The organism is Marinactinospora endophytica, from assembly GCF_054780875.1.
The window spans coordinates 1-221,382 of sequence record NZ_BAAGVM010000013.1 but is presented as its reverse complement, the minus strand read 5'-3'; the positions used below and the strand labels follow the sequence as shown (position 1 = coordinate 221,382).

Genomic DNA, 221,382 nt, shown 5'->3' with positions numbered 1-221,382 from the left:
GGCCCATGGTGATCTGGCCGGAGGTGACGGTGTCCAGTCCGGCCAGGCAGTGCATCAGGGTGGATTTGCCCGAGCCGGAGGGGCCCATGATCGCGGTGAACGCGCCGCGGGCGAACTCCAGGTCCACTCCGTCCAGGGCCCGTACCAGCGTGCCACCGGTGCGAAACGTCTTGGTCACCCCACGCGCCACCACCACCGGCGGTGCCTCGGTGCGGGCACGGACCTGGGCCGTACTTTCACTCACTGCTGCTGCTCCTAGCACGATCACGGACGATGTGGAGCGGCCCGCCCCGATGGGATCCGGGCCGCTCCCGACGTCCTCAACGCTAGGTCCGCGCCGGGGCGCCTCCCCTCGGCCGCGAAGCCGATCCGGGCACGGCCGAAGGTGCGTGCCGGCCCGCCCGGAAGGCTTCTTTCGGAGATTCGGGCACCGACTTTCGTCGGTCCCCCGATGGGGCCCATCCCCGCCCCACGCCGCCCGCACCGCCCCCGCGGCCGGCGCCGACGCGCGCCCCGACTTTCGGCGCCCCCCTCCACGGCGGCGCGGGGCCCTGCTCCCGGCCGCCTAGAATCCGGCCCATGACCAGGGGATGCGCCGGAAGCGCGGTACAGCTGTGGGAATGGGGATGGGAGCGGCGCTACCGGATCGCCGACTGGTGCTACGCGGTCTGGTTCCTGCCGTTCGTCGCGGTGATGAACCTGGTCTCCCCCGCGGGGGGTGCCCTGCTCCTGGACATCCTGGACGCGAACCTGCCGGCCCCGGTGGTCGTGTTCCTCCTCCTCCAGACCGGTCTCGTCTTCCCGCTGCTGGTGTCGGCGGCGATCCTGTTCCGCCGCAGCCGCCCGGTGTGGTTGCTCGGCATCGCGGCGGCCGCGCTGTTCCTGTTCTCCAACGTCGTGCCGACCGTCATCGCCATCTACTCCTACGCGGTCTGGTCCACCGACCGGCGCTCCCTCTCCGCCTGGAGCGGCGTGCTCGCCGTGGGGATCGTCTGGGCCTACCACGGGAACGCCAGTGTCCTGACCGTGTCGATCCTGATCATGGCCTTGGTCCTGCCCCTCCTGGTGGGGCTGTGGTTCGGCACCCGCCGCCAGCTCGTCGCCAACCTGCGCGAGCGCGCCGAACGCCTCGAACGCGAACAGCACCTCATGGCGGAGAGCGCCATCATCGCCGAGCGCAGCCGCATCGCGCGGGAGATGCACGACGTCGTCGCGCACCGGGTGAGCCTGATGGTCCTGCACGCCGGCGGGCTGGAGGTCTCGGCGCCCGACGAACGCACCGCCGAGACCGCCGGGCTGATCCGCACCACCGGCCGCGAGGCGCTGGCCGAGCTACGCGAGATCCTCGGCGTGCTGCGCGCCGAGCCCGACGGCGCCCCCATGGCCCCGCAACCGGTCCTCGCCGACCTGCCCCGCCTCATCGCGGACTCGCGGGCCGCCGGGATGACCGTGGAACACCACACCAGCGGCCGGCCGCGGCCCCTGTCGGCGCAGGCCGAACGCACCGCCTACCGCGTCGTCCAGGAGGCGCTGACCAACGCGGGCAAACACGCCCGGGGCGGGGCGGTGACGGTGCGCGTCCACTACGGGGAGGCCGACCTGGAGGTCGTCGTCGCCAACGAGCCGCCCCCGGAGGCCGGCGTCGAACGGCCGCCCTCCGGGGGCTACGGCCTGACCGGGTTGCGCGAACGCGTCGAACTCGCGGGTGGCACGCTGACCGCCGGACCCCGTTTCGACGGGACGTGGCAGGTCCGCGCTATCGTGCCGGTGACGGGGAGCGGCGTGCCGCGGTGACCCCGGACGAGTGGGGGAGGGGACACGTGATCCGGATCGTCGTGGTCGACGACGAGCAACTGGTCCGGTCGGGGCTGCGGATGATCCTGGACTCCGCCGACGACCTGGAGGTCGTCGGCGAGGGCGCCGACGGCGCCGACGCGGTCCGCCTGGCCCGCGACCTGCGCCCCGACGTGGTCCTGCTCGACATCCGGATGCCCGGGGTCGACGGGCTCACCGCCGCCGCCGACCTCGCCGCCCTCCCCACGGCGCCCCGGGTGGTCCTGCTCACCACCTTCGACCTCGACGAGTACGTCCACCGCGCCCTGCGCGCCGGCGCGGTGGGGTTCCTGCTCAAGGACACTCCGCCGCGTGACCTCATCGGCGCGGTGCGCACCGTCCACGAGGGCAACGCGATGCTCGCCCCCAGCGTCACCAAGCGGATGCTGGAACGCTTCGCAACGCCGCCGAGGTCCGGCGCGGTCGAGGCGGCCCGGCGCCTGGAGGTCCTCACCGAACGCGAACGCGCGGTGCTCGTCGCGGTCGCCCAGGGCAGGTCCAACGCCGAGGCCGGACGGGACCTGGGCATGCGCGAGGCCACGGTGAAGGCGCACGTCAGCCGCATCCTGGCGAAACTCGACATGACCAACCGGGTGCAGGCGGCCATCCTCGCCCACGACGCGGGCTGGGTCTGACCCCTTCCGGACACGAGCCCCGCGCGCACGGGACTCGCGCGACGGGCGCGTGAAGTCCGCGTTAAGGCCGGACGGAGTACGGACGCTCCGCAAGGGGCGGGGCTATCGTGGAAGCGGCCCCAAGAGCCGGGGTCCCACGGGGCCGTCACGGGTCCCGACGCTGCAGAAAGGCTGAGCCGTGGCCGTTCGAACACGTGGTGCCGCCGGGCGGACGCCGCAGGCCGACCACGTCACCGATTCCGTGGAGGGCGTGCCGCACGTCACCGGAGCCGACGACCCCGAGGCGACGGTGCCCGGCAGGCTGCTGGCCGTCGCCACCCGCCTGTTCGCCGAGAAGGGATTCGACCGCACCTCCGTTCAGGAGATCGTGAACGCCGCCGAGGTGACCAAGGGGGCGATGTACCACTACTTCGACTCCAAGGACGACCTCCTCGCCGAGATCTACGCCCGCGTGCTGCGGATGCAGATGACCCGGCTGGAGCGCATCAGCTCGGGACCGGGCGACATCGCCGAGCGGGTCCGGGCCGCCGCCGCCGACGTCGTGGTCACCACCATCGCCAACCTCGACGACGCCACCATCTTCTTCCGCTCGCTGCACCAGCTCAGCCACGACAAGCAGCGCGAGGTGCGCGCCGAACGCCGCCGCTACCACGAGCTGTTCCGCTCGCTCGTCCAGCAGGGGCAGGACCAGGGTGTCTTCACCGACCGGGTGCCGGCCGACATCGTCGTGGACTTCTACTTCGGGTCCGTCCACCACCTGAGCACCTGGTACCGGCCGGAGGGGGAGCTGTCCCCGACCCAGGTGGGCGACCACTACGCGCGTCTCCTCCTGGACGCCCTGCGGCCCACGACCTCCGCCTCCTGACGGTCCGGAAGGGGAGCCCCGCCCCGAACCTTCCGGAAGGAGAGTCCCGCCCCGAAGATCCGGTCGTCCGGCAGGCCCGCGGCCCCGGAAGCGGGATCCGTGAGGAGGGAGCGGGAGCCCGTCGCCCGGCGACCTCCCCGCCGCCTCCCGGGGCGACATAGGAGCTTCGGGCATCCGGCCGTGGCCCCGCCGATTCCCTGGGGCGCGCAGGGGAGCAACGGCCGTTCTGAGCCGGACGTCCGGAGAGGCACGGCGCCCTGGCACCGGTATGGCCGGTGGGCCGTCCCTGACCGGTAGCGAACGGAACCACCCGGCGGGATGGGCCGGCCCGGTCGCCGCCGTCCCATCGAGCCCGCCCGGAGACGATGCGAGGCATGGGAGGGCCCCAGTCCGGCCTCGGTTCGGTGGTGATCCGGCAGGAGACGGCCGAGATCCGCCTCAGGGGCGGGCGGTGACATGAGACCGGGAACGGGCCTGCAGGGAACGGTGCATCCGGGGCACCGAAGAAGACCGTTCCCCAACGGATGCGGTCCCACCCCGGTATCCCCCCGGCCTCGAATCGGGACCGGCCGCGCGATGCTGCCCAGCCGATCGGTCAGGTGCCATAGGCGGCCCGTGGCCCCCGATGGTCCGCCGACTTCACACGTTCCATCTCCGTCGTCCTCCTGCACTCCGCCGGTGACACCGGAGGGGCTCACGTGAAAATCGCTTTCACGGCCGAGCCTCCTTCACCAGGACATCGGGTACCCGTGTCAGGGAAACGATTCCGGTCCGGGAATCCGGTCGCGCCCATCAGCTCCCGCTTCGACTCTCGGAGAGGAGGCGGGCAGCGGTCCGCAAGGCTCGGCCGGACTGTTCGGCAGGTATGGCCTGGCTCCCACAGGAAGCGGAAAGCGCGATTTATCGTGACCTGTCCTAATTCGGCCACATGATCCGGGTGTGTCACGTTCTGTGGTTCAGCAGATCAGGTGAGGTGTGAGGGGTGGAGGGAGGGGGGTGTGATGTGAGTCACCTTCGACCGGGTAGTTGAAAAGTCCATTTCCTTCACTATTTTTATTCCGGCTTTAGCGACCGGCGGGTCTGTCCGGTTCCTGTCCCCTACTGCTGGATTGGGCTTTCCTGTGGGTCCACGACGCTTTTCCGCTGCCCTTTTCGCGTCCTTCCTTGTGCTGTGCCTCTCCCCTCCCGTGGCCTCGGCGGACGAGGGGAACCTTCATTCGCCCAGCGAGCGCGCGGCTCTTGAGGAGGCCGCTGAGAAAGGCGAACGGGTCGAGATCGAAGCTCTGCGAGCCGAACGACGTGACGTCTACGCCAACCCCGATGGCACTTTCACCGCTGTCGAGCACATACAGCCGGTGCGTTCCTTCCGGGAAGGCGCGTGGGTCGACGCCGACGCGACTCTCGTGAAACACGAAGACGGTTCCATCTCCCCTGTCGCGGCCACTCTGGGGATGAAGATCTCCAACGGCGGCGTGGAACCCCTGGTCGAGTTGACCCGAGCGGGGAAGCGGCTTGCGATCGGCTGGCCGGAGGAATTGCCGGAGCCCAGGATCGAGGGTACGGAAGCGCTCTATGGTGAGGTCCTGCCGGGAGTGGACCTGATCCTGCGTGCCGATGTCGATGGTGTCTCCCATGTTCTCGTGGTGAAGAACGAGGAGGCTGCGGCCAGCGGGGAACTCGCGGAGCTGCGGCTGCTGCTCGAGACTGATGGGGTCGAGGTGCGGGAGCGCGCGGATGGGGGACTGGACGCGTTGGACACGGGGGCCGGTGGGGCGGTGTTCGAAGCCCCGGTTCCCCTGATGTGGGACTCGGGGCGAGACATCGCAGGTACGCGGGCCAGTGCGCAGAACTCGGATGTGGAAGCCACCCCGAATCTCGCCGAAGGACCTGCGGAGAGCTCCCAGGTGGCGGAACTCGATGTCAGGATCGACGGGGGCGAGCTGGTGATCACACCGGATCCTGCTCTGTTGTCATCACCCGACACGGTGTTCCCGCTCTACATCGATCCGGTCTGGAAGACGTCGACAGCATCGGCGTGGGCCATGGTGTCCAGTGGGTACGGGGGGCAAGAGTACTGGAAGTTCTCAGGGAAAAGCGATGAGGGAGTCGGCCGCTGCCCTCAACTGGCCGGCGACCCATACTCATGCGTCAATTCGGGCACCAAAAGGCTTTTCTATCGGGTTCCGACCAGTTCCTATCAGGGGAAACAGATCCTGGGGGCGGAATTCGCGGTCACCCTTCGACACGCCTACAATACGACCCCCCGTGCGGTTCAGCTGCATCGGACCGGTGGAATCAGCACCTCGACTTCTTGGGATAATCAGCCCTCCTGGAGCCAGCTCCTTGATACGGAGAGCCCGGACAACCCTGCCTCCTCCTGTACCCGGACGAACCAGAACGTGCGTTTCGACGCGAGCGCCGCGGTCGAACAGGCGGTGTCGGGCAACTGGTCATCCGTCACCTTCGGTCTGCGATCGGCCAACGAGAACGACTACACGCACTGGAAGAGATTCTGTGGAAACGGCCATCTCGAGGTGCACTACAACACCGCTCCTGGGATTCCCAGGCAGGCGGACCTCCAGTTGGAACCGGGAGGCGCGTGTGTGTACGGGGCGAGCCGACCCTACGTGGACAACCCTCCCCGCGTGTCAGCCTACCTTCGCGATCCCGACCATTCTTCGTCCAATGTCGAGAGCGTTCGCGCCCAGTTCCGAGTCTTCTGGAATGACGCGAGCGGTGTTGAGCAACGCCGGGAGTTCACCACATCATACAAAGGGGCGAACTCGCGTTTCTATTACCAGATTCCCAGTGATATTCCACAGAACGTCACGATCGGATGGATCGTGCGGGCCCATGACGGGAACTCCTGGAGCGACTGGAGTTGGGCTGGCGGGCAGAATCGCTGTGAATTCGTCTATGACGCGACCAGTCCGGACGAGCCGATCGTCGAATCGGGGGACTACCCCGATGACGACCAGTGGCATACCGGCGTCGGATCTTATGGGCATTTCTCCATAGGATCCTCCTCGCCGGACGTCGTCTCCTACCGGTACGGGGTCAACGAGCATCCTTCCGCAGGGAACACCCTTGAGCCCGCGCGTCCTGGAGCAAAGGTCTCACTCGAGTTCGTTCCTTTGGAGGAGGGTCCCCACAGTCTCTATGTGGAGGCTGTGGACGCCGCGGGTCGTGTAAGTTCTCGCGCCAATCACCTTTTTCTTGTCGGCCCAGGCACTCCCGCCTCTCCGCATTGGCCACTCGACGATCCTCAGGGCTCTGCAGTGGCGGCGGATGTCTCCGGCGACGCAGACGAGGGGGACTGGACCTATCCGGCGTCGGCTGGACCAGGTGTCACGTTCGGAACGACTGGGCCGGTGAAGAGAGGTGCCTCCGCCGCGCTCTTCGATGGAACTCCCGACGCCTATCTGCAACCTGAGGCGGGCTATCTGGGTGATTCCTCATGGAGTTTCGCCCTGGCGGGGTGGGCGCGTATCGACGATACCGGGCGGGATCAGACTGTCATCAGCCAGGACAGCAATGGAATCGTCGATTTCTCCCTGGGATACTCCGCTGCTCATCGTGGATGGAGCATGACTTTCCCCGATTACCAGGGCGGTGGAGAGGCCACGGTGGTGGCACCGGAAAGCGTGGTGCCCGGGACATGGACGCATCTTGTCGCCGTCAACGATGGTGGCCAGGGACAGGTGACGCTCTACGTCAATGGCGAAGAGGTGACCGATGGGGTTTTTCTCGAACAGGCGACTGAGGAAACCCCTGTCTTCCTTCAGGAGGAGCAAAGGGCCGGGAGCATGAGCCTGCGGACCTATGCCCGGATCGGGCGGACGCTGGAAGGGGAAGAGGCGACGAATCATTTCAAGGGAGCCCTCTCCGACCTGAGGTTCTTCGAACGCATCGTCACCTCGGAGGAGGTCGAGGTCCTGTATTCCCTTCCAGCTCAGCGTGTCGCTTACTGGCCTCTCAACGATGCCCAGAACGGCACCAGTCCGGAGGCCGCTGAAGGCGAACCGGTCTCACTCGCCGGTGACGCCGGCATCTTCGTCGGTGATCCCTTCTCGGGGGAGTCGGCTCTTGTGGGTGATGGGCATCTGCTACTGGACGGAGCCGGTGACCATGCCGCGACCGTAGCCGCGGCCGCCGACACGACGGGTAGTTTCACCGTGAGCGTCCGGGCCCGTCTGGCGAGCGCGGCCCCCGGGCGATCGATGTCGGTGCTGTCGCAGGCGGGGGAGTCCGAGAGCGCGTTCGATCTCCGTTACTCCGTGGAGAAGGATCGCTGGGAGGCGGTTTTCTCGCACACCGATAGTGCGGGAACCATGACAACCGATGTCGTCAATGATTCGGTGTCGCCGAGTTCGGAACAGCGGGGCGATCACCTCGCGCTCGTCTATGACGCTTTCTCTCGGGAGATCCGTCTTTATGTGAACGGGCAGTTGACTCAGAGCTCGGTTTCCCCCCATTCGCATACATGGTCCGCGGGAGGCCCTTTCGTCATCGGGCGATCGTTGGAGGGCTCCTCATGGGGAGGAGATTTCTCTGGTTCCATCGATGACGTCCGTGTTTATTCGGGCGCTGCTGATGTGACTTTCGTCCAGCGTCTCGCCTCCTTGCAAGAGCAGCCGGATCTTTAGAAGGCCAGGGGAAGGTGTTCACGCGCCTTCCCCTGGCTGCTTCTGTCGTTCTTTATATTCATCGATTTCTCTTCTCGTCTCTTGTGGGGAATTTTCGTGCCTGCTTTCTGGCGTTCTTGGATATATGCCCGTCGCGCTCCTTTAGCCGTTATCGCGTCGATGATGGCTGTAGTCATGGTGGTGACCCTCGTCCACGCGCTCCCCCTGGGGCCGGACTGGTCTGACGATTCGGCTCCATCGGTCCAGGACCTTGGTGAGCCGGTGGTCGGCAGGGAGGGAAGCGTCATTCCGCGGGCGGAGGGCGCGCAAGAACAGGCGGAGGTCGATGAGGCGGAGGACTACTCCTGGCCCGAAGGTGAGCGGAAGACCGTTCCCGTAGATACGGGAGAGACGCCTCCAGTCGTCGTCGGGGGACTGCCCGTCAAGGTGGACGTGGAATCCCCGGAGAGCGTTTCCGAGGTCCAGGTCGAGGTCCTGGATAGGAGCGCAGCCGAGGAAGCCGGGGTGAAGGGAGTCCTGTTCCGTGTCGCCGCTCCCGCTGGCCGGGAAGACGAGGAAGAGGTTCAGCTCACCCTTGACTATTCCGGATTCGCTAACGCCTATGGGGGGAGTTATGGCCAGAGGCTGAGGGTCTCCGAGTTCCCCGCCTGCGTTCTGGTGTCCCCTGAGGACGCCGGATGCTCCTCGGGACGGCCGCTCGAAACGCTCAACGACCCCGACAGCGAGACCGTGACGGCCGCTATCGTTCCCTCGCGTCCCGCGGGAAGGTCCGCTTCGGGAATCCGGCCAGGATCCGTCGCGCCGGCGAATCCGGCGGGTGAGGCTTCTGGCGTGGTGTACGCGCTGGAAGCCGACCCCTTCTCCTGGCAGGGCGACTACACCGTGACCGAGCTGGCTCCTTCCTCGAAATGGGATGTCTCCCTGGCGTCGGGTGCCTTCAGCTGGTCCTATCCGCTGTCCACCCCGCCTGTTCCCGGGGAGCTCCAGCCGCAGATCTCCCTGGGGTACTCCTCGCAGGCGGTGGACGGCCGTACCGGCACGACGAACAACCAGGGCTCATGGATAGGCGAAGGGTTCGGCTATGAGCCGGGCTACGTCACGCGTAACTACAGATCGTGCTCGGAGGACGGACACGACGACGTCATCGATCAGTGCTGGGCCACTGACAACGCCACCGTTGTCCTGGGGGGACGCTCCAACGAGCTGATCAAGGACGACAGCAGCGGGCAGTGGAAGATGCGCTCCGAGGACGGTTCGAAGATCGAGCGCCTCACTGGAGCGAACAATGGGGACGATAACGGAGAGTATTGGAGGATCACCACTCCGGACGGTACGAAGTACACCTTCGGAGTGAACCGTCTTCCCGGCTGGTCCACGGGCGACGAGGTCACGAACTCGACGTGGACGGTCCCCGTCTTCGGCGATGACTCTGGAGAACCCTGCCACGGCTCGGACTTCGCGGATTCGTGGTGCGACCAGGCGTGGAGATGGAACCTCGATCAGGTCGAGGACTCCAATGGCAACGTCATGTCCTACTTCTACGGGAAGGAGACCAACCACTACGCTCGCGAGGCCGATACCGAGCGTGACGGTACCGCCTACGTGCGGGGCGGGTACCTCGAACGGATCGACTACGGTCAGCGCGCGGGGAAGACGTACGACGGTAACGCGCCGGCGAGGGTCGTCTTCGATGTCAAGGAACGCTGCATCCCAGGCGACGATTTCGACTGCGCTGAGGAGAAGCTGGACGAGGACACGGCGAACCACTGGCCTGATGTCCCATACGACCTCAACTGCGACGCCGGCAGTGAGTGCGTCCGATCCCAGAGTTCCCCGTCCTTTTGGACGAGAAAACGTCTGGACCAGGTGCGTACGCAGATCAGCGATGGTTCCGGGTACACGACTGTGGATTCCTGGAGACTGAAGCACATCTTCACGGACAACGGTGACGGGTCCTCCACGCTCTGGCTGTCCGAGATCACCCGTACCGGCCACGTCGGGGGAGAGAAGTCCCTTCCACCCGTCCGTCTGGAGGGCATCCAGATGCCCAACCGGGTCGACAGACCCGATGACGCGATCTCTCCCCTGGTGCGCTTCCGCCTCTCCACGGTCTACACCGAGACCGGAGGGCAGATCAGCGTCAACTACTCGGACGAGGACTGCGCCCACGACGACCTTCCCCGGGAAGGGGAGAGCACGGTCCGCTGCTATCCGGTCAAGTGGAACCCTCCCGGGGGGGAGGACCCGGTGACCGACTGGTTCCACAAGTACGTGGTGGATGAGGTCATCCTCACCGATCGCACGGGCGGAGCGGAGGAACAGCACACCAGGTACGAGTACGTCGGCGACGCCGCGTGGCGCCGTGACGAACCCGACGGCATCACGGACGAGGAGTACCTGACCTGGGGACAGTGGCGGGGCTACCAGCATGTACGCGTACGTACTGGTAACGGGCAGCACACGGTCACCCGCACCGATCACACCTTCCTACGGGGGATGCACGGAGACGAGAAACCCGGTGGCGGGGAACGGTCGATCCAGGTCAAGGCCTCGACAGGAGAGAGCTTCACCGACCACGACGAACTCGCGGGCTTCCAGCTGGAGCAGATCACCTACAACGGTGACCAGCAGATCGGCAAGACGATCACCACCCCCTGGCGTCACCGCACCGCCACCCAGACCGAGGACTGGGGGAGCAGGCACGCCGGCTTCGTCAACACACTCGTTCAACGGGAACTGACCGCCCTGGAGACGGGAGGGTGGCGGGAGAGCCGTCTCCGCACCACCTACGACGAGGAGATCGGCAGAGCGGTACAGGTCGACGAACAGGGGGATGTCGGGGTATCCGGGGACGAGCGCTGCATACGCACGACCTACGCCGATAACAGCGCCCGGCATATGCTCAGCTATCCCTCCAGGGTGGAGAAGGTGGCGGTGGGCTGCTCGGAGCGGACCGACCGGTCGAGCCAGGTCATCACGGATGAGCGGATGCTCTACGACGGCGGAGGTTTCGGGGAAGCGCCCACCGCGGGAGAGGTGACCGAGAAGCAGAGAATCCTCGAGCACGATGGCTCCAAGGCGACTTACCAGACCGTCGAGAAAAGCTCCTACGACGACTACGGCCGGGTCACCTCGCTGGTCGACGCCCAAGGCAACAGGATCGAGTCCTACGAGCGGAGCGATACGCACGGGCTCAACACGAAGACGATCCTCACCAACGCGCTCGGACATCCACTTACGATCACCGTCGACCCGCACAGGGGTGCTCACCTGTGGGAGACGGACGCCAACGGCCGGCGTATCGAGGCGTCCTATGACCCGCTCGGGCGTATGGTCGCGGTCTGGCAACCCGACCGGGACAGGGCGCGGGGAGAATCTCCCAGTACCAAGTTCGACTACCTGTTCCGCGCGGACGCGCCCACGGTGGTTTCGAGCTCTCTGCTGCGTAATGACGGCGGGTACGACACCTCCCACCAGATCTACGACTCGTTTCTGAGGATCAGGCAGACCCAGGCCCCTGGACCCGACGGCGGACGAATCGTCACCGACACGTTCTACAACGGGATCGGGCAGAAGGCCAAGGAGAACCACCCTTACTACGCGACGGGGCTGCCGGGGACCGAACTCCTCGTTGTCCGCGACGGGGATGTCAACGGTCAATTCGTTTACGAATATGACGGAGCCGGGCGAGAGACCACGGTCATCCAGAAGGTCTCCGGTGAAGAGAAATGGCGATCCCAGACCATTTATGAAGGGGACCGTACCCATAATATTCCGCCGGACGGGGCCACGCCCACTACGGTGATCACCGACGCCCGGGGGCAGGAGACCGAGCGGCGCGAGTATCACGGAGACGCTCTTGAGAGCGGATACGACTCCACGGTCTACAGCTATACCCCCAGCGGTGAAGTGGCCTCCGTCGTCACCGAGTCCGGAGCGACCTGGACCTACGAGTATGACCAGCGAGGCAGGAAGACGTCGCAGACCACCCCGGACAGCGGGACGACGACCTTCGTCTATGACGACCTGGATCGTCTCGTGTCGGCGACCGACGCGCGGGGAGTGACCCTCTCCTACGGATATGACGTGGCCGGACGGAAGACGGCGGTGTTGGAGGGGGGTCCGGACTCCCAGAAGAAACTCGCCTCTTGGCAATACGACACCCGGCTCAAGGGCCAGCTGTTCATGGAGACCCGTCACCACAACGGCAGGGAGTACCGGACGGCGATCACCGATCGCGACGAGATGTACCGGCCTCTCGTCATGGTGATAGGCATCCCGGAGGGTCACGGGGGGCTGAGCGGCAACTACACGTTCACCAGCGCCTACAACATCGACGGCACCCCGCAGTCCACCGGTATGCCGGCGGGGGGCGGTCTTCCCGCGGAGGTGCTCGTCCAGGAGTACGACGATCTGCGCAGGCCGATCACCCTGACCGGTGAAACGCCCTATGTCACACGTACCGAGTACGCCCAGACCGGTGAGGTCCTCCAGTATGAGCTGACGACCGGGGAGGGACCGTCCTCCTGGCTGACCTACGAGTACGAGAAGGGGGTGGACCGTCTCCTGCGCTCCAGGGTCGACCGGCAGGGAACGGAGCCCCTGATAGACGCCCGCTACGACTACGACGACGCGGGAAACGTCCTGGCGGTCTCGGACACGGTCGCCGCCTCCGCCGAGACGCAGTGCTTCACCTATGACTATCTGAGACGTCTGGTCCAGGCATGGAGCGTCGGGACACAGGACTCGCAAGGATGCGTGGAGAGTCCTTCCCGGAATGCGGTCGGAGGGCCGGAGCCTTACTGGCACAGCTACTCATATGACTCCTCGGGGAACCGGACCAAGGAGATCGTCCATCAGGTCGAAGGGGAAACGGGCCTCCAGGATGTCGTAAGGGACTACACCTACCCCTCCCCCTCTGAAGGGAAGCCGCACACCCTCCAACAGGTCATCGAGAGCGGCCCTGGAGGAGAGCGCCTCTACAGCTACGAGTACGACGCCTCGGGGAACACCACGGAGCGGGTACACGTCGGTGAGAGACAGACCCTGGAATGGGGAGCGGAGGGCGCGCTCACGTCCGTGAGCACAGGAACGGGCGATGTCTCGTTCATCTACTCCGTGGACGGGAGCCGTCTGCTTCGCCAGGACCCCGAGGGGGCCACGCTCTACCTGCCGGGAATGGAACTGCGCCTCGAAGGCGGGATCATCTCGGGGAGCAGGTACTACCAGCACAATGGAGCGACGGTCGCTGTGCGGACTCCGGAAGGAGTCTCCTTCTTCGGTGCGGATCGCCACGGCACCGCGGAAGTGGCGATGGAGGCGAATTCCCCGGAGGCCGCCAGGCGTAGATTCACCCCTTTCGGAGAGCGGCGCGGCGAGCCGGGAGAATGGCCTGATGATAAGGGGTTCCTGGGGAAGACCGTCGATGAGATCACGGGCCTGACCCATCTCGGGGCACGAGAGTACGACAGTGTGACAGGAAGGTTCATGACCGCTGATCCGGTCCTGGACTTCCGTCAACCGCAACAGCTCAACGGATACGCGTATGCTCTGAACAACCCGATGACATGGAGCGATCCGTCGGGGCTCTATGTGCCGGGAGGCGTCCATCCCTGCCTGGCGGGAGGAAATTGCGGTAAGGCGCGTCCTGGATACAAGTACCCGGCCCCTCCGGGCAATCACGCTCCTAAAGGCGGCGGCGGTGGCGGTGGTTCCTCGGGCGGCGGTGGTTCCTCGGGCGGGGGATGGAGCGGCGGAGGAGGCTACAGCGGTTATGCCTCCATCGTCTACAACAACTGGAAGAGCCGATACGGAAGCCTGAACCAGAGCCCCTATCAGGCGGGGCAGGCCCTGGCGCAGATCCATTACGCCGAGCTGCTTCTCACTCCCGAGGAGCGGCTGGAGATGATCGCCGCCTATGAACAGGGGCTTGTCGAATCCGGAATGGTGGATGTCGAGTCCGAGGAGTTCAAAAAGGGATATGAATTCTATCTGCTGATGCAGGATGTGGGGCCTGGAGGGGGCGGCGTCGGAATCGCCTCCGCCAGAGGGGGCGCTAGGCTGAAGTTCCCTCAAGGATGCAGAAACAGTTTCGTTCCCCGGACCGAGGTGGTGATGGCGGATGGAAGCTCCAAGGCCATAGAGGACATAGAGCCCGGGGATCGGGTTCTCGCCACCGACCCGCAGACCGGTGAGCAGAAGGCCAAGACCGTGGTCGCCACGATCGTCGGTTCGGGGACGAAGGACCTGGTCGAGATCACGGTCGACGTCACCACCGAGCGCGAAGCCGGCGACCGGCCGGGGCCGGGTGCGGGGGGCCTGCACGGCGGTGGTGGACTGCCGGGTCCGGCCCCGGGCGGGGAGCTGATCGTCTCCACCGCCGGCCACCCCTTCTGGGTCCCCGAACTCGGCCGCTGGATCGACGCCGCGGACCTGGCCCCTGGCATGTGGATCCAGACCGATGAGGGCACCCTCGTCCTCATCACCGACGTGGCCTACAGCGAGGAACCGGCCACGGTCCACAACCTCACCGTCCAGGACATCCACACGTACTATGTACTGGCGGGGGCTACACCGGTCCTCGTTCACAATGCAACGCCAGGTCAGAAGTGCGATCTGACGCTGGGTGCTGGTCCGAATGCCCGCGAGGGAGTAGCCCTGGAGAACGGTGACATTGAAGCCGATGGCGTTCGAGATCTGATCAATGAATCCGGAAATGCGCACGGCTGTCACACTTGCGATGCCACGACGCCCGGCACCAAGTACGGAGACTGGATTCCAGATCACCAGCCGCCGTCTAGTCTCGTCGCTCCCGGGTCTCCCCAGACGGCGTATCCGCACTGCTGGTCCTGCGCTAGAAGACAGGCTGGAGTCGTCTCACAACTGTCACAGGCAAGGAGCAAGAAGGAATGGTAGCTAGTAGCCCCTCGGTTGCATTCCTCGCAAAAATCGAGCACGGATGCCTGATCTTGCAGGATGCAGGAAGTGACGATGACGTCAGCGACTGGGATCCGACGTCTAGCAGCTGGTATCGAGAGGGTGGTTCGCTCATCTTCAGCGTTCAGGCCGGTGTCGATGGTCCGGTCGAATGTGAGGTGTGGAAGTCAGCTCCCCTTACGGTGCTTCCTGCGAAACTGTTCGAGGCGTCGCTGCCATGTTCGTCCGGATGGCTCGTATTGCGTGATGCGAACGATTATGTCCGGATGCAATTTTTGGGGTTCCGTGACTCCGTGATCTGCTCGGTAATGGTGGATGATCCACAATTTCCGTCAAAGGTTCAGATCTTGCTGAGCGCAGAAGGTAAATAGCTTCCTAGTGCCTGCAGGAACGGGCGAGGTTCTATTCGGGGATCTCACCAGTTTCCCGCATGCGGCGTGAGGGCGTCGTTCCACTGGGGGGATGTCGACCTTCCCGCGTAATTCCGAACTGCAAAGTTGAAGCCCCGTCAGGTGCGGCTTGGCGGGGCTTCTGCATGGGGTGACGGCAGTAGTTGACGGCAACGTCAGCGGACGGTGGCTCCGCCAGCGGCGGGTCATCGCCGTCGTCGCGGGTCGACTCGTCGTTGGCAGGCCCGTCCAGGGCGGTGCTGAGGGTGTCGGTGGCGTCTCGTTGGAGGCGGAGGCGTACGTGGGCGTGGACGGTGGCGGTGACGCCGATGTGGGCGTGGCCTGTGGGGTCGGACCGGTGCGGGCGCTCTCGTCCGTATCGCCGAGGTGGCCTACAGCGAGGAACCGGCCACGGTCCACAACCTCACCGTCCAGGACATCCACACGTACTATGTGCTGGCGGGGCAGACCCCGGTACTCGTTCACAACAGCAACTGCTCGATCGATGTTGATTTCGCATCGCAGTCGGGGGCCAAGATCGCCCCTTCGGATAAGCGCGGCGAGTACAGCATGGCCGGGCGGGCGCTCCAGAAGCACGCAGGGCGCAACGGGAACCCGAATGGATGGCCAACGCCGTCCGGGAGGCAGAACCCCGGCGCGTGGAACGCAACTGGCCAGGACATGCTGGACGAGATCCTTACTCATCCGGGCGCGGTGGAAACGCGCGGGCGAGGGCGAATTGGAGGGCAGTGGCAAGACGTCATCGACATTCGCCTACCGAACGGCCTGGGGGCGCGCTTCACTCCAGGTGGAAGCTTCTCCGGGTTCCTGGACTGAGTGGAGGAGACCAAGATGCGCACAGTGAAGTTCGGTGAGTCGGAGATCGAAGTGATCGACTTCGAAGATGCTGTCGCTGGGGAACGGGTGATCGAGTTCCGCTATCGCGACGACCCTAAGGGGGCTTCCTTTGCCGCGATCGTCGTTCCGGACGATGAGGGCTGGTCGTCAGCGGTATTGAGCATTGATCCGCAGGCGGGCGATGTCTCTGCTCCGCTGATGGCGGACCTCATGGAAGTTGCTCGCAGCCTGATCGAAGCAAGGTAACTTCAGCAAATATGAAGCCCCGTCAGGTGTGTCCTGGCGGGGCTTTTGCATGGGGTGACGGTAGTAGTCGAGGGCAACGTCAGCGGACGGTGGCTCCGCACAGTGGCGGGTCGTTGTCGTCGTCGCGGGTTGGCTCGTGCCCGGCAGGCCCGTCGAGCGCGGTGCTGAGGGTGTCGGTGGCGTCGCGTTGGAGGCGGAGTCGTATGTGGGCGTGGACGGTGGCGGTGACGCCGATGTGGGTGTGGCCGAGGAGTTCCTTGATGACGACGGGTTCGTCGCCCTGCTTCATGAGCAGGGCGACGATCGAGTGCCGGAGTCCATGGAAGCGGACGCGACCGAGGCCGGAGTCCTGGAGGGGCATGGTGCGGGCGGGGAAGGTCGGCCGGGCGATCGGCCCGCTCTGCGCGGAGATGAACGTGTGTCCGCTGCGCCGCCGCTCATGGTGGTGCTTCGGGGGGCCTTTTCCACCTTGGGTCCGAGCCGGCCGGATCGGGGCTGAGGGCGTTCTGGACAAGGCCGGTGATGCGGGCGGCCGGGTAACGGAGTGTGTGAGGGACCTGCTGAAGCGTGGGGGCGACCATGGCCGGCTCGCCGAGGACCGGGAGCCTCATGTCAGACCGGTTGAACGACCGTTCTCCTATCTCCTACGGGCCCCTTCCCTCACCGGTCTCGTGAGAGGACCAGCGCCCGGACCGTGTCTCCGACGCTGTGGTGGCCTTGTCCACCCGGCAGCCGATGGTTTCTCGGCCTGGAGAGGCTCCGGCCGGGGCTCCCGGTCTCAGCGTCGCGGGTTGACGGCTCGGAAGTAGAGGAATCTGGGGCGGGTCGTCAGCAGGGTGTACCAGTGCGGGTCGGCCTGCGCGCACTCCGGCAACGGCATGGGTTCGACCAACTGGTCGACGTCGAAGCCGGCCCGGCGTAGCGCGCTGAACGCGCTGCTGAGAGGGCGCCGGTAGAAATGGACCTCGCGCGGGCCGCTGGGCAGTGGCCATTCGTCGGTGACCATCTCGGTGCGGAAGTAGTCGGGCCGGTCGAACCAGTGCCAGTCCTCGCCGGGGTGGTGGACGGACATGACGAGCGCGCCGCCCGGTCGCAGCACCCGCCGCAGCTCCCGCAGGGGCGGTACCCAGTCCTCCAGGTAGTGCAGCACCAGCGAGGCGGTGACGAGGTCGAAGGAGCCGTCGGGGAGGAAGTCGAGCGGTTCGGCCAGGTCGGCGCGGTGGAACTCCGCCCGGCCGCCGGCGACGCGGGCGCAGCGTTCGCGGGCCAGCCGCACCATCACCGGGCTGACGTCGATCCCGGTCACCTCGGCCCCGCGCTCGACGAGCCGCGCCGACAGGTGGCCGGCCGCGCAGCCGACGTCCAGCACCCGCCGGCCCGCCACGTCACCCGCCAGCGCGAGGATCGCCGGCCGGTCGTAGTAGGCGTTGGCCGGGCTCGACGCCGTGTGCTCGGCGTACTCCGCGCCGAGTTCGTCGTACTGTTCCGCCGCCACGCTCGTCTCCTTACACTCTCGGCCGCGGCGCCATCACCCCGGCGGCGGTGCCAGGCTATTTCCCCGTCTTTCCTGCCGCGTCAGCCGGAATCCGCGCGGGCACGTTGGTGCGGCCGGCGCGCCGGCCCGCGCCGTCCCTTCCCCAGTGGTCCCCGGCTCCGCCCTCATGGGGACGGTCCGTGGGCCGGGGATGGGGGCTGCGCGTGGAGCCAGGGGCGGTGCGCGGGGCTCGCGCCGTCCGTTCCGCCGGCGCTCCCCGGCCGCTCGGGACGGTGGTGGTCGAAGGCGGCCCACAGGCCCGCAGGGCGAGGGCGCGCTCCGGGAGTCCCGCCCAGCCCTCTGTCCCGGCCATGGCCCGTCCGATGCCACGCCCAGGGGCGGGGGTTGGGGGCAACGTCCCGTTATGGGCCGTCCGTGGTACACAGGCCGTTCCACCCCGGAAGCACGGGAGGGGCGTCGCCGGCGGGAACCGGGGCGGAGGGAACGCGCGGAGGGCGGCACATGGAACACCTGATCGGAATCGTCAGCCTGGCCGTCGGCCTCCTGACGGCGGCCGGGGTTCTGTTGGCCGTCGCGAGGTCGGCCGCCAAGGGGGAGCTGGAGCGCAACCCCATGGTCGGGATCAGGACGCGGACCACGCTCTCCTCCGACGCCGCCTGGCGGGCCGGGCACCGGGCCGCGGCCCCCTGGCTGACCAGGGCCGCCCAGACGGCCCTGGTCGCGGGGATCGTCAGCGGGGTCATCGCCGTCGTCCAGGCGGTGACGGGCGCCGGCGGCGCGGCCGTCCTCGCCGTGCCGGGCGCCGGCTGGATCCTCTTCCTCCTCCTGGTGGTCGTCGCGGTACGCAGGGCCGACACCGCGGGCAGGGCGGCGACGGAGGGGGCATGACCGCCCCGGCGGCCGAGGGCACGCCGGCACCAGGCCGGCCGCGCCGTGGGCGCGACCGTGGTGCGCCTCCCTCCAGAGGGCTGTTCCCCGATCCGCGGGAAAGGGAGACGGGGCGTGGAGACCTTCCCCCGCCGCGTGGTCCGGGGACGCCGCCCGCGCCGCTGTGACGCGGCGCCGCCGGGCGGGTAGGGAGCCGTGGCTCCCGGTCGCCCCTGGGAGACGCCCGGGGCACGCCCCGCGCCCCCGACGGCCGGTCTTCCCGTGTTCCGTCAGGGGGCGGGGCGAAAGCGTGTGACGCCCCCTCCGCGCCCCGGCCCGGGCGCGAAGGGGACGTCCGGTCGCGGGGCCGCCGGGGCGTTCGGGTGGCGCCCCGGCGGGCCGGAGCGCCACGGAGCGGCCACGGGTCCCGGCGAGGATCAGGCCGGACGGGCGGTCTCGCGGTGGGCGCGGCGGCGCACCAGCAGCCACACCGACAGCAGGGCGATGGCGGCCAGCACCATCAGGTACCCCGAGACGGCCAGCGAGGTGCCGAAGGCGTCGAGCAGCAGCACCATGGCGAAGGGCGCGAACCCGCCGCCCACCACGGAGCTGATCTGGTAGCCGAGCGAGGCCCCGGTGAAGCGCACCTCCGGTTCGAACAGCTCGGCGAACAGGGCCGCCTGCGGCGCGTACATGATGCTCAGGAAGATCCCGCAGCCGAGCATGCCCGCGGCCATGATCCAGATGTTGGCGGTGTCCACCAGCAGGAACAGCGGGATCGCCCACACCAGCAGTCCGGCGATCCCGAAGGCGTAGACCCTGACCCGGCCGATCCGGTCCGATATCGACGCCGCCCACGGCATCAGCGGCAGCTGCACCAGGCTGAGCCCGAGGGCGACCAGGAGCACCGCGTTGCGGGCCATCCCGAGTTCCCGGGTGGCATAGTCGAGAATCCCGGTCACCAAAATGTAGAAAGCGGCGTGGTTCACAGCGAAAGAACCCCCGGCCAGCAGCACGGTGACCTTGTGGGAGCGCAGCACGTCGCGGAGCGGGGAACGCCGTCCGCCCGTCGCGGCGGCGGCCCGGAACTCGGGGGTCTCCTCGACGTGGCGGTGGATGAGCCAGGCCAGCACCAGGACGAACACGCCGAGCAGGAACGGGATCCGCCAGCCCCAGACGACGAACGCCTCGGGGCTGACCAGGAAGCTGACCGCGAAGTACACGGCGTAGGCGGCGACCAGGCCGATCGGCACGCCCATCTGCACCAGGCTGCCGTACAGGCCGCGCTTGCCGGGCGGGGCGTACTCGGTGGCCAGCAGGGTCGCCCCGCCCCACTGCATGCCCACGGCGACGCCCTGCACCAGGCGCAGCACGACGAGGATGATCGGGGCGAGCACCCCGACGGTGGCGAAGGAGGGCAGCAGCCCGATCAGGGTCGTGGCCAGGCCCATGCCGATCAGGGCCCACACCAGGGTGGGTTTGCGGCCGTACTTGTCGCCGAGGTGCCCGCCGAGGATGCCGCCGATCGGGCGGGCCAGGAAGCCCACGGCGAAGGTGGCGAAGGAGGCGAGGACGCCGGCCACGGGGCTGAAGGCGGGGAAGAACAGGGAGCCGAAGACCAGGGCGGCGGCGACGCCGAAGACGAAGTACTCGTACCACTCGACCGTGGCGGTCGCGGCGGCGGCGCCGGCGACGATGCGGCGGGTCCGCACGTCGACGGGGATCGCGGGCGGATCGGTCGGGGACTGGGGGGAGGGGGATGCGCTCATGGGGCCTTCCCGATGGAGGGGAGATCAGGAAACGGACGGGTGTGTCCCGCGTCACTTCGAGCTATGGAGAAAGATTGAAACCGACCGGATGGTATGTCAATGGTCATCTTTGCTTTTTCGCTGAATTTCTCTGGGGTATATTGCGCTACGGCCGAACGTCGATACCGGACGGTCGGTCGCGGTGACCGTACGGACTCCGCCGGGCCGCGGGCGCAACCGCGCGTCGGGCGGTCAGGCAGGAGAAGTGATGGCTGTGACGAACCCGCCGGGACTCGACCTCGCGCGCCTTCGGGAGTACCTCGACGCCCAACGGCCGGGACTGGTCGACGGCGAGCTGTCCGGAAACGTCATCGCCGGTGGACGCTCCAACCTCACCTACGCGATCACCGACGGCCGGCGCCGTTGGGTGGTGCGCCGCCCGCCCCTGGGGCACGTGCTCCCCACAGCCCATGACATGGCCCGCGAGTACCGGGTGATCTCGGCCCTGGCCGGCACCTCCGTCCCCGTCCCGGGGACCGTGCTGCTGTGCGAGGACCCCGAGGTGATCGGCGCGCGCTTCTACGTCATGGAGTTCGTCGAGGGCACGCCCTACCGCAGCAGCGAGGAGCTGCGCGCGCTCGGCCCCGAACGCACCCGCGCCGTGGTGCTGTCGCTGATCGACACCCTGGTGGACCTGCACGCGGTGGACCCCGCCGAGGTCGGTCTCGCCGACTTCGGCCGCCCCGAGGGGTTCCTGGAACGTCAACTGCGGCGGTGGAGCAAGCAGCTCGCGGCCTCGCGCAGCCGGGAGCTGCCGGGCATCGACGAGCTCCACGACCGGCTCGCCGCCGCGCTGCCGACCTCGCCGCGACCGACGATCGTGCACGGCGACTACCGGCTGGACAACGTGCTGGTCGACGGCGGCGACCGCATCAGCGCGGTGCTCGACTGGGAGATGTCCACGCTCGGCGACCCGCTCACTGATCTCGCGCTCATCGTCGCCTACAGCGGGCGCGAGCTGCCCCCCGACACCGGGGTCAGCACGGTCCGCGACGCGCCGGGCCACCCCACCACCGACGAGCTCGTCGCCCGCTACGCCGAGCGTTCCGGCCGGGACGTCTCGGCGCTGGGCTGGTACGTCGGCTTCGCGTTCTTCAAGCTCGCGGTGATCCTGGAGGGGATCCACTACCGCTTCAGCCAGGGGCAGACCGTGGGCGAGCACTTCGACCGGATCGGCGCGGCCGTCCCGGTCCTCGTCGAGGGGGGACTGGAGCGTATGGCCAGGGTCTGAGGAGCGGGCGGACGGGGCGGAAAATGTCCTTTTTCTTCCCGTCTGCCCGTCCCCTCGGTTGGGAGTACCGGCCGGTAGCTGGATACCCTGCTGTCCGTTCTTCACTAAGTCGTCGACAGCACGGCAGCGTTTCTTCCGGAGGTGCCCTTCACATGTCCCGCTCGGTTCTGGTCACTGGCGGCAGCCGGGGGATCGGCTTGGCCATCGCCCGAGAACTCCAGCAGGCCGGTGACGCCGTCGCCGTGACCTACCGGTCGGGTGAACCACCCGAGGGCTTCCTCGGCGTCCAGTGCGACATCACCGACTACGCCCAGGTCGACGCGGCCTTCAAGACGGTCGAGGAAGAGCAGGGGCCGGTCGAGGTGCTCGTCGCCAACGCCGGTGTCAACAAGGACCAGCTGCTCGCGTTGATGAGCGAGGAGGACTTCACCTCCGTCCTCGACACCAACCTCACCGGGTCGTTCCGCGTCGCCAAGCGCGCGGTGCGCGGCATGATGCGCAAGCGCACCGGACGGATCGTCCTCATCTCCTCGGTCGTGGGTCTGCTCGGCTCCGGCGGCCAGGCCAACTACGCCGCCTCCAAGGCGGGCCTGGTGGGGTTCGCCCGCTCCCTCGCGCGCGAGCTGGGCTCCCGCAACATCACGGTCAACGTCGTGGCCCCCGGTTTCGTCGAGACCGACATGACCGCGGCGCTGTCCGAGGAGCGTCAGGCCGAGATCAAGAAGAACGTCCCCCTGGGCCGCTACGGGTCGGCCGAGGAGATCGCCAAGACGGTGCGCTTCCTCTCCGGACCCGACGCCGCCTACATCACCGGCGCCGTCATCCCCGTCGACGGCGGCCTGGGGATGGGCCACTAGCCTCCGCTCGCTCCGGCGCACCACGGACGGGGCGCCGGACTCCAACGATTTCGAGAACAGGACACGACGACTTCATGGGAATCCTTGAGGGTAAGCGCATCCTCGTCACCGGTGTGATCACCGACAGCTCCATCGCCTTCCACGTGGCCCGGCTCTGCCAGGAGCAGGGCGCCACCGTGGTGCTCACCGGTTACGGCCGGCTCAGCCTGGTCGAGCGCATCGCCAAGCGCCTGCCGGGCGAGCCGCCGGTGCTGGAGCTCGACGTCACCGACGAGGGCCACCTGGACAGCCTCGCCGACCGCATCCGCGAGCACGTCGACGGCATCGACGGCGTCGTCCACTCGATCGGGTTCACCCCGCAGGAGGCGCTGGGCGGCAACTTCCTCAACACCAAGTGGGAGGACGTCGCCACCGCGCTGCACACCTCGGCCTACTCGCTGAAGTCCCTCACCATGGCGGTGCTGCCGTTGATGAAGGACGGCGGGTCGGTCGTCGCCATGGACTTCGACGCCACCGTCGCCTACCCCGTCTACGACTGGATGGGCGTCGCCAAGGCCGGCCTGGAGTCCACCGCCCGCTACCTCGCCCGCTACCTGGGCGAACAGCAGGTCCGGGTGAACCTGGTCTCGGCCGGTCCGCTCAGCACCATGGCGGCCCGCAGCATTCCCGGGTTCAGTGACCTCGCCGAGTCCTGGCCGCAGCGCGCCCCGCTGGGCTGGGACGTCTCCAACCCCGAGCCCGCGGCCCGCGCCGTCGTGGCGCTGCTGTCGGACTGGTTCCCGGCGACCACCGGCGAACTCGTGCACGTCGACGGCGGCTTCCACGCCATGGGGGCGTAGGCTGTCCCGCATCACGCGCGCCGCGGGCGCCCATCCCCGGGATGGGCGCCCGCGGCGCGGACAGGATCGGCGACGTAGGGGGAGCGCAGGGGAATGGACCTGGAACTCGACGGTGCGAGGGTGGTCGTCACCGGGGCGAGCCGCGGCATCGGCAGGGCGATCGCCGGGGTGTTCGCCGGGGAGGGAGCGGACCTGGCGATCTGCGCCCGCTCCGCGGAACCGCTGGAACAGGCGGCCGAGGAGCTGCGCGGAACCGGCCGGACCGTCATCGCCGAGGCGCTCGACGTCGCCGATCCCGCCGCGCTGAGGGGGTTCGTCGACCGCGCCGCCACCGGCCTGGGCGGGATCGACGTGCTGGTCTCCAACGTGTCGGCCGGCAGCAGCGCGACCCCCGACCAGTGGGAGCGCAACGTCGCCACCGACCTCATGCCGTTCGTGCGGATGTGCGAGTACGCCGAGCCCTACCTGGCCGCGTCGTCGCGGGGCGGCTCGATCGTGCTCATCTCCACGACCTCGGCGCTGCACACCGGCCCGCCCTCCGGCCCCAAGGCCTACGGGCCGGTCAAGGCCGCGCTGAACCACTACGCCGCCTCGCTGGCCCGTACCCTGCCGGCCAAGGGCATCCGCGTCAACACCGTCTCGCCGGGGCCGATCGAGTTCGAGGGCGGCGGCTGGGCGCGGCGGAGGACCGACGCCCCGGACTTCTACGAGTCGATCCGCTCGGCCATCCCCATGGGGCGTCTGGGCCGGCCCGAGGAGGTCGCCCGCGCGGTGGCGTTCCTGGCCAGCCCGGCGGCCTCCTTCATCACCGGCGCCAACCTGGTCGTGGACGGCGGCTTCGTCGACCGGATCTGACGGCTCGGCCCCGCCGGCCGCCGTCCCGGGGGACGGCGGCCGGCGGGGCGCCGGTCACCCCTCGCGCAGGACGGCCGTCAGCCGGGTGTGCCGTTGGACCCGCGCCACCTCGCGCACCGCCTCGCCGAGCGCCGGTCCGGCCGCCTGCACGATCGACACGTGCCGGCTCGCCCGGGTCAGCGCGGTGTAGACCTGGGGGCGTGAGGCCCGCGTGTCGGGCGGGTAGACCGCGATCACCGCCGGCCACTCGTTCCCGTGCGCCGCCGCGACCGGGATCGCCCAGCCCGGGCGCAGGTGGGACGCCTCGGTCACCGTCACCGCGCGCCCGCCGGGAAGCTCCACGCCGGCGCCCTCGCCGCTCACCTCGCGCAGCACGCCCACCTCGCCGGGACCGTAGCCGGGGCCGTGGCCGGCGAGCAGCACGCGGTCGCCGGGGTCCAGCCCCCGATGCGCGCCGGGGCCGGGGTTCAGCCGCGCCTTGCACACCGTGTTGAGCGCGTCAGCGCCGGCCTCGCCGCCGCGCGTCGGGGTGAGGATCTGGACGTCGTGCGCCGCGATGCCCAACGCCCGGGGGATCGAGTCGGTGAGCAGCTGCACCGTCCGGTGGACGGCCTCACCGGCCGAGGCCGCGGGGACGACGACGACCTCGTGGCCGGGCGCCGCGACCTCTGCCAGCTCCCCTTCGGCGACCAGGCCGGCCAGTTCGGCGACGGGGTCCCCGCCGGGGTCGGCGGGCAGGGGCGCCACCGCGGCCGTCCGCGAGGCGACCAGGTCGGCCACGACCTGTCCGGCGCCGGCCGAGGGCGCTTCGGAGAGGTCGGCCACCAGGACCAGGTGGGTGCCGTCGGCGCAGGCGGCGACGAGCGCGGCGGCCGCCTCGACGTCCAGCGCCATCGCGCCGGTGACGACGACCAGCCCGGCCTCGATCGGCCGTTGCGCGTCGCGTCCCCGCTCGTCGGGGCCACGGGTCTCCAGCAGCTCCGGCACCGAGGCGACCTCGACGCCGGCGTCGCCCAGCCGGGCGCGCAGCGCCGCGGCGGCCGAGGCGGTGGGGGCGGCCACGGCGAAGCCGACCTCGCTGTCGGTGCCGATCGCGGCGGCGCAGGCCACCACGGTGGCGATCGCGGACCGCGCCCCCGCGCCGTGGGGCAGCACGCACACGCCGCGCAACGCGACGGTGACCAGCGCCGCCGTCACCTCGGCGGGGACGTCGAGGCCGAGCCGCAGGGCGGTCGCCTCGACCGTCTCGGCGGCGGTCGCGGAGTCCATGATCGGTTCGCTGGTGCCCATCAGCCGGGTCAGTCCCGCGCCCAGGCGCTGCTCGGCCGCGCCGAGGCCGGCCAGGGCGAGGTGGTGCTCGGGGTCGGGCAGCTCCGGCACCTCGTCGTCCTCGAAGTCGTCGTCGCCCTCGGGGAGCACCTCGAAGTCCGCGACGTCGCCGCTCTCCAGCGCCGCCTGCACCGCGGGCCCGGTCGAGCGCACCCCCAGAGCGCGCAGCGCGCCCTCCAGGCGCGGCCGGTGGAGCGCGGTGTGCCCCTCGCGCGCGGCCCGGCGCAGGAGGTGACGGACCAGGGCCCGGCCCCGGCGCGGGTCGTCGGGGGAGGCCGCCTCGCCCAGCGCGCGGCGCGCGCAGTAGTCGGCCTGCTCAGGGGTCACCGAGGCGACGTCGAGCAGCCGCCAGGGATCGGCGGACAGGGCCTGGTCGGCGCCGGGACCGAGCGCGGCCACCAGTGGTCCGGCGAGCCGCTCGGGCGCGCCCACGGCGGCCAGCGCGGTCCGGGCCCGGTCGAGGGGGCCGGCGCCGCCCGGCCCGGCCGCGCCGGAGGGGGACGGAGACGATGACGGGTCGGCCACGGAAAGCGCACCTCTCCTCGGGAAACGGACTGGGTGGGCGCCGGACGGACGCCCGTCCGGTGAGCTTAGCGAGCCTGGGGAGGGGCGGGACGCCGCCCGCCGCCGGGGCGCCCGCGCGTCGGGTGGGGGCCCTGCCGTCCGTGTTCCGGGGCGCGTCCGGGGTTTCGGTCAGTGCGGGGCGGAGGCGTCGTTGAGGGCTTCGCGGATCTCGCGGGGGAGCCGGACGTTCTCGGTGGCGAGGATGTCGCCGAGTTGCGCGGCCGTGCGCGGGCCGACCGAGACCGCGGCCACCCGCGGCTGGTCGCGCACCCAGCTCAGCGCCACCGCGAGCGGGGAGACCCCCAGTCCCTCGGCGGCGGTGCACACCGACTCCACGACGCGGCTGCTGCGTCCGTCGAGGTAGGGCTCGACGTAGGCGGCCATGTGCGGCAGCGCGCCCCGGGACCCGCCGGGCACCCCGTTGCGGTACTTGGCGGTCAAGACGCCCCGGCCCAACGGCGACCAGGCGATCAGGTGCGCGCCACAGTCGGTCAGGGCCGGCACGAGGTCGTTCTCCACCCGGCGGTTGAGCAGGGAGTACTCGGCGCCGGCCGAGACGATCGGGGTGCGCCCGGCACCGCGTCCGGCGGACTGCCAGGTGGCGTACCTGGCGAACTGCCACGAGGCGAGGTCGCCGACGCCGGCGTAGCGGACCCGTCCCGAGGCGACGGCGGTGTCGACCGCGGCCAGTGTCTCCTCGATCGGGGTGCAGGGGTCGTGGACGTGGAGCTGCCACAGGTCGATGTGGTCGGTCTGCATCCGGCGCAGGGAGGCGTCCAGGGAGGCGAGCAGATGCCGGCGCGAGGTGTCGTAACGGCGGTGGTGGTCGGGGGCGTGCCCCGTCTTCGTGGCGATGATCACATCGTCGCGGCGTACGACCGTGCCCAGGAGCCGTCCGATGATGCGTTCGCTGTGCCCGCCGCTGTAAATATCGGCGGTGTCGATAAGGCTTCCGCCCGCATCCACAAAGGCGGCGAGTTGATCGGCGGCCTCTTCCTCTTCGGTGTCCTTGCCCCAGGTCATGGTGCCCAGGGCGATACGCGACACCCACAGTCCTGAACCGCCCACCTGTCGCTGTTCCATGGCGCGGAGAGTACCCTCTCGCGCGCTCCGCGGGATGGGAGCGGTGGGTGAATCACGAGTGGCTATGGGATGTCCCAAATGCGTATGAAGTTCGATCTGCGGTTTTTCTGGGTTGATCTCCCCACCCGCATCTCCGTCCACGCCGCAGTCGAGCCCTCCACGGTCAGAGTAAGCTGCCCTGGTCTGCCCCCTGCACGACGAGCCGGCCCGCGTGATCCTCCCGGGGCGCGGGGCTCGCCCTGCCCCGGTCCCTGCCCGGCCGCCGCGTCGATGCGCGGGAATCGGCCGGCCGGGAGGCGACGCCTCCCGGGCGCGATCCCCGCCATGGAAACCGACTGCCAGGAGTCAATCCCGCCGTGTCCATCTTCGAGGCCATCATCCTTGGACTAGTCCAAGGACTGACCGAGTTCCTGCCGATCTCCTCCAGCGGTCACCTACGGGTCGTCGCCGCCTTCTCCGGGTGGCCCGACCCCGGTGCCGCCTTCACCGCGGTCACCCAGATCGGTACCGAGCTCGCCGTGCTGATCTACTTCCGCAAGGATGTCTGGAACATCCTGTCCACCTGGACCCGTTCCCTGGTGCGCAAGGACCTGCGGCGGCACATCGACGCCCGCATGGGCTGGTACGTCATCCTCGGTTCGCTGCCCATCGGTATCGCCGGGCTGCTGTTCGAGGAGCCCATCGACAGCTTCTTCCGCGACCTGCGGCTGACCGCGCTCACCCTGATCATCTTCGGTGTGATCCTCGGCGTGGTCGACCACTACAGCCGCAAGCACCGGGAGCTGACCGACCTCACCGTCGGACGCGGCCTGACCTACGGTCTGTTCCAGATGCTCGCGCTCGTCCCGGGCGTCTCCCGCTCCGGCGCCACCGTCACCGGCGGCATGCTGATGGGCTTCAAGCGTGAGGCCGCGGCCCGCTACGCCTTCCTGCTCGCGATGCCCGCCGTGTTCGCCTCCGGCGTCTACAAGCTCAAGGACATCGGCGGCAACGAGTACGCGGGATGGGGCGCCACGCTCGTGGGCACCGTCATCGCCTTCGGCGTCGGCTACGCCGTCATCGCCTGGTTCATGCGCTTCATCTCCACCAACAGCTTCATGCCGTTCGTCTACTACCGCATCGCGCTGGGCATCCTCATCCTGACCCTGGTCAGCTTCGGCAAGCTCGACCCCTCCGGCGGCGCCGAGGCCGAGGGCGTCGGTGGCGAGGAGGTCACCATCTCCCAGGAGGCGCCGGCCGACTCCACCCCCTCGCCCGAGCCCAGCCCCTCGGTCGAGCCCAGCCCGTCTGCCTCGGTGAGCACCGATCCCGTCACCGGCTGGCCCATCGACCCCGAGACCGGCCTGGCCCGCGACCCCGAGACCGGCCAGCACAAGGACCCCGTCACCGGCGAACTGGTCCAGATCGACCCGGGTACCGGTCTGCCGATCGACCCCTACACCGGCCAGCCCTACGATCCGCTCGTGATCCACGGCGACCAGGCGCCCGCCGGGCAGGTTCCCGGGGCCTGAGCCCCTCCCTCTCACCGGCCGCCGCGGACCCGCTCCGCGGCGGCCGGGCCCTTGTTAGGGTGGGCCACCATGGGCACCCCTGAGCACCCGCGTCCCGGCGGGTCCCCGACCCCGGACGGCCGTTCCGCCGACACCTCCCCCACCGGCTCGGTCACGTTGCTGCTGGTCCGTCACGGGCTCACCGAGCTCACCGGGGCCACCCTGGCCGGGTGGACCCCGGGAGTGCACCTCGACGAACGGGGGCGGGCCCAGGCCGCCGCGCTCGCGACGCGCCTGCGCTCCCTGCGGCTGGCCGCCGTCGTCTCCAGCCCGCTCGAACGCTGCCGCGAGACCGCCGAGGCCGTCGCCGCGGCCAACCCCTCCGTCGGCGAGGTCGTCACCGACGAGCGCTTCGGCGAGTGCCGCTACGGCGACTGGACCGGCCGCCCGCTCACGGAGCTGGCCCGCGAACCCCTGTGGGAGGTCGTCCAGGCCCACCCCAGCGCCGCGCGTTTCCCCGGGGGAGAGAGCCTGGCCGAGACCGCGCACCGGGCCGTGGCCGCGGTACGCGACTGGAACCGGCGGTTGCAGGCGCCGGACGGCGACAGCGCCTACCTGGTGTGCAGCCACGGTGACGTCATCAAGGCGATCGTCGCCGACGCCCTGGGCCTGCACCTCGACCAGTTCCAGCGGATCCAGGCCGACCCCTGCTCGCTCACCGCCATCCGCTACACCCGGACCCGCCCGTTCCTGCTCCGCGCCAACGACGTGGGCGGTGGCGTCGCCGACCTGCTGCCCCGGCCCGGTGAGTCCTCACCCGACGCGGTGGTGGGCGGGGGCGCGGGAGGCGCGCGCGACGAGAACCGGTGACCCCGCCCTGCGCCCGACCCGTTTCCCGGGTATTGCGGTCCCGCGGAGGGGGAGGAAGGGTAGGGTCTGCTGACATGGAAGGCGCCATGGAGAGCGGGCGGACCGCCCCCTGCACCATCCGGGCCGGGCAGCTCACCGGACAGACCAGGGTGACCGACACCGGTTCCCAGACCGCGATCCTGCACGCGGGTCCGATCGAGATCGCCTGCGACTGGAGCAACCGAGCTGGTCTCATCCAGCTCGCCGCCGCGGCGATGCACGCGCTGACGATCGTCGACGGCAACGGCAGGATGGAGATGTGAACGGCTAGTCCTCGGGGCGGCGGGCCGCCGGATCGCCACGGCGGACACGATCCTCTAGGGTTTCAGCCATGCCCGTGTTCCAATACGACCCTCCCGAGCGCTTCGTGGCCGGCACCGTCGGCCAGCCCGGTGAGCGGACCTTTTTCCTCCAGGCCGTCGGCGGCGGTCGGATCACCAGCGTCGTCTTGGAGAAAGCCCAGGTCGCGGCGCTCGCCGAGCGCATCGAGGAGCTTCTCGACGAGGTTCGGCAGCGGTTCGGCGTGCAGGCGGGCGATCTCGCGGCCACCGACCCGATCGACGACGCCCCGTTGCAGCAGCCGATCGAGGAGGACTTCCGGGTCGGCACGATGGCGTTGGCCTGGGACCCCGACACCGGCCGGGTCGTGATCGAGGCGCAGGAACTGGACGAGGCGGCGGCCGAGGCCGCCTTGGACCCCGACGGAACGGAGACGGAGCTCGAGGTCTTCGCCGAGGAGGCCCACAACCGCGACGTGCTGCGCGTCCATCTCACCCCGGCCGCGGCCCGCGCCTTCGCGGGCCGGGCCATGAGGGTCGTCGCGGCGGGCCGGCCGAACTGTCCGCTGTGCGGCCGGCCGCTCGACCCGGCGGGGCATATCTGCCCCCGCCAGAACGGTTACAAGCCCACGGGCCGGTGATGCTCCGGCCGGCCCGGCCAGGAGGGGAGATGACCGCGTCCTTTGACGGACTCACCACCACCGACGCCGAGGAGCTCCTGCGGGTGGGGGAGCTCTCGGTGGCCGGCCGGCTGGCCGACGCCTCGAACGTCACCCTGTACTGCACGGTCAGCGCCGCGGGGGCCAGCGCGGCGTGCGTGTACAAACCCGTCGCGGGGGAGCGCCCGCTGTGGGACTTCCCCGACGGCACCCTCGCCGGCCGCGAGGTCGCGGCCTACGCCGTCTCCGAGGCCCTGGGCTGGTCGATCGTCCCGCCCACGGTCCACCGCGACGGCCCCTACGGCGAGGGCATGGTGCAGCTGTGGATCGACGGCGACCCCGAGGCCGACCTGATCGAGCTGTCGCGGCGTGAGGATCACCAGGGGCTGCGCCGCATGGCGGTCTTCGACGCCGTCATCAACAACTCCGACCGCAAGATCGGCCACCTCCTGCCGACACGGGAGGGCCACCTCTACGGATGCGACCACGGCGTCTCCTTCGCCGAGGAGTACAAGCTGCGCACGGTGCTGTGGCAGTGGCGGGGCGAACCCCTGACCCAGGAGGCCCTGGAGGCCCTGGTCCGGTTGCGCGGGCGGCTGGCCGAGCCCGACGACCCGTTGAACGCCGAACTCGCCCGCCACCTCACCGGCCCCGAGCGCTACGCGATGGTCCGCCGGGTGGAGATCCTGTGCGAGCACCGGATCCACCCCTATCCCTCCCCGGACTGGCCCGCGGTCCCCTGGCCGCCCGTCTGACCCCCGCTCCTTTGGAGCGTGACCCCGCCCCGGCACAGCGCCGCCGGCCGCCCCCTCCACGGGGCGGCCGGCGGCGCGCTCCACGGCCCGCGCGCCGGGCCGGGACGCCTCAGGAACGGCGCAGCAGACGGTCGTCCACGAGGCGGATGACGGTGATGAGCGTGGCCGCCGCGCCGGCCACCACCAGGCCCGTGACCAGCTTGGCGGGGTCGCCGGTGTCCAACGCGAAGAAGGCCTGGCCGGCGGGGCTGAACAGGGCCACGAGCAACAGCCCCGCCATCGCCCCGACCAGCGCGACCTTCCACCACACATAGGGCTTGGCGACCAGCAGCAGCACCCACAGCGTCGTCGCGCACAGGGTGACCACCACGGCCGTGCGGTCGGCGAGCGTGGGCGTGGCCGCGCCGTCGAGCACGAGCAGGTAGGTGGTCACCGCGGCGATACCGCTGACCAGCCCGGCCGGGACGGCCAGGCGCAGCGTCCGCCCGACGAAACCGGGACGGGCGCGCTCCCCGTTGGGGGCCAGGGCCAGGAAGAACGACGGGATGCCGAAGGTGAGCGCGTTGATCAGGGTCGCGTGCCGGGGGAAGAAGGGGTAGGCCACTCCGATCAGGCCGACGATCGTGACCATCGTCATCGAGTACACCGTCTTGGTCAGGAAGAGGTTGGCCACCCGTTCGATGTTGCCGATCACGCGCCGCCCCTCGGCGACGACGTGGGGCAGCGTGGCGAACCGGTCGTCCAGCAGCACGATCTGGGCGACCGAGCGCGCGGCCGGGCTGCCCGACCCCATCGCGACGCCGATGTCGGCCTGTTTCAACGCGAGCACGTCGTTGACCCCGTCGCCGGTCATGGCGACGGTGTGGCCGCGTTCCTGGAGGCCGGTGACCATCGACCGCTTGTGCTCGGGGGAGACCCGGCCGAACACCCGGCCCTGTTCGACCTGCGCGGCGAAGTCGCCATCGTCCTCGGGCAGGCCGCGCGCGTCCACCGGGGCGTCCGCGCCGGGCAGTCCCAGCTCGCGGGCCACGGCGCCCACCGAGGTCGCGTTGTCGCCGGAGACGACCTTGACCTCGACGTCCTGGTCGGCGAAGTAGCGCAGTGTCGCGGCGGCGTCGTCGCGCACCCGCTGCTCCAGCACGACCAGCGCGACCGGGGCGACCTCGCCGGGGGCGTTCTCCCGGTCCACCCGTTCGCCGGCCCGGGCCAGCAGCAGCACCCGCAGTCCAGCCGCCCCGATCCGTTCGGCGTCGGCCGCGACCGGGCTCGTCGGCGGGGCCAGGACGTCGGGGGCGCCGATCACCCAGTGCCGTTCGCCGTCGGGGGTCTTCAGGGTCGCCCCGCTCCACTTGCGGGCCGAGGAGAACGCGGCGACGGCGACGACCGGCCACGTGGGGGCGCTGGGGTGGGCCTCGGCGATCGCGGCCATGCTGCGGTTGGGGCTGGGGTCGGCGGCGGCCAGCGCCGCCAGGATGTCGTCGACGGAGTGCGCCCCCGTGGGGTCGAGCACCCGCACCTCGGCCACCCGCATCCCGTTCTCCGTGAGCGTGCCGGTCTTGTCCGTGCACACCACGTCGACGCGGGCCAGCCCCTCGATCGCGGGCAGTTCCTGCACCAGGCAGTGGCGCCGTCCCAGGCGGACCACCCCGACCGCGAACGCGATGCTGATGAGCAGCACCAGCCCCTCGGGGATCATGGACACCAGCGCCGCCACCGTGCCGCGCAGCGCGTCGGCCAGCGGACCCGAGATCGTCCCGCCGCTCGACGTCGCGTCGGTGACGTGGCCGCCGAGGAACAGCTGGCTGTAGATGAGCAGCGCGCCGGTGGGCAGCAGCAGCCAGGTGATGATGCGCAGGATCCGGTCCACGCCCGAGCGCAGCTCCGAACGGACCAGTCCGAACCGGCTCGCCTCCTCGGCCAGCCGCGCGGCGTAGGCGGCGCGCCCCACCCGGGTGGCCCGGAACAGGCCGCTACCGGCCACCACGAAGCTGCCCGACAGGATCGGGTCGCCGGGGCGTTTGAGCACCGGGTCGGACTCGCCGGTGAGCAGCGACTCGTCCACCTCAAGGGCGGAGGCCGACACCACCACGCCGTCGACCACGGCCTGTTCGCCCTGACCGATCTCGATGACGTCGTCCATGACCACCTCCTGGGTGGCCACGTCGACGGTGGCGCCGTCACGCAGCACCCGCGGACGCGCCGCGTTGACGATGGCGAGCCGGTCCAGCGTGCGCTTGGCGCGCAGCTCCTGCACGATCCCGATCAGCGTGTTGAAGACGATGACCAGGGCGAACAGGCCGTCTTGAAGGGGGCCGATGACCGCGATGATCGCGAACAGCACCGCGACCATCGCGTTGATCCTGGTGAACAGGTTGGCGCGGACGATCTGGCCGACCGTCCGCCCGGACCGGACCGGGACGTCGTTGGCCTGTCCGGCCGCGATCCGTTCGGCCACTTCGGCCGAGCTCAGGCCGCGCGCCTTGTCGAGGACGGGCGCGGCGGGAGGTTGCCGGCCGTTGTAGTCGGACATCCGTTCTCCATCTCGGGGCGGGAAGGCCCGCGGCCGGCAGGCCCGTCCCGCGCGAAGCGCGTGGAGGGGCCGCTGCCACAATAGGGGCCTGCGGGCGCTGCGCTGAGCTTATGGGAGGGACGATCCCGCTGCGGTAGTGCCACCATCACGAGTGGATCGGGTGTTCGCACCCGCTTCCCGGGTTCGGTCCGGATCCCGTGCCGGCCGGTCCGGCGCCGAGGGGAGGCCCCATGTGCACGGTCGTCGTCTTCCACGATCCGGCGGCGCCGGTTCCGCTGCTGATCGCGGCCGTGCGCGATGAGATGACCGATCGTCCTTGGCTGCCGCCCGCCCGGCACTGGCCAAGGCTGCCCGAGGTCGTGGGGGGACGGGACCTGCGAGCGGGCGGAACGTGGCTGGCGGTCGCCCCGGGGGCCGTCCCGCGCGTGGGCGCCGTACTGAACGGGTTTCCCGAGGTCACCCCGAGGATGGAGCGCGCGCCGGCCGAGGAGGGCGGGCCGGCCGGTCGGAGCAGCCGTGGAGAGCTCCCCTTGTCGGCGGCGGCCCACGGAGCGGTGCCGGACGCGGCCGAGGCGGCGCGCTTCGACCCCTTCCACCTGCTGCGGGCCGATCCGGCGGAGGCGGTCCTGTACTCCTGGGACGGCGCCCGGCTCCTAGGCAGGAGGCTGCCGCCCGGGGTGCACGTCCTCGTCAACAGCGGCTGGGATCCCGAGGCTCCCCGGGCCCGCCGCCACGCGCCGCTGTTCACCGCGGCACTTCCACGGACGGGGGCCGGGGAGCTGCGCGCCGCGAGCCGGCCGGAGGAGATCTGGGGCGGCTGGCTGTCCCTCGTGAACGAGGCCGCGGCCGGGCCCGCGCGCGGCGCAGGGGAGGAGGGCGGGGACTCCTCCGCCCTGTTCGCCCGGATGGATCTGCCCGGCGGGCGCGCCTGGGCCAGCACGTCGGTGACCCTGCTGGCCGTCGCGCCGGGGGTGGTGCGCTACGCGTTCAACGGGAGCCCGGGCGACCCCGGGGCCTGGTACATGGTCGGTTGAGGGACCGGGCGGCGCGCATCCGCACCCGCCCACGGGTAAACCCATGTCCCGGGAAACACGTCCTCTCCAGCGTAAACAACGAGCAACGGGCTGTCGGCGGGGCCGATGAGGCACGACGCCGGGCGTCCGATGCGTGAGGAGGTGCGTGTCCCGGTGCCTGGGCCGTCACCCGGACCGGGGGACATGGGCGGATCCGCCCACCTCTCCTGGGAACCGGCGTCATACTGGTTACTCTACGTCGTCGCGCTCGTGGCCGCCCTCGTCCACTGGCGTCTGGGCAACCACGCCATGGCCGTTGTGTGCGGGTGCGCGGTGGCGGCCAGCGTCGGGTTGATCGTCCGGCTCCACCGGAACGGGGCGTGACCGCGCGGGGGCGCAGAGCCCCCGCCGACCCATCTCACTCCGGGAAACCCTGCGTCACCACCTTTTCCGCCCAGATGGGCGGATAGTCTCTACGTTATGCGTTCCTGGTCTGCGCCCGACATCGCCAGCCTGCCCGGTAACGGCGGGCCACTCCGCGTCCACGACACCGTCACCGGTGGCCTGCGTACCACCGACCCGGGGCCGACCGCGCGGATGTATGTCTGCGGCATCACCCCCTACGACGCCGCCCACCTGGGGCACGCCTTCACCTACCTGACCTTCGACCTGGTCAACAGGGTCTGGCGGGACGCGGGCCACCAGGTCGACTACGTCCAAAACACCACCGACATCGACGACCCGCTGCTGGAGCGCGCCGAGGCCACCGGCGAGGACTGGCGGGCACTGGCCGAGCGCGAGATCCAGGTGTTCCGCGAGGACATGGCGGCGCTGCGCATCCTGCCGCCGCGCGCCTACGTGGGCGTCGTCGAGTCCATCGACCTCATCGTCGAGTTCATCGAGAAGCTGCGGGCCCGCGGCGCCACCTATGAGCTCGACGGCGACATCTACTTCTCGGTGGCCGCGGCCCGCGGGTTCGGCGAGGTCAGCGGCCTGGACCGCGAGGAGATGCTGCGGCTGTTCGCCGAGCGCGGGGGCGACCCGCAGCGTTCCGGGAAGAAGGATCCGCTGGACTGGCTGCTCTGGCGGGCCGAGCGGCCGGGCGAGCCGGCCTGGGACACCTCGCTGGGACGTGGCCGCCCCGGCTGGCACGTCGAGTGCAGCGCCATCTCGCTGCGCGAGCTCGGCATGGGCTTCGACGTCAACGGGGGTGGAGACGACCTCGTCTTCCCCCACCACGAGATGGGCGCGGCCGAGGCCCGCTGTGCCACCGGCACCCACCCCCAGGCGCGCAACTACGTCCACGTCGGCATGGTCGGCCTGGACGGCGAGAAGATGTCGAAGTCGCGTGGCAACCTCGTCTTCGTCTCCCGCCTGCGCGCCGCCGGGGTCGACCCGATGGCCATCCGCCTGGCCATGCTGCCGCACCACTACGCCACGGCCTGGGAGTGGACCGACGCCGAGCTGGCCGGCGCCACCGAGCGCCTGGAGCGCTGGCGGGCCGCGGTGGCGGCCTCCTCCGGCCCCGACGCCGCTCCGGTGCTCGACCGCGTCCGCGCCGCCCTGGCCGACGACCTTGACACGGCCACCGCCGTCGCGGCCGTCGACGCCTGGGCCGCGGCGGTCCTGGCCGGTGAGGGGGCGGACCCCGAGGCGCCGGCGCTGGTACGCGCCACGGTGGACGCTCTCCTCGGCGTCGAGCTGTAGCCGCCGCTCTCCCGCTCCGGTGCCGCCTTCCCGGGCGGCACCGTCAAGGGGGCGTGGCCGCGGGACGAGCACCCAGGTAAAAAAGCGGCAAAACCGTCATCGGTCTGCGTTACGGTTCAACCGCCGCATCCCGCGCGGGCGCGTGGGGCGTCATGCGGCGGGAGAGGACGAGACGTGGCCGAACGGGCCTTCCAGGTCGATCTGCGCGGAGTCGTCGACCTGCTGAGCCGACACCTGTACTCCAGCCCCCGGGTCTACCTGCGCGAACTGCTGCAAAACGGCGTGGACGCCATCACCGCGCGCCGGGCCGCCGACCCCCAGGCTCCGGCCGAGGTGCACATCGAGCCGCCGGGCACCGGAGGAGACGACACCCTGCGGGTCCACGACTCCGGGATCGGCCTCACCGAGGAACAGGTGCACGAGCTCCTGGCCACCATCGGACGCTCGGCCAAGCGCGACGAACTGGGCTACGCCCGGCACGAGTTCCTGGGGCAGTTCGGCATCGGCCTCCTGTCGGGGTTCCTGGTGGCCGACGAGGTGGAGGTCGTCACCCGCTCGGCCGGGGGAGGGCCGACGATCCGCTGGATCGGGCGGGCCGACGGCCGCTACCGCGTGGAGAAGGCCGCCGAGGAGCGGCCCGAGGTCGGCACGACGGTCGTGCTGCGCCCCCGCCCCGGCTGCGAGGAGTGGTTCACCACCCGCACGATCACCGAACTCGCCCGTGAGTACGGCTCCCTGCTCCCCGTCACGCTGACCGTCGGCCCCACCCCCGTCACCGGCGACGCGGTGCCCTGGCGGGCCGCCCACGCCACGCCCGCCCGGCGAAGAGCCGCGCTGGAGTCCTACTGCCGCGAACTGTTCGGGTTCACCCCGCTCGACATCATCGACCTGGAGGTCCCCGAGGCCGGCCTGAGCGGCGTCGCCTTCGTCCTGCCCACATCGGCCAATCCCACGGCCCGGGCCACCCACCGGGTCTACCTCAAACGCATGCTGCTCGCCGGCAACGTCCCCGACCTGCTGCCCGATTGGGCGTTCTTCGTCCGCTGTGTGGTCGACGCGGAGGAGCTGCGTCCCACGGCCTCGCGCGAGGCGCTGTACGAGGACGACCTGCTCGGCCACGTCCGAGAGGCGCTGGGCGAGCGGCTGCGCGACTGGCTGGTCGCCCTGTCCCAGAGCGACCCCACCCGGTTGCGCGAGTTCCTGCGGTTGCACCACATCGGGGTCAAGGCCCTCGCCGTCCACGACGACGGCATGCTGGAGCTGGTCTACCGCTGGCTGGAGTTCGAGACCAGCGACGGCGCGATGACGCTCGCGGAGTTCGCCCGCCGCCACCCCGACGCCCGCTTCACCCGCGACGTCGACGAGTTCCGCGGCCTCTCGGCGGTCTCGGCCGCGCAGGGCATCGGCCTGGTCAACGGCGGCTACGTCTACGACGCCGAGATCATCGAGCGCCTGGGCGAGCTGGATCCGAAGCTGCGGCTGCGCCCCCTGGACCCCGGCGAGCTCAGCACCAGGTTCGGCATGGTCGACTCCGCCACCGGACTGCGCCTGCGCGACTTCCTCGCCGCGGCCGAGGGCGCGATGGACCCCCTGGGGTGCGCCGTCGTGGTCCGCGAGTACGCCCCGGCCGCGGTGCCCGCGCTCTACCTGACCAGCCGGGCCGCCGAGCACCAGGCGGAACTCAACGAGTCCCGGGCCGCGGCCGACCCTTTGTGGGCCGACGTGCTGGGCGCTTTGGAGCCGGCGCTCGCCGCGGACCGTCCCCGGCTGGTGCTCAACCACGCCAACCCCCTCACCCGGCGCGTGACGACGCTGACCGACCCCGACCTCATCGCCCTGGCCGTGCGCTCGCTGTACGGCCAGGCGCTGCTGCACGGGCGACACCCCCTGCGTCCGGCCGACACCGCGGCGCTCAACCAGTCCTTCCTCGGACTGCTCGACTGGGCGGTCCGATCCGACCCCGAGGAGAACACGTGAGCGAGCGCGACTGGCGCGACCTGTTCGAGCAGGCGGCCGGCCTGCCCTATGGCACGGCCAAGACCCTGGTCATGGAAGAGGCGTTGCGCGCCGCCACCGTCGCGGGCGCCGACGAGTTCGACCTGTTCCACCTGCGCATGCGCCTGACCAGCGCCTACCAGCACGGGGGCGAGCCCGCCAAGGCGTTCACCACCTTCTCCCGGTGCCTGAGCGCCTTTGACGCCGACCCCGCCCGCTACGGGACGGGCGCGCAGGAGCAGCTGCTCTGGCACTTCAAGTGGATCGTCAACTCCCTCACCGAGTTCCCCGAGATCCCGCTGGAGCGCACCTACGCCGTCCTCGACGACATGGAACGGCGCTACCGCGAGGGCGGCCACAGTCTCCAGGCGGTCCACCACTACCGCAACGTCGTCGCCCGCCACATCGGGGACGCGGTCACCGCGGCCGAGCAGTTCGAGCTGTGGCGCACCACGCCGCGTGACGGCAACTCCGACTGCGAGGGCTGCGACCCCTCCTCCATGGCCTCCCATCTCATCCTGGCGGGCGCGGACGAGGCGGCGATCGAGCTGGCCCGCCCCGTCCTCGACGGCCACCTCACCTGCACCGAGCAGCCCCAGGACATCCTCCGCACCCTGATGCTGCCCTACCTGCGTACCGGCCGTCCCCAGGAGGCCGTCGACGCCCACCGTCGCGGTTACCGGGTCCACCGCCGCAACCCCGCGCACTACCTCGCGGCCATCGGCGACCACCTCTACTTCTGCGCGCTCACCGGCAATGAGGCGCGCGGCCTGGAGATCCTGGAACGCCACCTGGGGACCTATGACACGCCCCCCACCCCGCATGACGCGATGATGTTCGCGGCCTCCGCCGCGCTGCTGCTCGACCGGCTCGCCGCCACCGGTCACGGCCACCTGACCGTCGGGCGCCCCGCCCACGGCGACCGCCCGGCCGGCGACGTCACCGCCCACGAGCTGCGCGATCTCCTGCGCGCCGACGCCCTGGAGATCGCCGCGCGCTTCGATGAGCGCAACCGCACCACGGCCCAGGGCGATCGGGTGCGGGCCCGACTGGAGGCCGAGCCGCTCTTTGACCACCTGCCCCTCAGCGAACACGCGCCCCGGCCGGCCCGTTCCCGCACGTCGATGTCGCCGGCGGACACGCCCCGTCCCCGGGTGGACACCTCCGGGGACGGCGCGGAGCTGCTGGAACGGGCCGTGGGGCTGTGGCGGGTCGGCCGCTGCCAGGCGGCCCGGACGGTCCTGGAGCGCTTCGACGCTCTCGCCCGCGAGGCGCAGCCGTCCGCCGAGGCCCTCGCCCGCCGCACCGAACTGGAGGGTGGCCTGCGCGGATGGGCGGGCGACCTGCCGGGCGCGGCCGAGGCCTTCCGCGCGGCCGCCGAGGCGTTCGCCGCCGTCGGCCTGGACATCGAGCGCCACCGGACCCTCGGCCGTCTGGGCGCCCTGCTCCTGGAGCAGGGAGAGGAGGCCGGACGGGAATACCTGGAGGCCGCGCTGGAACACCAGGATCTTCACGCCGACGTCGATGAGCGTGTCATGACGCGGGTCCGCTACGCCCAGGTCCTGCTGGGGGAGGATCCACAGCGGGCGCTGGAGCTCATCGAGGAGGCCGCGGACCTGGGACCGGAGGAGCCCACGACGGTCCTCGCCGTCCGCCGGGCCCACGCCCACGCGATGGTGCGCGCCGACGCCGCTGTGGAGGAGTTCGCCGCGGAGCTCGCCGTCGTGCGCGAGACCGCCCGGGCGGTGGGAGCCCCGCTGGCCCTCGCCGAGGCGTCCCTGTGGCACGCCCAGGCCCTCCAGGCGCTGGCGTCGCAGGGAGGCGACGACAAGCCCGTGGACGCGGCCTTCGCCGAGGCGGTCGCGCAGGATCCCGATGAGGTCCCCGACGGGTTGCGGGCCACGGCGCTCTTCCTCCAGGGCCGGTGGCTGCACGGGACGGAACGGTCCGCCGAGGCGATCGCGCCGCTGGCGGAGGCGGTCGCCCTGTTCACCGCGTCGGGGCAGGCCGAGCCCGCCGCCCACGCGCGTTTCCCGCTGGCCGCCGCCTACCTCGCCGGTGAACGCCACCTGGAGGCCGCGGAGGTGGCCGAGGAGGCCCTGGCGGTCGAGGAGGAGGCGGGCTTCGACAAGGGCGAGCGCATGGCGCTGCGGGAGATCCTGGCCCGCTCGCTCACGGCCATCGGCGAGGTCGAGGACGCCCTGACACGGTGGGAGGAACTGATCGGACTGGAGGGCGCCGAGCAGACCACGCCCGCCCTGGCGATGCTCACCGACGAGACGGCGCTGCTGCTGAGCGGCCTGGACCGGGACGCCGAGGCCGCCGCCCGCTTCGACGCGGCCGCGCGGATGTGGGAAGAGCTGGGCGAACCCTTCCAGGCCGCCGACCGCCACCAGCGTGCCGCCATGTCGCACCACTGGGCGGGGGAACACCAGGAGGCGCGATCGGCCTCACAGCGGGCGGAGGAGTGGCTGGACCGCGCGGTGGCCGATTCCGGTCTGGACATCCCCGAGGAACAGGCCCACTGGACCCGTGCCTCGATCCGCTTCGACCGGGCCAGGCTCCTGTGGAACGAGCAGCCGGGCGACGCCGAGAGGGAGGCCGAGGCGGCCATCGGCCTGTTCCGGGCGGCCGGGGACGAAGAGGCGGCGAGCACGGCCGAACGCCTCCTGACCGCCATCCGCGAGAGCGGCGAGTGAGCGCCGCCGGTCGTCCGTCGTCGCGCGCGACGACGGACGACCGGCACCGGACCGACGAAACGTCATGGCGTGGTCGCGTCGCGTGGTGAGATGAGATCATGACAACCCCCACCGACACGAGCGCCGCCGCGGCGCTCATCCGCGCCTTCGTCCTTTCCGGAGACTCCCTGTCCGACCGGGCGGGGCTGGCCGCGTTCCTGCGTAAGCACCGGCTGGTCACCGAGGGGGCGATCCCCATCACGCTGGCCGACCACAGCGAGGCCGTCACGTTGCGCGACGGTCTGTACGCGCACCTGCGCCACGCCGCGGGCGGGCAGCCCGACCCCGAGACGGTCGCGCGCGCCCAACGAGTCCTCGACGGCCTGCGGGTGACCGTCCGGCTGGCGCCGGGCGAGGCCGCGCTGTCACCGCTGGCCCCGGCCGTGGTCGACGAGGTCCGCCGTGGCCTGGCCCGCATCGCGGGAGCCTGGGCGGCGGTCGTCGCCACCGGCGAGTGGCGCGCCATCCTGCCCTGAGCAGGACGGCGCGCCCGGTCTCCGGGGACCTCAGCCCTGGCCGCGCCGTTTGAGGTAGCGCTCGAAGTCCCGGGCGATCGCCTCGCCGCTGGCCTCGGGCAGCTCGGCGGCGTCCTTGGCCTCCTCCAGGCTGCGCACGTAGCCGGCGATGTCGGAGTCCTCGGAGGCGAGCTCGTCCACGCCGTGCTCCCAGGCGCGGGCCTCCTCGGGCAGCTCCCCGAGGGGGACGGTGAGGTCGAGGATGTCCTCGACGCGGCGCAGCAGCGACAGCGTCCCCTTGGGGCAGGGCGGCTGGGCGACATAGTGGGGGATGGCCGCCCACAGCGAGATCGTCTCCAGCCCGGCCGCCCCGAAGACGTCCTGGAGCACGCCGACGATGCCGGTGGGCCCCTCGTAGGAGGCCGGTTCCAGCCGCACCGGCAGCGACGCGGCCAGGGAGGGCGGCGAGACCACGCCGGTGACCGGAACCGGTCTGGTGTGCGGGGAGTCGGCGAGCAGCGCGCCCAGCAGGATGACCCGGCGCACGCCCAGTTCGCGGGCCACCGCCAGGAGATCGCTGGAGAAGCCGCGCCAGCGCATGTTCGGCTCGATCCCGCGCACCAGCACCACGTGTCCGCCGCCGGAGGGGCGGGCCAGGGACACCCGGGTCGCCGGCCAGGTGATGCCGCGGTTGTGGCCGTCGGCCATCGTCACACGTGGCCGTGTGACCTGGAAGTCGTAGTAGTCGTCGGAGTCCAGGCGCAGCAGCTCCCGCGCCTCCCAGACCGTGGCCAGGTGCTCGATCACCGCGCTGGCCGCCTCACCGGCGTCGTTCCAGCCATCGAACGCGGCCACCATGACGGGCTCGACGAGCTCGGGAACGCTGTCGAGCTCAGGCACAGGCCGCCTCCTTACATTCCGGATGTCCGTTCTGGGACAGTCCGGTCGACAACATCGACATCCAATCGTGCCCGCACCGTAACGGACCAGGCCTTCCGTGTGGAGGGGTTTTCCCGCGGGCGGAGCCGGGCCACTTGTGGTCGGACGGACCCACCCTATGCGTTGGCCCTGCCACGTCGCAGGGGGCGAGGGGCAAGTGTCGGCCAGCCCACTGCGCGGTGACGCGGTGGTGCCTCGTTGACCTGGAGGGACGACTCATCACCCCTGTGTCAACAGCGCTGCGCCCCCGGATGTTCCGGACCTCTTCGGGGCGGGAGGGGCGGAGGGGGGTGAGGTATCGTCGTGCGAGGTGGCCGGAAACGCCGCGTTCTGCCGCCCCGCGGCGTGAGGACACAGGGGTCCCCGGCCGCGTGGTCCGCCCCGCCGCGGACCTGCCAGGGTTCGGGCGGTCCTCCGACACTAAAGTTGTGAGCCATGAGTTCTCGCCCCTCCTTCCGGGAAGTCCTGTCCAAGCGCGTCATCGTGGCCGATGGCGCCATGGGCACGATGCTTCAGGCACACGACCTCGACCTCGACGACTTCCAGGGGCACGAGGGATGTAACGAGATCCTCAACGTCACCCGTCCCGACGTGGTGCGCGCCACGCACGCGGCCTTCCTCGACGTCGGTGTCGACTGCGTCGAGACCAACACCTTCGGGGCGAACTTCGGCAACCTCGGCGAGTACGGCATCGTCGAGCGCACCTACGAGCTCGCCGAATCCGGCGCCCGCGTCGCGCGGGAGGTCGCCGACTCCTACTCCAGCGCCGACCACCCGCGCTACGTGCTGGGGTCGGTGGGGCCGGGCACCAAACTGCCCACGCTGGGCCACGCGGCGTTCGCGACGCTGCGCGACTACTACCAGCAGTGCGCCCAGGGGCTCATCGACGGAGGCGCCGACGCGATCCTCATCGAGACCTGTCAGGACCTCCTCCAGACCAAGGCCGCGGTGATCGGCGCGCATCGGGCCCGCGTCGCCTCGGGGGTCGACGTCCCGGTGATCGCGCAGGTCACCATCGAGACCACCGGGACCATGCTGCTGGGCTCGGAGATCGGCGCGGCACTGGTGGCGTTGGAGCCGCTGGGAATCGACGCCATCGGGCTGAACTGCGCGACCGGTCCCGCCGAGATGAGCGAGCACCTGCGCTACCTGTCGCAGCACTCGCGCCTGCCGATCTCCTGCATGCCCAACGCGGGCCTGCCCGAGCTGGGCGCCGACGGCGCGGTCTACCCGCTGCAGCCCGGAGAGCTGGCCGACGCCCACGAGGCGTTCGTCTCGGAGTTCGGGCTGTCGCTGGCCGGCGGGTGCTGCGGCACGACACCCGAGCACCTGCGCCAGGTCGTCGAGCGGGTCGCGGGGCGGGGCGTCAAGAACCGCCGGCCCCTCAGCGAGGCGTCGGCGGCCTCGCTCTACCAGAGCGTGCCGTTCCGCCAGGACACCAGCTACCTGGCCATCGGCGAACGCACCAACGCCAACGGCTCCAAGGCCTTCCGCGAGGCGATGATCGCCGAGCGCTACGACGACTGTGTCGAGATCGCCCGCGACCAGATCCGTGACGGCGCCCACATGCTCGACCTGTGCGTCGACTACGTGGGTCGCGACGGCGTGCGCGACATGCGGGAACTCGCCTCGCGCCTGGCCACCGCCTCCACCCTGCCGTTGGTCCTGGACTCCACCGAGCCCGAGGTCTTGGAGGCGGGGCTGGAGATGATCGGCGGGCGCGCGGTCCTCAACTCCGTCAACTACGAGGACGGCGACGGGCCCCAGTCCCGTTTCGCCAAGGTCGCCTCCCTGGCGGTCCAATACGGCGCCGCCCTCATGGCGCTGACCATCGACGAGGAGGGCCAGGCGCGGACCGCGGAGAAGAAGGTCGAGATCGCCGAGCGGCTCATCACCGAGCTGACCGGCGACTACGGCATCCGCGAGGCCGACATCATCATCGACTGCCTGACCTTCACCATCGCCACCGGGCAGGAGGAGTCGCGCCGCGACGCGCTGGAGACGATCGAGGCCATCCGCGAGCTCAAGCGGCGCCACCCCGACGTCCAGACCACGCTGGGCCTGTCCAACGTCTCCTTCGGTCTCAACCCGGCCGCGCGGATCGTGCTCAACTCGGTCTTCCTGCACGAGTGCGTCGAGGCGGGGCTGGACTCCGCCATCGTGCACGCCTCCAAGATCCTGCCGATGAACCGGATCCCCGAGGAACAGCGCACGGTCGCGCTCGACATGATCTACGACCGGCGGTCCGAGGGCTATGACCCCCTCCAGAGGTTCCTGGAGCTGTTCGAGGGGGTCGACGCCCAGCAGCTCAAGGCCTCGCGCGCCGAGGAGCTGGCGGCCCTGCCGCTGTGGGAGCGGTTGGAGCGGCGGATCATCGACGGTGAGCTCGTCGGGATGGAGGCCGACCTCGACGAGGCGCTGGCCGAACGCCCGGCGCTGGCCATCGTCAACGACACGCTGCTGGCCGGGATGAAGGTCGTGGGCGACCTGTTCGGCTCGGGCGAGATGCAGCTGCCCTTCGTCTTGAAGTCGGCCGAGGTGATGAAGGCCGCCGTCGCCTACCTCGAACCGCACATGGAGAAGAGCGACGACGAGGGCAAGGGCCGCATCGTGCTCGCCACGGTCAAGGGCGACGTGCACGACATCGGCAAGAACCTCGTCGACATCATCCTGTCCAACAACGGCTACGACGTCGTCAACCTGGGCATCAAGCAGCCGGTGTCGGCGATCCTGGAGGCCGCCGAGCAGGAACGCGCCGACGTCATCGGCATGTCCGGCCTGCTGGTGAAGTCGACGGTGGTGATGAAGGAGAACCTGGAGGAGATGAACTCCAGGGGGCTGGCCGAGCGCTACCCGGTCCTGTTGGGAGGGGCCGCGCTCACCCGCTCCTTCGTCGAGCAGGACCTCGCCGAGCTGTTCGACGGCGAGGTGCGCTACGCCCGCGACGCCTTCGAGGGACTGCGCCTGATGGACGCCTTCATGGCGGTCAAGCGCGGCGTCCCGGGCGCGAAGCTGCCCGAACTGCGCCAGCGGCGGGTCAAGACCGGCGCCCGGTTGAAGGTGACCGAACCCGAGCAGATGCCCGAGCGCAGCGACGTCGCCGTCGACAACCCGGTCCCCGAGCCGCCGTTCTGGGGCGACCGGATCAGCAAGGGGCTGCCGCTGGCCGAGTACGCGGCCTTCCTCGACGAGCGCGCGACCTTCATGGGGCAGTGGGGACTGAAGGGCTCGCGCGGTGACGGCCCCTCCTACGAGGAGCTGGTCGAGACCGAGGGGCGTCCGCGGCTGCGCATGTGGCTGGACCGGATCCAGACCGAGGGGCTGTTGGAGGCGGCCGTCGTCTACGGCTACTACCCCTGCTACAGCGAGGGCGACGATCTCGTCGTCCTCGACGAGGACGGGGGCGAGCGCACCCGCTTCACCTTCCCGCGCCAGCGCCGTGACCGGCACCTGTGCCTGGCCGACTTCTTCCGTCCCAAGTCCTCCGGCGAGCTCGACGTGGTGGCCTTCCAGGTCGTCACGGTCGGCTCGGCCATCAGCAAGGCCACCCAGGAGCTGTTCCAGAAGAACGCCTACCGCGACTACCTGGAGCTGCACGGCCTGTCGGTGCAGCTGACCGAGGCGCTGGCCGAGTACTGGCACACGCGGGTGCGCGCGGAGCTGGGGTACGCGGGCGAGGACCCGGCCGACCTGGACGCGTTCTTCAAGCTGGGGTACCGCGGTGCCCGGTTCTCGCTGGGCTACGGCGCCTGCCCCGATCTGGAGGACCGCGCCAAGATCATGCGCCTGCTGGAACCGGAACGGGTCGGTGTGACGTTGTCCGAAGAGTTCCAGCTCGTTCCCGAACAGGCCACCGACGCGATCGTCGTCCATCACCCGGAAGCGAAATACTTCAACGTATGACCTCCATCCAGAGCCCCGCCCCCGTATCCCCCCGACCCGCCACCGATCTCCAGGCCGTCCTGTTCGACATGGACGGCACCCTGGTCGACACCGAGGGGATGTGGGGCGACACCGAGGCCGAGGTCACCGAGGCGCTCGGTGGCACGTGGACCGACCACGACCACCGGAGCAACGTCGGCCGAGCGGCCGGCGCGGTCGCCGGCTACATCATCGACCTGACCGGTACCACGGTCGGTCCTGATCGGGTCGTCGCGATGATGTACGAGGCCATGCGGCGCAGGGTGGAACAGGGGGCGCAGCTGCGCCCGGGCGCCGCCGAACTCGTCGCCGACGTGGCGGCGGCGGGTATCCCGGCGGGCCTGGTCACCTCCACCCACCGCGGACTGGCCGAGACGGTGCTGGAGCAGATCGGCGCCGCGTACTTCGACGTGGTCGTGGCCGGTGACGAGGTGGCGCACAACAAGCCCCACCCCGAGCCCTATCTGAAGGCGGCGCGGCTCCTCGGCGTCGACCCCACCCGCTGTGTCGCGGTGGAGGACTCCCCGACCGGGGTGGCCTCGGCGCAGGCGGCCGGCTGTGTCACGGTGGCCGTCCCCCACAAGGTGCCGCTCGAACCGGCGCCGGGCCGCACGGTCATCCCCTCGCTCGAGGGGGTCGACGCGGCGTGGCTGCGCGGCCTGGTGGAACAGCCCCGCGGCTGAGCCCGACGTGGGACGGTCCGGGCGGCCCCGCGGACCAAGGAGGCGACGGATGAACCGTCGCCTCCTTTCTGTATTCACCTGATTTCAGAGCGTTTTCGGAGGATCGCGGTCACATCGGCTTTCAATCACGATTGGGACACGCCCGGGAAAACGGGAGGAATTCAAATAGAGTGCCGCATGAATCGATGGACGCCATCCGTACCGGTCGGTTCGTCTGCCCTTCCTATCGTCCGGTCACTCGGTCACCACCGGCCCCGGACACCCGTCCTTCGACCCCGTGAGAGAGGCCACGACATTGAGAAGACGACGCGCATTGGCGTTCGTTGCGGCGGGAGCCGCCGCGACCCTGCTGCTCGGCGCCTGTTCGGGCGGGGGAGATGACGGGGGCGGAGCCGCCGCCGACGTCGAGTTCAACCAGGGGCTCACCGAGAAGGTCAACGCCTCCGACGCCCAGGGCGGCACGCTGCGCTTCGCGATCTCCGCCAACATGGAGAGCACCGACCCGGGCAACACCTACTACGGCTACATCTGGAACTTCAGCCGTTTCTACGCCCGCACCCTCTACACCTACGCCACGGAGCCGGGTGAGGCCGGCCGCGAGGTCGTCCCCGACCTGGCCGCCGAGCTGCCCGAGGTCAGCGACGACGGCCGGACCTGGACGGTCAAGCTGCGCGAGGGCCTGAAGTACGAGGACGGCTCGCCGATCGTCGCCGAGGACATCAAGTACGCGATCGCGCGCAGCAACTTCGGCGACCAGGCCCTGCCCAACGGTCCCAAGTACTACCAGCAGCTGCTCGACCAGTCCGGTGACTACGAGGGGCCCTACGCCGACCCCGACGACCCGCTGGCCGGCTTCGACGCGATCGAGACCCCCGACGACACGACTCTGATCTTCCACCTCAAGGAGCCGTTCGCCGACTTCACCTACGTGATGGTGCACCCGCAGAGCGCGCCGGTGCCCGCCGAGGCCGACAAGGGCGAGCAGTACCAGACCCGGGTGGTCTCCTCCGGTCCCTACAAGTTCGAGGAGGACTGGAACCCCGGCAGCGGCCTGTCCCTGGTCCGCAACGACCAGTGGGACCCCGAGACCGACCCGATCCGCAAGGCGCTGCCGGACCGGATCACGGTCGAGGAGGGGGTCGAGCAGAACGAGATCGACCAGCGTCTGGTCAACGGCGGGCTCGACGTCGACCTGGGCGGCACCGGCCTGGGCCCGGCGATGAAGGGCCAGGTCGTCACCGACGAGGCCGAGAAGGTCAACCTGGACAACCCCGAGAACGGGGCGCACTACTTCCTCAACCTCAACGTGCACGTCAAGCCGTTCGACAACCAGGCGTGCCGGCAGGCCGTGCAGTACGCGATCAACCGGGACGCGGTGCAGCGCGCCTGGGGCGGTGACATCGGCGGCACGATCGCCACGCAGGTCCTGCCGCCGTCGATCGCGGGCGCCGACCCCGAGCTCGACCTGTACCCCTCGGAGAACAACCAGGGGGACATCGCCCAGGCCGAGGCCAAGCTGGAGGAGTGCGGCGAAGAGGGTGGGTTCTCCACCAACATGGGCATCCGCTCCGACCGTCCGGCCGAGGTCGCCGCGGCCGAGGCCGTCCAGGAGTCGCTGGCCCGCGCCGGCATCGAGGTGAACATCAAGCAGTACCCCTCGGACACCTTCACCAACACCCAGGCGGGCTCGCCGGACTTCGTCCACGAGAACGAGCTGGGCATCAACCTCTACGGCTGGATGCCGGACTGGCCCAGTGGCTACGGTTACATGAGCCAGATCCTCGACGGTGACGCCATCAAGGAGGCCGGCAACTCCAACATCTCCGAGCTGGACGACCCCGAGATCAACAAGCTCTTCGACGAGGTCGTCACGATCGAGGACGAGGCCGAGCGGGTCGAGATCTACGCCGAGATCGACCGGCTGGTCATGGAGCAGGCCGTGCTGGTGCCGATGGTCTTCCACAAGTCGGTTCTCTACCGGCCGGACAACCTGACCAACGCCTTCTTCAACCCGAGCTGGAAGATGTACGACTACATGGCGCTCGGCACGACCGCGACCGAGTAGCCGTTCCCGCCGACAGCCCTTCGCGCCCCGGGCGCGAAGGGCTGCGCGCGTCAGGGCCGGTTTTCCCTTCCCTAGGGGAGCTACCGGATGCGACGGCGCAGGTCACGGTGCGAGACTGAGGACATGCCGACGCAGATTCCGTTCGAAGGCCAGGTGCTGGGAGCGGCCCTCACGGTGGTGGGGCTGCTGATCTCTTGGGGGGTGTGGCGGCGTAAGGGGGCCGCGGCGGGCCTGCGCGGTGTGGCCTGGTCGCTGTTGCCGCTGGCCGCGGGGCTGATGGGGATGTTGACGGTGCTGTGGGGCATCGTCGCCGATCTCGTCCGCTTCTTCGCCCGGTTGGCGTTCGACCCGCTGGTGTGGGCGGGGGTCGCCGTGGCCGGGCTGGCAGTGGTGTTGTGGGTGGTGTCGGGGATCATGCGGGCGCGTGGGGCCGGTGGGCGGCGTCCCAAGGCCGCGGACGCCGGCGCGCCGAAGGCCGCGCAAGGCCCGCGGACGCCCCAGGTGGAGGCCTCGCCGGGGACGGGCGGAGCTCGTCCGGCCAAGGCGTCCGAGGACGACGACTTCAGCGACATCGAGGAGCTGCTGCGCCGCCGCGGCATCGGCTGAGGGTGCGGAGTGGCGGGGATCACACCGTGGCCCAGGGGGTCGCCCTCGCCGCGGCAAGCTCCCCTAAACGAGGGCCGAAAGCGAAGCGAACCCCTTTAGCGATCGGCCTTTCCGGTGTCCACTGTTTTTCGGTCGCCGTTCCCGTTCCGGGAGCGGCGACCGTTGTGTGTCCTAGATGTGGCGAAAAGTGTGTTTCATGTCCATAGCATGGAGGGGTGAGCATAACGAATCGTCCATGCCGAGGCGCGTCTCGGTGAGCTGGGCGAGCCCGTCGTGCACACTCTGTTCCGGTCGCCTTTCCCAGCGTGATGTGACCTGAAGTGACGGATCTATGAGGCTCGTGTCACGATTCAGCCACAACGCGGCAAATTGGACGATCGGGAATGTATCGCGGCGTAAATTGTTCGCCGTGCGCTACCCGGCGCACAGCGTGCGTTAGCTGTGTTTACTTCGGCCGTTAAGTGAGCCCGTGCGCGCGCCCTTGACGGAGAGCCACCCACTCACCGTCAGTAACGGCAGACCGCCGGGGCGCGGGCGGACGCCTGCGTCGCCGAGGAAGCCGACCGTCCGGGGAATCCACCGGAGTCAACGCCGCAGCCACAAGCGGGAGTAGTGGGGGAGTAGTGGTGCCATGACCGCGCCTTTGGACGCACCGGAGTCGGCGCAGAAGGCCGAACCAGAGGCGATCACCGAAGGCGTTCGCAACACCGCGAACAGGTCCCTTCGGCAGATCGCCTGGCAGCGTTTCAAGCGGGACAAGGTCGCCATGGCCGGCGGCGTCGTCGTCATCCTGCTGATCCTCACCGCGATCCTGGCCCCCGTGCTGACCAAGCTGTTCGGCTACCCGCCGAACGAGTTCCACCAGAACCTGATCGACCCGCTCACCGGTGGCGTCCTCAACGACCCCAACGACCCGATGAGCGGTCTGGACAAGACCGGCGGCATCAGCGGGGACCACCTCCTCGGCCTGGAGCCGGTCAACGGGCGCGATCTGTTCAGCCGCATCGTCTACGGCGCCCAGATCTCGCTGCTCGTCGCGTTCTGCGCGACCCTGCTGTGCGTCTTCATCGGCACCGTGCTCGGCATCGTCGCCGGTTACTTCGGCGGCTGGGTCGACACCGTCATCAGCCGGGCGATGGACATCTTCCTCGCCTTCCCCCTGCTGCTGTTCGCGATCGCGCTCGCCGGCGTCATCCCCGACGGGGCCTTCGGCCTCACCGGCAACGGGCTGCGCGTGGGAGTGCTGATCTTCATCATCGGCTTCTTCAACTGGCCCTACATCGGGCGAATCGTCCGGGGTCAGACGCTCAGTCTCAAGGAGCGCGAGTTCGTCGAGGCGGCGCGCAGCCTGGGAGCCAGCAACACCCACATCCTGTTCCGGGAGCTGCTGCCGAACCTGGTCACGCCGATCCTCGTCTACTCGACGCTGCTGATCCCGACCAACATCATCTTCGAGGCGTCCCTCTCCTTCCTGGGCGTCGGCATCAACCCGCCCACCCCCAGCTGGGGCGGCATGCTGTCGAACTCGTTGCAGTACTACACGACGTCCCCGCACTTCGTGATCATCCCCGGCCTGGCCATCTTCATCACGGTCCTCGCGTTCAACCTGCTCGGTGATGGCCTCCGCGACGCCTTCGACCCCCGTTCCTCCGACTAGCGCCACCGGATTCCCGTCACCTGGGACACCGGTAGGCCCGGAGAGCACCCCTTCCCATCCCGCAGCCCGCGAGAAAGGCAGAACATTGAGGAACCGAGCACTGGGATTCGTCGCGCTCGGCGCGGCGGCGTCCCTGCTGCTGACCGCCTGCGGCGGTAACGAGAGCGGCGGCGGCGAGGCCAGCGGCAGCTACGACCAGGGCAGCACGGAGATCGTCAACGCCTCCGACGCCAAGGGCGGCACGCTGCGCTATGCGATGAGCTCCAACGTCGAGAGCATGGACCCGGGCAACACCTACTACGGGTACATGTGGAACTTCAGCCGCTACTACGCGCGCACCCTCATGACCTACAACCCGGAGCCGGGCGCCGCGTCCACCGAGGCGGTCCCCGACCTCGCCGCGGAGTACCCCGAGGTCAGCGACGACGGTCTGACGTGGACGGTCAAGCTGCGCGAGGGCCTGAAGTACGAGGACGGCTCGCCGATCGTCGCCGAGGACATCAAGTACGCGATCGCGCGCAGCAACTTCGGCGACCAGGCCCTGCCCAACGGTCCCAAGTACTTCGCCTCCCTCCTCGCCGACAGCGACGACTACGCGGGCCCCTACGCCAACGACGGCGACCCGCTGGCCGGCTTCAACGGCATCGAGACCCCCGACGACACGACTCTGATCTTCCACCTCAAGGAGCCGTTCGCCGACTTCCCCTACGTCCTGGTCCAGCCGCAGAGCGCCCCGGTCCCGGCCGAGGCCGACCGCGGTGAGCAGTACCAGACCCGGGTGGTCTCCTCCGGTCCCTACAAGTTCGAGAGCGACTACAGCCCGGGCAAGGGCCTGACCCTGGTCCGCAACGACCAGTGGGACCCCGAGACCGACCCGATCCGCAAGGCGCTGCCGGACCGGATCACGGTCGAGGAGAGCGTCGACCAGAACGAGATCGACCAGCGTCTGGTCAACGGCCAGCTCGACGTCGACCTGGGCGGCACCGGCCTGGGCCCGGCGATGAAGGGCCAGGTGCTCACCGACGAGGCCCAGAAGCCCTTCATCGACAACCCCGAGACCGGCGCCGTGCGCTACATCGCCATCAACAACGTCGTCGAGCCCCTGGACGACGTGGCCTGCCGCCAGGCGATCATGTACGCGGCCGACCACGACGCGCTCCAGCGCGCCTGGGGCGGCGAGGTCGGCGGCTCGATCCCGACCCAGGTCATCCCGCCGGCGATCGCCGGGCACGACCCCGAGATCGACCTGTACCCCTCCGAGGGCAACAAGGGTGACGCGGCCAAGGCCAAGGAGAAGCTGGAGGAGTGCGGCGAGCCCGACGGCTTCAGCACCAACCTCGGCGTCCGGGCCGACCGTCCCACCGAGGTCGCCGCTGCCGAGGCGCTCCAGGCGAGCCTGCAGAACGTCGGCATCAAGGTGAACATCAAGCAGTACCCCTCGGACACCTTCACCAACACCCAGGCGGGCTCGCCGGACTTCGTCCACGAGAACGAGCTCGGCCTCAACATCTACGGCTGGATCCCCGACTGGCCGACCGGCTACGGCTTCCTGAGCTACATCGTCGACGGCGACAACATCAAGGACGCCGGCAACTCCAACATCTCCGAGCTGGACGACCCGGAGATCAACAAGCTCCTGGACGACGTCACCAAGACGACCGACCCCGAGGAGCAGGCGCAGATCTACAGCGAGATCGACCGTCTGGTCATGGAGAGCGCTTCGATCCTGCCCGCGGTGTTCGAGAAGTCGGTGTTGTACCGGCCTGAGAACCTCACCAACGTCTACTTCCACGCCGGTTACGCCATGTACGACTACATGGCCCTCGGCGTCGCGAACACCGAACAGTAAGTCCGACACCCGCACCTTCGACCAGTTAGAAGGCAGGTGAAGGCCGCGGGGGCGGCCGGGTCCCACAAGGGCTCGGCCGGCCTTCGCGGCCGGCCACGTTGCTCACTTACATTCTCCGTCGTTTGGGCGCCGGCGTCCTGCTGCTTGCGATCGTCACCATGGTGACGTTCGTGATCTTCTACGTCGTGCCGCGGCTGGCCGGGCAGACCACCGAGCAGCTCGCCACGATGTACGTCGGCAAGGCCCCCACTCCCGAGGCCATCCAGGCCACCATCGACCGGCTCAACCTGGACCAGCCGATCGCGCTGCAGTTCTGGGAGTTCATCAAGGGCATCTTCGTCGGCGCCGAATACCAGTTCGGCCGCGACATCGTGCAGTGCTCCGCGCCGTGCTTCGGCTACTCCTTCCAGACCTACCAAGAGGTCTTCCCGGAGATCATCAACCGGCTTCCGGTGACCCTCACCCTGGGCCTGGGCGCCGGCGTCATCTGGCTGGTCGGTGGTGTGACCGTCGGTATCATCTCCGCCATCAAGAAGGGCAGCATCTTCGACCGCCTGTCCATGGGCGTCGCCCTGGCCGGCGTGTCCATGCCGGTCTTCTTCACCGGTCTGCTCGCCCTGGCCTTCCTGGTCCACGCCTGGGGGATCTTCCCCAGCCCGGGCTACACCCCGATCACCGAGAACCCGCTGGCCTGGGCCACCGGCATGATCCTGCCGTGGCTGACCCTCGCCTTCCTCCAGGCCGCCCAGTACGCCCGGCAGACCCGCGCGGGCATGCTGGAGACCATGGGGGAGGACTACATCCGCACGGCCCGCGCCAAGGGGCTCAAGGAGCGCACCGTGGTGTTCAAGCACGGCCTGCGCCCCACCCTCACCCCGATCGTCACGATCTTCGGTCTGGACATCGGTCTGGTCCTCGGCGGCGCCGTGCTGACCGAGCAGGTCTACTCGCTCAACGGCATCGGCCGCTACGCGGTCCAGGCCATCGTGCAGAGCGACCTTCCCGTGATCCTGGGCGTCACCCTGTTCGGTGCGTTCTTCGTGGTCATCTGCAACCTCATCGTCGACCTGCTCTACGCCTGGGTGGACCCCAGGGTCAGAGTCTCCGGCTGACGGCGCCCGGCCCCCCCGTAGGACGGTGGGGCCGGCCAGTACCCGACGACGACCATCTCTCTGTGTGCCCCGCCTTTGCGTCCGGGGCCTTCGAGCCGAAGGAAGACCGGCAATGACCCCAACCGGACACAGCGCCGAACCGACCACCGAGCCGGTGGTCCGCGTCCGTGACCTCAAGATCACCTTCCCGACGATGGACGGTGACGTCCACGCCGTCGACGGGCTGTCCTTCGAGGTGGCGCCCGGCGGGGCGCTGGGAATCGTCGGCGAGTCCGGCTCCGGCAAGAGCGCGACGTCGCTGGCCCTGATGGGCCTGCACCGTGGCACCAAGGCCCGCATCACCGGAGAGATCTCCGTGGCCGGCACCGACATCGTCAGCGCCTCCGACGCCCGCATCCGTGAACTGCGCGGCAACGACATCGCGATGGTCTTCCAGGACCCGATGTCGTCGCTGCACCCCCAGTACACGATCGGCAACCAGCTCATCGAGGCCTACCGCACCCACCGCCCCTCCGCCTCGACCGCGGAGGCGCGCGCCCGGGCCGTCGAGGCGCTGGAGCGCGTCGGCATCCCCGACCCGGCCAAGCGCATCAACTCCTACCCGCACGAGTTCTCCGGCGGTATGCGCCAGCGCGTCCTCATCGCGATGGGACTGGTCTGCGAGCCCAAGGTGCTGCTGGCCGACGAGCCCACCACGGCGCTGGACGTGACGGTGCAGGCCCAGATCCTCGACCTGCTGGAGGACCTGCGTCAAGACCTCGGTATGGCGCTGATCCTGGTCAGTCACGACCTCGCGGTCGTCGCCGGGTCCGTCGACGAGGTCCTGGTCATGAAGAAGGGCAAGGCGGTCGAGCGCGGCGACGTGCGCACCGTGCTCAGCGAGCCGGAGCACCCCTACACCCAGGCGCTGCTCGCGGCCGTCCCGCGGGTCGAGGTCTCCCGCGCCCAGCGCCGGGCCGAGATCCGGGCCGACCGCGCCGCTCGCGAGGGCGGCTCCGCGGCGGCCCCGCAGCCCACCGGCGCCAGCGTCCGGCCGGAGAAGCAGGAGTCCACCACCCCCGGCGAGCCGCTGCTCAAGGTCGAGAACGTCCGCCAGCGTTTCAAGGTGCGTGGCGGCATGTTCGGCAAGGCCAGCGACTTCTACGCGGTCGACGACGTCTCCTTCGAGCTGTACCGCGGTGAGACGCTGGGCATCGTCGGCGAGTCCGGTTCGGGTAAGAGCACCCTGTCGCGGATGATCATGCGGCTGCTCCAGCCGACCGAGGGCAGGATCCTGTTCGAGGGACGCGACATCACCAAGCTGCCGGAGCGGCAGCTGCGCCCGCTGCGCCGCGACATCCAGATGATCTTCCAGAACCCCTACTCGTCGCTGAACCCGCGTCTGACGATCGGCGACAGCATCGGCACCGCGCTGAAGGTGCAGGGCGAGAAGGACGGCAAGCTCATCAAGAAGAAGGTCCAGGAGCTGCTGGAGCGCGTCGGCCTGGAGCCCTCGCACTACAACCGGTTCCCGCACGCCTTCTCCGGCGGCCAGCGCCAGCGCATCGCGATCGCCCGCGCGCTGATCCTCCAGCCCAAGCTGGTGATCTGTGACGAGCCCGTCTCGGCGCTGGACGTCTCCACCCAGGACCAGGTGCTGCGCCTGCTCTCGGAGCTCCAGGACGACTTCAACCTGACGCTCATCTTCGTCGCCCACGACCTCGCGGTGGTCCGCCAGGTCAGCGACCGGGTCGCGGTCATGCGCAAGGGCCGGGTCGTGGAGATGAGCGACGGCGACTCCGTCTACGAGGACCCGCAGCACGAGTACACCCGTCAGCTGCTCGCGGCGGCCCCCGTCCTCGACCCCGACGAGGCCAAGGCCCACCGCGCCGAGCGCGCCCGGCTGCGCGCCGAGGCCAAGAAGGCTGCGGCCTCCGAGGGCACGGCGGCCTGACACCGAGGGCTTCCCGACACATCGGCCCCTCGCCCGCACGGGCGAGGGGCCGACGTGTGCCCGGGCCGGTCAGTAGCCGCCGCGGGTCCGCCGGGCGGCCGGACGCCCCAGCCGGCCGGCCCCGGCCAGGCCACCCCGCTGGAAGGCGCGCACCAGCTCGCCGCCCAGGTTCACCCCGGCCCCCAGGGCCAGCCCGATCGCGACCGCCTCCGAGAGGCTGAGCAGCCCCGCCACCGCGTCGTTGAGGCTGATCTCCAGCAGCCCCCGGTACAGGATGCTGCCGGGCAGCAACGGCGCGATGGAGGGGATGATGTAGGGCAGCACCGGCCGTTGGGTGCGCCGCGCCAGCCAGTGCGCGATGACGCCCACCACCACGGCCCCGGCGCCGGTCCCCACGATCGGGGGGACCTCCAGCAGCGTGCGCAGGCCCACGTAGATCACCCAGATCAGCACCCCCAGCGCCCCGATCGCCGGCAGCATGCGCCAGGGCACGGCCAGCGAGACCGCGAAGGCGATCGCGATCCCGGCGGCCCCCACGAGCACCGCCGCGTCCAGGGAGGTGCCCGCGGAGGGCAGGTTCTCCAGGTTGACGTCCACCCCCAGGCGGACCGCGGTGTAGGCGACCGCGCCCACCCCCGACACGATCGCGCCCAGGGTGAAGAAGACCTCGAGCAGCCGCGCCACGGAGGAGACGTAACTGCCGCTGATCCCGTCCTGCAGGCTCGTCACCAGCGGGCGTCCCGGCAGCAGCGCCATGATGTTGCCGGTGATGACCGCGCCGGCCTGGAGGCCGAGGTCCAGCTCCGAGCTCACCCACAGCAGCGCCGCCCCCATGCTGGAGGCGATCACCGCGGCCGCGGCCATCTGGTAGAACTCGGCCACACCGCGTTTGGCCAGGATCACCGAGGCGCGGTCGCCCAGCACCGTCGCGAGGAACGCCGCGGTGGCGACGATGAACTGCCCGCCGACCATCAGACTCGCGCTGGAGGCGATCAGCCCGAAACCGCACACCAGCAGCCAGTTGGGGTAGGGAGGCCGGGCCCGTTTGATCGCGCGCAACCGCGCGATCGCCTCCTCCAGCTCCACCTGTCCCAGCGCGGCGTCTTGGACCAGCGCGTGCAGCTCGCCCACCCGGAAGTAGTCGAGCGTGCGCCGGCGCACCACGCGCTCGCCGGTGATCGGGGGGTGGTCGCCCCCGGGGTGGCAGGACAGGGTGATGGCGGTGAACGTCACCGACACCTCGCTGCGGGGCAGCTCGAAGGCCACCGACAGGCTGAGCATCGACTCGCTCACGGCCTCGGTGCCCTCCCCGCTGGCGAGGAGGAGTTCGCCGACGCGCAACACGAGATCGATCGCGCGTGGGTCGGGAAGCTCCACGACGTCGTCGTCGAGGCCCTCGGCGTGGATCTCGGACTCCCGGGCGGCTCGCCAGTCCCGGAGCCGGCTCAGTGGGTTCTCTTCGTTCGGCGGGTCGTGCCGTTCTGGTCGCTGCGCCATCGGTGGGTTTCGATACCTCCTCGGGCATGAGGGGACCCGTCAGGAACCAGGGTCCTGGTGTCGGGTCATGGGACGGCTCTACCCGATCCGGCGGTGTCGCCACGGCACCATAGGAAAGCGGTGCCGGGCGGTCGCGTCGCGGGCGGCCATCCGTGGGACGTCCGCCTCGCCGCAGGGGTTGGCGCGCGAGGACGCCGGTCCGGGTGAGGTGTGTCACCGGGGCGCCGAACCCGAGGGGCGCGACCGCGCGGGGCTAGTCGTCCTCGCCGGGACGCACCACACCGGTCTCATAGGCGTGGACGACGGCCTGGACCCGGTCGCGCAGCCCCAACTTCGTCAACACGTTGCCCACGTGCGTCTTGACCGTGGTCTCGCTGACGAACAGGCGCTCGGCGATCTCGGCGTTGGACAGGCCGCGCGCCAGCAGGCGCAGGACCTCGCGCTCGCGTTCGGTCAGCCGGTCGACGGCCGGGGCGGGCGCCGGCCGCGCGGAGGGAAGGCGCGCGGCGAAGCGGTCCAGCAGCCGCCGGGTCACGGTCGGGGCGACGATCGCGGCCCCCTCGGCCACCACCCGGATCGCGGTGACCAGCTCGTCGGGAGGCACGTCCTTGAGCAGGAACCCGCTGGCGCCCGCGCGCAGCGCCTCGACCACGTACTCGTCCAGGTCGAAGGTCGTCAGCACGAGGACCCGGACCCGCTGCCCGGCCTCTTTCGCCCAGTCCAGGATGTCCCGGGTCGCCGCGATCCCGTCCCTGCCGGGCATGCGGATGTCCATCAGCACCACATCGGGCAGCAGACGCCTGGCCGAGGCCAGCGCGCCGTAACCGTCGGAGGCCTCCCCGACCACCGAGATCTCCGGCTGCCCCTCCAGGATCATCCGGAAACCGGTGCGCAGCAGGGGCTGGTCGTCGACGAGCAGGACGCTGATGGGCATGAGGGGATTGTCCCCCATCCGGGGCCGCCGCGCGGCCCCGGAACCGTTCACGCGCGCGGGTCGGGCCTCACGGCCGTCTCGGGTGGCAGCGGCGCGAAGACGGTCGCCTGCCCGCCGGCGGGGAGCTCGGGCGGGGTCCCGCCGAATTCCGGGCACAGCGCGCGGTGGTCGCACCACCCGCACAGCGGGCTTTTGCGGGGCCGCCACTGCCCGGAGCGGGCGGTCTCCTCGATCTGCCACCAGATGTCGGTGATCCTCTTCTCGACCTCACGCAGGTCGGCCTCTGTCGGCTCGTACCACAGCCACTCCCCGTCTCCCAGGAACATCAGCTGGAGGCGGGTGGGGATCTCGCCGAACTCGCGCCAGACCATCAGGGCGTAGAAGTGGACCTGGAGCCAGGCCTTGTCGCGGTAGGGCTTGGCCGGGGCCTTGCCGGTCTTGTAGTCCACCACGCGGATGCGCCCGTCCGGCGCGACATCGAGACGGTCGACGTAACCGCGCAGCCGCAGCCCCGACTCCAGCGTCACCTCCAGGCGCAGTTCACGTTCGCGTGGCTCCAGCCGCCCCGGGTCCTCCATCGAGAAGTAGCGCCTGATGGCCTCGCGCGCCCCGTCGAGCCACGCCGCGAGCTCGTCCTCGTCGGCGAACAGCTCCGCGGCCTCGGGCTGCTTCTCGCGCAACCGGTTCCACTGGGGCTCCAGCAGCGCCAGCGCGGAGTCGGGGGTGCGGGTGTCGGGCGCGAGCTCGAAGAGCCGCTCCAGGACCGCGTGGACCAACGTGCCGCGCAGCGCGGCGGGGCTGGGACGCTCGGGGACCCGGTCGATGACACGCAGCCGGAACAACAGGGGGCACTGGAGGAAGTCGGTGGCCCGGGAGGGGGACAGCGCCCGAGCCGGGGAGGGGGCGTGCGGGGAGGACATGGCCCCAGCCTACGCGGGCTCCACCGCGGCACGGCGACCGCGGCCGACCGCGTAGCCTGGCAGTGTGACGCACCGAGATCGCCCCGACCCCCCACGACGTTCCCGGGCCGACAGCGCGAAGGGCGGTCGCCGGACCCTTCGCATGGGAAGCCCGTTCGGCATCCCGGTCCACGTGGCGCCCTCCTGGCTGATCATCGCGGCGATCATCACGGTGCTCTACGCGCCACTGGTCGAGGGGAGGCTCGCCCTCGGCCCGCTGTCCTACCTCGTGGCCTTCGTCTTCGCGGTGCTGCTGTACGCCTCGGTGCTCGTCCACGAGCTCGCGCACTCCGTCGTGGCCCGCAGGTACGGGCTGCCGGTCCGCCGGATCACGCTGTACATGCTCGGCGGGGTCTCGGAGATCGAACGCGAGGCGCCGACCCCGGGACGGGAGTTCTGGGTGGCCTTCTCCGGGCCGCTGCTGTCGTTGGTGCTGGCCGCCGGAGGGCTTGTCGCCTACGGGTTCGCCGACCCCGACACCATCGTCGGCGTGCTCCTGTGGCAGTTGTGGGTCGCCAACCTGCTCGTCGGGGTGTTCAACCTCCTGCCCGGCCTGCCGTTGGACGGCGGTCGGCTGCTGCGCGCGCTGGTGTGGGGGGTGACCCGCCGCCCCTACGCGGGGACCCTGGCCGCCGCCTGGGTGGGGCGGGCGCTGGCCGCCGCCGTCATCGCGCTGCCCTTCCTGTCCGCATGGTGGACGGCCGGCTCGCCGAACCTCTTCGCGATCCTGTGGGCCGTGCTGCTCGGCGGGTTCATCTGGTCAGGTGCCACGTCGTCGCTGCGCGCCGCGCGCCTGCGCGAGCGCCTGCCGGGCCTGCGGGCCCGGAGCCTGGCCCGCGAGGCGATACTCCTGACCGCCGACACCTCCGTGGCCGAGGGGCTGCGGCGCATGGACGAGGCCGGTGCCGAGGCGATCGTCGTCATCGACACCGACGACACGCCCACCTCGATCGTCAGCGACGCCGCGATCGCCGCCATCCCCGAGGCGCGCCGGCCCTGGGTGCCCCTGTCCAGCGCCGCCCGCGCGATCCTGCCGGGGGGTGTGCTCGACGCCGGCCTGGAGGGCGTCGAGCTGCTGGAGGCCCTGCACGCGCACCCCGCGCAGGAGTACCTCCTCACGGGGTCCGGGGGGCGTGTCGAAGGCGTTCTGCGCAGCAGCGACGTCCAGGCGGCCGTCACCGGTTCCTGAGCGCGCCCGCTGCGCGGGCGCTCCTCACCTCCGTTCGCCCTCGGGCCAGATCACCAGCACCGGGCGTTCGCGTTCCCGGGCGTAGGCGACCACGTCCGCGGTACCGCCCGGACCGCGGGCGGGTTCGCCGTCCCACACCGCGACCAGCTCGTCGCACTCGTCGACCAGCAGCCGGCCGGCCGCCAGGTGGGCCTCGGGGGTGGACTCCGCGAACGGGAGCCGGTGCACCTGCCGGGCGCGCGGCAGCAGCGCGTCATAGACCGCCCGATGCCAGGCCGGCAGGGAGCGACGGTACCCCTCGGCCGGCACGACGGCCTCCAGCGTGCCTCCGGCGTCTAAGACCGCGCGGGCGAAGATCGTGTCCGCGCCGTCGGCCAGGCAGGTCAGGCCCACCAGAGGGGAGCCGTCTCCGCCGAGGTGTCGGCGCAGTTCACGGTCGACGACACGTTGCAGGTCCACCGGTAGTTCCCGGTGGCCGGTGATCGCGACGCGACGCATCGCAGTGTCCTCCTCGGCTTCTTCAGGGGGATAGGGGGTCAGGCGGGCAGCGCTCCGGAGAGCAGGGCCTCGGTGAGCTGCTCGTCGAGCAGGCTCACACAACGCGCCCGGGGCCCACGGTAGTGGCGGCGGAACCGGCGTACCCGGCCGATGATCCGTTCGGACCGGAAGAGGACGCCCGTGCGCAGCGCCTCGCCCGCCAGACGGAACGCCTCGTCGACGTCACCGGCGTCGGCGTGCGCGCTGGCGAGCTCGACCATGAGCACCGCGCCCTGCTTGGCTCCGGGCCGGACGCCGCCGAAGGCGTCGGAGAAGGCCCGCCGGGCCTCGTTGGGCTGGCGTAGCCGCACCGCCGTCAACGCCCGGTAGCCGGCCACCTTGGCCTCGTCGAAGGCGAACACCCACGGCCAGGGGGGTTCGGAGTTGTCGGAGCGGTTCACCGCGGCCTCGGCCGAGGCGATCTCGCGGTGCGCCGCGGCGGCATCGCCCCGTCCCGCGTGCCCCAGGGCGCGAACGCACGCCAGCCAGGCCCGCGCGGTGGGGTGGGCGTTGTGGCCGAGCCGCCGTCCCGCCTCGGCGGTCAGGGTCAATCCGAGGGAGGGATCGTCGTCGTCGATCTCGAACGCCGCGAGGCTGCCGAGCATGTAGGCGGCCAGCAGCGCGTGCCCGGCCTGACCGGCGCGCTCGACCGCGGCGCGGTAGTGACGGCGCGCGGAACCGTCGTCGCCCATGTCGACGTGCAACCAGGCCGCGAAGCCGGCGGCCTCGCTGGCCGCCGCGGCGATGTCGCGCGCGAAGGGGGTGCGGTGGGCGCGCGCCAGCGTGCGCCCGGTCAGCTCCAGGTGGGCCACTGCGGCGTTGGCGAGCTCGCGCGCCGGCGCCGAAGCGTCCAGGCGCCGCTGCCCGCCGGTGATGGCGCGCAGCGTGGGAGCGGTCGTCTCGTCGATGTCACCGCGCCCGGCCCCGGCCGGTCGCGGCAGCGTCGCCAGAGCGAGGACCTTTCCGAAATCCCGGCGTCTCGTGGGATCCGCCCCCTTTCCGTCGCCCGCCACACGCGTGGTGGAGGGACGTGAGGGTGCCGACGCGCCGGGGATGGGCCCGGCGCTTGCGAACCGGAGCAGGTGGACCGGGACTCCCAGCCGATGGGAGACCTCCCTGACCTGGTCGATGGTCAACGACTGCTGGCCGTTGACCACCCGGGACACCCAGCTCTGGGAGTACCCCAGTGTCCGGGCCAGGTGGGACTGGGACCATCCGTGAGCGAGCCGGATGGCCTCGATGATCGCCGCGACGTCGCACGAGGAGAGCGCGGACGCTACGGCGGGGCGGGTCCAAAACTCCGGAGGCAGAGCACCGTCACGCTGGGGCATGAGCCTAGATTAGGGAGGTCATCGAGGTCCGGTGGCTATGTGTAAGACAATTGATGCAATGCGTGATGGGCATAAAAGGGGTATGCCGCCTCCCCGGAAGGGGCAGAGTCAAGGGACCAAAGTCCCGTTCGCGTGGGAAATCTTGTTGAAGTGGATCCCCAGATGCCCCCTGAAACGCCCATCGAGGATGGCTCGATGCTGACCGGAGACGGTCACTGCCTTGACCGAGGCAGGGGTGATGTGCAGTGGGCCTATGCCTTGCGTGCGCTGACGCTCGAACTCCGCGCGGCGGGCCTTGAGGTCCGTCCCGATGGTGGCACGGGCGCCGTCGAGGCGGCTCCACGCCGCGCCGACGGCATCGACCCGAAGGGCCCGCGGCGCCGGGCCATTCTCCGTCCGCATCGAGGACGGCTGTGGTGGTGGCTGGACTGCCCCGACGACCAGGGGGCGTGGTGGGCGCTGACCCCGCTCACCCCGGCGTCCCGGACCAGCGAGGCGGCCCGCCGCATCGTCCGCATGCTCCTGCCGGGGCAGTACTGACCCGCCGGCGGGGCCGTGGGGAGCCCGCCCGCGGGAGGCGGTCAGGCCCCGTCGAACAGGTCGGCGGCCAGCGCCGCGGCGCCCACGATGCCGGCCGTGTTGCGGAGCTGCGCGGGCACGATCGGGGTGCGCAGCCGCAGGTGGGGCAGGAACTTGTCGGCCTTGCGGCTCACCCCGCCGCCGACCACGATCAGGTCCGGCCACAGCAGGTCCTCGACCACCGAGTAGTAGCGTTGCAGCCGTTCCCGCGCCCAGCGCTCGTAGGACAGGTCCTCCCGTTCCTTGGCGCTGGAGGCGGCACGGCTCTCCGCGTCGTGCCCGTCGATCTCCAGGTGCCCGAACTCGGTGTTGGGGACCAGCCGGCCGTCCACGAGCAGGGCCGTGCCGATGCCGGTGCCCAAGGTGGTCAACAACACCACTCCCCGCACCCCGGCCGCCGCGCCGTAGCGGTGTTCGGCGACCGCCGCGGCGTCGGCGTCGTTGAGCACGTGCACGGCGCGCCCGGTCGCCTCGGCGAGCAGCTCCTCGACGTTCACCCCGATCCAGGACTTGTCGACGTTGGCGGCGCTGCGCGCCACCCCGTGCTGGATCACGGCGGGAAAGGTCGCCCCCAGCGGACAGCCGGGGTCCACGTGCTCGGGGAAGGCCGCCGCGATCTCGGCCACGGCCGCGGCGACCGCCCGTGGCGTGGAGGGTTGGGGGGTGGCCAGCTTCATCCGGTCCACGATGAAGGTTCCGGTGGACAGGTCCACCGGTGCGCCTTTGATCCCGCTTCCGCCGATGTCGATGCCCAGGCCCACCTTGGGCGCCTCGTTCGCCATGCGCGTCCATGCCTTTCCGTCTCGGCCCCGACCGGCCGCTCGTCCGGCCTGTCGGAGGGACCGTGGCCACGTCCCTACCCGTATTCAACCGCCTGCGGGAGGCGCTCGCGGGCCCCGCCGGGGTGCCCCGCTTGGCCGATTACACCGTTGCAGGTCATCGCGGATACCCTGGGCGACCGTATCCTCCCCGTTGCACCACCCCCGAAGTGAGAGACGAGAACCCAGTGACCGGCATCCATGGCCGCCGCGGACCCTTCGAAGACGGCGACATCGTGCAGCTGACCGACCCCAAGGGACGGATGCACACCATCACCCTGCGTGCCGGCACGGCCTTCCACACCCATCGTGGGCGTCTGGACCACGACGATCTCATCGGCAGCCCCGAGGGCAGCGTCGTCCGGGCGACCTCGGGAACCGCCTACGTGGCGCTGCGTCCGCTCCTCGCGGACTTCACGCTGTCGATGAAGCGCGGCGCGACGATCGTCTATCCCAAGGACGCCGCGCAGATCGTGGCCCAGGCCGACATCTTCCCGGGCGCGCGCGTCATCGAGGCGGGCGCGGGATCGGGATCGCTGTCGTGCTGGCTGCTGCGCGCCGTGGGGGAGGAGGGCATGGTCTCCTCCTATGAGCGCCGTGCCGACTTCGCCGACATCGCCCGCGCCAACGTCGAGCGCTTCTTCGGACGCGAGCACCCGGCCTGGCGGCTCACGGTCGGGGACCTCGCCGAGTCGATCGCCGAGACCGAGGTCGACCGCGTCGTCCTCGACATGCTCGCCCCGTGGGAGTGCCTGGACGTCGTCGCCGACGCCCTCATCCCCGGTGGGCTCATCTGCGTCTACGTCGCCACCACCACCCAGGTCTCGCGCATCACCGAGGCGCTGCGCGAGCACGGCTCCTTCTACGAGCCCAGCGCGTTCGAGACCATGGTGCGCACCTGGCACGTCGAAGGCCTGGCGGTGCGCCCGGACCACCGGATGATCGGGCACACCGGGTTCCTGGTGACCGCGCGCCGGCTGGCGGACGGGGCCGTCGCCCCCGAGCGCCGCCGTCGCCCCGCCAAGGGCGCCTACGGCGAGGACTGGAAGGCGGTCCAGAAGACGGAGGACGTGACCCCCGCCGAGCAGGTGGCCGCGGAGGACACCCGGGGCCCGGCCGAGGCATGATCGACACGTTACGTTCTCATTACGCCCCAGCGGCCGTTACCAGGCTGAGCTAGGCGTTTACAAGATCGAAAAGTGAGTCGTTCGACACTGGACGTCGCGGAGAGGTTAGGAAAAGGCTATGGGTAGGTAGGGTTCCGAGTAGTCGTCCTCTTCTAGGGAGGTGGCGGACGTGGCCGATCTCGACGACGAGCGTCAGGCGGAGCGCGACCGTGAGGCGGAACTCACGGCTCAGGTCTCCTATTTGGAGAAGGAACTCAGCGTAGTCCGGCGCAAGCTCGCCGATTCCCCCCGTCACGTGAGGCTGCTCGAGGATCGTCTCCGTGAGGCGCAGGCCGCCCTGGCCGCGACGAACGGACAGAACGAGCGGCTCGTGGCGACCCTGAAGGAGGCCCGTGACCAGATCGTCGCGCTGAAGGAGGAGGTCGATCGGCTGGCCCAGCCGCCCTCGGGGTTCGGGGTGTTCCTCGAGGCGCGCGACGACGAGACCGTCGAGATCTTCACCAACGGGCGCAAGATGCGGGTCAACGTCAGCCCGTCGGTGGAGATCTCCGACCTCAGGCCGGGCCAGGAGGTCATGCTCAACGAGGCGTTCAACGTCGTCGAGGCGCAGTCCTTCGAGCGTGTCGGCGAGGTCGTCATGCTCAAGGAGATCCTCGAGGGCGGCGACCGCGCGCTGGTGATCTCCAACCACGACGAGGAGAAGATCGTCCGGATCGCCGAACCGCTGCGCGATCAGCCGATCCGCCCCGGCGACTCCCTGCTCATGGAGGCCCGCTCCGGTTACGTCTACGAGCGCATCCCCAAGTCCGAGGTCGAGGAGCTCATCCTGGAGGAGGTCCCCGACATCGCCTACACCGACATCGGTGGCCTCGGTGGTCAGATCGAGCTCATCCGCGACGCGGTCGAGCTGCCCTACCTGCACAAGGAGCTGTTCCAGGAGCACCGGCTGCGCCCGCCCAAGGGCGTGCTGCTCTACGGTCCGCCGGGGTGCGGTAAGACGCTCATCGCCAAGGCCGTGGCCAACTCGCTGGCCAAGCAGGTCGCCGAGAAGACCGGCCGCGACGTCGGCAAGAGCTTCTTCCTCAACATCAAGGGGCCCGAGCTCCTCAACAAGTACGTGGGCGAGACCGAGCGCCACATCCGCCTGGTGTTCCAGCGGGCCCGCGAAAAGGCCAGCGAGGGCACCCCGGTCATCGTGTTCTTCGACGAGATGGACTCGATCTTCCGCACCCGCGGGTCGGGGGTCTCCAGCGACGTCGAGAACACGATCGTTCCCCAGCTCCTCAGCGAGATCGACGGTGTCGAGGGCCTCGAGAACGTCATCGTCATCGGCGCCTCCAACCGCGAGGACATGATCGACCCGGCGATTCTGCGTCCGGGGCGCCTGGACGTCAAGATCAAGATCGAGCGTCCCGACGCCGAGGCCGCCCGGGACATCTTCTCCAAGTACATCACCGCCGACCTGCCCCTGCACGCCGACGACCTGGCCGAGCACGGTGGCTCCCCGAAGGCCACCGTCGACGCGATGATCCAGCGGGTCGTCGAGCGGATGTACGGCGAGACCGAGGAGAACCGCTTCCTGGAGGTCACCTACGCCAACGGCGACAAGGAGGTCCTGTACTTCAAGGACTTCAACTCCGGGGCGATGATCCAGAACATCGTCGACCGCGCCAAGAAGATGGCGATCAAGGACTTCATCGACACCGGGGTCAAGGGGATCCGCGTCGCGCACCTGCTCCAGGCGTGCGTGGACGAGTTCAGCGAGAACGAGGACCTGCCCAACACCACCAACCCCGACGACTGGGCGCGCATCTCCGGAAAGAAGGGCGAGCGGATCGTCTACATCCGGACCCTGGTCTCGGGCAAGAAGGGCGCCGACTCCGGCCGGAGCATCGACACCGTCGCCAACACCGGCCAGTACCTGTAGAAACGCGCTTGCAGGACGCCTCACGGGGCCGACCGGAGTTCCGGTCGGCCCCTTCTCATGCCGGTCGTCTCCGGTCCCCGTGATGGCAGGGTGATGGCAAATCCACGGTGCTTCGGGAGCCGGCTTCGGTTTTGAGGCCGATGACGGAGAGTGAGGGTGATCGGCCGGGGCGGGACGCCGCGGAGGTCGGCGATAGGGCCGCCCCTACGGGCGGGGGGTCGGTGTTTCCCGGTAGCCGGCGAGCATCTCTGTGGGCCAACGGGGCCGGCTCACCTCGCCCCGAGGGCCGAACTCGGTGAACCACGGCGCGATGTCGAGGACGGGGGTTCCCCGCACGGCGTCCAGGTCCTCCACGTGCGGGTCGCGTCCCTCGACCCTGAGCAGACGGGGGTGGGAGACGGCGATCCTCGCGGGACGCCGGTGGTTGCGGTGGACGAACGTGCCGGTCTGCGGCCAGGCCGTGTTCCCTCGGGGGTGTCGGGCGCCGAGGTGGACGTCGGCCTCCGACCCCCGGCTGAAGTGCCACACGACCTGGATGTGGGAGAACTCGTCCAGGCCCTGGAGGGTGTCCACGGGCAGGTCCTTGTTGAGCCGGATGATCGATCGGCCCCCTCCCCAGTGGTCGTCGGTGACCTCGTCGCGTCCGCTGACGACGGTGGCGATAGGGGTGAGCGTGATCTCCATGAGTGGTCCTCCGGAGCTGAGGGGAAGGGACGGGGCAGGGGACTCGCAGGACCTCGGCGGCCCTGGTGTCGAGGTCGCGGCGTACCGCGCTGATCCCGCGTCCACGCACGGTGCTCAGGACGGTCCGCGTCGTCTGTACGGTTCCCGGCCCCCCGAGCGCACGCCCTCCCAGAGGGCCAACGCCGTCGAACACCCCCGCGGCGGAACCGCTGGCGGATGGTCCGCGGTCGGGATCCTCGTCTACACCGGCCGAATCCGCGTCGAGGTCCGGGGTGGTGGCCCCTTCGAGAACACGCATTCCTCCGCACTCCGCCGGCCGAACTTTTGGACGAGCACGGACGTGGCCTGCTCCTGGCCGACGCGCTCGCCTTCGCATGGGAGCGCCCGGCCACCGGGCGCGGTGTCTTCGCGGAGCCGCTCCGATGACGGTGTCTCAGCTCCCTACCGGTGCGGCGATGACGCACCCTGTTGTCCGATCCGGGATTTCCGCATCGCGCCCACTCGGGCACCGGGAAACCGAGTACCTGGCCCCATACACCGGCGATGCGGCTTGGGCATGAGTCTGGGCTGTACCATCGTCGCCCTCGCCAGGGCATGACCTTCTCCCCGTTCAGCCGGGGGAACTTTCGGCTGTCCTGCTAGCGGCCGGCGTTGAGCTTCTGCACGTGGGCGATGTAGCCGAGGATGTGCGGGGGCATGGGGGTGGGCAGGGCGTCCAGCGGGAAGAAGCCCAACGCCTGGCCTTCTCCGAGCACCAGCGCGCTTTCCGGGCCGTCCCAGGTGGCGGTGTAGACCTTCGGCCGCGGCGCGGCCGGATCGTCGGGGGTGACGTCCAGCTCGCGCAGGTCCTCGGGGACGATACCGGTCTCCTCGCGTACCTCCCGAAGAGCGGTCTGCTCCCAGGTCTCGCCCGGCTCTTGCTGTCCTCCGGGCATCGTCCAGTGGCCGGGCCAGCAGATGCCGGGGATGTCGTCGCGGTGCTGGAGCAGAATCTCCCCTGCCCGGTTGGTGATCATGACGACGCACCCGTTCCACACGGTCTCGTCCACAGGTCCTCCCCGCAGCAACGATAACGGCTCCCTCACCGTAGCCGGTGGGGGATCGGATGGCTTCCTGACGGACGATGGTGTCACCTGCGCGCCCCCTCGATCAGGTACTCGCGAAACACCCCGTTCTCGGACAACCCTTCGGTATCGACGTAGAAGACGGGCAGGCCGCAGCACCGCCGGACAACGGGCGAGCCGCTACCGTGCACATGGCCAGGCGGACATGGCCGATGTCTCCAGCCGTCGGGATCACTCACCACGCTGTTCCCGCCCGCGGTGAGCGCCGTGTCATCAAGCTCCGCCGCATCTGTCGGTGGAGGCCCACTCGAATCGGCATCCGGTCCTTCTTGCGGTATGTCTGCGTCGAGGCGATCAAGCACAGGGCGCAGGTCTCCCCGCTCTTGGGGACACGCGCGTACCCGACCATCCGCCCGTCCTCTGCCAGGACATCCCGGGTGGTGTGGGTGCGCACGAGCTGGAGATCCGTCGCCGTGATGGACGCGAGCCGGACCTGTCCGGCCTGTATCGCCTCGGCGAGGGGCGGCCCTGGGCGAGGTCGGCTCACACCTGCACGAACGGTCGCCGGTACGTCTTCTCCACAGGGACACCGCGCGGAGCCGGCACGGCCTCGATACCGAGCGGTGTGGGAACGAGGCCAAGCCGGTCCGCGAGGGCCTGGGCTAGGTCGGCGTCGGTGAGCGACGCCATCGCCCCGTGCGCGGCGCTCCACCGGCAGGGCCTGTTCGAGAAAGGCGTCCATGTCGTGGGTGTGCCACGCCCCGAGTCCGTCGAAGATCTCCGCGAGCACCTGGAGAAGGATGGTGCGGAGCCGCTGGCTGGTGTTGGCGTATTCGGTGACGAGCCCGTTCGTTGTCTCACTCACCGGTCACCCTGGTGGGCGGCTGCGGCGCTGCCGGGGCGCCGGTCTGGTTCCGGAGGGCGGCGGCGATCATCTGGTCCGCGGCGGCCGTGGTGGTGATCCGCTTGATCCGCGGCAGCGGCTCGCCCATGTCCTCGGCGATCACCGACAACGGGTAGCCGAGGCTCTTTTTCACGGCGGCGTCCACCACCACGACGGGGTTGAGCTGGTGGGGCACGCCACCGCATCTCCGGTCGCGGGGGCGCGTTCGATGATGGCGTTGCGCGCGTGATCGAGTGTGATGAGGGGACGGCGCGGGTCCTGGGGGTGCGGCCCGACCACGACGTAGGCCACCGACTGCGACAGCGCGGACCGGTAGAGCTGCTTCTGGCGGGCGGGGAGCCGGTTGGTCTTCCACCACGTCCACGCGGCCTCATCGGGTTCCCCGTCCGGGCCCGCGATGCCGGTCACCGCCAACCGGTTCACACTGGAGTTGGCGATCAGGCCGCAGATGTTCGTCCGGGCGATCTCCTGGAACCGCTTTTCCTGGTCCCGCACCCCTTTCGGCGGTACCGGAAGCGGAGGTTCCCCGGTGAAGTAGTTCCGCCGCTCGTTGAGCCGGCCCTGCCGCGCTTGAACTCTGCCCCCCAGGCGTACCGACTACCAATCCGGAGAGAGAGGGGCTCGTCCAGCACGCCGATCTCCTCCCGTATTCTCTCCCGGGTCCGGGAATCCATCGCTGGCTCCCGCAGAAAACCCGGTCCGGAATTTCTTCATCCATTCCGCGTGTCAACATATACAAGATATGTGACTCGAGGGTGGTGGATGGGGGGAGGAACTTTCCTGTAGGGATGGTTTGTTTCGTCGTCCGTGGTGGTAGCACCTTCCGGTGAAAAACGTTGAAGAAAAGAAGTCGGTTGCCTCCCTGTTCAACGGCTGGGCGGTTCTGTGGTCGGTCGTGACTCTGGTCTGGCTCGCCCTCCTCGGGCTGGAGTGGTACACCAGTGATTCCCTGGCCTGCCCCCTGACACCGGACAGCTCCCTGTATGGCACGGGAAGCTGGTCCTGGCTGCCCCCGGACGGGTGTGCTCCTGGGAGGTCGTCGTCGGTGACGAGACCTACACCATCACCGAAGAACCCCCGCTGTCCCGTCTCGGCATGGTGATCACGCTCCTGCTCTGGGGCGCTTCCAGCATGACCCTGGGCCTTCGGCGTAAACGAGAGGCGCAGTGAAGCGGGTGCGTCCCGGGGCCCGCGCGTGCTCGGGTCTCCCCGCGCGTTCCACCGCCGCATCGTTGCGCACGTGCTTTCTCGTGCCTTCTTCGCGACAGCGGCACCGACGTAGGAGGCGGGTCTGGCGGAACGCGGGGCCGATTGCATACACTTCTCACTTTCGCCTCGGCCGCCTCATTGGTTGCTGTGTGCGGGGTTCTGCTCGCGCGTGAGCCAGGCAAGGAATGGTCGCGCGCCCTGACCGAAGGTCTCGCGCTTTTCATAGGCGTTGTCGCGGCTTTCGTGTTCCTGTATTGGTCCCGTTCAGAACCAGGGATGATCGTTTGCCTCGTAGGTCCTGGAGCTCGGTGAGCATGACCCTGGAGGATGTGAAGCGTCTCTGAACGGGGCTCAGCAGTGCGGGAGCCTCAAAATCCCCAGATCCGTACAAAATTCGGACGGCGGCATTTTCCCGGGGCCTCTCGGGGGAGAAGGGGGCGCCCTCTCAGAGGTGGGCGCTCATGGAATGCTTGGTTTGACCCTTTTGGTGGGAACATCCTGAAGACTCGTCGGGCATGAATCGCTTGCGCTTCGCTACACTGGGGGAAGGGATCGCAAATGATTCTTGGAGATGAGTTTCCGTGGAAGAGAACCCTGCCGCTGATCCGACACGCCCATGGTCTCATGATCTGGTTGACGACGTAGACGCGGAGCTTTTCTTGAAGACCCTCAAGGCTCCTGCCGCGAGGACGTTGCGTTACCTCTGTCAGCATCCTGGGGAACAACTCTCGGTCCTTGATGTTGCCCGGGCGACAGGTGCTCACGAGGAGGATGTGAGAAGTCATGTTGTCCGGGTGAACAAGTACTCAGAAGCCCATGGTCATGTCCCGCTGCTGGCTGATGATCAGGGGCTTATTTCTGTGTCACCTGAGGCTTCTCGTGTCTTCGATACCGCTTTCGAGAAACTGTTTGGAAAGTGAATTAGGAGTCTGCCTTGAACCTCCGGACTGGGGCATTCCGCTCTTGTGTCATCAGCGCCATGGCTGTTGCCCTTATCTTCGGCCTCCAGGGCGTTGCGCGGGCTGCCGAGACTTCGGCGTCAATCACCTGCGACGATAGCAAGAAGACTCTATATGTGAACGCTAGTGGTGTGGACTACCCCGGGAACATCAACGTCGAAGTCGTTCGAGAGATTTTCGATAATGGGAAGCTTCGATCCTCTCATGAAACGACTGTGAGGACCTCTAGCACGGGATCCTGGTCTGTCCCTCGGATCGAGGGGACCTATAAGGACACGATTTCGAAGAAGGAACTGAAGGTGCGTGTTTACAACGCTGGAGGCAGGGAGCTGGGGCGTGCTTCCGACCGCTGTGCTGACTTCAAGGACGGGGAATTTGATTTTCGTGAAACCGCAGCGGCCTAGTTCTGGCTAAGACCCCTGAGTGCTGGGTTCGGTAGCACTTCGCCCGTGCTCTGTGGTCCTAGGGGAGCGCCACTTCCTCGGGCGGGCACTCTGGGGTGTGCCACACTGCGGGTATTTCGGGTGAGTCGCTCATGTGCCTACGTGGGTCAGAGCAGGCCGGGGTGGACCTCACATGGACGGCGTGGTGAGAAGCATGGCTTCGCCGCGTTGGTTTCCCTCGCGGTCTTGCGGTCGCGTGGTGCCAGGAGCACAGCAGTTGAAGGTTACGGAGGCGGTGGTCATCGCGGTTGCGAATGTGGTCCACGTCTGTGCCGGCCTCCGCGCAGATGCTGCCGTCGGACATGCGCCACTGGCGCAGGCCGTGGTCGCGTTCGATGACGTGGACGCGCAAGCTTTGCCAGTTCGGAGGGAGCTCCTCGCGGTGTCGTGAGCCTTCCCAGTCGGTAGCGATGCCCACCATCTCCGCTTGTTACGTTGGATAGTTGTCCGCTCTGGGAGATTTCGGTACCCGACCGCTGTCCGTAGTGGCCTGCACGTCGGTTGCTCCGTCTTCTCAGGGCGTGGGCGACCAACCTGGCCCCGGCCTGGCCCTCGGCGCACGCCTCCCAGACAACGCCGCACGGCGCTGGGCGAACCCCAACAGCCTGCTGCCAGGAATGTGGTCTCCTCTGCTCCGAACGGCTGAACCAGCTCAACAGTGCTCTCCGCTGCGGCCCGCTGCTGTCCGGTCACCACGCCGATCCGCATCCCATGACCTACGTGTGCGGCACAGCGTCAGCGGCCCGGTTGTTCCTGGGTGGCCCTGGTGGCGGTCGAGCGCGGTCCAAATACGAAGATAAGGCCAGCCGAGCACCTGGCTGCAGCCTGTGAGTGTGCAACGGCGCCCCGGCCCGGCGAGACGGGCGAGCCGTCTTCAGTCGCAGGCCACGCCCAGTTCCTGGAGGCGTAGCCGCAGCACCTCCAGAGTCCACCGGCCGTCGTCGCCGGGAACGAGAACCACGTGCAGGGCCAGGCCGTCGATGAGCGCCTGGAGCTCTCGCGCCAGCCCCGGCCGCTCCAACCCCAGGGCGGCGCAGGCCCGTTCACACAAGCTGTACACCTCGGCGTCGAGTTCGGCGCGCAGCGGAGCCAGCAGCGGGTCGGTGACGGCCGCCGTGCCCAGGGCGAGCGAGACCTCCATCTCCAGACGGCGTTCGTCGTCCAGCGGCAGCAGTTCCTGGAGGGTCTGCCAGGCCCAGGAAGGCGAGTCGGGCGCGATGGCGGCCACGCGCTCGCGTAGTCGCTCCAGCACGGCGCGGATGGACTTCTCGCGCACGCTGTCCTGGGTGGGGAAGGCGTAGCGCAGGGAGCTGGGGGCCAGTCCTGCCTCCTGGGCGATGTTGCGGACGGTCAGGGCGCGCATCCCCTGGCGGGCGATGACGCGCCAGGAGGCTTCGATGACCTGGCGTTCTCGTGCTTGGAGGTCCATAGATCGAGGCATTTGCCTATTGTGGCACAACTGTGCGACTATGGGGTGGAACATAGTCGCACAACTGTGCGGGAACGTGGAGGGGGATTCATGGCGTGGGTGCTGCTGGTCGCATCGGGCCTGATGGAGGCGGTGTGGGCGAGCGCGATAGGTGCCAGCCAGGGGTTCAGGAAGAAGGGGCCCACGGTGCTGTTCGTCGTCGCCCTGGTCCTGAGCATGGTCGGGCTCGCCTACGCGATGACGGCGATCCCGACCGGAACCGCCTACGCGGTCTGGGTGGGCATCGGAGCGGTTCTGACCGTGCTCTACCCCGTGGCGCGCGGCAAGGAGCAGCTGACCCTGGGACGTGGCGGACTCCTACTCGTCCTGATCGGCTGCATCATCGGTTTGAAGGTGGTCGGCTAATGGCCTGGTTCGTTCTCATCATCAGCGCCCTCCTGGAAGCGGTGTGGGCCACCGCCCTGGGGCAGAGCGAGGGCTTTACCAAGCTCGTTCCGTCGCTGGTCTTCGTCGCCGCGCTCATCCCGGGCATGGCCACGCTCGCCTACGTGGCCAAGCGCATCCCCATGAGCACCGCCTACGCGGTCTGGGCCGGGCTCGGGGCGGCCTTCACGGTGGCGTGGTCGATGCTCACGGGTGGGGAGCCGGCCACGGCGCTGCGCCTGGCACTGCTGGCCGGCATCGTGGGCAGTGTGGTGGGCCTCAAGCTCCTCAAGCCCACCGCCCCCGAGGAGGCCGCCAAGACCCCGACCCGCTGAACCGCGGTACCGGGCTCCGCTTTCCTCACCACGGGGCCTTTTGCGCGTCTGTCTCCTGCGTCTGCGCACGGACATTTTCGCGGCCGTCAACACCAAGCCGAGCCAGCCGAACCCAGCAGCGCAGCAGCCTCACCAACGCCATGGAGGCGCTAAGCATCTGGCTACCGGAGTCCGCGACGGCCCCTGCGCAACTACACGTTGCCGGGGTTTCCCACCGTCTCCTCCGGATGTGCGCCCGTTGTCGAGGCGAGAGCGGTGGTCGGAGCGCGTATCGCGGCGGGATCACTGACATGTTCACGCTCGTTAACATCGGCCGTGGCTCCTACTCGGTGAGGGAGACAACGATTTCGACCAGGCCGACGAGGCTGAACAGGGCGCTGAGGACAGTCGCGGCGATCCACCGGCCGCCGAGGTAGGTCAGGTAGACGGTCAGCGCGCCGAAGATCACGGCGAGTCCCGTTCCGAGCACCACACCGGCGAAGTCACGCCCGGGCGCACTCGGGATGCCCGGGGCCTCGTCATGAAGGATGGCGGCCTGGATCTGCACGCCCTGGTGATGAGGGCCTCGACGGCGCGGCGGCGGGTGTCGTCGTCGGCGTTGGCGACGGTGATCAGCGGCGTGCTCATGGGGCTGTCCTCCTAGGCGCAGGCGAGGGGAGGGGTGTCCTCCAGCGGGCTCGACATCCACCCGGGGAGAGGAGTGGGGGTGGTGGAGCCACACGCTGGAGGACACGTTGGTCGCCCGGCGGGGATCGCAGGCGGTGTGGTGATGGCGAGGATGCTGCGCCCCGCCTGGTGTTGGGTGTTCCTGGTGCCTGCCGGGAACGTCTTTCAGGTGAGGGCGGAGGCGCGGATGCCGACCGCCCACAGCAGGTCGCCCTCCCGGAGGAAGGGCAGGGACTTGGCCTCGTAGTGCGGATCCAGGCGCAGGTCACCGAGCGCGTTGCCGGCTGCGGTGTCGAAGCCGTCCTGGGCGTCCACGAGCCTGGCGCGGTTCTCCCATCCGGGCGCGTACCGGTTCAGGATCCGGGTGGGGTCGCCGCCGACCCGCACGTCGAGCACTGGGGAGGGGCTGCCGGCGGCGTTCAGGCCGCGCAGGATCGCGGCGAGCGTCATCCCCGCCCCCGCTGTGGCACGACGACCCGCCGCACCCGGGGGAGGCGCGACGCCTGCTCGGAGACCTGCTGAAGGTAGGTGGGGTGTTCCATCCCGAAGGGGACGCACGCCCAGTCGAAAGGCTCGTAGCTTCGGCGTCGGCCCGGTAGCGGGCGCGGATGACCGAGAGCCGTCCGGGGCGGTGGCGGAACAGCTCTGCCCCCGCGGACACGGCCACAGAGGTTTCCGGCGTGTTCCTGCCCCATCCGGTGTGCAGCCGTGCGGGGATGCCGAGAGCGTGGGCAATCAATGCGGACTGCTCCAACTCACCGCGGCCATCATGATCCGGTGCCGGTTGCTCCGCCAGTGGCAAGGGGTGATCCGCGGACGGGCACCGTGCTGTCGTCGCGGATCGCGCCGTCGAGCCCCGGCGTTCACCGTGTCACCGTCGGCCCGGGCGCGGTTCTCGCGTCGGCGCGCACCCCACTCAGGCTGGGATGGATACGAGTTCGGGCGTGAGCGGCCTGGTTGAGGAAGTCCGCCCGCGCGGTCTGCGGGTCGGTGGAGGAGTCCATGATCGTGCCGATCAGGGCATCCAGATCGACGTGGCCACCGTTGACGTCCGCGCTGTCGCCGTAGACGTAGGCCAGGGCCTGGCGGAGCTCGTCATGGTCGTAGAGGCCGGTGTCCGGCGGGGCCTCGCGGATGTCATAGAACATTCCGTTGTCAAGGGCGCGACCTTCGAGGATGCGGTGCCAGTCCCGCGCGGACATCTCCGCGACGCTGCCCTCACCAAGGGCGTAGGTGTTGGGGGACTCCAGCAAGGTCCCGTCGGTCTTCGCGGCGTTGATCCGGATGGTCTCGGCCAACTTGGTGCCGCGGTTGGAGCGGACCCACTCCTCGGACTGGTCCAGGACCGCGAAGATCGGCCGATTGCCCTTGATCGTCCGCGCGCTGCTGGTGATCGGCTCGATCCTGCCCGCTTTGGGCAGGTTGACGAACCCTCCAGCGGTTCCAGCCCGGGGTAGGCGTCCAGTACCGGTCCCTGGAGCATCTCCAGCAGTGGTGACCAGGTGTTCTTCGTCTGCGTCTCGGAGACCGCCGCGATCTGCACCAACGGCGTGCGCACCTCGGGTCACGGTTTGCCGACCGGCTGCCCTTCGGCGTCCCCCCGTCCGGGTAGATCGGGGCGAGCGCCTCCACGATCGGGATCGCCGCCAACAAGGGGCTCTTGCCCCACCCTCGGGGCCGGCACAGCACCGCGCGCCGGTACCGGCGACGGCCGGTGCGCGGATCGAGCTCGTAGAACTTCAAGATGAAGTCCTCTTGCTCGGAGTACAGAACGAAGGGCTGGTAGTGGGCCCGATCGGGGGCGGCGAGCATCTCGGCGATCCAGTCGATCACCTGTATCCGAGGGTGGGGACCTCGCCGGGGACGTTCGGCTTCCAGGGGATGGGCTATCACCCCTTGGTCAAGCTCGCTCTGCGTCCTTTGGCTTCGCGGGAAGGCCGCGGACGACCCCCATGTGCGCACCGCGCCGTTCCCGCGCGGACTTGCCAGCGGGGGTGGGGTGTTTGGCGCCGGCCTCGTCCGCGGCGGCGAACTGCATTCTCAACCTCGCCCTGTTCTCGACCGTCGCGCCGAACTTGGTGACCCGCAGCCGCAGCTCGGCGGCCACCGTGGTCTCCCCGGAGCACAGTCGGTCGTGGAGAAGAGTGGTGTCGAGGAGAAACTGCCAATCCGTCGAGGAGAAGTGCTCGGTCTGGGCGCTATTGCGCCACCGGTCCCACCACTCCCGGGTCCGCTCGGGTCATTGGTACTCGACCAACTCCTCCTCGTCGTGCAGCCGGAAGTCGGACAGCTCTGGAGGCTCGACGTGCTCGAAACGGAGAAGGGGCTGCGGGGCGGACTCGGAGTCGCGCCGTGCTCGGCGGTTGGGGACCTTCGGTGCGGGGCCTCGACCGGCCATAGGTCACCTTCCGGAGCTTAGAGACGGAGTCGTGGGCAGGTCGGGAGGGTGTTTAGTGCGCTTCTGCAAGGTTTTCCAGGGCGCGGCGTATGAGGGTTTGGGAAGATTTATCCGATGCTGGTGCATCTGTACTGCTGGCGATTCTTCGAGTTGCTTAGATGTCTGCTTCTTGGGTGTATCTACTTCCGCGGTCCTTATTCGTCTAAGTTATGCCTTCGGGGGCAATAGTGGCTTTTGGTGCATTTTCATTTTCGGTCCTCCTTGGGGAAGGGTTGGGCGTGTCTGGAATTGGGAAGATTATATGTTTTCATGGAAAAAGGTGTGCGTGGGGATTGGTTGCTGGCACAGTGGTCTTGTTGGCGTGCAAGTTTGAGTCATGGGCGCATTGTCACAATGCTGTTTGTTTTCTGCTTGGGAGAGGAATTCTATGGCGAACGAAATCAGGTACGGCGGCCTCATCCATCTGCAGAACGGGTACAACAACTGGGCGGGCGGGTACCTCGATACCAACGGGCACCGCCCCGCCCCCGCCAAGTACGGAGTCTCCACCGCGGACACGCCCACCCGAGGTGCTGGCACCGGCACGTGGGAGGTTCTGTCGGCCACAGGCAAGGCTGCCGGGTCGTTGGTGAACAGCGGGGATGTGATCTACCTGCGCAACCTCTACCAGGACGACGGCGGGTACCTCGACACCAACGGGCATGCGTCCGACGCTCAGAAGCAGTCCGGCGGCAAGTATGACGTCTCCACCTCACCGGGCAGGGACCGGGCTCAGGGCACCGGCCGCTGGCGGATCCTGGCTCAGACCTCCGGCACCCTGGACCAGTCGGTGCGCCTGGGGGACGTCCTGTTGCTGTGGAACCTCTACGACAACGGCAGCTTCCTGGAGACCAACAGCACCTCGGGCGCTGGTCTGTACGACGTGTGCACCAACGCCTACTTCAACCGGGCGGCCGACGTCGCCTACTGGAAGGCCCTGGCCGCCCAGGTGTGATCCCTCAGTGCCCGAGACCGCTGCCACGGCTCCAGTCGTTGACAGGACCAGGCGTCTCCGACATCACGCGACGCTCGGGCCCTTCGCTGCTAGCGAGGGCTCTCCAGCCTGAGCTAAGCAGGCATTCAAGAACCCCTGCCCGGTGTACCCGGCAGGGGTTTTGCTGTAACTGTGTCGGTAGGGACAGCATGGTGGGCATGGCATGGTCGGCTTTGCGTCGTCCTCTGTAGGCCGGTGCGCTGCGAAGCCTGCCGGAAGAGGACAAGATCTTCGGATAGCTGAGGCGTCCCGGGTGAAACCCCCAGACCCGTAATCGACGTGGCCACCGTTGACGTCCGCGCTTGGCCGCCCGTCGCTCTCACCCCGCGGTGGTTCCCGCCTGCGTTCGAGGGCCGGCGACAGGGCCCTCCGGACGAGACGGCGCGAGGGCGGGGCCGGACGGGCCGGGCGGACGCCCACGGCCGCCTGGCCGGCGACGGCCGACGATCCGGTGCGCGGCGTGCCCGCCAGGCCGCTTCGGCGCTGCCACCACCCGGTTGGACGGTCCTCTCCCGGGGTGGCTTCGCGGGGAGGGGGAGCGTCCTGGAGGGCGTTTCCCGACCCAGGGGTTTTCATGGGAAATAATATTTTGTCGCTATTTCTCCCGTTTATCCGTTTGTCCCTCGTGAAGGCGGGTGCCGGACGGCGGCCGAGGACGCCTCCCGTCCCCGTTCGGCGCGCTCCCCGGCTCTCCAGCCGGCGGCCGGCCCTCCTGCGAGGTCGAAAGGACGGGACACGCCCGTCCCACACGGACGAATGCGTGCCGAAGGGTGGCCAGGCGGCGGCAAGGGGGAAGTGGCGCGGCCACAATTCCGCTTCTTCACGTTCAAGGAGGGATCCCGAAGGATACTCTTCAAGGCATGAGTGTGCGGCGGATTATGGGCATTGAGACCGAGTACGGGATCTCCGTGCCCGGCAACCCTGGTGCCAACGCGATGGTGACATCCACCCAGGTGGTCAACGCCTACCTCGCGGCCTCGGCCGCCCGGGCGCGCAGGGCCCGCTGGGACTTCGAGGAGGAGAACCCGTTGCGGGACGCCCGCGGGTTCGACCTCGCCAGGGAGGTCGCCGACCCCTCCCAGCTCACCGACGAGGATCTCGGACTGGCCAACGTCATCCTGACCAACGGCGCACGGCTCTACGTCGACCACGCCCATCCCGAGTACTCCGCCCCCGAGGTCACCAACCCTCGCGACGCCGTGCTGTGGGACAAGGCGGGTGAACGGGTCATGGCCGATGCCGCGCGCCGGGCCGGGGCCGTCCCCGGGATCGACCCGATCCAGCTCTACAAGAACAACACCGACAACAAGGGTGCCTCCTACGGCTGCCACGAGAACTACCTGATGCGCCGGTCCACCCCCTTCGGCGAGATCGTGCGGCACCTCGTGCCGTTCTTCGTCTCCCGGCAGGTCATCTGCGGTGCCGGCCGGGTGGGCATCGGGGCCGACGGCCGCGACTCCGGCTTCCAGATCAGCCAGCGCGCCGACTTCTTCGAGGTCGAGGTGGGGCTGGAGACCACGCTCAAACGCCCCATCATCAACACCCGAGACGAGCCGCACGCCGACCCCGACAAGTACCGGCGGCTGCACGTCATCATCGGCGACGCCAACATGAGCGAGATCTCCACCTATCTCAAGCTCGGCACCACGGCGATCGTGCTGGCGATGATCGAGGACGGGTTCATCGGGGTCGACCTGTCACTGGAGACCCCGGTGGCCGACCTGCGGGCCATCTCCCACGACCCCACGCTCACCCACGCGGTGCGGTTGCGCGACGGCCGCCGCATGACCGCGCTCCAACTCCAACGCGAGTACTTCGACCAGGCCCGCAAGTACGTCGAGGACAGGTTCGGCACCGACGTCGACCCCGACACCGCCGACGTGCTGGAGCGCTGGGGCAGCACCCTGGACCGCCTCGCCGACGATCCGATGCGCCTGGCCGGTGAGCTCGACTGGGTGGCCAAGCTCAAACTGCTCGAGGGCTACCGCGAACGCGACGGTCTCGACTGGGACCACCACCGTCTCCAGCTCGTCGACCTCCAGTACTCCGACGTGCGTCCGGACAAGGGGTTGTACAACCGGCTGGTCGCCCGCGGCCGTATCGAACGCCTCCTCGACGAGGAGGAGGTCGAGCGCGCCATAACCGAGCCGCCCGAGGACACCCGCGCCTATTTCCGGGGGCGGTGCCTGGACAAGTACGCCGACTCCGTCGCGGCGGCCTCGTGGGACTCCGTCATCTTCGATCTGCCCGGCCACGACTCGCTCCAGCGGGTGCCCACCCTGGAGCCGCTGCGGGGCACCAGGGAACACGTCGGCGCGCTGCTCGACCGCTCGCCGACGGCCAGTGACCTCGTCGCGGCCCTCACCGGCGAGCGCCGCTGAGCCGCCCGAACGACCACGCCAAGGGCCGCACGGACCGGGCAGAACGGTCCGTGCGGCCCTTGGCGTGTCCGCGGCGGTCTCACACGTGCAGTCGGCCCCCGTCCTCGTGCACCGCGTCGGCGTCGTGGTCGTCGAACCACACGCCGTTGTCCGCCAGATAGCGGAAGTGCAGTGTCGAGCTCGACGGCACGGTGACCACCACGCTGCGCTTGCCGTTGGAGCGCGGGGTGAGCGGGTGGGCGTGCGGGTCCCACTCGTTGAAGCAGCCGACCACCGAGACCGGGCCGGGTTGCTCCTCCAGGGGCAGCGAGAAGGTCACCTTGACGTTCCCGTCCTTGCCCGGTTTGCCGCGCTTGATCATGATCGAATCCCCCCTTGCACACCCGCGCCGGCCACCCGGCCGGCGCGGTGGGCGCCCTGTACACCGCTATGGCCGGACGGGCGCCCGGATCCCCGTCCAATTGTGGACGTCTTGTCCACAACCTCACGGAGGACACGCCGGTCCACGGCCACGGCGGAGGTGGGAAGGGGCGAGGTCACACGGCTCTTTCACGTCCCGTGACAAAACAGCGGCCACGATCAAGGTTGAGCGGACCTGGGTTGGGCCAATATAAGGGGCGAGACCCCGAATAGGGAGGTTGTGGAGATGGCGACGAAGGACACCGGCGGCCAGAAGCACGCGAACCGCACCGACCAGGAGGTCGAGGAAGTCGAGGCGGGCAGCGACGTCCAGGAGCGCAACGAGAAGCTGTCGGAGGACGTCGACGACATCCTCGACGAGATCGACGAGGTGCTCGAGAGCAACTCCGAGGACTTCGTCCGCCAGTTCGTCCAGAAGGGTGGCCAGTAGCCCACGCCCGGCCCGCCGCGCCCGGCCCGCGGACCGGCGCGGGCGGGCCGCGACCCCGGGCCCGCCCGCGCCGGGGCAGTTCGCCCACAGCGAGAAGGCCATCGGCCGCTACACGCCCGTACGGCGGGCTCAGTAGGGTCAGAACACCAGATGACTACAACCACCCACCGCGCCCCGCTCGCCCCTCAACCAGGGCTGGGGCGCCACCGAAGGGAGTCGCGTGTCTGAAGCGTTCGGAATCGGCGGACGGCTGCCCGCAGCGTTCATGAACCCGGGAACGTCGTCGTTCATCGATTTTCTGGCCCAGGTGAACCCCGACCTGCTCCCGGGGCGGCGCAACCTGCCACAGGGCGACTCCTCCCACCTCACCCCCGACGCCACCACCATCGTGGCGCTGACCTTCCCCGGGGGCGTGCTGCTGGCGGGCGATCGCCGGGCGACCTCCGGCAACGTCATCGCCAACCGCGACATGGACAAGCTGTTCCGCGCGGACGAGTTCTCCGCGGTGGCCATCGCGGGGTCGGCCGGCATCGGCATCGAACTGGCCCGGCTCTTCCAGGTCGAGCTGGAGCACTACGAGAAGCGCGAGGGCCGGCCGCTGTCGCTGGAGGGCAAGGCCAACCGGCTGGCCTCGATGATCCGCGGCAACCTCGGCATGGCCCTCCAGGGCTTCGTCGTGGTCCCCCTGCTCGTCGGCTACGACGAGCCGCGCGGCGAGGGACGGATCTTCAGCTACGACCCCGTGGGCGGCCGGTACGAGGAACACCGCTACCACTCCATCGGCTCCGGCTCGGTCTACGCCAGGGGATCGCTGAAGAAGCTCTACCGCGACGACCTCTCCGAGGAGGACGCGGCCCTGGTGGCGTTGCAGGCGCTCTACGACGCCGCCGACGACGACTCCGCCACGGGCGGGCCCGACGTGCACCGCAGGATCTACCCGCTGGTCGACGTCATCACCGACGACGGGCATCGGCGGCTGCCGGCCGACGAGGTCGCCGAGTTGGCCGACACCGTCGTCACCGGTCGTTCCCAGCGCCCCGACGGTCCCACCGCGCCGTTGAGCTGAGCCCCGTCCCCCTTCCCGTCGCGGCCCGCGACCCGGGCCGCCGGACCGACCAGTAAAGGAAAACTCCGCGGTGTCGATGCCGTTCTACGTCTCGCCCGAACAGATCATGAAGGACAAGGCGGACTACGCGCGTAAGGGAATCGCGCGGGGCCGCAGCGCCGTCGTCCTGCGTTACGACGGCGGGATCCTGTTCGTCGCGGACAACATGTCCCGGACCCTCCACAAGATCAGCGAGCTCTACGACCGCATCGCCTTCGCCGCCGTCGGCCGCTACAACGAGTTCGAGAACCTGCGGCTGGCGGGGGTCCGCTACGCGGACTCCCACGGTTACGCCTACGACCGGCGTGACGTGACCGGTCAGATGCTCGCCAACGCCTACGCCCAGACGCTGGGCGCGGTGTTCACCGAGAGCAACAAGCCCTGGGAGGTCGAGATCGTCGTCGCCGAGGTGGGCGACACCCCCGAGGCCGACCAGATCTACCGGATCACCTTCGACGGCTCCGTGGTCGACGAACGCGACTTCGTCGCCATGGGCGGATCGGCCGAACGGGTCACCAGCGCGCTCAAGGAGCGCTACGACGGCGAGGCCCCGCTCGCCACGGCACTGGCCACGGCGATGCACGCGCTGTCCCACGAGAACGGCGAACGGCGTGAGCTGGAGGCCGCCAGCCTGGAGGTGGCGGTGCTCGACCGGGCGCGCGAACACCGCAAGTTCCGCCGCGTCCAGGGCGAGCGCCTGAACCGCCTCATCGCCGAGTCGCGCGCCTCGGGGACGCGGCCGGAGGAATCCGGCGACACCGAGACGTGAGGGAGGCGGACGTGACCGGGACGGGCGGGCGCCGGTCGGGCAGAGGGCCCGGCCGGCGCCCGCCCGTTTTCCCCGCTCCCCGCACCGCCCGCGCGACCGGGAGGAACCGGTCATGCGCGGCCCATGGCGGTGGGGGAGCCCGGGCAATAGTGTGGGTTGGTGGAGCGCCGCAGGGCGCCACCTGCGGTGACGTGGGACGGGAGTTGAGGCCACGTGGAACGTCGCATCTTTGGTCTGGAGAACGAGTACGGCGTCACCTGCACGTTCCGGGGGCAGCGCAGACTGTCTCCGGACGAGGTGGCGCGCTACCTGTTCCGCCGCGTCGTGTCGTGGGGGCGCAGCAGCAACGTCTTCCTGCGTAACGGGGCCCGGCTCTACCTCGACGTCGGCAGTCACCCCGAGTACGCCACCCCCGAGTGCGACAGCCTGCTCGACCTGGTCGCCCACGACAAGGCGGGCGAGCGCATCCTCGAGGGGTTGCAGGTCGACGCGGAGCAGCGTCTGCACGAAGAGGGCATCGCCGGCGAGATCTACCTGTTCAAGAACAACACCGACTCGGCCGGCAACTCCTACGGGTGCCACGAGAACTACCTCGTCGGACGGCACGGGGAGTTCGGCCGGCTGGCCGACATCCTCATCCCCTTCCTGGTCACCCGTCAGATCATCTGCGGGGCCGGCAAGGTGCTCCAGACCCCGCGGGGCGCCCTGTACTGCGTCAGCCAGCGCGCCGAGCACATCTGGGAGGGGGTCTCCTCGGCGACGACCCGGTCGCGTCCCATCATCAACACGCGCGACGAGCCCCACGCCGACGCCGAGCGCTTCCGCCGCCTGCACGTCATCGTCGGCGACTCCAACATGAGCGAGACCACCACGCTGCTCAAGTTGGCCTCGACCGACCTCGTGCTGCGGATGATCGAGGCCGGCGTGATCATGCGCGACTACACGCTGGAGAACCCGATCCGGGCGATCCGTGAGGTCAGCCACGACATGACCGGCCGGCGCAAGGTGCGCCTGGCCAACGGGCGCGAGGCCAGCGCTCTGGAGATCCAGCGCGAATACCTGGAGAAGGTCCAGACCTACGTCGACCGCCACGGAACCGACGCCACCGGCAAGCGCGTGCTGGAACTGTGGCAGCGCACCCTCGACGCGGTCGACACCGGCAACCTCGACCTGGTGGCCCGCGAGATCGACTGGGTCGCCAAGTACCAGCTCCTGGAGCGCTACCGGGCCAAGCACGGTCTTTCGCTGTCCTCGCCGCGTATCGCCCAGCTGGACCTCACCTACCACGACATCCACCGCGACCGCGGGCTGTTCTACCTGATGCAGCGCCGCGGCCAGATGGAGAGGGTCGTCGGCGACCTGAAGATCTTCGAGGCCAAGTCGGTCCCGCCGCAGACCACGCGCGCCCGGTTGCGCGGCGAGTTCATCCGGCGGGCCCAGGAGAAGCGGCGCGACTTCACGGTCGACTGGGTCCACCTCAAGCTCAACGACCAGGCGCAGCGCACGGTGCTGTGCAAGGACCCGTTCAAGTCCGTCGACGAGCGGGTGGAGAAGCTCATCGCGGGCATGTAGCCGGTCGTCGAGGGGACGCCCGCCGGGCGCCCCCTCTTACCGGCCTCTTACCGGCTGGGGTCATCCTGGCTTCTTCGATAGTGTGTCGGGGATTCCCATACCGGACTCTTGAGGTAGTGACAATATGCGTCGACGTGCCGCCGCGGCCCTCGTGGTGCCGCTCTCCGCCCTGATGCTGGGGGCCTCCAGTTGCGGCGTCATTCCAGAGGACTGGCGGACGCCCGCATTTCTGAAGTCGGACGAGGAGCAGCTCGACGAGCGCCTGCCCACCGCGACCGGTCCGGTCGGCGAGGAGCCCGAGGTGTCCTTCCCCGACATCGACCCGCCCAAGGAGCAGATCTCCGGGGTGGTCCACAAGGGCGAGGGCGAGAGCGAGCTGGTGCGCTCCGACGACATGTTGCTCGTCGACATCGTCGACTACGACTGGACCGGCAAGGGGAAGACGGAGAAGGTCCAGTCGACCTACGAGACCGGTGCCCCGATGCTCCTCCAGCTCGGCCAGATGACCGAGGAGCTGACGGCCGACCTCATCGACCAGCCGGTCGGCAGCCGGGTCGTCTACGTCTTCCCGCCCAGCGACCCCACGACCGGCCAGCCCTCGGAGGAGGGCACCACGTCGGTGTCGGTCCTCGACATCCGCGGCCGCTACGGCAAGGGCGACGTCGTCCCCGGTGAGCAGACCACCGACGGCGGAGGCGACCTGCCGACCGCGGCCGACGCCGGACGGGCCATGCCCGACATCACGATCCCCGACGCCGACCCGCCCAAGGAGCTCGAAACCGTCGAGCTGGTCGAGGGGGAGGGGCCCGAGGTCGAGTCCGGCCAGCAGCTCGTCGTCCAGTACACCGGCGTGACCTGGAACGACGGCGAGGTCTTCGACTCCACCTGGACCCGCGACGGCACCCCCGCGACGTTTGCGATCGGTGTCGGCCAGGTCATCCAGGGCTGGGACGAGGGGCTGGTCGGCCAGAAGGTGGGCAGCCGGGTCATGCTGGTGATCCCCGAGGACCTCGCCTATGGCGAGAACGCCGAGGCCAGCGGCTCTCCGGCGGGCACGCTCGTCTTCGTCGTGGACATCCTCGGCGCCGTGGACACCCAGCCGGCCCCCGAACCCTCCGACCAGCCCGAGGCCTCCGCCGAACCCGAGGCGTCGGCGTCGCCCGACGGCGAGTAGCGGATCCGGCGCCGCGGGCCCCGTCCGCGGCGCCGAGGCGGGTCAGGTCGTGGCGGCGAGGAGCCGGGCGGCGTGGCGGCCCGCCGCGGCGGCGGTGAGGAAGTAGGCGCGGTCCTCGGCCAGACCGCGCCCCATGGTCGACAGCCGCACCGGCAGTTCCAGCAGGGCCTCCTCCAGGCCCTCCACGTCGACCTCGACCAGCGTGTGCCGCTCGCCGAGCACCGCCGCCTGCGCGCGCACCCGTTCGCCGAATTCCCCCGGCAACCGGGGGACGACCACCTCGGCGCGGGCCAGCGCGACCCGGCCGTAGGCGGTGAGGCTGTGGTGGGACAGGCCGTGGTGGCGCTCGCGCGCGTCGCCCTCGCTGACACGCAGCGACGCCACGGGCCGCCCGCCCAGCACCGCCGCGGCGTTGACGGCCTCGCCCGTGGACACCCCGGAGAAGCCCCACGGCGTGCCGGTGCCCAGATTGCCCGGCCCCTGCGCCACCACGGTGATCTCGGCGCCCAGAATGTGCCGGGCCGCCAGCAGTCCGGTGTGGGTGGTCACGGCTTCGAGGTCGCCACCGAAGGCCTGTCCGACGGTGACGGTGGCCGTGAGCCTCCCGGAGCTTCGAAGCTCGGCCGCGCTGCGGGAGAACCAGGCGGGCAGCGCGCCCCCGTCGAGCATGACGTAGACGACGCGGCTGCCGGGGCGCTCCCGCTCGATCCCGGCGAGGATCGCCGGCAGCGCCGAGTGCAGGTCGGCGGTGACGACCGGCATGGCCTCGATCCCGTCGGCGTCGCGGAGTACGGCGTGATGGGGGGAGTCCTGCTCGTCGGCGCCGAGCACGGTGGCCTGCAACGGGGTGTAGCGGGCCTTGACGAGATGGCCGGGGCCGCGGGGCGGGTCGGGGGGCAGCCGGTCGGGGATCGCCACGACCAGGGCGTAACCGCCGGTTCCCAGGCCCAGGGCCAGCGCGTTAGTGTTGAGCAGGACGCGGTCGCCGGGCCGGGGGAGTCCGACGAGCGAGGTGTAGGCCAGCGCGCGGCACCCCTCACGGGTCCCTTCCAGCGTCACCTCCAGCTCCGCCGCACCGGGCCACTCGCGCCGGACCGATCTGACTTCGCCTTCACGCCATCTGATCACGCAGGCACGGTACCGTCTTGCCGAGTGCGGGCGCGGCGGACCCGCGCGATTGACGACAATGCTGGAAGGGCACGGCACGATGTCGCAGGAGAAGACCGAACGGCAGCTCAATCTGGTGATCTGCCTGCTCGCCACGCGGCGCTTCCTCACCGCGCAGGAGATCCGGGCGACGGTGCCGGGCTATTCCAAGGCCGAGAGCGACGCGGCGTTCAAGCGCATGTTCGAGCGGGACAAGAAGGAGCTGCGCGACAGCGGCATCCCGATCGAGATGGGCGGAGGAGACGTCTGGAGCGACGAGGAGGGGTACCGCATCTCCCGGGCCGACTACGAACTGGCCGAGATCGAGCTGCGCCCCGACGAGGCCGCCGTCCTCGGCCTGGCGGCGCGGGCCTGGCGGCACGCCGCGCTGGGGAGCGAGGCGGCCAACGCGCTGATGAAGTTGCGCGCCGCGGGCGTGCCCGTCCACGACGACGCCGCGCCCAGCGTCGCCCCGGTCCTGGCCACCGACGAACCCGCTTTCCTGCCGGTGTGGCAGGCGGTTCGGGACCGGCGCCCGATCGTGTTCGACTACCGCAAGCCCGACCTGGAGGTGACGCGCCGCGAGGTCGAACCGTGGGGCGTCGTCAACCTCCGGGGCCGCTGGTACGTGGCCGGCCACGACCGGGGCCGCGGGGCGCGCCGGGTCTTCCGGCTGGGCCGCATCGTCGGCGACGTGCGGGTGGTCACCAGCGGCCCGCCGGTCGAGGTCCCCGCCGACGCCGATGTGCGGTCGATGGTGCGTCTGCAAGAGTCCGGCCCCGACCGGGTGGCGGTGCTGCGGGTGCGCGCGGACGCGGCGCACGAGCTGCGCCGTCGCGCGCACCGGATCCTGCCCGGCGACCACTCGGTGGGCGAACCCGGCTGGGACGTCTTGGAGTACCCCTACACCGACCCGGCCGGCCTGGTCGCCGACGTCGCCGGCTACGGGGCCCGGGTGGAGGTCGTGGAACCCGACGAGGCCCGCGCCGCGATCGCCGCCCACCTGCGGGCGGTGGCCGAGCGCGACCTCGGGGACGTCGAGGCCGAGGCGCCCGCCGCGCGTGAGCTCCACGCGGCCGCTCCCCGGCGCGCAGCCGCCTCCTCCGAGCAGCTGCGCCGGTTGCTGATGCTGGTGCCCTACGCCCTCAGCCACGACGTGCGCGTCTCCGAGGTCGCCGAGCACTTCGGGCTCAGCGAGAAGCAGGTGATCAAGGACCTGGGTCTGCTGTGGATGTGCGGGCTGCCCGGCTACACCCCCGGTGACCTGATCGACGTCGACATCGAGGCGGCGCAGCAGACCGGCGAGATCATCATCGCCAACGCCGACACGCTGGCCAAGCCGCTGCGGCTGACCGCGGACGAGGCCGCCAGCCTCGTCATCGGCGTCGAACTGCTGCGCGACCTGCTCGGAGAACTCCCCGGCATCGCCGACAGCGACGCGCTCAAGCGCGTCGAGACCAAGCTGAGGGAGGCGGCCGGCGCCCCCGTGGAGCGGCTGACCGAAGCCGTGGACGTGCGCCTGGAGATCAGCGACGAGGTGCGTGACGTGCAACGCCGCGCCGACGAGGCGCTCCGGGGCGGCCACCGGGTGCACCTGCGCTACCTGTCGAGCTACCAGGACGAGGTGACCGAGCGCGAGGTCGATCCGATCCGCCTTCTGGTGCAGGAGGGGCACCCGTTCCTGGAAGGATGGTGCCGGCTGCGCCAGGACGTCCGCCTCTTCCGGTTGGACCGGGTGCTGGACCTCACCGTGCTGCCGGTCGCGGCCGAGGTCCCCGAGGGGGTGCACGGACGTGACCTGGAGGGAGGGCTGCTGCCGCCCTCTCCCCATGACACGTTCGTCACCTTGGACCTCTCCCCGGCGGGCCGCTGGGTCGCCGAGGAGTACGTCTGCGAGGGGCTGCGCGAACTGGACGGCGGGTGGCTGCGCGCGACGCTGCGCACCCCGGTGCCGGCGTGGGCGCGCCGCCTGGCGTTGCGGTTGGGGCCCGACGCTCGCGTCGTGGCGCCCGTGGAGGTCGCCGAGCAGGTGCGCGAGGAGGCCGGGAAGGCGCTAGGGGCCTATCTCCCCTGAGCTCCGCCGGGCCGGCCCCAGATGTTCCGTCAGGTGAACGAGGAGGGAAAACGCGAGGAAGCCGGCCTTACCTTTCCCGTCCGGTGGCCGTCTCCGACCCAGGGCGCACTGACGTTTCCGGAATGAGCGAGTAGGCTCGAAACGTGCTCGTCATGATCGGTCTTCTCCTCGCCGCCCTCGGTGGCCTGTCCGTCCTGGTCGTCCTGCTCCTGCGGCTGCTGGCGCAGGTACGGAGGCTGGAGGAGCAGGTCGCGCTCACCAGGGCCGAGCTGGAACCGCGCTACGCGGCGCTACAGGAGCTGACCGACCGAGTCAGGGCGGAGGCCCGGTGAGCACTCGCCGATCAGGGCGTACCATCGATGGCGCAGGTAGCGCCCCGGAGAGAGGTTGAGACATGGGTGGTATCGGAGCGCGCGAGATCCTCATTCTGCTGGTGATCGCCCTTCTGCTGTTCGGCGCGAAGAAGCTGCCGGAACTGGCGCGGTCGATGGGGCGCAGTGCGCGCATCCTCAAGGCCGAGGCCAAGGGGCTCAGCGAGGACGACGACACCCCCAAGGAACAGCAGGCTCCCGGGGCGACGCAGGAGCAGGCGGGCCCGCAGCAGGCCTACGGGGTCCCCCAGGAGGGGCGTCCCCATCCCCAGCAGCCGCAGCACAACGGTTACCCGCAGCTTCCCGCGGGCCAGCGCATCGTGGAGAACAGCGGTGAGCCCCACCGGCGGCCCTACGGGGAATGATCCCCTGGGCGCCCAGAAGGGGCGAACGGGCCACAATGGTTCGGCGCGGCGTCGCACAGCGGCGCCGCGCGTGTCGGTACAGACCTGGCGGAGAGAGTAAGCGGTCATGCGGGTGAGACGACAGCGGCGAGAGGCCAACCCCGAGGGGCGCATGCCGCTGATGGACCATCTGCGCGAACTGCGCAACCGCATCGTCAAGGCGCTGATCTTCGTCGGGCTCGGCGTGTGTGTCGGCTTCCTGCTGTTCGACCCGGTCTGGTCCTTCCTCCAGCGCCCCTACTGCGCCCTGCCGGCGGCCGTGCGCGGCGGGGTGGGCGGGGACTGCAACCTGATCTTCACCGGCATCTTCGACGCCTTCTTCCTGAAGTTCAAGGTCGCGATCATCATCGGGATCATCGTCTCCTGCCCCTTCTGGCTGTACCAGCTGTGGGCGTTCGTCGCGCCGGCGCTGCGCGGCAACGAGAAGCGTTACACCTACGTCTTCGTCGCCGCCGCTGTCCCGTTGTTCCTCTCGGGCTCGGCGCTGGCCTACTTCGTCACCCAAAAGGGCATGGAGGTCGTCTTCTCCTTCGCCCCGGACAACGCGGTGCCGATGATCACCATCGACAGCTACCTCAGCTACATCATCATGATGCTGCTGGTGTTCGGGGCGGCCTTCGTCCTGCCGCTGATCGTGGTGCTGCTGAACTTCCTAGGCGTCCTGCCGCACAGCGCCATCGCGAAGTGGCGGAGGATGATCATCTTCCTGGCCTTCGTGTTCGCCGCGATCGCCACCCCCGGCGGCGAGCCCTTCACGATGCTGGCGCTGGGAATCCCCGTCGTGGTGCTGTTCGAGCTCGCCGAACTGATCGCCTTCCTGCACGACCGGCGTAAGGGGAGCAACGACCCCTACGCTGGCCTGTCCGACGACGAGATCTCTCCACTCGACGACGATGAGGCCCCCGAGATCACGCCCAGGCGCTAGGGTCGTCCTGAAAGCCGGGGAGGCCCGCCCCGGCGACGGTGACCACTCCACGGAGGACCACGATGAGCGAGCAGATCCCCGGTGGGGAGAAGCCCCGCGAGCTCCCACCGGAGGCGCAGGGGAACGAGAAGTGGCATGACACCACGAACGCGGTGTGGATGCGTTCGTCGCTGTCGCGGGAGGACTCCGAGGCGATCGTCGAGGTCGCCAAGTTCGACGACGGTTTCCGCGCGGTCCGCGACGGCAAGAACCCGCAGAAGGGCATTCTCTTCTTCACCCCCGCCGAGTGGGAGGCGTTCGTCCTGGGAGCCAAGGACGGCGAGTTCGACATCCCCGAGGAGTACCTGACTCCCGAGGAGGCGGCGATCCAGCGCGGCGAGGTGCCGGTACGGGCGGTCCCCTCGCCCAACAACACCGTTTCCCCCGACGACGCGGACTGACCCGCGAGCACGGCCCGCCCCATGAGGAGCGGGCCTCTTGCGGTCCAGGGCGGACGTCGGCGCCCCAAGCAGGTCCGTTTGCCGCAGCACCTGCCCAAACCACCTAGGCTTGGGCGATATGAGCACTCACGCAGCGCGCTATGCCGCGTTCCGCCGGCGCCAGGCCGAGTCGAGCGCCGCGATCGAGGACTTCCAGAACCTCTACGGGTTCGAGTTCGACGAGTTCCAGATCAGGGCGTGCCAGGCGCTGGAGGGCGGGCACGGCGTGCTCGTCGCGGCCCCCACCGGTTCGGGCAAGACCGTGGTCGGGGAGTTCGCGGTCCACCTGGCGCTGCGCGACGGCCACAAGTGCTTCTACACCACGCCCATCAAGGCGCTGTCCAACCAGAAGTACACCGACCTGGTCCGCCGTTACGGCTCCGACAACGTCGGCCTGCTCACCGGCGACAACAGCGTCAACGGCGAGGCGCCCATCGTCGTCATGACCACCGAGGTCCTGCGCAACATGCTTTACGCGGGGTCGCGGACGCTCACCGGGCTGGCCTATGTCGTCATGGACGAGGTGCACTACCTCGCCGACCGCTTCCGCGGGGCGGTCTGGGAGGAGGTGATCATCCACCTGCCCGAGTCGGTGCGGATGGTCGCCCTGTCGGCCACGGTGAGCAACGCCGAGGAGTTCGGCCAGTGGTTGCAGCAGGTGCGCGGCGACACCACCGTCATCGTCGACGAGAACCGTCCGGTCCCGCTGTGGCAGCACGTCATGGTCGGCAACCGCATCCACGACCTGTTCGTCGAGCTGGATTCGGGAGCGGACGAGGAGCGTCCAGGGGGTGACGGGCGCAAGCGCACCCGCAAACGGGACCGGCGCGACCAGGGCGGCCGGACCGCCGAGATCGTCCTCAACGGAGAGAGGGTCCAGGTCAATCCACGGCTGATCCGGCTGGCCCAGGAGGACGACCGGATCACCCAGCTCGCCTACCGGCGGCGCCACCCCCAGTCGCGGGCGCGCGGCGGCGCTCCCCGCCCGCGTTCCAAGCACGCCCCGGCCACGCGGGCCCAGATCATCGCCGAGCTCGACCGGGACGGCCTGCTGCCGGCCATCACCTTCATCTTCAGCCGGGCCGGCTGCGACGACGCGGTGCGCCAGTGCGTCTATGCGGGGCTGCAGCTGACCAGCGACGCCGAGGCCGACGAGATCCGCGAGTACGCCGAGCGCCAGTGCGCCGACATCCCGCCCGCCGACCTCGCGGTGCTGGGGTACCACGAGTGGATCGCGGCGCTGGAGCGGGGGATCGCGGCCCACCACGCGGGGCTGCTGCCGACGTTCAAGGAGATCGTCGAGACGCTCTTCTCGCGCGGGCTGATCCGCGCGGTGTTCGCCACCGAGACCCTCGCGCTGGGGATCAACATGCCGGCGCGCACCGTCGTCATCGAGAAGATGGACAAGTGGAACGGCGAGACCCACGCCATGCTCACCCCGGGTGAGTACACCCAGCTCACCGGGCGGGCGGGACGGCGTGGCATCGACGTCGAGGGCCACGCGGTCGTGGTGTGGCAGCCCGGAACCGACCCGGAGGCCGTCGCGGGCCTGGCCAGTACCCGCACCTATCCGCTCAACTCCAGCTTCCAGCCCTCCTACAACATGGCCGTCAACCTCGTGGGGCAGGTGGGCCGGGAACGCAGCCGGACGATGCTCGAATCGTCCTTCGCCCAGTTCCAGGCCGACCGCGCGGTGGTCGGCCTGGTGCGCCAGCTGCGCAAGCACGAGGAGGCCCTGGAGGGCTACGCCGAGGCCGCGAACTGCCACCTGGGCGACTTCATGGAGTACGCGCGGATGCGTCGCGAGCTGAGCGACCGGGAGGCCCAGGCGTCACGCGACCGGGGCGCGCGTCGCCGCCGTGACGCGGTGCGCAGCCTGGAGTCCCTGCGCGTCGGCGACATCATCCGCGTGCCCGCCGGCCGGCACGCGGGCTTCGCCGTGGTCCTGGATCCGGGCGTGCAGGCCGGCCGTGATCCCGCGCCGCTGGTGCTCACCGTCAACCGTCAGGCCAAGCGGGTCAACGCCGCGGACTTCCCGGTCCCGGTGGAGCCGGCGGGACGGTTGCGGGTCCCCCGCAACTTCTCGGTGCGCTCTCCCCAGGCCCGCCGTGACCTCGCCTCGTCGCTGCGCAACAAGCTGGACGGGATCGGCGTCGAGCCCCCGCGGCGCGTGCGCGACACGGGCGCGCACGAGGACCCCGAGATCGCCAGGCTGCGTAAGGCGTTGCGGGCCCATCCCTGTCACGGGTGCGACGAACGCGAGGACCACGCGCGGTGGGCCGAACGCTACTTCCGGCTGAGCAAGGAGACCGAGGGGCTGCGCCGCCGGGTCGAGGGACGCTCCCACGTCATCGCGCGGACCTTCGACCGGGTGTGCGGGGTGCTGCAACGGCTGGGCTACCTCGACGGCGACACGGTCACCGACGAGGGGCGCCTGCTCGCCAAGATCTACTCGGAGCTGGACCTGCTGGCCGCCGAGTGCCTGCGCCGCGGCCTGTGGGAGGACCTGTCCCCCGAGGACCTGGCCGCGTGCGTGTCGTCGCTCGTCTACGAGTCACGGCGCAACGACGACGCCTTTCCCCGGATCCCCTCGGGCGCTCCCCAGGAGACCCTGGCGGAGATGGTCCGGCTGTGGGGCGAGCTGCACGAGGTCGAACGCGACCATCGGGTGTCCTTCCTGCGCGAGCCCGACCTGGGGTTCGTGTGGACCACCCACCGGTGGGCCAAGGGCGACCTGCTCGACCGGATCCTGCAGGAGGCCGACATGCCGGCCGGCGACTTCGTGCGCGCGGCCAAGCTGCTGGTCGACATGCTCGGCCAGATCGCCGACGCGGCGCCGGCGGGGAGCAAGGTCCGCTCCACCGCGCGCACGGCGATGGACGCCGTCCGCAGGGGAGTGGTGGCCTACTCCTCGGTGGGGTGACCCGTGATGGAAGGGGGCCGGGTTCCGGGACCCGGCCCCCTTCCGCGTCACTCTTCGCGATCTACGATGTAAAGGCGATGGTCTTCAGCGGCGCAACCAGACGGCGGTGTCGGCCGGTAGGGTCCCGTCGGAGAGCGGAGCGCTGGACACCAGCACCTCGGCGTCGGGCAGCGTGACCGGATCGGAACCGGTGTTGACGAGCACGAGCACGTGCTCACCGCGGGTGAAGGCCAGCACGTCACCCTCGTCGTACTTCTCGTCCCAGGCGAACGACTCGTCGGCGCGGAACTCCCGGCGTACCCGCAGGGCCGTCCGGTACAGCTCCAGGGTCGACCCGGGATCCCCGGTCTGGGCCTCGACCGACAGCTCCGCCCACCCGGGCGGCTGCGGCAACCAGCCGGGCGCCTGACCGAACCCCAGCGACGGCCCCGACCGCTCCCACGGGATCGGCACCCGGCATCCGTCACGCCCCTTGGCGGTGTGGCCCGTGCGCTCCCACTGCGGGTCCTGGAGCACCTCGGCGGGCAGGTCCGCCACCTCGGGCAGACCCAGCTCCTCCCCCTGGTAGACGTAGGTCGAACCGGGCAGGGCCAGCTCCAGCAACGCCGCGGCGCGGGCCCGGCGCCGTCCCAGCTCCACGTCGGCCGGCGGCTCGGCGCCGTCGCTCAACAGCCAGGCGTTCAGATCGGTTCCCGTGGGCAGGCCCAGCACCGAGACCGGGCGCACCACGTCGTGGTTGGACAGCACCCAGGTGGCGACGGTCCCGACCGAGGCGGTGAAGGCGATGCTGGCGTCGATGACCCGGCGGTAGGCCGTGGCGTCCCAGGGGCAGCGCAGGAACTCGAAGTTGAACGCCTGATGCAGCTCGTCGGGCCGCAGGTAGCGGACGAGCCGGTCGTTGGGCAGCCACGCCTCGGCGACCGCCACCCGCGGCGGATCGAACTCCTCGAACACCTGGCGCCACTCGCGGTAGACCTCGTGGACCTCGGGACGGTCCCAGTGCGGATGGTCGGGGTTGGCGGCGATGTCCTCCAGGCCGCTGCCCTTGGGGATCACGACCACGTCGCGCAGGGGCTCGTTCAAGTCCTTGAACAGGGAGTTCGCGACGTCGATACGGAAGCCGTCCACGCCGCGCCGGCTCCAAAAGCGCAGGATGTCGACGAACTCCGCGCGGACCTCGGGGTTGGTCCAGTTCAGGTCGGGCTGCTCACGGGCGAACAGGTGGAGGTACCACTGCCCGTCGGGCAGCCGGGTCCAGGCCGGGCCGCCGAAACGCGACTCCCAGTTGCTCGGGGGAAGGGAGCCGTCGGGTCCCCGGCCGTCGCGGAAGATGTAGCGTTCCCGCGCCGGCGAGCCGGGCGGGGCGGCCAGGGCCTCACGGAACCAGGGGTGCTGTTCGGAGGTGTGGTTGGGGACGATGTCGACGATGACCTTGATGCCGTGCCCGTGCGCGGCGGCGACGAGTTCGTCGAAGTCCGCGAGCGTGCCGAGCAGCGGATCGACGTCGCGGAAGTCGGCGACGTCGTAGCCGCCGTCGGCCCACGGCGACGGATAGAACGGGGACAGCCACACCGCGTCGACGCCGAGTGAGGCGAGGTGGCCGATCCGCCGGGTGATCCCGGCGATATCGCCGACCCCGTCGCCGTTGGTATCGGCGAAGCTACGGGGGTAGATCTGGTAGATGACGGCGTTGCGCCACCAAGTGTCGCTCATGGGTTCCCTTGTGCGGTGGGGCGCACCGCGGGTCCCGTAGTCCGGGGCGCGGGCGCGAGACGACGGACGGGATCGGGCCGGGGCGTGCCCCCGGGCGTGGGGCGAGGCCGCTCGCGCAAGCGAGAGCGGCCATGATCCGGGATGAAATCACGCAGGGCGCTCCATGGCAACGCTTGCATGACATTCGGGCATCCGAAAAATAGGAAGAGCAGGGATCTTCCACACGAGTGTTGACTGGGCCACATTCGTAGTGGCAACGTTTGCGAAGAGGCGGTCACGCGATGTCGTCGATGGGAAGCTCTATGGAGTTCTCGCGGAGATCCCTGCTGGCCGGTGGGGCGCTGCTCGCCACGGCCGGTCTGGCCGGGTGCGCCGGCGACACCCGGAACCCGATGGAGGGGCGCAGCACCGCCATCCCCGACCACCCGGTGACGATCGAGTGGCTCTCCCAGGAACTCGCCGACAACGAGGGCCGCGACCTGAGACGCTCCCTCGTCGCGGCCTTCCAGCGGCGCTTCCCGACCATCACGGTGGACCTCCTCCAGGTGCCACCGACCACCGACGTGCGGCGGACGACGCTGACCACCCAGATCGCCGGCGGCGCCACCTCGCCCGACGTCTACCTCGGCGACTGCGCCTGGCCGCCCCAGTTCGCCCACCACGCGCTGGCGATGCCCCTGGGCAGACCGGAGGACGATCCCGGGTTCTGGTCGGCCTATCCCGAGCGGGTCGTCGCGACGACCCTCTACGAGGGGCAGGCGTGGGCGTTCCCGTTCTACCTCGACATCGCCTTCCTGTACCACCGGGCCGATCTGCTCGCCAAGCACGACCTGGCCGTGCCGCGCACGTGGGAGGAGATGGCCGACACGGCCCTGCGGCTGCGCGAGACCGGTGACGTGCGCTACGGGTTCGTGTGGCAGGGCGCCTCCTCCGAGACGCTCACCTGCAACTTCACCGAGATGCTGGCCGATGCCGGCGGCGCGTTGATGGACGACGCCGCGCGGCGGATCCTGGTCGACTCCGACGCGGGGCGCCAGACGTTGGAGTTCATGTCCGGGCTCATCGCCCGCGGCGTGTCACCGGCCGCGGTGGGCACCTTCGCCGAGGAACAGGCCATGACCGCGTTCTCCAGCGGCCAGGCCGCCTTTCTGCGCAACTGGTCCTATGCCTGGGGCGCCGCCGGCAACCCCGAGGGGTCGGCGGTGGCGGGGAGGGTGGGGGTGACCCTGCGCCCCACCTTCGACGGGTCGGGCCGCTCCCGGTTGTCCACGCTCGGCGGCTGGCACAACTTCGTCAACCCGCACACCCGTCAGCTCGGCGCGGCACTGGCGTTCGCGCGTTGGCTGGCGCAAGAGGAGGCGCAGACCATCATGGCCACCACGTCGCCCTACACGCCGACCCTGGCGGCGGTCCTCGCCGACCCCGAGGTGACGGCCCAGGACAATCCGACGTTTCGACTGTCGGCCGACGCCGAACTCGTCCTCCGTCCCACGGGGACGCCCTACTATCCGCAAGTCAGCAAGGCGGTCTACACCTCGGTCAACCCCGTGCTGGTCGAGGGGGGCGGCGACGTCACGGAGGTGCTGGCCGAGATGGCGGCCGGTATGGAGCGGGCCCGGGACGGAGTGGCGCTGTGAGGACGACGGCGGGCGAGGCACTGGTGCCGCCCCAGCGCAGATCCCCCGAGGGGATGCCCGCGGGACGGGGCGGCGCGCCGGACCGCCGCGACGCGATGCAGCGGCGCATGGCGCGGATCGGCTGGGGCTATACCAGCCCTTCCCTGCTGGTCATCGGACTGGTGACGCTGTTCCCGATCGTCTTCTCGCTGGTGTTGAGCTTCGCCCGGGTGCGGATCACCTACGACGGGTTCGCGGTGGAGGCGCTCACCCTGGGCAACTACGTGGCGTTGCTCGGTTCGGGGGACTGGTACTACGCGCTCGGGTTCACCGTGCTCTACACGGTGGTCACGGTCGCGATCGAGCTCGTCCTCGGCACGCTCGCCGCGCTGGTCCTGGAACGTCTGGGGGCGGGGCGGGGGTGGATCATGGCGCTGCTCCTCATCCCCTGGTCCATGATCACGGTGGTCTCGGCCCAGCTGTGGGCCTACATCTACAACTCCACCTACGGCGTGGCCACCTGGGTGTTCGAGTCCCTCTTCGGCACGGCCCCGTTGATCCTCGGGCGTCCCGTCTCGGCCATCGCGGGGATGATGGTCGCCGACATCTGGAAGACCACCCCGTTCGTGGCGATCATCGTGCTGGCCGGGCTGGTCATGCTGCCCCAGGACGTCTACGAGGCGGCCGACGTGGACGGGGCGGGCCCCTGGACGACGTTTTGGCGGGTGACCCTGCCCCAGCTGCGCTCCACGATCGCGGTGGCGATCCTGTTCCGCATCCTTCAGGCGTTCGGGGTGTTCGACCTGCCCTTCGTGCTGACCGGGGGCGGGCCGGGGATCGCGACCCAGTCCCTGGCGGTCATGGGGTACAAGACGCTGTTCCAGGACCTCAACATCGGCCCTGGAGCGGCCATCGCCGCATCGACCGGCCTGCTGGTGGCCGGGGCGTGCCTGCTGTTCCTGCGGGCGTTCAAGGCACAGGTGGGCAAGGAGGACGTGACGTGAGGACGCGATCGCGACACGGATGGCGCCGTGTCGTCAACCTGGTCAACCTCGGCGCGCTCGTTCTCGTCGTGGCCACGGCGCTGCCCCTGTACTGGTTGGTGGCGGGTTCGCTGAAACCGGCGACGGAGGTCGGCGCCACCCCGCCGTCCCCGTGGCCGGCCGACGTGACGGTGGCCAACTATGTGGACGCCTTCACCAGTGTCGGTTTCGGGCGCTACATCGCCAACAGCGTCGTCGTGGCCTCGGTGTCGACCGTCGTGGTGGTGGGGTTGGCGACGTTCGCGGGCTACGCCCTGGCGCGTACCCCGATGCGGGGCCGGGGACCGCTGATGATCGCGCTGCTGATGATCTCGGTGTATCCGGCGATCGCGGTGGTGATCCCGCTCTACCTGGTGGAGCGGCAGCTGGGCCTGCTCAACTCCCACGCCGGGCTGATCATCCCCTATATCGCGTTCAACCTGCCCTTCGCGATCTGGATCATGCGCAACTACATGCTGGCGGTGCCGCGGGGGCTGGAGGACGCGGCCTCCATCGACGGGGCCTCCCCCACCCGCACGGTGCTCACCGTGATCCTGCCCCAGGTCCGCCCCGGCCTGTTCACCGCGGGGGTTTTCACCTTCACCGCGACCTGGACCGAGTTCCTCATGGCGCTGACCTTCAACTCCCAGGACGCCTACCGCACGGTCCCGGTGGGCATCGCCCTGTACGGGACGACCTTCGAGGTCCCCTACGGCACGATCTTCGCCGCCGCGGTGTCGGTGACCGCGCCCATCGCGATCCTGGTGCTGGTCTTCCGCAGGTTCGTGGTCGCGGGGTTGACCGCGGGCGCGGTCAAGGGATGAGTTCCCTGCCCGACCTCCGTCCTCCTCGCGGGGGAGGGGAGGCCTCCCCCGCGGGAGGGACGACGCCGACACGTCCGGGGGTCTAGCGTGGCGCGCACCGATCGCCTGTGAGGGAGGACGGGGCGCGATGCCCGAACGGACGCTGTTGATCACCAACGACTTCCCGCCGCGCCGTGGCGGCATCGAGACGTTCGGGTACGAGCTGGCCGTGCGCCTGGCCCGGGCCGGCGGCGTGGTCGTCTACACCTCGCACACCGCCGGTGCCCATGGTCATGACCAGCGGTTGCCGTTCCCGGTGGTACGCGATCCGGAGGGGACGCTGCTGCCGACCCGGCGCGTGGCGCGGCGTTCGACGGGGCTGCTGCGCGAGCACGGTTGCCAGCGCGTGGTGTTCGGGGCGGCGGCCCCGCTGGGCCTCCTGGCGGCGGGGCTGCGCGCCGCGGGGGCCCGCGAGATCGTCGCCATCACCCATGGGCACGAGGTGTGGTGGGCCCGGCTGCCCGGGACTGGGGCCCTGGTGCGGCGGATCGCCTCCGAGGTCGACGTCTTGACCTACCTGGGGGAGTTCACCCGGCGCGAGCTGGAGCGCGCCGTGCCACCGGGGGCGCGGTCTCGCATGCGCCGGCTCGTCCCCGGGGTCGACGTCGACGTGTTCCGTCCCGGCCTCGACGGCGGGCCCGTGCGCGAACGCTACGGGTTGGGGGGCGCTCCGGTCGTGCTGTGCGTGGCTCGGCTGGTGCCGCGCAAGGGGGTCGACACCCTGATCAGGGCGTTGACCTGGGTGCGGGTGAAGGTGCCGGACGTGCGGTTGCTGGTGGTGGGGGAGGGACCCGACGGTGACCGGCTGCGTGCGCTCGCCCACTGGGCGGGGGTCGCGGACCAGGTGGTGTTCGCGGGCGGCCACCCGCACGCGCGGTTGCCGGAGTTCTACGCGGCGGCCGACGTCTTCGCGATGCCGTGCCGGACGCGGCGGGGCGGGCTGGAGCCGGAGGGGCTGGGCATCGTCTACCTGGAGGCCGCGGCGAGCGGGCTGCCGGTGATCGCGGGCGCCTCGGGTGGGGCACCCGAGGCGGTGCGCCACGGGGAGACGGGCTATGTCGCGGACGGGAGGAACCCGCGTGAGGTGGCCGACCGCCTGATCGCCCTGTTGGCCGACAGGGGAGCGGCCGAGCGGATGGGACGGCGGGGACGGGCGTGGATGGTGCGCGATTGGACGTGGGAACGCACGTTCCAGGCGTTGGAGGGGGCTTTGGCGGATGGGGATGTCAGGGGTGGAAGATCGTCCGAATTGTGAGATAGAGTGCTGCGCGTCACCATTTACTAGGACGACCGAATATCGGACGTCCGAGTAAACCGTCCGGGCGCCCTGGGGCGCGACCGTCCGGGAGGACGCATGGCCGTGGACCGCTCTCTGCCCACGTCGGAAGCCGCCGACCTGCTCGATCTCACCGTCTCCCTGGTCGAGGAGAAGATCGCGCCGCGCGCCGCGGTCGACGAACGGCAGGGGCTCTTCCCCCGCGATCTGTTCACGACGCTGGGCCACTCTGGCCTGCTCGGCCTGCCCTACCCCGAGGAGTACGGCGGCGGGGGGCAGCCCTACGAGGTCTACCTCCAGGTCGTCGAAGAGCTGGCCAGGGGATGGCTGGCGGTCGGCCTCGGCCTGAGCGTCCACACCCTGGCCTGTTTCCCCTTGGCCGGCTTCGGTTCCCCGAACCAGCGCGCGCGGCTCCTTCCGGAGCTGATCGGCGGCGAACGCCTGGGCGCCTACTGCCTGTCCGAGGCTCACTCGGGATCCGACGCCGCGGCCCTGGCCACCCGGGCCGCGGCCACAGACCAGGGATACCGGATCGACGGCGCCAAGTCCTGGATCACCCACGGCGGCGTCGCCGACTTCTACACACTGTTCGCCCGCACCGGCGCCCCCGACTCCGGGGCCAAGGGGATCTCGTGCTTCCACGTCCCCGCGGGGAGCGCGGGACTCGCCGCGGACGCGCCCGAGCGCAAGATGGGCATGCGCTCCTCGCCCACCGCGGTGGTCCGTTTCGACGGGGTCGAGGTGGCGGCCGAGGCGCGGATCGGGGAGGAGGGACAGGGGTTCCCCATCGCGCTGGCCGCGCTGGACGCGGGGCGACTGGGGATAGCCGCGTGCGCGGTCGGCGTCGCCCAGGCGGCGCTGGAGCTGGCGGTCGGCTACGCGCGGCAGCGCCGCCAGTTCGGCCGTCCCATCGCCGATTTCCAGGGGCTGTCCTTCATGCTCGCCGACATGGCCACCCAGACCGAGGCGGCCCGCGAGCTCTACCTCGCGGCGGCCCGCCGCCGCGACGCCGGCCGTCCCTTCGGCAAGCAGGCCGCCATGGCCAAACTGTTCGCGACCGATGTGGCCATGCGGGTCACCACCGACGCGGTCCAGGTCCTCGGCGGCTACGGATACACCGAGGACTTCCCGGCCGAGCGGCTGATGCGTGAGGCCAAGGTGTTGCAGATCGTCGAGGGCACCAACCAGATCCAGCGCCTGGTGATCGGCCGCCATCTGAGCCGGGAGGCGTGAGCGGTCCCGAAGACACGCGGAGGGGGCCACCCCCGAGGGTGGCCCCCTCCGCGCGGGAGGCGCCGGGTCAGACCGTGGCCGCGGCCGGCTTGCTGGCCGGGTGGCCGATGGACAGGCCGCTCACCTTGTCGAAGTAGTGGAGCTGGCGGGTGTCCACGGCGAGGGTGATCATCTGGCCGGGACGCACCGAGCTGCGCGGGCTCACCCGCGCGGTGAACACGGACTTGTCGCGGGTCAGCGGCAGCGCCGCGTCGTCCTCGTCGCCGTCACCCGCGGCGTCGGCGGCCAGCGCGGCGGCGTCCTCGTGGTCGAGGGGCGGCGCGTCGATGGTGAAGATCACGTTGATCTCGGTGCCGATCTCCTCGGTGACGTCGGCCTTGACCGTCATCGTCCCACCGTTGTAGGCCGCGAGCTCGGCGTCGTCGAAGTCGGAGGGGCGGATCCCCAGGACGATCTCACGGCCGAAGTAGTCGCGCAGCTCCGGCTTGGCGGCCAGGGTCTCGTCGGCGACCGGCAGCGTCTGGTCGGCGAACTTCAGGACCGCGCCGTCGCCGTTCTGCTCCAGCCGCGCCGCCACGAAGTTCATGGCCGGGGAGCCGATGAAGCCCGCGACGAACAGGTTGACCGGGTGGTCGAACAGGTTCTTGGGGGTGTCGACCTGCTGGAGCTTGCCGTCGCGCAGCACCGCCACGCGGTCGCCCAGGGTCATGGCCTCGATCTGGTCGTGGGTGACGTAGACCGTGGTCACGCCCAGGCGCTCGTGGAGCTGGTTCAGCGAGGCGCGCATCTGGACACGCAGCTTGGCGTCGAGGTTGGACAGCGGCTCGTCCATGAGGAAGGCCTGCGGCTCGCGGACGATCGCGCGGCCCATGGCGACACGCTGGCGCTGACCACCCGACAGCGCGGCGGGCTTGCGCTTGAGGTAGGGCTCCAGGCCGAGCATGGCGGCGGCCTCCTTGACCCGTCGCTCGATCTCGGGCTTGGGGGTCTTGCGCAGCTTCAGGCCGAAGGCGAGGTTCTGCTCGACCGTCATGTGCGGGTAGAGCGCGTAGTTCTGGAACACCATGGCGATGTCGCGGTTCTTCGGGGGGAGGTCGTTGACGACCCGGTCGCCGATGGTGAGCGTGCCGCCGGTGATCTCCTCCAGGCCGGCGATCATGCGCAGGGCCGTGGACTTGCCGCAGCCGGAGGGACCGACGAGGACCATGAACTCGCCGTCGTTGATCTCCAGGTTCAGGCTGTCCACGGCCTTGACGCCGCCCGAGTACACCTTGTCCACGCTGTCGAGGACGATCTTCGCCATGCTCGCTAGCTCCCGTCTGGCATATGGCCGGTGGGTGACGGGAGGTGGTCCCGTCGGTTCGATCGGATGATCGAGTGCTGTTCTCGTTGCGATCGGTTCGTATCGATCGGCTTCCCGTATCGAACACCATTCCCGACCGTTTTGTCGATGGTTCGGCACGTGTTGGTCAGAATCATCCATATTGTGAGACGGCGGGGATGGGAGAGATGCGGAGAATGCGCGTTGTGATCGTTTCGCTGATCGAACGATCACGATGGTGATCACCCGGGGAAGCGGGCGGTGATCCCCGTCGCACCCAACGGTGCCCTACCACATCTTCGACGGTGCCGGGTCGTGGCGCCGGACACAGCGTGACTGGCATCGGAAACAGTGGTGCGTTAGCCTTGCCGACGGTCGCCCGGCTCGTCGCCGCGTGCCCGCGTGGACGTCGGTTCCCCTGAGGAACCGACACGGGGTCCCTCCTCGACGCGGATCGCCGCGAGCCTGGGTAGGCTACTGACCAGTCCAGCACTGGACGGACCGGTTGAGCGGTCCGGATCTTGCCCCGCTGGACGCCGCGCCACCCACCAGGTGCGGCACGAGGCGTGGGGAAGACCCGGGTGCCGCGACCGGGCGGGGGGTTGGACCCGGAGAAGGCCCGAACATCCAGTAGACAACGGTCTCCGCGCTCGCCGCCTACGAGACGGATCCGGTCCGAAGGGTGATCGGGCCTTTCTCCGTGTCCCCCCGATCAACCGCCGCGCCGGGGCGGTCCCCTCCCCGGCGCGCCGCTCCCCCCAGGCGGTGGGGAGCGGTCCCGGCCGCCGGGACGCCCCCTTAGGCTCGTCACGACGAACATCCCGCCAGCAGGAAAGCGAGCCCCGCGTGGTGGCCGAGGGAACCCAGTACGCCGACAACCGGATCCCCGGGGAGCACACCCCGCCGCGCCGGGTCCGCCGCGGTGTGCCCGACGCGCTGTGGCGCGCGCTCGCCGCCCTCGGCGCCGGCCTGGCCCAGCTCCTCGCCTTGGAGCCCTATGGGCTGTGGCCCCTGGCCCCGGTGGGAGCCGCCCTGCTGCTGCTCGCGGTCAGGGGCGTCCGCCCCCGGCGCGCCGCCTGGCTCGGCCTGCTGGCCGGCGCGGCCCTCATGGTGCCGCTGATCAGGTGGCAGGAGGTCTTCGGGGTCGACGTGTGGCTGCTCATCGCCGCCGCCGAGACCGTCTACTACGTCCCCATGGCGATGGGGATCGCGCTGGTCTGCCGACTGCCGGGATGGGTGGTGTGGACCAGCGCGCTGTGGGTCGCCCAGGAGTTCGTGCGCGCGCGTTTCCCCCTCGGCGGCTTCCCGTGGGGCAAGCTCGCCTTCAGCCAGCCGGAGACCCCGTTCACCGGTTACGCGGCACTCGGGTCCTCGGCGCTGGTCTCCTTCGCGGTGGCGCTCGCCGGCGCCTGCCTGGCCGCCGCCGTCCTGACGGTCGCGCGGGCGCGGCGCGGTGCGCCCGTCCCGTCCCCGGCCCGCCCGCTGGCGGGGGCGGTCGCCGGCCTCCTCGCCGTCGTCACGTTGGGCTGGGCGCTGCCCCCGCTCCTCACCCCCGAGCCGACCGGCACCGTCACCGTCGCGCTGGTGCAGGGCGACGTGCCCGCGGCGGGGGAGATGAACATCCTCGGCGAGCGGATGGAGGTCCTGCGCAACCACGTCAACGGGGTCCACGAACTGGCCCGGCAGGTACGCGCGGGTGAAGTGGACCAGCCGGACCTGGTGCTTCTGCCGGAGAACGCCAGCGACATCGACGCCTACGCCGACCCGCAGGCCGCCGCCCTGATCCAGCGTGCCGCCGAGGACATCGGGGTGCCGCTGCTGTTCGGCGTCACCAAGTACAGCCAGGACGGGAGCGAACGCGAGATCCGCAGTGTGGTGTGGGATCCCGTCGAGGGACCCGGCGACCACTACACCAAGCGCTACCTCGTCCCCTTCGGGGAGTACGTTCCCTTCCGTGACCTGGTCTCGGGGCTGGTCGCGCGACTGGACCAGGTCGGAAGCGACGCGGTGCCCGGCACCGAGCCCGGGGCGCTGGACCTGGGAGGCACCACGGTGGCCACCGCCATCTGCTTCGACATCGCCTTCGACACGCCCGTGCGCGAGTCGGTGGCGGCCGGCGGCCAGATCATCGCGGTCCCCACCAACAACGCCAATTACAACTTCACCGGCCAATCCGACCAGCAGCTCGCGATCACCCGGCTGCGCGCGGTCGAACACGGCCGATCCGCGATCGTCGCCTCCACCAGCGGAATCAGCGCGGTCGTCACCTCCTCGGGAGCCGTCACCTACCGTTCCCCCGAAGCCGAACCGGCCGTCCACGTCGCCGAAGTCACGCGGGCGGACGGGCTGACACCGGCCACCCGGCTCGGTCCCCTCCCCGAGATCGCCCTCACCCTCCTGGGAGCGGGCGCCGTCGTCGTCGCGCTGCTCCCCGGCCGCCGCGGCGCGCCCCGGCGGGGCGCCGAGCTCGACCAGGGGTGAGCACGGGGCCGGGAAGCCCGGCCGGGCCGAAGCGAGATCCGATCCACCGGCCGAAGTCGTCGCCCCCGAGGCCGACGGCGGAGACGGTCGGCCCCGAGCCGCCCGGCCGGCTGTAGTCCATGTCGGCCATGACGGAGCCGACCGTGGCGGGGCCGCGCTGTTCCCTTCCTTTTTCCGTGGACGGCGCCCACGTCCGGCTCGGGACGGCCGGCCGGCGCGTGGGCCTGCCGAGGGAGCGCGGGCGCGGGGAACGAAACCGTCGGGCCGGACGTTGCCCGGATAGGGTAAAGACAACTCGTCAGCGAGGATGGAGCCGATGCCGCTACTCGCCGTGATCGCGCTGATGGCGCTGCCGTTCCTGGAGGTCTGGGTCATGATCCTGGCCGCCGGGCAGATCGGCGTGGCCTGGACCATCGCGCTGCTGTTCGCGCTGAGTGCCTCCGGGGTGTTCGTGGTGCGCCGGGCCGGGACCCGCGCGGTGCGCGACGCCCAGGCCGCGATGAGCACGGGCACACCGCCACGGGGCAGCCTGCTCGACATGCTCATGCTGTTCGTCGGCGGAATCCTGCTCATCACCCCCGGGTTCATCACGGCCGTGCTGGGACTGGTCCTGGTACTGCCCTTCACCCGCCCCGCGTTGCGCTGGGCCTTCGAGGCGTGGGCGCGGCGCCGGATCCGGCGCATGGAGGCCAACGTCCAGGTCGATCTCGCCGCCTCGCGCGCCGGTGGTCCCGCACCGGGACCGCAGCCCCGCCCCGGTCAGGGCAAGATCATCCAGGGAAGCTTCGTCGACCCGGAGACCGACTCCTGAGCCGACGCCGGCAGGGCGAAGGAGCGGCCACACGCGCGGACGGGGGACAATCGGGAACGTGAAGAGCGAATCCGGTTGGAATTACCTGATGGACATGGACGGTGTACTCGTCCGTGAAGAGCACCTGATCCCCGGGGCGGACACGTTCATCGCCGAGCTCCGCGCGGCGGGGACCCCGTTCATGGTGCTGACCAACAACTCCATCTACACCCCGCGCGACCTGCGCGCCCGGCTGCTGCGCACGGGGCTGGACATTCCCGAGGAGTCCATCTGGACCTCGGCCCTGGCCACCGCCAAGTTCCTGGACCAACAGCGTCCCAACGGGTCCGCCTACGTCGTCGGCGAGTCCGGGCTGACCACGGCGCTGCACAGCATCGGCTACGTGCTGACCGACCGCGACCCCGACTACGTCGTGCTCGGCGAGACCCGCACCTACAGCTTCGAGGCCATCACCCGGGCCATCCGGCTGGTCGAGAACGGCGCCCGGTTCATCGCCACCAACCCCGACGAGAAGGGGCCGAGCCGGGAGGGGCCGCTGCCGGCCACCGGGGCGGTCGCCGCGCTGATCGAGAAGGCGACCGGACGGGCCCCCTACTACGTCGGCAAGCCCAACCCGCTGATGATGCGTTCGGCGCTGCGGGCGCTGGGCACCCACTCCGAGAACACGCTGATGATCGGTGACCGCATGGACACCGACGTGCGTTCCGGGCTCGAGGCCGGTATGCACACCATCCTCGTGCTTTCGGGCATCTCCACGTCGGCCACCGCCGAACTGTTCCCCTACCGGCCCACCCTGGTGCGCGACTCCGTCGCCGACCTGGTCGGGCACACCGACGACCCGTTCGGCAGCTAGGCGCGCCCGACATCCGCCCCGGGATGTGAAGCGCGAGGGCCGGTGCCGACCAACTGGTCGCCACCGGCCCTCGCGCGGTTGTGGATCAGGCGCTCTGCCGCTGCCGGGTGAGAGCCTCCAGGTGTTCCTGCTCCTCCTTGCGCCGGGCCCGCAGAAGCTGCAGGCGCTCGGCGAGGACCTCCTCGAGGTCTTCCATGCTGCGGCGTTCCAGGAGCATGTCCCAGTGCGTACGTGTGGGCTTCGTCTTCTTCTGCTGCGGCTGCTCGCCGTCGACCATGAGGGCGTTGTCGCCGCAGAAACGACACTCCCAGTTCAGCGGGATCTCGGCTTCGGTCGCGAAGGTGACGGAGAAGCGATGACCCCGGGGGCAGTCATAGGTGACCTCCTGGCGCGGTGCCAGGTCGGTGTTGCGGTCGTTCTCGTAGCTCGTCGCCCCGAGTCGTGTGCCGCGAAGTGCTCGCTCGGCCATCGTTTACGTGCCTCCAGGCGCTCTTGCGGTCTCCGGTGGGTGTAACACGTCGATCCGTCTCAAGATTCCCCTCACGCCAGTAATCCAATCGTGCGATAATAGAGGGTCGGGTCGTTGATGATGCCTCTGCGTGCGTCGTCGCGGCGTCCTTCCTCGTCCTCACGGGGGATTTCCACCCTCGAAGATCTCGCACGCGCGTGAAGCCTTGGTGAATTCTTTGCGCCGGAGTGAGGACCCGATGTCCGGTTGTGTTGCACACCGGCCGCGGCTGCGACTTCTCCCCGAAACAATCGGCGCCTAGCCTCTGTCACTTCCCCGACAGAGGAGCGCTTCGTGAGACATCGAGCCAGTCCCGTCGGCCCGACACCCGCCGGCCCCGCGCCCGCGGATCCCTCCCTCCCGCACGCGATGCCCCCGTCGAGCGGCGTCGCCTCCACCGATGCACCGGGGCCGCTGGACACCCACCGGTCGTGGGCGCGGCTACGAGCCCGTTTCGGCGCGGTGGCCCCCGTGGAGGTCGCCCCCGGCCTCGACGGGTGGCTTCTCCTGGACTACCACGAGAGCCTGACCGCTCTACGCGACTCCGCCCTCTTCTCCACCGACCCCCGCCACTGGAAGGGCGGGGACGGGCAGGGGCAGGCGCCACCACCCGTGGCCCCGCGCATCGGCGCCCCACCCGGGGACGGTCCCCGACACCGCAGGCTGCGCGCACCCCTCGGCGATACGGTCGCCGCCCTGTCAGGCCAGCGGGCCGCCCGCGGCGTGCGCGAAATCGCCCACGGGCTGATCGACGGGTTCGCCTCCACGGGACGGGCCGACCTGGTGGGGGACTACGCGGTGCCGTTGACGGGCAGGGCGCTGGGAGGGCTGTTCGGCCTGAGCGGGGTCACCGGGGAGACGCTCGTCGACCTCCTCGCCCAGACGTACGGAGGTGACGGGCGGGCCGGTCGCGTGGCCGCCGAACGGATCCGCGCCTACCTGTCCGCGCTCGTCGCCTCCCGGCGCGCCGGCCCGGGCGGCGATCTGGTCTCGCGGTTGCTGTCCCATCCGGCCGGGCTCGACGGGGCGGAGACGGCCGACGCCCTCGCGCTCCTGCTCGACACCGGCTACGAGTCCACGGTCCACCTCATCGGCAACGTCCTTCGGGTCCTGCTGAGCGACGCCGAGGTCGCCTCGGCCTACCGCGGGGCCACGCTCCCCGCCGGGGACCTCATCGACCACGTGATGTGGGTGGCCCCGCCGCTGCGGGTCTCCACCGGCCGCTTCCCCCGGCGCGACCTGCGTATCGGCGACGCTCGGATCAGGGAGGGGGAGGCGGTCCTCATCGGCTTCGCCGCGGCGCACACCGATCCGGCGGTCGGCGGCCGGGCCGATGGACGCCGCTGCGTCAGCGACCTCGCCGGCAACCGCGCCCACCTGATGTGGGGCGCCGGACCGCACGGCTGCCCGGCTCGGGGGCTGGCCCGCGACATCGCGGTGACCGCGGTCGACACCCTGCTCGACCGGTTGGCGCTGCCACGCCTGGCGATCGACCCGCAACGGTTGCGCCCCCACCCCTCGCCGTCGGCGCACGGCTGCGCCGAACTCCCCGTCCTCTTCCGGCCCGAGGCGCCCAAGGTCGCGCCGCCGCCCTCCGCGGGACGCCGGCGCGCCCTGCGTTTCCTTCGGCCGCCCCGCTCCACCGGCGCCCGCTACCAGGCTCCGGGCGCCCGGACGGGCGACGACCCCGCGCAGCCGGAACCCGCTTCGACCCCGCCACGGGCGGGACGCCCACGCCCCACCGGGGCGCGCTACCACGTCCCGGCCCCCACCGGCGAGCACCCGCCCCAGGACCCGTTGGAGGCCCTCGTGCGCTGTTGGCGGCCGGAGGAGGACTCCCCGTGAGGGGACCCCGGTCGAGGGGAGACCTGGGTCAGCCGACGTGGATGTGGGGGCGGTAACGGGGATCGTGCTCGGCCTCGCGCAGCACCTCGCGGGTCACCGGGGCGGTGTCGCCCTCCCCGAACAGCACGTAGCGCGCCAGGTTCACCAGCGGGCTGACCTCGGTCCACTGGAAGTAGCAGTGCGGGTTGCGCCCGGTCGCGTCGCGTAGGCACAGCAGGATCGCGGCGAGGGCGTTGGGGACCACGGGGCTGTCGGCCCGCAGGATCCGGTGCCCGTCCACCTCGACCCCGCGGACCCGCAGCACGCTGCTGAACTCCGAGGGGTCTTGGACGGTGATCTCCAGGAAGAGGACCCGGGCCCCGACGGGGATCGGATTGAGGAGACGCTGCTCCCGTTCCTTGGCGCGGTACTCCTCGACCGTCCCGCTCTGCCGTTTGTTGGCGATGATGTGCAGCGGGCCGTACCGGCCGGCGTCGACGATGAACCGCCGCGCGGCGTCGTCGAACTCCAGGCTGTCGGCGCGCAGCTCGGTGCTGCGGATCACCCGTGAGACCAGCGAGATCACGATGATCCCGGCGATGAACATCAGCGAGATCGCGATCCCGTCCGGTTTGAGGACGACGTTGTCCAACAGCGCGTAGCCCAGGACGGCCGCCAGCAGCGTGAAGCCGGCCACCGCCCGGCGCCGCCCGTCCCGGCGCGCGGCCAGGGCCACCGCGACCGCCGCCGACAGCATCATCGCGAGGATTCCCGTGGCGTAGGCGCCGGACTGGGCGTTGACGTCGGCGTCGAACAGGACCGTGATGACCATCGCCACCACGGTGTAGACGAGGACGACAGGCCGCACCGCCTGCCCCCAGGCGGGCGCCATGCCATAGCGGGGAAGATAACGCGGCACGATGTTGATCAGACCGGCCATCGCCGAGGCCCCCGCGAACCACAGGATCAGGATCGAGGAGATGTCGTAGACGGTGCCGAACGCCTCCCCCAGGTAGGCGTGGGCCAGGTAGGCCAGGGCGCGCCCCTCGGCCCGGCCGCCCTCCTCGAACTCCGCGGGAGGAATGAGCGCGGCCGTGACGAAGGTGGTCGCCAGCAGGTAGACGCTCATGATGAGGGCGGCGGCGGTCAGCATCCGCCGGGTCCCGCCGACGCGGTCGCGCAGGCGCTCGCGCGCGGTGACGCCGTGCGCCCGCACGAGCGGCATCATGCTCACCCCGGTCTCGAATCCGGACAGGCCCAGCACCAGCATGGGGAAGGCGAGCAGCGCGGTCAGCGCGATGCCGGCGGGGCCGCCACCGCCCGAGGCCAGCAGGGCCGTCGTCCACTGCTCCAGCGACCCCGGGACGGCGACCATGTGGCGCACCGCCGCCACCACCACGAGCGCGTTGAGCAGCAGGAAGGACGCCACCACCGGGATGGCGATCATCACGGCCTCGGTGAAGCCGGCGAGGAACACCGCGCCCAGGACGGCCAGCAGCACCAGGGTGATCAGGACACGCTGGTCGCGCAGCGGCTCGGGCAGCAGTGGATTTTCCACGATATGGGCCGTCGCGTCGGCCGATGAAAGCGTGATCGTGATGATCCACGAGGTCGCGACGAAACCGATCAGGCACAGCACGAACAGCTTGCCCCGCCACACGGGCAGCAGCCGTTCCAGCATCGCCACCGACCCCTGACCGTTGGGGCTCTCCGCGGCGACCCTGCGGTACATGGGCAGCATCCCGCCCAGGGTGAGGAGCACGATCAGCAGCGTCGCCAGCGGGGACAGGGCGCCGGCGGCCAGGGCGGCGATGCCCGGAAGGTAGCCCAGCGTGGAGAAGTAGTCCACCCCGGTCAGGCACATGACCTTCCACCAGGCGTAGCGCCGGCCCGGCCGCTCCCGGGCGATGGGGCCGGGAACCTCGTCGACGCGGTTGTGCAGCAGCCAGCGCGCCATCCGCCCCGACGGGGGACGGGAGCGGATCGCGCTCTCCCACCGTCGGGGCATCCCGGCCGGCCGTGTGTCCATGCGACGTCGCTCCTCACCGTGGGACCGGGAGGTCCCCGATGAGCCCCTACCCGTGTCGGTGCGCGGAGCGACACGGCCGCCGGCCTTTCCCCGGGAGGGGGACGGCCCGGCCGCGGCGCAGGTGGCCTCGGTTCCGCCGCCGGGGGAACGCGGAAGGCGTCGGCCGTCCGGGCGGCCTGTGTGCCGGCTCGCCGGGCCGGCGGCCCGCTCGCCCGAGGGCGTGGGGCAGGGCAGGGAGCGGGCGTGGGATTCTCCGACGGGCTCGTGGCGGACCTCGCCGCCGCGCGGGTGTCCTTCGGACGGGACAGGGCCGGGGAAGGCGGCCGGGCAGACCTCGACAGCTGGGCCGGGGGAGCGGGGCGACCGCTCAATCGTCGGCGCGGCGCTCCAGCAGCACGGTGTCGCGCCAGACGCCGTCGAGGCGGGCGATACGTTCCCGGACGCCGACGGTGCGGAAACCGGCCGAGTGGTGGAGGGCGAGGCTGGTCTTGTTCTCCGGGAAGATCACCGCCTGGAGTGTCCACAGGCCCGCCGCGTCCGCCTCGGTGACCTGGCGGTGCAACAGGGCCTTCCCGACCCCGCGCCCGCGGGCGGAGGCGGCGACGTAGACCGAGGTCTCGGCGACGCCGGAGTAGCAGGAGCGGTCCGAGACGGCGGTGAGGGCGGCCCAGCCGGAGATCTCGCCGTCGACCTCGGCCACCCAGCGATGGCCGGGCAGCCATTTGGCGTCCAGGACGGTGGCATCGGGGACGTCGGTCTCGAAGGTGGCGGCGCGGGTCGCGATGCCCTCGGCGTAGATCCGGCGCGCGGCGTCGAAGTCGGCGGAGCGCATGGCGCGCACGGTCACGTCGGCGGGCAGGTCGGTGGGGCAGCAGGGGCGTGCCGTCAACAGGCCCATGACGGCGTCGGCGGCGTGCGGCAGGCCGGTACAGCAGGCGGGGTTGATCGCGACGAGGGTCGAGGTGCCCCGCCTGGTGAGGGTGACGAAGCCGGCTTCGGCGAGTTTGCGCAGGTGGTGGGAGACGGTCGGCTGGCGGATGTCCGTGGCCGCGGCGAGGTCGCCCACGCTGATCGGGGCGGTCCGGGTGGCGATGATGTGCAACAGCCGTACCCGCATCGGCTCGGCCAGGCAGGCGAACCAGGAGGCGTAGGTCGCCGCGTCGGTGGCGTTCAGCGTCGGGGTGGGCGCCGCGATGGTGGAGTTCGTTGTCGCCGTCATGCCCTCATTATCGACGATGATCGATGGTTGCTTTCATCGATATTCGTCGATATGTTTCCATCGACGCGCATCGATCAAAGGGGAGTGGAATGGACGAGCGACAGCCGGTGGTGGTCATCGGCGCGGGACCGGTCGGGCTGGCCGCGGCGGCCGAGATCGCCGAAAGGGGACTGCCCGTGCTGGTACTGGAGAAGGGGAACACCGCGGCCAGCGCGGTGACCGAGTGGGGACACGTGCGCCTCTTCTCGATGTGGCGCGACCTGGTGGCCCCCGCCGCGGGACGGCTGCTCGCCACCACCGGATGGCGGCGCCCCGCCGACGACGGATACCCGACCGGAGCGGAATGGGTCAGCGCCTACCTGGAACCGCTCGCCGCGGCCCTGGGGGAGCGGGTCCGCCTCGGCGCCGAGGTGACCGGCGTGACCCGAAAGGGCCGCGACCGGGTGGTCGACGCCGACCGCGCCGACCGGCCCTTCACGCTCCGGGTGCGCGGCGCCGACGGGGAGGAGATCGTGGAGGCGCGCGCCGTGATCGACGCATCGGGCACGTGGGGCTCGCCCAACCCCCTCGGCGGCGACGGCCTGCCCGCCCTGGGCGAGGGGGCCGCGGCCGGCCACATCACCTACCGGATCCCCGACCTGACCGAGGAGGCCCGGCGTTCCCGCCACGCGGGCAGGACCACCGCGGTCGTGGGCAGGGGACACTCGGCCCTGACCGCGCTGGTGGCCCTGGCCGACCTCGCCGAGCAGGAGCCCGGGACACGAGCGGTGTGGGTGGTACGGCGCGACGGGATCGGCGACGCCTTCGGCGGCGGCGCGAACGACCAGCTCGCCGCCCGCGGCGCCCTGGGCCGGAAGGCGAGAAGGGCCGTGGACTCCGGCCACATCACCGTCGTCACCGGCTTTCGCATCCAGAGGGCGCGGCTCGAGAACGGCGGGGTCGTCCTGGTCGGCGACGACGGGCGCGCCCTCGAACCGGTCGACGAGGTCGTCGCGCTGACCGGCTTCCGCCCCGACCTGTCCTTCCTGTCGGAAATCCGCCTGGGGCTCGACACCACACTGGAGGCGCCGGTGGACCTGGCCCCGCTGATCGACCCCAACGTGCACTCCTGCGGCACGGTCTACCCGCATGGCGCGGCTGAGCTCTCCCACCCCGAACGGGACTTCTACGTCGCCGGAATGAAGTCCTACGGCCGCGCCCCCACCTTCCTGGCCCTGACCGGCTACGAACAGGTGCGCTCCATCGCCGCCGAACTGGCCGGCGACCACAGCGCCGCGGCCCGGGTGGAGCTCGTCCTGCCCGAGACCGGGGTGTGCGGCGGTAGCGGACTGTTCGACGCCTCCCCGGTCCAGGAAGGGGAGGGGTGCTGCGGTCCCTCCGCGGTGGGGACGGTGGACGCCGAGCGGGCACTCCCCCTGGCCTGACGCCGGCGCCGTGGCACGACGGTGCCGTGGCGGGGCGTGGACGTCCCCCGGTCTCCCGGGGACGATCCCGTGGGCCGGGGAGCGGCCGTGCGGTGTGCCCGCTCGGAGCCGCCGGACGCCCGTCTGGCCGGGACCCCGGCCGTCGAGGCGGGAAGGAGCGGCGGGGCGCTGCTCCTCCCCGCCTCATCCGGGAAGCGTGGTGCTCGGCGGATCCCCGCCGGTGGCACCGGACGGAGGCGGCGCCGGGGCTGGATCGTTGATGGGGGTTTCTGGATCTCCCGCGGACACGGCGAAGGGCGTCGAGGGTCGGTGTGCGCCGACCAGCCTTGACGCCCTTCTGAGTGCCCTCTCCGTCCACCTGGACGACCAGTCCCGCCTTCGCGCGGACAACCCGTCAAACGCGGCCCCGACCGGCTGCTCACCGACGCCGAACCGGTCTGCGTCGCGGTGGCCCAGGTCCTGCTACGCCATGACTCCAAGCGTCACTGGATACGCGCCGCCCCCGCCCGTATCGGCCACCTCTTGCCCCGCCGGCCAGACCCGTCCGAATACGACCCTCACCCGCGCGATCCGGGACCAGCCCCACGCACGGCAGCGATCCAGCGGCCGCGGCCATCACGTTCGGGGGGCGGCACCGGACTCCCGCAGTTCGGCGCCGATCCGCGCGACCGCGCTCTTGGCGCCGCGCCCGACGCCGATCAGGGTGGCCGAGGCCGTCCCGGTCCAGTCGCCGTAGCCCACCAGGTGCAGGCGGGGCTCCCTTCGGCTACGGGTGCCCTCGACCTCGACCCGACCGCCCGGACCGCGCACCCCCAAAGGGCCCAGGTGGGACAGGACGGGACGGAACCCGGTACACCAGATCACCGCGTCGAAGTCGCGGTGGGTGCCGTCCGGCCACAGCGCACCGGAGCGGGTGAGACGGTCGAACATCGGCTCCGCCCGCAGCACGCCCCGCGCGCGGGCCTCCCCGACCTCGGGCACCACGACGATGTGCCCGACCACACCGCCGGCCCCGTTGCCGCGTCGAACAGCACCCGTCCGTCCACGTCGTCGGGGAGCAGGCGTGGGGGCGCCGGGTGGCCCACACCGTCTCGGCGACGCGGGAGACGTCGGCGAGGATCTGGGCGGCGGAGTTGCCCCCGCCCACGACCAGGACCCGTTGCCCGCGGAAGTCGGCGGCGCGCCGGTAGCCCACCGTGTGCAGCTGGAGCCCGCCGAACTCGGCACGGCCCGGATAGGCCGGGACGAACGGGGCACGCCACGTGCCGGTGGCGCTGACGACCCGACGCGCCCGCCAGGTGGCCGTGTCGGTTTCGACCGTCAGCCACTCCTCGCGCGCGCGTACCGCGCGCACTCGCACGGGACGGCGTACGGCGAGCGCGTACCGCCGCTCGTAGGCGGCCAGATAACGCGCCACATGGTCGGCGTCGGGGTAGTCCCGGCCCTCCTGGCGGGGCATCCACCAACCGGGCAGCACGCTGTGCTCGGCGGGCGAGAACAGCCGGAGCGATTCCCAGTAGTGCCGCCAGGAGCCGCCCGGAGCGTCCTCGGCGTCCAAGATGACGTAGTCCAGGCCCGCGCGACGCAGGAAGTAACCGACGGCCAGTCCCGCCTGGCCTCCTCCGACCACCACCACGTCGTGGAGACGGCCGTTGACGTTCGGCATGGAGGGTTCCTCGATCAGTCCGGACCCGGGCACCGCCTCCCACCCGGAGGCGCGGCGGCCGAGTCCTCGTCAGATGGCGAAGGGGCGCGGTCCCGGCCCCGACCGAGCCGGGACCGCGCCCCGAACCGGGGCGTCCTCCGCCCACCAGGAGCGCGGACGGGTCAGGAGACGCCCAGGTCGTGGAGCAGGTCCCTGACCCGACGGCCGATCTCGTCACGGATGGGACGCACCGCCTCGATGCCGAGTCCCGCGGGGTCGTCGAGCCGCCAGTCGAGGTAGGTCTTTCCGGGAAAGACCGGGCAGGCGTCGCCACAGCCCATGGTGATGACCACGTCGCTGGCGACGACCGCGTCGGCCGTGAGCACCTTGGGGCGTTCGGCGGTGATGTCGACACCGATCTCGGCCATCGCCGCCACCGCGACCGGGTTGACCTCAGCGGCGGGCGCCGAACCGGCGGAGCGGACCTCCACCGCGTCTCCGGCGAGGTGGCGCAGCCACCCCGCGGCCATTTGGGAACGCCCGGCGTTGTGGACGCAGACGAAGAGCACGCTGGGGACGTGGGACAAGGGGATCACCGTGTTCCTGGTAGTCATGGGTGGGAGCGGGCGGCCGGTCACCGCCGGACGTCGACGGCCCCGCGGGAGAGCCGGCGCCGCCAGGCCAACGAGACGTGGACCAGGCCGATGAGGACGGGCACCTCGATGAGGGGGCCGACGACACCGGCGAGGGCCTGACCGGAGGTCACCCCGAAGGAGGCGATGGCCACGGCGATGGCCAGCTCGAAGTTGTTGCCGGCGGCGGTGAAGGCCAGCGTGGCGGTGCGGTCGTAGGGCAGCCCGATGGCCCGGCCCAGGACGAAGGAACCAAACCACATGACGACGAAATAGACCAGCAACGGCAGCGCGACGCGTACGACGTCGAGCGGGTTGGCCGTGATGGTGCCCCCCTGGAGGGCGAACAGCAGCACGACGGTGAACAGCAGCCCGTACAGCGCCCAGGGGCCGATCCGGGGCAGGAACACCGTCTCGTAGCGGTCGCGGCCCATCCGCCTCTCACCGATGCGGCGGGTGAGGTAGCCGGCCAGCAACGGGATACCGAGGAAGACCACCACGTTGAGGGCGATCTGCGTGGCGGAGACGTCCAGGCCGCCGGTGTCCAGGCCCAGCCAGCCGGGAAGCAGGTCGAGGTAGAACCATCCCAACGCGCCGAAGGCGAGCACCTGGAAGACGGAGTTGAGCGCGACCAGGACGGCGGCGGCCTCGCGGTCGCCGCAGGCCAGATCGTTCCAGATGATGACCATGGCGATGCACCGGGCCAGCCCGACGATGATCAGGCCGGTGCGGTACTCGGGCAGATCGGGCAGGAAGAGCCAGGCCAGGGCGAACATGACCGCGGGACCGATGAGCCAGTTGAGCACCAGCGAGGAGACCAGCAGCCGCCTGTCGCGGGTGACGGTGTCCAGGCGGTCGTAACGGACCTTGGCCAGCACCGGGTACATCATGACCAGCAGGCCCAGCGCGATCGGCAGTGAGATGCCGCCGACCTCCAACGCCGCCAGTGCCCGGTCCAGGCCGGGGACGAGATGGCCCAGCCCCAGGCCGGCCGCCATGGCCAGAAGGATCCACAGGGCGAGGAAGCGGTCGAGGAAGGACAGCCGCCGGGTGAGCGCGGCCGTGGACACCGAGGTGTCGGTCGCGGACATCAGCAGGGCCTCCGGACGTCGGCGCTGGAGCGGGCGGTGGCCGCGAGGGCGGAGAGCTTCTCCGACAGCGACTCCAGGACCTCGGGGCGCAGCCGGTAGTAGGTGTAGCGACCGCAGGGCTCGGTCTCGACCACGCCCGCCTCGCGCAGTACCCGCAGGTGGTTGGAGAGGTTGGTCTGGCGGGCCCCGGTCTCGGCGATCAGGTGGGTGGTGCACAGGGTCTCGTGGGCGAGCAGGGACACGATCTGGAGCCGGAGCGGATCGGCCAGTGCCCTCATCACATCATTGTCCGCTGATATCAGCATGGAGTGATCTTCTCTTCTCTCCGGCCCGATCGCAAACCGCGGCGGCGGGGGCGCCTCCCGTCCGACCGCCGCCTCACGCGGCGAGACGGCGGCCGCGCTCCACGGCCCGGACCCGGTGGGCACCGAGGGAGTGAGGATGTTCACCCGCGCGTCGCCCGCGGACCGGGGTCTGCCCGCGGGCGAGAGACCGTCTTGGCCGTCGCCGGACAGCCCTCCCTGGTGTCGAGTCCAAGGCCCACGGACCCGACCGGGGCGCTCGGCGTGGCGGAGTCCGTCGACGCGGTGTCGCAGAACGGCCAGGCGCGGTATCGCGACAGGACCGCATCCGCCCCGTCCACCTGATATGACGTGAAGGGAGAGCCGCAGCCCTGGGGCCGGCGCGAGGCGCGCCCTCCCCACCGCCGAGTCCGTGGCACCGCGCCACAAGATGGCCGGGCGGGCCGTGGAGGAGGAATGGCGCGCGTCGAGGCCCGTGGACCGGCCGACTCGGGGCGCGACGACCGACGACGTTCCGCGGGGGAGCGGCCGTCCGCTCGCCCTTCGGGGAGGGCGGCCATGCACAGCCGACCGATGATGTCCAGGGTCGTCGGTCCCACGACGACTTTTTCATGTGTTCATACGAAACACCGCCGTTTTCGCGCAAGAGCGGGACGCCGCCCCTACTGTCAGTTTCGGGTGGCTCGCGGATCCCCCTCCCCGTGAAGACCACCCGTGGGCGTGTACGCGGCCGGCGTGGGCCGCCTGCGCCCGGCCGGTCCCGGCGATCGATCCCCCCTCTACGTCGGGACCGGCCCCAGCCTTCCCCGCCGGTCTCCTCCCATCGCAGGTGTGGCCGCCCCCGCGTCCGGGTGTGCGGTCCAGGCGACGTCGCGCGGCCGATGACCACGGCCGGCCGGCTGACCAGCGTGAATCTCGCCGGACAGGGGGAACGCGGGAGGGAGGCGGACGGACACCGGACGGAGGATCGGCAAGACGGTCGGAGTGGCGACGGCCGGTCTGCTCGGAGGTTTTCCCGTTGCGCGGGCTTCTTTCCGAGGACGCCGAAGACACGGGGTCCCCGCGATTCGACCGGGTGATCGGGAGCAGACCCACGGCGCCGATCCGGGTGCTCCCGCGCGCCGCCGATATCGGCCTAGCGTCGCGGCGCGGGATGGGAGAGCGGTGAGGACGGGGCCGTCGCCTCCCCGTCGGAAGCCCTTGGGAAAGACGCCCCCGGCACCGCCGCGCGGAAAGGACACCGGCCTCGGGCACACCACGGTCGCGGGAGCGCCTCCCCCTCGGCCGCTCCTTCCGCCAGGGTGTCCCTTGCACACGCCGGGACGGTCGGCCCGACAGCGCCGTGTCACCCGCCGTTCCCCGCCGCCCGCACCGTCGGAATCGTCACCCCCCACCTACCACGTGCTCGCGCCACGAACGGGAGGTGGGAGCCATCGGGCTGTCCGACGAGGCGACCGCCCGATCGGCCGGTGTCGAGCCCGGCCACGGCGAAAACCCATGTGAGCCGCATCCCGTCCACGCCGGACACGGGGATCGGGCACGGTTCGTCGGCATCGCCTAGGAGACCGGCCCGGCCGGGCTGAGCGGACAATGGACCCGAGAAGCGTCCCTCCTCAACGGGCGGCGTCGAGCCTGCTTCCGCCGTAGTCGACCACCAAGGGGATGAAGCGAAGGGACAGGCCCACAGGGAGCGCGTGCAGGGACGGCCTGTCCCGTCGCCGATTCCCCTGGTCGGAATCGACCACCACCGCCCCCGCCAACCGGTCGTCATGGCTCAGGGAGAGGACGAACTCCCGACCAGAGGCGGAACGGGCCACCGGAGCCCCCGAATCGGCGACCCCCCACGACAGGGGACGGGGCCGGCCCAGCAGGCGGGCCGCGTCCGCGGCGGCGGCCCGGGCAGCCGCGGACGCGGCCCGCCTGCGCGCCCCACGGTCGGTCACCTCCCGCAACGGACGCAGGGCGACGGCGCAACGCGCGGCCAGACCGCCACGCAGCACGACGGTGACGGCGTGCCCACCCACGACCGTGCTCGCCGACCACCACGGGGCGAGACGGTGGGCGTCCCCGGCCGAGGGAGGCAACCGGACCCCACCGGGCCACGTGGGGCCGGGACAGACCTCGGCCCCACGCCAGCCCACACCGTCGAATCCGCTTCCCAACGCCTTGAGGACGGCCTCCTTGACCGTCCACAGACGGGCGTAACGGAGAGGAGAGCCCTCTGCCCAGGACATCTCCTCCCGGGTGAACGCGGTGGCGCAGACCGAAGGGGTACGGGTAATCCGGTCACGCCAACCACGTATGGAGCTGATGTCGATGCCGACGAGCGCTGGAGCGGACACCTCACCCCGTCAGGGCGAGCTGGTGCCGACGCTCACATTCGCGCTTGAAGGCCGCCAGGTTCTCGGAGGAACCACGATCGATGTTGCCGCGCACCAGCTCGGCGGCCTCCTCGGGGGTGTAGCGGCCGGCGATCCGGCCGTCCACCGCCGCGCGGAAACGGTAGTCGTGGGTCGCGACCAGCTGGGTGCCGCCGTTGCGATAGGGGAAGAGCCGCCACTCGCCGGTCATCGTCTCAAACAGGGGGGCCTCGTCCAGGCGGCGGAAGGCGATGACACGGTTGGCCAGATCGATGTCACGACGGGTCAACCACGTCTGGGTCTGGCCGTTCTCCTGTGAGAGTCGGCGGACGACCTGGTAGTCCTCACCCTCTTCGACGAGGGTGGACTCCAGGGTCGAGGGGAAGAGCCGGGCATAGCCCTCGACGTCGTAAAGGACCTCCCAGACGATTTCGAGCGGAGCGTCGATCGTCACCGAGTGTTCGGTGTGGTACATGGGGCGGTCGGCTCCTTCGGAGGTGGACGCGGAGTCGCCGGAGGGGGGTTCCTCCAGCAACCGGACAAGGTCGGAGACGGTACGCGCCCCCTTGAGCGTCTTGCCGTCGACGCGGCGGCCGCTTCCCGCGGTCACCGACGCCGCGATCTCCACCAGTTCGGTCGAATCGATGTCGAGTTCGGCCTTGAGGTCGGTCTCGGGGCGGATCTTCGCCGCGTCGATGTCCAGCGCGACGAGGGCGCGGTGCACCTTGTCGTAGACGCTGTTTCCGGACGTGCACTGGGTCATTCGGGCTCCTCGGTTGTCGGGTGGGACTGTCCGTGGACACATGGCGATCCCCGGATCAGGCCGCGCTGATCAGACAGGCGGCCACGGTTCCGTCGGCGCCCCGGGCGTTGACGAGTGCGTTGCGCACGGGGCGCCGACGTGGGGCGCGGTTCACCGGTGCGAGATGGTGGTCCGTGGCCCCGGATTCAGTGGGGGAGGAGGCGATCGCGGGCGTGACGCCATGGCGTATGGCCAGCAGGGCGCCGGCCGCCTCGACCGCGGCCGCCGCACCGAGCAGATGCCCGGTGACCGGTTTGATGGTGGTCTGCCCGCGACGGTCACCGGCCGGGCCGAGAGTGGACTCCAGGACGGCCAGCTCGGCCTCGTCGGCGGCGACGGTGCCCTGGGCGTCCAGGCCGACGTAGTCGACCAGGTCGGGACTGATGCCCGCCTCGGATACGGCGGTGCTGATCACCCGGGACAGCGCCCGCCGCCCGGGCCCGGCGAAGACCTCGTTCTGGCGGGCACGGCCCACCCCGAAGCCGGAGACGCGCGCGTGGACGCGGGCACCACGCGCGTGCGCGGATTCGGCGTCCTCCAAGACGAGGAAGACCGCACCCTCCCCGACGCAGAAGCCGTTCGCCCGTGAGTCGAACGGCAGGTAGCCGGTGGGGCTCGTCCGCCCGCCGTTGGTGCAGAAGGTGTAGGCGTAGGGGGTGATGGGGGCTTCGGCGCCACCGCACAGCATCACGCGGGCCCGGCCCTCCTGGATGGCGCGCATGCCGTAGCCGATGGCCAGGGCGCTGCCGGCGGTGTCGGCCGAGACGGTCTTGCTGAACCCCTTGAGACCGCGCGCGATGGTGACCTGTCCCTGCGCCGCGGTGGGGAACCAGGCCGACGCGATGTAGGGGCTGACGCCGGTGTAGCCCTGGGTGTACAGGCGGCGCAGGCTGGGTTCGGTGATCTCCCAGCCGGCGTACATGTTCCCCAGGTAGACGCCGATGTCGCCGGCGGGGCCGTCGGGGGAGAGCCCGGCGTCGGCCAGGGCGGAGTCGGCGGCGGCCAGGGCCAGCGCGCTGAAGCGGTCCATCCGTTTACGCAGTCGGTTGGGCAGCGCCCCGAGCGCCTCGTCGGCGACGACGCCCGCCCGGGGGCAGGTGTGCCCGGTGGTGTCGAAGCGATCGATGGGCGCGACCTGGCTGTGTCCGGCCACGGCCAGGTCCCACAACTCGTCGGGCCGATGGGCCCCTGGCAGGGTGATCCCCATGCCGGTGATGACGACTTGACGCATCCTCGTCTCCTTCTTCACACGGCACCGAGCACGACAGTGGAGTGAATGCCGCCGAACCCGCTGGACAGGCTGGCGATGACGCCGGGATCGGCCTCGCGCGCCGTGTTGGGCACGTAGTCGAGGTCGCAGTACCGGTCGGCTTCGAACAGATTGATGGTGGGAGGAAGCACGCCGTCGCGTAGGGCCAGGGCCGAGGCCACGAACTCCAGCGCGTTGGCCGCGGCCAGCGCGTGGCCGACCATGGACTTGGTGGAGCTGACCGGGGTGGTCCGGGCGTGTGCGCCCAGGACGCTCTTGATGGCGTTGGTCTCGCAGACGTCGTTCTGCGGGGTGGAGCTGCCGTGGGCGTTGATGTAGCCCACGCGCTCCGGTCCGCAGCGGGCGTCCTCCAACGCCAGCCGGAAGGAGCGCGCCAGGTCGGCGCCGTCGAAGTCGAGGTCGGTCATGTGGAAGGCGTTGTTGACGCTGCCGTAGCCGAGAACCTCGCCGAGCACGGTCGCCCCGCGGGCCCGCGCGTGCTCCCACTCCTCCAGTACGGCCAGCCCCGCCCCCTCGGCGAGCACGAAACCGTCGCGGTCGCGTTCGAAGGGACGTGAGGCGTGCTCGGGGTCGTCGTTGCGCACGGACAGCGCCCCGATGACGTCGAAGCAGGCCACCACGAAGGGGCTGACGGGGGCCTCGGCGCCGCCGGCCAGCATCACGTCCGCGTCACCGCGCCGGATCGCGTCCAGGGCGAAGCCGATGGCGTCGTTGCCGCCGGTGCAGCCGGTGGTGAGCGTGGCGCACACCCCCTCGAAACCGTAGGCGTCGGCGATGACGCTGCCGGGTGTGGCGAAGGTGGCGGCGCGGTGCAGCTGGGGATGGGCGGCCCGGACGTCGATCGGTCCGGTGCCCCCGGCCGTGATGTCGGCGAAGTGCTCGGTCATGAAGATGCCGCCGATGGCGTTGGACACGGCCACGCCGATGCGGTCGGGGCTGACCCGGGGGTCGGGAAGCCCAGCGGAGGCCAGGGCCTCGTCGGCGGCGATCTGGGCCATGCGTACCACGCGGTCTTCGCCGTCGGGGTCCTCGGCCGCACCCGAGGGAAGCGAGGGATGGTCGACCTGTCCGGCGATGCGGGAGTGGTGGCCGGAGGGATCGAAGGCGGTGATGCGGGAGATCGCGCCCTGCCCCTCCCAAAGGGCTCGGGCGTACTCCTTCACGCCCGTTCCGTTCGGGGCGAGTACTCCGAGACCGGTGATGGCGACTCTGCGCATTGGGTTTCCTTGGGTCTGGGGCCGCCGTGCGCGGCCCGGGGGCGATGGGTGGGGGATGACCGCCGAGGGGCGGAACGCGGGACGGGGGAGTGCCGGGGGCCGCGCGCGTGGGGAGAGGGGTGGGCCACGGGGGGGCGGGAGGGGGGATCAGCCGACGGGAAGCCGGGTCGCCGGGTCGGTGCCGAAGCGGTGAGCCAGGGCAGGGAGGTCGGGCCACGCCCGGCAGTTGGTCACGGGCCAGGAGCGGTCGACGCGGCGTAGGAGACCGCGCAGCACCCGGCCCGGGCCCATCTCGACCGCGCCGTCGGGGCACAACCGGAGGAGGGTGGTCGCGGTCCGCTCCCATTGGACCGGGGCGGTGATCTGGCCGCGCAGCAGCTCGCGATAGGTGTCGACATCCTCGACCAACCCGCCGGTGATGCTCGAGACCATGGGCGTGTGTCCCGGGCGCAGGGGGAGCGTGTCGACGACGGGCGCGAACTCCTGCTGAGCGGCGGCCATCAGCGGGGAATGGAAGGCCCCGGCCACGGGGAGTCTCTGGTAGCCGGCCGCCCCCGCGGCGAGCAACGGCTCCTCGAGGGAGGAGACCTCCGCACTGGGGCCCGACAGGACGACCTGGCCGGGGCCGTTGACGTTGGCGACGACCACGTCGGAACCGGACGGCAGGAGCGGGGCGACCCGTTCGACGTCCAGACCGATGACCGCGGCCATCGCGCCGGGGGAGGAGACGCAGCAGCGTTCCATGGCCTGGGCCCGCAGGACCACGGCCCGCGTCGCGGAGGCGAGGTCGAGCCAGCCGCCCGCGACGAGCGCGCTGAACTCGCCGAGGCTGTGCCCCGCGACCGCGGCGGGGCGGAACCCGCGTTCGGCGGCGAGCTCGGCGACCGCGACCGAGACCGCGAAGACGGTGGCCTGGGTCGTGACGGTCGCGCCGAGCCGCTCGGCGGGACCGTGCAGCATGGCGCCGGTGAGGTCGGAGCGGGTGATCTCCTCGGCGAGGCGCAGGGCGCGGCGCAGGGACGGAGAGCGCTCTAACAGGTCGGCCCCCATCCCGGGGGACTGGCTCCCCTGACCAGGGAACACAAAGGCGATTTCGGTGGCCACCGATCCCTCTCCGGCTGGTGCGACAGGACATGGCGTTCCGCCACCGCGGAACGCCATCAGCTTTGCAAACGATCAGCTTCCTTGTCAATCAGCTTTACTGACGATTATGTTGGACGGTGATCAAGGTTCCGGTGGCGCTTCGAGCCGGTCGTTCCTAGATGGTGCTCCGGATCGTTGGTTATGCTGATATTTGTAGAAGCCGTGAGCAGGGGTTCCGGCACTCCGTCCGCGGATTTCGGCCGAAGGTGACGACGTGCGATCGAGCGAGCAGGCACTGGCGGGGGACCGGGAGGCCACCTCCGGCGAAGCAGTGGTCTCCCTCCTGGCCCGGGTGACCCGTGTCGCGGTGCGCGAACTGGACGCCGAGCTGCGTCCCCACAACCTCCGGTCGCGTGACGTCGGGGTGCTGACGCTCATCGAATCCGCCGGCCCGCGCTCCCAGCAGGACATCGGCCGGGAACTGGGCATCGACCGCACCAGCATGGTCGGGATCATCGATCACCTGACAGGTCTCGGCCTGGTCGAACGTGTCCGCGACCCCCACGACCGTCGTCGGTACGCCGTGAGTCTCACCGCCGAGGGCGAACGGCTCCAGCGCGAGGTGCTCCGGCCGCTCGGCGCCGGCGTCGACGCCCGGCTACTGGCCGGCCTGGACTCGGCGCAGCGCACCGTACTGCGCCAGACCCTGGAGCTCCTGGCGCGGGGCGACGATCACGGGAACGGGCAGACGTAGTCGGGTCCCGTGACCGCGTCCCAGGAGGACGCAGCGCCAGGGCACACCACCCGCACACTGCCCAGGCCGGGGCAGTCCCACGGAGAGACGAGCAGGGGTTCGCCGCCGAATCTGAGCTCGGCGAGGGAGGTCCAGTAGCGGGCTTCTTCGAGGGGGGCGAAGGCGCGGGGCGGGGCGTCACCGCAGTGATGGTCCAGGAATTCCAGATATTCCCGCGTGCAGTGCCAGCCGGCCAGCCGGCGTGCCCGGAGCGGGAAGGAGGAGCCCGAGACAGGGATGGCGCGTTTCTCGACACAGCGCAGCACGGCGCCGCGCAGGGCCGCGTCGAGCCCCGGACCGACGGCCGTGCCCCAGGTGCCGGAGGTGCGGTCCGCGTGGTGCAGGACCACGAGGGCCATCGCGAACTCGAATCCGCGCAGCGCGTAGCCGGACACGGACAACCCCGCCGCGCGGGCCTCGGCGCGAGCGGCCTCGGGCAGGGCGGCCTCGGCCTCCTCGTGCACGGGGACGAGGACGGGGGTGGGGCGCCGCCACCACCGCATCGCCACGTCGATCGCCATGACCTCGGCCACGGCGGTCTCCACCTGCCGGGGGGAGACCGCGTCGATCTCGGTGGCGTCGATGGCGCCCAGCAGTTCCTCCTCGGGGAGGCGGGACCGGCCGGCCGGTCCGAGCACGGCCCGCGGCTCCAGTGTGTATCTGTTTCCGCTCAGCGCGCCCCAGGCGGTGATCCCCCCGTCCGCGAGGGTCCGATGGTGCCGGTCGGGGGCGTCGGCCGGCACCGCCGTCCCCCGAGCCGGGTTGCGCCCGGGGAAACGGCCGATGATGCGCATCCTGCGGCGGGCTTCGCGCAGCGCCTCGTCGGCGGAGAGGGCCGCGGCGACGGTTCCGTGGCCCACGGCCCCGTCGAGACGCCGGGCGAAGGCGAGGAAGACCCCCGTGAGAGGGCTCTCGACCGTCTCGGCCGCGGGGTCTCCGCAAGAGGAGCCGGACGGGACGTGGGTGAGGGGAGGGCCGTCACCGGTGATCCCGCCGCGGCCACCGGAGAACACGGTCTCGCGCGTTCGTGTCGGTTCGAAATGGAAATACATCGATCCCCCGTTGTCGCCTTACGGTCCAGGCGTCGCCATGTCCCGAACGCGAATCCGTTGCCCTCCGGCCGCGGGACACATCATATAGAAAGGGTGCTTGCTCGGACCGGAACAGTGACTTCCCCGGGATTCCCGGAAGTCCGGGACGATAGCGGGATGAGGACCCCCTTTTCTGTTTCGCTGCCACGGAAGTGGCCTGTAGGGGTGTCCGTATCCAGGGAGTGTGGCCACGCCGAGGTGGAAGAGGGCGGGGAGCGGCGCGTGTGGGTGGGCGCGCGGAAATCCGTCGAGGGTGGCGGTGAGAACTCCCGGAAGCGGATTCCGGTTCTTTTCGCGACCGTCTTCTCCGCTATGCGGGCCGATGCCGTTTTCCTGGTTTGGGGCTGTTTGGAGATGTGTTTCGGTGACTGGAGGAGGAGAGGGCAGAAAGCGGCTGCTGGAATTCCGGCCAAGGATTTCGGAGGGGGCGTCGGCGTGCTCCGCCGTAAACGAATTACGGATGGTCGTGGCAGGGGAAAGCGCATCGCCGTCAGGGCGGGACGGGCGAGAACATCGTCCGTGGCGACGACGTGGCCGAGGCGCGGTCGGCCCCCATGCCGCGGGGCACAGGCCACCGGGCCCGCCGGGCGGTCCATGACCGACCCGGCGGGCGGGCGTCACATCCGGTCGACGGAGCGCGCGCCGGCCTCGGCGACCGTCCGCTGCGCCGCCGCGACGATCGCGGTGAGCCGATCGTGGTGGGCTCCCGGCCAGTAGAGGCGGTCGCAGTCCAGGCAGCGGGCGAAGGCGTCGTAGGTCGCCCGCGTCCCCTCCTCCAACCGGCGCTCCACCTCGCCCTTGCCCACGTGCTCCAGGGGCCCGTTGCAGGCGGTACAGCGGGTCCAGGGCGCCAGCGGCGGGGCGAAACGGCCCAGGACGTCGTGGAACTGCTCGTCCGGGCGGGTGCCGCGGACGTGGGCGCCGGCCCACAGCGGTCGCCGGCGCAGCAGGCCCCGGTCACGGGTGAGCAGGATCCTGCGCTCGGCGTTGGCCTCCTCCACCAGTACGTCGTCGTCCCGGTCGTTGTGGTAGGTGGTGTCCAGACCCACCAGGCGCAACCGTCGGGCCAGTGTCCCCAGGTGGACGTCGAGGAGGAAACGGGGCGGGGAGAAGGGCAGCGGCTGGGGACGGGGGACCGGAAGGACCTCCACGGTGTCGCCGGAGGCGGGACGGTGGGAGGGGGCGACGGGACGGCCGGCCACACGGAGTCCGCCGACCTCGGGAAGGGGGACGCCGGCCGATTCGACCACGTGCCCCAGCGACGAGGTCCCGTCATAGGGGACGTGGACGTCGGCATACCGGTGCCGGGGCGGCAGGAAGAACCGGAGCTCCTCCGCCACGCGCAGGCACAGCTGCTGGGGCTCCATCACCCCAGCATGCCATGCCGCCGCGGAGGGGGGCCGTTCCATCAACGCCCGCCCGACATGAAGGCGGCGAACTCCTCCAGGGAGATGCGCCCGTCCCCGTCTCCGTCCATGTCGCGGACGGCGCGCTCGGCGCGTTCGTCGGTGATCGCCTCGCCGAGGACCTCCATGAGCCGTTTGAGCTCCGCCGCGGAGATGCGCCCGTCGTCGTCGGAGTCGACGAGGTCGAACGTCGCCGCGTATTCGTCCGTGCCCGCCACGATGCCACGCTCCCTGAGGACAGCCGTCCGGTGGCCATCACCGGCCGATCGGTACGATAGCGCGCCGCGCGCCCGGCGACGTGTTCGCGCCGGCCTCTTCCAGAGGGCCTTCCGGGCCGAGCCCGCCCGCCGGCGGGGACGCCCCGGGCGCGCCCGCCTCCGCTACGACGCAGGCTTGTGGCCCAACGGCGCGGCCACCAACGCGCACAGTCCCAGGGAGAGTCGGACGGAACCGCGCAGGTCCAGCCCTGCCGCGCCGAGCAGCGCGGCGTATTGCGCCTCGCTGCGTTCGCAACCCCCCATGACCACCATCATGTGCAGGTCGAACAGAAGCGGCAGCAGGTCGCCCGGGTCAGAGCCGATGACGCGCTCGACGATCAGCAGCCGGCCGTCCTCGGCCATGGCCTCGCGGCAGTTGCGCAGGATCCGCACGCACTCCTCGTCGTTCCAGTTGTGCAGGACCCGGCACAGCACGTAGACGTCGGAGCCGGGGGGAAGGGGGGCGAAGAAGTCGCCGGGGGTCAACTCGCAACGTCCTTCCCGGACCGGGCCGGCGAGGAGGCGGCGCGCGCGTTCTGCGACCTCGGGCAGTTCGACCAGTCTGCCGCCCAGGTGGGGATGGGCCGCCAGGATCGCCGAGAGCAGGCTCCCGTCGCCGCCTCCGACGTCGGTGACGTGGCGGACCGGCGAGAAGTCGTAGAAGTGCGCGAGGTCGCGTGCCGGGAGGCCGCCCACGGCCATCGCGTCGGAGAACAACGCCAACTGTTGTGGGGCGCTCGCCAAGTGCTCATAGACGGTGCTGCCGAAGACGCGCTCGAACGAGGGTTCCCCGGTGCGCAGGGAGTGCTCCAGCCTCCGCCAGGGTTCCCGGGTGCAGGCGTCGTCGTAGAAGCGCGCCAGGGGCAGCAGCGACCGTTCGTGTCCGGTGGTGAGCAGCCGTCCCGCGCTCGTCAGAGCGGCGGTGTGGCCGTCTTCGGTCAGCAACCCGGCCGCGCCCAACAGCCGTAGCAGGCGCGCGATCGCCGCGGGGTCGGATCCGGTCGCCAGGGCGAGGTCGGCGGCGCTTCGAGGCCCGCCGGCCAGTTCCTCGAAGACGCCCAACCGTATCGAGGCGTGGACCGCTTCGGTGATCCATGGGGCGGTGAGCAGGTGGAACAGTTTCTCCTCGGCCGGGTGGTCCTCTCCGCGCATTACCGGTCTCCTGCCGCGTCACGGTGTCGTGGGTATCCATGCCCGTTATCGCGGGGGTGATCCGGGACGGGATCGCGTGCTTCGTGGAGCGGAAGTGACGGGGATCACCGCGTGGCTCAGGGCACGGTGCCCGGTGGCGGACGACGCCCCAGGTCGTGAGCTGGAGAGGGACGGCTTCGGCGCCGGGGACCGTGATCCCGCGATGGCCGAAACCGGCCCGGTGGTGAAGCCGCGGCGGCGGCCGGATCGGCGCTCTCCAGGGCGTTGACGGCTCGATATCCCCGCTCTGGCGGTTCCGGGGGGACGGCCCGTGCAGGGGTGGCCCCGGGCGGGGATGACGATCCGGCAGCGCGACGTCGGACATTCCGCCACCCGCCCTGGTCGGGGCCTTCCCCGGCCGACCGCGGGCCGCCATCGCCAGGTCCTGGTCCCACAGACGTCCGGGCGGGGGGTTAAGGTGGGGCCGTCCATCGGCTGCGAGCAGACCAGGGGGCGCTGCAGTGTCGTATTCGGTCCTGTCCCATCCCTACCCGGAGCACACCCGTGTGCACCACTTCAGCGAGACCAACCCGCGGGCCTACGTCCACGGGGTGGGCCACATCGTGGGAGTGCTGCGCAGCAATGACGGGAGCTACCTCTACCAGGTCCGCTATGACCAGGCGGGGCAGGTCGTCCAATGGCCGGCCGCCGAGACGATCCCGGCGGGGACCTGGCGCGCGCCCGACCCGCTGGCCTGATCGAAGAGCGTCGCCGGGCCCGGACCGCCTGGTCACCGCTCGGCGCGGAAGTCGCGGCCCAGGTCCGTGCCCGCGGCGATGAAGTGTCGGAACACGTAGAACAGCGGATGCCAGGCCCCCACGTCGACGTGGTCGCTGCCGGGCACGCTGAGGTCGGGGCGAACGTGGACGTGGAGCACCTCGGCCTCCACCATGGCGAAGCCGCCCGCGGCGGCCGGGGCGATCTGCCGCGCCACCGCCTCCAGGTGGACCGGGTACTCGGCGACCCGAGGTGGGGCGACGCGCTCGGACGCGAGAGCGGTGAGGCCCGCGGCGCCGAACTTGTCGCGTTCGTGTCGGTAGACGCCTGCCTTCTCCGGGGGAACCGGGAGGGCGCCGGTCAGCGGCGCCAGCCGTTCCACGCTCGGCCACTGGTCGGCCTCGGGAAGGTTCACCACCAGCTCTCCCCCTCGACGCAGGTTCTCCAGCGTCTGACCGCCCTCGCCCAATCCGATGACCAGGGTGTGCCCCAGGGCCCACATCGAGGAGTTCGGGGCGAGGTTCGCTCCTCCATCGGGGTTGAGCGTCGAGAGCAGGCTCACCAGCGATCCGAAGTACAGCACGGACGGCTTCACCGTCGCGAAGTCCGGGGTTGCGGGGGCGATGGGCGCGGAGGTTCCGTTTCGCATGACCGCCATGCTGCCCCTCGCACCGTTCGGCCCGCGCCGAACGGTTTCCGTGCGTAGCGAGGCCACCGTTGGCCGACGCGGCCCGCGCCGGCCCGGCGGCTTCGGGGCACCCACCACCCGGGCGCGCGGTCCCAGATCCCCGCAGAGGGCGTGGGATCTTTCCCGAGGCATTCGGGGACCGGGCCGGGAGGCCGAGGGCCGTCCCGCCCTTTCCGGGCCGGGAGCAGGCGTCGCAGCGGCCGTGGGCGCCGCCCGGCGCGAGCGCCCCGCCTCCGGTCCCGAACGCGCCGCCTTCCGCCGGGGTGCTCCCGGGCGCCTCAGCCGGACCGTGGCCGCAGGCGGTCGCGCACCTGTTTCTTCAGCAGCTTGCCGGCCGCGTTGCGGGGCAGTTCCCCGGTGGTCAGGGTGATGTGCGTGGGGATCTTGAACGCCGCGATCCGTTCGCGCAGGTGGGCGCGGAGGTCATCGACGTCCAGGGGCACCCCGGGCAGCACCCGCACCAGCGCGCCCACCTCCTCGCCCAGGACGTCGTGGGGCACGCCCACCACCGCCACCTCGGCCACGGCCGGGTGTTCGTGGATGGCCGCCTCCACCTCGGCGCAGTAGACGTTCTCACCGCCTCGGATGATCATGTCCTTGGCCCGGTCGACGATGTAGAGGAAGCCCTCCTCGTCCAGCCGGCCCAGGTCTCCGGTGCGCAGCCAGCCGTCGGTGATGGCCTGGGCGGTGGCTTCGGGGCGTTTCCAGTAACCGTGCACGACGCCCGGGCCGCGCAGCCACACCTCGCCCACCTCGCCCGGGGGGAGTTCGGTCCCATCGGGCCCGCTGACGCGCACGTCGACCACGGCGACGGGGGCGCCGACGCTGTCGGGGCGCAGTAGATAGTCCGGTCCCATGTTGGACGTGGCGATCGCCGAGCACTCGGTCAGTCCGTAGCCCACTCCGAGGAGGAGGTCGTGCAGGCTCGCCCGAGCGCGCGAGACGATGGCGGGCGCGGCGGGCGCGCCCCCGCTGTTGAGCATGACGAGGCTGGAGACGTCGTGCTCGGCGAGCCGGGGGGAGGCCAGCAGCTGCGTGAGCATCGTGGGCACACCGGTCATGCCGGTGACGCGCTCGCGTTCGATCAGGGCGGGGGCGGCGTCGGCGTCCCATTTGTGGACCAGTACCAGCGTCCCGCCGGTGAACAGGGTGGGCAGCATGACGCTCTGCGCCCCGGTGGCGTGGAACAGGGGGACCGCGCACAGGATCACCGGTGGCGGCAGCTGCTCGGCCAGGGTGAGGACGTCGTCGAGGTCCACCCCGGCGCGCATGAGGGCCCGGGCGCGCGCGTAGGCGCCGGAGACGATGTTGGAGACCAGGTTGCGGTGCGACCCCAGCGCGCCCTTGGGCAGCCCCGTGGTGCCCGAGGTGTAGAAGATCGTCACCGGGTCGTCCGGGTGCAGCTCCACCTCTGGCAGCCGCACGTCCGGGGCGGGGTGTCCGAGCGTCTGCTCCCATGTCCGGGCACCAGGGGGAAGGCGACGCCCCACGTCCACGGCGATGGTGGCCGGGGGCGTCGACAGGTCGGCGAGGCGGTCCAGCCGCTCGCCGTCGGCGATGAGCACCTTCGCGCCGCTGTCGCGTAGGCCGAACTCCAGTTCGCGGCCCACCCACCAGGCGTTGAGGGGGACCACGATCGCGCCGATGCTCGCCGCGGCGAAGAAGGAGACGACCCACTCGGGCCTGTTGCGCATGGCGATCGCGACGCGGTCCCCCTTGGCCACCCCGTGGTCGGTGACCAGGCGGTGGGCCAGGGCGGCGGCGCGCCGGTAGTACTCGGTGTGGGAGATGCGCTGTTCGTCGAGGACGAGCGCGGGGCGATCGCCGTGCTCGAGGCTGGTCTCAAGGATCGCCCGCAGGTGCGGCGGGGCCTTTTTCCAGACGCGGGTGGGCACGCCCCCGATCTCTACGCGCTCTGTCTCGAAGGGGGTGCCGGTGGTGAGGAGCTGCGCGGTGACCGAGGCCAGCGACCGCGGGGGAGGGGGGAGCGACGACTGTGACATGGCTGCTCCAGGTCGTTCGGGGCCGGACGCCGGCGCGTCCGGCCGGATGTCCGGAGGGCGGCCGTGCGGCGCCGCGGCCCCGGGCCGCCCCCGGGGTCACTCGAAGCGGATGAGGGAGCGGCCCCCCTTGCCCTCCAGCATCCGGTGGAAGGCGTCGGGGAGTTCCGCGAGCGTGATCTCGTCGGTCACCATGGCGGCCAGGTCGATCGCGCCGTCGTGGACGTGGCGGGCGAGTTCGGGGATGTCGGTGGCGGGGTCGGCGGAGCCGTACACGCAGCCGCGCAGGGTGCGGGCGAAGTGGAACAGCTCCAGGGCGTTGAAGCTCAGCCGGTCGTCCTTGGCGCCCACCCCGACGACGGTGGTGCTCCCCCCGCGCCGGGTCGCGCTCCACGCCTGGCGGATCGCGGCGGCCGATCCGACGACCTCGAAGGCGTGGTCGACGCCCCGTCCGCCGGTGAGCCCGCGGATCTCCCGGCTCAGCCCGTCGCCGGCGAGGCGGAAGTGGGTGGCGCCCAGCCGTGTCGCCAGCTCCTCTTTGGCGGGGGAGACGTCCACGGCGATGATGGGGTCGGCGCCGGCCAGACGGGCCCCCTGGAGTACGGCGAGCCCGACACCGCCCAGGCCGATCACGGCGACGGACTGGCCGGGGCGCACCCGCGCGGAGTTGGTGACGGCCCCGACGCCGGTGAGCACCGCGCAGCCGAGCAGGGCCGCGTTGTGCGGTTGGATGCCGTCGGGCAGGGGGACCACCGCGCTGGTGGGGACCACGGTCTCCTGCGCGAACGCGGCGGTGCCCAGGCCGGCGTGCAGGGCGGTGCCGTCGGGCAGGCTGGCGTAGGGGGAGTGGGCGGCGTCGCCGGAACGCTCGCACAGGTAGGGCTCACCGTTGTGGCAGAACCAGCAGGAGCGGCAGGGGGGCGCCCAGTTCAGCACCACGCGCTGCCCGACCTGCACGTCGGTCACATCGGGACCGACCGCGATCACCGTTCCGGCTCCCTCGTGTCCCAGGACGGCGGGGAAGGGCTGGGCCAGCCTGCCCTCGGCCAGGGAGAGGTCGGAGTGGCACACCCCGGCCGCGGCCAGGCGGACCTTGACCCGGCCGGGGCCCGGGTCGGGCAGGAGGATTTCGCCGATCCGCGGCGGCGCGCCGATCTCGGAGAAAACGGCCGCCTCGACGGTGGTGGGCATGGAACTCTCCCTGGGTGTCCGTGGTCCGCAGATGAGCCCGACCCTATAAGACCGACTGGTCGGTTGGCCAGGAGGGGCCGTCCTGCGGACCCCGGTCCAGACATCGGCGGGCCGAGACGCATGAGGATGATCGGCGCGGGCGGCGGCCGGCCCGACATCCCGGGAGGCCGGGGGGAGGAGGGGGGCATGGGGAGGAAGGCGGCAGAGGAAGCGGCGGGAGGCGGGCGGTGAGCGCCGTGGGCGCGCCGCGCCGATCCGGGTTCCGCTTCGACCCGCGCGCGGCGCGTGTGCTGCGGCTGTTCGGCGTCCGCCCGGAGACGGCCTGGGTGGCGGTCGGCGGGCGCGCGCTGGAGGTGCGTTTCGGTCCGTGGCGGGTGCGCACGCCCCGCCGCAACATCACCGGGGTGCGGCTCGGTGGCCCCTATCGGTGGCGGCGGGTGATCGGCGCGCGGATGTCGCTGCTGGACGGGGGCTGACGCTGGGCGGCAACGCCGAACGCGGTGTCTGTCTGCTGCTGCGTGTTCCCGTGCGCGGTATCGAACCGCTGGGACTGGTCCGCCATCGAGGTGTCACCCTCACCGTGGAACGGCCTGAGGAGCTGGTCCGGGCGTTGCGCGACTGAGGTCTTGGGCTCCGCCGGTCCGGGGGAGCCCGGGATTCGACGTTTTCATGCCTATGTATTATCTTCCCGGAAAGAAAGTCCCACCCGGGCGTGGTGACGGAACGCACGCATGAACCTCTGTCGCATTAGTTGAAATTTCAACTAGGTTGGGTGCGGGAAGCGCTACGGCGCGAACGTCTGAAAGGACTCACCATGAGCGAGAACGTCAAGCTCAGCGTCATCTACTACTCCTCCACCGGTGTCGGCTACGAGATCGCCCGCGAGATCGTCGAGACCGCGGAGAAGGAGGGCGCCGAGGTCCGCCTGCGCAAGGCCGCCGAGCTCGCGCCGGCCGCCGCCATCGAGAGCAACCCGGCTTGGGCCGCCAACGTCGAGGCCACCAAGGACGTCCCCGAGGCCACCGCCGACGACGTCGTGTGGGCCGACGCGGTGATCTTCGGCTCGCCGACCCGGTACGGCAACATCGCCTCCCAGCTCAAGCAGTTCATCGACACGCTCGGCCCGCAGTGGGCCCAGGGGCAGCTCGCCGACAAGGTCTACAGCGGCTTCACCTCCTCCGCCACCGCCCACGGCGGTCAGGAGTCCACGCTGCTCGCGCTGAGCAACACCTTCTACCACTTCGGTGGCATCATCGTGCCGCCCGGCTACACCGACGGCTCCAAGTTCGTCGACGGCAACCCCTACGGCACCTCCCACGTCGACGCCCAGGGCAACAACCCGGTCGACGAGACCACCCGCACCGCCGCGCAGGTCCAGGCCAAGCGCGTCGTGCGCGTCGCCCGCGCCCTCAAGGCCGGCGACCTCTAGGACGCGAGGGTCCTCCCGCGGCGGCGGACGCCGCAGACCCGGGGGAGGGGCGAGGGGTGCCGTGTCCCAGGACACGGCACCCCTTCGACCGTCGTGTCCGCCGTCCCCGCCCGTGGCCGGGAACGGCGGGCGGGATCACAGGTCGGAGGGGCGGATGCGAAACGCCTGTAGGCGCAGACCGTAGTACTTGTCGGTCTCGCCCACCCACTCCATGCCGATACGCCGCGCGGTCGCGATGGCGCGGGTGTTGGCCGGGCGGGCAACCGCGAACAGCTCCTCGACCCCCTGGGAGAAGGCCCAACGCGCCATCTCCCGGCCGGCCTCGCTCGCGTAGCCGTGCCCCCAGGCGTCCGGGCGCAGCTGCCAGCTCAGCTCGAAGTCCTCCTCGAAGGGGGGCAGCAGCCGTATCGACAGGCCGCCGATCACCGTCGCGTCGTCGCGACGCAGGATCGCCCAGCGCCCGGCCGGCGGCACCAGGTTGGGCTGCGCCTCCACCCAGGCCTCCAGCACCGAGCGCATCGCGCCCACGTCGCCCACGGGGCGCATGAGCGGTGTCAACCAGCGGGAGACCTCCTCGGAGCCGTAGACGGCGAACGCCGCTTCGGCGTCCTCCACCCTCCAGTCCTGGATCAGCAGTCGCTCGGTGCGCAGAGGTGGCGTCATATTCCGCATGCTAGCCAGCGGTGTGCCGGATTCCTATGGCAAGCCGAATTTCCTTCGGATCTCATTCGCCTTTGGCCAAGCCCGCGGCGAGGCTCGATCGAATCGGGGCCAAGGGGAGGAGCGCCGCCTGGTAGGCGTGATAGATGTCGGGTCGCCCACTCCAGACGGTGGCCGAGGGGCGGCCCTCAGGGTCGAGTTCGTGCCGCCAGGCGCCCGCGGAGCGGTCGGCGAAACGCCGGTCGGCAAGGTCCCACCAGGTGCGGTACCAGTCCTCGTAGCGCCGTTCCCCGGTGCGCGCGTGGAGGACGGCGGCCGCCGCGATCGCCTCGGCGATGACCCAGTGCATGCGTTCGCGCACCACGGGACGGTCGTTCCAGTCGAGCGTGTAGACGAACCCCTCGCCGCCGTCCACGGACCAGCCGCGACGCACTGCGGCCTCGAACATGGCCTCGGCGTCGTGGAGCAGCCAGGAAGGCGGGGTGGGCAGCGCCGTCTCCAGGTGCACCAGCAGCCGCGCCCACTCCAGCATGTGGCCCACCGTCACCCCGTAGGGGCGGAAGGGGTGCGCGCGCTGATCGGAGTTGTAGTCGGGCAGCGGCTCCCAGCCGGCCGAGTAGTGTTCAGGCAGCCGCCAGTCCCGCTCCGCGGCGATCTCGTGGACGAAGAAGCGGGCGATGCCCAGCGCGCGTTCGGCCCACACCGGGTCACCGGTGGCCGCGCCGACGGCGAGGAACGCCTCCACCATGTGCATGTTGCTGTTCGCGCCGCGGTAGTCCTCGGGGACGCTCCAGGCGCGGTCCCAGCTCTCCGCGCACCTCTCCTCGCCGGCGTCCCAGAAGTACCGTTCGACCACGGAGATCGCGTCGTCGAGCAGTTCCCGGGCGCCGTGCCGGCCGGCCGTCGCCGCGCTGGAGGCCGCCAGCAGCACGAAGGCGTGCTCGTAGGCGGACTTGCGGGTGTCGCCGGGCGCGCCGTCGGCGGAGAGCGAGCCGTACCAGCCGTCGTGCACCGTGTCGCGCAGCCCCGTGTCGCCGGCGTCCTCCCCGCCTCGGGGAACGCTGAGCGCCCGCACCCCGTGGTCGGCCAGCGGGCCGGCTCCGGGGATCCCCCGCAGGTGCTCCAGCGCGAAGACGTGGGTCATCCGGCAGGTGATCCAGGTGTGGACCCCCTGCTTCGGGTCGGGCCGCCCCTGGTCGTCCAGCCAGGCGAACCCGCTGGTGGGATGCTCGGCGGCCGAGGCGAAGGAGGCCTGCCGGCGGGCGTGCGCCGCCAGCCATGTCCGGTGCGCGGGCAGGGAGGTCCAAGGGCGGTTCATGGCGCGCTGCTCCGTTCGTCGTGGCTGTCGGGGTGACCCTACCCAGTGACCTCCCGGTGCTCCAGGGACGAGCCGCCGCCCGCCGGGCAGTACGCTTCAACGCGGCCATCGCGTCCCGGTGCGCGCCGCTGACCGAGCGGAGCACACCGAGGGGTGAGACGGCGGTTCCCGCCGGCCCCTCCATGCGCCCTGCCCCCGCAGCTCCTCCCCGGCCCCGTCCGTGACTCTTTGGAAAGCGTTCCCATGACCCGATCCCAGCGTGGCACCGGGGCGGTGCCGCCCGACACGTCCCCGACGCGGCCACGCCGTCACGCGCTGTGGCTCCTACTGGTTCCCGCGGTGCTCTACTGTCTCGCGCCGTTCGTGGCCAACCGGATCGAGCCCGTGATCCTGGGGATGCCGTTCCTGCTGCTGTGGATGGTCGCCGCGACGGTGATCAGCCCGCTCGTCATCTGGCTCGTCGCCCGACTGGACCCGATCTACCGGGCCGGCGCGCCGGAACCGGTGCCCGCCGACGACGCGCCGGCCCACGGGAGGAGGGTCAGGTGAGCACGCCGGCGATCGTCGCCACCACGATCTTCGCCCTGGCGATGGGGGCGACGGTGGCGATCGGGCTGTTCAGCGCGCGCGGCCGGGACAAGGGACTGGCCGAGTGGTCGGTCTCGGGCCGTGGCCTGGGGGTGCTGTTCATCTGGCTGCTGATGGCGGGGGAGTCCTACACCAGCTTCTCGTTCCTGGGCGCGGCCGGGTGGACCTTCTCCTACGGCGTGCCGATCCTGTACCTGGTGGCCTACCTGACCGTGGGGCTGGCCGTGGCCTACATCGTGGGGCCGCTGCTGTGGACCTACGCGGCCCGCCATGACCTGGTCTCCATCGCCGACATGGCCGAGCACCGTTTCCGCTCGCGCCGCATCGGCGTCGTGGTGGCGCTCACCGCGACGGTGTTCATCGTCCCCTACGTCCAGTTGCAGATCCAGGGAATGGGCGCGGTGGTCAACGCGATGAGCTACGGCGCGATCGACCTGGGCGTGGCCGCGGTCGTGTCGTTCGTCGTCGCCGAGACGTTCGTGCTGGTGTCGGGGCTGCGCGGCTCGGCGTGGGTGAGCGTGCTCAAGGATGTGCTCGTCATCGCGGTCGTGGTGTTCCTGGCGGTCTACATCCCGCTGCACTACTTCGACGGGCCGGGGGAGCTGATGCGCCGGATGATCGAGGAGCGGCCGGAGTGGCTGACGTTCCCCGGTCACGAGTCCGGCGGTCGCGGCGCCGCGTGGTTCGTCAGCACCGTCCTGCTCAACGCGGTGACCATCACGGTCTTTCCCACGACGGTCGCCGGCTATCTCAGCGCCAAGGACCCCAACGCGCTGCGGCGCAACTCCGTGCTGCTGCCCTGGTACCAGCTGTTGCTGTTCATCCCCATGATGATCGGCGCCGCGGCCCTGTTCGTCGTCCCCACCCTGGAGCAGGCCGATCTCGCCCTGTTCACCCTGGTCACCGACTCGTTGCCGGCGCCGGTGGTGGCGCTGGTCGGGGTGGCCGCGGCACTGTCGGCGATCGTTCCGATGAGCGTGTTCATGCTCGCCATCGGCACCCTGTGGGGGCGCACGATCCTGGGCGGCGGCAACGGCGCCGATCCGCGCGCCCGGCCGCGCCCGCGGCGCGACGAGACCCGTGACGTGCGCGACAAGCGTCTTTCCCAGGTGGTCTGCCTGGCGGCCGGTGTGGTCGCCCTGCTGGGCAGTCTCTTCTACCCCAGCGCCCTGGTGCAACTGTCGGTCCTGTCCTACCAGGGGCTGGCCCAGCTCGTCCCGGTCGTCTTGGTGGCCCTGCTGTGGCCGCGGATGACCGGAAAAGGGGCGATGGCCGGGCTGCTGGGCGGAATCGCGGTCATGCTCGGCCTGTGGGCCACGGGCAACGACCCGTTGTACGGGGTCAACGGCGGGATCATCGCGCTCGCGGTCAACCTGGCGGTCAACGTGGCGGTGTCGCTGTCCCGTCCCGCCTCCCGAGCGCGGGATGCGGCCACGGCGGGAACCGGCGGAGCGAGGTGAGGCCGGACCGGCAGGCCCGGTCCGGCCCCGCTCAGGCGCGCGCGGCGCGGGACAGGACGCGGTCGTAGAGCTCGATGTAGCGTTCGGCCATCGTGCCGGGGGTGAAGCGCAGCGCGGCCTCCTTGCGGCACTCGGCCGGATCGATCTCGTCGACGCGCCGCAGCAGTTCGGTGAACTCCTCCTCGTCCTCGCAGAGGAGGCCGGTGCGGCCGTGGTGGACCAGCTCGGGCAGGCAGCCCCGGGCGAACCCGACGACCGGCGCGCCGCACGAGAGCGCCTCCACCACGGCGGTCCCGCCGGGCTCGGCCCACAGGATCGGGAAGAGCGCGGCCCGCGCCGTGGCCAACAACGTGTCGCGCTCCTCCCCCTCGACGGTGCCGATCCAGCGCACCAGGTCGCCGTCGACGTGGGGACGCACCTGCTCGGCGTAGTAGCGCACGTCCGGGGCGTCGTGCCGTGGGTGGGCGGGGTCGTCCAGCGCCGCGCCCAGCTCCTCCTCGGTCTCGATGCCGTTGACCGGGCCGGCCAGGATCAGCGGTATCCCGAGCCGCCGGCAGACGCGCGCGGCGACGTGGACCCCCTTGACCTCGGTGATACGGCCGAGCAGCACGACGTGCTCCCCCTTGGCGGGGGCGGGCCGCCGGTCGGCGTCGACGGCGAGCGGGGTGGCCAGGTGGACGTGGCCCACGCTGTGCGCGCGCAGCGCCCGTGGCGCCCGCCGCAGCTGCGACTCCGACACGCCGTTGACGAACACCCGCCCGTTGCCCTGGAAGGAGCCGTAGAAGTGCGGGTGTTTGCGCAGGTCCCAGTGGAGTGTGTGCAGGACCGGGGGCACCGCCCCTCCCGCCGCGTTGAGCGTCGCCAGTCCGGTGACCTCCATGTGGTCGTGCACCAGGTCGACGCCGCCACGCCCGAGCCGTCGCAGCACCCCCTGAAGGTGGGCGTGGGGGATCCCCATCGTGCGGTTGTAGGGACTTTGGATGTGGCCGAACATCCCGTCGTCGAACACGGTCACGTGCTCCTCGGCGGACAGCCTCGAGGACGCGACCCCGGCCAGGAGCACCCGCACCCCCCGCGCGCGCAGCTCCGGCACCAGCGTCGCGATCACATTCTCGATGCCGCCGTAGCCGCGCGGTGGGACGGGCAACCAGGGACCCGCGTTCACCAGGACGGTGAGGTCCCTCACAGCTCCCCCTCGGGGGCGAGCGATGAGGGCCGGGTCGCCAGCACGTCGGCCATGGGGGGACGCTCGGTGACGCGGATGTCGTGGTGGTTGGGCCGGTAGCCGACCGCGGTCCTGGTGAACTGGGCCAGTTCGGTCGAGGGGGGCTCCTGGCGGGTGATCAGTCCCCGCCGGTACAGCCGCGTCCACACGGTGTCGAGGATCTGGCCGGACATGCGGCCCAGGGCGGCGGAGGACTGGTTGGCGTGTTCGCGCACCCCGAGGTCGACCTGGGCGATCCCGTCCAGCCCCACCAGGTTGACGATGTCGATGAGCAGGCCGATCTCCACGCCGTACCCGCACACGAACGGGACGTTCTCCAGGAGCGAACGCCGGCCCGCGTACTCGCCGGCCAGGGGTTGCAGTATCCCCGACAGCTCCGGCCAGCACATGTTGATCAGGGGGCGGGCCAGTATCTCGGTGACGCGGCCCCCCTCGCACGGGGACACCGTGCCGTGTTCGGTGAGCGGCCGGTCGTAGCAGGCCTTGACGTAGGAGACGGTGGGATCGGCCAGGATCGGGCCGAGCAGCCCGGTCACGAAGTGCGGGGCGAAGTTGCGGATGTCGGAGTCGATGAACACGATCACGTCCCCGCTCGTGACGGCCAGGGACTTCCACAGCGCCTCCCCCTTGCCCCATAGAGGCGGCAGATCGGCCAGGATCTCGTCCTGGGCGACCACCAGCGCGCCCGCCGACGTCGCGACCAGCGCGGTGTCGTCGCTGGAGCGCGAGTCGATCACCACCAGTTCGTCGACCAACGGGAACTGGTCCATCAGGGACTCGCGGATGGAGCGGACGATTCCGCCGATGGTCTCGGCCTCGTCACGGGCCGGCAACACCACGCTGATCCGGCTGTCCCCCTTGGCGGCGAGGGCGTCGGGCGCGGGCCAGTCCCGCGCCGAGCTGGTGCGCCGCGCGAACCACGCGGCGGTCTCCGATGGCCACATCGAATGCGTCTCCTCACGGTCACGGCGCGCGGCGCTGTCCTGCCGCGCGAACCAGTGGGCCCAGGACGAAGGATGTTGGTGGATTTCGGATCGGATGTCATGACATGCCCGGGGCAACTGCCCTGGTCAGGCCATTTTGAACATGGGAAACGAGGTTTGCTTGGGACGGCGTGAGGCAGGTGGCCCGGGGTGAAGGAGACCTGTGACATCGGGATCATCGGCGCGGGTGGTGTCGCGGCCCGTCACGCCGATGTGCTCAGCGGGTTCGGCGATGCCCGGATCGCGGCCGTCGCCGACCCCGACGGCGAGCGGGCCGCCGCGCTGGCGGGCCGCCATGGTGCCCGCGCCTATCGGGACCACGTGGCCATGCTGGAGTCCGAGGCGTTGGACGCCGTCTATGTGTGCGTGCCGCCGTTCGCGCACGGCCCACCCGAGCACGCCGTCATCGAGGCGGGGCTGCCGATGTTCGTCGAGAAGCCGATCGCGATCGACCTGGCGGTCGCCGAGGAGATCGCCCGGCGGGTGGCCGCCGCCGGCACGCTCACCGCGGTGGGCCACCAGTGGCGCTACCTGCGGGTGGCCGAGCGGGCCCGTGAGCTGATGGCCGGCCGTGAGGTCCGGATGCTGTTGGGCCACTGGCTGGACAAGGTCCCGCCCGTGGCCTGGTGGTCCCGGCTGGACGGATCGGGCGGCCAGGTCGTCGAGCAGGCCGCCCACGTCATCGACCTCGCCCGGCTGTTGGCCGGCGAGGTCGCCGAGGTGCACGCGCTGGAGTCGCGGACCCGCGCCGGCGGCGCGCCCGACTCCGACGTCGCCGCGGCGACGATCGCCAACCTGGAATTCCAGAACGGGGCCGTGGGGAACCTCGCCGCCACCTGTCTGCTGGCCTGGAAGCACCGGGCCGGCCTGGAGGTCTACGCCGAGGGGCTGGCGATGGAGCTGTCGGAGTCGTGGCTGCGCGTCCACACGGGGGCCGCCCCCGATGTGGTCGAGGACGAGGGACTGGCCAAGACACGCATCGACCGCGCCTTCGTCGACGCCGTGCGCGGCCTCGACGACGACGTGCGCACCGACTACGCCGACGCGCTGCGCACCCACCGTGTGGCCTGCGCGATCGCGCGCTCGGCGGTGACCGGACGTCGTGTGGCGGTGGAGGAGGGGGCGCTGTGGTGACGCGCGCGCTGTGGGCGCTGGAGCCCGGCCGGGTCGAGTTCGTCGAGGAGCCGCACACCCCGTTGCCCGAGGGAGGGTTTCGGGTGGAGACCCTGTACAGCGGGCTGTCCGCGGGAACGGAGCTGACCTTCGTCAAGGGGACCAACCCCGCGGTGCTCACCGGCTGGGACGCGGCCCTGGGGTTGTTCACCGGAGAGCCGAACGGCGGCGGCTATCCGGTCCGCAAACTCGGCTACATGCAGGTCGGTCGGGTGACGGAGGCGCGCTCCGCGGCCGTCCGACCGGGATGGCTCGTGGCGATGACCTACGGCCACCGCACCGACTACACCGCCGACCCGCGCGCCGACCGTTTCGTCCGACTGCCCGAGGACCTCGACCCCCTCCTCGGGATCTACGTCGCGCACATGGGCCCCATCTGCGCCAACGGCCTGTTGCACGCCGCCGCCGACGTGCACGGCGGCGACGTCCGTTCCCTGGGGGACGGGGTGCGCGGACGCAAGGTGGCGGTGGTCGGCGCGGGGGTGGTGGGGGTGCTCACCGCCCTCTTCGCCACGCACCACGGCGCGGCCGAGGTGGTGGTGGTCGACCCGACGCCGTCACGGCGAGCGACGTGTCGGGGCCTCGGGCTGGAGGCCATGGACCCCGACGAGGTCGACGTCGGACGGGCGTTGAAAGAGCGGTGGCGGCACGGCCCCGGCGACCACGGTGCCGACGTCGTCTTCCAGTGCCGCGGACGGTCCCGGGCGCTGGCCGTGGCGCTGCGCGCGCTGCGCCCCCAGGGCAGCGTCATCGACCTGGCCTTCTACACCGACAACGCGGCGGAGGTGTGCCTGGGCGAGGAGTTCCACCACAACGGGCTGGGGATCCGTTGCGCCCAGATCGGCCGGGTGCCGCGTGGCCTGGCCCACCTGTGGGACCGTGAGCGCCTGTCGGCGGAGACGATCGACCTGTTGCGCGCGCGTGGCGCCGACGTGCGCGAGCGACTGGTCACCGACCTGGTCCCGTTGGAGGAGGCGCCCGCGCTCATGGCCGACGTCGCCGAGCGGCGGCGACACGTCGTCCAGGCCGTGTTCACCGTCGACGGGGGAGGACCGTCCGCCGGCTCACGGTCCTACCGGTAACGCGACGTACGCCCGGACGGTCCGTGTTCGTCATACCCCTTCCCTAAGGTCTCCCTCGTGCTCGCGTCCCCCAGGCGCGACACTCCCCCGTTGTCCCGCTCCCACGGGCGGGCCGTCCGGTCCCCATGGTGTCCTCGCTGGTGGTCGCGTTGCGTCGATGCGGGGTCGCATGGTGCGACGGCAGGGCACGGGAAGGCAACGAAGAGGCAACGGTTGTCCGCTCAAACGAGCGGATATGCCCGCCCCTCGCTATGTTGAAACCCCCATTTTTCACTTTTCTGGAGATGTCATGATTTCGGGAACGTTCCAGTCGCGCGCGGGCCGCGTGATCACCGCCGCCGGCGCCACCGCCGCGGTGGTGGGGCTGTCCGGCTGCGGTCTGCTCGGCACGGAGAGCGTGCTCATGCTCTCTGTGGGCGACTGCCTGCCCGCCGCGGCCGAGGGCGAGCTCGCCGCGGTCGAGACCATTTCGTGTGAGGAGCCGCACGACTCCGAGATCTACGCCTCCAGCACGATGGAGGGGGACGAGTACCCCGGTGACGACGCGGTCATCACGGCCGCCGAGGAGAAGTGCCTCGCCGAGTTCGAGGGGTTCGTGGGCATGGCCTACGAGGAGTCGGAGCTGGACATCAGCTACATGTACCCCACCCAGGAGTCCTGGGAGACGCTGGACGACCGCGAGATCCTCTGCATGATCTACGACCCCGCCGGCGACACCACCGGCACGCTGGAGCAGGCCGGTCGCTGACGACCGTCCACGCCCCGTACGGGGGCAGGGGCGGGACCGCCGTGGGGCCCGTGACACCGCCGCACCGGTGTCACGGGCCCCACGGCCGTCGCGGTGCGCTACCCGTGCGAGAGCGGGGTCGCGGTGTCGTCGTCGTGGTCGGGGTCGTAACGGGTGGGCTCGGCCGGCAGCGTGTAACGCTCGTCCACCGCGGCGGCGATCCGCTCCCGGCTCTCGCGGGGGTCCAGCTCCGCGTCCTCCTCGACCTCGCGGACCGCGTCGGCGAGCTCGTCGTCGCGTACCGCCTCCGCCATCCACCGGGAGTAGTCGTTGCGGCGCAGGTGGTGCGTCCAGGTCTCGTCGTCCACCCCCTCGGCCAGTTCCAGGAAGGTGTGCAGGTTGCGCGCGCGCAGGTGCAGCCGTTCCTCGGGGCCGGTGAAGTAGAAGCTCTTGTCCGGAGACATCGTTCCGGCCGCGTACTTGCGGATGTGCCGGCTGCGGTCGGCCTCACCGGGGGTGAGCCGGACCCGTACCGCCTTGTCCTCCCCGGTGCGCCACAGCGTGATGAGGGAGGACGTCGCGTCCGGCTCCTCGTCGCCGTGCAGCCGGGGAACCGGGCACCCCCGCACGTCGGCGAAGGCCCGCAGCGTCTGCGAGGGATCGGCGCCGACGCCGATGACCGTGTCGACCTGTTCCAGCGCGCGCCGGGCCAGGGTCTCGGGGTGCACCGTGATCATCATCAAGCCGCCGAAGTCGCGCAGGTCGCTCACCGGCAGGTCGGCGAGTTCGGTCGGCATCAGGTGGTGCGCCTCGTCCACCACGGTCCAGTGGGGATGGCCGAGCCGGCTGCGCAGCCCGGCCAGGCGGGGCAGCAGGTCGGCGAAGAACGCCGGCCGGTCGCGTAGCGGCACCGCGAGGAGGTTCACCACGGCGCTGTGGCCGGGATCCTCCAGCAGCCGCAGCACCTCGTCGGCCAGGGGCGCGCGGGTCGGGTCGCCCAGCACGGTGGCGCCGTCGAAGTCGGTGTAGTCCCCCTCGGGGTCGATGACACAGTACTGGTAGCCCGCCTCGCCCAGCCGTTCCAGCAGCGCCGACGTCGTGGTCGACTTACCGCTGCCCGACGGGCCGGCGACCGCGACCACGCTGCCGTAGGGCGGGATCGTCACCGGCTCGCCCTGGGAGGTTCCCAGCAGCACGTCGTGCCGCGACATCGCGACATCGGCGAGGTCGCCGTCCACGAGGTCGCGCGCGAGATCGGCGACGCCCGCCCCCGCGGGGCGCTCCAGAACCAGGTCGCAGCGGTGCTTCAGCGCGTCCAGGGCATTGGCGACGGCGGCCCCGCACTCGCACGCCGCCAGCATGGCGTGGTCGTTCTCGGCGTCGCCCACCGCGACCACGTTGTGCGGTGACACCCGCAGCCGCTCCAGCGCGGCGCGCAGCCCGGTCGCCTTGTTCACCCCGGGCGGCAGCACCATCACGGCGCCCTTGTTGTGGATGAGCTGGAGCTCCAGGCCGAGTTCCCGGATCGCTTCCAACGCCGTGCGGTCGTGCGGCTCTCGGGTGGCGATGAGCACCCGGCCGACCCCGAGCGGTTCGACCCCGGCCGCGCGCAACCGATCGACCAGTTCGGGCGGTGCGGCCTCGGCCAGATCGTGCACCGCGCGCCGCCCCGGCTCGTACAGCACACCGCCGTTCTCGGCCACGATCGCGTCGAACAGGTCCGCGTGGGGGAACACGTCCAGCAGGTCGTCCAGTTCCCGCCCCGTCACCAGCAGCAGCCTGCGCCCCGAGCGGGAGACCCGTTCCAGCGCCGCCATGGTCTCCTCGTCGACCTCGCCTCGCTCGGCGATCGTGCCATCGAAGTCGCAGGCCAGAGCGTGATAGCGCATTTCCACTCCCGGGGGCGGTCGTCGATGCCGTCGCCTTTCACCTGTCCCGCCCCACGTGCTTTACACCTGCGACGGGGCGGGGAGGGATAGGGGAAGGCCGACCTTCTCGGGGGTGACCCGGTGCGCACGGTGGAGCTGCTGTTCGATCCCGGCCTGGAGGCGGCGGTCGCCGCGGCCTGGGACCGCCTGGCCGCCGCGGGACTGCCCAGCCTGGCCCACCACACCCATCCCAGCAACCGTCCGCACGTGACGTTGGGGACCGCCACGACACTGCCGAGCCGCGCCCGCGCCGGGGTCGAGGCGGCGCTCGCGGCCCTGCCGCTACCGGTGGGGCTGGGCGGCCTGGTGACCTTCCCCGGACGCCGCCGGGCGCTGGTGTGGGAGGTGACGCCCTCCCCGGGACTGCGGGAGCTCCAGGCGGCGGTCTGGCGGGCGCTGCCGGAGGACCCCCGGCGTAATCCGGTGCACCGGCCCCGGAACTGGCGGCCGCACGCGACCCTGGCCCGCTCGGCCTCGCCCGGCCGGATCGCCGAGGCCGCCGAGCTCCTCGCCGATCTCCCCCGGCCCCGGGGGCACCTCGTGGCCGCGCGCAGCTACGACGACCACTCCCGCACCGTGGCGCGGTTGGTGCCCCGGCCCTGAGCGGGACGGGGCACCAGCGGGGTCAGGGTTTGCGCAGGACGCCCCCCATCTCCCAGATGTTCTTGGCGCTGTCGGAACGGCCGAGGTAGGGACGCAGCGGCTCGGGGACCGGCGGCAGCGGCGGCTGGCCCGGGTCGGGATGCCAGCCGGTGATGTCGATCAGACCGGGCTCCAGGGGCTCCAGCCCCTCGACGAAGGCGTGCAACTCCGCCGGGCGGCGCACGCGCCCCCACGGCCCCATCGCGAGCATGCCCTTGGTGAAAGCGTCGCCCGCCGCAACGTCCTCGCTGATCAGGTGGGACAGGGCCAGGTGACTGCCGGAGGGCACGGCCTCCAGCATGGTCCACAGCGCGCCACGGGGGTCGGCCTCGTCGGGCAGGCAGTGCAGCACCGAGAAGTACAGCAGGCCCACCGGCTGGGAGAAGTCGATCAGTGAGCGGATCTCGTCTTGGGCGAGGATCTCGTCGGAGCGGGCCATGTCCGCGGTGATGACAGTGGTGCCGGGGTTGTCGGCGAGGATCGCCCGGCCGTGCGCGAGCACGATCGGATCGATGTCGACGTAGGCCACCCGGGCGTCGGGCTGGAACTCCTGGGCGACCTGGTGGACGTTGTGCGAGGTGGGCAGGCCCGACCCCATGTCGATGAACTGCTTGATGCCCAGGTCACGGGCGAGGTGGCGGACCGCGCGGTACAGGAAGAGACGGTTCTCCCTGGCCACGTCGAGCATTTCCGGCGTGATCTTGGCCAGGGCGAGGGCCGCCTCGCGGTCGACGGGGAAGTTGTCCTTGCCACCCATCCCGTAGTCGTAGATGCGCGCGACGGAGGGGCGCGTCATGTCGATTTCAGGTATGGGACGGCTCGGCTCGGACATTCTCGGAAAATCAGTCATTGGGGGGCTCCATCCGGTTTTTCGCATCATAGAAGTTCGAAAGGGAACGGCGAAGCCGTTTCAATGATCGAAAACCCGTATCTGGCCTGAATCGCTCATCGACCCCGCGGTTTCGACGCCGTACCGATCACGGCCGGAGGACGTGCCGGTCCAACCAGTCGATCGCCACGTCGCACACCTCGTCCAGGGCGCCCGGTTCCGTGAACAGGTGGGAGGCGCCCGGAACCACGTGCAGCCGGTTGGGGCAGTACAGACGTTGCATCGCCCCCTGGTTCAGCGCGAGCACGTCATCGTCGGCGCCGCCCACCACGAGCAGTACCGGGGCGCGCACGGTCTCCAAGACGTTGTCGGCGAGATCGGGTCGGCCTCCGCGGGAGACGAGGGCGTGGATCGTCTCCGGTCGGGCGGCGGCGGTGATCAACGCCGCGGCGGCCCCGGTGCTCGCGCCGAACAGCGCGACGGGAAGGCCCGCGGCGGGGGAGGAGGCGGTCAACCAGTCCACGGCCCCGGTCAGCCGCTCCCCGAGTAGTTCGATGTCGAAACGCAGCTCCCCGGTGACCCGGTCCCGGGCTTCCTCCTCCTCGTCGAGCAGGTCGAACAGCAGGGTCGCGAACCGAGCCCGGTTGAGCGCCTCGGCCACCGCGCGGTTCCGCGGGCTCAGCCGGGAGCTTCCGCTTCCGTGGGCGAACACCACCACCCCTCTGGCCTCGGGGAACAGGGTGAGGTCACCGGGAAGAGCGGTCCGCGCCGTTTGGACCGTGACGTTGGTGGTGTCCATCGTTCCTCGCCTTCGCGCTACGGGCCGGCCGGGTGGTCGGCCCGGGATCGGTGGCGGAGGATGCGGCTACCCCGATGTGCCCCCGGTACCCGTCGATCGGCGCCTCCCCACGCAACCCGTTGCGACTTTGAGTAACGTTCCGATTGCAGATCGTTAGGGGGGGTAAGCGTCCCGGGGCGCCTTCGACGGCGCGACCACGGCAGACCACGAAAGGGAGTGATCGACATGGGTGCTCGCCTCGGACGGGCCGTCGCCACGACGATCGGCGCCGCGGTGCTCGCCACCGCGGGCGCGCAGCCCGCCTCGGCGGGGGACGTGGGGGACACGATCCACTGCGCCTCCTTCCTCGGCGGGCAGACGCGCTCGGGCGAGATCGTCGCGGTGCGCGGCGAGGGCGGGGCACCGCCCTACCTGGTGGAATGGGAGGACGGGCGCGAAACCATCTTGACCGACGACGACAACTGCATCGTCCGCGCCGCCCCGCCGGAGCAGGCCCCGGTCCAGCCGGCCCCCGCCGAGGAGGCGGCCACCGTCTGAGCAGGGGCCGCCGGTAGCAGTCCGCCCGCCCCGTGAGGGGACCACCCGGCGAAAACGGGTAGCGGGCCCGCCATGCACACCACGACCATCGGGCTCCTCGCCGGAGCCGCGGGGACCACCGCGCTCGACGCGGTCAGCTACCTGGACATGGCGTTGCGCGGCCGGCCGGCCAGCAGCACTCCGCAGCAGAGCGTCCAACGACTCTCCGAGCTCGCAGGAGTCGACCTGGGGGAAGGGGAGGAGGCCGACAACCGCCGCTCCGGTTGGGGAGCCCTCTTGGGCTATGCCACCGGCGTCGGGGTCGGCCTCCTGTACGCGACCGCGGTTCGGCGACGCACCCCCTGGGCGATCGACGCCGCCGCGCTCACCGTGGCGGCCATGGTCGGCTCGACCGCGCCGATGACCCTGCTCGGCATCACCGACCCGCGACGCTGGAGCGCCACCGACTGGCTCTCCGACCTGCTGCCCCACCTCGCCTACGGAACGGTCGCGGCGGCCGCCCTGCGCCTGCCCGGCGCCGGGTGTGACGGCCGCGCGCATGCCGCCCGGGGCCGGGGGTAGCCGGATCCCGGGCCGCCGCGCCCGCGGCGGTCCGGAGTCCTTGGGAGGTGTCGTGCCGACATCATCGGCCATCCTGACCGTCAACGCCGGATCCTCCAGCCTCCAACTCCACCTGGTGGCCGGACAAGAGATCGTCGCCACCGCGCACGAGGAGCGCGTTCCCGACCGCGAGCGCGTCGAGGGGATGCTGGCGGAGATCCTGGACGGGCGGGAGGAGCGTGTCACCGGCGTCGCCCACCGGCTGGTGCACGGCGGGGCGCACATCCGGACGCCGCTGATCGCCGACGACGCGGCGGTCGAGCAGGTGCGTGCCATCGTCGACGTCGACCCGCTGCACCTGGAACCCGCGCTCGCGGTCCTGGCCGCCGCGCGCCGCAGGCTCCCCGACGTACCGCACGTGCTGTGCCCCGACACGGCCTTCCACGCGGACCTGCCCGAGCCCGCCGCCGTCTACCCCCTGCCGCAGGAGTGGCGTCGCGAGTACGGGCTGCGCCGCTACGGCTTCCACGGCCTGTCCTACGCCTGGGCGCTGGGACGCGCCGCGGAACTGCTGGGACGGCGGGCCGGCGAGTTGCGGCTGGTCCTCGCCCACCTGGGCGGGGGCGCCTCGGTGTGCGCGGTCGACCGTGGACGCAGCGTCGACACCTCCATGGGGTTCACCCCCCTGGAGGGGCTGCCGATGAGCAAACGGTCGGGCAGCGTCGACCCGGGGATGCTGCTGTGGCTGCTGGAGGGGTCCCGGCTCACCGTCGAACAGCTACGCGAGGGGCTGTACCACCGATCGGGGCTGCTGGGACTGTCCGCGGGGCGTTCCGGCGACACCCGGGACCTCGTTCGCGCGGCTGAGACCGGCGACGCCGACGCCCGTCTCGCCCTGGAGGTGTTCGCCCGAGGGGCCGCCCGCGAGATCGCCGCCGTGGCCACCGCGCTGGACGGGCTGGACGCGATCGTGTTCACCGGTGAGATCGGGTGGGATCAGCCGGAGGTGCGCGAGGCGGTCTGCGCCCGCCTGGGAGTGCTCGGCGTGTCGATCCCCCAGCGCGCCGACGTGGCCGAGGACGGCCTTGTCAGCGCCCCGGGGGCGGCGGTGCCCGTGCTGGTGGTGCGCCCCCGCGAGGAGCTCCAGCTCGCCCGCGACGCCCTGGGCGCCCTGGGGGAGGCGCCCGCCCCGTGAGGCCGTCCCGCTCACCGACCGCATGTCCCGTCCCGACGACGACCCTGAGGAGACACGATGTCCGTCATCCGCGCAGAACACGTCGAGGAGCTCGTGAAGCGTACGGACCCCTCGCCCCTTCTCGTCGTCCTGGAGGGGAGGGCGCGGGTCGTGTCCCGGGACCAGTTGGAGGAGCCCGAGCACAAGGGGGCCCTGGTCGTCGCCGACCGTGACGAGATCCTCGGCGGGCGTGGCGCCGAGGAGGTGACCCGCGCGGACGCCGAGGCGCTCGCGCGTCGCCTGGACAGCGCGGTCGGCGAGCTCGGCGGGTGACCCCCACCGCGGGGGAGCGGGGCAGCGGATCCGCCCCGAATCGCACTCGGGGTTTCGGGACAGGGTGTCCCGCGGCCCCTCCCCACGGAGACCGGGTGACCTCCACGCGCGCCGTCCGGCCGCGCGCCCGCGGTCCCGGCCCCTGCCCCGGGAGGTGGCCGACGGTCTCGCTGCCTGATGGGGGCGCGTGAAGCGGCGGTCCCCGTGCGCGAGATCCCCGGACCGCCGTCGCCATGGTCGTGACCGGGCGCACGGCCATGGGGCCTCGGCCCGCCCTGATCTCCGCCACGACGTGGTGGTCGTCATGGCCGCGGTGGAAGGGCCGAACACGACCGCGCCGGACCGGCGGGTTCCGCTGCGGGCGGTCGCGATGGCGATCGGCCGAGGTCGGCGACGCCCTGGAGGGGGCGCCGAGCGCGGACGGCGCCGGCACGGGGACAGGGGGCGCGGTGGCTGGAACCGGTGGTGCCGGGAGGAGGGCCGATCCGCTTCTGCTCCGTGGTGGGGAGCCGGCCCGGACTCTTCCGGCGCGTGGGGCGGCCGCGCTCCGGGCGTCGGGACCGGGGCGGGGACACGGCTCCGAGGGAGCCGCGCGCCGGGGGAGAGGGCCGCGGAAGGAACGGCGCCCCTGGCGCGGCGTTTCCCGCGCGAACACGCGGTGGGACGTGGGTCCCTGGAGGGACGGAGCGTAACGGCGAGGCGGCCCCGGCGCCCCTCGTCCTCAACCGGGCAGCGCCACGGCCTCGCCCCGCGGCAGCAGCCGGATACGGCCGTCCAGCCCCGCCTCCCCCATACTCCGCTGGAAGTCCGACAAGGGCGACGTGAAGACGCCGTAGTCGTCGTAGTGGATCGGCATGACACGCTCGGGCCCGACCGTCTGGACCAGCCGGGTGCCCTGCCCTCCGTCCATCGTCACCAGAATCCCCCCGGGCAGGGTCGTCCCGCCCAGGTGGACCAGGGCGGCGTCGATCCCGGGGAAGCGACGGGGGATCTCGGCGATGTCGCGGAACATCAACGTGTCCCCGCTGACGTACAACCGGAACTCGGTGGGTTCGCCCACCCGCCCGAACTCCAGGACACTGCCCATGACCGGGGGCAACAGTCGGTGCAGCAGGGCGGGGCCGTGCCGTCCGGGGACCGAGGTGACCCGCAGCCGGGTGCCGCCGTTGAGCACGGTGCTCTCCTGCCAGGTGCGCAACGGCCGGGTCCGGGCGAAACCGTGGGCGTGCAGCCGGCGCGCGGCGTGGGGGGTGGTCAGGATCGGCAGATCGTGGTCGAGGCCGCGCCGGGCCACCCGGTCGAAGTGGTCCCCGTGCAGGTGGGACAGGACGATCGCGTCCAGTGGCGGAAGGTCGGCCAGGCCCAGCGCGGGATCCGTCCGGCGCCGCGACACCAGCCCTTTGCCCAGGTAGGCCCACTGTCCACGGTGCAGGAAGTTGGGGTCGGTCATGACCGTCACGTCATCCCACCGGATGATGGTCGTGGCGTTGCCGACGAACAGGATCCAACGGTGGCCAGGGGCGTCGTCGTGGAAACGCATGGCCGCCCGCTACCCGGCGCGCACCCCGCCATGCCCCGAGCGCGTGGACGCGGGGACGGCGCGGACCGCCGGCGGCGCGGTCAGTCGACGTCGAGCCAGTTCAGCGCGAACCACAGCCGCATCCGATGCTCGGGATCGGCCAGGTCGACGTAGAGATCGCGCTCGATGCGGCCGATGCGATAGCGGACGCTGTTGCGGTGGGACCCCAGGTCGGCGGCCGCCCGGTCCCAGTTGCCATGGCGGGCCAGCCACACCCGCAGCGTCTCGCGCAGGCCGCGCGCGGTCTCGGTGTCCTCGGCGAGGGGACCCAGGAGCGCCCGGGCGGCGTCGCGGGCCCGGGCCGCGTCGATCGCCACCTCGAAGGGGTCGTCGAGCTGCGACCACATGAGGGGCTGGTCCATCGCGCGGACACGGACCAGGAGCGCGGACGCCTGCCGGTCGGCCGAGGCCAGCCCCGAGGCGCGGGCCGGCCCGCTCAGCGCGGCCAGCCATCCCGCGCGGCGCAGCCGGTCCAGCACGGCCTCGGCGTCGGCGGGCGTCCGCCCGGCCGGGACGATCGCGCGCACGACGTCGGTCGAGGCGTCGACCAAGGGGGTGCCGAACAGGTCGGCCAGGGCCGGCCCGGACGGCCGCGCGCCCCGTCCACGCCAGCGCGCGTGGGCCACCCGCAGTTCCCCCTCGGGGGCGCCGACCACCTCCGCGACGAGCCCGTCCAGGTCGGGGACGGGCCCATCGCCCAGCAGCAGCCGGGTGAGCAGCGCCTCGGGGGTGCCCCCGTGCTCGGCGGGGGAGCGCAGCAGCAGGCCCAGCAGCGCCACCGCCGTCCCCAGCACCGCGCGGTCGGTCATCCCGAAGGGCGCCGCCCGACCGATCAGGAGCACCTCCGAGGACTCCGCTCCCTCGCCGACGGCGTGCAGGAACACCTCCTCGCCGGCCATCCGGGCCTTGGCGCTGCGGGGCCCGCCGGGAGTGCGCAGCTTCGCGATCAGCTCGGCGACCTCGTCGGTGAGCACCGGCACCGAACGGGCGTGGGTCATCGAACGCTCGGTGGTCAGCGCGGCCCAGCAGTCCAGGGCCTGGGCCAGCGTCCGCAGCACCCGCTCGACGGGGGCGGCGGCGGTCACGGCCTTGGCCAACGCGCGGTGCGCGTCCCCGAGCCTGCGCAGCTCCTGGACGTGGAGCTCCTCCAGCGCCTCGCCGACCGCCTGCGAGACGGCGACGAACGGTGTCTCGCGGGGGACCTCCAGCAGCGGCAACCCCTGGGAACGGCACTGTTCGACCAGCGCGGGGGGCACCACGTCGTGCACCGGGGTCACCCCGAAGCCGAGGGCGCTCACCCCCGCCCCGATGAGACCGGTGACGTAGCGCGCGGTCGCCTCGGAGTCCTCGGGCAGGTTCACCCCGGCGGTGAGCAGAAGTTCCCGGCCGCGCAGGTAGGGGACCGGATCGGTGAGCTCGCTGACGAGAGCCCAGCGCACCGGCGGTTCGGCGGCCGGCGGCGGGACGAGCGTGCGCAGTCCCAGGGCGCGCCGCTCCGTCACCGCCCGGAGGGGGACCGTACGGTCGTCGTGAGGGCCGTCACCACCGAGCGTGAGCGAAGACAATGGGTGAACCATCCAAAGACGCGTTTGATGTGATGCTCTTCATCCACTTACTCCGCAGCTTACCGACTGTTTACCGTGCTGAAAGCCTGTTGACCTGGACATCTGGCGGGATGCCCGGGGTCGGGCGCGCCGAACATGTGAGAACGAGGAGGACCCTTTGGGCATCGATATCGCGGTGATCGCCGCCTATCTGCTGGGCATGCTCGCCCTGGGGTGGTGGGGCATGCGCCGCACCCAGAACCGGTCCGACTACCTCGTCGCGGGGCGCAGGCTCGGCGTCTTCATGTACTCGGGCACCATGGCGGCCGTCGTGCTGGGCGGCGCGTCGACGATCGGCGGGATCGGCCTCGGCTACACCTACGGCATCTCCGGCGCCTGGCTGGTCGGCGCGATCGGTCTGGGCATCATCCTGCTGCACCTGTTCTTCGCCCGCCGCATCTCGCGGCTGCGCGTCTACACGGTCTCGGAGATGCTCGACCTGCGCTACGGCGGCGGGTCGCGGGTGATCTCGGGCCTGGTCATGTGGGGCTACACCTTCATGCTCACGGTCCCCTCGACCCTGGCCTTCTCCACGGTCTTCAGCGGACTGTTCGACATGCCGCGCGCCGTGGCGATCATCCTGGGCGGCGCCATCGTCGTCACCTACTCCACGCTGGGTGGAATGTGGTCGGTGACGATGACCGACATCGCGCAGTTCATCATCAAGACGATCGGTCTGCTGCTGATCCTCACGCCCATCGCCGTCTGGCACGCCGGCGGCATCTCCGGCATGCGCGAGGCGCTCGGGCCCGCGCACTTCGACCCGCTCAACATCGGCGGCGGCACGATCTTCACCTATTTCCTCATCTACACGCTCGGCCTGCTCATCGGCCAGGACATCTGGCAACGCGTGTTCACCGGGCGCAACGACCGCGTCGCCATGCGCGGTGGACTCGGCGCGGGCGTGTACTGCCTCATCTACGCGGTGGCCGGCGCGCTCATCGGTACCGCCGCGGCCGTGCTCTTCCCCGGCCTGGACAACCCCGACGACGCTTTCACGCTCATCGTCGAGGACACGTTGCCGGTCGGCGTGGCCGGACTGGTGCTCGCCGCCGCCCTGTCCGCGGTCATGTCCACCGCCAGCGGCGCCCTCATCGCCTGCTCGACCGTCACCGCCACCGACCTGTGGCCGCAGGCGCGCCGCCTCTTCGGTCGCTCCCCCGAGCCCGCCGAGGGCGGGCAGCGGGACGAGGTCGCGGCCAACCGGATGTTCACCCTGGTCCTGGGCATCGCCTCGATCTGTGTCTCGCTCATGGTCAGCGACGTCGTCTCCGCGCTCACCGTCGCCTACAACATCCTCGTGGGCGGCCTGCTCGTCGCCATCCTGGGCGGCCTGATCTGGAAGCGGGGCACGCGCGCCGGCGCGCTGGCCTCCATGCTGGCCGGCGCGGTCGTCGTCATCGTCACGATGGCGGTCAAGGGCATGCTCGCCAACGAGCCGATCTACTACGGACTGGGCGCCAGCCTCGTCGTCTACGTCGTGGTGAGCCTGTGCACCAAGCCCACCGACGCCGATGTCATCGCCACCTGGCAGGCACGCCTGCGCGGCGAGGGCGCGGACGAAGAGGCGCAGGCGCCGGCCCCGGCCAACTGAGCCGACACCCCATCCATCCCCTACCACGACAGCGGAAGGAACACCTCGTGACCACCCCGATCGGTCCCACCGACTCCAGCCTGACCCCGCGCTTCGCCGGTCCCGCCACCTTCGCCCGGCTGCCGCGCCTGGACCAGGTCGAGCGCGCCGACATCGCGATCGTGGGCGTGCCGTTCGACACCGGGGTCTCCTACCGGCCCGGTGCCCGGTTCGGGCCCTCGGCGATCCGCGAGGCCAGCCGCCTGCTGCGTCCCTACCACCCGGGTCTGGACGTCTCGCCCTTCGCCGAGGTGCAGGTGGCCGACGGCGGTGACATCGCGGTCAACCCGTTCTCCATCGGAGACGCCGTGGAGCGGATCGACGAGGCGGCCAGCCAGCTCGTGGGCTCCGGCACCCGTCTGGTGACGCTGGGCGGCGACCACACGATCGCGCTGCCGCTGCTGCGCTCGCTGCACCGTGTCCACGGCCCCATCGCGATGCTGCACTTCGACGCCCACCTCGACACCTGGGACACCTACTTCGGTGAGCCCTACACCCACGGCACGCCGTTCCGCCGCGCCGTGGAAGAGGGCATCCTCGACACCGAGGCCATCGCCCACGTCGGCACCCGCGGCCCGCTCTACGGCAAGAAGGACCTGGAGGACGACCGGCGCTTCGGGTTCGGCATCGTCACCTCCGCCGACGTCATGCGCAAGGGCGTCGACGAGATCGTCGACGCGCTGCGCCAGCGCATCGGCTCGCGCCCCCTCTACGTCTCCGTCGACATCGACGTGCTCGACCCGGCGCACGCCCCCGGCACGGGAACGCCCGAGGCCGGCGGTCTGACCAGCCGCGAGCTGCTGGAGATCCTGCGCGGCCTGTCCACCTGCAACCTGGTCGGCGCCGACGTGGTCGAGGTCGCCCCGGCCTACGACCACGCCCAGATCACCGCGACCGCGGCGTCCCACGTCGCCTACGACCTGGTCAGCGTGCTCGCGTTGAACGCCGGTCGGAAGGGCGAGGACGCATGACCCATGCCCGCACCGGCGGCGACCTCGTCGTCGAGTCCCTGATCGCGCTCGGCGCGCGCACCGCCTTCGGCATCCCGGGGCAGCACGCCCTGGGGCTGTTCGACGCGCTGCGCCGCCGCCCGGAACTGCGCCTGGTGTCCAGCCGGGTGGAGAACAACGCCGCGTTCGCCGCCGACGGGCACGCCCGGGCCACCGGTGAGGTGACGCCGCTGCTGGTCTCCACCGGCCCGGGGGCGCTGCTGACCCTGGCCTCGCTCCAGGAGTCGCGCGCGGCCTCGGTGCCGGTGCTGGGGATCAGCAGCCAGATCCCCTCGGCCGGCCTCGGCGGGGCACGGCGCGGCTTCCTGCACGAGCTGCCCGACCAGCAGGCGAGCTTCGCCGGTGTCGTGAAGTCCACCCACGTGGTCCGGCACGCCTCGCAGATCCCCTCGGCGATCGCCGCGGCCTGGCGCGACGCCGCCACGGCGCCCGCGGGACCGGCGTGGGTGGAGATCCCCCAAGACGTCCTGCTCGGCCCGGCCGGGGTGCCGCCGGTGACCGCGCTGGACGCCGAACCCGCGCCGCTCGCCCCACGCCCCGAGCTGATCGAGGAGGCGGCCCGGCTGCTGTCGTCGGCGCGCCGTCCCGTCATCCTCGCCGGCGGCGGTGTGTCGCGTTCGGGAGGGCGGGCCGCGCTGGTGGAACTGGCCGAACGGCTCCAGGCGCCGGTGGCCACCACCTTCGGCGGCAAGGACGCCTTCCCCTGGGAGCACCCGCTGTCGTTGCAGTCGTGGCTGGAGGACCGCCACCTCACCGACTACCTGGAGCGGGCCGACGTGCTCGCCGTCGTGGGCTCGGGGCTGGGCGAACTGTCCAGCAACTACCACACCTTCGCCCCCACCGGCCGGCTGATCCAGGTCGAGGCCGACCTCGGCAAGCTGGAGGCCAACCACGCCGCGCTGGGCGTCCACGCCGACGCCGCGCTCGCGTTGACCGCGCTGGCCGGGCGGGTCAGGCCCCGCGCGGCCGACCCCGCGGTCTTCGCGGAGGTCGCCCAGGTCAAGGCGCGCGTCGCCGAGCGGCTGGCCGGCCAGGACCTCGACCGCGAGCACCGGGTCGTGGCGGCGGTCCGGGCCGCGCTGCCCGACGACGCCCCCAGCTTCTGGGACATGACGATCCTGGGCTACTGGGCGTGGTCGGCCTGGGACCCGCGCAACGCCGGCATGCACTCGGCGCAGGGCGCCGGCGGCCTCGGATTCGGCCTGCCCGCGGCGATCGGCGCGGCGGCCGGACACGACGGGCCGGTCCTCGCCGTCTCCGGTGACGGCGGCGCCATGTACTCCATCGCCGAACTCGCCGCGCTGCGCCAGCACGACCTCGACGTCACCTGGCTCATCGTCGACGACGGCGGCTACGGCATCCTGCGCGAGTACATGACCGACGCGTTCGGGCAGGCCACCCACACCGAGCTGGCCCGCCCCGACTTCGTCGCGCTGGCCCGCTCCTTCGGGGTCGAGGCCACGCTCAGCTCCGTCGAGACCCTGGAGGCCGACCTGGCCGCGGCGCTCGCCCGGCCCGGCCCGTCGGTCGTGGTGCTCCCGGCGCTGCTGCGCATGTTCGCGCCCACCCACCTGGGCTGAGCCGCGCTCCCCGAACGCCCCGCCCACCCCCCTTCCCCGCCCGGGGGACCGTGGCAACGGCGCCACGGTCCCCCGGGTCCCTCCCCGCCCCGCGACACGGGCGCCTCACCCGAGGAAGACCGCATGACCGTCCCCTCAACGCCGTCCCCCGCGGCCCAGGGCATCACCACGGTGGAGTCCTACGGCATCGCCCCCATCCCGCCGCGCGCCCAGACCTCACGGCCCCTCGACCTGTTCCGGCTGGCCTTCGGCGGGGCCAACACCTTCGCCACGATCATCCTGGGCACCCTGCCCATCGCCTACGGGCTGAGCCTGGGCGCCGCGGTCTCGGCGACCCTCGTCGGGGTGGTCGTCGGCGCGCTCATCCTGTCGCCCATGGCGCTGTTCGCGCCGCGCACGCGCACCAACAACGCGATCTCCTCGGGCGCGCACTTCGGCGTGGTCGGCCGGGCGCTGGGCTCGTTCCTGTCGCTGCTGACCGCGGTGACCTTCTTCTCCATCTCGGTGTGGGTCAGCGGCGACGCGATCGTCGGCGCCGCGCTGCGCTTCGGCCTGGACGGCGGCGAGGCGCTGCGCGCGGTCGCCTACGCGGTCATCGCGGTCGCGGTGTTCGTGGTGTGCATCTTCGGCTACCAGTTCATGCTGCTGGTCAACAAGGTGGCGGTCATCGCGGGCAGCGCCATCATGCTGCTGGGGGTGTTCGCCTACGGCGGCTCCTTCGACCCCTCCTACGCCGGTACCGGCGACTACATCCTCGGCGACTTCTGGCCCACGTGGGTGCTGGCGGCCCTGACCGTCATGGCCAACCCGGTCTCCTTCGGCGCCTTCCTCGGTGACTGGGCCCGCTACATCCCGGCCACCCACTCCACCCGGTCGCTGCTGGCCGCGCCCTTCCTCGCCCAGATCGCCACCCTGCTGCCCTTCCTGTTCGGGGTGGCCACCGCCACCCTGGTCGCCGACCCCGGCGAGTACGTGACGGGACTGGCCGCGGCGTCCCCGCTGTGGTACGCGCTGCCGCTCATCCTGGTCGCCCTCATCGGCGGCCTGTCCACCGGGACCACCGCGCTGTATGGGACCGGGCTGGACTTCAGCTCCCTGTTCCCGCGGCTCAACCGGGTCCAGGGGACCGCGGTCGTCGGCACGCTCGCGCTCGTGCTCATCTTCGCGGGCAGCTTCGGGTTCAGCATCGTGGACTCGATCAACGCCTTCTCCACCCTCATCGTGCTGCTGACCTCGCCGTGGATGGTCGTCATGATGATCGGCTACCTCCTGCGCCGCGGCCACTACCTGGTCGAGGACCTACAGGTGTTCAACGAGGGACGCCGGGGAGGCGCCTACTGGTTCACCCGGGGGGTGAACTGGCGGGCGATGGTCGCCTGGCTGGTCGCGGCCGTCGCCGGCCTGTTGTTCGCCAACACGCCGCTGATCGTCGGCCCCTTCGCGGGGGTGGCCGGGGGCGTGGACGTCAGCCTGGTCGTGGCGCTGCTGAGCGCCGCCGTCATCTACCCGCTCACCGTCACGCTCTTCCCCGAACCCCGTGGCGTGTTCGGCCCGGCCGGGCCGCGGTTCGTGCCCGCCGCGGACACCCCCATCGAGGCCGTCTCCGCCCGCGAGGGCGAGCCGGTCGTGTCCTGACCCCGGGCCTGGGCGCGCGCATCTCCGCGCGTCCGGCCCTTCACCTATCCGCCGATAGGCTGCGTGGGAGGCACGCCGCCCGCGCCGGTCGCAACGACGAGCAAAGGAAACACCCGATGAGCACCACCCTGGCCGACGTCATCGGCGGCGAGGACGTCCTCGCCGCCGACGGCCGCACCTCTTCGCTGATCGACCCGGTCACCGGGGAACAGACCGGGACCGCGACCGTCTCGGGCGCGGCCGAGGTCGAGGCGGCCATGCAGGCCGCGGCGACGGCCTTCGCGACATGGCGCAAGGCCACCCCCGCGCAGCGCCAAGACGCGCTGCTGGCCATCGCCGACGGCCTGGCCGCCCGCGCCGAGGAGGTCGCCGACGTCGAGTGCCGCGAGACCGGCAAGCCCCGCGCCGTCGTGCTCGGCGAGGAGATCCCCATGTGCGTCGACACCCTGCGGTTCTTCGCCGGCGCGGCCCGTCACCTGGAGGGCAAGGCCGCGGCCGAGTACCTGGACGGCCACACCTCCTGGATCCGCCGCGAACCGGTCGGCGTGTGCGCCCAGATCACCCCGTGGAACTATCCGCTGATGATGGCGGTCTGGAAGATCGGGCCGGCGCTGGCCGCGGGCAACACCGTCGTGCTCAAGCCCGCCGAGACCACGCCGGGCTCCACCGTCCTGCTGGCCCGGATCGCCGCGACCGCGCTGCCCGCGGGTGTGCTCAACGTCGTCCTCGGCGACCGGGACACCGGCCGGCTCATCGTCGAGCACCCCGTGCCGCGGCTGGTGTCGATCACCGGTTCCACCCGCGCCGGCATCCAGGTCGCCCGCTCGGCCTCCACCGACCTCAAGCGGCTCCACCTGGAACTCGGGGGCAACGCGCCGGTCCTGGTCTTCGACGACGCCGACATCCCGGCCGCCGCCGAGGGCATCATCGCCGGGGCCTTCCTCAACGCCGGCCAGGACTGCACCGCCGGCAACCGCGTCATCGCCCACAGCTCGATCCACGACGCCCTCGTGGCCGAGCTCACCGCCCGCGCCGCCAAGCAGCGCACCGGCCTGCCGGCCGACGCCGACGCCGACTTCGGCCCGCTCAACAACGCCGACCAGCTCCAGCGGGTCCTGGGGCTGCTCGAACGCCTCCCCGCGCACGCCACCGTGCACACCGGCGGACACCGTGTCGGCGAGGCCGGTTACTTCGTCGCCCCCACCGTCATCTCGGGCCTGAAGGCCGACGACGAGATCGTCCGCGAGGAGATCTTCGCGCCGATCCTCACCGTCCAGTCGTTCGAGACCGAGGCCGAGGCGGTCGCCCTGGCCAACGGCGTCGACCAGGGCCTGGCCGCCTCGGTGTGGACCAGGGACCACGCGCGTGCCCTGCGCATGAGCGCGGACCTGGACTTCGGCGCGGTGTGGCTCAACGGGCACGGCGCGCTGGCCTCGGAGATGCCGCACGGCGGGTTCAAGCACTCCGGCTACGGCAAGGACCTGTCGGCCTACAGCCTGGAGGACTACACCCGGGTCAAGCACGTCATGAGCGCGATCGGCTGACCGCTCCCCGGCTCCCGGCGGCGCGCCACACCGCGCCGCCGGGTCCTCCCCTCAGCCGCCGGTGACGCGGCGCCCGGTGGTGGCCGCCGGCCCGCGCGGGGACCCGGCCATGCCTTGCCGGGACCGCCACCGTCGCGGCCCAGGCCGGCCGGCGCCGGGGAGCACGCCTAGACGGTCTCGGGCTGCGGCTCGGCCCGGCGGTCGCGGCGGGCCCAGTAGGTGGCGACGAGGGACCCCGACAGGTTGTGCCACACCGAGAACAGCGCCGCCGGCAGCGCGGCGGCCGGGCTGAAGTGGACCGTGGCCAGCGTCGCGGCCAGCCCGGAGTTCTGCATGCCCACCTCGACCCCGATCGCCCGGCGGACGCCCTCGGGCATCCGGGTCGCCCAACCGATCAGGTAGCCCAACCCCAGGCCCAGTCCGTTGTGCAGCACGACGGCCAGGAGCAGTAGCAACCCCGCGCTGCGCACCGTCGCCGCGTTGCCGCCCACCACCGCCGCGACGACCAGGACGATCCCGCCCACCGACACCAGGGGCAGCAGCGGCAGCACCCGCTCGACGAACCGGTCCGCCAGCGCGCGCACCGCCAAACCGGCCACCACCGGCAGCAGCACCACCTGGAGGATCGACACGAGCAGGCCGGTCGCGTCCACCGGCAGGGACGAGCCCGCCAACCACGCCACCAGCAACGGGGTGAACAGCGGGGCCAGCAGCGTCGAGATCGACGTCATCGCCACCGACAGCGCCACATCGCCCCGGGCCAAGAAGACGATGACATTCGACGCGGTTCCGCCGGGAGCGGCACCGACCAGGATCATCCCCACCAGCAGCAGGGGCGGGAGGCCCAACAGGTGCCCGATCGCGTAACCGGCCAGCGGCATGACGGTGAACTGGGCGCACACGCCGACCAGTACCGGCAGCGGACGCCTGGCCACGATCGCGAAGTCACCCGCCCGCAGCGTCAGCCCCATGCCGAACATGATCACGCCGAGCAGCAGGGGCACGTAGGGGGACAACTGCGCGGACGGACCGGGCAACACCAGCCCCACCAGCGCGCCCAGCAGGACGAGCAGGGCGAACCAGCGTCCCGCGAAGTCGGCGATCCGCGTCACCAGGGTGCCCATCGTGTCCCTTTCTCTCGCCGTACAGGGGACGGGAAGTCCTCCGGGCCGCCCGCCACACCGGGACCGGGCGGTCCGGATCGACCTTAGCCGGGGCGGGCGACCTGGGACGCGCTGACCCGGGCCCGGCCGGCGCGAGGAGGGGGTTCGAGCGCGTCGTCGATGTCGTCGAGACGGCGGGAGACGCGACCGGACGCCTTTGCCGGCCCCATCCCCGCCGGCGCACGCCTCCACGGGAGGGGCGGGCCCGCCGTCTTCGGCGCCCCTCCCCGGCCGGGCGGCCCGGCGCCCGGCCGGGGAAGGGCGCCGTCCCGGTCCGCGCCGGCGCGGACCGGGACACCCGTCAGGGGAGCAGGACCAGTTCGTGCCGTGCCGCCTCCTCCACGGTATCGGCGGTGAAGACCATCGCCGTGGACTCACCGGTGGCCCACAACTCCAGCTGGTCCTCGTGGTTGGGGTGGAAGGCGTGGCCGGAGGTCCCCGTCAGGTTGATCCAACGGGAGGCGTCGGGGTCGGCCAGGTCCACCACCATCCGCATCGACGGGACCGTCAAGATCGCGTAGTCCTCCGCCGCGTTCCACCCCGTCGCATTGACCGTGCTGGAGCCGCCACCCGACTGCACCGGCGCGGAGTTCACCAGCCATTCCACCGGGCCGATCCCCGAGGTGCCGAACGACTGGTCGGTCGCGGTCAGCGTGTGCAGGTCGCCCCAGCGCCACTCGGAGGGGACGTCCCCCAGCCGCTCGGTGAGCTCGGCCGCGGCCCGCTCCATCGCCGTGGCCAGGATCTCCTCGCGGCCGTCGGCCGCAGAACCGCTCCACCACGAGGAGTCCGGGTCCTCCAGGAGCCGGGAGACCACGAGGAAGCCACGGGAGCCGCCGTCCATCGGGTACTCCTCGGGCAGCTCGTCGAACAACAGCGGCAGCAGGTGGCGCCAGGTCGCGTTGTAGAACGCCGCCGCGGCCGAATCCACGTCCTGCTGGAAGTCCCAGTCGGCCAGCAGGTCGCGAGCGGTCGCCGCGGCCCCCTCGACCTCGGCCTCCAGCAGGTGGGGGACGACCGCGCGGGCCCCGGAGTTCTCGTTGTCGAGCTGGATCTCCAGCATGTCCTGCGTCGACACCGGCCCCGCCTCGATCGCCGCGGACAGCAGGTCGTCGATGCGCTGGGCGCGGTAGCCGTAGTCCCAGTCGGAGGTGAGCAGGTGGGCGTAGTCGGAGCCCACCGCCGCCTGGTTCGCGGTGACGACGTAGCCCGCGCCCGGATCGCGGACGTAGGGAAGCTCCTCGAAGGGGATCTCCCCCTTCCAGGCGTAGGCGGAGTCCCAGCCGGGGGCCGGCCAGCGACCGTCGCCCTTCCCCCGGACCGGGACGCGGCCGGGCGCCTGGTAGCCGATCGTGCCCTCGACGTCGGCGTAGACGAGGTTCTGCGCCGGCACCTCGAAGGAGCGCGCGGCCGCGCGGAAGTCATCGAAGTCGCGGGCGCGGTTCATCAGGAAGATCGCGTCGGCGGTCCTGCCGGGCTCCAACGCGGTCCACCGCAACGCGACGGCGTAGTCGGATTCCACGGCCTCCCGGGCGGGCTCGCCGTCGGCGTCCACCGGCGCGTTGCGGCCGAACTCCTGTAGCGCGGCGCCGGCCGCCACGTCCGACAGCAGCGGGCCGTTGCCGGTGGAGCGCACCGTGATCTCGACGTCCTCGCCGCCGGCCACCTTGATCGTCTCCTGCCGGGTCTCCAGCGGCAGCCGCTCACCGTCCACGACGTAGTGGTCGCCCTCGACCTTCTCCAGGTACAGGTCGGTGACGTCGGGTCCCAGGTTGGTGAACCCCCAGGCGACGCGGTCGTTGTGCCCGATCACGACGCCGGGCAGCCCGGCGAAGCCGAACCCGACGACGTCATAGGGGCACTCCTGTGACACCGGGGCGCAGTGCAGTCCGCCCTGGTGCCACACCGACGGCATCTGCGCGCCCAGGTGCGGGTCATTGGCCAGCAGCGGCAGCCCCGACTCGGTGTGCTCGCCCGAGACCACCCAGGAGTTGGAGCCCAGCTCGGGGGAGGCGGGGCCCAGCAACCGGGGCAACTCGGCCAGACCGGCGCCGACCGCGCCGAGGGCCGCGGCGCCCCGGGCGGCCTCGCGCACCACCGGGGTGTCGTCGTCCTCATGCCGCGCGCCCTCCTCGGGGCGGAACGCGCCGTCGTCGACCTTTCCCTCGGTGACGATGGGGGTGTGCTCCTCCTCGGGGTAGTCGGGGTAGAGCTCCTCGATCTGGTCGCGTTCCAGGCCTGAGGCGAGCAGGCCGGCCCGCTCGATCTCGTCCTCCATGTTGCCGCGCAGGTCCCACGCCATCGCCTTGAGCCAGGCGAGGCTGTCGACGGGACTCCACTCCTCGATCGTGGTGTCCCCGCCGATCACCCCGAGCAGGGCGTATTCGACGCTCACCGCTGAGGGGGAGCGGCCGTCGAGGTAGGCGTTGACTCCCTCGGCGTAGGCGTCGAGGTTGCGCCGGGTCTCCTCGGAGAGCAGGTCGTACTCCTGCTCGGCGACACGGCGCCAGCCCATCGTGCGCAGGTAGGCGTCGGTCTCCACCTGTGCCTCGCCGAACAGCTCGGCGGTGCGCCCGGCGGTCACGTGACGGTTGAAGTCCATCTGCCAGAAGCGGTCCTGGGCGTGGACGTAGCCCTGGGCGCGGAAGAGGTCGTCGGTGGTCTCGGCGTAGACGTGGGGGATGCCCTGGGCGTCCCGGCGGACGGTGACGGGGGCGTCCAGGCCGGGCAGGGTGAGCTCCCCGTCGTAGTCGGGGAAGGACCGCTGGACCGTGAAGACGACGGTTCCGGTGGCGATGAGCAGGAGTGCCGCGACGCCGGCGAGGAACCCGAGGATCCATCGGCGCAGGCGGGAACGGGGGCGGGGGTTGGACATGGGGTGACTTTAGGGCTGAAAGGGTGGCTTACGTACCGGTTGGTTTGTTTCGCTTCGGTAACTCCGGGAGGTCTGGTGCGTGCGCCGGTCCGGTCGCGGATCCGCTCCGGCCGACGAGACCCCTGGACGCGCCGTCGCGAGGCGTGGGCACGCGCCACCGGCCCGGACGGGTCGCCCCGACCGTGACGTCCTGGCCGTCCGGACGCGCCGGCACGGGGCCGGGGTGCCCGTTTCGAGGACGGGACAACGACCGTCGTCGGCGCGGTCGGCCTTTCCCATGCCACTGGATCGCCGACGGGGGGCATCTGGCCCCTGAAGAACCAGCCCGACCTGGAGCGCCACCCCTCCCGCACCAGTGAGGGCCTGTGCGCGCACCTGCCGGCGTATCCGCGCGCTCGACGTCGTGGTCCGGTGTGTCTGGGTCGTTGACGCTCGGGGCAATGGTCGCTCGTCGCCCGCGACCACTGGCCAGCTCACCGAATCTCCATCGACGCTCCAGGGGGCGCGGCTGGCTGTGAGTCCGCAGGCGATCCGGTGGAGGAGGGGACGGTCCCGGCCGGCGACGTGGCCCACCCGATGCTCCGGCATGGGGGCCGGCCGACATCGGAGGAGGCGCGCGCCCATCCGCCGACCGCCGTGCGGACGGCGGGTTCCGCACGGGCCGCGCGCTCATCCGCCGCCCGCGCGTGGGAAGGCATCCGGCAGTCTTGCACCTGGACGGCCTTTGGTGGTCCCCGCCGCCCGTGCGTGGGAGGACATCCGGCGTGCGGACGGGACAGGTGCGACGAGCCGTTCCAGACCCGCGGCCACCTCCGGCCGCAGTGCCGCCGCCCGGTTCCAGGCGAGGCGGGGAGGGGCAACGCGCGCGGTCCCGGCACACGGCAGCGCCGTGTCCGGGGACGGGGGGCGGGGAGCCGGCCGGGTGCTCATGCCGGGCCTGTCCGTCCGGGCGGGGTGGCCGGGGCGTGGCGCGAGGCGGCGTGGCCGCCATCCGCCACCCCCTGCCGGCCACGGGCGGGAGGGTGCGACGATGGGGGCACCGTGTCAGCAGAGCCGAGGTTCCGTTCCGTGCGCGCCGGGGTGTTCGCCTCGGTGTGCGTCGGCGTGTCCACGGCCGGGCACGCGCTGGCGGCGGGGCACGAGCCCTCCATCCCGGCCACGCTCCTGGGCCTGGCGCTGGTCTTCGCCTTCGCCTGGGCCACCGCGGGCAGGGAACGCGGCTACGCCGGCATCTTCGGGTCCATGGTGTGGGCGCAGCTCGCGCTGCACCTGCTCCCCTCCCTGTTCCCGGGATCGGGCACGCCCGCGGGCGGCGCCGGGCACCTTCACGCCGGCGTGCCCCCGGAGGCGGTCGCCGCAGGGGAGGGCCAGGACCTCCCGATGCTCCTCGCCCACCTGGTGGCCGCCCTGGTCAGCTCGTGGTGGCTGAGGCGGGGAGAGGCCGCGGCCTTCGCGCTGCTCCGCCTTGTCGTGCGCGCGCTCCTGCCCCTCCTGCTGCTCCTTCCGGTCCTCCCCTCCTCCCGGCCACCCGCGCGCCGCCGCCCCCGCGGCGCGGACCGCGCGACCGTGGCCCTGTTCCTGCGCCACGTCCTGGTCCTGCGCGGACCACCTCTGCCGCACGCCGCCTGACCCGTTCCGCCACCGCGCCGCGCCGTGGCGCCCCTCCGTGATGCGGCGGGTTCGGCGGCCGGTCGGCGCCCGGCCGTTCCCCGGCGGGGCGCCGACCCGCGCACGTCATCTTCCACCACGCCCCCGGCCCGTGGCCGGCGGGTGTGCGCACCCCCGTCTCCGCCCACCGGGCGATGGCCCGGGGCGTTCGCCGGTGCGCGTGTAGCAGAGGCAGCCGACCATGGGACACGCTCCCCACATCCCCATTCACGACACCCTCCCGCTCGACTCGACCCCTCCGGCCCCTCCGGACGAGGCGCCTGCCGCTCCCACAGCGGCGCAACGGCGGCCGTTGCCCGGCGGCACCGAACTGACCGCGCTCGCCCTCGCGGCCCGGGGCGGGGCCGCCGAGGCCCTGGAACGGCTGATCGCCGAGACCCGCCACGACGTCACCCGCTACATCGCCGGCCTGGCCGACCCGTCGGCGGTCGAGGACCTCACCCAGGAGACCTACATCCGGGTCCTGCGGGCCCTGCCGCGGTTTGCCGCGCGGTCCTCGGCGCGGACCTGGCTGCTGGCGATCGCGCGGCGCGTCGTCGTGGACCGCTACCGGTACCTGGCCGCGCGTCCGAGGACGACGGCGCTACCGGAGTGGGGGGAGGCCGGCGGGCGTCCCGGCCGGTTCGACGAGCAGCACGCGCTGGCCGACCTGCTGGCGCGGCTGGGCGCGGAACGGCGGACCGCCTTCGTCCTGACGCAGCTCCACGGATACTCCTACGACGAGGTCGCCGCGATGACGACCGTGCCCGTGGGCACGGTGCGCTCCCGGGTGGCGCGGGCGCGCGCGGAACTCCTGCGCGCGCTGCGCGATGTGGAGGCCCGCGTGTAGGGGAACCCCGCCTGGTACGAGGGCCGCCGGCGACGGGCGGAGCGGGTCCGGCCGTCGCCGGCGGCGCCGTGGAAGATCGGGGGCAGCGCGCCCCGGCGTCCGTTCGGAGCCGTCGCCTCGGACGGGCGTCCGGCCGCCCGCCACGGGGCCGGATGCCCACGTGGCGGAGGGACGGGCTTCGACAGCGGCACCCGCGCGGACGGGCGCGGCGCGCCGGCCGCCACGCCCGAAGCGGTGGGGAGGTTGGAGCCCATGGGGGCGCCGGGCCACTGGCCGGGGCGCGTTCGCTTGAACCCCGGCCCTGTTTTCCGGCAGGGGATCAAACGGTAGGGGAGGGGCGCGCCGGTCCGGTTCACGAGGGGTTGGAGCGATGCGGTGAGCCGTCCGTTGTGAGGGGCGCGCTGCTGCGCCCGTGGTCCCGGCCGCTGAGCTCGGCGTCGAGCGTCTCCTGGGCCACGCGCATGGAATCGGCGTAGGCGGGCTCCTGAAGCCGTCTCCACACCTCCTCCTCGGAGACGTACTCGACGCAGGCGGTCACCCACCAGATGTTGCCGAAGGGATCCTTGATCCGCCCTCCGCGCTGCCCGAAGGCGTCGTCGTCCACGGGGGTGACGACCTGGCCGCCGGCCGCGATGGCCCGCGCGAACGCCTCGTCCGCGTCGGGGACGAAGACACGCAGCAGGCTCGGCATGACGGGCCAGTCGACGTGCCGGTCGAAGGCCAGCACGACGGTGTCGCCGATGCGGATCTCGGCGTGGCCGATCGCGCCGTCCTCGGTCGATACCCGTCCCAGATCCGCACCGCCGAACGCCTGGGCGACGAAGTCGAGGAACGCCCCACTGTCGTCGGTGACGACCCAGGGGGCGACGGTGGTGTAGCCCGCCGGTGCGGCGTTGGTCTGCTCAGGCATCGTGGTCCTTTCGCCGGGATGGTTTCCGACAGCGAAGGTAGGCGCGAATCAGGTCACTTCCCGGCCTATATGACGACCGTGAGGATGCGGCCGGCACCGTCCCGCGACAACTCGTTCCGGGCCCGGAAGCGGCGTGATCCCACCGGACCGGGAACGTGGATTTCAAGTCTTGACTGTTTCCGGGCGGTAACGGAGGGTGTCACCAGGGAAACGCGGACGGAAACGTCACCCATCCGTGGACAGAGCCGTCCCATCGACGGAGGGAGCGCGTTTCCTCCTTTCGGCACGGAAAGAGAGGACGGCCGGTCGTTCGGGATCGTGTCCGTCCTCGTAAGGACGCGAACATGGCACACATCCCCCGCATCACCCCCCTGGCCACGGCCTCGGCCACCTTCCTGGCCCTGGCGCTGCTCTCCGGCTGCGCCGGCGGCGTCTCCGCACCGTCATCCTCCCCCTCGTCGGCCGCCCCCTCCGGTCCGGCCAAGGGCGGCGCGCAACAGGCGGACCTGCGCGTCGAGGAGGCGTGGATCGTCGAACCCGCCGAGGAGGGCACCACCAGCGCCTACTTCACCGTCTTCAACGACGCCGAGCAGGACGATCCGCTGGTCGCCGCCGAATCCTCGGTCTCGGCCACGACCGCCCTCTACACCACCAGCTCAAAGGGCATGGAGGTCGTCGAGGAGATCCCGGTGCCCGCCGGAGGAGGCACCGAGCTGAGACCGGACGGGTTCCACCTCATGTTGGAGGGGATCGAGGACCCGATCGCGGCCGGCGACACCGTCACCCTCACCCTCACCTTCGCCGGGGGGACCGAGATCCAGGTCGACACCCCCGTGCTCGAACGTTCCGTCGGCGAACAGGGCGAGGAGCCCGAGGGCGGCCACGAAGGACACTCCGGACACCACTGACCCTGGTAACCCGGCCCACCAGCCACCGATCCCCCGATTGTGAGGCCGACGTGTCCATCGACGACCCCGCCCGCCCCGTCCTTCCCCCCTCCCCCGAACAGCGCACACCGCCCCCCGGCCGCCGCCCCACGCGGACCGGGACCGGAGCCTGGCCGCCGCTGCGCCGGCTGCTGCTGCGCCTGCACTTCTACGCCGGGGTGCTCGTCGCCCCGTTCATCTTCGTCGCCGCGATCAGCGGCCTGCTCTACGTGTGGACGCCACAACTGGAACAGGTCGTCTACGACCGGGAACTGCACGTTCCCGTCGGAGCGGAACAGGTGTCGCTGCGCGAGCAGGTCGCGGCGGCACAGGACACCCTGCCCGGCGCCGAGCTCAAGGCCGTGCGCCCGGCGGCCGAACCGGGAGACACCACCCGGGTCATGTTCCACCTCGACGACATGGGGCCGAGCTACAGCCAGGCCGTGTTCGTCGATCCCCACACCGCCGAGGTGCGCGGCACCCTCGTCAGCTACGGCGGCAGCGGGGCCCTGCCCGTCCGCACCTGGATCGACCTGCTCCACCGCAACCTGCACCTGGGCGAGCCGGGGCGCGTCTACAGCGAGCTCGCCGCGAGCTGGCTGGCGCCGGTGGCCCTGGGCGGGGCCGTGCTGTGGATCGCGCGCCGCCGTCGGCGCGGGGAGCGCCTGCGCGGCGTCCTGTTGCCCCGGCCCGGAGCGCCCGGACGGTCCCGGCTCATGGCGGTCCACGGCGCGATCGGCGTCTGGGCGCTGGTCGGGCTGCTGTTCCTGTCGGCAACCGGCCTGACCTGGTCGCGTTTCGCTGGAGAGAACGTGGCCGATATACGGGCGGCGCTCTCCTGGCAGACCCCCGTGGTCGCCACCGAGGTCCCCGCGGCCTCGGCCGGGCCGGTCGGGGTGGACGTCGGGATCGACCACGTGGTGCAAAGCGCCCGGGAGGCGGGGCTGACCGCCGCCGTCGAGGTCGTCCCACCGGTGTCGGAGGGCTCGGCCTACACCGTCACCGAGCTGGACAAGCAGTGGCCGACGAACCTGGACTCCGTGGCGGTCGCCCCCGCGACCGGCGAGGTCGTCGACGAACTGCGCTTCGCCGACTATCCGCTGATGGCGAAGCTGAGCAGGTGGGGGATCGACGCGCACATGGGCCTGCTGTTCGGCGTGGCCAACCAGCTCCTCCTGACCGCGCTGGTCCTCGGCCTGTTGACCATGATGACGCTGGGCTACCGGATGTGGTGGCGGCGCCGCCCCACCGGCGCGACGGGCCCCGCCTTCGGGCGCCCGCCGGGGCGTGGCGCGACCCGCGAGCTTCCGTGGTGGGCGCTGGCGGTGGTGGCGGCCGTGGCGGTCGGCCTTGGTGTGCTGATGCCGCTCTTCGGGATCTCCCTGCTGGCCTTCCTCGCCGTCGACGTGGCGCTCGGCCGGGTCAGGGCCGCCCGCGAGCGCGCGAAGGTCCCCTAGCGAGGGCCGGTGGCCCCGGGGCACGCCCGGGGCCACCGTGGCCTCACGCTCCGAACAGGCCCTCGCCGACGAACCCGCCCTCCTCGCAGCCGGGAGGGACGGCGAACACGGCGGAGCCGATCGGGCTGACCCACTCGTTGAGCAGGTCGAGTTCGTCCAGGCGCCGCTGGATCGGGACGAACTGCCGCTCGACGTCGGCCTGGTAGGAGACGAAGAGCAGCCCGGCGTCGTGTCCCGCGGTCCCGGCGACCGGCACGTCGTAGTTGTAGGCGCGCCGGAAGATCCGTTCGTCGGGATTCTCCGTCCGGGCGCGGCGGATGTGGGCGTATTCGGCGATCCGCGGAAATCCGAGCGGGGTCAGCGCGGCGAAGTCGGGTTCGTCGTGTTCGCGTTCCCCGGTCAGCGGGGCGCCGTCGGACAGCCGCCGGCCCACCGCCTCCTCGCGGCCTGGCCGGTCCAGCCGGTCCCACCCCTCCAGGTCCATGGCGATCCTGCGCACCACGACGCCGGTTCCGCCGCGCAGCCAGGCCGGCGCGTCCGCGCCGGCCCAGACGAGCCGGTCGAAGTCCTCGGTGCCGGGTTCGAGGTTGACCGTCCCATCGACCTGGCCCATCAGGTTGCGCATGGTGGTGCCGGCGGCCTCGGAGCCGCGGGCGCGCCGGAAACCGTCCTGCACCCACCTGACGGTTCCAAAGGCGCGGACGTCCTTGGTCAACATCCGCGCGCAGTGGGCCACGGTCACCGGGTCGTCGGCGCAGACCTGCACCAGGAGGTCGCCGCCGCTCCACTCGGAACGCAACCGGTCGGTGGCGAAGTCGGGGAGCGGCCGCAGCCAGGAGGGGACCGCGTCGGGGGCGACTCGCTCGACCAGGCCGCGTCCGAAGCCGAACGTGACCGTCAGCCGGGCCGGGACCAGGGCGAGCTCGGGCTCGGAGTCGGCCAGGGCCGCCTCCCCTTGGGTGAGCCTCGCCGCGTCGTCGCTGAGCAGGACGAGCAGGCGGCGCACCCCCTCGGCGTCGACCTCCTTCGCCAGGTCGACGGAGACGAACTTCGCGTGCGCCTGGGGCGGGGTGTGGATCCCGGCCTGGTGGGGGCCGTGGAAGGGGACCACGTCGCGGCCGTGCGGCGCGGGCTCACCCTCGGGGGTGGCGTCGGGGCGGGCGGCGCGGACCAGGGCGTCGGCCCCGATCAGCAGGGCCGCGCCCGCTCCCGCCGCGGCGCCCCCGCCCAGGAGGAGTCCGCGTCGCGACAGCCGCCCCTCCCGTTGGGGTTCGTCGGTGGGGTGGGGGCCGCCCATCACTCCTCCGCCCCGTGGTCGTGGCCGCCGTAGTTCTCGTTGGCGCCCTCGTAGTCCTTGACCGGGGCGGTGAACCCGGTCGTGGAACCGTCGGAGAACTCCAGGGTGACCTCGACCTCGTCGCCGGGTGCGAGGTCACCGCCCAGGTCCATCAGCATGATGTGGTCCGCGCCCGGCTCCAGGGGGTGGCGGCCTTCGGCCGGGACGGTGAATCCGCCCTCCTTCTCCTGCATCAGGGCGTTGCCGTCGTCGCCGGTGACGACCTCGTGCAGTTCCACCCTGGCGGCCACCGCAGAGGCGGCGGCGACGAGCTCGGCCTCCTGCCCGGCGGAGTTGACGATCGATCCGAAGACCCCGGTCATGCCCTCCTCCTCGGAGACGGCCTTGATCCAGGCGTCCTCGACCGTGATGGCCTCGGCCTGTGTGGTCGCGGGAGGCGCGGACTGTTCCGGGGCCGTCGGCTCGGCCTGCGCGCAGCCGACAAGGGCGAGGGCCAGCACGGCCATGGTGGTGACGGTGCGGCGGCGGGGGCGAGGGTGCATGGCGGTGTCCTTGCTGTCGTGTGTTCGATGCGGGGGCCGGTGACGGCCCGGGTCAGTGGTTGCCACGCCGAATCGGTCGACGGGCGCGAAGGGGAAGGAGGACGGCCAGGTAGACCGCCACCCCGGCGACCGCCCCCAGCCCGCCCAACGCCAGGACGCGCAAAGGGGGAGGGGACTGTGCCGGGGCGGGGGCGCCGGTCGCCGCGGGGGAGGCGGACGGCTCCGCGGTGGTCTGTCCCCCGGCCAGGGCCGGGGGCGAGGCCGTGGGGTCCCCCACGGTGAAGGTGAGGGAGCCGCTGACGGGGTGGCCGTCGGCGGAGACGACGCGCCAGCGCACCGCGTACCCGCCGTCGCGCAGCTCCACGGGCAGGGGCAGGGTCAGTTCGGCGCCGTCGATGCGGATCTCCCCGGTCTGCGCCGGCCGGGAGTCGCCGTCCAGGACCGTGACCGCCGCCCCGACCTCCAGCAGCCCGTCGCTGAAGGAGAGCCGGACCGTCTCCGGAGAGGTCGCCAGGTGCGCGCCGTCGGCGGGGGTGGAGGAGAGCAGCCGGCTATGCGCGAACGCGGGCGGAGCCGGCAGGACCAGTGCCACCAGCGCCACCACCAGGGCGATGGCGGCGTGCCGTGACGGCCGCCCACCGCCTGGTTTTCGACCCGTTCCTGACATGGCCCCTCCACGTGTGCCGTCGGACCGTTGCACACCAGCAGTCGGCTCGGGCGGCACCGGAGTTCCCGGAACTTTTCCCGGAGGCGGGTGATGCGCGTCACCGGACCGGGGCGAGCGGGACAGGGCCGGGAAAGGAGGGAACGGATCGCGTTGCCGGGTGGTGTCAGGGGATCGGCGCGCGGGTGCCCTGCCCGTTCGGTATTTCCGGCCGGGGCGTTTCACGTAGCCGTCGGTCTCGGTGTCGGGGCATCACGAAGCGGGGGATCGGGGAGGAGGGGGCTGCCCCCGGATCCACCGTCCCCCTCCGCCCCTGGCCCCCGGCGCGCATAAGCGTATGGTCCGGGTCTGCGCCCCAGGCTGGCCGTCCAGGTGAGCTGGTCGGCGCTGGTCCGGGCGCCATCAGGTCGGGGACCTTTTGGGGCCACGGGTGATCTCGTCTTTTCCGTGCCCCGTCCACCCGAAGGACAACTCGGTCGTTCTATCGGAAAAGCCGCGAAATGGCTTCCGGGGGCAATGGAAAATAAAACCGGAACGGCCGGAGGCCGTCCTTTCGCGGTGCTTGCTGCGGCGACGACGTCATTTTCCAGAAACCTGTTTAGTGGGCGCGGAAAACGGTGAGTGAAAGAGATCCCAACGGTTTCATGTCTGTGTTCTCGACCGTTTCCCCCGAAACGGTCGGATCCGGACACTGCTTCTCCTTCGCGCACCCGCTGTCTCCTGGAAGGCCACATGGACCCCCGAGAGATCCCACACGACCGTCCCAGCATCCCCCTGACCGTCGAGGAGGGGCGCACCTTCGCCGAGCTCGCCGCCGCGGCGACCCGGGACAGGCACCGCCGCGCCTTCTCGCGCTTCATCGCCCACCTGACCCCCGCCACCTGCCGGTGGCTCTCGGACCTGAGCGTTCCCGAGCGGATGTGGCGCAGTTCGCCCGAGCGGCCCGGCGTCTGACCGGATCCGCGCGTGGCCGCGAGAGCCCCCCGGCGCGTGCCGGGAGCACTCCACGTGCGATGAGGCGACACGCGCCCGAAAACCGGGGGATGTGGACGTCTCCTCGTGGGGAAATCCGCTCGGTCACGGCGGTGTGGCACCGGGGGCGGAGCGACGGGCTCCTGCGCGGCCGCGTGGAGGCGTGGGACAGGGCAGCGGGGCTCTCACAGCGGGGCGTGTTCGCGAACATGATCCGGGCAAGCCGAGAACGGCGACTCCTTTGACGACGGGCATCGTCACGCGGGTGGCCGTCGGCCCGCTCGCCCTGGTCGGCGGGGCGAGGGGCGGACGTGGGAGCCGATCGGGTTCACCGGGGCGGCGGGCCTGTCACTCGGCCTCGGGAAGGTTCTGGCGAGCCTGAGCCCCATGACCGGCGGGGCGACCGGCGTCGGTGGGGGAGCCGGGGCGGATCCGCCCGGCCCGCGGGGCGTCCCTCCTGGCCGCCGACACGGCCCTGTCGCCAGGGCTCCCGTCCGAGAAGACGGCGCACGTCCGCGCGGGGATCAGGGGCTGCCGACGCGACCGCGGCACCGTCCCCCACGGTGGGCGCGGCCCGGCTTTCCCGGCCGGCGGTGGCTCCTCGCCGATACGGCCGTGGCCGGGCGGGCAGGACCCGCCCACCCGCTTCTCGCTCCCCCTCCTCTTCGCCCCGATCCTGGCCGTCGGGTGGGCGACGAGGGGACCGGCGAGGGTCACGGGTCGCCGTAGGTGAGCAGGTCACCGGGCTGACAGCCGAGCTCGCGGCAGACGGCGCTGAGGGTGCTGAAGCGGATCGCCTTGGCCCGCCCGTTCTTCAGGATCGACAGGTTGGCGACGGTCACGCCGACCCGGCCGGCGAGTTCGCTCAAGGTCATCCCTCGTTCGGCCAGGAGGCGGTCCAGGTGCACCTCGATCCGATGGGACTCCTCGGGCGGCATCAGACCAGTCCCTCGGTGTCGGCGCGTAGCCGGGAACCGTGGCGGAACGCCTCGGCCGCGGCCGAGACGAGAAGGGCCAGGAAGACGTGGCCGGTGGAGAACTCGTAGTGGAAGGGGACCATCGAGTGCAGCGGGGTGGCGCCCACGAGCAGGTCGGTGCTGACCGCCTCCACCAGCGGAACGGCGAGCCCGATCAGGAGGACGGCCAGGGCGATGGTGTGGAGGCGCCAGACGTTGCCGGGGATGAACACATCACCGGAGCGCAGGCTCCGGGCCATGCGCAGCAGGAGTCCGAGGACCACGACGAGCAGCACGGTGCCGGTGAGCCCGGGCAGGGCGAGGAGCAGCCGCTCGGGGAGGCCGGGATCCGTCAGGGCGAGTTCGGCGGTGGAGGCGGCGCGCAGGGTCATGCCGTCCGCGTCCATGATCCCCGGGGGTGGGGCGGGGGTGTCGATGTGGACCAGGCGCGTCGTCTCCATGGGGAGGAGGCCGGCCACTCCCAGGAGCGGCAGGAGCAGGTCGAACAGGCCGACCAGGAGCAGCGCCACTCCGAGTGCTCCCTCCAGCAGGTGGTCGTTGAGGCGGGACCAGCGTGTTTGGTTCTCCATGCTCTTCTCCTACTCGGTCGCATATCGTTTTTCGATGTTATCGAAAAACGATATGCATCTGTCAAGTGGCGGGAGATCTCATGTACGATAATGAAAATCGTTTTCAATGCTGGGAATGAGGTCCCTTCATGCTGCCCACCGAGACCATGCGCGTGGTGGTGGTCTCCGGCCTCCACCACGCGGCGCGTTCCCGGACCGTCGACCACCTCCTCCGCGCCATCCCCGGCTCCATCGCCGTCCACCACGACCTCGGCGCCATCGCCGACGGCGAGGTCCGGCGGGTGGTGCGCGACGCGCGGGGCGTCCTCGACGAACGACCCGTGGAACTCGTGCACGCCTGCATCACCTGCACGCTGCGCGAGGACCTGCTCCCCTTCCTCCTCGACCTCGCCGGCGATGGAGCACCCCCCGTGTGCCTGGTGGAGACCTGGGAGGGGGTCGAACCCCGGCTGGTGGCCGAGGCGTTCGACATGCTCGTCGACGGCCGGCCGGTGAGCCGGCGGCTCCACCTGGCCGCGGTGATCACCGCGGTGGACGCCGGCCTGCTCATCGCCGACCTCTCCTGCGACGACGACATCGCCGAACGCGGCCTGGGCATCGCCGTAGAGGACGACCGGACCGTGGCCGAGGTGCTGACACGCCAGATCGAGTACCCGACCATCCTGGCGTTGGCCGGAGAACCCGCAGACGAGGCCCACAGGGAGGAACGCCGGGCGCTGCTCGAACACCTCAACCCGGCCGCGGCGGTCCTCCCCGTGGACAGCGCTCGGCTGCCAGACCTGCTCCAGGGACGCTTCGACCCCCGCTCCGCCGCCGTCCGACTGGACCCGCTCTGCGCCCAGTACCTCGGCCTGCCGCGGAGCGGCCGGGTGCGCACCGTGACATGGCGGCGCCGCCGGCCGATGGACCCCGGCCGGCTGCACGCGGCGCTGGACGAACTGGTCGCCGCCGGCCTGCGCAGCCGTGGCAGGTTCTGGCTGGCCAGCCGCCCCGACACCGTGCTGCTGTGGGACGCCGGCGGGGGAGCCCTCGCCATCGAACCCGCCGGCCCGTGGCTGGCGGCGCTGCCCGAGGGGGCGTGGGAGCTCGCCTCCGAGGCGCGCCGGGCCGCGGCCCGCATGGACTGGGACCCCGAGACGGGGGATCGCGGCCAGTGCCTCTCCTTCACCGGCATCGACCTGGACGAGGAGCGGCTCGTCGCCCTCCTGGACGCCTGCCTGCTCACCGACGAGGAGATGGGGGAACCCGGCGGGCCGTGGACCCGGCACACCGACCCGTTCGCCGAGATCCTCGACGCCGCCTCCTGAGACTCCGGCCGCGCGCCAGGACCCGACCACCTGAAAGGAAGAACCCGGACATGGCACCGTCTCGCAAGACCGCACCCCGCCGATTCGCCAACCCGCTCCGCGGCGTCGACTACATCGACTACAAGGACGTCGACCTCCTGCGCAAGTTCATCTCCGACAAGGGGAAGATCCGCAGCCGGCGCGTCACCCGGGTGACCGTGCGCCAGCAGCGCCTGATCGCCAAGGCGATCAAGAACGCCCGCGAGATGGCGCTGCTGCCCTACGGGTCCACGACCTCCGGACGCGGGGGCGAGTGACCGGCCGGGCGTCCCCGTCCCCGGGACGCCCGGCCCCCACGGCGTCCGGACCCGCCGGGCGCCCCGATCCACGGAAGGAACGACGATGTCGAAGATCTGCCAGGTGACGGGGAAGGCCCCCGCCTTCGGCAACAGCGTCTCGCACTCCCACCGGCGCACCAAGAGGCGGTTCGACCCCAACATCCAGACCAAGCGGTACTGGCTGCCCAGCGAACAGCGTTACGTCCGGCTGCGCGTCAGCGCCAAGGGCATCCGGGTCATCGACCGGCAGGGGATCGAGCGCGTGGTCGCGCAGATGCGCGCCCGGGGCGAGAAGGTCTGAACAATGGCGAAGAAGAGCAAGATCGTCCGCAACGAGCAGCGCGCCCGGATCGTCGCGGCCCACGCCGAGCGCCGGGCCGAGCTGAAGCGGATCATCAAGAGCCCGCACAGCACCCCGCAGGAGCGGGACGCGGCGGTGCGGGCGCTGGCCCGGCAGCCGCGTGACGCCAGCGCCACCCGGCTGCGCAACCGCGACGCCATCGACGGACGTCCCCGCGGCCACCTGCGCCGATTCGGACTCTCGCGCATCCGCTTCCGCGAGATGGCCCATCGCGGGGAACTGCCCGGGGTCACCAAGTCCAGCTGGTAGCGCCGGACGGGACGGCGGCCCGCCGGTCCCGTCCGCGAACCGCTCCCGGCCCACGCCGTGCCAGGGAAAGGGGCGCGGGAGCGAACCCGACCGTCTTTTCGTCGTACTCCCGGGTGTTTCCACGGCGCTCGGTGGATCCGGGGCAGCACGGGCCACGGCCGGGACCGGCCGTGGCCCGCTCGCCGTCCCGGGTGGGGCAGAGAGGTGCCTGAATGGCCAGATACGACGCCGAGGTGCTGCGGGCGCTCGGCCGGGAATCCTTCTTCCGTAGCGCCCAGGAGGTCCACGCCCTCGTGGTGCGGACGACGGGCCGCAAACCGAGTCTGTCCACGGTCTACCGGACGCTGCGGCGGCTGGCCGAGGAGGGGGCCGTCGACACCGTCCACTCGCCCGACGGGGAGCGCCTCTACCGTCGGTGCGGCAGTGTGGCGCACCACCACCATTTGCTCTGCCGGGGGTGCGGCCGGGTGCAGGAGGTGGCCGAGCCGGGGGTGATCGCGGCCTTCGTCGAGCAGGTCGCGGCGACGAGCGGCTACCGTTCGCTCCACCACCTCTTCGAGCTGTCGGGGCTCTGCCCGGCCTGCGACGACTAGGCCCTCCGTCTCGGGATCGGCGCGGCGCCGCCCCGCGTGGGGCGGCGGCCGTGTCGGGTCCGGACGCGCCGGGAACGCCCGGGGGCGGACCGCCGTTGGCGAGCACGCCGGTGGGTCCCGCGGCCGGTGGTCCGCTCGCCGGTGGGCGCGGAGGCGGTGCGGCCGATCCTTCTCCTGGGCACGGACTCCGCACCCGCCTCCGCGTGGATGCGGGCCGGGCCGGACGCCCTTCCTCGGGCGTCCCGCTGACGCGCGGGTGATGCCCCACGACCCCGGTGGCCGGTCTGTGCCCTTCTCCCTCGGGCCGGAAGGTCAGGGGCGCGGACGCGGGGAACGCTCCCGCCTGTGCAAGGCGCCCGCCGTCCCTTCGCGCTGTCGCGCGACGGCCGCCGCCCCCTACTCAGGGTGGAGCGCGGCCTCCGGGCGGGAGGCGTCCATGGCCCGGCCCCGTCTCCCCGGCCACCCGGCGGGTATTCACGCGGACGCCACCTCACAGGGGTGGGTGTGTCCGCAGGTCGGTCCGTCTCGCGCGTTCACGCCCCGCCGCCGCGGACCGGCACCCTCAGGGGCCGTGAAGTCGGGTCCGCCCCGCCTCGAACGCCGACCGACCCGCTGCTCGGCGCCGCGGTGGACACCTGTCCACGGGGCGGCGCGGTAGCGGGAACCTCTCCCGCCCGGCCCCGCGCCTCCATCTCCGAGACCCATGGCACCGCGCCGGAACCGCGAAGACCCTTGCGGGGTCGGACCGGCCCCGGAACGGGCCGGTGGTCGACGGCTCCGTTCGCGAGGTGGCGGGCGGCGAGACGGAACGGGGCGCGCACGTCGGCGGCGGGCGTCCACGTCATCCGGGACGGGTTCCCCTCAGCGGGATCGGCCCGGCACCGTCCCGTATATGGGGAGTGTGCCCGCCCACGGGGAGCGTGGCCCCGGCCGGGTCCGCCTCGGCCGGCGTTCCAACGGGTCACCCGGTCGCCGAGGGCACCTCTTCCGCGACGGCGGCGTTGTGGGGCCGGGAGGACAGCCGGCCCTCGCTCAGGACCAGGCGGTGGCCGGCCTGTCGGGCGGCGTCGGCGTCGTGGGTCGCGTGGACCACGGTGACCCCCTCCGCGCCGAGTCCGGCCAGCACGTCGGCCATCGTGTCGCGAGAGGCGGCGTCCAGACCGGTGGCGGGCTCGTCCAGCAGGAGCAGGTCGGACTCCTGGGCCAGCCCCTGGGCGAGCAGCGCGCGCTGGCGTTGACCGCCGGACAGGGCGCCCAGGGGGCGGCCGGCCAGGTCGGCGATGCCCATGCGTTCCATGCACGTCTCGACGACCGCCCGGTCGTGCTTGGTGAACCGCCTGATCGGTCCCAGGTGGGACCAGCGTCCCATGGCGACCGTCTCGCGGACGGTCAGGGGGAGGGCGTCGGAGACCGCGCTGCGCTGGAGGACGAGGGCGGGGCGCGCGCGGTGATGGCGGTGCACGGTGCCCGTGTCCGGGGGGTGCACGCCGGCCAGGAGGGCCAGGAGCGTCGACTTGCCCGACCCGTTGGGGCCGACCAGGGCGGTGACCTGGTGTGCCGGGATCTCCGTGCTCACATCGTGCAGAACCGTCCGTTTTCCGTATGAAGCGGTGATTTTGTGAAGTATGACCGCTTTTCTGGCGTGATGTTCCACACTGTCCCCCTGTGGTTTTGATAATGATTTTCATTGTACGGTGTTCGCCATGGACTGGTTGACCGCACCCTTCGAGGTGTCCTTCGTGGCCCGAGCCCTGTGGGGCGGGCTCCTCGTCTCGGGGATCTGCGCCCTGGCGGGAACGTGGGTGGTGCTGCGCGGCATGGCCTTCCTCGGCGACGCGATGTCGCACGGGATGCTTCCGGGGGTGGCGTTGGCCTCCCTGCTGGGCGGCAACCTGTTCGTGGGGGCCGCGCTCAGCGCCGCCGCGATGGCGCTGGGGGTGAGCGCCCTGTCGCGCTCGCCGCGCCTGTCCCAGGACACCGGCATCGGGCTGCTGTTCGTCGGGATGCTCTCCCTGGGCGTCATCATCGTCTCCCACTCCCGTTCCTTCGCCGTGGACCTGACCGGGTTCCTCTTCGGAGACGTCCTGGCGGTGCGCGGCCAAGACCTGGCCGTGCTCGCCGGAGCGCTGGTGGTCGCCCTGGCCGTCTCGCTCGTGGCTCACCGTTCCTTCGTGGCCCTGGCCTTCGACCCCCGCAAGGCCGCCACGCTGGGCCTGCGCCCCCGCCTCGCGCACGTGGTGATGCTGGGACTGGTGACGCTCGCGATCGTCGCCTCCTTCCACGTGGTGGGCACGCTGCTGGTCTTCGGGCTGCTGATCGCGCCTCCGGCGGCGGTGGTGCTGTGGGCGCGGCGCATCCCCGTGGTCATGGCCGGGGCCGCCCTGCTGGGGGCGCTCGCCACCTTCACCGGCCTGCTGGTCTCGTGGCACCTGGGCACCGCGGCGGGAGCCACGATCGCCGCGGTCGCGGTCCTGTTCTTCTTCATCTCAGCGTTCGCGGCGTCCCTGCGCGACCGCCGCTCGGCGGTCCTGACGCCGGCCTCCCCCGAGGCATCCCACAAGGAGTTCGAGGTCACACGATGATGTTCGGTAACCGATCGGCGATCCCGCCCAGCACGCTGGTGGCGGCGCTCCTGCTGACGGCGGGGTGCGCCTCCGCCGGCCAGGAAGCGCCCCCGGAGGCGGCGTCCCCCGAGGCGACCCCGCACGGCTACGTCGAAGGCGCCCAGGAGATGGCCGAGCCGCAGTGGCGTCTGGTCATGGCCGACACCGCGGACGGCGCCCTGTACACGCTGGACCCGGCGACCGAGGAGGTCGCCGAGGTGGGACGGGCCGAAGGGGTCCGGGAGGTCGCCACCGACGGCAGATTCGCCTACTTCGGCGGCGCAGCCGGCACGGCGATCCTCGACAGCGGGACCTGGACGGTCGACCACGGCGACCACTCGCACTACTACGTGGCCGAGACCCGGCTCGTGGGAGAGGTCGAGGCCGGCGCCGGACTGGAGGTCACCGGCGACCTCGCCGTCAGCACGCTGTCCTCGGACGGCGGCGCCACGGTGCTGGACCGTCCCGCGCTGGAGGACGGGGAGATCACCGAGACCGCCGCCCTCGACGAGGAGGTGGCCCTCGCCTACGGCGGGCACCTGCTCGTCGTGGACGGTGACGGCGTTCGGCTGCTGGACCGGGCCGGAGAGCCGGTGCGGGCCACGGTCGAAGAGGACTGCCCGTCCCCGCAGGGACAGGCGGTCACCCGCCGCGGGGCCGTCCTGGGCTGCTCCGACGGCGCGCTGCTGGTGACCGAGGGCGAGGGCGAGGACGCGGTGCCCGTGGTGGAGAAGATCCCCTATCCCGAGGACGCCGACGCCGGACCCGTCGAGAGCCTGGAACACCGTCCCGGCACCCCGGTCCTGGCCGGCCGCGCCGGTGACGAGGGCGTGTGGGTGCTCGACATCGCCGCCCGGGAGTGGACCCTGCTCGACACGGGACCCACGGTCGCGGTGAGCGCCGCGGGCGAGGACATGCCCGTCCTGGTGCTCGGCGCCGACGGCACCCTGCGCTCCTACGACCCCGCCACCGGCGAGGAGACCGCGGCAACGGAGCTGATGGAGCCGCCGGCGGAGGATGCCGCGACGGCCCCGGTCATCCGGATCGACACGGCCCGCGCCTACGTCAACGACCCCGCGGCCGGCGCGGTCCACGAGATCGACTACAACGACGACCTGCGCCTGGCACGCACCTTCGAGCCGGGGTTCACCCCCGACCTCATGGTTGAGACGGGCTGGTGAGGAACATGCGCGCTCTTTCGTCCCGTCCCCGAGGCCGGGCGCTGCTCCCCGCCGTCCTCGCCCTGCTCCTGACCGCGGTCGCGTCCGGCTGCGCCGCGGAGGGAGAGCAACGCTCCGGCATCGTGGTCACCACCAACATCCTCGGCGACATCACCCGCAACATCGTCGGTGACCAGGCCGAAGTGACGGTGCTGATGAAACCCGGTGCCGACCCGCACTCCTTCGGGATCTCGGCGCAGGAGGCGGCCCTGCTGGAGAACGCCGAACTCGTCATCCACAACGGCCTCGGCCTGGAGGAGGGCGTACACCGCAACGTCGAGGCCGCCGACCAGGCGGGTGTGCCCACCCTCGCCGTCGGGGAGGCCGTCGACCCGATCGACTACACCGAGGGCGAGACACAGGGACAGGCCGACCCGCACTTTTGGACCGACCCGGTCCGCGTCCGCCAGGCCGTCGACCTCATCGCCGCCCAGGTCTCCGAACAGGTCGACGGCGTCGACACCGAACGGATCCAGGCCAACGCCGAGGAGTACGGCGGGCAGATCGACGAGCTGCACGAGGAGAACACGCGCGCCTTCGCCGAGATCCCCGAGGAGCGGCGCAGGCTGGTCACCAACCACCACGTCTTCGGCTACCTCGCCCAGCGCTACGACTTCGAGGTCATCGGCGCGGTGATCCCCAGCGGCACCACCCTGGCCTCGCCGAGCGCCTCGGACCTGGAATCCCTCTCCAGCGCGGTCGAGCAGGCCGGCGTCCCGGCGGTCTTCGCCGACTCCTCCCAGCCCGACCGTCTCGCCCGGGTCATGGCCGAAGAGGCCGGCCTGGACATCGAGGTCATCCCGCTCTTCTCCGAGTCCCTCACCGCGGAGGGCGAGGGCGCGGCCACCTACGTGGAGATGACCCGCGCCAACACCGACGCCATCGTGCGCGGCCTGACGCGGGAGTGACCTCCCGACCTTTGGCGGGGCCTCACGGCCCCGTCCCACCCCGATGATGAAAGCAGGAGAACATGTCACACCCCCTCGGCATCCGGCGACGCCCCGGCCGGGCCGCCGTCCTCCCCGCGCTGATCGCCCTCGGCCTGACGGCGACGGCCTGCGGCGGCGGCGAACCCGAACCCGAGGAGTCCGGATCCGCCGCCGCGGGCGGGAGCGCCACCGAGGTGGCCGCGCCCATCGTGACCACCTACGACGGTGGGATCTACGTCATCGACGGTGAGACGTTCGAGGTCGTCGAGGACATCCCCCTCGAAGGCTTCAACCGGCTCAACCCGGCCGGCGACGGGCGCCACGTCCTGGTGTCCACCTCGACCGGGTTCCGCGTCCTCGACGCGGTCGGCGCCGAACTGACCGACGTCGAGTTCGAGGCGTCCAAGCCCGGGCACGCGGTCCACCACGCCGACAGGACGGTCCTGTTCGCCGACGGAACCGGGGAGATCACCGTCTTCGACCCCGCTGACCTGGGCGACGGCCTGCCCGAGACCGAGACCCACACCACCGAGCACGCTCACCACGGCGTTGCCGTGCGCCTGGCTGACGGCTCGATGGTGGTCACCCTCGGTGACGAGGAGGAGCGTCCCGGCATCCAGGTCCGCGACGCCAACGGCGAGGAGATCACGCGCAACGAGGACTGCCCGGGCGTCCACGGCGAGGCCACCGCGAAGGACGAGGCCGTGGTCATCGGCTGTGAGACCGGCGTGCTGATCTACCAGGACGGCGAGATCACCAAGGTCGACAGCCCCGACGAGTACGGGCGCATCGGCAACCAGGCCGGGCACGAGGAGTCGCAGTACGTTCTGGGTGACTACAAGACCGACCCCGACGCCGAACTGGAGCGCCCCGAGCGCGTCTCCGTGGTCGACACCGCCTCCGGCGAGCTGGAGCTGGTCGACCTGGGCACCAGCTACAGCTTCCGCTCCCTGGCCCGCGGCCCGCACGGCGAGGGGCTGATCCTGGGCACCGACGGCGCCATCCACGTCATCGACATGGAGAAGGCCGAGGTCACCGACACGATCCCGGTCATCGGCGAGTGGGAGGAGCCCATCGAGTGGCAGCAGCCCCGTCCCACGATCTTCGTGCGCGACCACACCGCCTACGTGACCGACCCCGGTGAGAAGCGGCTCTACGCCGTCGACATCGAGAGCGGGGAGGTCACGTCGGAGACGGAGCTGCCCGAGGCCTCCAACGAGATCACCGGCGTCACCGGCTGATCGAGGTCGTCGCGCGTCGGCGCGTGACGACCGAGGAACGCCATGACGGTCGGGGGCGCGTGCCAGGGCACGCGCCCCCGGCCCGTTCCAGTGAGCGGACGAGGGCCGGCCTTCCGGCGAAACGGTCCCGAGCGGTTCTTCGGGGCGCCGTCCGATGTCGGACGGCGCCTCGGTGTTCCCCGGGACCGCGGGGACGGTGAATCCGGTGAACACCGTGCGGGCGCCGAGGCGGGCGTCCGGTCCCGCCCTGAGCGAAGCGTTCGGTCGCTGATCAGCCGGGACATGCAGGGGCCGGCGGCGCGTTGCCGCCGGCCGGTCCGCTTGAGGGGCCCACCACCGGCTCACAGTGACCGGCCTGCGGTGCCGGACCGGACTTCGGTCCCCTTCGCTTCGACCGCCAACGGCATGGAGGCGGGGGTGTGCGGGTCCGCGGTGGTGTCGCCGTCATGTTCTCGCGTCTGGAACCACGCCGTGCCCTGCACGACCGATGCGGGTGATGGCCACACGAGTCAGCACGAGCTCAGCGAGGTCCGCACGGTCCCCTGAACCGGCCCCCGGCTGGGGAACCGACGGCCACGATGCCGGCCGTCCAGGTTCCGGCGGGCGGAAACCGGCGATGGTTTCGCTTTGCCGGGACGTGATCGCTGTCCACCGTGCGGCGCTTCGCAGAGATCATCGCCCCCGGAGTGAAACACGGCGCTGAGCCGCCCCTCCGGCGTCCGCCGAAGGCCGCTGGCGCGTTCGTCGCGACAGCCGGGAAACCCCTTGGCCCCCAGGGGCTGGAGCGCCTGCCGAAAGTGCCGCCAGGGGCCTGAGCCGCGGGTGTGCGAAGCGTGAGCGCAACTCGGTGGTGTTCGGTGGGGATGTCAGGAAGGCCGGGGCGCGTGGTCTCGGTATCGCGGAACGTGGCGGTCGACTGTGCGGATGCCCACGGGCTGGCTCGGTTCTGGAGCGGTGTGACCGGCCGTCCGCCGCACCCGGAGGCCCGACCGGGTGAACGGGAGACTCAGGTGTTGTCGACGGAGGGCCCAGTGCCGCACTTCGACCAGGTGCCCGAGGCGAAGACGGTCAAGAACCGGGTCCATCTGTGTTCGCGCCCTGAGACCTCGCGCGATCAGGAGGCGGAGCGGTTGCCGGGCCTCGGTGCCAGCTTTGTCGCCGACCACCGGAATCCCGATGGTTCGGGATGGGTGATTCTCGCCGACCCCGAAGGCAATGGATTCTGTGTTCTGCGCGGTGAGTCCGACCGGGCCGCCATGGACTCCTGACGCTTACGCGCTGTCCTGGCCGGCTTCGGATGACAGCCGGTCCGGCCACTCGTCGACGGCTGTGAGGAGAAAGGTCGCTTCGTGGTGGACGGCGAGCCGGTCATATACCGGGTGGCCGCCGCCCGGTACCTCTTGAGGCGATCGACGCCGCGTTCCGACGGTGTGGTGCTCGCGGTAGTCGGTCGTGTCGAAGGTCGGCGGGCGGACAGCGCGGGAGTCGGGCTTCCGACGGCCGGTGAGCCGGTCGACCTTGTTCGGGATGGTGCGGCCGATTCCAGGACTGCGCGGGTAGGCGCGGCTCTTCCGGGAGGGGCGCCTTGTTCGCGCGGCCGGTGGGGCCGGCCCACCCCCGGGCGGAACAGGGGGACGCGGTCGGGCGCCGTCTCGAATCGCGGGGAGTCGTCCCGCTGCCCGGCCGTGATCACGGGGGACCCGGGCTTCCGCTCCTCTCCGACGGCCAGGTGCGGTTCGGTGGTCACAGCGCCGCGTGGGCGGCCGGGCCCGTGGCCGGTCGGCTCCACCCGGACGCCGCCGGGCGGCTCCTTCGGCGACTCCCCCTTTTCCGCCTCCGCGCGCCGTCCCGCCGCCGGCGGGGGAACGGGTCGTTCCCCCGGGCCGTGCCCGGCGGATGGGTCCCGCCGGGGGAGACCGGTACGCGTCCGAGACCGGATGCCGCCGATCGCCTGTCGCCGCGTCCGTATCGGCGGTCGTCCCGGCTTCTTCCCTGTGAGCGGCGACGCTTCCAGCGCCGCCCGTCGCTCGGCCACCAGACCTCCACGCGGCAGGGGTCAAGCCCGTCCCACCTCAAGCTCCACCCTCGGTACACGCCCTATCGGCAGGCCGTCACCACGCCTGCCGGCGTCTCCGCACCCCGTCCTCACCACGGGAAGCGGGAGGGGGAAGTAAGGAGGCGGCCGGGAAAGGGCCGTGGCCGGGGGAGATGGACATGGGCGGAGAGGATGGGCAGAATGCCGGCTCGGGCCGCGGATGCCGGAAGCCCGGTGGCACCTTGCCTGCGGCCCCATGAATGTCTGGGCGCGATGCCCGGGAAGAGGAGGAGCTTCTGTGATCGATCCCGAGCGCGCCGCGGCCGACACCCCTGGCTGCCGTGGGGAAGGGGTCTTCCTCGACAGCGCCGGATCCTCGTTGCCGCCCTCGGTGGTGCTCGACACCGTGATCGGTCACCTGCGCCGGGAGGCCCAGATCGGCGGCTACCGGGCGGCACACGAGCGGGGCGAGGAGCTGGAGGCCGGATACGAGGTCTTCGCCGACCTCCTCGGCTGCGCCCCTGAGGAGATCGCGTTCACCGACAGCGCGACGCGGTCGTGGCTGTCCATCTTCGGTGCCGTCCCGCTGGCCGCGGGTGACCGGATCCTCCTCACGGAGGCGGAGTACGCGGGCAACGCCATCCCCATCCTGCGCCGCGCGGAGGCGGTCGGGGCGGAGGTGCGCGTCGTCCCCTCCAGCGAGACCGGTGACATCTCCATCGACGCGCTGGCGGACCTCCTGGACGAACGCACACGCCTGGTCTCGCTGGTCCACGCCCCGACCAACGGCGGACTGCTCGCCTCGGTCCGGGAGGCGGCGGCCCTGGCACGAGACGCCGGAGCCTACGTATTGCTGGACGCCTGCCAGTCGGTGGGGCAGGTACAGGTGCGGGCCGACGAGCTGGACGTCGATTTCATCACCGGGACCGGCCGCAAGTGGTTGCGCGGGCCGCGGGGGACGGGGTTCCTCTACGCGCGTCGGGAGGTGCTCGCGGGCCTCGCCTCGGACGGCGTGGACCTGCGTGGAGGCAGCTGGGTCGAACGCGGCCGGACCGAAGTCCGCGAAGACGCGCGCAGGTTCGAACTGTGGGAGTTCAGCATCGCGGACCGGTTGGGGCTGATCGCCGCCGCGAGGTACCTGCTCGACCTGGGAGTGGCCGAGGTCGAGGCGGCCGTCCAGGCGGTCAGCGCCCGTCTGCGGGAGGGGCTGGCGTCCGTGGACGGGGTGGAGGTGCGCGATCTGGGGCCGAGACGGTCGGGGATCGTCTCCTTCACGGTGGAGGGGATGCCCGCTCCCCGGGTCGTCGAACTCCTGGCCGAGCGGGGGGTCACCGTGACCGTGAGCCGCAGACCCTCCACCCGGATCGACATGGAACGGCGGGGGTTGACGGAGGTGGTGCGGGCCTCGCCGCACTACTTCGTCTCGCCAGGGGAGGTGGACGCGGCCGTGGCGGCCGTCGCGGAGGTCGCCGCCGGGGCGAGGGGGTGAGTGCCGCCTCGCAGGGGTGGTGGTCGGCCTCGCCGGGCGCGTCCGAGATGTCGCCGGAGAGCGGTGCCGTGACGCCTCGCTGAAGGGCGCGGGGCCGGCGCGGGAGGGGGGTAAGGCGGTCCGAGCGCGGAGCGGCCGACCGATCACCCCGTGTCCCGTCCGGGAGGAGACGCCCCGAATCGGCGGAGATGGTCGGTCAACCGCGAGAGTGGCACCGTCGCGGCCCACGGCGTGTCAGTTCCTCGAAGGCCGTTCAGAGGTGGGGAGAGGGATCATGTCCGGTTTCAGGGGCGGAGTCGACGAGGTCACCCGGCCTCGCCGCCTCTGGAATGCCACATCCGGTGCGCCATCAGCATTCCCACCACGGCCATGCTGACCACCGCCACCCCTGACAGGGCGAAGGTCACCTGCGGCGCGGCCGCCACGTACAACGGGATGATGATCATCCCCAGCGCGCCCGCCGCCCGGATCACCATGTGGTCGGCGGCGAGGACCGCCAGCCGTTCGCGCTCGCCGTACCGTTCGGCCAGCCAGGCCTGTAGAGTCACGCCCCAAAACGGTGCCGCGACACCGGAGAGGAAGGACACCACCCACAGCGTCGCCATGTTGGGCGCCACCCCCATGAAGGCCAGCGTCACGCCGTCGCCGATCCAGGCCAGACAGTAGACGCCCAGGAAACCGCCCATGATTTTCAACCGCATGTTGCCCACAACGAGGTTGCCGGCCAGCGACCCCACCGCGGTGACCGCGGTGACCATCCCGAAGGTCCCGGCTCCGGCCCCATAGACCTCGGACAGCAGGATCGGCAGGCCGACGGCGGGGGCCGCGGCGGCGCACAGCCCCAGCCCGTGCAGGGAGACGGCGAAGGTCACGCCGGGGTCGGCGCGCAGCAGGGGCCAGGCCGAGGGGATCTCGGGGGTGGCGCTGACGGCTTCGGCGACGCCGGGAGCGGGACGGGCCGCCGCGCGGCCGATCACCGCCAGGGTCACCCCGGACGCCGCGAATCCGGCGGAGGTGATCCAGTAGAACTCGACCTCCGTCATGACCAGCAGCAAAACGCCGATCGAACCGGGGCCGAGGATGCGGGCGACCCGCGTGGACAGGTCGAGCAGCCCCAGCACCTCGTGGACCTCATCCGGTCCGACCAGCCGGGGAACGAGCCCGGGCAGGACCGGGTCGAACAGTGCCCCGGTCACTCCCAGCACGATGGCGACACCCAGCAGGACGGGGATCTGCGCCTCCGGTATCACCCACAGCAGCGGCAGGCAGGCAACCCCTCCGGCCCGCACCGCCTCGACCACGGCCAGCCGCCGCAACGACGCCACCCGGGACAGCAGCTTCCGCCCGAATGCGCCGATCACGATGTAGGGAATCGATTCCAGGACCGCCGCCAACCCCATCAGGGAGGCGTTGCGCGTTGTCTCCCACACCAGCCACATCACCGCGAGCGCGTATAACCGCGCCCCTGTCACCGCTAGGAGCTGCGCCCCCCACAACCCGGCGATCCTCGGCCTGCCCAGCAGTCGCACATACCCCACGCGAGCTCCCATCCCCCTGCTGACCTGCTGACTTGTCACGGGTGTTACCTCACTGTGACGCAGTAACAAGATCAACTGGCCGGATCGGCGAAGTTGGCGGTGAGCTGGTGGCCAGGTCACCAGGAGGAGAACGACCGGATCGCGTTGAGGGCAAGGGAGGTCATGTCCGGGGCCAGGGTGAAAGGAATTCACCAGATCGGCCTCGGTGACGAGGTTTCGGGTGGTACATCAGTGCTGTATCGGGCGTTGTCCCTTTTCGGAGTCGGGTGAGACAGGGGCCGATATCGGCCTGTGGGCGGGCTTCGGCCCCCTATCGGCGTCCGGCTCGAAGAAGGGGCTTTTCCGGTGCGTGCACGGCGGTGTCCGGCCGGCCGGAGGAGGAGGCGGGACCTCCCTTGCCCGGTCGATGTCGCGAAACAGACCGCGTTCCCCCCGCGAACCGGCCCGCGCCCGAAGGCGGTCCCGCCCTCGGTGTTCGGGGACGGGTGCCGACCCCGTCGCGCAGCGCCCCGCCGGTCCAGGGGAGGGCCGACACCGCCGGGCACGTCGCCTGCCTTCTCCCGTCGCCCTTCCCGGCTCCCCGGTCCACGGTCTGTCCGGCGCCGTCGCCGCGGTCGGATCCGGCGTGTGCTGTGTCATGGCGCCGACCTCGTGGAGAGGAGTGTGTAAGGGCCCGGCCCGGGCAGGGGGAAGCGGTCGTTCCCCGAAGCGGCGGCGATCGGGCGTCCTTGACCCGGCGCGCGCCGGAGCTGTCGGGCGGGGCGCGAGGGGGCACCGGCCGGTGTCGTGGTGGTGGCGAGGGGCTTTGGCGACCGTTTCGGAAGGCGGGCCGGGGATGTCTTGTCCGTTCGGTCGGCTGGATGTGATCCGCTGCACTCGGTGCAGTGCTGCACCCAGTGTAAATATGCACTTAGTGTAAAAACATGGATGACTCCCGACCTTCCACGCCGGGGCGTCGAGAAGCGCTCAAGGCGCGGCATCGCCAGGCGATCGTCGACGCGACGGCGACGCTCATGCGCGAGCGGCAGGGGCTCGGCTTCACAGTCGATGAATTGGCCGAACGGGCCGACGTCTCCCGCCGGACCGTCTTCAACCACTTCGCCTCCGTGGACGACATCGTCTTCGAGGTGTGCAGTGAGGAGGTCGGTGCGCTCATCGGCGACATGGAGGCCGGGCTCGCGGCCCGGGCCGCCGGCGAGTTCGGCCCCATGCCCGTGTTCGACCAGGTGGCCGACGTCCTGCGGTCGGCCGACCTCGTCTCCGTCATCTCCTACCTGACCCGGGTCCTCGGCAGCGCGGAGTACGACTTCTCTCCCCACACCCTGGAGTTGTTCACCCGGGTGATCGGCGACTTCGCCGAACGGCTTTCGGCGTCCCTGATGCGCCACCACCCCTCCAGCGACGTGTTCGTCGTGCACCTGATGTTCGGGGCGCTCACGGCCGGCCTGCTGGTGGTCCGCGAACACTGGCACGCGATCACCGGCGGTGTCGACACCGAGGAGTCCAGGCGGGTGTGGGCGGAACTCCTGGAACAGCTGATCGACAGGACACGCGGCGGCTACGGGTCGGCCTTCCCAGAGACCCAGCCCTGAGCACGGCTTCTCCCCTCTGAGTATGTGAAGGAAACCATGGCTGAATTTCTCTACCGACTCGGTCGGGGCGCGGCGAGACGTGCCCGGACCGTGATCGCCCTGTGGGTGGCGATCCTCCTCGCCGCGGGGGCGGCGTTCGCGCTCTTCTCGGGAGAGCTGAAGGAGACCCTCTCCATCCCCGGCACCCCCACCTCGGAGGTCAGCGACCGGCTGACCGAGGAGTTCTCCGGCCTGGGCGGCGGGACCGGAACGGTCGTCTTCCAGACCGAGGACGGGGCGGCCTTCACCGACGAGCAGCGCTCGGCGATCACCGAGCGGATCGCGCAGGTCGCCGACCTGCCGGGGGTCGAGGACGCCGTCGACCCGTTCGCCACCGAAGAAGCCCGCGCCGAACAGCAGCAGCAGGTCAGTGAGGGCCGCACCGGCATCGACGAGGGGCGCGAGGAGCTTCAGCAGGGACAGGAGGAGCTGGACGAGGCCCGGGCCCAGGCCGAGGCCGCCGGAATGCTCGACCAGGTCGCCCCGCAACTCGACGCCCAGCAGGCCGAGATCGATGAGGGCCTGGCCACGCTGGAGGAGCAGAGCGCCCAGCTGGAGGAGGGCGAGGCCCTGCTCGACATGGCCGCCGACATCCGCATGGTCTCCGAGGACGGCAGCGCCGCGCTGTCCAACATCGCCTTCACCGAACCCCAGCAGGACGTCCCGCAGGAGACCAAGGACGCCGTGATGGCGGTGTTCGAGGACGACCCCGTGGAGGGGGTCACGGTCGATTTCGGATCCGACATCGCCATGGCCGTTCCCGACCTCCTGGGCATCGGCGAGGTCGTCGGCCTGGTCGTCGCGGCCGTCGTCCTGGTGATCATGCTGGGCACCCTGGTGGGGGCCGGCCTGCCCATCCTCACCGCGCTGATCGGCGTCGGCGTGGGCGCTCTGGCCGGACTGTCACTGTCCGACGTGGTCGAGATGGCGTCGGTGACCCCGATCCTGGGGGTCATGCTGGGCCTGGCGGTGGGCATCGACTACTCGCTGTTCATCATCAACCGGCACCGCATCCAGCTCAAGCAGGGGCGTGACGTCAAGGAGTCGATCGGCCTGGCCAACGGGACCGCGGGCAACGCCGTGGTCTTCGCCGGCGCCACCGTGCTCATCGCGTTGCTGGGACTCAACCTGACCGGGATCGGCTTCCTGGGCGTGATGGGGACCGTGGGCGCCCTGTCCATCCTCGTCGCCGTGCTGATCGCGGTGACGCTCACCCCCGCGCTGCTCTCGCTGGCCGGGCCGCGGATCCTGTCGCGCCGGGAGCGGGCGCGCCTGGCCGAGGGACCGGCCGTCGCGTCCCAGGAGGGCGACGGGGACGCGGCGGTGCGGCCGATGCGCACCGGAGCGGCGGTCGGCCGCGCCCTTCTGGGGATCGGCGTCCTGGTGGTCGTCGCCATTCCAGCGCTCGACCTGCGGTTGGGGCTTCCCGACGGATCGTCGGAGCCGCACGACTCCACGCAGTACCGCGCCTACTCGATCGTGTCCGAGGAGTTCGGCGCCGGACAGAACGGCACGCTGCTGGTGGCGGCGGACCTGCCGGGCTCGCCGACGCAGGAGGAGGCCGCCGCCTACCAGCTCCAGCTCGCCGAGGAGCTCTACGGGCAGGACTCCGTCGTGGCGGTCGCGCCCATCGCGATCTCCGACGACCGCGACCTCGCCACCTTCCAGGTCGTCCCCGAGGACGGGCCGACGAGCGAGTCGACCGAGGAGCTGGTCCACACCCTGCGCGACCTGGCGCCCTTGGAGGGGGCCGGCACGCTCGGCGTGGCGGGCACGGCCAGCGGCAACATCGACATCTCCGACAAGCTCAGCGACGCGCTGCCGACCTACCTGGCCGTCGTCGTGGGCTTCTCGCTGGTCATCCTGCTCCTGGTGTTCCGGTCGATCTTCGTGCCCGTTGTCGCGACGCTCGGGTTCATCCTGTCCTACTTCGCGGCGCTGGGCGGCGTGGTCGCCATCTACCAGTGGGGGTGGCTCGCCGGTCTCTTCGGTGTCGACAGCCCCGGACCGATCCTGAACTTCCTCCCGACGATCCTCGTGGGGATCCTGTTCGGTCTGGCCATGGACTACATGCTCTTCCTGGGGACGGGCATGCGCGAGGCCTACGTTCACGGCGCGCCGGCGCGGACCGCCGTCGTCCAGGGGGTCAGGGCCGGCCGCGCCGTCGTGATGGCCGCCGCGATCATCATGATCTCGGTGTTCGGCGGCTTCGTCTTCTCGCACAGCGCGATGATCCGACCCGTCGGCTTCGCCCTCGCCTTCGGTGTTCTGCTCGACGCCTTCCTCGTGCGGATGATGCTGATCCCCGCGCTCATGCACCTGGTGGGGGAGAAGGCGTGGTGGCTGCCGCGCTGGCTCGACCGGATCCTGCCGAACGTCGACGTCGAGGGGTCCGCCCTGGAGCGGCGGCACTCCTCCGCGCCGGCCTCGACCGATACGGGGGAGTCGGGGCTGGTGACCGCGGCCTCGGGGACCTCTGGACGTGAGGGCTCCGCGTCGGAGGGCTGATCAACGTCCATGTGACCGCCGCGCGGTCGCCCGCACATGTCGTGGGGCGGCCGCGCGGCGGCGTGCGGGGGCGGTTGCGGCGGGGCGTCCACCGCCTCGGGAACCCGGGGCCTTCTCACGTATCGGTGGCGCGACGCCGGGAGAACCAGGTGACCATGACCCCGTTGTCGAACGCCTTCCGGTCGGTGACGTCGAAGAGGGTGGGGTCGAATTCCCCGTCGAAGACGGGGACGCCCGCTCCCGCGACCACCGGGTAACTCTTGATGATCATCCGGTCGATCTCGGGGAGGAGCGCCCCCGCGATCTGGCCGCCACCGCACAGCCAGATGTCCTTGCCCTCCTCCTTCTTGAGCGCGCGGACCAGGCCGAGGGGGTCGCTCTCGACCACGGTCACGTCCGGATGGGGGCTGTCGCCCAGCGTGCTGGACACCACGTACTGGCGTAGGTGGGCATAGGGGCTGGTGATGCCCTCCTGCAACGCGGGCTGGTAGCCGCCCAGGCCCATCACCACGGTGTCGAAGCGGACATTGGGGGCGTCGGTGAGACCGAACAGGTCCCGGGCGGCGGTGGGGACGGTCTCGGGAAGGTGCTCGTTCATCCAGGTGCTGTAGGCGGTGGCCTGTTCCCCCTCGCCCTGGGGGAAGAAGTCGTATTCGCCCCGCGGGCCCGCGATGCGGCCGTCGATGGTGACGGCGATGTAGTAGACGAGCTCGCGCATATTTACCACTCCAAGCGTAGTGCTTTGTCTGTCGTGGAACCATAGCGACATGCGCGCCGAAAAGCGATCTTTTTTGCGGGGGGTCGGACGCCGGGCGGTGGCGGGGTGCTGATCCGATGCCGAGCCGGACCTCCCTGGAGTGGGCCCCGTTCCGCCGGGATCGGCGTGTGATGAGGCGGGGCGCGCCCCGCCCGTGGTGTTCCCCCATGGGGCCGGCCGGGCCGATGCTGCGCGGGCGCCGAGGTAGGTGAGGGTCCCGCCGGAGGGGCCGTCGCGTCCGGGGCGGTGGCGCGCGGCCCGTGAGGAGGCCCGGGAGGGGGCTCCCGCCCTTCGTCGCTGTAAGGTTAGCCTTGCCTATTTCAATGGGATGTGAGGCGGCCTACATGATCTTCCCGACGGCGTCGCCCCGGCGCGGCCGACGGTCCATAATGCCGGTGGCCGGGACGGGCGCCCTCGTTCTGCTCTCGGCGTGCGGCACGGCCGTGCCCACCGAGGACGAACGGCCGGCCGAGGGCTGGAGCTTCAGCGACGGCGCGGGCAACGAGGTGACCCTGGACGAGCACCCCCAGCGGGTCGTGGCCTACTCCGGCGTCGCCTCCGCCCTGTGGGACTACGGCTACGAGGTCGTGGGCGTCTTCGGGCCGGTGACGACCGCCGGTGGACAGCCCGACCCGCAGATCGGGGACGTCGACACCGAGCGGGTCGAGGTCATCAGCGAGACCTACGGCGAGATGAGCGTCGAAAAGCTCGCCTCCCTGGAACCCGACCTCATCGTCACCCACGCCTACGACGACCTCGCCTGGTACCTGCCCGAGGAGGTCGACCAGATCGAGGCCGTCGCCCCCCTCCTGCGGATCCAGGTCACCGGGGCCGGCGCGGAGGAACTGCTGGCCGACCACCTCGACCTCGCCGTCGCCCTGGGTGCCGACCCCCACGGCGAGGCCGTCGCCGGCGCCCTGCACGACTTCGACGCCTCCCTGGCGGAACTGTCCGCGGCCACCGAGGACAGGCCCGCCCTCAAGGTCGTCGCGGTCTCGGCCTCCCCCGAGAACCTCTACGTCGCCAACGCCGCGGCAGGCGGCGACCTGGAACTGTTCGCCGAACACGGGGTCCGCCTCCCCGAGACCGACGCCCCCGACACCGACCAGTTCGAGGAACTGAGCTGGGAGGAGGCCGACAAGTACCCCGCCGATCTGCTCCTCCAGGACTCCCGGCCCACCTCCACCCCCCTGGCCGACCTGGCCGACCAGCCGACCTGGCGCACCCTGCCCGCGGTCGAGGCCGGACAGGTCGGCGCCTGGGCCGCGGAGACGCCCTACAGCTACACCCGCTACGCCGAGGTCGTGCGCGCCCTCGCCGCCGACATCAGCGAGGCCGAACCCCTGGAGCACTGAACCCCGGCGGACTTCTCCCGAATGCCCGGGAAACGGGAATCCGGGTTAGGTTCTCCTTGGTCGTGAAACGCCGAAACGGCCGGGGAGGGGCGGGCGCGACAGCGTCGTCCCCGCCCCGGCCCCACCCGAAGGGAAGGTCGCCCCGTGAACCCCCACCGTCAGCCCCGTCCGGCCCCGACCCCCGTGCCGGCGGGCCGGCGATGAGGGACCCGAACAAGCCCTCCGGCGGCGGACGGCTGCTGACCCGCGCCCTCGTCCGCAACCGCGGCCGGCTGGCCGCCGGCGTCGTGGGAACCTCCCTGCACCAGGTCGCCGAGGCGCTCGTGCCGGTCGCCATCGGCCTCATCATCGACCGCGCCGTGGCCACTGGAGACGGAAGAGCGCTCGCCATATCGGTGGCCGGCCTGGCCCTGCAGTTCACCGTCTTGACCCTCTCCTGGCGCTACGGCGCCCGCTCCCTCGTCGCCGCGATCCAACTGGAGGCGCACCGGCTGCGGGTCGAGGCGGCCGAGCGCATGATGGACGCCCGCCGCCAGGACACCGGGATGCGCGCCGGGGAACTGCTCGGCATCGCCACCTCCGACGCCGACCGCATGGCCCGGCTGCTGCACTTCGTCCCCGCCGCCCTCGCCGGCCTGGCCGGCCTCGCCGTCGCCGCGACCACCCTGCTGAGAATCGACACGGTGCTGGGCCTGGGCGTCCTCGTCGGCGTCCCCCTGCTGGTCGTCCTCACCCAGCTGCTGGGCCCCACCCTGACCCGGCGGGCCGCCTCACAGCAGGCGGCGGCCGCCGAGACCACGGCGCTGGCCAGCGACCTGATCCGCGGTCTGCCCGTGCTGCGCGGGATCGGCGCCGAAGAGCACGCCGCCGACGGCTACCGGCGATCCAGCGGCGCCGCGCTGCGCGCCGCGCTGGGCGCCGCAGCCCCCTCCGGCGCCTACTTCGGCGTCACGACGGCCGGCGGCGGGCTGCTGCTGGCGGCCGTCGCCGCCTTCGCCGGCTGGGCCGCCCTGGAGGGGCGGATCAGCGTCGGAGAACTGATCACGGTGGTGGGCCTGGCGCAGTTCATCACCGAACCGGTGCGCGAACTCGGCCTGTGCGGACACGGCATCGCCGTGTGCCGGGCGTCGGCGCACCGCCTGGCGACCGTGCTCGACGCACCGTTCCGGCTCACCCCCGGCGACCTCGACGGCGGCGACGCCACCCGGATCGAGCTCCACGGGATCCGGCACGGTTCGCTGCGCGGACTCGACATGACCGTCCACGCCGGAGAGTTCCTCGGCGTCGTCGCCCACGACCCCGCCGACACCCGCGCCCTGCTCGCCCTGCTGGCCGGGCGCGTCCCACGGCAGGACTACGAGGGGCGGATCACGGTCGGCGGTGTCGAGGTGGAGCGTCTCCGCCTGGACGCGGCCCGCCGGACGATCCTCGTGGAACCCCACGACGTCGACCTCTTCGAGGGGACGTTGCGCTCCAACATCCTGCTGGAATCCCCCGATGGCGCCGAGGACGGCGACACCGAGGCCGTCCTGCTCACCGCGCTGCGCGCCACCGCCGCCGACGAGGTCGCCCGCGCCCACCCCGACGGCGTCGACCGCCGGATCACCGACCGCGGCACCACCCTGTCAGGAGGCCAACGCCAGCGGCTGGCCCTGGCCCGGGCGATCGCCGCCCGCCCGCCCGTGCTCGTCCTGGACGAACCCACCACAGCGGTGGACGCCGTGACCGAGGAGACGATCGCCCACGGCCTGCGCCAGGCCCGCCACGGCGCCACCGCCCCTGCCGGCCAGGCCACCGTCGTGGTCACCAACAGTCCGGCCCTCCTCGCCCACGCCGACCGGGTCCTGGTGCTCGCCGACGGCGTGGTCGCGGCCGAGGGCACCCACGCCGAGCTCGTCGCGACCGACGACGCCTACCGGAAGGCGGTGCTGAGATGACGGCCGACGCCACGCCGACACGGGAGGGCGCCGACGCCTCCCCCTCCTCCCACCGACTCCTGCCGATCGCCACGGCGCGCGCCACGCTGGCCCTCGTGCTGACCGAGCTGCGCGCCGTCCGGGGAATGGCGCTGGTCGCCCTGCTGGTCTCACTGGCCGCCAACACGTGCGCGCTCGTCGCGCCGTGGGTGCTCGGCCTGCTCGTGGACGCGGTACGGCAGGGGACCGACACCACGCATGCGGCGTGGACGGCGGTGGTGATCGCCGCCGCCGCGCTCCTCGGCGGCGCGCTCACGGCGCTGGCCTTCACCCTGCTCGCCCGCACCGGCGAGACCGTCTTGGCCCGGCTGCGCGAACGGGTGGTGCAGCGGGCGTTGCGGCTGCCCGCGCCCCTGCTCGCCCGGCTCAGCGCCGGTGACCTGCTCAGCCGGGTGGGCGACGACGTGGCCGTGGTCGCCGAGACGCTGCGGGAGAAGGCGCCGATGCTCATCTCGTCGCTGTTCACCGCGGTGCTCACGATGGGCGGGCTGTTCGCCCTCGACTGGCGGCTGGGCCTGGCCGGCCTGTGCTCGCTGCCGGTCTACGCGGGGGCGTTGCGCTGGTACCTGCCGCGTTCGGCCCCGATGTACGCCGAGGAACGCGCCGCCATGGGCGAACGCGCCCAGGCGCTGGTGGGGTCGCTGCACGGTGTGGAGACGGTGCACGCCTACCGGCTGCACCGGCACCGCCTGGAGCTGGTCAACGAGCGTTCCGCCGCGGCGATGGGCATCACCAACCGGGTGTTCCGCCTGTTCTGCCGTTTCGGCAGCGGCATGAACGCGGCCGAGTGCGTCGGTCTGGCGGCGATCATGACGGTCGGCTTCTTCCTGGTGGACGCCGACGTGGTGACGGTGGGGGCCACCACCACCGCGGCCCTGTACTTCCACCGGCTCTTCGGCCCGCTGGGGGCGATCATGACGTCCTTCAACGACGTGCAGTCGGCCGGCACCAGCCTGGCGCGTATGGCGGGCGTGGCCGCGATCCCCGACCCCGGGCCGCCGCCCGTCGCGCGACGGCCGGCGGACTCCGGTGTGGAGATCCGCGCGGTGGGCCACCGCTACGACGACGGGCCGATCGTGCTGGAGGACGTCACGCTGCGCATCGCGCCGGGGGAGCGGGTGGCGCTGGTCGGTGGCAGCGGCGCCGGCAAGACCACCCTCGCCTCGATCGTCGCCGGCCTGATCACCCCGGCCCGCGGGGAAGTGCTGCTCGGCGGCGTCCCGGTGGAGGAGGTCCACCCCGATCTCCTGCGCCGGCACCTGGCGCTGGTCAGCCAGGACACCCACGTCTTCGCCGGGACGCTTGCCGACAACGTGCGCCTCGCCGTCCCCGGGGCGAGCGACGAACAGGTGGTCGCCGCGCTGGCCGCCGTGGGCGCCCACGACTGGGCCACCACGCTGCCCGCGGGCATCCACACCGAGGTGGGGGAGAACGGCCTGCGCCTCACCGCCCACCAGGGCCAGCACCTGGCCCTGGCCCGCCTGGTGCTGGCCGACCCCGCCGTGGTGGTGCTCGACGAGGCGGGGGCCGAGGCGGGCAGCGCCGGCGCCCGGATCCTGGAGCACGCCGCCGTGGCGGCGACCGAGGGACGCACGGCGCTGGTGGTCGCGCACCGCCTCCAGCAGGCGGTCGGGGCCGACCGGATCGTGGTGCTGGAACAGGGCCGGGTGGCCGAGACCGGGACGCACACCGAGCTCGTCGCCCGCGGGGGCCGCTACGCCGCGCTGTGGGCGGCCTGGCACGACGGCGAGCGGGCCGAGGACGCCGGTCAGGTCTCCCAGCAGGCGCCCGCCTGAACGGTGGGGCGGCGGGGACTCCCCGCCGCCCCACCCCTTTCCCATCCCCGATCGGGTCCCGTCCGCGGGAGAGGGCGGGACCGCTTGCGCGGAACGCTCCCGGCCGGCGCGGACCGTCCCGCGTTTCCGGCGCCGGCCGGGCCGGCCTGCTACCGCGGCGGTCCGGTCACCGCCCGACCGGGGGAGTCCCGTGCCTTCCGTCCCTCGTGGGAGCGCCGCCGGGGAGTCGGGGACGGGCCTTGTCGCCCGGCGGCCGATGTCCGAGCCCATCGGGACGTCCCGGCTCCGCCCGGCTCTTCGCGCCTTCCGGGTCCCGGCCCGCGGGGCCTTGTGCCGCGCCCCTGCGAGGCCGCACCGTCCTCCCCATGCCAGGGCGTCCGCCTCGGCGTGGGATCGGCGGCGATCCGCTCCGCCGCGGCGCGGTCACAGTGGAGCGAGATCGGGGCGCGGGCGCCGCCCCGGTCGGCGATTGTGTCCTGATCCGGCGTTCACGCCCCGGCCGCGCACATCATATGTACGATCGTACGCATGGTGAAGGATTACTTCGCGGGGGACCCGCGTACCAACCGGGAGCGCATGCTCGCCGGGGACCTGTACATCTCCGACGATCCAGAGAACGCCCGCCTCGCGCAGCGCGGGGTGCGTCTACAGGAGGCCTACCGGGCCGCAGCGGCACAGGAACCCGAAGCGGCCATCCCGATCCTGGCGGAGCTGCTCGGCACCCTGGGCGAGGGCGCCTTCATCAAACCCCCGCTCTACGTCGACTACGGGGAGAACATCCACGTCGGAGCACGCACGTTCGTCAACTACAACCTCGTCGCCTTGGACGTCGCGCAGATCCGCATCGGCGCCGACTGCCAGATCGGTCCGAACGTGCAGCTGCTGACCCCCACCCACCCGATCGCCCCGACCCCGCGCCGCGACAAGCTGGAAGCGGCCAAGCCGATCACCATCGGCGACAACGTGTGGCTCGGCGGCGGCGTGATCGTCTGCCCGGGCGTGACGATCGGGGACAACACCGTGGTCGGGGCGGGATCCGTCGTCGTCAAGGACCTGCCGGCCAACGTCGTGGCCGTCGGGAACCCGGCGCGGGTGGTGCGCGAGATCTCCGACGACGATGCCTGAGACCGCGGACGGGCCCGGGACGACTGAAGACCCGGCCGCGCCCGGCCGGCGCACGCGGCGCAACGACCCCGAACGGCGTGATCGCATCATCGACGCCTGTCTCGACGTCATCGTCGAACGGGGGGTGGCCGGGGCCTCGCACCGCAAGATCGCCGAGGCCGCCGGGGTGCCGCTGGGGTCGATGACCTACCACTTCGACGGGATGAACGAGCTGCTGCGCGAGGCGTTCCACCGGTTCGCGCTCGGCGTGTCCGACCGGTTCGAGCGGCGCATGGCCGAGGCGGCCGACGCCCAGGAGGCCGCGGCCGCGGTGGTCGCGCTGGTCACCGGTGACGTCCTGGCCACCCGGCGTGACCTCGTGCTGACCAGCGAGCTGTACACCCTGGCGGCGCGCGAGCCGGAGTTCCGGGACCTGACCAACCGGTGGATGGCCCGTTCCCGGGCCGCGCTGGGACGCCACTTCGACCCGGTCACCGCCATCATGCTGGACGCCCTGATCGAGGGGCTGACCCTGCATCGGGGGCTGGACACCGACCCCTACGACGCCGCCGTCGTGGTCGAGGCCGTCGAGCGGATCGTCCGGTCCGGGGACTGAGAAAGACCACGGAGCGGGGAACGGCTTCGACCTGTCCGGCCCCGGGAGGAGGGGTGACGCCGCTTACGGCCGTGCTCGATACCCCGCGCGGCCGGATGCCCCGGGCCGGGAGCGGCCCGGGGACCGCGGCGGTCTCGCGCCTTCAGGAGCCATCCGGCCGGGCGCATCGGCCGAATCCACCGGGCGCCGCCCGGTGCGGGAACGGGGAGGTGGAACCCCGGAGCGGCCCGGGGACCGCGCTGGTCGCCCGGACGGCGCGCCCGATCGGTTTCCGCCGAGGCCGACGGGAGGTCGCGGCCGGCCCCTCGGCGGCGTGACCGACGATCCCGCGGCGGCCGTTGAGGCGGGTCGGCCCGCCACGTCCGGGGCTGCCCTCGGTGGGGCGGCGCGCCGGTCAGGAGCCGCCGTCCTCGCCCTCCTGGGCGGTGTCGGCGGCGTGTCGGTAAGCCTGCTCGGCCTCGGAGCGGCGTCCCTGCTCGGCGAGCAGTCTCTCCAGGCCGTAGGAGGCGAAAGCGTCGCCGGCGTCGATGGCGCGTCGGTACCATTCTTCGGCTTCGGAGTGGCGTCCCTGCTCGGCGAGCAGGTGGGCGAGGGTGCTCAGGGCTCCTGTGTCCCCGGCGTCGATGGCGCGCCGGCACCGTTCCTCGGCCTTGTCGAAACGTCCGTGCCGGACGAACAAGAGATTCAGGTTGCTTTCGGCGTATTTGTCGCCGCTGTCGATGGCGCGGAGGTACCACTCCTCGGCGTCGTCGAAGCGTCCCTGGTCGGCGAACAGGTTGCCGAGGCTGATGAGGTGCCGGGTATCGCCGGCGTCGATGGCGCGTCGGTACCATTCCTCGGCTTCGGAGTGGCGTCCCTGCTCGGCGAGCAGGTGGGCCAGGGCGGTCGGGGCGTCGGTGTCCCCCGCGTCGATGGCCCGGCGGTACCACGCCTCGGCCTCGGCGAGGCGCCGGAGGTCCTGGAGCATCCGGCCGAGCGCGTACGGTGCGATGGGGTCCCCGCTGTCGGCGGCGCGTTGGTACCACTCCTCGGCCTCGGCGAAGCGCTCCTGGTCGGCGAGCAGCTGGCCGAGAAAGCCCGGGGCGTGGAGGTCGCCCGCCTCGACCGCCCGCAGGTAGACCTCCTCCGCCTCCACCCGGCGATCCTGGTGTTCCAGCAGCGAGCCCAGGGTGAGCAGGGCGTGGGGGTCCCCGCTGTCGGCGGCGCGGCGGTACCACTCCTCGGCCTCGGCGAGGTCGCCGCGGTCGTGGGCCCAGTAGCCCATGAGGAACAGGGCGCGGGGGTGGCCGGTCCGGGCGAGGGGCTCGCAGACGGTCGCGGCGAGGTCACGGTGGCCGGCGTCGTCGGCGTTGTCCGCGATGGCGAGGCGTTCGTCGTCGGCGGCGGCGTGGTCGAGCGCGGCCGCCCAGACCGACAAGGGGACGGGGGAGGCGGTGGCCTCGACGAGATAGTCGAAGGGCCACCAGCGTTCGCCGGCATCGTCGGCGGGGACGAGCAGGCCGCTGGCTCCCAGGTCGCCCGGCCGGCACGCCCACTCCAGTGCCTGCTCGAAGGGCTCGGGGCGCAGCGCCGCCAGTCCGGCCATGTAGATCTGGTGGGTCCTCTCCAGCAGGGAGGGGGTGGGGGCGGTGAGCAGGCCGGTGCGGTCCAGGTCCACCGCGGCGGCGACCACGGCGTATCCGCGCGGGTGGCCGCCCCGGGCGGTGGAGCGTCGGGCGTCGCGCCAGGCCCGCAACAGTTCGGGGCCGGCGGCCAGGTACTCGGCGATCCCATGCGTCCCATGGTGGGCCGCGGCCTCGACCAGCCGCCCGTCCCCGGTCTCGGCGGCCCGCTCGGTTTCGGCGTCGCTCCAGACGCGCTCCAGGCCGACCCGGATGAAGCGTCGCAGCAGCGCGGCGTCGTTCTCCCGCCTGCCCCGCCCCTCCAACCGGTATCCGCCTCCATCGGAGGCCGTGGTGCGGTAGGCGTCGGCGTACTCGGCGCGCAGGGTGGCCGCCACCACCGCCCCGCATCGCAGGAACTCGCCCAGGACCCGTTCGGACAGGCCGCGCCGGCCCTGGCCGAGAAACCGGTTCATGTCGTCCAGCCACACCACGGCGCCCTCCCGGGGTGGGGACGAGGCCAGGTGGGCGGCCAACTCACGCAGGTCGTCCCCTGGAACGGGGGCGTACAGGCGCCGGTGGGGCAGGGTCCGCCGCAGGACGTGCAGCAGGGCGCGGGTCTTGCCCGCGGTGGAGTCGCCCTCCACTACCACCGCCCCGCCGCGCTCGCCCGCGCGGAGGAGGAGCCCTTCCAGCTCGGCGTCGACGTCACGGGCCACGTAGGGCGGCAGGTCGCCCCCGTCGTCACCCCGCCGCGCCGGGTGCACCCCCAGCGCGCGGGGGTCGGCCTCGACCATCGGCGTCGACATCCCCGCCCAGTCCGCTGCCCCCTCACGGAGAGCGGGGCCGGGTGGGTCCGCCGGCGGCCGGATGATGTTGATGGTCTCGGCGCTGTAGGTGTCGCCGTGGCGGCCGACCTCCGACAGGGCCGCATTCACGGTCTCGGCCTGTTGGGACGCGCCGCTGTTGGAACCGATCCGGTTCGCCGTGGTCCGGGCCGCCGGCCGGCCGGGGTCGGGGCGTGAGCGGGGGCGGGCCAGGAGCAGGGCGAGGACCAGCGAGGGAACCGCGATGACGAAGGAGCCGGCGCCGGCGATCCACGAGAGGGTCTCCAGGTCCGACAGGAACAGCGCCACGGCCAGCCCGATACACGCCACGGCCGCCGATCCGCCCACCCACACCCAGCGCATGCCCCGATTCTGGTCGAACCGGTCCGCCCACGGTAGTCCCGCTGCGAGCCGACGGGCTGGGGGATCCCGTCGATGACGACCTCACCGCCCGGTCCCGTGGCGGGGCGGGGGTGTGGCTCGCACGGCGATCACGACCGCGGCAGCCCCCGCGGCCGGGACCGCCTCCCAGGTCAGCGCGGAGCGGGCCGATGGCCAGGCTCCCGCCGGCGTCGGGCCGGGACCAGGCCCGACGCCCTCGGAGCCGACGCGTGTCCCCGGCGCGGCCGTACCCCGATCCGCGTGGAAGCTTCACGTGCGGCCGTCCGCCTCGCCCGTGAGCCGGTGCCGCGCCCGCCGGAGCGGGCGGGCGCGGCGGCTGCGTCGATGTGGCGCTCGGCCCGTCCCGCGCCTCCCGGAGGGCGGATCGCCTCCGTCCCGGGTCGGCCATGGGCGCTTCGTGAGGGAGAGGCCCCGTCCCGCTCCCTAGGGTGGGACGGCGTGACGAGCTCGTGGCCGCGTCCCGCCCGCCCGCACGGCGATGTCGTTTTTCCGCCAGTGTCCCGGGTGCGCATCGGCGATGCTGGACGCATGCACGAAGACGTGGAACGGTGCGCGCGGGCGGTGCGCTCCCGTGACGCCAGGTTCGACGGCTGGTTCTTCACCGCCGTCCTGACCACCGGCATCTACTGCCGGCCGAGCTGCCCGGCGCGCACGCCCCACCCGCGCAACATGCGCTTTTACCCCAGCGCCGCCGCCGCGCAGCGGGCCGGCTTCCGCGCATGCAAGCGGTGCCGCCCCGACGCCAGCCCCGGTTCGCCCGAATGGAACCACCGGGCCGACGTCGTGGCCCGCGCGATGCGGCTGATCGCCGAGGGAGTGGTGGACCGGGAGGGGGTGAGCGGCCTGGCCGCCCGGCTCGGCTACAGCGTCCGCCAGCTCGAACGCCAGGTGCGCGCCGAGCTCGGCGCGGGACCGCTGGCCCTGGCCCGGGCCCAGCGCGCCCAGACCGCCCGGCTGCTGGTCGAGACCACGGCGCTGCCCATGGGCGACGTCGCCTTCGCCGCGGGTTTCTCCAGCATCCGCGCGTTCAACGAGACCGTGCGCGAGGTGTTCGCGGTCTCCCCGACCGGGCTGCGCGAGCGCGCCGCGCGCGGCCACGCCCCGGCCGGAACCGGGACGCTGTCGCTGCGGCTGCCGTTCCGGGCCCCGCTGTGCCCGGACAACCTGTTCGGGCACCTGGCGGCCACGGCCGTGCCCGGCGTCGAGGAGTGGCGCGACGGGGCCTACCGGCGCACCCTACGGCTGCCCGGCGGCCCCGCCATCGTCGCGCTGAGCCCCCGACCCGATCACGTGGCCTGCACGCTCACCCTCACCGACCTGCGTGACCTGCCCGCGGCGATCAGCCGGTGCCGCTGGACGCTCGACCTGGACGCCGACCCCGTCGCGGTGGACGACCTGCTACGCGCCGACCCGCTGATGGCGCCGCTGGTGGAGCGGGCCCCCGGCCGCAGGGTCCCCCGCTGCGCCGACGGCGCGGAGATGGCGGTGCGCGCGGTCCTCGGCCAGCAGGTCTCCACGGCCGCGGCCCGCACCCACGCGGCCCGGCTCGCCACCGCGCACGGGGAACCGGTCGACGACCCCGCCGGCGGGCTCTCCCGCCTGTTCCCGCGCCCCGAGGCGCTGGTCGCCCCCCAACCGGGGCCGGCGCTGCCGGCGGCGCGCCGCGCGACGCTCGCCGCCCTGGCCGAGGCCCTCGCCTCCGGGGAGCTGGACCTCGGGCCCGGCGCCGACCGGCAGGAGGCGCGCGCCCGCCTGGCCGCGCTGCCCGGCGTCGGAGCCTGGACGGTCGATACGATCGCCATGCGTGCGCTCGGCGACCCCGACGCTTTCCTCCCCACCGACCTGGGCGTGCGCCGCGCGGCCCAGGGCCTGGGGCTGCCCGCCACGCCCGCGGCCCTCGCCCGGCGCTCCGCGGCCTGGCGCCCCTGGCGCGCCTACGCCGTCCAGTACCTGTGGTCCACCTCCGACCACGAGATCAACCGTCTGCCCGGGACCACCGGGGAGGCACCCGTCATGGAAGAGGTTCCCGCATGACCACAGCCGACAGGACCACGGGGCGCGCGCACACCGTGCTGGACAGCCCCGTCGGTCCGCTCACCCTCGTCGCCGAGGACGGCGCCCTGACCGGCCTGTACATGGAACGGCAGCGGCACCGCCCGGCCGACACGCTGTTCGGCGAGCGCGTCGAGGGGGAGGCCGTGCCCGTCCTCTCCGCCGCCGCCGAGCAGCTCGCCGCCTACTTCGCGGGGGAGCGCAGGGGGTTCGACCTGCCGTTGCAGCCGCGCGGCACCGTGTTCCAACGCCGCGTCTGGGCCGCACTGCGCGACATCCCGTACGGGACCACGCTCACCTACGGCCGGCTGGCCGAGGAGATCGGCAGCCCGGGGGCCTCGCGCGCCGTGGGGCTGGCCAACGGCAAGAACCCGATCGGGATCGTCATCCCCTGCCACCGGGTCGTCGGCTCCGGCGGCTCCCTGACCGGGTACGGCGGCGGGCTGGAGCGCAAGCGCTTCCTGCTCGACCTCGAAGGCGCGGGTGTGCCGGCCCTCGCACCGGCGGGGGTGGACACGCTGTTCTGAACCGGCCCCCTCAGCCGGTGTAGGCCGCCACGAGGGCGCGCAGCGCCGGCGAGCAGCCCGCGTCGACGGTCAGTGTCGCGATCGCGTCCGCCCGGGTCGCGCCCCGGTTGAGGATCACCACCGGCTTGCCCTGGTCGGCGGCGCGCTTGACGAACCGCCGGCCCGAGAGCACGGTCAGCGACGAGCCGGCGACCAGCAGGGCGGCGGCCTCGTCGACCAGCCGGTACCCCTCCAGCACGCGCTCCTTGGGAACGTTCTCCCCGAAGTACACGATGTCGGGTTTGAGCATCCCGCCGCAGTCCGCGCAGTCGGCCACCCGAAACCCCTCGGTCGAGGCCAGGACCGCGTCGGCGTCGGGGGCGACCTCGACGTCGGCCACGGCGTCGGCGAAGTCCGGGTTCAGCTCGGTGAGGCGGGCGTCCAGCCGTCCACGGGGGATCACCCGCGCGCACGACAGGCACACCACCCGGTCGTAGCGGCCGTGCAGGTCGATGACCCGCCTGCTGCCGGCCATCTCGTGCAGGGTGTCCACGTTCTGCGTGATCACCCCGGACAGCACGCCGGCGGCCTCCAGCTCGGCCAGCGCGCGGTGACCCTCGTTGGGGCGGGTCCGGTGGACGTGCCGCCAGCCGACGTGGTTGCGGGCCCAGTAGTGCCGGCGGAACGCGGGGTCGCCGACGAACTGCTGGTAGGTCATGGGCGTGCGCGGAGGGGAGCCGGGACCCCGGTAGTCGGGGATCCCCGAGTCCGTGGAGATGCCCGCGCCGGTCAGCGCGAGCACCGGTCCTTCGCCGAGGACCTCGCGCATCCGGACGGCGACGGCCTCCAGGTCGAGCGTGTCGGTCACGGTTACGAGGGTAGACGCCGGCGGACGCCCGCCGGTCGCGGCCTCTCCCGCCGCCGGCCTCCGCCGGATCCGGCTCCAGGGCCGCGTTCCCCGGCGCGTCGCCGTCCCCACAAGAAGCCCCGTCGCCCCGGGGCTCCCCGCCGGCGAACACCGGACCGCGGAGCCGGCAGGACGGCGACCTCACCCGCGGTCCGGGACCGCGCGGCGCTCCGGCCCGACGCCGCGCGGGTTCCCGGCCGACCGGCGCCGGCCCCGGTGAACATGTGCAGGGGGAGGACAGGCCGTCCTCGATGACGTCGCCGGACGACCACGGTCGGACGTGCGGGCGCGGCGCGGATCGCGTCGCCGAACCGCATTTCGGTGGAAACGGTGGTCCTCGGGGCGGGGCCTCCCCTCGCCGGGCCGCGGGCGCGGCAGGGGACGCCCGCCCCGGCTCGGCCGCGCGGGCGGGGCGAGGAGAACGGCACCGGGGGCAGGAGCGCGTCCGAGGCCGGGACGGTCCTCACCCCTCCCGGAGGAAGGTCACGACCAGGCGGCTGGCCAGGGGACGGAACTCCTGGAAGTAGGCGTGGCGGGCGCCGGGCAGCAGCTCCACGCGGGCGTCGGGAATCCGTGAGGCGAGGAGCCCGGCGTTGTCCGAGGGGACCATCTCGTCGGCGTCACCGTGCAGGATCAGGGTGGGGGCGGTGATCTCCTCCAGGACGTCCCAGGCGTCGTGCTCGTCGCTGGCCACCAGATGCCGCCGGCGTGCGTGCGGAGGCATCTTCGCGGAACCCACGACGGTGAAGGGGCCGCGATGCCCGGCCCGCCACGACGGCGTGTACATCAGGTCGAGCAGGGTCTCGCGGGCGACCTTGGGGTCACGGTGGCCCAGGGCGCGCCTGACCCGTTGGTCCCGTTCCCGGGCGTGGCGGCCACCGGGCGAGGTACACCCCAGCACCAGCCGGCGGACCCGTTCGGGATGGCGCGCCGCGATCCACTGGGCGACCCGACCGCCCATGGAGGTGCCGTAGACGTCGGCCCGTTCGACCCCCAGCCGGTCCAAGACGGCGATCGCGTCGTCGGCGAACCCGCGCGTGGAGTAGTGCGTGTCGGGCGCGTCGCTGTCGCCGGTACCCCGGTAGTCCATCGTGATGGTGGCGTGCGTGGCGTGGAAGTCCTCCCGGACACCGTCCCACCAGTGGTGGTCGTTGGCCTGGCCGGCGAGCAGGAGCAGGGGAGGGCCGTCGCCGTGCCGCTGGTAGGCCAGCGCGGTTCCGTCCTGGGCGCGGGCGTACCCGTTCTCCCTGGGTGTCATGGTCGTTCTCCTCGGGGGTGGGGTTCGGGGGAGCGAGACCTCCCCCGGCCTTCGGCGCGGTGCCGTCGCGGGGGGCGGCGGAGGGCCGCCCGTGCGGGCGGCGTGGACCCATCGGGGCAGCTCCTCGGCAACGGCCGCCACGGCGCCGGCCGGGCGCCCGGCTGGGGGCATCCTGGAGGGCGTGCCATCCCTCGGGCCACACGGCGGCGCCCGCTCGACGCTGACGACGGCCCGTCGAACCGGGGGCTCGCGTCACCAGGGTGTCACGTCCGGAGGGGGAGCCCGCGCCCGGTGCCAGGGCACCGCCATGCCGGGGAAGCCGGGGCGTTCCGCGTGGCCGGACCGGTCCAGGGCGCCCGCCGCGTCCGCCCCCGGCCCGGGCGGGGAGGCGGGGCGCCCGCCTCCCCGCCCGGGCCGGCGTGTCCGTCCACGGCCCCACCCCGAGGCGGCGGCCACGCCTACGACCTCCTCGCCCGGCCGCCGGACCGGTCTCGCGCCGTCGCCCGTTTCCGGCGGGGACGGTCCGGGCGGGTGCCCGCCGTCGGCACCACGGCGCAGACGTCTGCCTGGCCGGGCATCCGTGCCGCGCCGCGCGGTTCAGGGCGGCGCGGCCGATGTGAGGTGACGCGCTTCGAGCCGCCCGCCGACGGGTGAGCCGGCCCGCCCGCCGCACCCGCCTCGGGGACCCGACCGTCCGGGGTGCGTCCTTTGCCGGTGGGGCGGCGCGGACGGTGTCACGGCATCCGGCCGGTCCCCGTCCTGTGGTCGGGGCCGTGGGAGGTCGTCCCCGAGGGGAGCGACGGCTCCGCTTCCGGCCTGTCTTCGAGAATGCCAAATCGGGACGGAAGCGCAGGAAGCACTTCCCGTCCTGGAAAACGCGGACGCGCGGGCCGGAACACGGCTACATTGCTCCTGTCCGGCGGGTGGGCGCGCGTCCACGCCGATCCCGTGCCGTCCCCGAGACACGGCCGCCCGTGGGGCGGACCGGACACCGGTCACGGCCGCCCGCGCGCCGCGCCCGTCACCGCACCCCGGGAACGAGGAGCACATGGCCGACGTCCACCAGGTCACGACCGCCACCTTTGACGACGAGGTGACCAAGGCGACCGAACCGGTCCTGGTCGAGTTCTGGTCCGTCGGCTGTCCGGCGTGCCGCGTCGTGGCCCCGACCGTGCGGGCCGTCGCCGAACGGTACGAGGGCCGCGCCAAGGTCGTCCGGGTGAACGTCGACGAGAACCCCGCCAGCGCCCTCGAACACGGTGTCAACGGCCTCCCCCTCCTCGTCCTCTTCAAGGACGGCGCCGAGGTCGATCGCGTCCTCGGTACGGCGACCGCCTCGAAACTGGAGGCGATGATCGACCGCGCGCTATGAGGACCGCCGGCCCTGGGACCGGGAGACCCGGCCCGTAGGACATACGGCTCGCCGTGATCCCTCGCCGGGCACGACGCCGCTGCCGGCCCCGGCACGGCCCCCGGGCGGCGAGTGTCTCCACGGCGGAAGATGGGGAAGGCCACCCGCGCCGCTCGCTCGGCGTTCGGCGGTTGGTCGAGCAATGCCCGCAGTGCCACACGAAGCGCCTCATCCGGATCACCGAGCGAGGCCCTGCCGTATGCGGCTACTGCGCTGTGGAGGCCGTCATTGGAACTTCTGCTTGACCAGCGAAGGCCCCGGGAGGTCGGCGGGGACCGCGTCCATGTGGACCTCGTTCACTCGCTGCCCGAGCCACACGTTCGAGTCGCGGCGGATGCCCTGTCGCTTGAACCCCGCCTTCTCATAGGCCCGGATCGCTCCAACGTTGGGTTCGCGCACGGTCAGCCAGACGAACGCCATGTTCGCGACGTGGAAGGCCCGGTCCAGGACGAGGCGGGTGGCCTCGGTGCCGATGCCCCGGCCGCGGATCGGCCGCTCGTCCCGCGGGCAGGCGGCCCACGGCCGGGCTTGCATCTCAAGCCGCTTGAGGCGCCACAGTGGCCCCATGAGCGACCAAGGGCTGTACCCCATCGGAGACGCCGCGCGCCGCAGCGGTCTGAGCGTCAGCGCCGTCCGGTTCTACGCCGAAGCCGGACTCATCGAACCCACGACCGTGACCGAGACGGGCCACCGGCTGTACGACATCGACGCCATCGCCCGGCTGGAGTTCGTCCGCACCCTGCGAGAACTGGACACGGGCCTGGACGACATCCGCCGGCTGATCGAAGGCGAGACGACCCTGCACGATCTCCTCACGGCGCACCTGGCGATCGTGGAGCGCCAGGAGCGCACCCTACGGGCCAGACGGGCCGTGCTGCGGACCCTGGTCAAGCAGCGCGGCACGGTCGCGCGGGCGGCCCTGATGCACCGGCTCGTGTCGATGTCCGACGAGGAGCGCGAGCGGCTCATCGACGACTTCTGGAACGACGTCGGCGAGGGACTCGACGTCCCCGACGGTTTCGTCGACCGGTTGCGGACGATGCGGCCGGTCCTGCCCGAGGACCCCACCGCCACCCAGCTCGAAGCCTGGATCGAGCTGGCCGAGCTGGTGCGGGACCCGGGCTTTCGCACCGAGGTCCGCGCCCACCTGCGGGAGACCTACTCCGACGATCTGGGCCGGACCATGGCGAGCGAGCCGTTCCAGGAGTTCATCCACAGCAGCGGGAGCCGGCTCATGGAGGAGGTCATCGCCGTCTACCGCGCCGGGGAGTCCCCCCGATCCCCGCGGGCGCAGGAGGCCGTCACGCGCTTCGCCGAGGCGGCCGCGGCGCTGTCCGACACCCCGCTCGCCCCTCATGTCCGGGAGCGGATGGCCGACGGGTTCCTCCAGGCCCCCGGGCTCCTGCGCGAGATCGCCGAAGAGGAGGCCGCGGGGGAGGCCCCCGGCTACGACGACACCTACGGCCGCTACCTGTCCCTGGTGGCGGTGGTCAACGGGAACGCGCCCGAGGAGGAGCAGGACCTTCTTCCGGTCCTCTACACCTGGATCGCCGAGGCGCTGCGCGCCCCGCTCACCGGGGCCTGAGTCCCCGCCCCGAGCGTCGAAGGCCGCGGCCCGCCGCGCCGCCTCCAGGCCGGCGCGGCCCACGCCGCGGGGGCGTCCGAGCGCCCGCGGCAGCCGCGTGCCGTCCGGATCTCCTGCTCCGCCTCCCCGCTCCGCAGCCCGGGGGCGTGGGCGCGCAATGGCGGAGCCGGGGCGGGGCGGCCGGGGTGGAGGTGAGGGAGGCACCCCGCGTCGCCCTCCTCACCCACCGGGAAATCCCCGTCGCAAAGGCCGAGGGCTCCGCCCGGCCGTGGCACCGGCGGAGGCGTCCTCGCCTGACGGACGCCTGGTCCCGCCTCCCGGGAGGCGGCACGCGCGCCCCCGGGAGGCCGGTGACGGGCACGGCCGTCCCCTCCGGTCCCTGGAGCGGCCCGGAGGGCCTGGGGGAGGCCCGCCGCCGTCGTGGCGCGTTCGGGCGGGGGCCGGCGCCCCGCCCGGACAGTGAGGGGGGTCCGGCGCTCCGATATCCTCCCGATGTGTTCCGGGTACCCCTCAGGCCGGTCGCCGCGGGCCTCCTTGCGTTGACGGGCGTGGCGGCCGTAGCCACCCCCGTGCAGGCCGACGCCGCGTCGACCGCCTCCGCCCATTTCGCCGCCGAGCTCATGGAACAGCCCGCGGGCGAGGCGGTCGTGGTCAGCGACGCCCTCGCCGGCGACTACGACCTCGGCCTCCTGGAGGAGAGTCTGCGCCGCTCCTTCGCGCGGCTCGACGTCCCCCACTACGTCATCGCCGGGCCGCTCATCGACTCCCCCACCAGCTGGAGGGACGTGCCCGCGATCGTGCACGACCGCATCGGAGCGGACGGGATCTACGTCTACCTCGGCCCCCTGAGCAGCCTCCACGCCGAGAGCTACGGCGTGGACCTGCCGGTGGACGACGCCGAGCTGGTCGTCAACGACCACCTCGACTACGACACCGCGATCGGCGCCACGGGGGCGGACTTCGTCGACCTCCTGCTGGATCCCGAGGTCACCGCGATGGCCGAGGAGGTCCGCTCCGGTTACGCCACCCCCGAGGACGTGGGGGGCGAGGGCCCCGTCGAGTCGTTCCTGGAGGACATCGACCCGCGCCGGCACAACGGCGCGGCCAACCTGGGCTTCCTCGCCGGCACGCTCGCGGGCGCCGCTTTGACCGCGGGCGGCATCGCCGTCCTGGTCCGCCGCGACCGAGCCAAGGCCGCCGAGGAGAAGGCGGCGACGGCGAAGGGGAGACGCGCATGAGCACGCGGGCGAGGCGGGCGGTGATCACCACGCTCGCCGTCCTGGCCCTGCCGGTCCTGATCATCGGGGCGTCCCTGGTCTACCTGTTCGGCGTCCCCGACCCGAACGCCTCGGACGGCGGGCTGCGGAGCGGGACGCCTCCGACGGAACCGCCCTACGTCGCCGACACCACGCGCGTCGAGCGTGTCGCCGACAGCCTGCGTGACCTCCCCCTCTACGTCGATCCGCTGGCCGAGGGGCCGCGCACCGGGCTGGACGCCGTCGCCGAACGGGTCGCCGACAGCGACATCCCTGTCTACGTCGCCGTCTTGCACATGGGCGGCGAGGACGAGTCGGACGGCGAGCCGGAGCTCTTCGCCCACGCCCTCCACCATGTCCTGGGCGAGGACGGGATCTACCTGGTCGTGCACCCCTCGGCCTACGACGTCCAGATGGTCGCCGTCCCGTTCGGCTACGCGCTGGACCTGACCGGCCAGTACGAGATCTCCTCCCCGGATCTGGTGGAACCCACGGCGGCCGAGGCGCTGATGGAGGCGCTCGACACCATCGAGGACACCCCGGGGATCGTGCCCGACGGCTCCTCCCCCGAACCCGACCCCTTCCTCTTCGAGGAGCCCGTTCCCGCCCGGCTGCCGGAGTACCTCTCCAACATGCTGCCCGCGCTGCTCCTCGGCAGTGTCCTTTGCAGCCTCGTCTTCGGCGTCGGCCTGCTGGTGCGCATGACGGCGCGCGCGGTGTCCCGGGCCCGTTCCGACAAGGAGAAGCGGCCCACTGTCCCGGCCCACCCGGGACGGCGCCGGCTGGAACGCATCGCCGACGAGGAGACCGCGGCCCTCAACGCCGCGGTCGGCCAGGCCGGCCCCGACCACCCCCGGATGCCCCAGGCGATGGCGGCCCTGGACGCGGCGCTGCTGGTGCGCGCCGAGGAACCCGACGAGCTGGACCTCGTCGGCGTGATCGTGCTGCTGCGCGGCGCGCGCGAACAGCTCGACAGGAGGTCGGTCCGGCCGCGCCCGGTGTGCATGAACCACCCGCTGCACGGGTCCACCACCGAGAAGAGGCGCAAGATCCCCGGAGTGGGCAACGTCTACCTGTGCGCCGACTGCATGAACCTGACCAAGGCCGAGCGGGAGCGCCGCGCGCTGCGCGTGTCCGACGGCACCTCGGTCGTCCCCCACCACACCCTCGACCGGGTGTGGGTGCGCGCCCAGTACGGCGTACGGGGGGCGCCGCTGGCGGAACAAGTCCTGGAGGAACTGGGTGTGCACTGACCGACGGCGTGTGGTGGGCGCGCTTCCGATGACCGTCGCGCTGGCCGTGGCGCTGTGGACCCCGCCCGCCTTCGCCGCCGCCCCGGCCGCGGCGCCCCAGGGCGGCGAACAGGGACGGACCGAGCAGATCGTCTCCTCCCTGCGGGAATCCCCGATCTATGTCGACCCCTCCTACGCCTCGGCGATGCCGGAGGAGCAACGGCGCGAACTGGCGGAGGACATCCAAGACAGCGGGGTCCCCCTCTACGTGATCATGGTGCCGTTGATCCACGGGGGCGCCTGGCAGGGCGACGCCGGGGAGCTGATCGCCGCCGTCCACGACCGTCTGGGGGTGGACGAGGCCCACTACCTCGTCACCGACCAGTACGGGTTGGAGGGCGAGGACATCACCCACGGCTCGCAGGACCCCGAGCACAGCGCCTTCTACGCCGCCATGGTCGCCGACAACGAGGCCGACTACGACGGGGCCGTCGCCGCCCGGGTCGAGCGGGCCGTCGAGGTGACCCTTTCCGGCGAGGCGGAGGAGATCTACGACCGTCTCTTCGCCGAGGCGTTGGCCAGTGCCGAGGCGGTGGAGGAGGAAGCGGCGGAACAGGCGGCCGAGGAGACGCCCGAGCCCTCCGAGGAGGAGGCCGGAGGCGACGGCACCGCGCTGTGGTGGGGGGCCGCGGCCCTCCTGGCCCTCCTCGCCTTCGGCGGAGCGTTCCTGGTGTGGCGGCGCAGAGCCCGGCGGCCCTCTCCCATCGCCTCCGCCCCGGTCTCGCACGCGGCGTTCGACAACGCCGAGCACGCCCGGCTGGACGGGCTCGCCGAGCGTATCCGCGCGGACCTGGTCGAGGTCGGCGAACGGTTGAGCGCGACGACCACGGGGGACAGGGGCGGCCCCGAGGCGGTGGAGGCGCTGCGCCTGGCCCTCGACGCCCACGCCGCGGCGGGGGCCGCCTACGACGCCATCGGCGACGGGCGCGCCGACCTCGCCGACGCCGCGGGCGCGCTGGTGCTGCTCGACGTCGCCGAGGACGCCATGGCCCGGGCCCGCGCCCTCGACGAGGGCCGGGTTCCGGCGGAGCCCCGCGCGCACTGCTACGCCAACCCCCTGCACGGGACCCGGACCACCCGCACGCGGTGGCGGGCCCTCGGTGAACGCCGCAGCATGGAGGTGCCGCTGTGCGCCGAGTGCGCCCGGCGGGTGAACTCCCGGTTGCAGCCGGACGCCCTGCGCGTCGAGCACGAGGGGCACATCGTCCCCTACTACGAGGTGCCCGCCGAGCAGAGCGTCTGGTCGGCCACCGGGTTCGGGGCGCTGCGCGACGACCTGGTCGCCCGGATCACCCGCGGCGACCTCTCCGCGTCCTGACGACGCCGGCGTTGCGGCGACGGTGGTCCAAGTCGGGGCCGAAGTGGGCGCGGCACTGGGCTGCAATGACCGGGCCAGAGCCCCGCTCCCCGGGAGGCCGCGTTCCCGAAGGCCGGGGATCTCGGCGGAGGCGGCGAAGGGGTCCGGTGGAGTTCCAGGGCGTGGCGGCAACACCGCCACTGGCCGCCGTGCGCTGTCAGGGGTTCAGCGAGGCGCCCGGCCGTGAGCCGCGTCGGGGACGACGGCTTTCAGCTCCTCGCGCGAGGGCCTGGACGCATCGCTGCCCTGCGGGAGGTATCGCCTGAGCGGGCCGCAGGTGTACTCGCCGGAGCCGTGCCGCCAGGAGTCGGGGGCGCAGAGTGAACCGGGATGTCGCCGGCAGGGGAACGCTTCGCGGGCGGCCGTCTTCGCGCCCTGGCGCCAGGCCGGCGGTCGCTTCGAACGGGGTGGCGGGGCGGTGTCCACGGAGGCGTCGCGCACGGCCGCCACGCTGTGCCCATCGGGTGGGCCAAGCAGCGTCACGTACCGGATGGCACGCTCGGCCAGGGGCCGATGGCCGACCGGGAATCCCGGGGCCCGACCAGCCCCGTATCCAGGCATCGCCGGCCGCCCGCCGGCCACGCCGCGGGCCGGCGGGAGAACCGTCCGGCGTTCTCGGGCCGGTTTCCTGGTCTCGAAGCCGTCCATCCTCCCCGCTCTTATGAGCGGGGTGGTGTGACGGCTCCTGGAACCCGGGTTCCTCCCGGTTCTTCACGCCCACACGGAGAACGTCCGGGCCGGCGTCGGCCCGGGCGGGACGGTTGGAGCGAGGGCCGGATCCGGAGTGTGTCGACGGACCCGGCCCCCGGGTCTGGGGTCAGGACGGGAAGCGCAGCACGGGCTTGAGCACCGCCCCCGAGGCGGCGTCGGCCGCGGCCTCGTTGATCTCTTCGGGCCGGTAGGTGCGGATCATCCGGTCGAAGGGCAGGCGCCCGGCGCGGTAGAGGTCCACCAGGGCCGGGATGAAGGTGAGCACGTCACTGTCGCCCTCGGTGACACCGCGGATGCTGCGGCCGTTGAGCAGGAAGTTGACGTCGAAGGTGCCGTCGGTGCCGGTGGCCGGAGCGCCCACGACGGCCACCGTGCCGCCGACCGCCAGGGAGTCGATCGCCTGGCGCAGCAGGGCGGGGACGCCGCTGCTCTCCAGGGCGTGGGTGAGGCCACGGCCGCCGGTGATCTCGGCGAGCCGCGCGGCGGTGTCCTCCTCACGGCCGTTGATGACGTCGGTGGCGCCCACCTCCAGGGCGAGCTCCAGGCGGGAGGGCACGATGTCGATGGCGATCACCCGGGTGGCCGGGGTCAGCGCGGCGGCCATGACGGCGGAGAGGCCGACGGCGCCGGCTCCGAAGACGGCGATGGTGTCACCGGCGCCCGGACGCAGCTCGTTGAGGATGGCGCCCGCGCCGGTCTGGACCCCGCAGCCGATCGGGGCGAGCAGGGCGAGTTCGTCCTCCCCCGAGGTCTCCACGGCGACGACGCTCCGCTCGTCCACCACGGCCCGCACGGAGAAGGAGGACTGGCCGAAGAACCGTCCGCCCAGCGGCTCGCCCTCCGGGGTGCTGATGGGCGTGGTGCCGTCGGGACGCCGACCGCCGAAGTTGCGCGCGATGAAGGTCTCGCAGTACCCGGGGTGACCGTGCTGGCAGGCGGAGCAGTGGCCGCAGGAGCTGAAGGACAGCAGCACGTGGTCGCCCACGGCAACGCGGGTGACGGCGGAACCGACCGCCTCCACCACGCCCGCGCCCTCGTGGCCGAGCACGGCGGGCATGGGGGTGTGCAGCTTCTCGTCACGGGTGGCCAAGTCGGTGTGGCAGATGCCCGCTCCGACGACGCGCACCACGACCTCGTCGGGGCGCGGGTCCTCCAGTCGGACGTTCTCCCACGTGAAGGTCCCGCTGCCGGGACGCACCACCGCGGCTCGGGTCTCGAACACGATGTCGCCTCTCCCTGGTCGGTCTGTGCCGGCGGAGCGGAAGCCCGTCCGGGGCGCGCCGCCGGCCTCGTCCGGTCCGGTGGGGCCGGGCGGAAACACGTTGTTTACAAAACGAACATATACCCCAAATATGTACAAAACATAACTTCTTCCCGGGAAAGAGTTGGGAAGTGGCCGACGCCACGGAGCCGCACGCGGGCCGCCGGGCCGGTCGTCCGCGCGCCGACGGCGCACGGACGGGCGAGGCGCTGCTTGGGGGAGGGGGAAACATCCGGAGCACCCCGATCCCATGCCCGCCCCTTCACCGTGCCGGTCCTCAACAGACCGGGCCTTTCTTGACCACGGCCCGGGACGGTGGAGCGGCCGCCGTGCAGGTGAGTTCGATGCTTGATCCGGGGCGTCACCGCTTCGCGCCCGTGGTGGAGCCGTCCACCGACCCGACAGACGCCGTTTCCGGCGTGGGACGCCGACCGGGAAGCGCGGTCCCAGGGAACGCCGCCGGCCGCCCCGTCGTGGGAAGGGTTCCATGCCGGTGGGCGGATCCCACCGAGGGCTCGGTGCCGAGAACGCCGAGGAGGGCCGAAGGCATGGCCTGGTCAGGTTGGAGCTGTCCGTGGTGTGGGGGCGTCTGTCCAGACGGGGAGAAGGCCCGTTTGGATTCCGATGCGGATCATCGTGGCGAGTTCGATGGTCACCACCTCATCCACTGTCTTGTCATCGAAGCCCGCACCACTCCGCTGGGCCGGTGCGGCCTTTAAGGGGTCCTGGGCGGGCGGGAGCGGCATCGTCCAAGACGGCGCGGCCATGCCCTGTGGGGCTGTTCGATCCTCTTGGTGGCGGCCTGGTCCGGGGGGCAGCCGCGCCGTGCGGACCGGGAACCGCTCCTGGGTCGTAGGCCGGATGTTGTTCCTGCTGGGGAGCTGATGTGGGCCCATCACCCGGCTCCCTCGGCGAGGGCGCGCACCGCCGTCTCCCGGTAGCATCGCCCTCGCCCGGCGGGGCGGATCGCGACCACGCCGCGCGCCGCCAGGTAGTCGTGGACCTTGCCGGCCTGCAGGCGAAGCAGGCTCGCCACCTCACCACCGGACAGGAGCCGTTCACCGTCATGGTCATATGCGGCGGGAGGCCCATATGCGCCGGTCTCGCCGGTGAGGAGGCCGTGGAGTTGGTCGGCGGGGTAGCGGCGGTGCCCGCCCGGGGTGCGGACCGAGGTGAGCCGCCCGGCTTTGGCCCAGCGGGTCACGGTCTTGGGATCCACCTGGAACAGGGCGGCCACCTCGGCGCGGGTCAACAGCGCCACGCCCGGGATCATGGCTCCTCCCCAACGGCGGG

The 221,382-nt window shown here is 71.5% G+C and carries 185 protein-coding genes and 4 pseudogenes; 116 read left to right on the top strand and 73 right to left on the bottom strand.

Annotated features, from left to right (window positions below; translation table 11 throughout):
- On the bottom strand, positions 1-244 hold a 244-nt coding region (locus tag ACYVHU_RS22490), incomplete at its 3' end, for an ATP-binding cassette domain-containing protein (RefSeq protein ID WP_498949443.1).
- 335 nt (positions 245-579) lie between these two features.
- Here ACYVHU_RS22490 and ACYVHU_RS22485 point away from each other — a divergent pair.
- The 8 genes from ACYVHU_RS22485 to ACYVHU_RS22450 all read left to right on the top strand — a co-directional run bounded on the left by ACYVHU_RS22485 (position 580) and on the right by ACYVHU_RS22450 (position 16,408).
- Positions 580-1,794, top strand: a complete 1,215-nt coding sequence (locus tag ACYVHU_RS22485; RefSeq protein ID WP_078763812.1) for a sensor histidine kinase — start codon at positions 580-582, stop codon at positions 1,792-1,794.
- A 26-nt stretch (positions 1,795-1,820) separates the two neighbouring features.
- Complete coding sequence (locus tag ACYVHU_RS22480) at positions 1,821-2,468, top strand: response regulator (RefSeq protein ID WP_078763811.1); 648 nt, start codon at positions 1,821-1,823, stop codon at positions 2,466-2,468.
- Between the two features lie 241 nt (positions 2,469-2,709).
- Positions 2,710-3,333: a TetR/AcrR family transcriptional regulator gene (locus ACYVHU_RS22475; RefSeq protein ID WP_078763810.1), complete on the top strand. Its 624-nt coding sequence runs from the start codon at positions 2,710-2,712 to the stop codon at positions 3,331-3,333.
- Positions 3,334-4,520: 1,187 nt separating this feature from the next.
- A complete protein-coding gene (locus tag ACYVHU_RS22470; protein ID WP_498949442.1) occupies positions 4,521-7,979 on the top strand; it encodes a LamG-like jellyroll fold domain-containing protein in 3,459 nt (1,152 codons plus the stop codon).
- A gap of 174 nt (positions 7,980-8,153) precedes the next feature.
- On the top strand, positions 8,154-14,894 hold the full coding sequence (locus ACYVHU_RS22465; protein ID WP_498949441.1) for a polymorphic toxin-type HINT domain-containing protein: 6,741 nt from the start codon (positions 8,154-8,156) through the stop codon (positions 14,892-14,894).
- Positions 14,888-15,286, top strand: a complete 399-nt coding sequence (locus ACYVHU_RS22460; RefSeq protein WP_498949440.1) for a hypothetical protein — start codon at positions 14,888-14,890, stop codon at positions 15,284-15,286. The genes ACYVHU_RS22465 and ACYVHU_RS22460 overlap by 7 nt, the downstream gene beginning before the upstream one ends.
- A gap of 405 nt (positions 15,287-15,691) precedes the next feature.
- Complete coding sequence (locus tag ACYVHU_RS22455; protein ID WP_498949439.1) at positions 15,692-16,141, top strand: tRNase toxin domain-containing protein; 450 nt, start codon at positions 15,692-15,694, stop codon at positions 16,139-16,141.
- 15 nt (positions 16,142-16,156) lie between these two features.
- Entirely contained in the window at positions 16,157-16,408 is a 252-nt protein-coding gene (locus ACYVHU_RS22450) for a hypothetical protein (protein ID WP_458419293.1), read from the top strand.
- Between the two features lie 79 nt (positions 16,409-16,487).
- Here the strand turns inward: ACYVHU_RS22450 and ACYVHU_RS22445 are convergent, their stop codons facing one another.
- Positions 16,488-16,922 carry a tyrosine-type recombinase/integrase gene (locus tag ACYVHU_RS22445; RefSeq protein ID WP_498949438.1) on the bottom strand — a complete coding sequence of 145 codons (435 nt, stop codon included), beginning with the start codon at positions 16,920-16,922 and terminating at the stop codon, positions 16,488-16,490.
- 264 nt (positions 16,923-17,186) lie between these two features.
- Positions 17,187-17,903 carry a class I SAM-dependent methyltransferase gene (locus ACYVHU_RS22440; protein WP_498949437.1) on the bottom strand — a complete coding sequence of 239 codons (717 nt, stop codon included), beginning with the start codon at positions 17,901-17,903 and terminating at the stop codon, positions 17,187-17,189.
- A 501-nt stretch (positions 17,904-18,404) separates the two neighbouring features.
- Here ACYVHU_RS22440 and ACYVHU_RS22435 point away from each other — a divergent pair.
- Entirely contained in the window at positions 18,405-18,791 is a 387-nt protein-coding gene (locus ACYVHU_RS22435) for an SdpI family protein (RefSeq protein WP_078763807.1), read from the top strand.
- A 416-nt stretch (positions 18,792-19,207) separates the two neighbouring features.
- Here ACYVHU_RS22435 and ACYVHU_RS22430 read toward each other — a convergent pair whose 3' ends face one another.
- On the bottom strand, positions 19,208-20,539 hold the full coding sequence (locus tag ACYVHU_RS22430) for an MFS transporter (RefSeq protein ID WP_078763806.1): 1,332 nt from the start codon (positions 20,537-20,539) through the stop codon (positions 19,208-19,210).
- Positions 20,540-20,786: 247 nt separating this feature from the next.
- Here ACYVHU_RS22430 and ACYVHU_RS22425 point away from each other — a divergent pair, with 247 nt between their 5' ends.
- The 4 genes from ACYVHU_RS22425 to ACYVHU_RS22410 all read left to right on the top strand — a co-directional run bounded on the left by ACYVHU_RS22425 (position 20,787) and on the right by ACYVHU_RS22410 (position 24,360).
- Positions 20,787-21,809 (top strand): phosphotransferase family protein, encoded by a 1,023-nt coding sequence (locus ACYVHU_RS22425; RefSeq protein ID WP_498949436.1) that lies wholly within the window; start codon positions 20,787-20,789, stop codon positions 21,807-21,809.
- Between the two features lie 152 nt (positions 21,810-21,961).
- Positions 21,962-22,666, top strand: coding sequence for a beta-ketoacyl-ACP reductase (locus ACYVHU_RS22420; RefSeq protein WP_432939962.1), 705 nt, complete (start codon positions 21,962-21,964; stop codon positions 22,664-22,666).
- Between the two features lie 74 nt (positions 22,667-22,740).
- The gene (fabI, locus tag ACYVHU_RS22415) at positions 22,741-23,505 is read left to right on the top strand and encodes an enoyl-ACP reductase FabI (RefSeq protein ID WP_078763803.1); all 765 of its coding nucleotides are present in this window, start codon (positions 22,741-22,743) and stop codon (positions 23,503-23,505) included.
- Positions 23,506-23,598: 93 nt separating this feature from the next.
- Positions 23,599-24,360, top strand: coding sequence for an SDR family NAD(P)-dependent oxidoreductase (locus tag ACYVHU_RS22410; protein WP_078763802.1), 762 nt, complete (start codon positions 23,599-23,601; stop codon positions 24,358-24,360).
- 54 nt (positions 24,361-24,414) lie between these two features.
- On the opposite strand, the gene ACYVHU_RS22405 is transcribed toward ACYVHU_RS22410, so the two are convergent.
- On the bottom strand, positions 24,415-26,214 hold the full coding sequence (locus ACYVHU_RS22405) for a helix-hairpin-helix domain-containing protein (RefSeq protein WP_078763801.1): 1,800 nt from the start codon (positions 26,212-26,214) through the stop codon (positions 24,415-24,417).
- Positions 26,215-26,382: 168 nt separating this feature from the next.
- A complete protein-coding gene (locus ACYVHU_RS22400) occupies positions 26,383-27,336 on the bottom strand; it encodes an aldo/keto reductase (RefSeq protein ID WP_078763800.1) in 954 nt (317 codons plus the stop codon).
- 356 nt (positions 27,337-27,692) lie between these two features.
- Here ACYVHU_RS22400 and ACYVHU_RS22395 point away from each other — a divergent pair, with 356 nt between their 5' ends.
- The 5 genes from ACYVHU_RS22395 to ACYVHU_RS22375 all read left to right on the top strand — a co-directional run bounded on the left by ACYVHU_RS22395 (position 27,693) and on the right by ACYVHU_RS22375 (position 31,427).
- Positions 27,693-28,847 (top strand): undecaprenyl-diphosphate phosphatase, encoded by a 1,155-nt coding sequence (locus tag ACYVHU_RS22395; protein WP_078763799.1) that lies wholly within the window; start codon positions 27,693-27,695, stop codon positions 28,845-28,847.
- A 69-nt stretch (positions 28,848-28,916) separates the two neighbouring features.
- Complete coding sequence (locus ACYVHU_RS22390) at positions 28,917-29,696, top strand: histidine phosphatase family protein (RefSeq protein ID WP_498949433.1); 780 nt, start codon at positions 28,917-28,919, stop codon at positions 29,694-29,696.
- Positions 29,697-29,770: 74 nt separating this feature from the next.
- Positions 29,771-29,998 carry a hypothetical protein gene (locus tag ACYVHU_RS22385; protein ID WP_078763797.1) on the top strand — a complete coding sequence of 76 codons (228 nt, stop codon included), beginning with the start codon at positions 29,771-29,773 and terminating at the stop codon, positions 29,996-29,998.
- A 68-nt stretch (positions 29,999-30,066) separates the two neighbouring features.
- Positions 30,067-30,654: a DUF3090 family protein gene (locus ACYVHU_RS22380; protein ID WP_078763796.1), complete on the top strand. Its 588-nt coding sequence runs from the start codon at positions 30,067-30,069 to the stop codon at positions 30,652-30,654.
- Positions 30,655-30,683: 29 nt separating this feature from the next.
- Positions 30,684-31,427 (top strand): SCO1664 family protein, encoded by a 744-nt coding sequence (locus ACYVHU_RS22375; RefSeq protein WP_078763795.1) that lies wholly within the window; start codon positions 30,684-30,686, stop codon positions 31,425-31,427.
- 109 nt (positions 31,428-31,536) lie between these two features.
- On the opposite strand, the gene ACYVHU_RS22370 is transcribed toward ACYVHU_RS22375, so the two are convergent.
- Positions 31,537-33,957 (bottom strand): HAD-IC family P-type ATPase, encoded by a 2,421-nt coding sequence (locus ACYVHU_RS22370; protein ID WP_078763794.1) that lies wholly within the window; start codon positions 33,955-33,957, stop codon positions 31,537-31,539.
- A 230-nt stretch (positions 33,958-34,187) separates the two neighbouring features.
- Between ACYVHU_RS22370 and ACYVHU_RS22365 the strand changes: the two genes are divergently transcribed.
- From ACYVHU_RS22365 to ACYVHU_RS22340, 6 genes are all read left to right on the top strand, one after another.
- Positions 34,188-34,991, top strand: coding sequence for an NRDE family protein (locus tag ACYVHU_RS22365; RefSeq protein WP_078763793.1), 804 nt, complete (start codon positions 34,188-34,190; stop codon positions 34,989-34,991).
- A 183-nt stretch (positions 34,992-35,174) separates the two neighbouring features.
- Positions 35,175-35,354: a hypothetical protein gene (locus ACYVHU_RS22360; protein ID WP_078763822.1), complete on the top strand. Its 180-nt coding sequence runs from the start codon at positions 35,175-35,177 to the stop codon at positions 35,352-35,354.
- Positions 35,355-35,450: 96 nt separating this feature from the next.
- Positions 35,451-36,677: a cysteine--1-D-myo-inosityl 2-amino-2-deoxy-alpha-D-glucopyranoside ligase gene (gene mshC, locus ACYVHU_RS22355; protein ID WP_078763792.1), complete on the top strand. Its 1,227-nt coding sequence runs from the start codon at positions 35,451-35,453 to the stop codon at positions 36,675-36,677.
- Positions 36,678-36,851: 174 nt separating this feature from the next.
- Complete coding sequence (locus ACYVHU_RS22350; RefSeq protein ID WP_078763791.1) at positions 36,852-38,654, top strand: HSP90 family protein; 1,803 nt, start codon at positions 36,852-36,854, stop codon at positions 38,652-38,654.
- Complete coding sequence (locus tag ACYVHU_RS22345; protein WP_144390269.1) at positions 38,651-41,371, top strand: ATP-binding protein; 2,721 nt, start codon at positions 38,651-38,653, stop codon at positions 41,369-41,371. The genes ACYVHU_RS22350 and ACYVHU_RS22345 overlap by 4 nt, the downstream gene beginning before the upstream one ends.
- Before the next feature lie 98 nt (positions 41,372-41,469).
- Positions 41,470-41,886: an ABATE domain-containing protein gene (locus ACYVHU_RS22340; RefSeq protein WP_078763789.1), complete on the top strand. Its 417-nt coding sequence runs from the start codon at positions 41,470-41,472 to the stop codon at positions 41,884-41,886.
- Positions 41,887-41,916: 30 nt separating this feature from the next.
- On the opposite strand, the gene ACYVHU_RS22335 is transcribed toward ACYVHU_RS22340, so the two are convergent.
- Entirely contained in the window at positions 41,917-42,765 is an 849-nt protein-coding gene (locus ACYVHU_RS22335; protein WP_078763788.1) for a PAC2 family protein, read from the bottom strand.
- Positions 42,766-43,239: 474 nt separating this feature from the next.
- On the opposite strand from ACYVHU_RS22335, the gene metH reads away from it, so the two are divergent.
- The 8 genes from metH to ACYVHU_RS22295 all read left to right on the top strand — a co-directional run bounded on the left by metH (position 43,240) and on the right by ACYVHU_RS22295 (position 56,630).
- Positions 43,240-46,707 carry a methionine synthase gene (gene metH, locus ACYVHU_RS22330; protein WP_078763787.1) on the top strand — a complete coding sequence of 1,156 codons (3,468 nt, stop codon included), beginning with the start codon at positions 43,240-43,242 and terminating at the stop codon, positions 46,705-46,707.
- Positions 46,704-47,408 carry an HAD family hydrolase gene (locus ACYVHU_RS22325; RefSeq protein ID WP_078763786.1) on the top strand — a complete coding sequence of 235 codons (705 nt, stop codon included), beginning with the start codon at positions 46,704-46,706 and terminating at the stop codon, positions 47,406-47,408. Before metH ends, ACYVHU_RS22325 begins: the two co-directional genes overlap by 4 nt.
- Positions 47,409-47,721: 313 nt before the next feature.
- On the top strand, positions 47,722-49,473 hold the full coding sequence (locus ACYVHU_RS22320; RefSeq protein ID WP_235001167.1) for an ABC transporter substrate-binding protein: 1,752 nt from the start codon (positions 47,722-47,724) through the stop codon (positions 49,471-49,473).
- Positions 49,474-49,596: 123 nt separating this feature from the next.
- Positions 49,597-50,079, top strand: a complete 483-nt coding sequence (locus ACYVHU_RS22315; protein ID WP_078763784.1) for a cellulose synthase — start codon at positions 49,597-49,599, stop codon at positions 50,077-50,079.
- 631 nt (positions 50,080-50,710) lie between these two features.
- Positions 50,711-51,736 carry an ABC transporter permease gene (locus ACYVHU_RS22310; protein WP_078763783.1) on the top strand — a complete coding sequence of 342 codons (1,026 nt, stop codon included), beginning with the start codon at positions 50,711-50,713 and terminating at the stop codon, positions 51,734-51,736.
- A gap of 85 nt (positions 51,737-51,821) precedes the next feature.
- A complete protein-coding gene (locus ACYVHU_RS22305; protein WP_144390268.1) occupies positions 51,822-53,585 on the top strand; it encodes an ABC transporter substrate-binding protein in 1,764 nt (587 codons plus the stop codon).
- Between the two features lie 98 nt (positions 53,586-53,683).
- Positions 53,684-54,697: an ABC transporter permease gene (locus tag ACYVHU_RS22300; RefSeq protein ID WP_078763781.1), complete on the top strand. Its 1,014-nt coding sequence runs from the start codon at positions 53,684-53,686 to the stop codon at positions 54,695-54,697.
- A 112-nt stretch (positions 54,698-54,809) separates the two neighbouring features.
- Positions 54,810-56,630, top strand: a complete 1,821-nt coding sequence (locus ACYVHU_RS22295) for an ABC transporter ATP-binding protein (RefSeq protein ID WP_078763780.1) — start codon at positions 54,810-54,812, stop codon at positions 56,628-56,630.
- A gap of 69 nt (positions 56,631-56,699) precedes the next feature.
- On the opposite strand, the gene ACYVHU_RS22290 is transcribed toward ACYVHU_RS22295, so the two are convergent.
- From ACYVHU_RS22290 to ACYVHU_RS22280, 3 genes are all read right to left on the bottom strand, one after another.
- The gene (locus ACYVHU_RS22290) at positions 56,700-58,127 is read right to left on the bottom strand and encodes a threonine/serine exporter family protein (protein WP_078763779.1); all 1,428 of its coding nucleotides are present in this window, start codon (positions 58,125-58,127) and stop codon (positions 56,700-56,702) included.
- Positions 58,128-58,380: 253 nt separating this feature from the next.
- Positions 58,381-59,061, bottom strand: a complete 681-nt coding sequence (locus ACYVHU_RS22285) for a response regulator (protein ID WP_078763778.1) — start codon at positions 59,059-59,061, stop codon at positions 58,381-58,383.
- Between the two features lie 47 nt (positions 59,062-59,108).
- Positions 59,109-59,981 carry a RecB family exonuclease gene (locus ACYVHU_RS22280; RefSeq protein ID WP_078763777.1) on the bottom strand — a complete coding sequence of 291 codons (873 nt, stop codon included), beginning with the start codon at positions 59,979-59,981 and terminating at the stop codon, positions 59,109-59,111.
- A 142-nt stretch (positions 59,982-60,123) separates the two neighbouring features.
- On the opposite strand from ACYVHU_RS22280, the gene ACYVHU_RS22275 reads away from it, so the two are divergent.
- Complete coding sequence (locus ACYVHU_RS22275; protein ID WP_078763776.1) at positions 60,124-61,209, top strand: site-2 protease family protein; 1,086 nt, start codon at positions 60,124-60,126, stop codon at positions 61,207-61,209.
- A 24-nt stretch (positions 61,210-61,233) separates the two neighbouring features.
- Here ACYVHU_RS22275 and ACYVHU_RS22270 read toward each other — a convergent pair whose 3' ends face one another.
- Complete coding sequence (locus ACYVHU_RS22270) at positions 61,234-61,707, bottom strand: hypothetical protein (protein WP_078763775.1); 474 nt, start codon at positions 61,705-61,707, stop codon at positions 61,234-61,236.
- A gap of 38 nt (positions 61,708-61,745) precedes the next feature.
- Positions 61,746-63,077 carry a helix-turn-helix domain-containing protein gene (locus ACYVHU_RS22265; RefSeq protein WP_078763774.1) on the bottom strand — a complete coding sequence of 444 codons (1,332 nt, stop codon included), beginning with the start codon at positions 63,075-63,077 and terminating at the stop codon, positions 61,746-61,748.
- Positions 63,078-63,239: 162 nt separating this feature from the next.
- Here ACYVHU_RS22265 and ACYVHU_RS22260 point away from each other — a divergent pair, with 162 nt between their 5' ends.
- Positions 63,240-63,617: a hypothetical protein gene (locus ACYVHU_RS22260; RefSeq protein WP_498949430.1), complete on the top strand. Its 378-nt coding sequence runs from the start codon at positions 63,240-63,242 to the stop codon at positions 63,615-63,617.
- Positions 63,618-63,658: 41 nt separating this feature from the next.
- On the opposite strand, the gene ppgK is transcribed toward ACYVHU_RS22260, so the two are convergent.
- Positions 63,659-64,438: a polyphosphate--glucose phosphotransferase gene (gene ppgK, locus ACYVHU_RS22255; RefSeq protein WP_078763773.1), complete on the bottom strand. Its 780-nt coding sequence runs from the start codon at positions 64,436-64,438 to the stop codon at positions 63,659-63,661.
- Positions 64,439-64,662: 224 nt separating this feature from the next.
- Between ppgK and ACYVHU_RS22250 the strand changes: the two genes are divergently transcribed.
- Together ACYVHU_RS22250 and arc are read left to right on the top strand one after the other, a co-directional pair.
- The gene (locus ACYVHU_RS22250; protein ID WP_432939987.1) at positions 64,663-65,601 is read left to right on the top strand and encodes a tRNA (adenine-N1)-methyltransferase; all 939 of its coding nucleotides are present in this window, start codon (positions 64,663-64,665) and stop codon (positions 65,599-65,601) included.
- A 160-nt stretch (positions 65,602-65,761) separates the two neighbouring features.
- The gene (gene arc / locus ACYVHU_RS22245) at positions 65,762-67,528 is read left to right on the top strand and encodes a proteasome ATPase (RefSeq protein ID WP_144390267.1); all 1,767 of its coding nucleotides are present in this window, start codon (positions 65,762-65,764) and stop codon (positions 67,526-67,528) included.
- Positions 67,529-67,732: 204 nt separating this feature from the next.
- Here arc and ACYVHU_RS22240 read toward each other — a convergent pair whose 3' ends face one another.
- The 4 genes from ACYVHU_RS22240 to ACYVHU_RS22225 all read right to left on the bottom strand — a co-directional run bounded on the left by ACYVHU_RS22240 (position 67,733) and on the right by ACYVHU_RS22225 (position 70,675).
- Positions 67,733-68,212 carry an SAM-dependent methyltransferase gene (locus tag ACYVHU_RS22240; protein ID WP_498949429.1) on the bottom strand — a complete coding sequence of 160 codons (480 nt, stop codon included), beginning with the start codon at positions 68,210-68,212 and terminating at the stop codon, positions 67,733-67,735.
- Between the two features lie 638 nt (positions 68,213-68,850).
- Positions 68,851-69,261: an NUDIX hydrolase gene (locus ACYVHU_RS22235; RefSeq protein WP_498949427.1), complete on the bottom strand. Its 411-nt coding sequence runs from the start codon at positions 69,259-69,261 to the stop codon at positions 68,851-68,853.
- 872 nt (positions 69,262-70,133) lie between these two features.
- Positions 70,134-70,313, bottom strand: coding sequence for a hypothetical protein (locus tag ACYVHU_RS22230; protein WP_144390266.1), 180 nt, complete (start codon positions 70,311-70,313; stop codon positions 70,134-70,136).
- On the bottom strand, positions 70,310-70,675 hold the full coding sequence (locus tag ACYVHU_RS22225) for a hypothetical protein (RefSeq protein WP_498949426.1): 366 nt from the start codon (positions 70,673-70,675) through the stop codon (positions 70,310-70,312). Before ACYVHU_RS22225 ends, ACYVHU_RS22230 begins: the two co-directional genes overlap by 4 nt.
- Before the next feature lie 525 nt (positions 70,676-71,200).
- Here ACYVHU_RS22225 and ACYVHU_RS22220 point away from each other — a divergent pair.
- From ACYVHU_RS22220 to ACYVHU_RS22210, 3 genes are all read left to right on the top strand, one after another.
- Positions 71,201-71,350, top strand: a complete 150-nt coding sequence (locus tag ACYVHU_RS22220; RefSeq protein ID WP_200813756.1) for a hypothetical protein — start codon at positions 71,201-71,203, stop codon at positions 71,348-71,350.
- Positions 71,351-71,970: 620 nt separating this feature from the next.
- The gene (locus tag ACYVHU_RS22215) at positions 71,971-72,309 is read left to right on the top strand and encodes a hypothetical protein (RefSeq protein WP_144390265.1); all 339 of its coding nucleotides are present in this window, start codon (positions 71,971-71,973) and stop codon (positions 72,307-72,309) included.
- A 59-nt stretch (positions 72,310-72,368) separates the two neighbouring features.
- On the top strand, positions 72,369-72,752 hold the full coding sequence (locus tag ACYVHU_RS22210) for a hypothetical protein (RefSeq protein ID WP_144390264.1): 384 nt from the start codon (positions 72,369-72,371) through the stop codon (positions 72,750-72,752).
- A gap of 913 nt (positions 72,753-73,665) precedes the next feature.
- Here ACYVHU_RS22210 and ACYVHU_RS22205 read toward each other — a convergent pair.
- A complete protein-coding gene (locus ACYVHU_RS22205) occupies positions 73,666-74,232 on the bottom strand; it encodes a TetR/AcrR family transcriptional regulator (protein ID WP_144390263.1) in 567 nt (188 codons plus the stop codon).
- A 78-nt stretch (positions 74,233-74,310) separates the two neighbouring features.
- Here ACYVHU_RS22205 and ACYVHU_RS22200 point away from each other — a divergent pair, with 78 nt between their 5' ends.
- Together ACYVHU_RS22200 and ACYVHU_RS22195 are read left to right on the top strand one after the other, a co-directional pair.
- Entirely contained in the window at positions 74,311-74,625 is a 315-nt protein-coding gene (locus ACYVHU_RS22200; RefSeq protein WP_078763767.1) for a DMT family transporter, read from the top strand.
- Positions 74,625-74,978 (top strand): DMT family transporter, encoded by a 354-nt coding sequence (locus ACYVHU_RS22195; RefSeq protein ID WP_078763766.1) that lies wholly within the window; start codon positions 74,625-74,627, stop codon positions 74,976-74,978. Before ACYVHU_RS22200 ends, ACYVHU_RS22195 begins: the two co-directional genes overlap by 1 nt.
- A gap of 322 nt (positions 74,979-75,300) precedes the next feature.
- Here ACYVHU_RS22195 and ACYVHU_RS22190 read toward each other — a convergent pair whose 3' ends face one another.
- Entirely contained in the window at positions 75,301-75,450 is a 150-nt protein-coding gene (locus ACYVHU_RS22190) for a hypothetical protein (RefSeq protein ID WP_159457303.1), read from the bottom strand.
- Positions 75,451-75,498: 48 nt separating this feature from the next.
- On the opposite strand from ACYVHU_RS22190, the gene ACYVHU_RS22185 reads away from it, so the two are divergent.
- On the top strand, positions 75,499-75,621 hold the full coding sequence (locus ACYVHU_RS22185; protein ID WP_268805639.1) for a hypothetical protein: 123 nt from the start codon (positions 75,499-75,501) through the stop codon (positions 75,619-75,621).
- A gap of 188 nt (positions 75,622-75,809) precedes the next feature.
- Here the strand turns inward: ACYVHU_RS22185 and ACYVHU_RS22180 are convergent, their stop codons facing one another.
- The 4 genes and pseudogenes from ACYVHU_RS22180 to ACYVHU_RS22165 form a co-directional block, all read right to left on the bottom strand.
- Positions 75,810-76,094 carry a hypothetical protein gene (locus tag ACYVHU_RS22180; RefSeq protein ID WP_078763764.1) on the bottom strand — a complete coding sequence of 95 codons (285 nt, stop codon included), beginning with the start codon at positions 76,092-76,094 and terminating at the stop codon, positions 75,810-75,812.
- A 413-nt stretch (positions 76,095-76,507) separates the two neighbouring features.
- Positions 76,508-77,212, bottom strand: coding sequence for a hypothetical protein (locus ACYVHU_RS22175; protein WP_144390262.1), 705 nt, complete (start codon positions 77,210-77,212; stop codon positions 76,508-76,510).
- Positions 77,213-77,544: 332 nt separating this feature from the next.
- Positions 77,545-77,868, bottom strand: a pseudogene (locus ACYVHU_RS22170) (phage terminase small subunit); the annotation flags it as partial.
- A gap of 15 nt (positions 77,869-77,883) precedes the next feature.
- Positions 77,884-78,042: a hypothetical protein gene (locus ACYVHU_RS22165; protein ID WP_200813754.1), complete on the bottom strand. Its 159-nt coding sequence runs from the start codon at positions 78,040-78,042 to the stop codon at positions 77,884-77,886.
- Positions 78,043-78,469: 427 nt separating this feature from the next.
- Here ACYVHU_RS22165 and ACYVHU_RS22160 point away from each other — a divergent pair, with 427 nt between their 5' ends.
- Complete coding sequence (locus ACYVHU_RS22160) at positions 78,470-79,036, top strand: hypothetical protein (protein WP_078763762.1); 567 nt, start codon at positions 78,470-78,472, stop codon at positions 79,034-79,036.
- A gap of 899 nt (positions 79,037-79,935) precedes the next feature.
- Entirely contained in the window at positions 79,936-81,456 is a 1,521-nt protein-coding gene (gene dop / locus ACYVHU_RS22155; protein ID WP_394330082.1) for a depupylase/deamidase Dop, read from the top strand.
- A gap of 79 nt (positions 81,457-81,535) precedes the next feature.
- On the opposite strand, the gene ACYVHU_RS22150 is transcribed toward dop, so the two are convergent.
- The gene (locus ACYVHU_RS22150; RefSeq protein ID WP_078763760.1) at positions 81,536-81,817 is read right to left on the bottom strand and encodes an early set domain-containing protein; all 282 of its coding nucleotides are present in this window, start codon (positions 81,815-81,817) and stop codon (positions 81,536-81,538) included.
- A gap of 285 nt (positions 81,818-82,102) precedes the next feature.
- Between ACYVHU_RS22150 and ACYVHU_RS22145 the strand changes: the two genes are divergently transcribed.
- The 5 genes from ACYVHU_RS22145 (at position 82,103) to ACYVHU_RS22125 (ending at position 86,926) form a co-directional block, all read left to right on the top strand.
- A complete protein-coding gene (locus tag ACYVHU_RS22145; RefSeq protein WP_078763818.1) occupies positions 82,103-82,306 on the top strand; it encodes a ubiquitin-like protein Pup in 204 nt (67 codons plus the stop codon).
- Between the two features lie 220 nt (positions 82,307-82,526).
- On the top strand, positions 82,527-83,372 hold the full coding sequence (gene prcB, locus ACYVHU_RS22140) for a proteasome subunit beta (protein WP_078763759.1): 846 nt from the start codon (positions 82,527-82,529) through the stop codon (positions 83,370-83,372).
- Positions 83,373-83,448: 76 nt separating this feature from the next.
- Positions 83,449-84,180, top strand: a complete 732-nt coding sequence (prcA, locus tag ACYVHU_RS22135; protein WP_078763817.1) for a proteasome subunit alpha — start codon at positions 83,449-83,451, stop codon at positions 84,178-84,180.
- 213 nt (positions 84,181-84,393) lie between these two features.
- Positions 84,394-85,752: a Pup--protein ligase gene (pafA, locus tag ACYVHU_RS22130; protein ID WP_078763758.1), complete on the top strand. Its 1,359-nt coding sequence runs from the start codon at positions 84,394-84,396 to the stop codon at positions 85,750-85,752.
- 124 nt (positions 85,753-85,876) lie between these two features.
- Positions 85,877-86,926 (top strand): FKBP-type peptidyl-prolyl cis-trans isomerase, encoded by a 1,050-nt coding sequence (locus ACYVHU_RS22125; RefSeq protein ID WP_200813753.1) that lies wholly within the window; start codon positions 85,877-85,879, stop codon positions 86,924-86,926.
- Positions 86,927-86,968: 42 nt separating this feature from the next.
- On the opposite strand, the gene ACYVHU_RS22120 is transcribed toward ACYVHU_RS22125, so the two are convergent.
- A complete protein-coding gene (locus tag ACYVHU_RS22120) occupies positions 86,969-88,054 on the bottom strand; it encodes a DUF3866 family protein (protein WP_078763757.1) in 1,086 nt (361 codons plus the stop codon).
- 79 nt (positions 88,055-88,133) lie between these two features.
- On the opposite strand from ACYVHU_RS22120, the gene ACYVHU_RS22115 reads away from it, so the two are divergent.
- The 6 genes from ACYVHU_RS22115 (at position 88,134) to ACYVHU_RS22090 (ending at position 95,248) form a co-directional block, all read left to right on the top strand.
- Complete coding sequence (locus tag ACYVHU_RS22115) at positions 88,134-90,146, top strand: helix-turn-helix transcriptional regulator (protein ID WP_078763815.1); 2,013 nt, start codon at positions 88,134-88,136, stop codon at positions 90,144-90,146.
- A 143-nt stretch (positions 90,147-90,289) separates the two neighbouring features.
- Complete coding sequence (locus ACYVHU_RS22110) at positions 90,290-90,478, top strand: hypothetical protein (protein ID WP_078763756.1); 189 nt, start codon at positions 90,290-90,292, stop codon at positions 90,476-90,478.
- A gap of 62 nt (positions 90,479-90,540) precedes the next feature.
- Entirely contained in the window at positions 90,541-90,882 is a 342-nt protein-coding gene (gene tatA, locus ACYVHU_RS22105; RefSeq protein WP_078763755.1) for a Sec-independent protein translocase subunit TatA, read from the top strand.
- A gap of 151 nt (positions 90,883-91,033) precedes the next feature.
- Entirely contained in the window at positions 91,034-91,846 is an 813-nt protein-coding gene (gene tatC / locus ACYVHU_RS22100; RefSeq protein ID WP_078763754.1) for a twin-arginine translocase subunit TatC, read from the top strand.
- Between the two features lie 62 nt (positions 91,847-91,908).
- Positions 91,909-92,286, top strand: a complete 378-nt coding sequence (locus tag ACYVHU_RS22095; protein WP_078763753.1) for a DUF397 domain-containing protein — start codon at positions 91,909-91,911, stop codon at positions 92,284-92,286.
- Positions 92,287-92,404: 118 nt separating this feature from the next.
- Positions 92,405-95,248, top strand: a complete 2,844-nt coding sequence (locus ACYVHU_RS22090; RefSeq protein WP_498949423.1) for a DEAD/DEAH box helicase — start codon at positions 92,405-92,407, stop codon at positions 95,246-95,248.
- 84 nt (positions 95,249-95,332) lie between these two features.
- On the opposite strand, the gene ACYVHU_RS22085 is transcribed toward ACYVHU_RS22090, so the two are convergent.
- The gene (locus ACYVHU_RS22085) at positions 95,333-96,961 is read right to left on the bottom strand and encodes a glycoside hydrolase family 13 protein (RefSeq protein WP_432940013.1); all 1,629 of its coding nucleotides are present in this window, start codon (positions 96,959-96,961) and stop codon (positions 95,333-95,335) included.
- Between the two features lie 302 nt (positions 96,962-97,263).
- Between ACYVHU_RS22085 and ACYVHU_RS22080 the strand changes: the two genes are divergently transcribed.
- The 5 genes from ACYVHU_RS22080 (at position 97,264) to ACYVHU_RS22060 (ending at position 102,971) form a co-directional block, all read left to right on the top strand.
- Positions 97,264-98,598, top strand: coding sequence for an ABC transporter substrate-binding protein (locus ACYVHU_RS22080; protein WP_078763750.1), 1,335 nt, complete (start codon positions 97,264-97,266; stop codon positions 98,596-98,598).
- The gene (locus ACYVHU_RS22075) at positions 98,595-99,581 is read left to right on the top strand and encodes a carbohydrate ABC transporter permease (RefSeq protein WP_235001164.1); all 987 of its coding nucleotides are present in this window, start codon (positions 98,595-98,597) and stop codon (positions 99,579-99,581) included. The genes ACYVHU_RS22080 and ACYVHU_RS22075 overlap by 4 nt, the downstream gene beginning before the upstream one ends.
- Positions 99,578-100,423, top strand: coding sequence for a carbohydrate ABC transporter permease (locus ACYVHU_RS22070; protein WP_078763749.1), 846 nt, complete (start codon positions 99,578-99,580; stop codon positions 100,421-100,423). Before ACYVHU_RS22075 ends, ACYVHU_RS22070 begins: the two co-directional genes overlap by 4 nt.
- A 127-nt stretch (positions 100,424-100,550) precedes the next feature.
- Entirely contained in the window at positions 100,551-101,717 is a 1,167-nt protein-coding gene (locus tag ACYVHU_RS22065; RefSeq protein WP_498949422.1) for a glycosyltransferase family 4 protein, read from the top strand.
- A gap of 99 nt (positions 101,718-101,816) precedes the next feature.
- Positions 101,817-102,971 (top strand): acyl-CoA dehydrogenase family protein, encoded by a 1,155-nt coding sequence (locus ACYVHU_RS22060; protein WP_078763747.1) that lies wholly within the window; start codon positions 101,817-101,819, stop codon positions 102,969-102,971.
- Positions 102,972-103,038: 67 nt separating this feature from the next.
- Here the strand turns inward: ACYVHU_RS22060 and ACYVHU_RS22055 are convergent, their stop codons facing one another.
- A complete protein-coding gene (locus tag ACYVHU_RS22055; RefSeq protein WP_078763746.1) occupies positions 103,039-104,274 on the bottom strand; it encodes an ABC transporter ATP-binding protein in 1,236 nt (411 codons plus the stop codon).
- An 864-nt stretch (positions 104,275-105,138) separates the two neighbouring features.
- Between ACYVHU_RS22055 and lnt the strand changes: the two genes are divergently transcribed.
- The 3 genes from lnt (at position 105,139) to ACYVHU_RS22040 (ending at position 108,437) form a co-directional block, all read left to right on the top strand.
- Positions 105,139-106,773, top strand: coding sequence for an apolipoprotein N-acyltransferase (lnt, locus tag ACYVHU_RS22050; RefSeq protein ID WP_078763745.1), 1,635 nt, complete (start codon positions 105,139-105,141; stop codon positions 106,771-106,773).
- A gap of 316 nt (positions 106,774-107,089) precedes the next feature.
- Complete coding sequence (locus tag ACYVHU_RS22045; protein WP_078763744.1) at positions 107,090-107,584, top strand: FxsA family protein; 495 nt, start codon at positions 107,090-107,092, stop codon at positions 107,582-107,584.
- A gap of 88 nt (positions 107,585-107,672) precedes the next feature.
- Positions 107,673-108,437 carry an HAD-IIA family hydrolase gene (locus tag ACYVHU_RS22040; RefSeq protein WP_078763743.1) on the top strand — a complete coding sequence of 255 codons (765 nt, stop codon included), beginning with the start codon at positions 107,673-107,675 and terminating at the stop codon, positions 108,435-108,437.
- Positions 108,438-108,522: 85 nt separating this feature from the next.
- Here the strand turns inward: ACYVHU_RS22040 and ACYVHU_RS22035 are convergent, their stop codons facing one another.
- Positions 108,523-108,906 (bottom strand): RNA polymerase-binding protein RbpA, encoded by a 384-nt coding sequence (locus ACYVHU_RS22035; RefSeq protein WP_078763742.1) that lies wholly within the window; start codon positions 108,904-108,906, stop codon positions 108,523-108,525.
- Between the two features lie 333 nt (positions 108,907-109,239).
- Between ACYVHU_RS22035 and ACYVHU_RS22030 the strand changes: the two genes are divergently transcribed.
- Positions 109,240-110,790, top strand: coding sequence for a cytochrome P450 family protein (locus tag ACYVHU_RS22030; protein WP_498949420.1), 1,551 nt, complete (start codon positions 109,240-109,242; stop codon positions 110,788-110,790).
- Positions 110,791-110,818: 28 nt separating this feature from the next.
- Here ACYVHU_RS22030 and ACYVHU_RS22025 read toward each other — a convergent pair whose 3' ends face one another.
- Both ACYVHU_RS22025 and ACYVHU_RS22020 read right to left on the bottom strand, forming a co-directional pair.
- On the bottom strand, positions 110,819-112,798 hold the full coding sequence (locus ACYVHU_RS22025; protein WP_078763740.1) for an APC family permease: 1,980 nt from the start codon (positions 112,796-112,798) through the stop codon (positions 110,819-110,821).
- A gap of 367 nt (positions 112,799-113,165) precedes the next feature.
- The gene (locus tag ACYVHU_RS22020) at positions 113,166-114,017 is read right to left on the bottom strand and encodes a helix-turn-helix domain-containing GNAT family N-acetyltransferase (protein ID WP_078763739.1); all 852 of its coding nucleotides are present in this window, start codon (positions 114,015-114,017) and stop codon (positions 113,166-113,168) included.
- Between the two features lie 89 nt (positions 114,018-114,106).
- Between ACYVHU_RS22020 and ACYVHU_RS22015 the strand changes: the two genes are divergently transcribed.
- Both ACYVHU_RS22015 and ACYVHU_RS22010 read left to right on the top strand, forming a co-directional pair.
- Positions 114,107-115,441, top strand: a complete 1,335-nt coding sequence (locus ACYVHU_RS22015) for an NAD(P)/FAD-dependent oxidoreductase (protein WP_498949419.1) — start codon at positions 114,107-114,109, stop codon at positions 115,439-115,441.
- Positions 115,442-115,700: 259 nt separating this feature from the next.
- Positions 115,701-116,038, top strand: a pseudogene (locus ACYVHU_RS22010) (hypothetical protein); the annotation flags it as partial.
- Positions 116,039-116,056: 18 nt separating this feature from the next.
- On the opposite strand, the pseudogene ACYVHU_RS22005 reads toward ACYVHU_RS22010, so the two are convergent.
- The 9 genes and pseudogenes from ACYVHU_RS22005 to ACYVHU_RS21965 form a co-directional block, all read right to left on the bottom strand.
- Positions 116,057-117,107, bottom strand: a pseudogene (locus ACYVHU_RS22005) (ArsO family NAD(P)H-dependent flavin-containing monooxygenase).
- Positions 117,108-117,268: 161 nt separating this feature from the next.
- Entirely contained in the window at positions 117,269-117,700 is a 432-nt protein-coding gene (locus ACYVHU_RS22000) for an arsenate reductase ArsC (RefSeq protein WP_200813548.1), read from the bottom strand.
- 20 nt (positions 117,701-117,720) lie between these two features.
- Positions 117,721-118,809 carry an ACR3 family arsenite efflux transporter gene (gene arsB, locus ACYVHU_RS21995; RefSeq protein WP_078760754.1) on the bottom strand — a complete coding sequence of 363 codons (1,089 nt, stop codon included), beginning with the start codon at positions 118,807-118,809 and terminating at the stop codon, positions 117,721-117,723.
- Complete coding sequence (locus ACYVHU_RS21990; RefSeq protein ID WP_200813562.1) at positions 118,809-119,087, bottom strand: ArsR/SmtB family transcription factor; 279 nt, start codon at positions 119,085-119,087, stop codon at positions 118,809-118,811. Before ACYVHU_RS21990 ends, arsB begins: the two co-directional genes overlap by 1 nt.
- A gap of 1,637 nt (positions 119,088-120,724) precedes the next feature.
- Complete coding sequence (locus ACYVHU_RS21985) at positions 120,725-121,453, bottom strand: 4'-phosphopantetheinyl transferase family protein (protein WP_078760756.1); 729 nt, start codon at positions 121,451-121,453, stop codon at positions 120,725-120,727.
- A 1-nt stretch (position 121,454) separates the two neighbouring features.
- Complete coding sequence (locus tag ACYVHU_RS21980) at positions 121,455-122,234, bottom strand: SRPBCC family protein (protein ID WP_144390000.1); 780 nt, start codon at positions 122,232-122,234, stop codon at positions 121,455-121,457.
- A 55-nt stretch (positions 122,235-122,289) separates the two neighbouring features.
- On the bottom strand, positions 122,290-123,504 hold the full coding sequence (locus ACYVHU_RS21975) for a beta-ketoacyl synthase N-terminal-like domain-containing protein (RefSeq protein ID WP_078760758.1): 1,215 nt from the start codon (positions 123,502-123,504) through the stop codon (positions 122,290-122,292).
- 14 nt (positions 123,505-123,518) lie between these two features.
- Positions 123,519-124,760: a beta-ketoacyl-[acyl-carrier-protein] synthase family protein gene (locus tag ACYVHU_RS21970; RefSeq protein WP_078760759.1), complete on the bottom strand. Its 1,242-nt coding sequence runs from the start codon at positions 124,758-124,760 to the stop codon at positions 123,519-123,521.
- Between the two features lie 147 nt (positions 124,761-124,907).
- Positions 124,908-125,921 (bottom strand): ACP S-malonyltransferase, encoded by a 1,014-nt coding sequence (locus tag ACYVHU_RS21965; protein ID WP_432940033.1) that lies wholly within the window; start codon positions 125,919-125,921, stop codon positions 124,908-124,910.
- Positions 125,922-126,117: 196 nt separating this feature from the next.
- Between ACYVHU_RS21965 and ACYVHU_RS21960 the strand changes: the two genes are divergently transcribed.
- Positions 126,118-126,597 carry a MarR family winged helix-turn-helix transcriptional regulator gene (locus tag ACYVHU_RS21960; protein ID WP_159457228.1) on the top strand — a complete coding sequence of 160 codons (480 nt, stop codon included), beginning with the start codon at positions 126,118-126,120 and terminating at the stop codon, positions 126,595-126,597.
- Here ACYVHU_RS21960 and ACYVHU_RS21955 read toward each other — a convergent pair.
- The 4 genes from ACYVHU_RS21955 to ACYVHU_RS21940 form a co-directional block, all read right to left on the bottom strand.
- On the bottom strand, positions 126,576-127,688 hold the full coding sequence (locus ACYVHU_RS21955) for a hypothetical protein (RefSeq protein WP_498949416.1): 1,113 nt from the start codon (positions 127,686-127,688) through the stop codon (positions 126,576-126,578). The two genes, ACYVHU_RS21960 and ACYVHU_RS21955, sit on opposite strands and share 22 nt — an antisense overlap.
- Before the next feature lie 656 nt (positions 127,689-128,344).
- Positions 128,345-129,094 (bottom strand): Mut7-C RNAse domain-containing protein, encoded by a 750-nt coding sequence (locus ACYVHU_RS21950; RefSeq protein WP_144390001.1) that lies wholly within the window; start codon positions 129,092-129,094, stop codon positions 128,345-128,347.
- A 41-nt stretch (positions 129,095-129,135) separates the two neighbouring features.
- The gene (locus ACYVHU_RS21945) at positions 129,136-129,351 is read right to left on the bottom strand and encodes an EF-hand domain-containing protein (RefSeq protein ID WP_078760763.1); all 216 of its coding nucleotides are present in this window, start codon (positions 129,349-129,351) and stop codon (positions 129,136-129,138) included.
- 162 nt (positions 129,352-129,513) lie between these two features.
- Entirely contained in the window at positions 129,514-130,542 is a 1,029-nt protein-coding gene (locus ACYVHU_RS21940) for a methyltransferase (protein ID WP_078760764.1), read from the bottom strand.
- 500 nt (positions 130,543-131,042) lie between these two features.
- On the opposite strand from ACYVHU_RS21940, the gene ACYVHU_RS21935 reads away from it, so the two are divergent.
- Positions 131,043-131,279 (top strand): hypothetical protein, encoded by a 237-nt coding sequence (locus ACYVHU_RS21935; protein ID WP_144390002.1) that lies wholly within the window; start codon positions 131,043-131,045, stop codon positions 131,277-131,279.
- A 32-nt stretch (positions 131,280-131,311) separates the two neighbouring features.
- Here ACYVHU_RS21935 and ACYVHU_RS21930 read toward each other — a convergent pair whose 3' ends face one another.
- From ACYVHU_RS21930 to ACYVHU_RS21920, 3 genes are all read right to left on the bottom strand, one after another.
- Positions 131,312-131,947, bottom strand: coding sequence for a flavin reductase family protein (locus ACYVHU_RS21930; protein ID WP_200813549.1), 636 nt, complete (start codon positions 131,945-131,947; stop codon positions 131,312-131,314).
- 317 nt (positions 131,948-132,264) lie between these two features.
- A complete protein-coding gene (locus tag ACYVHU_RS21925; RefSeq protein ID WP_078760767.1) occupies positions 132,265-133,989 on the bottom strand; it encodes a class I adenylate-forming enzyme family protein in 1,725 nt (574 codons plus the stop codon).
- Positions 133,990-134,085: 96 nt separating this feature from the next.
- Positions 134,086-135,177: a Zn-dependent alcohol dehydrogenase gene (locus tag ACYVHU_RS21920; RefSeq protein ID WP_078760768.1), complete on the bottom strand. Its 1,092-nt coding sequence runs from the start codon at positions 135,175-135,177 to the stop codon at positions 134,086-134,088.
- Between the two features lie 227 nt (positions 135,178-135,404).
- Between ACYVHU_RS21920 and ACYVHU_RS21915 the strand changes: the two genes are divergently transcribed.
- The 3 genes from ACYVHU_RS21915 (at position 135,405) to wrbA (ending at position 136,606) form a co-directional block, all read left to right on the top strand.
- Positions 135,405-135,653, top strand: a complete 249-nt coding sequence (locus ACYVHU_RS21915; RefSeq protein WP_078760769.1) for a hypothetical protein — start codon at positions 135,405-135,407, stop codon at positions 135,651-135,653.
- Positions 135,605-135,799, top strand: a complete 195-nt coding sequence (locus ACYVHU_RS21910) for a hypothetical protein (RefSeq protein ID WP_498949415.1) — start codon at positions 135,605-135,607, stop codon at positions 135,797-135,799. Before ACYVHU_RS21915 ends, ACYVHU_RS21910 begins: the two co-directional genes overlap by 49 nt.
- A 192-nt stretch (positions 135,800-135,991) precedes the next feature.
- Positions 135,992-136,606 carry an NAD(P)H:quinone oxidoreductase gene (gene wrbA, locus ACYVHU_RS21905; protein WP_078760770.1) on the top strand — a complete coding sequence of 205 codons (615 nt, stop codon included), beginning with the start codon at positions 135,992-135,994 and terminating at the stop codon, positions 136,604-136,606.
- 135 nt (positions 136,607-136,741) lie between these two features.
- Here wrbA and ACYVHU_RS21900 read toward each other — a convergent pair whose 3' ends face one another.
- Both ACYVHU_RS21900 and ACYVHU_RS21895 read right to left on the bottom strand, forming a co-directional pair.
- Entirely contained in the window at positions 136,742-137,269 is a 528-nt protein-coding gene (locus ACYVHU_RS21900) for a GNAT family N-acetyltransferase (protein ID WP_078760771.1), read from the bottom strand.
- Positions 137,270-137,330: 61 nt separating this feature from the next.
- The gene (locus ACYVHU_RS21895) at positions 137,331-138,584 is read right to left on the bottom strand and encodes an AGE family epimerase/isomerase (RefSeq protein WP_498949414.1); all 1,254 of its coding nucleotides are present in this window, start codon (positions 138,582-138,584) and stop codon (positions 137,331-137,333) included.
- Between the two features lie 243 nt (positions 138,585-138,827).
- On the opposite strand from ACYVHU_RS21895, the gene ACYVHU_RS21890 reads away from it, so the two are divergent.
- Positions 138,828-139,133 (top strand): DUF3311 domain-containing protein, encoded by a 306-nt coding sequence (locus ACYVHU_RS21890; RefSeq protein ID WP_078760773.1) that lies wholly within the window; start codon positions 138,828-138,830, stop codon positions 139,131-139,133.
- Positions 139,130-140,632: a sodium:solute symporter family protein gene (locus tag ACYVHU_RS21885; RefSeq protein WP_078760774.1), complete on the top strand. Its 1,503-nt coding sequence runs from the start codon at positions 139,130-139,132 to the stop codon at positions 140,630-140,632. The genes ACYVHU_RS21890 and ACYVHU_RS21885 overlap by 4 nt, the downstream gene beginning before the upstream one ends.
- A gap of 31 nt (positions 140,633-140,663) precedes the next feature.
- Here the strand turns inward: ACYVHU_RS21885 and ACYVHU_RS21880 are convergent, their stop codons facing one another.
- Together ACYVHU_RS21880 and ACYVHU_RS21875 are read right to left on the bottom strand one after the other, a co-directional pair.
- Positions 140,664-141,818, bottom strand: a complete 1,155-nt coding sequence (locus tag ACYVHU_RS21880) for a glycosyltransferase (RefSeq protein WP_200813550.1) — start codon at positions 141,816-141,818, stop codon at positions 140,664-140,666.
- Entirely contained in the window at positions 141,815-142,801 is a 987-nt protein-coding gene (locus ACYVHU_RS21875) for a glucosyl-3-phosphoglycerate synthase (protein WP_078760775.1), read from the bottom strand. Before ACYVHU_RS21875 ends, ACYVHU_RS21880 begins: the two co-directional genes overlap by 4 nt.
- A 189-nt stretch (positions 142,802-142,990) precedes the next feature.
- On the opposite strand from ACYVHU_RS21875, the gene ACYVHU_RS21870 reads away from it, so the two are divergent.
- From ACYVHU_RS21870 to ACYVHU_RS21860, 3 genes are all read left to right on the top strand, one after another.
- Positions 142,991-143,974, top strand: a complete 984-nt coding sequence (locus ACYVHU_RS21870) for a Gfo/Idh/MocA family protein (RefSeq protein WP_200813551.1) — start codon at positions 142,991-142,993, stop codon at positions 143,972-143,974.
- Positions 143,971-145,095, top strand: coding sequence for a zinc-dependent alcohol dehydrogenase (locus ACYVHU_RS21865; RefSeq protein WP_432940051.1), 1,125 nt, complete (start codon positions 143,971-143,973; stop codon positions 145,093-145,095). The genes ACYVHU_RS21870 and ACYVHU_RS21865 overlap by 4 nt, the downstream gene beginning before the upstream one ends.
- A gap of 289 nt (positions 145,096-145,384) precedes the next feature.
- The gene (locus tag ACYVHU_RS21860) at positions 145,385-145,843 is read left to right on the top strand and encodes a septum formation family protein (RefSeq protein WP_078760777.1); all 459 of its coding nucleotides are present in this window, start codon (positions 145,385-145,387) and stop codon (positions 145,841-145,843) included.
- 98 nt (positions 145,844-145,941) lie between these two features.
- Here the strand turns inward: ACYVHU_RS21860 and ACYVHU_RS21855 are convergent, their stop codons facing one another.
- The gene (locus ACYVHU_RS21855) at positions 145,942-147,711 is read right to left on the bottom strand and encodes an HAD family hydrolase (protein WP_078760778.1); all 1,770 of its coding nucleotides are present in this window, start codon (positions 147,709-147,711) and stop codon (positions 145,942-145,944) included.
- 120 nt (positions 147,712-147,831) lie between these two features.
- On the opposite strand from ACYVHU_RS21855, the gene ACYVHU_RS21850 reads away from it, so the two are divergent.
- On the top strand, positions 147,832-148,353 hold the full coding sequence (locus ACYVHU_RS21850; protein ID WP_078760779.1) for a 2'-5' RNA ligase family protein: 522 nt from the start codon (positions 147,832-147,834) through the stop codon (positions 148,351-148,353).
- 22 nt (positions 148,354-148,375) lie between these two features.
- Here the strand turns inward: ACYVHU_RS21850 and ACYVHU_RS21845 are convergent, their stop codons facing one another.
- Positions 148,376-149,188 carry an SAM-dependent methyltransferase gene (locus tag ACYVHU_RS21845; protein ID WP_235000817.1) on the bottom strand — a complete coding sequence of 271 codons (813 nt, stop codon included), beginning with the start codon at positions 149,186-149,188 and terminating at the stop codon, positions 148,376-148,378.
- 181 nt (positions 149,189-149,369) lie between these two features.
- Positions 149,370-150,020 carry a dienelactone hydrolase family protein gene (locus ACYVHU_RS21840; protein WP_078760781.1) on the bottom strand — a complete coding sequence of 217 codons (651 nt, stop codon included), beginning with the start codon at positions 150,018-150,020 and terminating at the stop codon, positions 149,370-149,372.
- Between the two features lie 225 nt (positions 150,021-150,245).
- Between ACYVHU_RS21840 and ACYVHU_RS21835 the strand changes: the two genes are divergently transcribed.
- From ACYVHU_RS21835 to ACYVHU_RS21820, 4 genes are all read left to right on the top strand, one after another.
- Positions 150,246-150,557 carry a DUF1918 domain-containing protein gene (locus ACYVHU_RS21835; RefSeq protein WP_144390004.1) on the top strand — a complete coding sequence of 104 codons (312 nt, stop codon included), beginning with the start codon at positions 150,246-150,248 and terminating at the stop codon, positions 150,555-150,557.
- A gap of 72 nt (positions 150,558-150,629) precedes the next feature.
- Positions 150,630-151,118: a hypothetical protein gene (locus tag ACYVHU_RS21830; protein WP_078760784.1), complete on the top strand. Its 489-nt coding sequence runs from the start codon at positions 150,630-150,632 to the stop codon at positions 151,116-151,118.
- Between the two features lie 52 nt (positions 151,119-151,170).
- Entirely contained in the window at positions 151,171-152,292 is a 1,122-nt protein-coding gene (locus ACYVHU_RS21825) for an acetate/propionate family kinase (protein WP_235000818.1), read from the top strand.
- A 57-nt stretch (positions 152,293-152,349) separates the two neighbouring features.
- Complete coding sequence (locus ACYVHU_RS21820; protein WP_078760785.1) at positions 152,350-152,604, top strand: hypothetical protein; 255 nt, start codon at positions 152,350-152,352, stop codon at positions 152,602-152,604.
- 721 nt (positions 152,605-153,325) lie between these two features.
- Here the strand turns inward: ACYVHU_RS21820 and ACYVHU_RS21815 are convergent.
- Together ACYVHU_RS21815 and ACYVHU_RS21810 are read right to left on the bottom strand one after the other, a co-directional pair.
- On the bottom strand, positions 153,326-154,144 hold the full coding sequence (locus ACYVHU_RS21815) for an MBL fold metallo-hydrolase (RefSeq protein WP_078760786.1): 819 nt from the start codon (positions 154,142-154,144) through the stop codon (positions 153,326-153,328).
- Positions 154,145-154,224: 80 nt separating this feature from the next.
- Positions 154,225-155,685 carry a PucR family transcriptional regulator ligand-binding domain-containing protein gene (locus ACYVHU_RS21810; RefSeq protein ID WP_327308034.1) on the bottom strand — a complete coding sequence of 487 codons (1,461 nt, stop codon included), beginning with the start codon at positions 155,683-155,685 and terminating at the stop codon, positions 154,225-154,227.
- A 220-nt stretch (positions 155,686-155,905) separates the two neighbouring features.
- On the opposite strand from ACYVHU_RS21810, the gene ACYVHU_RS21805 reads away from it, so the two are divergent.
- From ACYVHU_RS21805 to ACYVHU_RS21785, 5 genes are all read left to right on the top strand, one after another.
- Positions 155,906-157,381: a sodium:solute symporter family protein gene (locus tag ACYVHU_RS21805; RefSeq protein ID WP_078760788.1), complete on the top strand. Its 1,476-nt coding sequence runs from the start codon at positions 155,906-155,908 to the stop codon at positions 157,379-157,381.
- A 47-nt stretch (positions 157,382-157,428) separates the two neighbouring features.
- A complete protein-coding gene (gene speB, locus ACYVHU_RS21800; RefSeq protein WP_078760789.1) occupies positions 157,429-158,391 on the top strand; it encodes an agmatinase in 963 nt (320 codons plus the stop codon).
- Positions 158,388-160,010 (top strand): thiamine pyrophosphate-binding protein, encoded by a 1,623-nt coding sequence (locus ACYVHU_RS21795; RefSeq protein WP_498949413.1) that lies wholly within the window; start codon positions 158,388-158,390, stop codon positions 160,008-160,010. Before speB ends, ACYVHU_RS21795 begins: the two co-directional genes overlap by 4 nt.
- Before the next feature lie 123 nt (positions 160,011-160,133).
- A complete protein-coding gene (locus tag ACYVHU_RS21790; protein WP_078760791.1) occupies positions 160,134-161,645 on the top strand; it encodes a purine-cytosine permease family protein in 1,512 nt (503 codons plus the stop codon).
- Positions 161,646-161,761: 116 nt separating this feature from the next.
- Positions 161,762-163,189: an aminobutyraldehyde dehydrogenase gene (locus ACYVHU_RS21785; RefSeq protein WP_078760792.1), complete on the top strand. Its 1,428-nt coding sequence runs from the start codon at positions 161,762-161,764 to the stop codon at positions 163,187-163,189.
- A gap of 167 nt (positions 163,190-163,356) precedes the next feature.
- Here the strand turns inward: ACYVHU_RS21785 and ACYVHU_RS21780 are convergent, their stop codons facing one another.
- Positions 163,357-164,313 carry a bile acid:sodium symporter family protein gene (locus tag ACYVHU_RS21780; protein ID WP_078760793.1) on the bottom strand — a complete coding sequence of 319 codons (957 nt, stop codon included), beginning with the start codon at positions 164,311-164,313 and terminating at the stop codon, positions 163,357-163,359.
- A gap of 340 nt (positions 164,314-164,653) precedes the next feature.
- The gene (locus tag ACYVHU_RS21775) at positions 164,654-167,227 is read right to left on the bottom strand and encodes a penicillin acylase family protein (RefSeq protein WP_498949412.1); all 2,574 of its coding nucleotides are present in this window, start codon (positions 167,225-167,227) and stop codon (positions 164,654-164,656) included.
- A gap of 1,041 nt (positions 167,228-168,268) precedes the next feature.
- Here ACYVHU_RS21775 and ACYVHU_RS21770 point away from each other — a divergent pair.
- Together ACYVHU_RS21770 and ACYVHU_RS21765 are read left to right on the top strand one after the other, a co-directional pair.
- Positions 168,269-168,856, top strand: coding sequence for a hypothetical protein (locus ACYVHU_RS21770; protein WP_078760795.1), 588 nt, complete (start codon positions 168,269-168,271; stop codon positions 168,854-168,856).
- Between the two features lie 220 nt (positions 168,857-169,076).
- Positions 169,077-169,724, top strand: a complete 648-nt coding sequence (locus tag ACYVHU_RS21765) for a sigma-70 family RNA polymerase sigma factor (protein WP_078760796.1) — start codon at positions 169,077-169,079, stop codon at positions 169,722-169,724.
- 352 nt (positions 169,725-170,076) lie between these two features.
- Here the strand turns inward: ACYVHU_RS21765 and ACYVHU_RS21760 are convergent, their stop codons facing one another.
- Positions 170,077-170,634, bottom strand: a complete 558-nt coding sequence (locus ACYVHU_RS21760) for a VOC family protein (RefSeq protein ID WP_078760797.1) — start codon at positions 170,632-170,634, stop codon at positions 170,077-170,079.
- 344 nt (positions 170,635-170,978) lie between these two features.
- Here ACYVHU_RS21760 and ACYVHU_RS21755 point away from each other — a divergent pair, with 344 nt between their 5' ends.
- Positions 170,979-171,542, top strand: coding sequence for a copper chaperone PCu(A)C (locus tag ACYVHU_RS21755; protein ID WP_078760798.1), 564 nt, complete (start codon positions 170,979-170,981; stop codon positions 171,540-171,542).
- Positions 171,543-171,592: 50 nt separating this feature from the next.
- Complete coding sequence (locus ACYVHU_RS21750; protein ID WP_498949410.1) at positions 171,593-173,017, top strand: PepSY-associated TM helix domain-containing protein; 1,425 nt, start codon at positions 171,593-171,595, stop codon at positions 173,015-173,017.
- Positions 173,018-173,060: 43 nt separating this feature from the next.
- Here the strand turns inward: ACYVHU_RS21750 and ACYVHU_RS21745 are convergent, their stop codons facing one another.
- The 3 genes from ACYVHU_RS21745 to ACYVHU_RS21735 are packed head-to-tail and all read right to left on the bottom strand — an operon-like array spanning position 173,061 to position 175,523.
- Positions 173,061-174,314 (bottom strand): Dyp-type peroxidase, encoded by a 1,254-nt coding sequence (locus ACYVHU_RS21745; protein WP_432940079.1) that lies wholly within the window; start codon positions 174,312-174,314, stop codon positions 173,061-173,063.
- On the bottom strand, positions 174,314-174,856 hold the full coding sequence (locus ACYVHU_RS21740; protein WP_078760800.1) for a copper chaperone PCu(A)C: 543 nt from the start codon (positions 174,854-174,856) through the stop codon (positions 174,314-174,316). Before ACYVHU_RS21740 ends, ACYVHU_RS21745 begins: the two co-directional genes overlap by 1 nt.
- A 52-nt stretch (positions 174,857-174,908) precedes the next feature.
- Positions 174,909-175,523 carry a copper resistance CopC family protein gene (locus tag ACYVHU_RS21735; protein ID WP_078760801.1) on the bottom strand — a complete coding sequence of 205 codons (615 nt, stop codon included), beginning with the start codon at positions 175,521-175,523 and terminating at the stop codon, positions 174,909-174,911.
- Positions 175,524-176,252: 729 nt separating this feature from the next.
- Between ACYVHU_RS21735 and ACYVHU_RS21730 the strand changes: the two genes are divergently transcribed.
- Positions 176,253-176,474, top strand: coding sequence for a hypothetical protein (locus tag ACYVHU_RS21730; RefSeq protein WP_078760802.1), 222 nt, complete (start codon positions 176,253-176,255; stop codon positions 176,472-176,474).
- A gap of 731 nt (positions 176,475-177,205) precedes the next feature.
- Here the strand turns inward: ACYVHU_RS21730 and ACYVHU_RS21725 are convergent.
- Together ACYVHU_RS21725 and ACYVHU_RS21720 are read right to left on the bottom strand one after the other, a co-directional pair.
- Complete coding sequence (locus tag ACYVHU_RS21725; RefSeq protein WP_078760803.1) at positions 177,206-177,430, bottom strand: helix-turn-helix domain-containing protein; 225 nt, start codon at positions 177,428-177,430, stop codon at positions 177,206-177,208.
- Complete coding sequence (locus ACYVHU_RS21720) at positions 177,430-178,038, bottom strand: DUF2975 domain-containing protein (protein ID WP_078760804.1); 609 nt, start codon at positions 178,036-178,038, stop codon at positions 177,430-177,432. Before ACYVHU_RS21720 ends, ACYVHU_RS21725 begins: the two co-directional genes overlap by 1 nt.
- A gap of 128 nt (positions 178,039-178,166) precedes the next feature.
- On the opposite strand from ACYVHU_RS21720, the gene ACYVHU_RS21715 reads away from it, so the two are divergent.
- From ACYVHU_RS21715 to ACYVHU_RS21695, 5 genes are all read left to right on the top strand, one after another.
- Positions 178,167-179,345 (top strand): CobW family GTP-binding protein, encoded by a 1,179-nt coding sequence (locus ACYVHU_RS21715; RefSeq protein WP_498949408.1) that lies wholly within the window; start codon positions 178,167-178,169, stop codon positions 179,343-179,345.
- 50 nt (positions 179,346-179,395) lie between these two features.
- The gene (gene rpsR, locus ACYVHU_RS21710; protein ID WP_078760805.1) at positions 179,396-179,641 is read left to right on the top strand and encodes a 30S ribosomal protein S18; all 246 of its coding nucleotides are present in this window, start codon (positions 179,396-179,398) and stop codon (positions 179,639-179,641) included.
- Positions 179,642-179,726: 85 nt separating this feature from the next.
- Positions 179,727-179,963 carry a 50S ribosomal protein L28 gene (gene rpmB / locus ACYVHU_RS21705; protein WP_078760806.1) on the top strand — a complete coding sequence of 79 codons (237 nt, stop codon included), beginning with the start codon at positions 179,727-179,729 and terminating at the stop codon, positions 179,961-179,963.
- A gap of 3 nt (positions 179,964-179,966) precedes the next feature.
- Positions 179,967-180,272, top strand: a complete 306-nt coding sequence (gene rpsN, locus ACYVHU_RS21700) for a 30S ribosomal protein S14 (RefSeq protein WP_078760807.1) — start codon at positions 179,967-179,969, stop codon at positions 180,270-180,272.
- Positions 180,273-180,484: 212 nt separating this feature from the next.
- Positions 180,485-180,865, top strand: a complete 381-nt coding sequence (locus ACYVHU_RS21695) for a Fur family transcriptional regulator (protein ID WP_078760808.1) — start codon at positions 180,485-180,487, stop codon at positions 180,863-180,865.
- 961 nt (positions 180,866-181,826) lie between these two features.
- Here ACYVHU_RS21695 and aztA read toward each other — a convergent pair.
- Positions 181,827-182,519: a zinc ABC transporter ATP-binding protein AztA gene (aztA, locus tag ACYVHU_RS21690; protein ID WP_498949404.1), complete on the bottom strand. Its 693-nt coding sequence runs from the start codon at positions 182,517-182,519 to the stop codon at positions 181,827-181,829.
- A 49-nt stretch (positions 182,520-182,568) separates the two neighbouring features.
- Here aztA and aztB point away from each other — a divergent pair, with 49 nt between their 5' ends.
- The 6 genes from aztB (at position 182,569) to ACYVHU_RS21660 (ending at position 190,382) form a co-directional block, all read left to right on the top strand.
- Positions 182,569-183,447 (top strand): zinc ABC transporter permease AztB, encoded by an 879-nt coding sequence (gene aztB, locus ACYVHU_RS21685; RefSeq protein WP_078760966.1) that lies wholly within the window; start codon positions 182,569-182,571, stop codon positions 183,445-183,447.
- The gene (locus tag ACYVHU_RS21680; protein WP_078760810.1) at positions 183,444-184,649 is read left to right on the top strand and encodes a WD40 repeat domain-containing protein; all 1,206 of its coding nucleotides are present in this window, start codon (positions 183,444-183,446) and stop codon (positions 184,647-184,649) included. The genes aztB and ACYVHU_RS21680 overlap by 4 nt, the downstream gene beginning before the upstream one ends.
- Positions 184,650-184,654: 5 nt before the next feature.
- Entirely contained in the window at positions 184,655-185,596 is a 942-nt protein-coding gene (aztC, locus tag ACYVHU_RS21675; protein ID WP_078760811.1) for a zinc ABC transporter substrate-binding protein AztC, read from the top strand.
- A gap of 62 nt (positions 185,597-185,658) precedes the next feature.
- A complete protein-coding gene (gene aztD / locus ACYVHU_RS21670) occupies positions 185,659-186,858 on the top strand; it encodes a zinc metallochaperone AztD (protein WP_078760812.1) in 1,200 nt (399 codons plus the stop codon).
- Positions 186,859-187,721: 863 nt separating this feature from the next.
- Positions 187,722-188,126, top strand: a complete 405-nt coding sequence (locus tag ACYVHU_RS21665) for a VOC family protein (protein ID WP_200813564.1) — start codon at positions 187,722-187,724, stop codon at positions 188,124-188,126.
- Between the two features lie 1,065 nt (positions 188,127-189,191).
- Positions 189,192-190,382: an aminotransferase class V-fold PLP-dependent enzyme gene (locus ACYVHU_RS21660; RefSeq protein WP_078760814.1), complete on the top strand. Its 1,191-nt coding sequence runs from the start codon at positions 189,192-189,194 to the stop codon at positions 190,380-190,382.
- Between the two features lie 305 nt (positions 190,383-190,687).
- On the opposite strand, the gene ACYVHU_RS21655 is transcribed toward ACYVHU_RS21660, so the two are convergent.
- Positions 190,688-191,959 carry an MFS transporter gene (locus ACYVHU_RS21655; RefSeq protein WP_144390005.1) on the bottom strand — a complete coding sequence of 424 codons (1,272 nt, stop codon included), beginning with the start codon at positions 191,957-191,959 and terminating at the stop codon, positions 190,688-190,690.
- Positions 191,960-192,843: 884 nt separating this feature from the next.
- Here ACYVHU_RS21655 and ACYVHU_RS21650 point away from each other — a divergent pair.
- Positions 192,844-193,512 (top strand): TetR/AcrR family transcriptional regulator, encoded by a 669-nt coding sequence (locus ACYVHU_RS21650; protein WP_078760817.1) that lies wholly within the window; start codon positions 192,844-192,846, stop codon positions 193,510-193,512.
- A gap of 36 nt (positions 193,513-193,548) precedes the next feature.
- Entirely contained in the window at positions 193,549-196,059 is a 2,511-nt protein-coding gene (locus ACYVHU_RS21645) for an MMPL family transporter (RefSeq protein ID WP_498949402.1), read from the top strand.
- Between the two features lie 115 nt (positions 196,060-196,174).
- Here the strand turns inward: ACYVHU_RS21645 and ACYVHU_RS21640 are convergent, their stop codons facing one another.
- On the bottom strand, positions 196,175-196,777 hold the full coding sequence (locus ACYVHU_RS21640) for a dihydrofolate reductase family protein (RefSeq protein ID WP_078760819.1): 603 nt from the start codon (positions 196,775-196,777) through the stop codon (positions 196,175-196,177).
- Between the two features lie 434 nt (positions 196,778-197,211).
- Here ACYVHU_RS21640 and ACYVHU_RS21635 point away from each other — a divergent pair, with 434 nt between their 5' ends.
- The 5 genes from ACYVHU_RS21635 to ACYVHU_RS21615 all read left to right on the top strand — a co-directional run bounded on the left by ACYVHU_RS21635 (position 197,212) and on the right by ACYVHU_RS21615 (position 203,663).
- Positions 197,212-198,171, top strand: coding sequence for an ABC transporter substrate-binding protein (locus tag ACYVHU_RS21635; RefSeq protein ID WP_159457229.1), 960 nt, complete (start codon positions 197,212-197,214; stop codon positions 198,169-198,171).
- Between the two features lie 200 nt (positions 198,172-198,371).
- The gene (locus ACYVHU_RS21630; RefSeq protein ID WP_078760822.1) at positions 198,372-200,108 is read left to right on the top strand and encodes an ATP-binding cassette domain-containing protein; all 1,737 of its coding nucleotides are present in this window, start codon (positions 198,372-198,374) and stop codon (positions 200,106-200,108) included.
- The gene (locus tag ACYVHU_RS21625; RefSeq protein WP_078760823.1) at positions 200,105-201,943 is read left to right on the top strand and encodes an ABC transporter ATP-binding protein; all 1,839 of its coding nucleotides are present in this window, start codon (positions 200,105-200,107) and stop codon (positions 201,941-201,943) included. Before ACYVHU_RS21630 ends, ACYVHU_RS21625 begins: the two co-directional genes overlap by 4 nt.
- Positions 201,944-202,471: 528 nt before the next feature.
- The gene (locus tag ACYVHU_RS21620; protein WP_078760824.1) at positions 202,472-203,068 is read left to right on the top strand and encodes a sugar O-acetyltransferase; all 597 of its coding nucleotides are present in this window, start codon (positions 202,472-202,474) and stop codon (positions 203,066-203,068) included.
- Positions 203,061-203,663: a TetR/AcrR family transcriptional regulator gene (locus tag ACYVHU_RS21615; protein WP_078760826.1), complete on the top strand. Its 603-nt coding sequence runs from the start codon at positions 203,061-203,063 to the stop codon at positions 203,661-203,663. Before ACYVHU_RS21620 ends, ACYVHU_RS21615 begins: the two co-directional genes overlap by 8 nt.
- A gap of 394 nt (positions 203,664-204,057) precedes the next feature.
- Here the strand turns inward: ACYVHU_RS21615 and ACYVHU_RS21610 are convergent, their stop codons facing one another.
- Positions 204,058-206,454 carry a tetratricopeptide repeat protein gene (locus tag ACYVHU_RS21610; protein ID WP_498949400.1) on the bottom strand — a complete coding sequence of 799 codons (2,397 nt, stop codon included), beginning with the start codon at positions 206,452-206,454 and terminating at the stop codon, positions 204,058-204,060.
- A 567-nt stretch (positions 206,455-207,021) separates the two neighbouring features.
- On the opposite strand from ACYVHU_RS21610, the gene ACYVHU_RS21605 reads away from it, so the two are divergent.
- The gene (locus ACYVHU_RS21605; RefSeq protein WP_078760829.1) at positions 207,022-208,527 is read left to right on the top strand and encodes a DNA-3-methyladenine glycosylase 2 family protein; all 1,506 of its coding nucleotides are present in this window, start codon (positions 207,022-207,024) and stop codon (positions 208,525-208,527) included.
- Positions 208,524-209,072 (top strand): methylated-DNA--[protein]-cysteine S-methyltransferase, encoded by a 549-nt coding sequence (locus tag ACYVHU_RS21600; protein ID WP_078760830.1) that lies wholly within the window; start codon positions 208,524-208,526, stop codon positions 209,070-209,072. Before ACYVHU_RS21605 ends, ACYVHU_RS21600 begins: the two co-directional genes overlap by 4 nt.
- Before the next feature lie 10 nt (positions 209,073-209,082).
- Here ACYVHU_RS21600 and ACYVHU_RS21595 read toward each other — a convergent pair whose 3' ends face one another.
- Together ACYVHU_RS21595 and ACYVHU_RS21590 are read right to left on the bottom strand one after the other, a co-directional pair.
- Positions 209,083-209,880, bottom strand: a complete 798-nt coding sequence (locus ACYVHU_RS21595; RefSeq protein WP_078760967.1) for an NAD-dependent protein deacetylase — start codon at positions 209,878-209,880, stop codon at positions 209,083-209,085.
- A 541-nt stretch (positions 209,881-210,421) separates the two neighbouring features.
- Positions 210,422-211,216 (bottom strand): alpha/beta fold hydrolase, encoded by a 795-nt coding sequence (locus ACYVHU_RS21590; RefSeq protein WP_432940114.1) that lies wholly within the window; start codon positions 211,214-211,216, stop codon positions 210,422-210,424.
- 1,048 nt (positions 211,217-212,264) lie between these two features.
- On the opposite strand from ACYVHU_RS21590, the gene ACYVHU_RS21585 reads away from it, so the two are divergent.
- Positions 212,265-212,588 (top strand): thioredoxin family protein, encoded by a 324-nt coding sequence (locus ACYVHU_RS21585; RefSeq protein ID WP_078760832.1) that lies wholly within the window; start codon positions 212,265-212,267, stop codon positions 212,586-212,588.
- Between the two features lie 264 nt (positions 212,589-212,852).
- Here the strand turns inward: ACYVHU_RS21585 and ACYVHU_RS21580 are convergent, their stop codons facing one another.
- A complete protein-coding gene (locus ACYVHU_RS21580; RefSeq protein ID WP_235000823.1) occupies positions 212,853-213,161 on the bottom strand; it encodes a GNAT family N-acetyltransferase in 309 nt (102 codons plus the stop codon).
- A gap of 31 nt (positions 213,162-213,192) precedes the next feature.
- On the opposite strand from ACYVHU_RS21580, the gene ACYVHU_RS21575 reads away from it, so the two are divergent.
- The 4 genes from ACYVHU_RS21575 (at position 213,193) to ACYVHU_RS21560 (ending at position 218,078) form a co-directional block, all read left to right on the top strand.
- The gene (locus ACYVHU_RS21575; RefSeq protein ID WP_078760834.1) at positions 213,193-214,212 is read left to right on the top strand and encodes a helix-turn-helix domain-containing protein; all 1,020 of its coding nucleotides are present in this window, start codon (positions 213,193-213,195) and stop codon (positions 214,210-214,212) included.
- Positions 214,213-214,760: 548 nt separating this feature from the next.
- The gene (locus ACYVHU_RS21570) at positions 214,761-215,450 is read left to right on the top strand and encodes a hypothetical protein (protein ID WP_144390007.1); all 690 of its coding nucleotides are present in this window, start codon (positions 214,761-214,763) and stop codon (positions 215,448-215,450) included.
- A complete protein-coding gene (locus ACYVHU_RS21565; RefSeq protein WP_498949398.1) occupies positions 215,447-216,721 on the top strand; it encodes a hypothetical protein in 1,275 nt (424 codons plus the stop codon). The genes ACYVHU_RS21570 and ACYVHU_RS21565 overlap by 4 nt, the downstream gene beginning before the upstream one ends.
- Positions 216,711-218,078, top strand: coding sequence for a hypothetical protein (locus ACYVHU_RS21560; RefSeq protein WP_498949397.1), 1,368 nt, complete (start codon positions 216,711-216,713; stop codon positions 218,076-218,078). Before ACYVHU_RS21565 ends, ACYVHU_RS21560 begins: the two co-directional genes overlap by 11 nt.
- 856 nt (positions 218,079-218,934) lie before the next feature.
- Here the strand turns inward: ACYVHU_RS21560 and ACYVHU_RS21555 are convergent.
- Together ACYVHU_RS21555 and ACYVHU_RS21550 are read right to left on the bottom strand one after the other, a co-directional pair.
- Entirely contained in the window at positions 218,935-220,050 is a 1,116-nt protein-coding gene (locus ACYVHU_RS21555; RefSeq protein WP_498949396.1) for an NAD(P)-dependent alcohol dehydrogenase, read from the bottom strand.
- Positions 220,051-221,194: 1,144 nt separating this feature from the next.
- Positions 221,195-221,362, bottom strand: a pseudogene (locus ACYVHU_RS21550) (BldC family transcriptional regulator); the annotation flags it as partial.
- Between the last annotated feature and the right edge of the window lie 20 nt (positions 221,363-221,382).

Excerpts from the sequence above, each read along its gene's own strand:
- ACYVHU_RS22485 (WP_078763812.1), top strand. The coding sequence starts at position 580 with ATGACCAGGGGATGCGCCGGAAGCGCGGTACAGCTGTGGGAATGGGGA.
- ACYVHU_RS22465 (WP_498949441.1), top strand. The coding sequence starts at position 8,154 with ATGGTGGTGACCCTCGTCCACGCGCTCCCCCTGGGGCCGGACTGGTCT.
- ACYVHU_RS22460 (WP_498949440.1), top strand. The coding sequence starts at position 14,888 with ATGGTAGCTAGTAGCCCCTCGGTTGCATTCCTCGCAAAAATCGAGCAC.
- ACYVHU_RS22450 (WP_458419293.1), top strand. The coding sequence starts at position 16,157 with ATGCGCACAGTGAAGTTCGGTGAGTCGGAGATCGAAGTGATCGACTTC.
- ACYVHU_RS22435 (WP_078763807.1), top strand. The coding sequence starts at position 18,405 with ATGGAACACCTGATCGGAATCGTCAGCCTGGCCGTCGGCCTCCTGACG.
- ACYVHU_RS22430 (WP_078763806.1), bottom strand. The coding sequence starts at position 20,539 with ATGAGCGCATCCCCCTCCCCCCAGTCCCCGACCGATCCGCCCGCGATC.
- ACYVHU_RS22425 (WP_498949436.1), top strand. The coding sequence starts at position 20,787 with ATGGCTGTGACGAACCCGCCGGGACTCGACCTCGCGCGCCTTCGGGAG.
- ACYVHU_RS22420 (WP_432939962.1), top strand. The coding sequence starts at position 21,962 with ATGTCCCGCTCGGTTCTGGTCACTGGCGGCAGCCGGGGGATCGGCTTG.
- fabI (WP_078763803.1), top strand. The coding sequence starts at position 22,741 with ATGGGAATCCTTGAGGGTAAGCGCATCCTCGTCACCGGTGTGATCACC.
- ACYVHU_RS22410 (WP_078763802.1), top strand. The coding sequence starts at position 23,599 with ATGGACCTGGAACTCGACGGTGCGAGGGTGGTCGTCACCGGGGCGAGC.
- ACYVHU_RS22400 (WP_078763800.1), bottom strand. The coding sequence starts at position 27,336 with ATGGAACAGCGACAGGTGGGCGGTTCAGGACTGTGGGTGTCGCGTATC.
- ACYVHU_RS22390 (WP_498949433.1), top strand. The coding sequence starts at position 28,917 with ATGGGCACCCCTGAGCACCCGCGTCCCGGCGGGTCCCCGACCCCGGAC.
- ACYVHU_RS22385 (WP_078763797.1), top strand. The coding sequence starts at position 29,771 with ATGGAAGGCGCCATGGAGAGCGGGCGGACCGCCCCCTGCACCATCCGG.
- ACYVHU_RS22380 (WP_078763796.1), top strand. The coding sequence starts at position 30,067 with ATGCCCGTGTTCCAATACGACCCTCCCGAGCGCTTCGTGGCCGGCACC.
- ACYVHU_RS22375 (WP_078763795.1), top strand. The coding sequence starts at position 30,684 with ATGACCGCGTCCTTTGACGGACTCACCACCACCGACGCCGAGGAGCTC.
- ACYVHU_RS22370 (WP_078763794.1), bottom strand. The coding sequence starts at position 33,957 with ATGTCCGACTACAACGGCCGGCAACCTCCCGCCGCGCCCGTCCTCGAC.
- ACYVHU_RS22365 (WP_078763793.1), top strand. The coding sequence starts at position 34,188 with ATGTGCACGGTCGTCGTCTTCCACGATCCGGCGGCGCCGGTTCCGCTG.
- ACYVHU_RS22360 (WP_078763822.1), top strand. The coding sequence starts at position 35,175 with ATGGGCGGATCCGCCCACCTCTCCTGGGAACCGGCGTCATACTGGTTA.
- mshC (WP_078763792.1), top strand. The coding sequence starts at position 35,451 with ATGCGTTCCTGGTCTGCGCCCGACATCGCCAGCCTGCCCGGTAACGGC.
- ACYVHU_RS22340 (WP_078763789.1), top strand. The coding sequence starts at position 41,470 with ATGACAACCCCCACCGACACGAGCGCCGCCGCGGCGCTCATCCGCGCC.
- metH (WP_078763787.1), top strand. The coding sequence starts at position 43,240 with ATGAGTTCTCGCCCCTCCTTCCGGGAAGTCCTGTCCAAGCGCGTCATC.
- ACYVHU_RS22325 (WP_078763786.1), top strand. The coding sequence starts at position 46,704 with ATGACCTCCATCCAGAGCCCCGCCCCCGTATCCCCCCGACCCGCCACC.
- ACYVHU_RS22315 (WP_078763784.1), top strand. The coding sequence starts at position 49,597 with ATGCCGACGCAGATTCCGTTCGAAGGCCAGGTGCTGGGAGCGGCCCTC.
- ACYVHU_RS22310 (WP_078763783.1), top strand. The coding sequence starts at position 50,711 with ATGACCGCGCCTTTGGACGCACCGGAGTCGGCGCAGAAGGCCGAACCA.
- ACYVHU_RS22295 (WP_078763780.1), top strand. The coding sequence starts at position 54,810 with ATGACCCCAACCGGACACAGCGCCGAACCGACCACCGAGCCGGTGGTC.
- ACYVHU_RS22290 (WP_078763779.1), bottom strand. The coding sequence starts at position 58,127 with ATGGCGCAGCGACCAGAACGGCACGACCCGCCGAACGAAGAGAACCCA.
- ACYVHU_RS22285 (WP_078763778.1), bottom strand. The coding sequence starts at position 59,061 with ATGCCCATCAGCGTCCTGCTCGTCGACGACCAGCCCCTGCTGCGCACC.
- ACYVHU_RS22280 (WP_078763777.1), bottom strand. The coding sequence starts at position 59,981 with ATGTCCTCCCCGCACGCCCCCTCCCCGGCTCGGGCGCTGTCCCCCTCC.
- ACYVHU_RS22275 (WP_078763776.1), top strand. The coding sequence starts at position 60,124 with ATGGGAAGCCCGTTCGGCATCCCGGTCCACGTGGCGCCCTCCTGGCTG.
- ACYVHU_RS22270 (WP_078763775.1), bottom strand. The coding sequence starts at position 61,707 with ATGCGTCGCGTCGCGATCACCGGCCACCGGGAACTACCGGTGGACCTG.
- ACYVHU_RS22265 (WP_078763774.1), bottom strand. The coding sequence starts at position 63,077 with ATGCCCCAGCGTGACGGTGCTCTGCCTCCGGAGTTTTGGACCCGCCCC.
- ACYVHU_RS22260 (WP_498949430.1), top strand. The coding sequence starts at position 63,240 with ATGCCCCCTGAAACGCCCATCGAGGATGGCTCGATGCTGACCGGAGAC.
- ppgK (WP_078763773.1), bottom strand. The coding sequence starts at position 64,438 with ATGGCGAACGAGGCGCCCAAGGTGGGCCTGGGCATCGACATCGGCGGA.
- ACYVHU_RS22240 (WP_498949429.1), bottom strand. The coding sequence starts at position 68,212 with ATGGAGATCACGCTCACCCCTATCGCCACCGTCGTCAGCGGACGCGAC.
- ACYVHU_RS22210 (WP_144390264.1), top strand. The coding sequence starts at position 72,369 with ATGGCTGTTGCCCTTATCTTCGGCCTCCAGGGCGTTGCGCGGGCTGCC.
- ACYVHU_RS22205 (WP_144390263.1), bottom strand. The coding sequence starts at position 74,232 with ATGCCTCGATCTATGGACCTCCAAGCACGAGAACGCCAGGTCATCGAA.
- ACYVHU_RS22200 (WP_078763767.1), top strand. The coding sequence starts at position 74,311 with ATGGCGTGGGTGCTGCTGGTCGCATCGGGCCTGATGGAGGCGGTGTGG.
- ACYVHU_RS22195 (WP_078763766.1), top strand. The coding sequence starts at position 74,625 with ATGGCCTGGTTCGTTCTCATCATCAGCGCCCTCCTGGAAGCGGTGTGG.
- ACYVHU_RS22185 (WP_268805639.1), top strand. The coding sequence starts at position 75,499 with ATGAAGGATGGCGGCCTGGATCTGCACGCCCTGGTGATGAGGGCCTCG.
- ACYVHU_RS22180 (WP_078763764.1), bottom strand. The coding sequence starts at position 76,094 with ATGACGCTCGCCGCGATCCTGCGCGGCCTGAACGCCGCCGGCAGCCCC.
- ACYVHU_RS22165 (WP_200813754.1), bottom strand. The coding sequence starts at position 78,042 with ATGGCCGGTCGAGGCCCCGCACCGAAGGTCCCCAACCGCCGAGCACGG.
- ACYVHU_RS22160 (WP_078763762.1), top strand. The coding sequence starts at position 78,470 with ATGGCGAACGAAATCAGGTACGGCGGCCTCATCCATCTGCAGAACGGG.
- dop (WP_394330082.1), top strand. The coding sequence starts at position 79,936 with ATGAGTGTGCGGCGGATTATGGGCATTGAGACCGAGTACGGGATCTCC.
- ACYVHU_RS22150 (WP_078763760.1), bottom strand. The coding sequence starts at position 81,817 with ATGATCAAGCGCGGCAAACCGGGCAAGGACGGGAACGTCAAGGTGACC.
- ACYVHU_RS22145 (WP_078763818.1), top strand. The coding sequence starts at position 82,103 with ATGGCGACGAAGGACACCGGCGGCCAGAAGCACGCGAACCGCACCGAC.
- prcA (WP_078763817.1), top strand. The coding sequence starts at position 83,449 with ATGCCGTTCTACGTCTCGCCCGAACAGATCATGAAGGACAAGGCGGAC.
- ACYVHU_RS22125 (WP_200813753.1), top strand. The coding sequence starts at position 85,877 with ATGCGTCGACGTGCCGCCGCGGCCCTCGTGGTGCCGCTCTCCGCCCTG.
- ACYVHU_RS22115 (WP_078763815.1), top strand. The coding sequence starts at position 88,134 with ATGTCGCAGGAGAAGACCGAACGGCAGCTCAATCTGGTGATCTGCCTG.
- tatA (WP_078763755.1), top strand. The coding sequence starts at position 90,541 with ATGGGTGGTATCGGAGCGCGCGAGATCCTCATTCTGCTGGTGATCGCC.
- tatC (WP_078763754.1), top strand. The coding sequence starts at position 91,034 with ATGCCGCTGATGGACCATCTGCGCGAACTGCGCAACCGCATCGTCAAG.
- ACYVHU_RS22095 (WP_078763753.1), top strand. The coding sequence starts at position 91,909 with ATGAGCGAGCAGATCCCCGGTGGGGAGAAGCCCCGCGAGCTCCCACCG.
- ACYVHU_RS22090 (WP_498949423.1), top strand. The coding sequence starts at position 92,405 with ATGAGCACTCACGCAGCGCGCTATGCCGCGTTCCGCCGGCGCCAGGCC.
- ACYVHU_RS22085 (WP_432940013.1), bottom strand. The coding sequence starts at position 96,961 with ATGAGCGACACTTGGTGGCGCAACGCCGTCATCTACCAGATCTACCCC.
- ACYVHU_RS22080 (WP_078763750.1), top strand. The coding sequence starts at position 97,264 with ATGGAGTTCTCGCGGAGATCCCTGCTGGCCGGTGGGGCGCTGCTCGCC.
- ACYVHU_RS22065 (WP_498949422.1), top strand. The coding sequence starts at position 100,551 with ATGCCCGAACGGACGCTGTTGATCACCAACGACTTCCCGCCGCGCCGT.
- ACYVHU_RS22060 (WP_078763747.1), top strand. The coding sequence starts at position 101,817 with ATGGCCGTGGACCGCTCTCTGCCCACGTCGGAAGCCGCCGACCTGCTC.
- ACYVHU_RS22055 (WP_078763746.1), bottom strand. The coding sequence starts at position 104,274 with ATGGCGAAGATCGTCCTCGACAGCGTGGACAAGGTGTACTCGGGCGGC.
- ACYVHU_RS22045 (WP_078763744.1), top strand. The coding sequence starts at position 107,090 with ATGCCGCTACTCGCCGTGATCGCGCTGATGGCGCTGCCGTTCCTGGAG.
- ACYVHU_RS22040 (WP_078763743.1), top strand. The coding sequence starts at position 107,673 with ATGGACATGGACGGTGTACTCGTCCGTGAAGAGCACCTGATCCCCGGG.
- ACYVHU_RS22035 (WP_078763742.1), bottom strand. The coding sequence starts at position 108,906 with ATGGCCGAGCGAGCACTTCGCGGCACACGACTCGGGGCGACGAGCTAC.
- ACYVHU_RS22025 (WP_078763740.1), bottom strand. The coding sequence starts at position 112,798 with ATGGACACACGGCCGGCCGGGATGCCCCGACGGTGGGAGAGCGCGATC.
- ACYVHU_RS22020 (WP_078763739.1), bottom strand. The coding sequence starts at position 114,017 with ATGACGGCGACAACGAACTCCACCATCGCGGCGCCCACCCCGACGCTG.
- ACYVHU_RS22015 (WP_498949419.1), top strand. The coding sequence starts at position 114,107 with ATGGACGAGCGACAGCCGGTGGTGGTCATCGGCGCGGGACCGGTCGGG.
- ACYVHU_RS22000 (WP_200813548.1), bottom strand. The coding sequence starts at position 117,700 with ATGACTACCAGGAACACGGTGATCCCCTTGTCCCACGTCCCCAGCGTG.
- arsB (WP_078760754.1), bottom strand. The coding sequence starts at position 118,809 with ATGTCCGCGACCGACACCTCGGTGTCCACGGCCGCGCTCACCCGGCGG.
- ACYVHU_RS21990 (WP_200813562.1), bottom strand. The coding sequence starts at position 119,087 with ATGAGGGCACTGGCCGATCCGCTCCGGCTCCAGATCGTGTCCCTGCTC.
- ACYVHU_RS21980 (WP_144390000.1), bottom strand. The coding sequence starts at position 122,234 with ATGACCCAGTGCACGTCCGGAAACAGCGTCTACGACAAGGTGCACCGC.
- ACYVHU_RS21975 (WP_078760758.1), bottom strand. The coding sequence starts at position 123,504 with ATGCGTCAAGTCGTCATCACCGGCATGGGGATCACCCTGCCAGGGGCC.
- ACYVHU_RS21970 (WP_078760759.1), bottom strand. The coding sequence starts at position 124,760 with ATGCGCAGAGTCGCCATCACCGGTCTCGGAGTACTCGCCCCGAACGGA.
- ACYVHU_RS21965 (WP_432940033.1), bottom strand. The coding sequence starts at position 125,921 with ATGGCGTTCCGCGGTGGCGGAACGCCATGTCCTGTCGCACCAGCCGGA.
- ACYVHU_RS21955 (WP_498949416.1), bottom strand. The coding sequence starts at position 127,688 with ATGTATTTCCATTTCGAACCGACACGAACGCGCGAGACCGTGTTCTCC.
- ACYVHU_RS21950 (WP_144390001.1), bottom strand. The coding sequence starts at position 129,094 with ATGGAGCCCCAGCAGCTGTGCCTGCGCGTGGCGGAGGAGCTCCGGTTC.
- ACYVHU_RS21940 (WP_078760764.1), bottom strand. The coding sequence starts at position 130,542 with ATGCGCGGAGAGGACCACCCGGCCGAGGAGAAACTGTTCCACCTGCTC.
- ACYVHU_RS21930 (WP_200813549.1), bottom strand. The coding sequence starts at position 131,947 with ATGCGAAACGGAACCTCCGCGCCCATCGCCCCCGCAACCCCGGACTTC.
- ACYVHU_RS21925 (WP_078760767.1), bottom strand. The coding sequence starts at position 133,989 with ATGTCACAGTCGTCGCTCCCCCCTCCCCCGCGGTCGCTGGCCTCGGTC.
- ACYVHU_RS21920 (WP_078760768.1), bottom strand. The coding sequence starts at position 135,177 with ATGCCCACCACCGTCGAGGCGGCCGTTTTCTCCGAGATCGGCGCGCCG.
- wrbA (WP_078760770.1), top strand. The coding sequence starts at position 135,992 with ATGAGCGAGAACGTCAAGCTCAGCGTCATCTACTACTCCTCCACCGGT.
- ACYVHU_RS21900 (WP_078760771.1), bottom strand. The coding sequence starts at position 137,269 with ATGACGCCACCTCTGCGCACCGAGCGACTGCTGATCCAGGACTGGAGG.
- ACYVHU_RS21895 (WP_498949414.1), bottom strand. The coding sequence starts at position 138,584 with ATGAACCGCCCTTGGACCTCCCTGCCCGCGCACCGGACATGGCTGGCG.
- ACYVHU_RS21890 (WP_078760773.1), top strand. The coding sequence starts at position 138,828 with ATGACCCGATCCCAGCGTGGCACCGGGGCGGTGCCGCCCGACACGTCC.
- ACYVHU_RS21875 (WP_078760775.1), bottom strand. The coding sequence starts at position 142,801 with ATGTGGCCATCGGAGACCGCCGCGTGGTTCGCGCGGCGCACCAGCTCG.
- ACYVHU_RS21860 (WP_078760777.1), top strand. The coding sequence starts at position 145,385 with ATGATTTCGGGAACGTTCCAGTCGCGCGCGGGCCGCGTGATCACCGCC.
- ACYVHU_RS21855 (WP_078760778.1), bottom strand. The coding sequence starts at position 147,711 with ATGCGCTATCACGCTCTGGCCTGCGACTTCGATGGCACGATCGCCGAG.
- ACYVHU_RS21845 (WP_235000817.1), bottom strand. The coding sequence starts at position 149,188 with ATGACGCGCCCCTCCGTCGCGCGCATCTACGACTACGGGATGGGTGGC.
- ACYVHU_RS21840 (WP_078760781.1), bottom strand. The coding sequence starts at position 150,020 with ATGGACACCACCAACGTCACGGTCCAAACGGCGCGGACCGCTCTTCCC.
- ACYVHU_RS21835 (WP_144390004.1), top strand. The coding sequence starts at position 150,246 with ATGGGTGCTCGCCTCGGACGGGCCGTCGCCACGACGATCGGCGCCGCG.
- ACYVHU_RS21830 (WP_078760784.1), top strand. The coding sequence starts at position 150,630 with ATGCACACCACGACCATCGGGCTCCTCGCCGGAGCCGCGGGGACCACC.
- ACYVHU_RS21820 (WP_078760785.1), top strand. The coding sequence starts at position 152,350 with ATGTCCGTCATCCGCGCAGAACACGTCGAGGAGCTCGTGAAGCGTACG.
- ACYVHU_RS21815 (WP_078760786.1), bottom strand. The coding sequence starts at position 154,144 with ATGCGTTTCCACGACGACGCCCCTGGCCACCGTTGGATCCTGTTCGTC.
- ACYVHU_RS21795 (WP_498949413.1), top strand. The coding sequence starts at position 158,388 with ATGACCCATGCCCGCACCGGCGGCGACCTCGTCGTCGAGTCCCTGATC.
- ACYVHU_RS21790 (WP_078760791.1), top strand. The coding sequence starts at position 160,134 with ATGACCGTCCCCTCAACGCCGTCCCCCGCGGCCCAGGGCATCACCACG.
- ACYVHU_RS21785 (WP_078760792.1), top strand. The coding sequence starts at position 161,762 with ATGAGCACCACCCTGGCCGACGTCATCGGCGGCGAGGACGTCCTCGCC.
- ACYVHU_RS21780 (WP_078760793.1), bottom strand. The coding sequence starts at position 164,313 with ATGGGCACCCTGGTGACGCGGATCGCCGACTTCGCGGGACGCTGGTTC.
- ACYVHU_RS21775 (WP_498949412.1), bottom strand. The coding sequence starts at position 167,227 with ATGTCCAACCCCCGCCCCCGTTCCCGCCTGCGCCGATGGATCCTCGGG.
- ACYVHU_RS21765 (WP_078760796.1), top strand. The coding sequence starts at position 169,077 with ATGGGACACGCTCCCCACATCCCCATTCACGACACCCTCCCGCTCGAC.
- ACYVHU_RS21760 (WP_078760797.1), bottom strand. The coding sequence starts at position 170,634 with ATGCCTGAGCAGACCAACGCCGCACCGGCGGGCTACACCACCGTCGCC.
- ACYVHU_RS21755 (WP_078760798.1), top strand. The coding sequence starts at position 170,979 with ATGGCACACATCCCCCGCATCACCCCCCTGGCCACGGCCTCGGCCACC.
- ACYVHU_RS21745 (WP_432940079.1), bottom strand. The coding sequence starts at position 174,314 with ATGGGCGGCCCCCACCCCACCGACGAACCCCAACGGGAGGGGCGGCTG.
- ACYVHU_RS21740 (WP_078760800.1), bottom strand. The coding sequence starts at position 174,856 with ATGCACCCTCGCCCCCGCCGCCGCACCGTCACCACCATGGCCGTGCTG.
- ACYVHU_RS21735 (WP_078760801.1), bottom strand. The coding sequence starts at position 175,523 with ATGTCAGGAACGGGTCGAAAACCAGGCGGTGGGCGGCCGTCACGGCAC.
- ACYVHU_RS21730 (WP_078760802.1), top strand. The coding sequence starts at position 176,253 with ATGGACCCCCGAGAGATCCCACACGACCGTCCCAGCATCCCCCTGACC.
- ACYVHU_RS21725 (WP_078760803.1), bottom strand. The coding sequence starts at position 177,430 with ATGCCGCCCGAGGAGTCCCATCGGATCGAGGTGCACCTGGACCGCCTC.
- ACYVHU_RS21720 (WP_078760804.1), bottom strand. The coding sequence starts at position 178,038 with ATGGAGAACCAAACACGCTGGTCCCGCCTCAACGACCACCTGCTGGAG.
- ACYVHU_RS21715 (WP_498949408.1), top strand. The coding sequence starts at position 178,167 with ATGCTGCCCACCGAGACCATGCGCGTGGTGGTGGTCTCCGGCCTCCAC.
- rpsR (WP_078760805.1), top strand. The coding sequence starts at position 179,396 with ATGGCACCGTCTCGCAAGACCGCACCCCGCCGATTCGCCAACCCGCTC.
- rpmB (WP_078760806.1), top strand. The coding sequence starts at position 179,727 with ATGTCGAAGATCTGCCAGGTGACGGGGAAGGCCCCCGCCTTCGGCAAC.
- rpsN (WP_078760807.1), top strand. The coding sequence starts at position 179,967 with ATGGCGAAGAAGAGCAAGATCGTCCGCAACGAGCAGCGCGCCCGGATC.
- ACYVHU_RS21695 (WP_078760808.1), top strand. The coding sequence starts at position 180,485 with ATGGCCAGATACGACGCCGAGGTGCTGCGGGCGCTCGGCCGGGAATCC.
- aztB (WP_078760966.1), top strand. The coding sequence starts at position 182,569 with ATGGACTGGTTGACCGCACCCTTCGAGGTGTCCTTCGTGGCCCGAGCC.
- ACYVHU_RS21680 (WP_078760810.1), top strand. The coding sequence starts at position 183,444 with ATGATGTTCGGTAACCGATCGGCGATCCCGCCCAGCACGCTGGTGGCG.
- aztC (WP_078760811.1), top strand. The coding sequence starts at position 184,655 with ATGCGCGCTCTTTCGTCCCGTCCCCGAGGCCGGGCGCTGCTCCCCGCC.
- aztD (WP_078760812.1), top strand. The coding sequence starts at position 185,659 with ATGTCACACCCCCTCGGCATCCGGCGACGCCCCGGCCGGGCCGCCGTC.
- ACYVHU_RS21665 (WP_200813564.1), top strand. The coding sequence starts at position 187,722 with ATGTCAGGAAGGCCGGGGCGCGTGGTCTCGGTATCGCGGAACGTGGCG.
- ACYVHU_RS21650 (WP_078760817.1), top strand. The coding sequence starts at position 192,844 with ATGGATGACTCCCGACCTTCCACGCCGGGGCGTCGAGAAGCGCTCAAG.
- ACYVHU_RS21645 (WP_498949402.1), top strand. The coding sequence starts at position 193,549 with ATGGCTGAATTTCTCTACCGACTCGGTCGGGGCGCGGCGAGACGTGCC.
- ACYVHU_RS21640 (WP_078760819.1), bottom strand. The coding sequence starts at position 196,777 with ATGCGCGAGCTCGTCTACTACATCGCCGTCACCATCGACGGCCGCATC.
- ACYVHU_RS21630 (WP_078760822.1), top strand. The coding sequence starts at position 198,372 with ATGAGGGACCCGAACAAGCCCTCCGGCGGCGGACGGCTGCTGACCCGC.
- ACYVHU_RS21625 (WP_078760823.1), top strand. The coding sequence starts at position 200,105 with ATGACGGCCGACGCCACGCCGACACGGGAGGGCGCCGACGCCTCCCCC.
- ACYVHU_RS21620 (WP_078760824.1), top strand. The coding sequence starts at position 202,472 with ATGGTGAAGGATTACTTCGCGGGGGACCCGCGTACCAACCGGGAGCGC.
- ACYVHU_RS21615 (WP_078760826.1), top strand. The coding sequence starts at position 203,061 with ATGCCTGAGACCGCGGACGGGCCCGGGACGACTGAAGACCCGGCCGCG.
- ACYVHU_RS21610 (WP_498949400.1), bottom strand. The coding sequence starts at position 206,454 with ATGCGCTGGGTGTGGGTGGGCGGATCGGCGGCCGTGGCGTGTATCGGG.
- ACYVHU_RS21605 (WP_078760829.1), top strand. The coding sequence starts at position 207,022 with ATGCACGAAGACGTGGAACGGTGCGCGCGGGCGGTGCGCTCCCGTGAC.
- ACYVHU_RS21600 (WP_078760830.1), top strand. The coding sequence starts at position 208,524 with ATGACCACAGCCGACAGGACCACGGGGCGCGCGCACACCGTGCTGGAC.
- ACYVHU_RS21595 (WP_078760967.1), bottom strand. The coding sequence starts at position 209,880 with ATGCGCGAGGTCCTCGGCGAAGGACCGGTGCTCGCGCTGACCGGCGCG.
- ACYVHU_RS21590 (WP_432940114.1), bottom strand. The coding sequence starts at position 211,216 with ATGACACCCAGGGAGAACGGGTACGCCCGCGCCCAGGACGGAACCGCG.
- ACYVHU_RS21585 (WP_078760832.1), top strand. The coding sequence starts at position 212,265 with ATGGCCGACGTCCACCAGGTCACGACCGCCACCTTTGACGACGAGGTG.
- ACYVHU_RS21580 (WP_235000823.1), bottom strand. The coding sequence starts at position 213,161 with ATGCAAGCCCGGCCGTGGGCCGCCTGCCCGCGGGACGAGCGGCCGATC.
- ACYVHU_RS21575 (WP_078760834.1), top strand. The coding sequence starts at position 213,193 with ATGAGCGACCAAGGGCTGTACCCCATCGGAGACGCCGCGCGCCGCAGC.
- ACYVHU_RS21565 (WP_498949398.1), top strand. The coding sequence starts at position 215,447 with ATGAGCACGCGGGCGAGGCGGGCGGTGATCACCACGCTCGCCGTCCTG.